We start from the raw sequence: 230686 nt of genomic DNA, 5'->3' as shown, positions 1-230686 counted from the left end.
TAGATTCCCCGTCAACCGATAAGCAATGAGCATCCCGATCGCGCTCAAAATATACTCTACAACCATCGCGATCGCAAAAGCGACGAGTGGCGCTTTCATCTGAATTAATACAATTTTGATGCCATTGATGATTACATAAGCGGCATTCCTCGCCCAAACTGAATATTTTGACTGAACTTGCGATTGAAACCAGTAATCAATGATGTCAAATGATTGAACAATCGTTCCAGTTGCAACAATGCCTACCAACCAGAGAGTTTCTTGATAGTTAGGACTGCTACTAGAGGTAGAAAAAAAAATGACTCCGAAGGTAACGAAAAACGTTACAATGCTGGCAATCAATTTGAGGATAAAAGCTGTGCCCAGAGTTTCGTTTTTATGCGATATATCGCGAGCCAGGTTACGAATGACAATATTATCTAACCCTAATTTGGCAAACGGAACAAATAGCCCAACAATGGCAATAGCGTAATTAAAGCGACCGAATTTTTCTGGGCCAAGATAACGAGCGATCCAAAGTCCAACCAGCAGACCCAGAAACATCTGCACAATCTTTTCTGTAAACAGCCAACCCGTATTCCCAATAACCTTACGCAGATTAGGGGTGATCTTTTGCCTAACGGCAGAGAGCTTGTTTAGCATCAAACGTTTCCGATTTTAATTAAATTGCATTTAAAAACTGACTATTCAGGTATTAACGAAAGCGGTAAAAAAAATCGCTCTCAAGTTCTATAAACTTTATTCAACTCCTTAACGGTAAACTCTCAGAGTACACAGTTCGCTTAGTTAGACTATCGCCTTTTCCGGAGGTATCCAAGGTTAATCGAACAGTAGTTACCACATACCAAAACCAAATACTGGTAATTCCTACCAGACCTGTTTCAGTCAAATTTGTCATCAAATTATACGTTAACAGTAAAAGCGGCAAACCCGCTTCCGGTAAAGGAGCTTTACCTAAATAAACGACCGATTTGGCTACATTATTAACAAATGAGCACGCAAACAAAGCCACGCCTAACCAACCCAATTCAAGACCCAAATCCAAAAATCCATTGTGAGAATGCGCTGGTTGAAATTGCGTTTTAGCAACGATAATGTCACCTCCTGGGTTGTCGGCTCCTCGCCACGGTTGCCAAAAACCTGATAATCCGTAACCCAAAATTGGACGTTGGTTTATTTTATCTACAATAATCGGCCAAAAATCGGTTCTTCCTGTTAATGTCATATCTTTATTCAGAGTATCTACGACAATAAATTTTAAATTTTCTGTAACAACAATGGACACGCAAATACTTACTATCATAAAAAGAATGACCGAAACAAAAGCCCATTGAACCTTCAGTCTTTTTACAAAACCAAAGTATCCCCACAAACTTAGTAACACTACCGTTAAGACTTTACTGGCTCCACTGTTACCGTTAATCAATGCAATAAATGATAGAACAACGAATGCAAGAGACAGGCGACGTTGCTTAGGATCATAAAAAGCATGCATTAACCACAAAACGGCTGTTTGAGCCATGAAAAAAGAGAATTGGTTTTTGTGACCTAAGACCCCATGCCAATCACTTTGATTCTCTTTAATCGCATAAAAAACACAAATAATGACTAAAATAATGTTGACCCATCGCCAAAATCGATAGAGTTCTGTCCAAGAATACTGCTTGCCAAAATAAATAGCAAAAATTGTCACCTCTAATAAAACTAAAACTGTTTTGAGGGTGAGATTTATATCATTTGACCAAAATACAGATAGGGTCGCTAAAAGCAAAAACAAACTGAAAAAAGGAGCTTTAACAAAAATGTCTGCTAAAACCATAATATAATTTCTTAATGTATAACGCAGCCGGGAAACTATAATACAAAAAATAATGCTATAAAATCCAACTTGACCCGCGATAGTAGGGATGGTGGTTGTGATCAGCATCAAAGCTCTAGGATGTAATTTATCAAAGGGGCTAAGGGTGGCTCCCGTTGACCCCGCTATACTGATCAACAACATTCCAAAAAACAACATTTCTATCGTCTTGGTCAGTTTTTTATTTCTGCCTGCATAATGAAAAATTATGAAGAAGTAAAGGATGGCAATCGCTACAATCAAAAAGAGAATCAGAGGGCTGCTTAAAATAAGTTCGTTCATAATTATTGCCTGATTGGATTCACAGGTTAACCAAAATGTTGCGATTTTAGATTAAAAAAGGTCTTGAGTGGTTCACAAAGTCACTGAGTTATTGAGGCAACCAGAAGATCACATCACCCAGCTTGTCGGGTTGACGATAAAATCGCAGGAAACTGGGTAACATTGCCCAATAATTGCCTCTTGCCTGTTCAATGTGGGGGCATTCATGTTAGTCAATCCTCATTTGTAACAGAAGCAGCAGTATCCTTCGACGTCGAGCCATCCGTTCCTCTGGCGCTATACCGGCCTTACTGAGCATGATATACTCTGTTTCCGGAAACCAGATCGTTTATACTTCTATCCAACTCCGTTAGGTTAAAAATCCCGATTAACCCTATGGGTGCCACAGAAAATGAGTCCTACAAACCAAACAATACCGACTAGATTACCAGAGTTCGATTTACTTAGAAGTTTGGCCATAATAGGAGTCGTCATTATTCATATTACAGCCCCCTTGGACTTATATGCCCATCAGGGGATTTTTATGTATTATCTATTTGTTATCACTCATTTGGCTCAACGATTTTGTGTTCCCGTATTTCTAATTATTAGTGGTTTTTTCTTGACATATAAGATTGATAATCAACAAAATCCAAATTTGGTTTTAAAAAAAAGACTATTTAGGATAATTCCTCCTTATCTTTTTTGGTCTTTATTTTTTTATTTTTTTGACATTGCTTTAGGTGAAAGAAGGTTCAATTTATTTTCATTAATCAAAGATTTATTGACGGGTTCGGCGGTAGGTTCTTATTACTTTGTGGTTTTGATTATCCAATTTTATGTTTTGTGGTGGCTCTTATCCAGGCTAAGAATTTGGAGTTACACAAAATTGTTGATGATTTCTCTGGGTCTTCAGATTTTAATCACAATTTATTTGTATTATTATCTATTCCAAATTCATTATTTCCCTATAATCGATTTAATGTATCGCTCAGTAGCGGCTTGGTCTTTTTATTTTGTGTTCGGTTTATTCTTAGGAAGAAATTATGAAAATACTAAAAAAACTATTCAAAAATTTAGACTCCCTTTATCTCTATTAACCTGTATTTTTCTAATTTTTAGTATCGTTGAATTTTACGTCATTGATGGTTCAAATTTATCAGTTCCTATTAATACTCAAGCCGGAATAACAGGAGCAAGGCTTGAAACGGCTATTTCCTATTGGCGCATATCTTCACAACTTTATTCTGTCGCTTTTTTTCTCCTGATTATATCCTTCCATAAGACGATTTTTTTGCCATTTGGAGTCAATCAGATTTTTAAAAGAGTATCGGAATATTCTTTCGCCATTTATCTCATTCATCAACCTATTATTTGGAAAGTTTTTTTTAGAGTATTTCAATTATTAGGGACTGGAACCTTAGCTTCTTTTTTGGTGATTTTCGTGATCGATTTGGGGATATGTTACGGCTTGATTTATTTAGGTTGTAAATTTTTGCCCAAAAAGTACAGCCGATATGTCTTTGGGTTATAACCCCATACGCTGAAAAATTCCTGAAATAGAGACAAAGGGTTGTATAAAGATATAGCGATACGAGCAAGCGCTAGTTTCGCACTCTTGGCTTTGCAGATAGCACCATGGCTCCCAGCTTTGGCTGGTCACCGGTAGACCCCCATTCACAATGTTGTGAGTTTTCCAACGATCTGTAATGTCAAGAAAAGCACCAGTGTCAGGGAGTTGTAATACTCGGTCTACCTAACTTACTGATACTCCCTGTGGACTGAGGTCTCTAAGCTATGCTGGAAGCGCGTTTCTGAGGGAAGGGAAAGTCAGCGATATGAACTGGGTATTTTCAGGCCCTTTAAGGGTGGAAACGGTGGAAATTGCGATCGCCGATTTACCGGCGTCATTAAAAGGCACAAAACTCGTACAGCTTTCGGATTTGCACTACGATGGCGTGCGGCTATCGGAAGACTTACTGGCTCAAGCCATTGAAGCCTGTAACCAAGCTGAACCCGATTTAATCTTGTTAACGGGCGACTACGTCACGGATGACCCGAACCCCATCTACCAACTCGTGCAACGGCTAAAGCATCTGCAAAGTCGCGTAGGTATCTATGCGGTACTCGGTAACCACGACCTTCACTACCGTCGCTCAAAAGCCCAAGTGACAGACGCCCTCACGAGCATTGGAGTGCGAGTGTTGTGGAATGAGATCGCCTATCCTTTAGGGTCAGAATTACCTGTCGTGGGATTCGCCGATCTCTGGTCGCGTGAGTTCAATCCCGCACCCGTCATGAATCAACTTGACCCAAAGACGCCCCGCATTGTTTTGTCTCACAACCCTGACACGGCTGAGTTATTGCAGCAATGGCGAGTTGATTTGCAGTTGTCGGGTCATACCCATGGGGGTCAGGTTGTGATTCCAGGAATTGGACCCGGACCCGTATTGCTGGAAAAGCTCCAGCCCCATATTCCCAAACCAATGCAGCGCTGGATTCCGTTCATGAGAGCCTGTACCAGAGTGGTCAAGCATTGGGAATGGTGCCAAGGACTACATCAAGTGGGGAACAATCAGCTTTATATCAATCGAGGTTTGGGCAGTTACGCGCCAGGACGCTTCTTGTGTCCGCCAGAGGTTACAGTCATTACTCTGGTTTAGAGCTGAGGGACTGACGCCTCATCCTCCCCAATAACTAACAACAGGGACGATTACCCCCCACAGTAGTGCTTGGACACTAGCAAGTCCCACAAGGCTTTCGCTATCGCAAAACTCTGAGTTTCGTTATAGTACTTCTGAGCGCGTTAGTATCACGCTCAGGTGATCCGTCAGACCATTACGCCATCTGCTTACAGCAGTGCGAAGTGCTATCGTAAGCTAACCCTCTTCACTCCCTGGGACATTGAAAATTCCCTTTCCTGAGTGCAAAATGTGGCTTTGGCTATCGAACTCAGGTTTCATCCATGAGACGTAAATTGCTCCATATCGGGGTGCTCCCTCCAACTTGGTTACGCTTTTTAATCATCATCATCTTAGTCCTGGGTCTATTTTTTCGGTTTGTTAATCTTGACCGAAAAATTTACTGGATGGATGAAACCTATACCTCTTTACGAATTTCTGGCTACACAGAATCAGAAGTCGCACAGCAACTTCTCGAAGGTCAAATCCTTCGCCTTCAAGACTTACACCAATATCAACGTATCAATCCAGAAAAAAGCATCGTTGATACAGTTAAAGGTTTAGCCACCGAAGAACCTCAACTAGCCCCCCTCTATTTCATATTGGTGCGTTTTTGGGCGCAAATGTTTGGCGATTCAGTAGTGGCAATCCGAAGTTTTTCCGCCTTCCTAAGTGTGCTGGCGTTTCCTTGCATCTATTGGCTGTGCTTAGAGTTATTTGAATCGTCGCTGGTAGGAGGGTTAGCCTGCATGTTGCTAGCCATTTCCCCTTTTCAATTAGTGTACGCCCAAGAAGCACGGCAATACAGCTTGTGGACAGTGGCGATTTTGCTGTCTAGTGCTTCGCTTCTACGAGCCATACGCATCAATAGTTGGCGGAGTTGGGGACTTTACGCAGCAACAGTAGCAGTGGGTGTTTATTCTCACTTATTTTTTGTCTTAGTTGCCATTGCCCAGGCTATCTATCTCTTGGTTATTAACCAGGGTCGTTGGAGTAAAACGTTAAAAGGTTATTTCCTCAGCTCGATAGTAGGAATCATCGCTTTTTCTCCTTGGATTGTCGTGATTCTAACCAACTACAAGCAAGCCTTAACCATGACAGCAGCTCAAGACACCAAAACCCCGTTATTATATTTTCTCAAAAGTTGGTTAGGTAATCTAAGCCGTAATTTTATTGATACGGGATTTTCTTCCGGTTCGCCTTTTGCAGTACCCTGGCATAGTTTAGTTTTCCCCAGCCTAAGTATCTTAGTTATCACTGCCTTAGTTATCTATTCTCTTTACTTCCTAGGTCGTTCTTCTCCTAAAAGAGCTTGGTTGTTTATCTTTTTGTTAATTGGCTTTACTTCATTAGTCATCATCATACCGGATTTGATTTTAGGAAGACGTACATCTGTTACAGGCAGATATATGATTCCTGCTTACCTAGGAATTCAGCTATCAGTTTCTTATTTGTTGGGGTCTAAAATTAACCCTACTATTTCCTCCAACAGATTACATCAATTCTGGAAGCTGATTCTGCTGGCACTACTCACAAGTGGTGTTATCTCTTGTGTAATTATTTCTCAATCCCAAACTTGGTGGAACAATCTCACGGATACCGATAATCGACAACTCGCTCAAATCATCAATCAAACCAGTAATCCGTTGGTCATTCAAGAAATTGATTCTGTCCCACCTCGTTATAATGTTTTTAATCTAATTTCTTTAAGTTATCTGTTAAATTCAGAAGTAAAGTTTAAGTTTATTCCTAAAAATACGGTGACTCAGATTCCCCAGGAGTTTAGTAATATCTTTTTTATGGCTCCCTCTAATGCCTTGCAATCAGGAATTGAGAAAGATTATAGAACTAAAATAGAGCCGCTCGATGGAAACCCAGAAAGCAGGTTGTGGAAATTAGTACAACATTAAAACCTATGTATTTGTATCAGGAATCATAGGGTATATCGCTCAGGCTCAGATTTTGCACTACCAAGTAAACCATGAAAATCACATTAACACCGCACTGGGCGCTTCCTCCCACTGGGTTACGAATTTTAATCATCGTTTTGTTAGTACTGGGTGTATTCTTTCGCTTCACCAATCTGGGCCTTAAGGTTTACTGGCATGATGAAACGATTACCTCATTACATTTGGCTGGTTACACTGGGGAAGACGTGCGGCAACTAATCTTTAACGGGGGTATCGTTGGTGTTCGAGATTTACTGAAATATCAGTATCCAACACCAGAAATTAGCTTAAACGATACTCTTCGCACCTTGATTATAGAAGACCCTCAACATCCGCCCGTCTATTATATATTGGCGCGCTTTTGGATGCATTGGTTTGGCAATTCTGTGGCAGTCATCAGGAGTGTATCTGCCGTAATTAGCCTGCTCGTATTTCCCAGTATCTATTGGCTATGCATCGAATTATTTGAATCGTCCCTAGTGGGATGGGTTGCGATCGCCCTAAGTTCAATCTCACCCGTGTACGTCGTCTTTGCTCAGGAAGCACGAGGGTATAGTCTATTGATGGTAACTATCCTCCTATCAAGCGCTTCCCTTCTAAGAGCCATGCGGTTGAAGACTATAGGAAGTTGGATAATTTATGCCATAACTTTGGCATTGGGGCTTTATAGTCTTCCCTTAATTCTACTCACAGCTATTGGACATGGGCTTTATGTGGTCATAGTCACGGGCTTGCGATGGAACAAGACGATTGCCTCTTATCTTCTAGCTTCATTAGCAGGAGTTTTAGCATTCACCCCTTGGCTTGCACTAACTTTTAATAGTTTAACAAAAGCCCAGGCATCAACAGCTTGGTCTGGCACTAAAGTCCCTTTATCCCGTTTAATCAAAAGTTGGGTGGGCAACATTAGCCGGGTTTTCTTTGATATCAACCTTGATGCCAGCGCTCCGGCAATTTACCTAATTCCTCCCGTCTTAATTATTTTAATTTTAGTCATCTATGCGTTCTATTTTCTGTATCGTCAAACCTCTCCAAAGATTTACCTATTTATTTCAACCATGATTGGGGTGCCCTTCCTGGCATTATTGATTCCCGATCTGCTCTCAGGTGGACTGAGATCCAGCGTGCCTCGATATCTTGTCCCTTGTTTTTTAGCCATTTTGTTAACTGTCGCTTACCTTCTCGGTCATAAAATTGCTTCAGTTAGCTCGCTACAACAAAAGCTCTGGCAATCTGTGATGCTGCTCCTAATTTCTGCTGGCATTATATCCTGTGTGGTCTATTCCCAGTCTCAAGTATGGTGGAACAAAAAACCTAGTGATACTCATGTTCAAGCCGCGACGATTATTAATCAAACAAATCGTCCCTTACTCATTACCAGTTACTATCATGCTAATTTCGGTGAACTCTTATCAATGAGCTATCTACTCAATCCCAAAGTGCAGCTTCAATTAGTATCAGAACCGAATATACCCCAAATTCCTCAGGGGTTCAGTGATATTTTTGTTTTTAACCCTTCTCCTGCCTTAAAATCTGGACTCGAAAGAGACTACAACAGCAAAGTCGAGTCAATTGAACCCAGCGAACTCCAACTTTGGCAACTCAAAAAATAGTTAAATAAAGTATGAATTCATCCCACCCATAAACAGATGGGATACAAATTAAGGATAAAAACTTAACCTCTAAGGAACTGACATTCAGAACTCCCGATCCGCAATATTCCGCACATTGCGAATAGTATGGGGCAAGACGCCTACCAAAAGAGCAAAGGCTTCGTCCGGCAACTTCGCAAGAGTCTCCGAATCAAAGTACTGTTCAAACTGATTAAGAATCATCTGAGCACGTTGTGCCGGCACAGGATTGTCGGTAATTTGTCGAGTGAGCCGAATCCACTGTCGCCGAAGCGCATAAGCGCGTTGCCGCTCATCAGCCGTTTCCGGATAAACCAACGAAAAATTACCCACTAGCAGTACTCGCTGGCAATCCAAATCGAATAGCCCACCTACTGCCGATCCGGGTCCAGCAAATTCGGCGTGATAGCGCTTATACAGAATTAAGCCATTCCGACGCCGACTATTAACAATTAGCAGTTGCTTATCATGCAACTGCTTGAGGACTGCCAATGCCTGTGAGTCTTGAAACTGATCCATGCCACTATAGCCTTGAGAGTCGGCGAAACCTATCCGGCGGGCAAGCACCTCCTCTTCGTAAAGAGCTGTCTGGCAACGCTGTTTGTTATCGCTCTCCATCTCAACTTGTATTGCTTAATTTCTCTGAGCAGGGAGGCACCCAGACCGAAAGCACGACCGACAAACTCAATTGGTATAAGTTCTTGAGGATACACTAGCAGAAAAATTCACTTTACCATCTGTTTTTAATTACCCTATCAAACAAACTCCGATCAGGATTGTTTGTTGCTCGTTAACTTTGTAACTCCATTTTATGGCATGCCGGTTGGGTACAGGAAAGATTGCAGTCAGGAGATCATAGATGAGAACAGAGCCGATAAATTTTTAAAAATATTAACATTTAATCATTCTTGTCACAGAACTGTTATACTAGCCTTCTGCTGGAGCTTCAGCTCGTTCCACTCAGATCAATGTGTTTATGTAAGAACAGGCGTTTAGGTTGCCCAAACAGCCATGCACTGTAACTCGGCTCAACCTGGCGCAGTTGATATCCAGCCTTGAGATAAAGCTGCCGTGCCTGGTGATTGTTTTCTAGCACATGAAGGTAGAGGTCTGGAAACCCCCATTCTAGAGACGTTTGTTCACAGGCAAGGAGTAATTGTCGAGCAACTCCCAGGCGGCGATACGATTTTCTGACAGCCAGATTAGAAATATAAGGATATTGAGAGGCATGAGCTTGCCAAGATGGTGGAGAACGCAGCGCAATCTCCACAGTTCCTGCTAGAACTTCACCCGAATCCGCAACCTTAGCCCCATTGGCAACAGCAACCAAACAAACATAATGGGGCGAGTTCGTTCGCAACCGATTTCGCAAATCTTCGTAAATCCCCAATCGGAGCATGGGGTAAGCCCAACGGATCACCCCAGTCCGAGGATGAAAGCTGTCAGTTAAAATTTCTGCCAGAGTGGTCAGATCCCGAACTTGAGCGGTGCGGATCGTAAAGTGCGATACACCAGTCGTAACGGCATCCTGACTGGTAGGGGCTGGCTCATAGGGCGTCAAGAAGGAGAAGCAGGGGTTCACAACCACAAAAATAGTTTGGGCAAAAAACAGCTAAAAACGTTCAATATGAACAAATTATCAAAAATTTACATGTCTTAGATCAAACAGAAGTCTGTCAGGCGATTGTACAACAACTGTTGTAGTTTTCGGGTGCCAATTTATGGGGTCAGGGGGGAATGGAGCCTGAGAATACCAGAGAAGAGCGTGAGGATGAGGATGCGGGAGTGGGAGATATGGGCGGTCAGTTATTTCTGCCTGGGGAAACTAGAGATTCCCACACAGGAACACAGACAAGAGCGTTTCTAGTTTAGGGAAGGATAGTATTGTACAAGTAGTGCATCGAGCAATAGCAGTCAAGGCAAAGCCCCTAGCTGCGCCCCGACGTAATCAACAGACCCCTATCCGGATGAGCCTTGCATCATCAAGGTATGTTTCTAACCGCCGATTTCCAGGACTAGCTTAACTAGATCCAGGTTTGTCACCGCGACCTCAGTGGCTCGGCAGAGGATGAAACCGCCAAGCGTTAGAAACAAATTTTTGAGTGGATAACCTCTGTTCTTCTTTTCAAAGGATACAACCATACTAGAAAACAAAAATTAAAATCGATTGGGGTGCACCACAACCATAACGTTAACTCCGGAGGGTCTCTTTCTTTGTAGGCAGGCAACAACTCGCCTCAAAATTAGGATGGATCAATTTAGCCCCGATCGCCCAACGAACGAGCCACCCCTCTCAAGAGAAGAATCTGTGAACACTGTGCAGACTTTTTTTACCCGACAAGCCTTGGCAGCAGGAGAGCGGTGCATGAAATCCCAAGAAACAAGTAAGCCCAAACTTCTGGTTGTTGACGACGAGCCAGACAATCTTGACTTGCTTTACCGGACTTTCCATCGAGAATACAAAGTCTTGAGGGCAGACAATGGGCCTGCCGCACTAGAGATTTTGGCTCATGAAGGGGATATCGCGGTGATCATCTCCGATCAGCGTATGCCCCTGATGAGCGGCACTGAGTTTCTCAGCCTCACTGCTACCCGATACCCGGATATCATCCGGATTATCTTGACCGGCTACACGGATGTGGAAGACCTTGTAGAGGCGATCAACGCAGGTAAAGTCTTCAAATTTGTCACAAAACCTTGGAATTCTGATGACCTCAAGGCAGTTGTGCGGCAGGCGATGGATACCCACAATGTCTTGAAGGTTCGCACCAGAGAACTGTGTCGGGCACTGCGCCGGGAATCTCTCCTGAATACCGTTACCAATACGATTCGCAACGCCCAGTTTGGGCAGGAGGGTGATTCTCCTCTACAGCAAATCCTGCAAAGGATTGTCGAATCCGTAGGGCATCTGCTGGAGGTCGATATTTGCCTTCTACGTCCCTTTCAGGATGGCCGGTTGGTCGATGAATGGTTTGTGTATCAAAAAGAGCAAGGGTCGCTACGCTCCGGAACAGAGGCCGGGCTGAATGGCTCTGCTAGGTCTGAAGAAATCACGCCTAAGAAGCCCGAACCCATATCCACGGATTCAGAAATTGGGGCCGGAGAGAGCGTAATGGGTGATTCTGCGTTGTTCGCGTCACCGCGTCTGCCCATCTCCCCGTCATCCTCTTCCCCTAGCCCCTCTTTAGGCCAATCCTCCTCTTACCCCTCCTTGTTGGAACAAACCGTGTGGGAAACCCGCGAGGTTGCAGTGATTAATGATGTGTTAACGGATGAGCGCTTCCTGGGTGAGAGTGCAGAAATTCGACAACGAGCGATCGCCTATCAACAAACCAACATTCGCTCAACCTTGGTCGTACCCCTGATTAGTCAACAAGAGTTAGTCGCAGTTCTGGCTCTGCATCAATGTGAGCAGCCTTACTATTGGCAAGATGACGAAATTCAGTTGGTGGTGATGGTTGCCGACCAAGCGGCGTTGGCGCTTTCCCAGGCACGCGCTTACGAACAAGTGCGGGCACTGGCAACCCAGCAAGCTCTAGTGAACACGATCACCAACGCCATCCGTTCAACCCTAGACCCCCAAGAAATTTTCACGGCAATTACTCAACAATTAGGACAAGCGATCAAGGTGGATGGCTGTACTTTATCGCTGTGGAGAGAAGAGGATGAATTTGTCCAATGTGTAGGCTTGTATGATGGTAAATCGGCTCAAGCGGTGGAATCTCAGGACAAGGACAATTCCACTACATCCTTGATCAATCAATCCTCCAACTCTGGCTTTGTGGCTCATCAGTTGCCCCAATCCCTTGTCCCCATTTCTGGGAATCCGGTGCTGCAACAGCTAGTGAACACCCAACAGCCAGTCGCGATCGATGATTTGGCGGCGAACCCAGAGATGAAAGGGTTTGATCTCCCCTTTCGCCAACCCGCACGCGCACTTCTGGTGGTACCCTTATTGGCTGATAGCGCCAGCAGTAACGCTAGCGTGAGCGACAGCCAAACAACGCCAAGAGTGTCAGGACAACCATCCGGCACAATTATTGGCAGTATTACCTTGCGCCACACCTACCGCCCTCGCCATTGGCTACCCTCAGAAATCAATTTAGCTCAGGCCGTGGCGGCACAAGCCGCGATCGCCGTTCAGCAGTCGCGACTCTATCAGAAAACACGGCAGCAAGCTGAGCGGTTAATGGAATTAGACCGACAGAAGACCGAGTTTTTCCAAAATATTTCCCACGAATTCCGCACGCCCCTAACCCTGATGATTGGGCCGCTGGAATCGGTAATTGAGCGGAAACAGGATTTACCTTACGAACAATGTGGGATTGCCCTACGTAATTCTCGACGATTATTGCGCTTAGTCAATCAACTCCTCGATCTACATCGACTGGATGCCGGTCGGATGCAAGCCAGTTTCCGTCCCTGTAACTTAGTCCAGTTTGTCAGCCAAATTGTCGAAGCGTTTCGGCCTTACTGCGATAAAAAGAACATCCGTCTCTCAACCCAGCTAACACGCTGCACTCCGGTTTATGTAGATTTAGAAAAATTTGATAAGGTGCTTTATAACCTCCTATCTAATGCCATGAAGTTTACCGACGCTGGGGGGAATATTACCATCAACGTAGAACCAGCAGGAGACCATGTCCGGTTGCAGATTAGCGACACGGGCATTGGCATTAAGAAGGAGCAAGTGCCCCATTTGTTTGAGCGGTTCCGACAGGCAGAAGGGTCAGTCAATCGCAGTTATGAGGGCAGCGGTTTGGGGCTGGCTTTGGTGAAAGAACTGGTGGAACTGCATGGAGGTCAAATTTCTGTAGAGTCGGTTTATTCAGAAGGCACAACCTTCACCGTGTGGCTCCAAACGGGGACATCTCACCTACCCGTTGAGCAAGTACTGGAAGTGCCCACAGAAATGCAGGTAAGTCGGGCATCGGTGGAATTAGCCGACTTAGAAATCGAATTGCCCGTAGAGGAAGAAGAACAGGGAACTGGGGAACCTCAGATCAAGGTGACGGGAGTGCCTGCTTCTCCCCCATCCAAAGTCTTGGTGGTAGACGATAATTCAGATTTACGCGCCTATGTGTCCCGCATTCTAAGGCAGGAGGGCTATCAAATTCAGATAGCTCGCAACGGAGCAGAAGGGTTCAAGGTCGCTCAGGAGTACCGTCCCCAGCTGATTGTGGCGGATTTGATGATGCCGGAGGTATCGGGTTTGGATATGATTCGGATGATTCGCGACACTCCAGAGTTGAAAGGGACACCGATTATTTTGCTCACGGCGAAAGCGGATGAAGCGACCCGAATAGAAGGAACTGAACAAGGAGCCGATGCTTATCTCTCGAAGCCGTTTAATGATCGGGAATTATTAGCAGAAGTACGGAATTTACTGGCACTCAAGGCGAATGAGCAACGGGTGCTGGAATTGAATACGTATCTGACAGAGTCCGTACTGAGGCGCTTTTTGCCCCCGGCAATGGTTCAGAGGGCGGCCAAGGGCGAACTAGAGCTAGATTTAAGTCCAGAGCAAACCTTGATTACAACCTTGTTCAGTGACATTGTAGGCTTTACTCAGCTATCAAATACCTTGCGATCGCGCCGTGTAGCCGAGTTGCTCAACGAGTACCTTGCTGCCATGACTCAGGCTGTTTTTGAGAATGGCGGTACGGTTGATAAGTTTATGGGTGATGGAATTTTAGCCATTTTTGGCGCTCCGGAGGTACTCGCACCACAAGAGCAAGTACGAAGAGCCGTCGCAACAGCACGGCACATGTTGCGTTCCCTAGAACAGCTCAACCAGCGATGGGAAGAACAGGGGATTGTTGGGAAAGATGGGCCACCTCCTGTGAGATTCCGTTGTGGCATTCACCAAGGAACGGCGGTTGTGGGAATGTTCGGAGGCAAGGAACGCTCAGACTATACAGCGATTGGGCCTTCGGTTAACATTGCTTCGCGGCTACAAGAAGCGGCTGAACCCAACTCAATTCTCGTCTCAGCCAACGTCGCTGACTGGTTGGACGACAGTGAAATTACCAAGTTCCGTCCCCTGATGCTCAAAGGTGTGGATGAGACTGTTCTTACATTTTCAGTCAAGCCCATAAAGAGCAATTCTGGCAAGAGGTGACCTCAACTCAGTGATATATAAATGTCTAAGCTCAACTTTACTCATCAGGAATCTAATTTTGAGGAATGAGCGTCTACTTACAGTGCACAAATTAGCGAATGCGTGTGAATCATGAACATTTCACAATGGCTGCGAGTCGCTGGGCTAGCTGTCGCTTCCTTGCTTTCCATCGGTACTTTGAGTCCGACAACCGCCGCGACTTTTGACGACGCAGAAGTTAACGGCAATAATTTCATTGCTGTCGCAGCTCCCTACGGCGACAACAAGCATCAACTACTGATTATTGAACAACTTTCAAATCGCCGACCTTGCTGGAGTGAAACTGGCAGCAACCCGGTTAGTGTCGATCCTCTACTCCTAAACTTTGACTTTACAGGGATTTGTGGGCGTAGCACCGATAGTAATGGCTATTCGCTCCGCATGAGTGGTGAAGACCTCGGTTTAGACTATATTCTCAGAATCGTTGAGCGTAATGGGGAATTGGTGCTACTTGGGACACCCCGTGTCAATCGCAGTGCAGCAGAAGTTGAAATTGGCAGCACGAAGGGCATGACGAACGGTTTTGCCAAGATCATTCTCAACCCAGGTTGGCGGTTTACGAGAAGAACCTATCAAGGAAAGTCATTAGGCCATATCTACCTGACGACTGATTCATCAGCTCCGGTAGCTTCCCAGTCGAATACGCCACCTCGACCTCTACCGAGTTCTCAACCTGCCCTTTCCACGCCTCCACCTGCACCATCAACCCCTCCTGAGCGGGAGTTGATTTTTACCAAGCCTGGAGATGACTCAACGGTTCCATCAATCGGGGTTCCGAGCGCTCCAGAGCCGTCGTCTCCTGCTACGCCAGAGCGTCAGATTCCTGTGTTTGTGGTGCCAACCAACTAGAGGGCTGGTCTATTTTAAGGGACTGGAGTGATAGATATTCTCCCCACCCTGCTTACGCTGACCACAGCTTGAGCGAGGATGGGGATGCCAGCGTTCCCGATTGGCAGGAACGACACAAGCAACCCACCTATTCCTGCCGACAGCCATGGGAGTAACGATAGGGTGAGGGGCTTTGGGCGAAAAAAGCTAAAATTGCTAGGCAAATAGGAGGAGTGCATGAAGGCGCAAGTATTCCGAGGGGTTAATCAACTGAGTTACGAAGAGGTGCCTGTTCCCGAACTTCACGCCGATGAGGTGCTGGTGCAGGTGCGAGTAGTGGGACTTTGTCAGTCGGATATCAAAAAAATTCGTTATCCCCTATATGAGCCTCCGCGCATCTACGGACATGAAACGGCGGGTGTGATTGCTGCTGTCGGAGACGAGGTTACCGGTTGGCAGGTGGGGCAACGGGTTGTGGTGATGCACCATATCCCTTGTATGCGCTGCGGCTACTGCCTCAATGACAATTTCTCGATGTGCGACGTTTATAAAAATATCTCTACAACAGCAGGGTTTGTGCCTAGCGGTGGCGGCTTTGCCGACTATGTCAAAGTTCCGGGACATATCGTCCGCAATGGGGGGTTAATTCCGATCCCAGAGGGAGTCAGTTTTGAACAAGCGAGTTTTGTCGAACCCACAAACTGCTGTCTTAAGGCGGTGAAAAAAGCCCAGGTTAACCCCGGTCAAACCATTTTGGTCACTGGGGCGGGTCCGATTGGACTGATGTTTATTATGTTGGTGAAGTACTTTGGAGCAAAAGCGATCGCCACTGACCTCATCCCTGCCCGGATTGAGAAAGCCCAGGCGGTGGGGGCTGAGGCGGCTTTTGATGCGCGTGATCCCGACTTACAAGCTAAAATCTTCGCTCTCACCGAGGGTATGGGTGTGGATACAACCCTACTCGCTGTTCCCAGTGAGAAAGCGTTTTTCCAAGCCTTAGACTGTACCCGCAAAGGCGGCAAAATTGTATTTTTTGCTGAATTTCCCGACGAGGTGGAAATTCCCATTAATCCCAATATCCTCTATCGCCGGGAAATCGATCTGATGGGGAGTTATAGTTCTTCTTATCGCATTCAGTCCTTAGCTACGGATATTGTCTTCAACCGACGCATTGATGTGGACGCCCTAATTAGCGATCGCTACCCTCTGCAAAATTTAGCCGATGCGGTTGAACGTGCGATCGCCCCAACGCCGGATACTTACAAAATCTTGATTTATCCTCAGTTAGAGTAGCGCCGATTAACTAGCCATCATCCACCCATGCCTGTTATGCGAGCAACCTTGATGCGTTGCTCTGGCGTTACGTATCCGACAAACCCTCAACCTTATTGGCCCAGATAACGTCGCATCAATGCGTCTATTTCATCAACGTTGTAAGGCTTAGTCACGTATTCATTGCAGCCTGCTGATAAAATGCGCTCTCGGTCTTGTTGTCGTGCCATCGCTGTCACGGCAATCACCGGAATCTTAGCCTTCACAGGGTTCTGCCTGATGCGAGATAAGACTTCCAATCCGTCTAAATCCGGCAGCATCATATCGAGTAAGATTAGGGATGGTTGGTGACTTTCCACTAAATCCAACGCCGTCTTACCATCTACAGCCGTCAGAATTTGGCAATCGAGTTGCTCGACCAAGAAAGCGAGCAATGATAAATTATCTTCATTATCATCTACGACTAAAACTAATGGCTGTTGGGCAACGGCCTGATCATCGCTGCCAAGAGAACATTCCATATCCACTTTCATAACCATGTTCTTCTGGTGGGAAGTTGACTCTTCCCGATACAATCCTCAGCAGCAAAGTGGACAAGGCAATCCCCAATCGGCTCGGCGGCGTTTAGTACAGACTGGCTTGTATTGAATCGGCGCTGATTTTCTATGATAAATGATGCTTTATTGAGATTTGTCAATAGAACACCAATCTTTAGCCTTATTCTAGGAGTAAATACCCCAATATAAAAATTAAAACCCAAATTTATGAATAATTTCGTTTTTTGGGTAAATATATCGACGCCCTTGCCTAGATGATGTGTACCATGAAAGCAGTAGTCGTCTTAACCGCATAAATCCAGGAAATTGTCAATATTCTAGACCGACTAGGACAATATCGCAAAAACTGTTGAATAATCTTTAAAATATGCCTTTAGATCATTTTATTCTTCAACAAAACCCCCCTATGACACAGGAGTCTTCCAAGCCTACCCGAGGGCAGTTAGAACGCCTGCTTTCACAGCGACTCCAGGCTTTGTATCGCGACCAGTTAGGGCATCAGCCGGGGAAAGTGACTTGTCAAATCTTTGATGAAAAGCTGGCCTTGATTATTGAAGACTCGATTACTCCACCCGAACAACTCCTAGCGGATAGGGGTCAAGCTGACTTAGCGCAACAAGTTCGTTCAGAATTGGATGAGGCCATCAAACCCGGCCTAAAAGCCTTGATTGAGGAAGTACTCGGTGTCTCTGTCCTGGACCTTCTCAGCGATGCTACCCTAGAGACCGGTCGCACTGGCATCATCGCTGTTTTAGAGGTTACACCAGAAGTTCGGAATCCTGAAGCAGTTCCCAAGCTCAAGAAATAGAAACGGGCAAGGGGAGATAATGCCGGACTAAGGCTTCAATTTCTTCGATCATATAGGGCTTGCTCAGGTAGTCATTAAACCCTGCGAAAAGAAGACGTTCTCTGTCTTCTTTTCGGGCTAAGGCGGTCACAGCAATGACAGGAACCGTCCTCATTTTTGCGTCTTTCCTGAGTTGAATGACTACCTCCATACCATTCATGTAAGGCATGAGAATATCCAGCAAAATTAAATTCGGCTGATAAGCGTGCGCTTTTCGTAGAGCTGTTACACCATCAGATGCGGTGAGTAAACCAAAGCCTAACGGTTCCAGCGTGTAAGCCAACAGCAACAAATTGTCTTCATCATCATCAACGACTAAAATGAGCGGCTTGCTGGCGATAGAGCGTGGATTATCACTAGCACCGCCATACGTGAGTTCACAACAGGGGCAAAAATCCAAGTCATCCATGTTGTCCTTAGGGGAAGAGCTACGACGGTCATATTACTGCTAGCCATCAGAGTGGTAAGGAGCACTCTTAAAGCGGCGGTGTGGCGCTTTTGATTGGCTGATTCGGTGGGGAACCGCTAGGTTGTTAAGTCTTTGCTCTAAATTTGTCAGGAAAAATCTTCTCAAGCTAGCTAGAGAATTGCTTCTTCATTCTAGTGTAGATCTCAAAGAAAATAAATATTTATTTAAGATTTGCCACGTTTAATGAAGTCATTGATTATAGTTTTTTGGGAAAAATTTACAGTATCAGCATCATCCGCTATCCACTCCTCAACAAAGAAAAGAAACTGTAAAGCAATCTACATCATTGACGGATGGAAAGTGAGGGTGGCATTAGACTAAGAAAACAAGGAAAACAACACATATACCCATCTACTTTGGGGTTGGAGAACAAGCTTATGGGTATCGCCACGATTAACCCAGCAACCGGGGAGACCATCAAAACATTTGAGGCCGAGAGCGCTGAGTCCATTGCAGAAAAACTAGCACTAGCACAACAGACGTTTGAGCAATATCGCAAAACGTCAATGCAACAACGAGCCGAATGGCTGAATAAAGCCGCCCAGATTTTGGAGCGAGACAAGGTCAGCTTCGGTAAGATCATGACCACTGAAATGGGGAAAACCCTGAAAAGTGCGATCGCTGAAACCGAAAAATGCGCCTTAGTTTGCCGCTACTACGCCGAACACGCGGCGGACTTTCTCGCTGACGTTGCCGTATCGACGGACGCCAGTAAGAGCTTTGTGCGTTACCAACCTTTGGGGCTAATTCTCGCGGTAATGCCTTGGAATTTCCCCTTTTGGCAGGTCTTCCGCTTCGCCGCCCCCGCCCTGATGGCGGGCAATGTTGGGTTACTTAAACACGCATCTAATGTACCGCAATGCGCTTTAGCGATCGAACAAATCTTCCGAGAAGCCGGATTTCCGGAAGGCGCGTTTCAAACCTTATTGGTTGGTGCAGACCAAGTGGCATCGATTATTAATGATGCGCGAGTCAAAGCGGCAACCTTAACGGGGAGTGAAGCGGCAGGAGCGAGTCTAGCCGCAACAGCGGGTAAGCAAATTAAGAAAACCGTTTTGGAACTGGGTGGAAGTGACCCCTTTATTGTCCTAGAAAGTGCCGATCTAGAAGCAGCGGTGACAACGGCTGTTACAGCGCGGATGCTCAATACCGGTCAATCTTGCATTGCGGCGAAACGATTTATTGTCGTGGATGCGATTGCCGATGAATTTGAGCGACGCCTGATGGAGAAATTTCAGGCGTTAAAAATCGGTGACCCCATGGATGAGAATACAGATGTTGGCCCCTTAGCGACGCCTGGGATTCTCAAAGATTTAGACGAACTCGTGCAAGTTTGCATTGAAAAAGGGTCAAAAGTCGTTACAGGCGGACATTTCCTCGCCGATCGCCCCGGCAATTTTTATCCACCCACGATTTTGAGTGACTTCCCACCAGGGACGCCAGCAGACGAAGAGGAATTTTTTGGGCCAGTGGCGTTACTGTTTCGAGTGCCGGATATTGATGCCGCGATCGCTAGAGCCAATGCATCCCCCTTTGGACTGGGAGCTAGTGCCTGGACAACCGATGAACAAGAAGCCCAACGCCTGATTGACGAGGTTGAAGCGGGTGCTGTCTTTATCAATGGCTTAGTCAAATCCGATCCCCGTTTACCGTTTGGTGGCATCAAACGCTCCGGTTATGGACGCGAACTCGGCATTCAAGGCATCCATGAATTTGTCAACATTAAAACAGTTTGGATTAAGTAAACATGGGTCTTAATTCTTAAGAATACCTTGAGTTTTACGGGTGTATTACATTACGCTCCTAGAAAGCATCAAAGTTTAGTCTCTCAACGCTAAGAGCTTCCCTCAAATTCCAATCTTCTTAGCCAAAAATCAACTAAATACTAGGAAAAGTGAAATGGGCGAAATAAACACCGCTGAACTGTTGGTCCGTTGCCTGGAAAATGAAGGAGTCGAATATGTTTTTGGACTTCCGGGCGAAGAGAATCTCCACGTTCTAGAGGCGCTCAAACATTCTTCAATTAAATTCATTACAACCCGTCATGAACAGGGTGCCGCCTTTATGGCAGACCTTTATGGACGCTTGACAGGAAAGGCTGGAGTTTGCCTTTCTACGCTGGGCCCAGGCGCAACTAACTTAATGACAGGTGTTGCGGATGCCAACTTAGATGGAGCACCATTGGTGGCTATCACCGGTCAGGTAGGAACCGACCGAATGCACATTGAATCCCACCAATACTTAGATTTGGTGGCGATGTTCGCTCCTGTAACTAAATGGAATGCCCAGATTGTTCGCCCTAGTAATACAGCAGAAATTGTCCGCAAGGCGTTTAAAATTGCTCAGAGCGAAAAACCGGGAGCGGTTCACATCGACTTGCCGGAAAACATTGCCGCTATGCCAGTAGTCGGTCAACCTCTGGCTAAAGATGAGCGAGAAAAAACCTATGCCTCTTTTCGCAGTATCGGTAAAGCGGCTGTGGCTATTTCTAAGGCGAAAAATCCCCTGATTCTTGTGGGGAATGGAGCCATTCGGGCCGGTGCGAGTGAAGCGCTAACGGAATTTGCAACTCGGATGAATATTCCCGTTGTGAACAGTTTTATGGGCAAAGGTGTGATTCCTTATACTCATCCCTTAGCGCTATGGACGGTCGGATTACAACAACGCGACCATGTGAGTTGTGCTTTTGATCAAGCCGATTTAATCATTGCTGTGGGTTACGATTTAGTTGAATATTCGCCTAAGAAGTGGAATCCAGAAGGCAAGATTCCGATCATTCATATTGGCATGTCCCCCGCAGAAATTGATAGCAGCTATATTCCCTTAGTGGAAGTGGTCGGAGATATTTCTGATTCGCTCGCTGAAATTATGAAACAGGCGGATCGGGAAGGCAAAACCATATCCTATGCCGTGGAATTACGGGCGGATATTCGAGCCGACTACGAGTTGTATGCGAACGACGAAGGTTTCCCAATCAAGCCGCAAAAAGTAATTTATGACCTGCGGCAGGTGATGGGGCCTGATGATATCGTGATTTCTGATGTCGGTGCTCATAAGATGTGGATGGCGCGTCAGTATCATTGCGATCGCCCCAACACTTGTATCATCTCCAATGGCTTTGCCGCCATGGGAATTGCCCTGCCAGGAGCAATAGGGGCTAAACTGGTATATCCGGAACGGAACGTTGTTGCCGTCACGGGTGATGGCGGATTTATGATGAACTGTCAGGAATTGGAGACAGCATTGAGGGTAGGAACGCCATTCGTAACGCTGATTTTCAATGATGGTGGTTATGGCTTGATTGAGTGGAAGCAACAAAATCACTTTGGCGACTCCGCATTCATCCGCTTTGGCAATCCGGATTTTGTCAAATTTGCGGAAAGTATGGGGTTAAAAGGATATCGGGTTAATTCGGCGGCAGAGTTGATTCCAACTTTGAAAGAAGCGCTGGCTCAAGATGTTCCGACGGTGATTGATTGCCCGGTAGACTACGGCGAAAATCTCCGCTTTACCCAAAAAGCTGGGGATTTGAATTGCAAGATTTAGGTTCCCCAGACGCTGAAGCCGTTGTTGGAGGAACAGGATTGTATATGCTCTTGTAGGGGCGTTTGCGAAGCCTAGTGCGAACCAAGTGCCCCTACAGAATTTCGGTTTGCCAGCCTCATGAAAATCGCTACTTGGAACGTCAACTCAATTCGCACTCGCCTGGGACAGGTGGTGGATTGGTTGCAAGCTAACCCCGTCGATGTGCTTTGCCTGCAAGAAACGAAAGTGGTGGATGCTGATTTTCCGCGATCGCCCTTGGAAAACCTCGGCTACCACCTCTACGTTTCTGGGCAAAAATCCTACAATGGCGTTGCTCTCCTCAGTCAAACCCCCGTCTCGGACATTAGCATGGGGTTTGCTCCCGTGTTAGGTGTCGAGGTAGTCGGAGATTTAGATGAACAAAAACGAGTGATCACGGGTATCGTCGGAAATGTTCGCATTGTGAATCTCTATGTGCCGAATGGTTCGGCAGTGGGAAGCGATAAATACCATTACAAACTTCGTTGGCTCAAGGTGCTACAGGAATACCTGAAAGCCTTGTTAGAGAAACAGCCCAATGAGCTTTGTGTCTGTGGAGACTTTAACATTGCCCCAGACGACCGGGATATCCACGACCCCAAAGGTAGAGATCTCGACATTATGGCTTCCCCTACGGAACGCCAAGCCTTACGGGATGTTTTAGAGGTGGGGTTAGCCGATGCCTTTCGCAAATTTACCGCAGAGGCAGGTCATTTTACTTGGTGGGATTATCGTACCCGTGCCTTCAGCCGCGATCGCGGTTGGCGGATTGACCATCACTACCTCACCCCCAACCTCTATGATCGGGCTATCAGTTGCACCATTGATAAAGCGCCCAGGCAACTTGAGCAACCCAGTGACCATACTCCAGTCATTGTTGAGTTTTAGGGTAGAAATACTTACTCCTGAAAAATACACTAGAAGAGAGCCGTTCGCTACCAACGAGGTGTTTTTTCATGTACTTAGTCACTGGAGCCACAGGACAAATCGGACGCCGCGTCGTGCGCCTCTTGCGGGAGCGAGAGCTACCAGTACGAGCCTTTGTCCGCCTTACTTCTCGCTATGGAGAGCTAGAAAGCCGGGGTGCTGAACTGTTTATCGGTGACTTGGGGGAGGAAAAAGATATCCAGAAAGCCTGCAAGGGGGTTCAGTATATCATTAGTACTCATGGTTCTGGAACCGGCAGTGCCCAAACCTTAGACTACCGAGCCAATATCGAGCTGATTGACCAAGCCAAAGAACAGGGTGTGCAGCACTTTGTGTTTATCTCGGTATTGGGAAGCGATCGCGGTTATGAAGATGCCCCAGTCTTCAAAGCCAAGCGAGCCGTGGAAAAGTACTTGGAAGCAAGTGGGCTGAATTATACCATCTTGCGTCCTTCCGGGTTGGCATCGAACCTTATTCCCCTGGCAGAACAATTTCGGCAAACGGGGATTTATCTACTCAATGGTGATGGCAAAAACCGAACTTCAATTGTGAGTACGGACGATTTGGCGCAGATGGCTGTTGATTCTATTACGGTAGAAGGGGCACGGAATCAAATCTTTGCTGTAGGGGGGCCAGATGTTCTGAAGCGGGAAGATATCCCTCGCATTTTTAGCCGCATCTTTAACCGCGAGCCGATGATTATTAATCCACCCTTGTTCGTGTTTGATGGCCTCAGAAATGCTCTAGGTTTTGTTAATCCTCAAACCCGAAAGGGCTTGGGTACGTTGCGGACATTGCTAGCCAATGAATTTTTCTGCACATCAGAAGAGATTGCTAAGCTGGAGTCAGTTTACAACTTAAAGCTAGAATCTTTGGAAAGTTTCTTGAGGCGTTATTTGGGAACTTAGGGATTGTCCAAAAGTAATGTTGCATTGTCAGGCGCGGCAACCCTAATATTTCGGCTTAGGCACAATATTGATGAGGGCGAAAAGATGAAATCGTTGTGGGAGAAAATTCCTCAAGAAGCTAAATTCGCAGCATTTGCTGTGGTGGTGGTCGGCGTAGCCTTGGCGTTGATGAGAGAGCCTGTACCTTCAATCGACAAGCCACCCTCATCGCTGGCGGAAAATCCCCTCTCAACTGTGCCGACGCCTCCTCTAAATTTGCCGAACACTCCATTACCGGATGAGCTATTGCCATCCCCTCTATATCCCTTACCCCAATTATCCCCGCCCCTAGACGGGCTGGGAAAAGACCCTCTCGCGACGAATCCCTCACCCCTGCCTACAGTCCCTCTCCCAGGCTCTGTACTCCCCAGTCCCCCGGCAAAAGGTTTAGATCCACTTCTCCCAGTTATCCCATCTCCTGGAGCGATACCCAATCGGAACAGTCCCAAAGGAACTGACTCTAACACCAGTCTTCCTGTTATTCCGCCTGAGTTGCTATCTCCCTCACCGGTGCCAATCCCATCCTCTTTAAGTTCGGTTCCCGATGAAAAAGCCACTTCGACTGGAACAGCACAGAAGAATAGCGGCACGAATAAGAACGCCATCATGGCAGAAGTGAGAAACTACTTTAAAAAAGGCTGGAAAGCTCCTTCTGGCTTGAATGAGTCTTTACAGTACAGTCTTGTGCTCAATGCAGATGGCACCATTCAACAAATTCTTCCTTTGAATAATGCTGCCACACAGTATATTGAGCGCACGAATATTCCCTTGCCGGGTAGCCAGCTTGTGACTCCGGCTGAAGAAGGAGGGAAGACGGGCATCAACCTAGAATTTAGCCCCGATGGGAAGATTAAAGCCTCTTTGGAAGAGGTTAACGAGCCAATTTCCTCACCTGATTCTCGCCGTGGAGACTCATTCAGTTCTCCCCCCAAGCAGGCACGTCCTTAAATCAGTGAACACTGTTGCTCCACTCTTAGGTAAAACCATGAAACACCGATTGGATAACCGACCTTTTACCCAAAACAATTCACTTGAATTCGAGGAAAAATCCTGCAATGTAATTGAGTTGAATCGTGAGCACCTTGCCAAATCTCTGAGTAACGACAAACCCGACTTTCAGGTCAAAAAAAGAGGGCAATTAACTCAAAATATAGAGAAAAACAAGTATCAGCATTTACCTCAGCCTTCTAGCCCAGCCCCTCGCGTGCCTATGGGGAAAATCCTGGCTCAAGGAGTGAAATGGACTGTATTTTCTGTAGTTGCGATCGCCATAACTGTTATGGCGTTTTACGAACCTTCACCCCCTCAAAAAGAGCAGCAACCAGAGAGTACGAAAAATTCCTCCCAAACGCTGCCGATACCTCCGCTTGAGGTGCCGATTTCTGCATCCCCAGAAGCGGTGCCACTCCCCGATACCACCACACCCCAGTTATCTCCACAACAGGGACTCGCCAAACAGCCTCTTACTCTCAATCCCTCACAAACGAGTTTAGACCAGCCTCTCACCGTTAACCCCTCCACAAACCAAATACCCAGTCCGAAACCTGCATTGAGCAATGAACCTTCCCTATCTGGACGCGACCCCGTTGTACCGCCAACCTTGCCGCCAATTTTACCTTCAGTAGAACCCCCCTGTGCTGGGCAGGGTAATCATCAAGAAGCCTCTCCAGTAACAGCGAATAACAATCTCAATCCTGGCGAGAATTCTCCAGTGGTAGAGGTCAAAAATTACTTCAAAAAAGGTTGGCAATCACCTGCTGGTTTAAAGCAGACTCTAGAGTATAGTGTGTCAATTAATTCTGATGGGACGGTTCAACGAATTAGACCTTTGAGTAATGCCGCAGGAGACTACATCGATCAGACAAAATTGCCCCTGCCTGGTAGCGCGTTTGTTTCTCCAAGAGAGGGCGGAGGGAATACCAACATTTACGTAGCTTTTAGCCCAGATGGGAAGGTTAAAGCTTCGTTGGATTAATTTAATTTATCAGGTTTGTTGGCGAATTTTTTTGGTCGGAGGGTGCGTCTTTGAAGAGCAATGCTTGGTATTGTATGGAGATTTTTTGTAGAAAAGGCAGAACGGAATCGTCGTATTGTTCGCTGTGTTTTGCGTGGTCGCGTTGAATGGCATTCCACAAGTGTTTTAACTGTTCCCAATTGGAGCATTTTTGCATCTGACAATCGCAGGCATTTTTCCACTGTTCCATTTGGCGATAACTGATGAATCGTCCTCCTTTGTCTGCACGATGAACAAACAAAACGTAGAGCCAGGATTCGATTTTGACAATTACTGATTCCGGGATTTTCAAAAATTTCGCGATTTGGCGCTTGTTGATGCGGAATCTTTGGGCAGGTTGGATACGGCGAAATAGAGCAGTCATTGGATTTTAGATTTTAGATTGTCTTGTAAGGGGTCGGTGCTTTCTAGGGTTATGTCGAAAATGATGCTGAAGGGTACCGTTGGGATGAGGCGCTTGAGAAGTTGCAGATGTGCATCAGCATCGCTGCGGCGGCGAAAACGGGCAACGATGAGGTTTTGCAAGTTTTGCTGATGGCGAATGATGCACCAGGGAGAAAGTTGGTGTTTCTAGCTCATAATGCACTCCTTGGGTATTTTTTGCAGGTTGAATAGACAGCGATCGCTCTCTTGATGACGATTGCCTTTTTGCAGGATAAAAATGTGACACCTGACCAGCCTCAACGTCTAGTAAACGCCGACTGCTTACAAGTGCCTGGAAATGGCTTTATAGTGAGACACTAGGGAAAGGGCAGGCATGTCAGAGGGCAACTTATTTGGAAAAGGTCGCTTTTTTGCTTGCCTGAGCTAATTAAGGTGTCTATCTCATCTAAATCGATTTAGGTAATTTTGTCAAACCAATTTAGACAAATTGATTTAGGTGGGCTGATTGAGATTGAGATGACAGGAACACAAGAGCAATCATCTGCGCTGTTGCAGTTACGGAAAAACCGCGATTTAACTCAAAAGCAAATAGCAGATGCTCTGGCCGTGACGGTGCAAACGGTCAGCAATTGGGAGGTCGGCAGAGCAGAGCCTAAGCTGACGATTCGCCAGTTCAAAGCCTTGCTCAAAATACTGCAATGCTCCGTTGATGAACTACCAGACGACCTTGGCCCTCTGGAAAGTTAGGCAGATCAAGAGGTAAGTGGTGGTTCCCCTAGGGAACAATTACGTTCCCTTCAAACGACTCGTAACACCGGGAAGAAATTTCATCCAGATTTCATGGATGTGTGGAATGCTCTTAGTAAGTACTGCTGAACGTGCTACGGGTAAATTCACTGGCGCGATCGCCAAACCAAAAACACCCACAACATTAGACTTGACTCTCCACCCAGCTAGAGAGTTCATACTTGTAGAAAGAAATTCCCGAAATTTGTCTTAGATGGGTATCAAATTGATGCAACCAATTTCAGTCAGAACTAGCTTTTTGGCATTGAGCTTTGTCGCGATTTCTTCCCTATCCGGGATTCTCACAGCCTGTTCCAATGCGGCTCAGAGCGGTTCTACTACCTCTGGAAATCAAAGCCAAGCCCAAAATACCCCTGCAACACAAACCAGTGATAAGCAAGATACGATGCATGGCGGCAGCATGAATCATGGCAGTGGCATGGATCATGATATGTCTATGGATTTAGGCCCTGCTGATGCTGACTTTGACCTGCGATTTGTCGATGCGATGATTCCGCATCATCAAGGAGCTGTTGAAATGGCTCAAGAAGTGTTGGCAAAGTCCCAGCGCCCGGAGATGAAAAAGCTGGCTCAGAACATCATCGCCGCCCAGAAGCGCGAGATCAACCAAATGAAACAGTGGCGAAAAGCGTGGTATCCCAAAGCAGACAGTAAACCAATGGCTTGGCACGCCCAGATGAATCACATGATGGCGATGTCTCCCGAACAAATCCAGGCGATGATGATGAAGGGTGACTTAGGAGCAGCCGATGCCGAGTTTGATTTGCGCTTCCTCAATGCCATGATTCCTCACCATGAAGGTGCGCTTGTCATGGCTAAAGATGTACTCACGAAGTCTAAGCGCCCGGAAATGAAGAAATTGGCTCAAGAAATTCTAACTTCACAAGAAAAAGAAATTGACCAAATGAAGCAGTGGCGACAAGCTTGGTACAAGCAGTAATTGGATAGAGCAATTTCATCTTGATTTCATTTCTCTCTGTAAGACTGATTAGAGAGTGTAGATTCTGCACTGCTCCTTGTAGGAGTGTTCTTAGTACACCTCATCCTTAAAGGGATACGCAGATCAATTAAAAGATAAACACTTTCTCCTCCAATCATATTGACGATTCTGCGATTTAAATAACCCTATTAATGGAGAGGTGTACATAGGTGAGCCACTCCTTTTTGATAGACAAATACTTGGGTTAAATGCCTTTGTTTTGCTCCTCCTGGAGTTCCCTCGGTAGTTAAGGACATTCCCAATCATGCGTCCCTCTAGCCGTTCCCAACCGCCTGTGCCGCTCCGTTGCGTTTCTGGAGCAATCTTGAGCCTTGTCTTACTATCTGCTCCTAGCGTTGTTTTAGCCCACGCCGGACACGGAGATGAATTTCAACATGCAGATGAAACCAGTCAAACGGCTGACTCGGTTCAAGTTGATGCTGAAACCTCCAAGCGGTTGGGAATTAAAGTGGAGCCTGTCAAACGTCAGCCGCTAGCTATTGGGATTAAAACCACCGGGCAGATTGAAACTCTGCCGAATAAAAAAGTAGAGGTGACGGCACCAATTCCAGGGAAAGTTGTTGAGCTTTTGGTGGAACCGGGTGCTGCTGTCAAAGCAGGTCAACCCGTCGCTGTTTTAGCCGCACCAGACTTAGTGGAACTGCGCGTCAATTCCCAGGAAAAACAGGCGGAGGCTCAAGCCGATTTGCAAAAAGCGCAAGCGGATTTAAACCTAGCTAGAGCAAATTTAGAGCAACAGCGTCAAATTGCAGCCGCAGACATTCAACAAGCTAACACTGAAGTTAAGGTCGCTCAAGAAAAGTATGACCGAGATAAGGAGTTGGCGAGTGCAGGAGCGTTGCCGCGACGCCAGATGCTGGAATCGGAAGCTCACCTAAGAGAAGGGCAAGCTCAACTCGTTAAAGCCAGCAGTCGCCGGGAAGTTTTGGAAGCTGAAGCTCAACTCAAACGCGCCCAAGCGGCTGTTGAGGCGGCTCAATCCCACCTTCGCCTGAGTGAAACCGCCTATCAGACTCGCCTAGCTCAACTGGGAACTGGTGCGAATGAGAAAGGACTGGTGACGGTGACGGCTCCTATTTCTGGTACAGTTAGCGATCGCGAAGTTACCCTCGGTCAAGCCTTCGAGGATGCAGGTGGCAAGCTGATGACGATTGTGAATGATAGTCGGGTTTTTGCCACGGCGAATATCTATGAGAAAGATTTGGATAAGGTAAAGACGGGGCAACGTGCGATTACCCAAGGGGTAGCGCCAAGGGCGATCGCAAAAATTGCCAGTCTACCTAATCGTAGTTTCAGCGGACGGATTACGGTTATTGGCTCAGTGGTGGAAGGCGAAACGCGAGTGGTGCCAGTGAAAGCCGAACTGGACAACCCCGACGGAGCGCTAAAACCGGGGATGTTTGCCGAACTTGAAGTACTCACAGACCGGACAGCAACAGCTATTTTAGCCATTCCTAGCTCAGCGGTGGTTGATGCGAATGGCAAAAAACGGGTCTATGTGCAAAATGGCAATGCTTACTTACCCGTTGAAGTCACTTTAGGTCAAACCTCCGGGGACATGGTTGAGGCAAAAACGGGTCTATTCGAGGGAGATTTGGTCGTTACTCAACGTGCACCTCAACTGTATGCCCAATCTTTGCGTGGGGGTAGCAACAAACCAGAGGCGAAGGGCGCTGCACCCGCACCATCCCAAGCGACTAATTCGAGTAAGATTGGCTCTCAGTTGCCTTGGTGGTTGGTTATTCCTGCTGGGGGAGGGGTCGCCGCGATCGCAATTGGTTCCTTCTGGTTGGGGCGTCGTACCAAACCTCAGATGACATCGGCATCCAACGCACTTGTTTACAATACCAGCAACGGTGCTACATCCCCCAATGGAAAAGCGGAATTATCAGAATCATACAGGGGGAAGTTTTGTGAATTGCCTGTTCTGGCTGAAAGTGATCGCCATCACTCTGACAACAATCATCATCATTAATCGCTCACCTCTTGCTGCTCCAACCAAGCAACTAAATTAGCTACTTCGGAAAAATCCAACAGGGCTATGCCCAACGCTTCCAACTGTTCAGTACTTGAATGTTTTGCAACTGAACTGAAAGCAACCAGTTTGCCAACTCTGCTGGATATTGTTCCGCTAAATATTTACAAGCGTTGTCGTAACTCAACCCTGATATTTCCTCTCACTCCACCACAATCGGAACTTTGGAATACCGCTATTGGCTTCACTGGTCAAACAGTAGCAGTAACGGTGGCGATCGCAACTCCCAGAATGAATCGCCTTGTTTTCAGTGGGCATAGACAAACTCTTAGTTAGTGGCAGTCAGGATAAGACAATTAAGGTATGGGGAGTCGAGTAGGGTTTTTGCTTGTAGAGGGTAAGAAATTCCTCAAAAACTATACCTTTTGGTTGTTGCGATTTTAATAAATCTCCTGTGATGTCTTTCGAGCCAACTATCTCAACCTAATTGGAGAAGCTTGGAATGAATCTATGATGGTAGCCTTGTACCTGCCGAAACTGTGACGCAAAAACTACTGATGAGAGGACTGCAATTATGGCAATTTTTGAAACGTTAAAAGATGAACACGATCTTTTGAGAAACCAACTCACCAAAATACTTGATTTACCTGATGATGCAAAGGTTGAGAAACAGGAGTGTTTGGAGGAGCTAAAAAAAACGCTCCACTCTCACACTGTCGCAGAAGAAGAAATTGTCTATGAAATTCTTCTGCCTATAGAGCATCTAGAGTCTGAAGTGAGAGAGGGAATTGAAGAACACAGGCTTTCCAATCAACTTTTGGTCGAGTTAAATACTCTTGATGTTACCCAATCACAATGGAAAGCTAAAGTCAAGGCGCTTAAAGACTTACTGACTCACCACTTGAAAGAAGAAGAGGTAGAGCTTTTTGCCGAGGCGCGGAAAGTTTTCGATAGCTCAAGGCAGGAGGAGATAAATAAGCTGTATTTGCAGAAAAAGGAAGAGGCTTTAAAAGAAGATTCCCTGGTCAAAGAGACTCCGATGGAGGCAGAATTGCAAAAGGATTGACCGGGACTTTCAAATTATTGGTCTTACACAAAGAGTAGACACTCCAAAATTAGCGTAGAGATACGTGGTTTCGCGTCAATGAAGTAGTGCTGCTGCTTGTGCCTTCCGCAGCATGAAGCAGTCAGCCTCGGTTCGCAGTGCTGTTAGTTCTGCTCGTTCGGCATCCGTCAGGGTACCCTCTTGATTGCGAGCAAGTAGGATATTGTACCGCTCTATATCGGCTACAGTCTTTCGACTTTGAGCGATTTTCCACAATGCCTCATCTTCTATTCTGTCCAAGGCAGCTAGGTCAATCTGAAACTCATCGGGTACGTTATCCCAGTCTGGTGGACTGCCTACTTTCAGGGCGTAGAGCATGATTTCCTCTAGGGGGCGGTTGGTAGCACGGGCAGTATTTACCAACCGTTGGTAGAGTAGCTCTGGAATTTGCAGGGTAACGGTTTGAGGCATAGGATTCAAGTTGCCTCTCACTCGAATTCTAAAGGGTTCTCCCTTTGATGAAGTGAAGGAGATAGTTAGATGCGATCGCTCCCCTAGCCTGAATTACCTTGCTTTCAATTGGGATGAGAAAACCCTACCAGGAGTAGTCAGGACAAGACTATCAAGATGTGGGGAGTAGATTTTTGTTTGGAGAAGGTGTGCAATCTCTGTTACTCCAGAAAGGGAAAGGTACTTGAATTCGACCTATTTAAAGATGCTACTTCAATCACATAGCCGTTTGAGAAATTCGCCAAGGTCTGTTCCTTCCAGCTCTTCGCGAGTCATTTCTTGGGCTATCCGCCAATTCTCTGCCTTGTCCCATCCATTCTGAGCTTTTTTCTTAAGTGCTTCATAGGGTTCGAGTGCTTTATATTTGTTTCCCATGACCTGCTTTATTGCTCTATCTGAGAAGTAGTTCTCAATAGCTCTACGCTCAAGAACATAGCAGTCTATATTAACTTTGTTACACGTTTCCACAAACCCTGCTATTCTTGGCTCTAGTTCAGCTTCTGGAGCAGTGCGCTCACTGTCAATCAGCGCCGAGACGTTCTCACAAATGCGCTTGATTTCCTCAAGTTCTGCTTCGGATGATTCCTTGATAAGCTGGGTACCGCCTAAGGGTAAAAGTACGATCTGATGATCCTTCCCATACTTACGAAGGAATTGCTGAATCAATTTGACTTCTGTTGAACCTTCAACCAGTAGAATCTTATCGAAGCCAAGTTCTCTGTAGCCAGAGAAGCTGAGTTCTCCAAGAAATTCCGATAAGCGTGGAGTTGCTTCGAGCTTCCTGACTTCGCTCTCCCCCTCAGCATCTTTGCGGATTGAGTAGATTAACTCCGCACTTGCTCTCGCCAGCCCAATATTATGCGTAGCAAAGAGAACGCCCTCACCAGCATAAGAACCAAGCGTCGTCAGGAAATCAAGCTGAAGCGAGGGATGAAGATTAAGTTCTGGTTCATCAATTAAGATGTAGCATGGCTGCTTGATGGCAGCATTGGCTAGAACGAGGATGAACTGAGCAAGCCCCGAACCGAGTTCTAAAAGCGTATAGCTCTTTCCATTGATGAAGAGCTGGAGCGTTCGGTTGTCATCTGAAGTGTTAATTTCAAGAGACTTGAATCCAAAAATTCGTCTAATATCTTCTGTTAGCCCATAAGCAACATCACTGTTTTTCTTTACTCTTCCTGACTTGAAGGCTCGCCAATTCCGAATGAAAGCTCGTCCAACCTTGATATCAAAGTAGTCGCCAAAAATTAATTGTTCAGAATTATAATCTGTATTGGTTACAAGTTCAAGAGCATTTCTAAACGGACCAATATAGAGGGCTTCAGATATATCCTTGCTGGCTTTAAAGAGAGGATATAGATTTACTTCTGGAGTGTCTTCATAATAGAGGAAAATATTGTCTTTTTTAATTAGTACTAGTCTGTATAAATTCGGTTCATTACCGTCGGGAAAAATTACCATTTTTTTGTTTTTTATAAATAATTCTGCAAAGTAAGTATTGGTTGCTCTCGGAATTGTAACTACTATTTTTTCAAGAATCGGAGGAGCATTATCCTCTATTACCAAATCAATATCTACAAACCGGAGCTGTATCTCAAGATTACGATTATTTGTATTGTTGAATACTTCTTCAATATCTAGGACTGAACTTGCAAAATTGAAAGATTGGGGGTTTCCCCGTAGTGCTTCAATAAAATTATTGTTGTTAGGAGATGATAGAAGCTGAAAGAGAGAACGAAATTCGTAGAAAAACTTGAGTAGAGAGGATTTACCTGAGTTATTAACTCCGATGAATGCAGTAAAGCCTTTTCGTAAAATGATATGAGCTGGCTTAGAGTCCGAAAAGCATCGGTAGTTCTTAATCGTTATCTCAACCTGCATAGAACCTATATCTGCATCAGTTAATAAACCCTACCTTATCTGGAAGGCGATTGCCTAGCTGAGTTTGCCGATCGCCAAGCCAGTCATGTTCGATTCTAGACACCATAGAAACTGCGATCGCATTCGGAAATGACCAGCCATTGCCCAACTTGATATCTGGTGCCAGCCAATTTCATCCTGATTTCATTCGGCTATGTCAATTATGTAAAAGGGAGTTCTCAGCACTGACACCTAATCTTTGACAGATGTTCAGCACCATTCTCAGATGGGTAATCGATCGCAGATGGCTAGTCGTTATCGCTACCGTCATCATTACCCTGTGGACGATTTACGTCATTCCCCAGATGCAACTGGATGTCTTCCCGCCGTTTGCACCTCCCCAAGTCGAAATTCAGACGGAAGCACCCGGACTTGCACCCGAAGAAGTCGAGTCTCTAGTGACGTTACCCATTGAGAGTGCAATTAACGGAACCCCAGGAGTAACAGCAGTACGTTCCTCCTCGGCTGTAGGGCTTTCTGTTGTCAAAGTTATCTTTGATTGGGGAACCGACATCTATCAAGCTCGCCAATTGGTGACAGAGCGATTGCAGCAAGCGGCTAGCAAGCTGCCTGAAGCAGCAGAAACCCCGCAACTTTCTCCGACAACCTCTCCCGTTGGCACCATCCTTACCTATGCCTTTACCTCCGAAACCACTCCCTTAATGGAAGTGCGGCGCATCATTGACTGGCAAGTAACCAACCGCCTCTTAGCAGTCTCCGGTGTAGCTCAAGTGGTGGCGTATGGCGGTGATGTGAGGCAGTATCAAGTCTTAGTCGATCCGGCTAAGTTGAAAGCCTTTGATGTCTCTTTGCAAGATGTCACCGAAGCCGTACAAGCAGCTAACGTTAACGCTCCTGGCGGCTATTTAATCACCCCCGATAAAGAAACTTTAATTCGGGGAGTGGGACGAATTGAAGGACTGGAAGATTTGAAGTACTCTACAATTACTTCGCGCAAGGGAACGCCCGTCCGAATTGCTGATGTGGCAGACGTAGAAATTGGTGCGGCTATCAAGCGGGGTGATGGTAGTTTAAACGGTCAGAAAGCTGTTGTCGTGTTGGTGAACAGACAACCCAGTGCTGACACCCCCACCGTGACGAGGGCGGTGGAAGCGGCGATGAAAGAGGTTCAACAAGCGCTTCCCAAAGATATTAAAGTTACCGTCACGTTTCGTCAGGAAGAATATATTGAATCTTCTGTTGCAAATGTCAGGTCAGCGTTAATTGAAGGCAGCATTATTGTTGCTGTTATCCTCATCCCTTTTTTGATGAATTGGCGAACGCTTGCTGTAGTTTTGCTGGATTTCTTTCTAACCTGGCTATTCGCACTGTTATTCATGCATTGGATGGGACTGGGGCTAAATACGATGACGTTGGGCGGGCTATCCGTGGCAATTGGTACAGCCATTGATGATGCCATTGTCTATGCCGAAAACACCTACCGCAACTTGAGAGAAAATAAACTCTCTCCTCACCCTCGTCCCATAATGGACGTCATTTTTGATGGCAGCAATGAAGTACGCGACTCTTTAATTGGAGCGACAGTAATTGGTATCGTCGTATTCTCGCCAATTTTTACATTGCCCGGAGTGGAAGGTCGGATTTTTTCGCCGATGGGGATTACCTATCTCGTGGTTGTTGTGATTTCTAGTCTAGAATCACTGCTCGTATCTCCGGCGTTGTGTGCCATCTTACTGCCTAGCAAACGTATGCAGGCAAAAGAGCCTTGGTTGCCGAGGTATGCCAAGCGTATTTATGGCTTCTTTTTAGAGTTTTCGATGCGTCATTCGGCAATTATCCTCGGTCTAGCCAGTGCGGCAATGGTGGCAGCATTAATTATTCTGCCCTCCTTCGGACGAGCATTTCTACCTGAGTTTCAAGAGCAAACGTTGGTCAATACCATACTCCTCTATCCCGGCGTGTCTCTTGAGGCAACAAATAGTGCGGGGTTTGCTATTGAAGATGCTCTAAAAAAAGACCCTAGATTTGAATACGTTCAGGTGCGTTCTGGACGCGCTCCAGGAGACAGCGATGCGGCGGGAGTAAACCTCGCGCACATCGATATGGGTATTAGTGAAGAGGGAATGGAAGACCGGGCAAAAACGCTGGAAGCGCTGCGAGAAGAATTTGCCAAATTACCCGGAGTAGCACCCAATATCGGTGGGTTTATCTCTCACCGAATGGATGAGGTTTTGTCTGGGGTGAGGAGTCAGATTGCTGTCAAAATCTTTGGTTCTGACTTAGAGCAACTCCGTCAAATTGGGGCAAAAGTTGAGGAGCAAATGAAAACGGTTGAGGGAATTGTGGACTTGCAACTCGAACCTCAAGTACCCATTCAACAGATTCAAATCAAGTTCAATCGCCAAGCTGCTGGTCGATACGCTCTTAACGTAGGAGAATTATCGGAAATTATTGAAACGTCTCTGAATGGGCAAGTGGTGTCCCAAGTTTTAGAAGGGCAACAAACATTTGACTTGGTTGTCTGGCTGAAGCCGGAAGCCCGGAATAATCTGGAGACGATTCAGAACTTATTGGTCGATACTCCTACGGGTAATAAAATTCCTCTGGCTCAAGTCGCTACCGTTCAATACGGTACGGGACCCAATACGATTAACCGCGAGAATGTTTCCCGTTTGATTGTGGTGTCAGCTAATGCTAAAGGGAGAGATTTGCGCTCGGTTGTGAATGACATTCAAGCCAAAGTCAAGCAACAAGTTCAGTTGCCTTTTGGTTACTTTATCCAGTATGGGGGTCAATTTGAAGCCGAGCAACGAGCGTCACAGAATATCCTGGTATTTAGCGCGATCGCATTTATCGTCATTACAGTTTTAATGTACCTCTCGGTCAAGTCCATCCCTTCAACAGCGATGATTATGATTAACTTACCAATCGGATTGGTAGGGGGCATCGTTTCTGTGGCTTTGACGGGTGGGGTAATTTCTGTGGCTTCCTTAGTTGGCTTTGTTACCCTATTTGGTGTAGCTACCCGAAATGGGTTGCTATTAGTGGATAACTACAACACTAAGTTTGCGGAAGGAATGCCTTTTAAAGAAACAATAGTTAAAGGTTCAATGGAACGGCTCAATGCCATTTTAATGACCGCTTTAACCTCAGCTTTAGGTTTGGCACCTTTAGTAGTAGAGGGGGGGCCGGGGAAGGAAATTTTACAACCTCTTGCAATCGTCGTCTTGGGTGGGTTATTTACTTCTACAGCATTAACGCTAATAGTGTTACCCGCGTTGTACGCCAAGTTTAGGATATTTTTAGTACCCAAGCAAACACCACCAGTTTCTGACAAGGGGAGGGCAGTCGAGGCTGTCTTTGAGAATTAATTTTATCGCGATTATTTGTGCAGTGTTTGTTTTCAATTGATGTGGGTGCCAGAAATTCTTGTGGAGTTGCAGTTGTTTTATTCAGGAGTAAAAAGTATGAAATATATCAAGTCTGTCTTAATGGTTCTAGGCAGTGCAAGCCTGATTTTTTTAGGAGCATGTGGTAACAACAACCAATCCCCAAACTCAGATAACAGCCCAACAAGTACCCAACCAGCCGAATCAACTGCACAACCAACTGATGCAGCTAAAACTGAGTCATCTGGTCATGCCGCAAAACCTCTAAAAGGGGGTCAAGTTGTTGAGTCAGGCCCCTATCACTTAGAGTTTGTCCCAGTGAAGGAAAATAACGGAACTCATTTAGATTTTTATTTGCAAAAAGGGGACAATCACGAAGCCATACCGAACGCTAAAGTAACAGCTCAAGTTCAGTTGCCTGACGGTACGCAGAAATCTTTATACCTTCCCTATGATGCTGCGGGGAAACACTACGCTGCTCTGTTAGCAGAAAAAGCAACGGGTCAGTATCAGGTGAAAATTACTTCAGATATTGATGGAAAAAAGGTAGACGGTCGTTTTAGTTTTAATCACTAGCTCCTCCTGGTGCAAGTAGGAGCTAAATGTTGTTATGACGGGAATGGTTGCAGTAATAGCAGGCAATTCGCAAGTTTTCAATAGCATTGGAGCCACCATCGCGTTTAGCAATTAAATGCTCCAAGGTCATTTCCCTTCTTCTCAGGTACTTGCCACAATAGCAACAGTAGGGTCCGTACATAGCGATGAGTCTTTCTTTTTTGTTGCGCCTTGCTTTAGGTGTCATGTTTGCCATGTCTAAAGCCTCCTATCTTCTAAATCACTTCATCCCTAGCTTCGCTCCCTAGTGGCTGAGAACAAGACTGAGTAAAGGACTGAGAGGGAATGACTTTATGAATGAGTGGATGAGTTAGCGTATGACTTTAAATCTAGCCAGTTAAGATAGTCTCAAATTTAACGATTGGGCTATGACTGGACGTTCACTAAAAGCATCGACCAAGGGCATTGAAAAAGCCAAAACAGCTTTGAGTTACCACTCCTTGAATCAGAAGGCTCTGGCAGAAGAGTTAGGAATGAGTCGGCAGCCAGTCAACAAATTTTTTGCAGGTGAGCGTATTGACCGCAAGTATTTTTACCAAATCTGCGAAAGACTAAACCTAGAATGGGACGAGATTGTTGCAAGGCAACCTAACGAACCAGAGGTAGAAACAAATCCAGATCACAGCTTTGATATCAATGCCCTAGTGCGAGAGGTGAGGCGACGCTCTCACGACAAAATCCAATACCAGTGTGGCACTTTGCGAATGTTGAATATTCCCCAACCAATAGAGGTGAATCACCTTTACGTTGATGTCAACATTTTGGAGAAGCCCACCAATTACATACCAGTGGAGATGTCTCAGTTACCGCAAGTCTTAAACCCAGATACAGAAGAATTTGACCGCTTTGGCTTGGGTAAGGTTCTTCAGAAACGAGTACCAGCACAGGAGGCAGCGAGTACTTACTCTAAGCTGATGATGCTGGGTAAACCAGGCTCTGGGAAAACTACCTTTTTGAAGCATCTAGCCATTGAGTGCAACAAAGGTCAGTTTCTCGCTGATAGGCTCCCGATTTTTATGAGACTGAAAGATTTTGCTGAGGATGCTAGTGATGCTGGTGATTTCAATCTATTCAACAACATCAGCCAAGACCTGGAAAGCTGTGGTGTCTCCTATGAGGAGTTGGAAACCTTACTAAAATACGGCAGAGCCTTAATGTTGCTGGATGGCTTAGATGAAGTACCACAAGCTCACTTCAGGAAAGTACTGAAAGAAATTCGTCGGTTTGCTGAAAAATTTTACCAAAATCAGCTCGTAATCACTTGCCGTATTGCTGCCCAATCATGCGGTTTTGATGGATTCACTGATGTTCAGGTTGCAGATTTTAACTCTGAGCAAATCGAAGCCTTTGCACAAAAGTGGTTTGTGGCGGTTGCAAATAATTCTGAGGAAGAGGGGCAAGAAAAGGCATCTCAGTTTATGGAGAAGCTTCAGCTTCCAGAGAATAAGCAAATCCGAGAACTGGCAGTCACACCGATTCTTCTAAGTTTGACTTGCTTATTTTTTCAGGAAGCAGCAGACTTTCCTTCCAGCCGAACTAAGCTGTATGAGCAGGGAATAGATATTCTGTTGGTTAGATGGGATGAAGCAAGAGGCATTCAACGGGATGAGATTTATCGAAATTTGAGTGTGCCACGTAAGCACAAGCTACTGAGTCAGGTTGCAGCTATCACCTTTGAGCAAGGGGAGTACTTTTTTGATCAAGACAAAATCCAGCAACTCATCGCGAACTATCTCCGCACCTTACCCGATAGCCAAATCGATCTAGATGAATTACGAGAGGATAGCACAACTGTCCTGAAAGCAATTGAGGCTCAACACGGGTTGCTGGTTGAGCGATCAATGGGAATTTACTCCTTCTCTCACCTGACGTTTCAAGAGTATTTCACTGCTAGAGCAATTGTGGCTAGTTCTAATTCAGAAATAATAAAAAGTCTGCTGACGGAGAAACGTTGGCGCGAAGTATATTTGCTAGCAGGTGAGCTGAATTGGAATGGTGATACGCTGCTTTTATTGAAACAACAAATCGATTTAATCACGGCAAAAGACGCCGAGTTGCAACAAGTTATCCAGTGGATAAGCCAAAAATCTCGTTCAGTTCAGTCTCCTTACAAACCTGTAACTGTTCGTGCTTTTTACCTTGCTCTTGTTCGTGTCCTTGGTCTTTCTCTTTCCCGTGTCCATACTAATCCTAATTCTCTTTCCCGCCTCTATCATTCTGCTGGTTCTTTTCCACGTGCCGCTGCCCTCGCCCGTAAACAATCTACTAATGTCCTTGACTTAGCTTTTGAAGTTGACCTTGATGTTGTCCTTGCCCGTGTCTTTACATTTAACATTGAGCCTGAACTAAGTCAAACCCTGCAACAAATCCAGGCTCAAGTTCCGAACCCAGATGAAGATAGGGAAAGATTTGATGAGTGGTGGCAAAAAGAATACCAAGTATGGATTGAGCAATTAAGAGCTGTGAGGATTCCAGATTTCAAGGTCGGTCAGGATGGGAAGTTGAGCCAGCACCTTAAGAACGCGCTTAAGCGTTATTACGAGTTCAATAAGTACCTGATAGATCGCTTGAATATCAGTTGTCAAGTAACTAGTGAAGTACGAGCGCAGATTGAGGATACTTTGTTGCTACCCATCGCTGAGATTGAGAATAGGAACAACAGATAGTAAAACGCGATCGCACCTCGAAAATCCAAGGATTGCCTTTCCGTACACCCCGTAGCCAGTAAAGAGCGATCGCAAACCGAAAAAGGCGATAAAACGCTGGTGCAGACAAGACGCTTTGATGTGTTCCCCACTACATGAATACAAAATTGTGAAATATTCAGCAGAAATCCCACTCGTTTAGCTCGAATTCAAACCTACCGCTAAATAGCTGCTTGTTATGAGAGTTTTGTTAGTCGAAGATGAACCCGATTTAGGCGCTGCTATCAAGCGAATTTTGAACCAGGAAAAGTATGTGGTTGATTGGGTTCAAGATGGGACTGAAGCCTGGAACTATCTGGAAGACCCACAAACGCAATATACACTGGCTATCTTCGACTGGTTACTACCAGGACTGTCAGGATTAGAGCTGTGCAAGCGAGTGCGATCGCAACGCAATCCTTTACCAATTTTGATGCTCACAGCCAAAGACCAAATGGAAGATAAGGTAGCTGGGTTAGATGCTGGTGCGGATGACTATCTGGTAAAGCCGTTTGGTATGGCGGAATTGCTGGCACGATTGAGGGCATTGCAGAGGCGATCGCCCCAACTTCAACCCCAACAATTGACGGTTGGCAGTCTTACCCTAGATTACAGCACCCGAACCGTTTGTTTTCAAAACAATTTGGGCGAACAGCAGGTTATTCCCCTAACCACTAAGGAATTCCAACTGCTGGAGTACTTTATGAAACACCCCAACTACATCCTTAGCAGTGACCAGATTCGCAACCACCTATGGGAAGTGGGTGCAGAACCGATTAGTAATGTGGTGGCGGCTCAAGTGCGTCTGTTGCGACGCAAGCTGGCGTCTTTTGGCTGCCCTGATTTGATTGAAACGTTACATGGCATGGGGTATCGCTTCAATCCAACTCATGAATCAAAATAAACTGTTTAACCGAACTCGCTGGCGATTGGCTCTGTGGTATGCAGGAGTCATGGGTTTAATTTTGAGCATGTCTGGACTCGGTGTCTATGAAGCGATCGCTCATGCCCATAAGGTAGCAGTAGACCGCGAGTTAGAATCTGTAGCGGGGACGCTGCATGACAGTATTGAACTGAAATTGAACCAACCCGGACGCCTGGAGCCGATTGTAGAGGAGCTTGTACCAAATCTTTGTCATCGAGGAGCTAGCTGTATGACAGCGCAGTCGAGTTCCTCTCGCCACATTCTTAGCGCCGTTAACCAAGGCAACTACTATGTCCGCTTCTTCGATACTTCAGGACGATTGATTGCCATAGCGGGTGTTCATCCAGAGGGACTGCCCCAAGTGTTAAACAAAGAACGCTGGCAAACCCTAAAAGATAGCAAAGGCAACGTTTATCACCAAATTTCTCTATCGCTGCATACCCGCAACAATCGCGATTGGGGGTACTTTCAAGTAGGGCGGAGTCTCAAAGACTTCAACGACTACCTTAATAATGTGAAATGGATTTTGATCTTGGGATTGCCAACTACATTGATTCTGGTAGGCGTCTCCAGTTGGTGGTTAGCCGCGTTAGCGATGCAACCCATCTACCAATCCTACAAGCAGATTCAACAGTTTACAGCGGATGCTGCCCACGAGTTGCGGACACCTCTAGCGGCGACACAGGCGACGGTGGAATCAGCACGTTCGGTGCCTCAGTTGGATGAAAAAGAGGTGCAGGACATACTAGACACGATAGGGCGTCAGAATCGGCGGCTGATTCAGCTAGTTGCCGATTTGTTGCTATTGGCTCGTCTGGAACAACAAGCTTTGGCACGGCGACGCCAGCTTTGTTGCCTGAATGATATTGTCAGCGATTTAGTAGAGGAATTTGCAGCGTTGGCACTCTCCAAATCGGTGACGCTGACATCTTCGGTACGGGTACATAACCCACTGAACGTTATCGGTGATGAGGAGCAGCTTTATCGCTTAGTCTCTAACTTAATTATCAATGCCATCCAATACACCCCTGCTGGGGGTCAGGTAACAGTTGCCTTAGATCGCAGCGACGATCAAGCTTTGATTCAGATCCAGGATACAGGTATTGGCATTGCACCTTCTGAGCAAACGCAGATTTTCGATCGCTTCTATCGGGTGAATAGCGATCGCTCCCGTAACACTGGTGGATCGGGATTGGGCTTAGCGATCGCAAAAGCAATTGTTCAAGCACACCAGGGTAGCCTACAAGTACAAAGCGTCTTAGGCCAAGGTAGCACGTTCACTATTCGATTACCTTTGGAAGTTGCCCCACCTAAGAGCGATCGCTCTATTTTGTTCAACAGCCTATATCGCCAGTCATCTCAAAAGAAGTTCAGATTCAACAGATAGAGACTTCCCCATCGCTCAAATCCTGAAAAATCTATCCAATAGAAGATAGTCGATTGTTTATTACATCCTCCTGGGATAGAGGTAAACCTTACCCAATTTTACAACCATACAAAGTAAGGAGTTCTACTTAGGAGTAAGTCCATGAAGCACAGAATTTTTACAGTCCTGGGACTTTTGGCCGTGAGTACAGGGTTAGCTAGCTCAGTTCATGCACAGTCAGCCGTAGTCTCAAACACAGATAGTGCAAGCGTTACCTTATCGGGTGAGTCCCTGAACGGTATTAGAAGCAGAACAATAGGTAATGACTTAAACAACTTTTTTTTAGACGATTCTTCAACGACTTCATTTAGTCCGGTGGGGAATAATAACAATTTTATCGAGCGCAATGGAACCGTATGGCCAATAAATGAGGATGTACAATTGGTGGGTAATAGACCCCTTTACTCCTCAGTTAATCCTGTTCCTTGGGAACAGCATCAACCTCTTAATAATCAGCCATTAAATGGCCCTGAGAGAGTGGAAGTACAGTTCAATTTGGATCAATAATATCTGTAAATTCCGTCTGATATTTTGATGCTGAATTGATGTTTAATCCTAGTTACTTCAGAAGGAGGGGTGGAGACGATCACTACTCGCCTGAGCGATTCAAAGCGAGCATTTGCGTATTCCTAGCATACTCATAGGCTGATCGCCTCCTATCTCATCCTTCAAAACGTATCACCTATCATTAACCACATATAGAATAGATATCCTGATTCGAGTTCTATCTCTTCAGAACAAGCTAACCCAACTTTCCGCCTTGATTAAATTAGATTTGGTAATTTTCAAAATTCAGTCGGGTAGTGCTGAAATTGAGATGGTAGAGGCTTATGCGTTCCAACTAAAATGTTAGCCTTCAAGAATAATTTCCTCTCCCATTTCTGCGGATTGACGCGCCGCATCTGCCACTTTGAGGGCATAACAACTAGCAGCGGGAGACACGTATAAAGGCTTTCCTTCGAGCAAGTAATCTAATACCAAACTTGTATCTTTGGCAAACAAACCGCGACGCCCCGCCACTTCAATCGGTGTCTTTTCTTCTCCGCGAATCAGCATTCCGCGATCGCCCTCAAACAGCAGCGTTCCTTGGTCTCCATGTACCTCAAAGTTGCGTTGTGTATGCCAGAATGTTTCTCCTTTTCCATAGGTCACTTCGACAATTAATTCGCTGGCAAAGCACAGTTGGGTTGTACATAAACAAGCCGTAAAATATTCATCGGCATACCAAAACCGCGATTGACAGCTAACAGACGCCACCTTGCCAAACAAGTCTGTGAAGCGATGAATCCGCGAGAGTGCAGCACTGAAGGGAAAGCCAAAAAGTTCTGGATGGTATGTCCAGCGCTTGGGTGCAGGATGAGCCGGTGATAGGGTGACGTAACGAGCATAAAAGGGATTACCAATTTGGGGCAAGAACTGCCGCAACGCTTCATGCATACCGCCCAAAAGTTCAATATGTTCGACATGCAGGAGTTTGTCTTTGGCTTGTGCCAGGGCAATGAGCGACTCCGCTTCTTTAGGGTCTAGGGAGAGGGGATATTCGACAACAACGTGCTTTCCGGCATTGAGGGCAGCCCGGACAATCATCCCATGATCGAGATTAATCGTACAAATCACGACCAAGTCCACCTCAGGATGCAGCACTAAGTCTGTCCAGGAATCGACAACTGAGGCGTTGTAGTTTTTCGCAAATTCTTGGGTATTTTCGGGGGTATGACCGCTGACAGCCACTAAATGCGATCGCGTATCAGCCTGCAAAGCTTCAGCCCGTCGCTGCGCCGCATATCCGGTACCAACAATACCAGCTCGGATGGGGAGGGAAGGAGGATTAATCTGTGTCAACAATGGCATCGAAAAATTTGGAGGTTATTTACTAGGATTTCACCGTTTACTTCTTCAAGGCAAGCTACGGCATGTCGGTAAAAAGGAAAGTTTTCTCGAATGTATTGACTCTTAAACAAATACTTGAATTTTTACGTTACACCATAGGCCAAAGTTTTCGGTCTACTCACCATCTTTTTTAACCTCAAGTGGGTGATAAGTAAAAACGTTCAAGCTTTTGAGTTGCTCATCATCAGGGTGGGGGAGGCAAGCGACGCTCACTTCCCCCACCTTTGTTTAGCTTGATTACCGTTATCTAGAGCAAAGGCTACGGATAATCAAAAACAGTCCACACTCGGAGTGTAAGTTACTTTAAACTGTTTTCCATTTTCCTTTGTCCTCAGTCCAATTGAGAGTCAACTCGCCCGTCAACCCAACGACACAGACGCCTGCGCTTCCTTCGCCACTTGCTGGTTCTCATCCTTCGCCAAAGTTTCCAGCGTAGAGTGTGCCTCTGCACCTCCCAGCCGACTTAGCGCCTGCGCGACGCGAAAACGAATCTGCCAATCTGAATTCGTGGCAAAAGGAATCAACAACGATACGGCACGCCCATCGCCTAACTCTCCCAAGGCACTAATCGCCGCCGTTTGCACTAGGCTGGTTTCAGAATTAAGCGCTTCCTGCAATAACTCAAAAGAACGCGGATCGCCCATTTCCCCCAATGCGGCAATAATACTAAACTGCACCAACCATTCAGAGGTTTGATGATAAAGCCGCTGAATATCTTCATAGGCTTCTGTCAGCTTGAGTGCACCCAACGCATCAGCCGCCGCCGCTTGCACATCCGGTTCCGAGTCATTGAGTAAGCGATCGCGTAATAGGGTTAACGTCGCTTGTAAATCTTGATTCCCTAGGGTATCCAACTGACTGACTGCTGCATATCGGACACGAGTATTGGCATCCGTCACAATCGGCTGAATTAACTCAAAGGCTACAGCCGGTTCGAGTTGGCGTAACTGATTGACTCCACTTATACGCTGACCAAAATCCTGAGAACTCAGCAGCTCTTGAACAGACTCACGAGTAACGCTCATTGGTATTTGTTTATTATTGCTTCATTAGTGATGGAATAGGGCAACAGTCACCACTGGGTCAAAGCCCCAATTGACTGCTGCCCTTTCTCTGCATTAAACCAGGAATTGTGTCCTCAGTGCCACACGGAGAGTATTTGACTCAGTCATTAAACTCCGCCGCCATCGCCCGCACAATATCCCCAGGCGTGAGAATACCAATGACCTTACCCTGATCATTAACCACCGGCAATCGCCGGATTGACTTTTCCTGCATCAGCTTTGCCGCCTTCCGTAAGGGTTGAGCCGATTCCACCGTAACGGGATTCGTACTCATCACTTCTCCAACAGTTTGCCCCAGCGCTTTATGGAGTTCTTGCTCGTGACGAGCGGGATTTTCTAAAAAAATCACACTATCAAGAAACATAATGTAGACTGGCGGCTCAACTCCTGTCTCCTGCCACAACAAATCCGTTTCAGAAATCACGCCCACCAAACTGCCTGCGTCATCCACCACCGGCAAACCACTGATGCGCTGTTCTGCAAGAATTTTAATGGCCTCTTTGATCGGCGTTTGCGGCTTGACCATGATGGGGTCACGGCTCATGACATCGGCAACGGTTTTGGCCATACTCAGGCTGTTCGCTCTTTAAAATAAGTCTCACAATTTATTGTAAGGAATTGCGGGGAGTATCGAGCTTCTTCTTTCCTGAGTGACTCTGGCTTTAATATACAATCCTTATGCTTTTTCAATACACCGACGCCTTTGTTACCTTAGCCGCCGCTGACGCCGAGACTCTGGTTTGGTTTTATCGCCAGTTGCTCGCTCAAGAACCCAAACCCTACATTCCCAATGTCTATGCTGAGTTTCATCTGACTGGGTTGCGCTTGGGCATCTTTCAGCCTCAACCAACGCACCAGGAAGAATTTGTCAATTCTATGCTAAGCGGCATGAGCTTGTGTTTAGAAGTGGATAATTTAGAGGATGCGATCGCTCATTTAACCCGCATCGGATACCCACCACCCGGAGAAATAATGACAGCCTCTCACGGCCTTGAAATTTATGCTTACGACCCAGCGGGAAATCGCTTAATTCTGCATCAGTCCCATGCATAGCCCTGCAACACCGATAGCTAATCCGTTAAGGGCTATTGAGTAGTCCGTAATTTCTAACTAGATAAACAAAGCTAGAAAAGCTATAAGCCAATAACAAAAGGATGGACGCCAATACCATTGGCTTTCGGGACGAAGGCATGAGCAACTCTCGTACCAACATGGATAGGGCAGCCCCGATCACAAAGCTGGAACTCAGTACTAGGTAAGGCCATTCCGGTGAAAAAAACCACTTCATGCCCAAACCCAGAGCAAATGACATCATCAAGTACTCAACAAACCCCGGTGGGTCGTACTGGATGGAAAAAATTAAAGAGCGCCACCACAATTGACAATATCTCATTGCTAATTAACGCTTGTTTTGAGAGGGTCGTTACCCTATGTTTGCTCAAAACCAATACAGTTTACCAAGGTTAGAGCTACTGATTAGAATAATTCAGCATTGCAGGTTTGGCTAGCCCTTGCGGACGAAGAGGTCTAGTTTTCCGTGATCAGAGGGTGATTATGGTTGTGCAAATAACTCAGGGCGTCCTCGGATTCAACCTGAGGAAATTGTTCGTAAAAGCGGCTAACACTCAAAAATTGCTTGGGTGTTTGTAGCACAACAACGCGATCGCACCACTTTTGCAACCAATTCATGAGTCCTGCTGGCGCTACCGGCGCACAAAGCCAAATTTGTGTTGGCTGTTTCGTTCTCAAGGCTTGGGTTGCTGCTGCCATCGTCATTCCCGTCGCAATGCCATCATCAATTAAAAGTGCCAAAGTGCCTTGGGGATTGACCAGAGGACGCCCTGGAGAAAACTGCTGGAGCTGAGCTTGGGCTTTTTCTTGAGCTTGATAGACAGCCGTTTGTAACAAGCGATCATTTCTTTTGCCCCATCGCTTTTGGCGTAACCAAAGAACATCTCCTTCTGGAGTCACCGCACCAATCGCTAATTCTGGATTTGGGGGCATTGTAATTTTTTTAGCCACCACAATATCCAGAGGACAATTAAGTTTACGGGCTACGGGGGCTGCTACAGGAAGGCCACCGCGAGGGAGTGCATATACAATGGGTGCAGCCGAAATGCCAGCTTCCCGCAGATGATTGATTTGAATGAGAAGCGACTCTGCTAGCTGCTCTCCTGCATCGGCGCGATCGCTAAATAGCGGGGCAGACGACATGGTTTCCTCCGGCGCTTAAAAGCACAGCTTGCTTGCCCCCATAATGACTGATTTTGCTTTATCTGCCCTGTACTGAAGGGGTGATTCTTGACAAAAAATATCGCCACTTCATTTTCACCCCGTTGCGAGCGTGAATCCCATTTAAAATTTAGAAGGCTTCCTGCTCTCCTAACCCTGTGTACCTGTGTGCATTCTGCCCTGATCCGAAACCTTGAAATTCATGTCCAGCGAAGAACAATTAAGCCTATTTGATGAGTCAACCTTTCATGACTCAACGCCGAGTGACTCTCAATACAAACTAATTCCCGCAAATGCCAAAATTCCGATTCCTCCTGGCACTTACGACTCAATGGTGCCTTTAGCACAACACTGCAACGGTTGTCATCGATGCGACTTAGGAGCTACCCGCACTCACGCCGTTGTTGGGCGGGGCAATCCCCAAGCCCCGATCATGATTATCGGGGAAGGGCCGGGTCAAAATGAAGATGAAACCGGTCTGCCGTTTGTCGGGAAAGCCGGACAACTATTAGAGAAAATTCTAGAGTCTGTAAAGCTCGACACTGAGCAGGATGTGTATATCTGTAATGTCGTCAAATGCCGCCCACCGGGTAACCGAGTGCCGACTCCGGATGAAATCGCCGCTTGTAAGCCTTATTTATTAGAACAAATTCGTCTGGTAGATCCGAAGATTATTCTTTTAACAGGTGCGACAGCGGTAAAAGGAGTGACGGGTGACAAGCGGGGTATCACCAAAATTCGCGGCACTTGGATGGAGTGGGAAGGGCGTTTATGTATGCCCATTCTTCACCCGGCTTACCTGCTGCGAAATCCTTCACGAGAACAAGGTAGCCCTAAATGGCTGATGTGGCAAGATATCCAGGTGGTGCGTGCCAAATTGGATGAACTGCGCTCATAGAACATCGAGTAAAAACCCCTAACGACTCAAGTCGCGGCTAAACGAACAAAGCCAGTCTGGACAGGCTTAAGAGTTTCAAGCCGGCTAAGCTACGGCTTCGTTTGTGTAGCCCCACCCTTGAGGGTGTGGGTATCGATGTACTCAAAACCTAACTCAGGATTCCTGGCAGCAGTGATGCCCAATCTTGGGTTGTATCTATCGGGGTGACGAGAGATTGTTCCGCGTCCGTAAAGGGTTCAGCCGTCGCTAACTGTTGAGTCAGTAAATCAGCGGTAGCATCGGAAACATCGCCCGTGCGAGAGGAGAGGCGATCGCGCAAAATTTCCTCTCCTGCCGTACACTGGATAATCTTTAGGGGCAAATTCTGGGTATTGGCTTGAGCAATAGCCTCTTGTCGTAACGCCATGCGATCGTATTTTGCATCTAAAATCACCGGAAAGCCCGCGTTTGCCAACATCAAACCTAATTCCAATAAGCGTCCGTAAGTCTTCTCGCTCATTTCATTCGTATAAAGCTCATCTCCCCCTTTCTGTTCCAAGGGAATCCCCGCGAGGTGTTTGCGTACTGCATCTGAACGGAGGTGAATCGCCCCTAAGCGCCGTGCTAAATGTCGCGCTACCGTCGATTTACCCGAACCCGACAACCCCGACATCAAAATCAACTGCCCCTGATTCGTTTTCGTATACTCCCACGCCTGTCGATAATAATCTGACGCGACTTTTGCCGCCTCTTGCTTGGCATCTTGCGGAACACCAGGGTCATCGAGTAAAAAAGAAGTTACCTTCGCTCTAACATACGCCTGCCGACTTAAGTACAACGGTAAAACTTGTAATCCTTCCCAGTCGCCAGTTTGCTCAATATAGGTATTTAAAAACGCATTTCCTAAGTCTTTACGCCCCCGTGCTTCTAAATCCATCACGGCAAACGCCACATCATACATCACATCAACAAAGCGGAATGGTTCATTAAATTCAATGCGGTCAAACAATTGAATTTTGTCATGCCAAAAGCAAATATTTCTCAGATGCAAATCCCCATGACATTCCCGAATCCGATTATTCTCTCGACGTGTTGCCAATAAGGTCGGCTGTTGTAAAAAAAACGTATCGCTAAAGTTTTTCGTTTCCTCATATTGCTGTTGCGTTTGAGGCCCACCGATATACTTTTCCGTTTGCTGATAATTCTCGTCAAATGCCTCGCGAATTTTAGAGACTTCCCCAAAGGAGCGAATGTAATCATTCGTTTCAGCTTTGGCATGGAATTGGGCAACAATTCGCCCTAATTCTTCCATATGGGTTTCTGTCAACTGCCCCTGCTCAAACATCGTGATAAACAGTGCTTCTTGGGGAAATTGGCACATTTTTAGCGCATATTCTACCGCTTGACCCGCATCCCCCAAAACCAACTTGCCATCGATTTCAACAATGGGCAAAACCTCCAGATAAATCTCCGGCGCAATTGGCTGATTCATCCGCAATTCTTCTAAACAGAAATGCTGCCGTTGTGCCAAAGTAGAGAAATCTAAGAAGCCAAAATTTACAGGTTTCTTAACTTTATAAGCATAATCACCGGTCAGAAACACGTAGGAAACATGGGTTTGTATCAATTGAATCGGTTCTGTTACCGGGTGAGGATAGAACCCTGCTTGCATCATTTGCTCAATCAAGGCAGGAACAGATGTCTGTGTCATTTTTTTGCGTAGGCTTCGTTTACGAGTCGTGATGTGTAAAGCCCCCGTGCTTTCAGCAGGGGAAAGATATCAAAGTTTGGGTTTTTTGTGAGGGGAAGAGATGAACTTTCTTGGATGGGGCATTCTTTCATACAAAAAAGCCAGGGACAATTGTCCCTGGTCTTCCTAAACTCCTGAGGATAAGCCTCAAGTCGCTTCAGAAGCTTCTTCGGTTTCTTCTTGTGAGCCAGCGTAACCCCCCACGATGACAATAGTGGTTTCGGGTTCAAGCATTGGTGTGATGCCCTCTGGCAGAACGAGATCGCTAACATGCAGACTATCTCCAATCTCTAGATTAGAAACATCAACATCGATCGATTCGGGGATGTCGCCTGGGGCACACTGTACCTGAATTTCTGTAATCACAGGATCGAGGATTCCTCCTAATTTGAGCCCTGCGGCCTGTCCCAGAAAGTGCAATGGCACGGTTACTTCCAGGCTGTCTTGAGAAGCTACGGAGAAAAAGCTGAGGTGGTAGACTTGACTTCTTTTCCAAGGATGAGTTTGCACTTCCCGCAGGAGAGCTTTACCATTCCAGGAAATGTCAGGAATATTGACCTGAACAAGAGTGTTGTTAACCGTAGCCTTTTTGAGCAGAGTTTCTGCGGTTTTGGCTGGTAAGGTGAGTGAAACGGATTCTGTCCCTTTATGTCCGTAGAGAACCGCAGGGATTAAACCCGAACGACGCAAGGCTCCTGGCTTGCTGCCTTCTGGTCGCTTTTGACATTCAACTGAAACTTCCATCTGAGTAGCTTTTAGCTTTTATAGGTTTTCAAGAGTGAGCCACAGCCCGATCTTAGATTTTAGAGGGTCGAGGCGAGAATTATGGGTTAGAGTTTCATCCAACCTCCAACATTCAACCTCCAAAATCTTTAGACTCCCAACGATACGGGTGAGCCGTTAGCATACAACAGCGCCCGTTTGGGGCCGTGAATCGGGTCTTCTACGATAATTGTTTGGTCGCGGCTAGCTCCCAAGGAGACTAGGGCAATGGGTACTTCCATTAATTCCGCCAGGAATTTGAGATAATCCAGTGCTTGCTTGGGTAAATCTTCCAATGTCCTACAATCTTCGGTGGATTGTTGCCATCCCGGCATGGTTTGGTAGATGGGTTGACATCGCGAGAACCGACGAGAGCTGCTAGGAAAATTCTCGCAGCGTTTACCGTCAATTTCGTAGGCAACGCAAACTTTGATTTCTTCCAGGGTGTCGAGAACGTCGAGTTTGGTAATGGCTAGACAATCAATGCCATTAATGCGGACAGCATAGCGGCCAATGACAGCATCGAACCAGCCACAGCGACGGCGACGACCGGTGGTGGTACCAAATTCAGCCCCGCGATCGCACAATGTATCTCCAAGCTCTCCATGGAGTTCTGTGGGAAATGGCCCTTCCCCCACACGCGTAGTGTAGGCTTTTGCTACCCCAATCACGCGATCGATCATGGTCGGCCCCACACCGGCACCCACACAAGCCCCACCGGCAACTGGATTAGAAGAGGTGACGTAGGGATAGGTCCCGTGATCTAAATCTAACAGCGTCCCTTGAGCGCCTTCAAACAAAATATTGCGTCGTTCTTGAATCGCATCGTAAATCTTCAACGAGCAATCCACAACATGGGGACGTAACCTTTCAGCATACTCTAAGTACTGATCGATCACGACTGCCGGGTCTAAAGGCGGCAAGTTATAAAGCTTTTCAATAATGACGTTTTTATAGTTAATCGTCCAGTTTAGCTGTTTTCGCAGGGATTCGGGGTTCATCAAATCCAAGATCCGAATGCCAATGCGCTCTGATTTATCAGCATAAGTGGGGCCAATCCCGCGACCGGTGGTGCCGATTTTGTGATTGCCGCGTCGCTCTTCGGATGCCTGATCAATTAACCGATGGTAAGGCATCGTGACATGGGCTGTTTCCGAAATCAGGAGTTTTTGGGTGGAAATGCCTAGTGCTTCGAGCTGGTCGAGTTCTGTAATTAAGACCGCCGGGTCAATAACCGTACCAGAACCAATAATACACTCGGTATCGGGATACAAAATCCCAGAGGGAATGAGATGCAGCTTGAAGGTTTGGCCTTGAACAACAACAGTATGCCCAGCATTGACCCCCCCCTGGTAACGGACGACGACATCTGCCGAACGACTGAGTAAATCTGTGATCTTGCCTTTTCCTTCATCGCCCCATTGGGCACCGATTACAACGACGTTAGCCAAGGGTTTTTTTTTATTGTAGAGTTTTCACAAACTACAATTATTATCATCCCGTGTAGTGGGTGTCAACTTAAAATTAACAGTAAGTTATGACTCTAAGAAGAGGGGATGCGTACAGGCGTTGCTAATCAATCTGTGGCAACGCATTGAGCTTGATAGCCATCAAGCGACAGCGCCAGTTCGTGATGGGGTAATGGCTTCCCCTGAGTGGACTCACGGTTGAATGAGATTGACGCCGCTATTACCCATTCCAAGCCTTATTTAATATTAGAGAGGTTTTTGTGAGTTTATACGCTGAATTACACCGCCATCTCGGCGGTTCGGTTGTTCCTCGTATTCTCTGGCGATATTTCCAACGCCACAATCCCGAACAGGCGGGACGGTTTCCTGAGTATCCTGGGTTTGAGCAGTTTTACACACGACCTCGTAACACGCTAGATGAGTATCTAGAACTGCACACATTGGTGGAAAGTGTCCAAACCGAGGAAACTTTGCCCTATTTCATCTATCGCTTAATTCGTGGCGCGCATATTTTTGAGAATTTGGCGTATTTGGAGTTACGCTACACGCCTTATCTCCGCACATCTGAGCGCTTAAGTCAATCTGAGCGAATTGAGCAGATGACGCAGATTGTGGAAATCGTCGGTAAAGCGAGTCAGGTTGCCGAGTATCCGATGGTAACCAGCCAAATTCTGTGTATGCACTCACGGTTACCTTATGAGGTAAACAAGGCGATTGTTGATTTGGCAGCGCAGAGTCAAGAGTATGTGTGTGGGGTTGATTTGGCGGGGGGAGATGCTCACTATGCTGAGCGTTTAGATGAGTTTATCGGGTTGTATCAGTATGCGCGATCGCTCGGATTAAAAACAACCGGTCATCTCTACGAAACTCCAGATGGCTGTTACCCTGAATTGCTGCCCTATCTAATGCGAATTGGTCACGGCATCCAAATTCCTTTAAAGCATCCAGAGTTATTATCTCAGTTGCAACAGCAGGGGCAATGTTTGGAAGTTTGTCCTACGACTTATCTGAAAACTGGCACCCTACAAGATATTCGGCAGTTGAAAGTGGTATTTGACCGCTGCTTTGAGGCCGGCGTAGATATTGCCATTGGTACAGATAATGCAGGATTGCACAATGTTCGTCTGCAATTTGAGTATGAAAATTTGCTGACTCAAGATGTAATTAATTTTAAGCAGTTACAAGCTTGTCAAGATGCTGCATTCCGACATGCTTTTGCTTGGCCTCATACTCAAGACCCGACTTCGTTGTTGACGGACTTGCTGAAAACTGAACCCAAAAAAACGTTCGCTGTGAATAGTTAGGGAGAAAATGTTAAGAACCTAAAACCCTTTTGCATCTTGTCCTCACTCTCATCTCCGGTCTGCCTTGCCTCAACGACAAATATTAATGCCAACCTACTTAGCTGGTGAATTTTTGGGCGGATTTGGTCTAGTAGTAGGGTGGGCCCTGCCCACCTTACCTGTAGAGGTTTTGTGTAAGTCCTGACCAAGAATCCGATTAGCGCTTACACCACCTTGATTGAACAGAGCTACATAGGTATCGATTATTAGTCAGTAATTAGTCGTTATTCGTAAATGCTATTTAAACGATTAACTCCTGAAGAATTACTCCTAAAAAACGCTAATTTGTAGCAACTGTTTGCCTGAAGGGTATGATTACCATACTTCATCAATGGGCGGTGGTTCTACTCCTTGAAAACCCATGCCCCATTCATAGTGAGGCGGCTCCGGTAGCGGTGGCGGTGATCCGACGGCCTTATCGTTAGTCTCAGAAGCCGAGTTTAAGGAATGAATGGGTGATGTAGTATGAATACTACTGACCCAGTTATTATTAGTCCTCGCTGGCAACGGTGTCAACGTATCTGGCATTTTGCCCTCCCGCTCCAGTAACTCACTCAAATGGTGCAATCCTTCACATAATTTGTGTAAGTGTAGGCATCGGTAATTGGCGGCTTGCCAGTCTCCTGCTTCGAGGGCTTCGACGTAGCCCTTCTGCAAGGCTCTAATCAGCCTCAACTGGGTTTCGATGATTGGGTAAGTAATTGCCATGGATTTTGCTGTTGTTGAATTGTGCTCCGCCATATATCCCTTAAGGCATTCTCTGTGGAAGAAGAGAAACCAGCCTTTCCTATATAAGGCTTTCAAGCTTAATAGTGTTCAACAGAATCCCTTCAAAGAAGTTTTGTTAAAGAACCGTTGCGGCGACACCAACAACGTGCGATCGCCTCGTTCGTAGTTAGCGCTGATTACCAGTAAGACTCTACTCAATAAAATGTGGATGACGGCTCATGAGTCCCCACTGCCCAATGCCCTGACGGAGGGTGAAATGGGAATTTGAATCCAAAATTCAGCTCCCTGCCCTGGCTCCGAGTAACACTGGAGAAAACCCCCATGTTTCTCTACTATGATTTGGTGGCTAATCGACAAACCTAAACCAGTACCTTTACCCACCGGTTTGGTTGTAAAGAAGGGGTCAAAAAGACGCCTAACTACGCTAGGCGGCATTCCTAATCCATTGTCACGAATCCGAATCACCGCTTGGTTATCTTCCAGCAGTTTTGTACTAATCCAGATCGTCGGTGAAGTGGAAACAGGATGAGCGGGTGATGAAGTGTTGATCGGATTGTGTCTCTCCCCATCTTCTTGACTTTCTGAACACAATCGTTGTTCCGTCCCTTCCACGTTCCAATTCTCTAGGGCATCGATCGCATTGCTGATGATATTCATAAAAACTTGATTAATCTGGCCGGCATAGCACTCCACCGGGGGCAAGTTGCCGTACTCTTTAATCACCGTCACCCCTAAATTTTTCCCTTTGGGTTTCAAGCGGTTTTGCAGAATCAACAGAGTACTATCAATCCCTTCATGGATGTTCACGGGTCTCATTTGGGCGTCATCCAACCGTGAAAAGTCGCGCAAACAAAGCACAATTTCTTGTATACGGTCAGCTCCCATTTTCATGGAAGACAGGATTTTGGGTAAGTCTTCAATCAGGAATTCTAAATCAATTCCTTCGATAAATTTTTGAATTTCTGGGGTCGGATTCGGATAGTGCTGTTGATAGTAATGAATCAGGCCAAGCAGGTCTTGGATATAGTTCGTGGCATGGCTCAGGTTGCCCGTGATGAAATTGACGGGGTTGTTGATTTCATGGGCTACCCCAGCGACCATTTGACCGAGTCCAGACATTTTTTCGGTTTGAATCAGCCAGGTTTCAGTTTGCTGAAGGTCTTTTAAGGCGACTTCAAGATGGCGCGCTTGGGTTTGGGCGGCAAGAGTGGCAGCGCGCGTGTTGGCGAACATTTCTGTTTGTTCGATCGCGATCGCGAGCTGATCCACCACGGCTTGCAATAGTTCGACTTCGCGATCGCTCCACTGACGCGGGCCATTATAGTGACTACAGGCGATGGCACCGAGCTGACCGGTGTGGGTTTTCAAGGGAAGCAGTAGTCCAGCCGTAATCCCCCAATTGCATAGTAGGGATTGGGTTTTGCCCTCTAAATCCCCGGTTTGTCTCAAATCCTCAATCTTGAGCGTCTTTTGTGCGCGAATGATTTCAGCGATCGGCTGGAGATGGGGCGGTAGGTTTTGTGCCAACAGACTTGGCAATTCAGGGTTACAGGCTTCGTGAGATAGGCTTAACCTTGGTTGCTCCCCCTCTTCAAAGCACCATAAAAAGTGACAGCTGTCAACGCCAAGCAACCGCCAAATCTCAGTGACGGCAGTATTGAGAATGATATCGAGGTCGAGGAAGTTGTGAATTTGACTGGCTAACTGACAAAGCAAGGCTTCCCAACGACTGAGAAGTTCATCCCGCGACCAAGCACGGTCAATTGCAGTGGCGATTGTCTTCGCCACCCACCCTAAAACGTTGTGAACGACTTGGGAAAAGCGATGGCGACTATGCAGCGCTATGACCCCCACCAAGCGCGACTCGACCATTAGGGGGTAACCACTAAAGTTAATCGGCGCGCTGTCCGCTTCCCCTGATTCGCCAGACAACGGAGTGTTTAAAGATTGTCGGGTTTGGGCAATTGTGCCGATCAGGTGGTGGTTTGGGGGAACGTGAGCGGGAAATGTGTTCGTGGGTCGAAGAGTGCCGGCAAAGGCTTGCAAGTCTAAGGGTAAGGAGCCACCTGACCCAACCGCAGCCGGGTCAACCAGCCAAATTCCCGCCCCGATCGCGTCCAGGTGTTGTACCATGGCCTCGGTGCAGTGCTTGAGGCTCTCAACCAACGGACTGCCCTGTCCCAGCGCGGCTGCTATGTCAGCTTCTAGGGTTGAGAAGTGGGAACGTTCTAGAAGGGTGGCTTTCCCTGCTTTGTGGCGAGTAACCTCATGCCCAATCCCATAAATGAACTGTTCCTGAACTGGGCAAAAAAAATTCCAGCGTTGCCATTTATAGGAACCATCCTGACAACGATAGCGATTTTCTATCACCAGGGTTTCGGTGGTACTCGCTAGCTTCTCCCATACGGATTGGGTTGCCGCTTTGTCTTCCGGATGAACAAAATCAAGGAAAGGTTGAGAAAAAAGTTGGTCTGGGGTGTAGGAAAGGATTTTTTCAAAGGCTGGATTCACCTGCTGAAAATCGCCATTTAAATTGAGGATGCACATCAGATCGGGCGAGAGCGTAAAAAAGCGATCTGTCCGACAACTGGCTTGGCTCAGGCCCTCTTCCTCCATTCGCTTACGCTCAGTAATGTCTTGACAAATCGACACATAGGCACAAAGTTTTTCCTGAGTATTCAAAATAGGTACAATCGCCGTATTCACCCAATAAAAATTGCCATCTTTAGCCCGGTTCCTGATTTCCCCTCTCCAAATTTTCCCTCTACCAAGCGTCATCCACATCTGTTTAAAAAAATCCGATGAGTGGTAACCGGAATTCATCAGGCGGTGGTCTTTTCCCAGCAGTTCTTCTCTGGCATATTGTGAGATTTTACAGAAAGTATCATTAACGTAGTTAATTTTTCCCCGATAGTCTGTCATCGACACCATCGAAGTTCGCTCTAATGCAAACCTGATCGTTTCCAGCTCTTGATCTAATGCTTGTTGCGCCTGCTTCATTGCTTGGTGCTTGTTCGCCCTTGGCTTCAAGCTGGTTACGCTTTTCCGCTGCTCCGACGGCATGTTAACAGGGCTTACTGTTAGGCTGAGCGCTCGTTTACTCAACGCCGCTAGCGTCTTTTTTTGTTTTAACGTTAGCGATCGCGGCTGGTGATCCATTACTGCTAATATGCCTACTATCAGCCCTTGAGGCATCACTAAAGGGACACCCGCATAAAATCGGATGTTGGCTTGAGACTTTACCAGTTCATGGTTAGCCCAATCGGGTTCTGCTAACACATCTTTAATCATCAACAAACGGGAATCCCTGCGTTCTAGTTGCAGAAGCGTTTGAGAACATAACGCCAAATAAGCTTCGGTTGAGTTAGGGTCTAAGCCCACTTGGGATTGAACCCACCCTCTTGTGGCATCAATGATGCATAGCAGCGCAATCGGTGTTTTGCAAATGCCCGCTGCTAAGCGGGTCAAATCGTCGAATGCAGCTTGGTGAGCTAATTCAAGACCTTCTTGATACGGGTCAATCTGATCAAGGCTGGTGGCTGCGTTCCCAAATAGAAGCGTTTTCATTGCTTTGCGTTCCTCTCCTCGCCGAAGCCAGGTTCTTTACGGTTTCTTGGCTTAATGGGATTTTACGGAGTAACGAACGGCGTTGTCGCGTCCTTTTGTGGACACGGCTTTGTTGTACAACGGCGATTCTGTTACTGTCAATAACTAGAGAATTTTCCAATAACGATGAAGTAAATTGCTCCTAATGCCTTTAAGCCAATGTTCGCAGCCTTTGAACCCGTTTTAGAGACTAAAATTTCTCTCGTTATGAGCTTCCATGAAAGCTTTACCCCGATCTGTACTCGGTGGATTCCCTTCATCTTAACTAATTTTATAACCCCTTTTCTAATCTTCACAAATCATATTTAATTTTAAGAAATATAAAGCCTTTCTCAAAGTTATATTAATAATGGAAGTAAGGACGTTGCAGCGGAATAAAGGCTAGTCAAAACATGAAAAATTAGTGAAGCTAGTCTAGCCAATCCGGGAATTTAAAAAGAGGAAATCTGTCATGACAAAGTCAGCAACCTACTATTATTGCCGTCAATGACAGTTCGGTTCGGTAAGAAATGACTAAACTCTTTGATGCCGAAAAATTGCCAAGCCATTGCCATGAACTCCTCAGTTAAAAAAAATTAACGGCAACATAGAAGTTCATTTAAAAAAACTATTACTTCCTTCAGGGAAAGGGAATAAGCTAATCGGCATTTAAATTGCATTATCGAGGAGGTAAGGCAGAGGGCAGACCGGAGATGAGAGTGAGGACAGAAGGCAGAAGGAATAAGAGTTTTTATCTCATCACCAAGCTATGCAATTTAGATGCATCTCAGCTTAGACCTACTTCGTTGATGAGCAACTCGCTAATCTACCAATACTGATCTGGAAAAAATCCAAAGCGGAGAACTGGAATACAATTGCTGGAACTGAAGCCAAGGGAGGCCAAGGAGCCAATCTTCGGCTCAACTCGGTGATTCAATTGGAGAAGATTCAGGCGTTGCCGAACTCTCAGGTGTGGGTTCAGGGGAAGCCGCATTTTCGACAGTGAGTTCGAGTTGATAATTCATCGACCCAGAGGATTCTGATACGATCACAAACTCATATAGACCCGATTCTGGCAGTTCTCCTGACCAAGTGCGAACGCGCGAATCTTCCAGCAAGGTTGTCTTGCCGCTAGGACTATAAATGGAAAACAACACACTCTTTCCAGTTTCCAGCTTGGCCTCCATCGCCTGACCGGCGGAAAGATTAGCCAGGAAGACTTTGCCTGCTCCGGGTTTCAGGGTGCCGCTGATGGTTTTGCTAACGGCCTCTGGGTCAAACTCAATCCGCTCTAAAGCCTCTTTTGTTTTCAGCGCGGTGAGCGTATCTCCCACCATCGCTTGCCAAATCTGAAAAATGGGTTTGTTGCGAAAAGCCTGATTCTCCTTCTGTTGTGGGAACGCTTGAAAGAACTTTGCATCGACTAGGTCGTAAAGGCTACGGCTACTGACACGTAGATCATTGGCTTCGGCTTTGGCACGAGTGAGGTCAGCCTCTGTATAGCTTCCTAACTGCCGTCGTGCGGTAGCACTTAACTTCAGGTTATCGAGTTGCCGGAGGACATCGGAAGCGATCGCATCCCATTGTGCTCTAGCTTCCGCATCTTCTGACCCATCACCTAAAGTCCGTCCTCGGCGATCGGGATACTGACTCCAATATTCCTCATTCACTAAGCTAGCGTAGTAGTTATAGCGAATATCCAGGGCGACACGACGCTGCTGGAGCGATTCCTTGCGCCGGATCTCTTCCGGGGAAAACGGTGATGATGGTTCCGGTGTCGGTTCAATCGTGGGCGAGACTGAACCCGTCTCGGTGGGTTGCGGTGGAATATTGTCAGATGGCAGTTGGGACTTGATCCACCAATTGCCAGCCAACCAGCCAATCCCACCCGCAACCGGAATCAACACTAGCACCGCCAGAATTTTCCCCCACCAACCTGAGGACGGCTGAGCGGTTGAACTGGGCGATGGTGTTGCAGGCACAATGGGCGCAGAGGAATTGTGAGCAGCCACCACGAGGGGAGGGGCAACCGCCATCGTCGCTTCCGTTGGAAAGGATGGAAGCTGAGTCGGGAGGTACGCCGGGGGTGGGGATGGTGCCGTGAGGGATTGCAGCACTTCGCGTGCACTTTGATAGCGCTCCGTGGGATTGAGTTGAAGCATTTTATCGAGTACACTGCCTAGCTTGGGGCTGAGATTGACTTCCCGCCGCCAGTTCCACGCCAAGGTGTTCGGGTCAATCAACAGTTGCGGTTCCTTCCCTGTGAGCAACACTAATACCGTTACCCCTAAAGCGTAGAAATCACTGTGGGGATAGGCCATTCCCCCTTGCATTTGCTCGTGGGGAGCAAAGCCCACTTTCCCCAAGCGAGTGGCATAGGCGGGTGTACCACCGACCGGGGATGACCCCATCACTTGAGAGGCGACCGATGCCGCAACTTGCTTAACCCCACCAAAGTCAATCAGTACGGGCAACCCATCCGTACTCCGCAGAATTAGATTATCGGGAGAAATATCACGATGAATCACACCCAAGGAGTGGATGTATTCCAAAACGGGTAGGATTTGTAGCAGCAGTTGGGTGACTTCCGCTTCATTAAACCTTACTCTCTGCTGCTTGCGAGTATCGAGTAAGGCGTGGTACGTTTGACCGACCACATAGTCTTGTACTAAAAATAAGCGCCCCTTGTTTCCTTGTTTGACGCGAAACATCTCTCGGAACTTGGGGATTTGGGGATGTTGCAACTTGTAGAGAATACCGGCTTCCCGCTCAAAGAGTTCTTCCGCTTTTTGCAGGGCGTAGGTACCTTGAACTTGGGGCGCAAATTCCTTTAACACACAGGATTCATTAAACCGATTCAAGTCTTCGGCTAAATAGGTGCGTCCAAAGCCGCCATGCCCCAACTCGCGGACAATACGGTAGCGACCCCCCATCACCATCCCGGCCTCAACACCTTGGGCCTCCGGCTGGGTTAGCTTCTGCCCACACAGCCTGCAAAACCGATTTCCACTGGGATTTTCATGTCCTTGAGAGCAATAGAGGGGAGCCATTGAAAATGCCAAACCAATAATTAAGAGTGAAAGGCACAAGCCCGGATTTCCTCAAGCTGAAGCGATTGCGACTCAGCGATTGGGGTTGGAACACCACTGACTTGCATTCTGGCTTTTTGGGATCGGTCAGGCATCAGTTGCTTTTGCCCACGAACCATCCACAACGGACAGAAAACACAAGTTTAGATGATGCCCATTAGATGCACAACAGGTTAATTCTTGCCCGTTTCGAGTTGACTCGCCCGATCCGAGAAGATCGCATACCAAATTTGACCGAATGTCTGTAAGTTCAGTTTCTCACTCCGTTGCTCAGGAAACAGCTGATTAAACGATTTATCTGTTTGCTGACTCAGCTGGGTCATCGTATAACCACCTAATTCACCTCGCTGGGCTTGACGCTGCCAAGTTTGGTAATCCCGTTGAGCATAGCTTCCTAACTGGCGACGAGCCGTCGCACTAAGTTGAGCTTGTTCTAGTTTATCGAGCAAGTCCTCGGCTGTGTTATGCCATGCCTTTCGTAACGCCACATCTTTGGATGTCAGCGTTAGCGTGCGTCCCCGTACTTCTGGATACTTTGTATAAAATACCTCATTGACTAAATTATTAAAATATGCATCAGGAATGCCTAAACCTTGACGGCGACTCAACAGTTGGTTCATCTGGTTTTGCTCCGAGGAACTGGGAGATCCACGGTCGGTTGTATGGTCGGATTCAATGCCCAGAGGATCTGAGCGTACTGAACGAATCATGGAACTCATCACCGCCCAACCCGCCCATCCGGTCACTAAAATTAAGCCGACACCCACCCCCATCTTGAGCAACCACCCGCCCAGCCAGTTGAGAACTTGGGGGGGCTTTGGCATCGGTTGAGGGTTAGGCGGGGCGGCAATGGGGGGGCTGGGGGTAACTGGAATCGGTTTGGGCAGGGCTTTGGGAGCCACGACCAATGTTCGCAGATGGGAGGCGATGGTGTTGAGGGCGAACGGACGAGGAGGGGGAGTGGGGTTGGGAGAGGGAGGGGTGGGGCTGGCTTTGAGGGCAACGATTTGCGTCTGTCTCTGGGAAGTATTGGCATGAGACACGGCTGACGAGGCAAGGGGGAGTTGTGATGGCAGGGCTTGCAGGACTTCATCGGCACTAGAGAAGCGATCGCTCGGTTTATGAGCTAACATTTTCTGCAACACGGCTTGCAGTTGAGAGGACACCTGAATTTCCTGTCCCCAACGCCAATTTCCTTGGTAGATGTCATACAAATCTTGAGGTTCTTTGCCGGTCAGCAACACCAGGGCGGTTACCGCCAAACTGTACAAATCACTGTTAACAAACACTTTACCCTGTCGCAGTTGTTCCTCTGGGGCGTATCCTTTCTTACCCAATCGAGTTTGTAATACCCCAACATTGGTAAAGTTGGAAACAGCCGTTGCCGCTATTTCTTTGACACAGCCAAAGTCAATTAGTACCGGAAGCTGGTCTGAATTTCTGAGGATAATATTATCGGGAGAAATATCTCGATGAAGCACGCCTTTGGCATGAATGTAGGAAAGTACGGGTAGCATTTGGCTCATGAACTGCATGGCTTCTGCCTCACTCAACCGCTTGCCGGATTTGAACAAATCGAAGTAGGTTTGACCTTCCACGTAATCTTGCACCAAGAATAGGCAACCCGTACCGCCTCCAATATCGGCTGCAAACAACTCCCAAAATCTGGGCAATTGCGGGTGTTGAAGCTGATGCAGCACTCCCGCCTCTCGTTCAAATAATTCCTTGGCTTTTTGTAACTCAGAAGCGCCTTGAACTTGAGGAGCAAATTCCTTTAAGACACAGCGATCGCTAAAGCGCTGTAGTGCTTCGGCTAAATAGGTGCGACCAAAACCCCCCTGTCCCAACTGGCTGACGATGCAATAGCGCTTTTCTAGGACTTGCCCAGAACTCAGGGGGAGACGTTGACCGCACTCTTGACAAAAGCGGTGACTGGAGTCGTTTTTGTGACCTTGAGAGCAATAGAGAGGCATCGTACTAAAGGATGGATCAATGCTGTTTCCGAGCGATTGCAACACGGAGCGAACTTCCTGTATCGTAAGCGTAATTTTTAACTTTTCCGCAGTAAGTCCCCCACTATAATCTTTGATGTGAGTGGTAGGATATAAAGCGGTGGAAAGGTATAATTGAAACAACAAATGTTGTACAGGAACGTTCTTCCGGGCTTGTGTGAGTGAAAGGTAGACTTATACGCCATAACATCCACCGTTTTGGGGTTGTCGGAACCTCCACGAAAGCAAAGAACTGGTGCATTCGCATCATAAGTAATACAAAAAACGCCTGCTCGCTTCGCTGCGCTCCTAACGTTGTACCCAGGGACTCTGGGGAATTTAAAACGCCTATGCAGTCGGTCTGTCGGGGAATAAGTCATGAGGCTGTTCTAGATAAGTGGCGCAACGCTCGTAAGAGAAGTAACTAGGAATGCCCTATCGTGAGGTAGGAAGCCAACACTAAATCAAAGATTATAGTGTTGGAGGATGTCACCTCAACCAACTGGGAAGATGCGAGAAGAACAACGTCATCGGGCAGTAACGGCGTTTCAAGCGTTTCTAACCACACCTTTAGAGGAACAACTCCGACGGCATCAAACCACTTCTCCAGAATCGGCTGCCCTGGCGTTGTTTCACGATGTTGTGACTCATGTTCCTGCTTACAGAGCTTTTTTGACACAACAGGGCATCTCCTATAACTCCATCCAGACCTTTGAGGATTTCGCAAACCTTCCCCTCATTAATAAAAATAACTACCATTCGCGTTACCCATTGACCGAATTGTGCCGGAATGGACAACTGGACATGTGCGACATGATTGCGGTTTCCTCCGGTTCCACTGGTAAACCCACATTTTGGCCCCGCTTCCTAACCGACGAACTCCAGATAGCGACGCGCTTTGAACAGATTTTTCACGATAGTTTTCATGCCGACACCCGCCCTACCTTAGCGGTGATTTGCTTTAGCTTAGGAAGCTGGGTTGGGGGGATGTACACCACGAATTGCTGCCGCTACCTGGCAAGTAAAGGTTATCCGGTTACCGTTGTCACTCCTGGTAATAACAAAGACGAAATTTTCCGAGTGGTTCAGGAACTGGGTTTAAGCTTTGAGCAGGTGGTATTGCTAGGTTATCCGCCCTTTCTGAAGGATGTGATTGATACTGGTATTGCTCGCGGGGTGGAGTGGCAACAGTATCAAATAAAGTGGGTAATGGCAGGAGAGGTGTTCAGCGAAGAGTGGCGGAGTTTAGTGGGGGAGCGAGTTGGCTCAACGAATCCCTGTTATGATTCCGCTTCGCTGTATGGAACCGCAGATGCGGGGGTATTGGGGAATGAAACCCCGTTGAGTATTTGCATACGCCGTTTCTTAGCCAAGAATCCCAATGCTGCAAAGAGGCTATTTGGAGAATCGCGATTACCGACGTTGGTTCAGTATGACCCCATGAGTCGCTTCTTTGAAGTGCATGAGGATACGCTGCTGTTTTCGGGAGATAACGGGATTCCCTTGGTGCGTTATCACATTAGTGATCATGGGGGACTGATTGCTTCCGAGGCGATGCTAGAGTTCCTCGCAGAATGGGGATTTGACCCTATAGCAGAGTTGCAAGGAGGCAGGGGGATTCATCCTTTACCCTTTGTCTATGTGTTTGGGCGCTCTAATTTTATCGTTTCTTATTTTGGTGCGAATATCTATCCGGAGAATGTCATGGTTGGGTTAGAGCAACCCGTGATTCGAGAGTGGGTGACGGGGAAATTTGTGTTGCAAGTTAAGGAAGATGCGGATCAGGATCGGTTCTTATCTATCGTGGTGGAGTTAGCGCCGGGAAGTGAAGCGAGTGAACAGAAACGGGATGCGATCGCTTCTTCCATTCTCTCCCAATTTTTGCGCCTTAATAGTGAGTTTGCCAACTATGTTCCTAAGCAGTATCAGTTGCCACAGGTAGAGCTTGCTCCAATGGGTGATCCAGAGTATTTTCCGCTGGGAGTTAAGCATCGCTATACTCGTAGCTAATCAGTATTATTTATCATTGTGTGAGGGAGCGTTTAACAATGAACGATTTCGATTGGAAAAAACTCCAAAATGGTTCAGATATAAGAGGCGTTGCTCTGGAAGGAGTGGCGAATGAACCGGTGAATCTGACTCCCCAAGTCGCTAATATTTTGGGGAAAGCCTTTGTGAAGTGGCTGGAACAAAAAGTCGGGAAACCGGCTTCGGATTTAACAATTTCCGTAGGACGGGATAGTCGATTGTCTGGCCCAGAATTAATGCAAGGGGTGATGGATGGGATTTCTTCTCTCGGTAGCCGTGCTTATGATTTTGCGATGGCGTCTACCCCTGCAATGTTTGTGAGTACAGTCACTTCAGGATTTGATTGTGATGGAGCCATTATGTTAACGGCGAGTCACTTACCTTTTAATCGTAATGGATTAAAGTTTTTTACGGCTCAAGGAGGTTTGGAAAAAAAAGATATTTCAGATATTTTGGCATTGGCGGAAAAAAATGAGTTTGAACAAGCTGTAGAAAAAGGTGCTATTGAACAGCATGATTTTATTTCCGTCTATGCGGATGGATTTGTGAATAAAATTCGTCAAGCGGTTAATCATCCCCAACATTTTGAGCAGCCGCTCCAGGGATTAAAGATTATTGTAGATGCGGGAAATGGAGCAGGGGGTTTTTATGCACAGAAAGTTTTATCGCCGTTAGGAGCTGATACGACGGGGAGTCAATTTTTAGAGCCTGATGGCACATTTCCAAATCATATTCCTAATCCGGAAAATAAAGAGGCGATGGCTTCTATTTGCCAAGCTGTTATTGAGCATCAGGCGGATTTAGGGATTATTTTTGATACGGATGTCGATCGCGGAGCAGCGGTTGATCAATTTGGAAAGGAGCTGAATCGGAATCGATTGATTGCTCTAATTTCTGCAATTGTTTTGCGGGAACATCCCGGTTCTACTATTGTCACAGATTCCATTACGTCGGATGGTTTAACTCAATTCATTGAGACGGAATTAAAGGGGGTGCACCATCGGTTTAAGCGAGGCTATAAAAATGTGATCAATGAGTCGATTCGCTTGAATCAAGAAGGACAGGACTCTTGGCTGGCGATAGAAACATCGGGTCACGGGGCGATGAAGGAAAATTACTTTTTGGATGACGGGGCTTATTTGGTAAGCAAGTTATTAATTGAGTTGGCTCAATCTAAGCTGGAAGGTAAGTCTTTGCCTGATTTGATTGCGACTTTAAAGGAACCTGAGGAAAGTGAAGAATTCCGGCTCAAAATTGACGTGCCTGATTTTAAGGCTTACGGTCATGAGGTGATTGAAAAACTTCAAATCTTTGTCTCGAAACAATCGGATTGGACAGTTGTGCCCAATAATTATGAGGGTATGCGTGTATCCTGCCGTTCATCAGTGGAAGATGGATGGTTTTTGTTGCGCTTATCGCTTCATGACCCGGTGTTGCCTTTAAATATTGAGTCTAATGTTAAAGGGGGGGTTTCTCAAATAGCAACTCGGCTGATAGCTTTTTTCCAGGATTTTGAATCTTTGGATATATCAGCTTTTTTTGTCCAAAGTTAGAGTTCCTGAGCTTGCTCCCCGACTCCCCGACTCCCCTAATCCTCCGTCCTCACTAAAGCTCCGGCACTGCTCCCTCACTGCCAACGGATAGATTATTTTTGGCTGGGTATACGAGGTAATTCCTCTCTAATTGGATACATTGTTGAATCTAAAAAGTTAACATTTTACATACCTTTGGATACAGGCTTCGAGAAAGTTTGTAGCGTTAGCCTTCAATATAGAAGCACTTAAAAATACGTCTCTAATTTTAAACGGACGTAGCTTCTGCACAAGCAGATTTTGCTTGCATACTAACATTCGTTCAGTTTTGAATAAATAACTTCAAAGCTCAGAATGCTTTCACCCTAATCAAGAGGACAGAGCCATGAGCACACACCATAACAAAAAATCACTTCAAAAGGTTTTGACGCTAATCGGCGTTGCTAGCGCTAGCACTTTACTTGCTTTGCCAGCCTTCGCTCAGAGCAATTTAGGAAATACTCAACAAAATCCTTTGGGGACGGGTGGCACTCCAGAAACTCAGGGGAGTCCTATTCCACAACCTCAAGTTCCTCCTGTAGGGACGGGTACAGTTCCCCAAAGTTTGGGGAGTCCTATTTCACAGCCTCAAACTCCTTCTTTAGGAACGGGTACACTTCCCCAAAGTTTGGGGAGTCCTATTTCTCCTATAGGGACGGGTTCGATTTTCCAAAATCCCACGGGGACGGGCACAATTTTTCAATTTCCTGATGGTACGAACCCGACTCAACCGAATACTCAAATTAATGGAATGTAAGGTAGGAGGTTCTATAACGGTTCTCCCTAGGAGCCTCCCAATTGTCTAGGTTCAGCCTTGTAGGGGCGCATAGCCGTGCGCCCCTACAATAGATATTATCGAATCGCAGTAGTACCATTCAGTTAGAGAAACTGGTAAAAGCTAGCGACAAAAAAGCATGAAGGGTCAAGTCTTAGGCGTTCGCTACGAGGTACAGCAGCAACTCGGAAACAATGCTGGGCGTCGGACGCTGCTAGCTCGTGACCTCAAAACTCAGGAATTAGTCGTGGTCAAGCTGCTATCTTTTGGCAGTGACTTTGAATGGGAGCATCTAAAGCTGTTTGAGCGCGAAGCAGAAACCCTCAAAGCCATATCCCATCCTGCCATTCCTCGCTACCTCAACTACTTTGAGCTAGATTCACCCAACGGAAAAGGATTTGCCCTCGTACAGACTTATGTGGAAGGGAAATCGCTCTCAGAACAGCTCAAAGAAGGACGTAGCTTCAGTGAAGCCGAAGTTAAGCAGATAGCCAAAGCTCTTTTAGAAATCCTGATTTACCTGCATGGGCGTCAGCCTCCCGTCATCCACCGCGACATCAAGCCCAGTAATATTTTATTGACAAATCGCTCTGGTAATAGTGTAGGCGTTGTCTACCTGATAGATTTTGGCTCGGTGCAGACTCTTGCTGCTACAGAAGGCGGGACGATTACAGTGGTGGGAACCTATGGGTACATGCCACCGGAGCAATTTGGCTCTCGCACAGTTCCAGCCTCCGACCTCTACAGTTTAGGAGCAACTTTAATTGCCTTGCTAACGGGCACTCATCCAGCTGATTTACCCCACAAGGATGGACGGATTCAATTTGAGCAGGCAGCTAATCTCAGTCCAGCCTTTGCCAACTGGTTGAGGTGGATGACACAACCGAGTTTAGACAAGCACTTGACCTCTGCTGTTGAAGCACTGCAAGCCCTTGAACAGCCGCAGCAAAGGGATGTCGCTCCTTTAGTTGTCAGGCAACCCTCCGATAGCAAAATTTCGCTGACCAAAAATGCGGATTCTCTAGAAATTCTCATCCCCGCAAAGGGACTTAACTTTAATACTGGATTGTGGTTCCTTATTGCGTTCCTCTACTATTTCACTCTAGTAATACTGCTATTCTTAGTATTCTTAGGACTATTCTCACCCTCTATCATGAGCTGGGTACGTGACTCATTAGCCTTATTACCCGAATTACCCGAGTGGATAAAAGGAATAATATCTATTGTCTTTACGTTCTTTGCGCCAGTGTTCCTGTCCGTCAAAACAACGCTTCTTTTCCATGTTGCATTTCTACGAGTCCGGCTCCGTACCAATCAGCAGAAATTTGTCTTAACCTACGATCCGTATAATCGGTGTTTTCCAAACCTGTGTAAGGTTCAGGGGCTAAGACAGGCGATCGCTCATCTAGAATACATCAAGCGCCCCTCTACAAAAGGTCGTCGAGGTAAGCGGAAGTCCCGAATTATTGTTTGGATAGGAGGGACGCAAAGTTTTACACTTGGGGATTACGGTCGTATTAGTGAAGCGGAACTCGACTGGTTAGCTTATGAACTGAGCGATTGGTTAGGAATGCCGATCGCAAGAGAGTAGCGATCGCTCACCAGTGGGAGCATGTCAACGAGAGTAGGTTGGGTTTCGTTCCTCAACCCAACGCCTGGTTTTTCCTGTTGGGTAACGCTTTGGCTCAACCCAACCTACTATTCATGGCTGGCAAAACTGACATGCTCCCATTCTGGTTCCCTCCCCTTGGTAAGGGGAGGGGTTCTTTATATTTTTGCCAAAGGTCTATTCTCAAGTTCGCCCCACAGTCCGCCTTGAACTCAAGTTCAAGGCTCATAGCTCAAGTCCATTAAAATGGACTGAAACTCTTACTCAGTTTTCTTCAGGAGGCTTTAGCTGTGACGCAGGGGTTTGAACCCCTGGCGGGGGATGCGACTGGTGCAAGATGTGTGTTATTCAATATGAACGGATAAATTTCTCGGAATTTTGGTGTTATTTGTAACAAAAAAAATCACACGGCCTCATTCCTCAGATAGAGAACGTAGGAATTTATGACTACCTCCTAGAAAGATGAACTTGCCTTTCTGAATCCCTAGGATAAAGGCAAAGCTGAAATAAAAGGAGTCAATTCATGGCTGAAATTCAAGTCGATAACTTACCAGGAGAAGTCAACGACTTACCAGAAGGTGCTCAAAATATTTTCAAAGCTGCCTTTAAGAGTGCTCAAGAAGACGGTATCAGCACAGAGGGAGCCATCAATGTAGCTTGGAACAGTATCAAGCAAGGTTATGAACAAGGTGGAGATGGCAAGTGGCACAGGAAACCCCAAGATTCCAACACTCACTATAAAGCGGTCACCTCTGGCGGCAACTAACAGCTTGTACTTGTCTGAGGTGCATGTTTATTAACTGTTTTTGAAATGCCCCGATAACTTCATTGTCTAAACCCACCCACGCCTTTGTAGGCTGGGTGGGAAATTTTTATTTTATAAAAAATTATCTGTAAAAATAAAAATTGCTCAGATAAATCTTTCCGGACAATCGAGGTTTTCACTTGAGTCCTTGTTTCTGGGTTAAGGGCGATCGCTCTTTTGAGAATGTGTTAGAAATTTTCGGAATTTCCTTCACTTGAACTGTATTTACCCATTAATCAGTGTAAGTTTCCGAACAGCAGCGATTATGAGTACAGTTCTAGTCGTGGATGATGATTGTGCCCAACAGCAAATTCTCCGCATAATCCTGAGAAAATTGGGATTAAACGTGGTTTTTGCCAGTGATGGCGTCGAAGCTCTTTCTTTGGCGGAACGTCATTGCCCCAAACTTGTTATTTTAGACATCATCCTCCCCCGAATGAATGGCTACGAAGTCTGTCGGAAGCTCAAATGCTCTAAAAAAAATCATAGGCCGGTGGTACTGATGTACTCGAATAAATCAGAAGAATGTGATTTTTACTGGGGCTGCAAGCAAGGTGCTGATGCTTATGTTTCTAAATCTTGCCGGCCCCAAGAACTCATCGATACTGTTAAGTATTTGTTACAAAATGAAGTATGAAGTGTGAAGTTTCAATCCTCAATCTTCAACCTTCAACCCTTTAAAGACAAGTCCCTGTTGGTGGAGACTGTGTTTTGACAACAACCTGTTTATAACCTGCCGTGTTTAACAGTTTTTCGACTACCAGTTGTGCGCGATCATTGGCTTGCGCGAGCAAATTTCCTTTACAAGCTGCCTCTTGAATTTTTTTGAGCGTTTCTTGTTGGGCGAGGGACTGTAACTGAGGTGCGGTGTCTGGCCCTAAACCTAAAAATCCGCGATCATAGTCGTATACGCTAGAACGATTCACATCAATCTTGCTGTCCAAGATCCGGGGGGGCGGTAGTTGTAACTGAATTGTATCGTTGACAATGGTTACATTATTCGCATTTAATTCCTTTAAATCAACCCCAGCCCGTACTTCACCATAAGCAATATAAAGCAGCGTGGTTGCACCGAGCGTATACTGCCCAATTTTCCTCTCTTGACGAGTCGGGACAACCGCCTCCATCGTAAAGACAGCCGTTGTTAACTCACTCGCACCCCGAACTTGACTGACAATGAGGGAACGAACATCGACCTGTGGTTTACTGGGTTCGCCGGTGAAAATCGCATTAATTCCCTCGAAAAAGCGACTTCCCGATCGCCACATCCCAATGCCAAATAGTAATGCAAATATGACCATGCCGCCGGTGGACACTAGCATCAGGTTTCTCACCAGCCAAGACGTGATGTTGATCATCTGACGCTTTTGAAACTGTTCGCGCATGTTATTGCTCCTCTAGCAAGGCTATATTGGCATCCGTAAACAAGTCGCCGTATTCAATAATATGCCTTCCTCAGAAAAACTTGCTGAGTATAGGTTGTCAATCACTCTTTGAGGCGGATACATCCCCAATCCGGATGGAAATCTTGAACCGCTAACCCTTTTTAAAACGGTTACGTCCATTTAAGTGCGATCGCGAAACATCTAGTGACTTCCTTTCGACAGAGAAGCTTGAGTGTATGTCTATGGTAAAAATTCTCTCAAAAGAGTTAGATGACGATTGGGTAACCTGAATGAGTTCAATGTTGGTTAAACAAGCAAAACGTTTATTGATCAGTGGTGTGATACTGGGTGTTGGGCTTTGGGCCATGCCAGGACAAGCCCAAGTCTCCGATGGTCAGGTTAGGGCACTGGTGCAGGCACTCAGAGATGCCGCCCAGCAACGCGCTCCTGGAAATAATGGCTTGGTGAGTGAGTGGCAAATCCTACCGCAAAACATCCCCCGTTGGTCTAGACGCTGTACGGGACAAGCCCTGACATCCGCCCAATTTGAGGCCAGTACCGGCAAAGCCCGTGAGATTTTGGTGTGTGTGATGCGCGATGTGCTTCGCGATGAGTACAAAGCCAGTGGCAACAGTGAAACCCTAGCCGTGCGACGTGCTGCTTCTTGGTGGATGACGGGCAACCCCAATCGCTACAACAGTGACACAACTGCTGCTTACACGCAGAATGTTTTGAGTTTTTACCAAAAGCAGCGTACCAATTCACAAGCGGCTCAGCCTTCTCCTGTGCCCAAACCCCCAACCGTGGGGCAAGTGGCGCGTCCCACCCCTCAGCCTTCCCCTAAACCCTCCACTAGAGCGTCGTCATCCTCTACCCTCGTTTCCAATGCCCAAGTGGGCAGGCTTGTGGAAGCCCTACGACTTGCCGCACAGCAACGTGCGCCTGGGAATAATGGGCTGGTGAGTGAGTGGCAAATTTTACCAGAAAATATTCCCCGTTGGTCTAAACAATGTCACACTCAAGAACTGACACCCTCGCAATTTGAGGGCAGTCCTTTGACGGCGCGTGCCATTCTGGTGTGCGTGATGCGCGATATATACAACGAGCAGTACAAAGCGAGTGGCAACAATGAGTCTTTAGCCGTGCGGCGTACTGCGGCTTGGTGGCTGACGGGTGATGCCAATCAATACAACACTGGCTCCACGGCTCCCTACACTCAGAACGTTCTAGCGTTCTACCAGCCGTCCTCCAGTTCACAAGCGCAGTCGCCTGCCACTCCTGTCCAACCTACCGCCACTCCCTCTGCGGCGGCTCAGGTTTCCAATGCCCAAGTTGCGAGACTGGTGGAAGCGCTACGACAGGCAGCTCCCGAAACGGATAAAGCGGACGACGACCTCTACAGTGCTTGGCAAGTTAAAGCGGAAAATATTCCCCTTTGGTCTCAACAATGTATCGGCAAAGAACTGACACCCATACAGTTTCAGGATAGTCCGGTGACGGCACGTTCAATTCTGGTGTGTGTGATGCGCGATATATTCAGTGAGCAGTATAAAGCGAGTAATAATGATGAGTCTCTGGCGGTGCAACGTGCCGCTTCTTGGTGGATGACCAGCGACCCCAGTCAATATAATAGTGGTGCGATCGCTACCTACTCTCAAAGAGTTTTAAACTTGTACCGGGAGCCTACTTTTAAGTTCTTCTCGCATATCTAATTATCAAGCTTTACCCCCTGAAAAAACCTGCCCTAGCGGGGGCAGGCTCTCTTCTCAGGGTGGAAAGATGAAGTATAAAGGATGAAAAATTTTCAACTTTATCCTTCAAGGCTTTGTCATATTGAGTCTGTTTGCATGGAACCCTATTTTTTTAACGCTCCAGAGCGCAGAGGGGGACGCTGAGATTTTTGCATAATTCCGATGCCAATGGAATTGATATCACGCCATTATTCGACTTTCTCAATGACGACTTTCAGCCGAGCAACCAGTGCCCCAATGGCTCCAACAGCAGCTACTATAGGAAATAGGGTTGCTGCGATCACGCCACCGACGACTCCAACGGTTAGAGGAATTTCAATCAGTGTACGTTCCTCTTCATTTTTGATCGTGATTCGACGAATGTTACCTTGATGAATCAGTTCCCTAACCTTGGCAACGAGGTCATCACCGCTGATACTAAGTTCTTCGACACGAACTTTTTCCTCTGTACCAACTCCTGTAGAATCGATAGTTGTTTCCACTTCAACGGTTGTCACTGTTTCAGCGCCAGTTGTTGTCTTAATTTCAAGCCACTCGACTTTTTCTTCAGGACGATCTACTGGTTCGTTCATTGTCAGATTCTCCGTAGAGGGTAAAAGATTTAATAGCCTCTCTATGTATAGGATTACCTTGAGGGAAAGCAAAAGGCTTCCTGCAATAGGAGGATCTAATCCGGTGAGATGGGCAAGTGTTGATTGGGCATTGCCACCCGTCCTTCTCGGCACAGCTCTAATCTCAGCCTAATGCCTACCTACACCGTAATCAATCACTCCTCTAAAATAGGGAAAGATCAGCGCGTCGAGTTGATTTCTAAAGTAAATCTTAAGTCTGTCGGGGGTATTAACGCCAGATAACACGCTTGCTCAAGGCGGTAAGTTACAGCACAGGACGTTGATCCATTTACATTAAAATCTCAGACATACTCAATTCCATTCGCCATAAATTAGCAGGTTTTTATGAAGATTTCCCCAAATTGTTTAACCCTCATTAAGAAATGGGAGGGATTCCATTTAGACGCTTACTCAGACCCTGTGGGTATCGCAACAATTGGGTATGGAACGAGACGATACCCGAATGGGCAGAAGGTTCACCTGGGTGACAAAATTACGGAACAGGAAGCTGAAGCTTTTCTAAAATTTGAATGTGATAAAGTCGCTGAAGAAGTATCGGCCTTAGTGAGTGATGTTTCACTGAATCAGAATCAATTTGATGCGATTGTATCGTTTTCTTATAACGTCGGCACTGGGGCATTTGCAGATAGTACCCTGTTGAAAAAACTCAAAGCCAATGACTTCTCCGGTGCTGCCAATGAGTTTGAGCGTTGGGTGAAAGGGACAAAAAACGGTGTACAGACGAAACTTTCTGGCCTCGTGGATCGCAGAAAAAGTGAGCGATCGCTGTTTGAAAAAGCAGATGAACAAGGAACTCCGATTGAGGTGGAAGACTCTCCCCAAGATCAGGTGAAATGGCTGGAAGGATATCGAGATGGGGAGAAAAATGTCATCGTGGCCTGGGGAGATTCTGAAGTTGTTGAAATCCTCACTCTGGAAAGTTTCCTCAAAGACGATTTAATTACCCTATTGCAGCAATATAGGAATGCGAAAGAGTTTCGCTTTGCACCGGCAGATAAGGCCATTCCTAAGGGGAAACCGATTTCAGTTTCTGGAAAGGGAGAGGCAATTATCAAGGTCAAGAATCCCCCAAAACTCAATCGTATTTTAGTACGCGGTAGTGAAGGCGATGATGTTAAAGAATTGCAAAAGCGGCTCAATGATTTGGGGTATAACGGCGGGAAAGTGGATGGTGCGTTTGGCAATAAAACCGAAGAAGCGATGAAATCTTTTCAAGCGGATTACTTTGGTTTAGCAGAAGCCGATGGCAGGGTTGGCCCTCGTACCTGGGAGAAGTTGTGGGGAGATGTGGCTTCTCCTAAACCAGCTTCTACTAAATCCGTTTCTCCTAAATCAACTGCGACTGAACCCGCGCCTACTTCACCTACTTCAGGTAAAAATTATCTGCGACTAAGTAAGACTCAGAGTAAAGACCCCTATGGATGTTATAAATTAAAGCTGGAGTATTTCAAAGATGGGCAATTAAAGGATGAACTAGAGGTTTGCTCCGGTTCTCCTTCCAGACAATTCTTCCGCAAAGGGAACCAAAGTGTTGCCGGTTCATACGAGCCAATCCCTGAAGGAAAATGGTACATTGGCGATATTTCCTGGGCTGGGGGTGCCAATAAGTATGATGGCCCCATTCATCAAAGTGGGATTGGTCCAGTCACTGTTCCTGTGCGTTATGTTGAGCCTGGTAAAACTCAACGTAGTGGGATTGAAATTCATATTGATTGGAACCGACAATCGAGTGCAGGGACGGCTGGATGTGTTGGAATTTATACAACCGCCGACTACAAGCGATTTGTCAGTTGGTTACGTGAAACCGATCCCCGCGATTTGTTTGTGGATTGGGGTTTAGGGACTTGTCCTGCTGTGTGAGTGCAAATCCGCTTTGATCGGCTTCCTCAGGGGTTATCACATGACAAACAAGCCACTCGCCAGAAACGCATCCAAACTCGGCACTTTCACCCAACTCCCCGTGTCATGAGATTGATGGGTTAAATCCATTAATAGCTGCGAGTACACCCCTTCTCGGAGTGAGGGGGTGATCGCTTGACGGGCATCAATGCCCGCTACCCACTGGTTAACGACTCGGATAAAGGGTGCCAGACGCCCATCGCTGTAGTCTTGAGGAAACGCGAGGCGATCGGGAATTTCAACATCAGTCAAAGGTTCACCGGCGGGCGCGGCTTTGAGATGAAAGCCGTGGACGTAATCTTTCTGATTGTCGCTGCCTAAGATTAAAGTACCGCGATCGCCATAAACTTCAACAAAGTGCCCTCGTCCCTGATACGTCACGGAACTAATGCACAGTTGACAGGGTGTTCCATCTTCCAACTCCAGCAGGAGGAGACAGGTATCATCGGCATCTACGCGCTTGAGTTTACCACCATCACTAGGATCGGGGCGTTCTGGAATTGCCGTACTCAGTTGGGCACACAACCGCCGCACAGGGCCAAATAACCAACTAATGTAATCGAAAGCGTGAGAACCGACAGCGCCCAATGCGCCTCCCCCCTGAGCTTTTTGAGCATACCAGTTCCAAGGACGTGAGGCATCGGCACGGCTGGACACCAACCAATCAATTTTAATCAGGCGTTTCTGTCCGACATAACCCTCGGCTAGATATTCGGCAAACCGTTGCCACGCGGGAACAAAGCGAAATTCAAAATCCATCATGGCAACAACACCCTCACCAGAGGCGAGTTGGTAAAGTTCCCGCGCTTGGGTTGCTGTCAGCGTTGTGGGTTTTTCCAGCAATAAATGCTTCTTCGCTTGCAGGACTTTCTTCGCCATTTCATAATGCAGGAACGGCGGGGTTGAGATACTGACGGCTGAAACCGAGGGTAAGGCTAGGATATCTTCAAGGCGATCGCAAGCATGGGGAATGTTGTGGGATTGTGCGATCGCTTTTGCCTGTTCCAGTTCGCGGTGATACACGGCAACAACTTGAGTGCGGGCGTGTTCCTGAAAACCTGGAATGTGGATTTTTTGCCCAAATCCAGTACCGACAACCGCGACACCAATGGTTGGTGTTTGTGGGGTTGCATTTGGATCAGGCAATTGGGCGGGTGAGGAGGACATAATCGTTTAATCTCAAAAATCCGATTGTGAAGGGGTAACAATAAAATTTGTTTGGGTATGTTGAGGGTGTGTCTTGTCAGTCTATTTTTAACAAACCACAGAGGCACGGAGGGCACAGAGGGAAGAATAGAGAGGTTGAGTTTTGAGTCTTCACAGGAGTTTGGGGACAGATTGTAGAGTGCAGAACTATTAAATCAATCAAGGGGTACTTTCCACAAGCTCTTTGATTTCTATTTCGAGATGACTGACAAGGATAATCCAATTTAAAATCTAAAATCCTATGACTGAACAGCCGTTTGACAGGCTTGCCCCCTTTATCCAAGATTACATTTACACTCACGGCTGGACTGAATTACGACAAGTTCAGATTGAAGCCTGTCGCGTGATTTTCGATACCGAGGCTCACCTCTTGATTGCTGCGGGTACTGCCTCCGGGAAAACAGAAGCGGCTTTTCTTCCGGTTTTAACTCTACTGCACCAAAACCCATCAGCAACTGTGGGAGTCCTTTATATTGGCCCGATTAAAGCATTAATCAACAACCAATTTGAACGCCTCAACGACTTACTTAAAGAAGCTGATATTCCGGTTTGGGCTTGGCACGGTGATGTTGCCCAAAGCCGCAAGCAAAAGTTACTGAAAAATCCTCAAGGCGTGCTGCAAATTACGCCAGAATCTCTGGAAAGTTTATTGCTGAATAAAAATGCCGAACTCAGCCGTTTGTTTGGGGATTTGCGGTTTGTAATTATCGATGAAATTCACGCTTTTATGGGTTCTGAACGCGGTTGCCAGATTCTCTGCCAACTGACACGCCTATCCCGATTCATGCAACAGCCACCGCGTCGGATTGGTTTATCGGCAACGCTGGGCGATTACGCACTGGCTGAAGAATGGTTGCAATCGGGGACTAAAACTCCCGTAATTACACCTGAAATTCAGAGTGGGCAACGGCAAGTACGTCTAGCTGTAGAACACTTTTACCTACCTGACAAAGATAACTCAGCCATCAGCCCTCCCCAACTTGGGCGGCAAGAAGAAGGTAAGAAAAGTCCGGTTCCCCCCTTGCTAACCGGAGCTTTAGTGAGGAGGGCTAGGGGGGTAAGTCCAATCAATCCCTACTACCGCTACCTCTTCGATATCAGTAAATCCAGCAAGTGCCTCATCTTCGTCAACAATCGTACCCAAGCCGAATCTGCGATCGCAAACCTGCGACAGATTGCCCAAGCAGAAAGTTATCCCGATATTTATCACGTCCATCACGGGAGCATCGCATCCTCACTCCGAGAAACGGCTGAGGATGCGATGCAAGGTAATGCCCCAGCCGTCACCGCCGCCACTGTTACCCTAGAACTCGGTATTGATATCGGACAATTAGAACGAGTCATCCAACTAGATGCCCCGCTTTCCGTCGCCAGTTTCTTGCAGCGATTGGGACGTACCGGCAGACGAGGCACCCCGGCGGATATGCGCTTCATTTGCACAGAAGATGAACCCTTAGGGGAGGAATGGCTACCCGAACAAATTCCCTGGCAACTCTTGCAGTGCATTGCCATCATTCAACTGTATGCCGAAGAACGTTGGATTGAGCCGATACAACCAATTCAATGCCCTTTCAGTTTGCTTTATCACCAGACGATGAGTATCTTGGCGTCGATGGGGGAACTCTCATCGGCTGCCCTTGCCCAAAAAGTTTTAACTCTACCTCCCTTTGCGGCAATCTCCCAAGATGATTTTCGACAGCTACTACGATATCTCATCGATATTGACCATATTCAACTGACAGAAAAAGGAGGATTGCTAGTTGGTTTAACCGGAGAAAAAATTGTCCGAAATTTTCACTTTTATGCTGTTTTTCCCTACAACATGGAATATAGTGTTCGAGACGAATCCCAAGAAATCGGCAGTATTGTTATACCCCCCATACCGGGAAATCGATTTGCTCTAGCCGGTAGAACGTGGGAAGTATTAGAGATTGATTTAAAAAGAAAAACAGCATTTGTCAAGCAAGTGGAGGGAATTGCCCGTAGTTCCTGGCGCGGGGGCGGCGGCACCATTCATACGAAAATTCTCCAACGGATGAGACGTATTTTAGTTGAAAATATTGAGTATCCTTACCTGCAACCCCAAGCTCAAGAGAGATTAAAAGCGGCTCGAAATCTGGCTCGAAGCGCTCAATTAGAACAAGATAATATCATCCTCCTCGAAGGAAATACCTGCTGTATTTTTCCCTGGATGGGAACAGTTGCCTACCGCACGTTGGAACGATTTTTCAATTTTTTCGTCAGATATACTCTGGATATCCGCAGTATTGGAGGAGTCTCTCCCTACTTTTTGACCCTAAAATTAGGTAAAAGTAGCCTGGAACAACTCAGAGATGAAGTTAAATCATTTTGTAAAAAAGACTTGACAGGTTATGACTTAGTCAGTTCTGAGGAATGTCCTCGGTTACAAAAATACGATGAATTTATTCCCAATAACTTACTGCGCCAAGCCTTTATTTGTGATTCTCTCGATGTAGCCGAACTTCGAGAAATCATTAAAAGTTGGGAGCTGGGATGATTTAAAAAGCATTCTCAATCCTTCGTCCTCCTCTTACTTTTCTCCTTATTTTTACTCTGTGCCTCTGTGTTCTCTGTGGTTTTTAAACATTAGATTTATATATTTGCCCAATCTAATGCAATGTAAAATAATCGGCTCACTCAACCAAATACCTAAATGAAAAAATTATCAATTATTGTACCTAATTTAAGCCCTAAAAACCTGTCACAAGGGTTGAGTTCCCTTGCTAGTTTGAGCTTACTCTTGACTTCCATGAGTCCACTCTTAGCTAAAGCTGAAAATTTAGCACATACCCAAACCACACCCCAACTTCTAACCCAAGCCCCTAATTGTAACAATCCCCAAACTCAATCTGAAATGAATGCTTGTGAGGGATTACGTTGGCAAAAAGCAGATCGAGAGTTAAACCGAGTTTATCAATTAGTAATTTCCAAATTAGCAGGAGCAAGAGGTACAAAGTTAGTCAATGCCCAACAATCATGGGTTAAATTTCGAGATAGTGAATGCGATTTTTCGGGCAGTTTTGCCGAAGGCGGTACTATGCAACCGGGATTAGTTGCCGCCTGCCGTGCTAACATCACGCAGCAGAGAATAGCCGATCTAAATTCTTATCGTCAAGCCAAAATGCCAAGAGCTGTTGGCAACAATTACCGCGACTCAGATTATAAACTCAATCAAACTTACCAACGCTTAAAACAACGCTTATCCAACTCTCGTCAGAAAAAATTAGAAAAAGCAGAATCAACTTGGATAAAATTCCGAGATTCTGGGTGTGAATTTGAAGCCGTTAGCGCTGGTAATGTAAGTAAAAATACTTGTCTAGTTCGTACAACGGAACAGAGAATCAAACAGTTAGAAATACACCTCGAAACCAGTGATCTCTAATGGTAGGGTGCGTTATTAACGCACCCTATCGATTAACTTACTCTCCCGTAATGGAAAGTTCTTCAACCCAAACTCTTGGACAAATACCTCCTGGAGTCAATTCGGCCTCTTTCTCCAGAAAAATGATCGACTTTAAAACATCAAGAAAGTCTCCAGCAACAGTTGCAGACTCAATACTGATGCGTTCTCCCTGATTAACCATCCAACCATCAAAGGGCAGAGAGAAAGAACCTTGTAAGGCTTTCACTCCGGCATGAAGTGCCTGTAAATCATCAATGAAAATTACATTTTCCGCTGTTTCCAGGCTATATTCTTGCTCAGCCGCCACTCCAGAATAAACATGGTAAAAATGTGGACTAACGGTTACTTTAGCGCCAATATTTCCATGCCCCGTGGGATTTTGGTTCATCCGTTTCGCTGTACCGACGCTGTGCAGAAAATGACTCAGGACACCATTACGAATTAGCTCCACGCGGCGAGTTGGTGTACCTTCTCCATCAAACAAGGTTGATGCTACGTTATCAGGATGCCGCGCATCATCAGCCACACACAGGAAAGGCGAGGCAATTTCTGTCCCCAAAGAGTCGGGAGTAGAAAGACTTTGCTTATCCAGAATATTTTGAGCATTGAAAAGATTGGAAAAAGCCCCCAGCAAGCTCAAAAATGCCTCCGGCGAGAAGACGACTCGATATTTGCCTGACTTGACTTTTTCGTAATTTAAATGACTAATAGTTTTTTCGGCTGCTTCTTTCAAGCAACCCTGAACATCAAGGTCATTTAAACTATGGCTGATTCTAAACGCGCCACCACTACGAGGCTTTTTCCCTTCTTCTTCCGTCTTACTATAAAGATAGAGCGAGGCATAGGAACGAGCTTCTGTTCGCAGGGCGTCTTCGCTGTTCAGATAAAAGCGCTCCAAATCTCTTTGAGACATGCCGTTGTAAGGCACACCTTTAATTGCTGGATGAGCGTTCAGCAGTTCTTTTTCGGCTTGGATGAGGTTGTCAATTAATTGTGAGACGGGAGCCTGTGCTGTTTTTCCATTAGAGCTATCCTCAATCGGAACAGAGGCTTCAGGGCTAAAATCAGGCACATGTTCTTTTACCCCAAAAAAACTAGCTTCATAAGCTGTTTTTAAAGCTAATTCAAGTCCTTCGGAATTTACGTCTGTCGTGCTGGTAACTCCGACGGTATTCTCTTCATTCCAGACACGAACAATGACACTCGAACGATTAGAGGCTTTAACTTGTTTTGGCTCTCCGCCCTCGACTTGAACACTGGTTTCATCGACCGTTGAGCCATAGATATCAAATTTCTTGATACCTAATTTACTAGCACTATCTTTGGCTTGAGTTGCAATATCGTCAATCTTGGGCATAGTCAATTTTAGAGGTTGGATTTTGGATGATTTGATTTGAAATTTGGGAAATCCAAAATTGTTAACGTCCCCCGACAGTAATCGAATCAACCTTGATATGGGGCTGTCCTACCGTTACGTAAATACTGCCACTCACAGAACCACAGAAGCCAGCCGCTAATCCCAAGTCTTGAGAACACATAGAAATTTTATGCATAATTTCCGTGGCTTCTCCAATGAGAATGGCACCCTTTAGCGGTTTGGTAATCTTACCGTTTTCAATGAGGTAGGCTTCATCTACACCAAAGTTAAATTGCCCTGTCGCGCCTACACTACCACCGCCCATTTTCTTGCAGTAGATGCCTTTATCAATGGAGGCGAATAAGTCTTCGTTAGTGTAGTTTCCTGGCGCAATGTAGGTATTACGCATCCGAGAAGCGGCGGCAAACGTATAGTTCTGGCGACGCCCACTGCCTGTTCTGGGATGTCCAGTCCGTACAGAACCGGCGCGATCAGCGATAAAGTTTTTGAGAATGCCGTTTTCTATTAATAGAGTCCTTTGGGCCGGCATTCCTTCATCGTCCATGTCAATGGTGCCAAAGGCACTTTCAGAGCGTCCTTCATCCCAGGCGGTTAAGCTTTCATGAGCAATTTTTTCGCCTTTTTTATCAGCAAAGGGCGTGGTTTTTTTCTCAATTTGTGTGGTTTCTAGTAAGTGTCCGCAGGCTTCATGGAAAATTACCCCACCAAATTGATTGGCCATGATAATGGGATAAGTCCCGGATTCGACATAATCCGCATAGAGCATTTTCCCCGCGGATTCAGCGACATCTTCAGCCGTAGACTTATAGTCCCACGAGCGCAAAAATCCAGGGTCACTGGTATTGCCAGCACGTTGATTAATTGATGAGCGATTTGCACCATCCGCACACAACAAGCTATATCCTACCGATTGCGTCAGGCGAATATCACGGGCGAAGGTGCCATCACTGGAGGCGATTAACACTTCTTGCCAGTCGCGGAAATAGGTAGCGCGTCTCGATTGAACGTGACTGGCTTTGAGATTAAGCTGCTGGTTAGCATCTAAAAGCACTTCACCCATTTCGCGCATGGAGCTACATTGAGAAAGCCACGTATCTTTGCCTCTTTTGGTGGCGTAATCTCTGAGCAATTCCAGGTTAATTTCTGGGATATGGGCGTTCGGTGCCGGGAGTTGGAGTCCCTGAATGGAAAGGGCTTTTTCGAGGGCAGCTTTTAGGCCGGAAAAGGATAGATCGTTCGTGCTAACATAGCAATCCGCATGACCCCGAAACACTCTCACGCCAGCGCCTGTGGAGAGGCGGGGTGAGATGCTGGTGATGATATCATCTTCGGCTAAACAACTGATGTAGTTGACCCGCTCTAAGAAAAACTCCACAAAGTCAGCCCCAGCGGCACGTCCGACGCCCAAAAGCGTTGCCAGGGGGGCTTCCCAGCTTTCATCGAAGCGATTGGGTGTAGAAGTGTAGTGCAGGGTGGGGAGTTCTTTCGTCAACAGCAGGGGACTTGGATGCATGAGGAACCTCTTTTCGGTGCGATCGCGGTTTTTGTCAAGCAAGGGACTGGAAGGACTGGGGATATAGCTACAACCCAGAGTTTTAGTGTAGACACATTGACCCAAACTCTTGGGTTCCCACTCCCTATTCATCAATCCCCATTCTTCGTAAACTAATATTTACAATTATTTTCTAGTTTAACAAATCTCTGAGAGCTACCTCGACCAAGACGTTTATTTTTTCCTTAAAATCTTGTAATCATTAACACTTATTGTCTCTGAAATTATCTTGCTTAAGAACTATAAAATATTTCCCAAAAGCAGCCTTTCAATTTTAATTCCATACAGTCGAACTTCCATCCCTAATATCGTTTTATGAGTACAATGACAATGTTCTGGAATATTGTCATCAACCTATTGAATTAACATAGAAGTGTTCGTCTGATGGGAAAAAAGGTACCAATATTTCCCACAGTTCTGAGTTTTTTGTGTTGTATTTTTTCGGGTCAATGCCATGCGTTCGACACCACGCGATCGCGCCCAACTGCTCAATCAAACAGTGGTGGCGATCGCACCTCTGACATCGAACGCCAAAAACTCTTTCATCGACTGATGTAGCCCCACTTGTCTTTGATCATGACGGGGGCTAGCCCTTCCGAAAAACTTTTCGCATCCCTAAACTCTGTGGGAATAACGACTTTGCCTGTCTTATCAATGTAAACCCAAGACCAAAAAACAGGAACGTGCCCTTCATGATCGCCATATAACGCTACGGCTGCCAGCCCTTCGGAAAAGTTCGTTGCTCTACTAAACTTAGGCTGGATCGCCATTTTTCCTGTCTTGTCGATATAGCCGACACTACATTGACCAAAACTTGAACAAAGAACAGGTTCCTCAGTCCTATTTACGGCTAATAGTCCTTCAGAAAAAGTCAATCCACAAGTATCAGATTGTTGTTTGAGAAGCTTCCCGGTTTTATCAATACAGTGCGGCTTTTCCCCAATCCAAACTTTAGCTTGCCCTTGTTGAAAGCTTTCTGCTCTATCAAACTGGGGCTTAATAACGAATTTCCCGGTTTTGTTAATATAGCCACTTTTATTGCCGACGACGGCTACTGCGACGCCTTCAGAAAAGCTGCCTGAACCCTCAAATTTGGGTTGGATGATGAATTTCCCGGTTTTGTCAATATAACCACTCTTGTTGCCAATCCTGACTGCTGCGACGCCTTGAGAAAAGTTGGTTACAAACTCAAATTTGGGTTGGATGACAAATTTCCCGGTTTTGTCGATGTAGCCCCACTTTTTTTCGCCAACCTGGACTCCTGCGACGCCTTCGGAAAAGGTCTTAAAAGACCTGGCTTCATTCTCATAGGACTCGGAAATAGACTCAAATTGAGGTTGGATGACGAGTTTGCCCGTTTTGTCAATAAACCCCCATTTGTCGCCAATTTTGACAGCCGCTAACCCTTCGGAGAATCTGTGGGCATCATCAAACTGAGGTTGAATGACGAGTTTGCCGATTTGAGACGTTACGTTTTGTTTGCTATTAGATGTAACGGGCAATGCTCTAGAGGCATCCTGTGCGTCTAAAGGTTGGCTGCTAGAAGCAAACATCAAAACGCTGAGGCAAACTAAACAAAGGCTAACTGTCTTCATGGCAAGAGCAACTTCACAAGTCAAGATTCTTAGGCTTGTTCAAGTTAGTCAGCGATCGCCCGTAGAAAGTTCCTTTCCCTACTGCAAGTTAATAACCCGATTGCCCGTTTTGTCGATATAGCCCCACTGAAAACCCATTTGTACCACTGCCAGCCCTTCGGAAAAGGGATAAGCAAACGTAAACTGTGGCTTGATCGCTATTTTACCCGTCTTGTCCATATAGCCCTTGCCATTAGTTGAAGGGACTACTGCTAGCCCTTCGGAAAAGGAACCGACTTCGCCAAACTGCGGCTGGATGGCGATGTTTCCAGTCTTGTCGATGTAGCCATACTTATCGCCAATTTCTACCACGGCCAACCCCTCACAGAAGGGAAACGCACGATTATATTGTGCGGGGATGACTAAGTTGCCAGTCTGATCGATATAGCCTGACTTATTTCCAATTCGTACTGGTGCGACGCCTTCGGAAAAGTCAGAGGCAAAGTTAAATTGCGGCTGGATGGCGATGTTGCCAGTCTTGTCGATATAGCCATATTTATCGCCAATTTCTACTGCTGCCAGCCCTTGAGAAAAATGATAGGCTTCGTCAAACTTAGGCGGGATGACTAGGTTGCCAGTCTTGTCGATATAGCCCCATTGATTGCCAATTTGTACTGCCGCCAGCCCTTGAGAAAAGCGATAAGCTTGATCGAACTGGGGCTGGATAACTGTCTTGCCCGTTTTGTCGATCGCACCATATTTAGTGCCAATCTTGACGATTGCCAGTCCATCGGAAAACTCATAAGCATCATTAAACATCCGTTGGATGGCAATCTTGCCAGTCTTGTCGATATAACCCCACTGAGGACCGATCCATACGGCTGCGACGCCTTCGGAAAAGGAAAAAGCGTTGGTTAGCTTGATAACGATGTCCCTGGTTCTGTCATTCTGTAACGGCAAAGATGGCAGTGGTAATGAAAATCTGGGAGCATCGGGGGGTGATGGAGGGGGAGTTGCGAGGCTGGGATGGATTAGGGGTTGTATGGCGATCGCAAATACCATCGCGACTGCACCCACGATAAACCGAGCCAATACTCCTTTCCTCAACGTTTTGAATAGCATTAGATTCTGACGCCGTAATTGTTCTGACTGATGGCGGCTTTGACGTGAGCTACAGGGTTACTCGAATATAGCCAGCGTCAATTAGCACCATACCCGGTCGATATCCTCTCATCAACCTTCGGTCAATTAAAGCTAAGCGTCACTCCGGCTTTTTCTTGAATTAAGGAATGTTCTCACCACCATCGCCCCCTATGTTTCCACTGTCCTCACTGTCAGACATTTATGTCTCATGTAACATCCGACAAGCATAAGTTGACTAGAGACAATTACAAGCATAAAGTGACTATTATGGACAACTTATGGTTGTAGTGACAGACAATTAATTAGTCACTGTACAAAAAATAAAATGGGCGATACTGGATTTGAACCAGTGACCCCTTCCGTGTGAAGGAAGTGCGCTACCCCTGTGCTAATCGCCCGTAAGTAACCAATGTACCACAAGGGAGCGGCTTTTGTCATTGCGAGCGCGTGCAGTTGTTTTGCCTAAACTGCCCTTGCTGTACCCCAAATCCTTCAACTTGGTGTGCAAATGGGTGTCAAAAAGCGCAAAACTAGGACGTCAAAAGGCTGTCTCGCGACGGAGAATGACAAAGATCGGATAAGACTGAGATGGCGGTATCAGGGAAATGCCTAGCGCCATGCCGAAAAAATCGCTTACAGCGCATACTCGTGGGAGCCTTTTCGGCTATGGCAGCGATCGCAGTCCCTTGCAAGCAAAAACGGGTGCTTTAGCTTGCACCCGCTGGCGTTTGGTGTGAGGAACTGTGGTCTATCTGAACTTTGGAATTTGATGTCTTCATCATAGGAACTCATACCCATGAGCCACATGAGGAGAAAGTCATGAATTTAACTGTGACTTTTGTCATGGGCGATCGCTGGCTTTTGCTTGGCGGATTTACCTAAATGGAGAGATGAGCCAGACATCAAGAGAAATCTAAGATGCTAGTGATTTCCAAGCATCTCAGTCTTTTCTTCTACTGGTGATACCATGCTAAAACTGATTTGGTGTTTGACTAAGCCGCTGCGCGTTCTTGCAGGATTGGTATTTATATTAGTCGGTAGCATTCCTACCCTTCTAATTCCGGGGCTTGGGCTATTCCTTGGTCTGCCCTTCCTTTTGATAGGCTGGTGCTTGGTGATGAGTTGATGAGCTGCCTAAACCCAGCCAACAACACTTCTGATTTGTGAAACCGCCAGCTCTCGAGCACTGTGAGCCTTAGCTTTGATCAGAGCTGTGTCCGGTTGCTTGTACCAACGCTGCGATCGCTAGCGAATGCCAAGCTGTTGCAGGCACCCGTCGCCGCTAATAAATCGGGTGCCTTAACTTCCATAAGGTTTTTTTTAATGATAGTTACCTGAGCTGGCTTACTCTGGTTTCATCCAGCCTTTGATAGCCGCTTTTGCCACTTTGAGATACTTGTTTTCTAAGACAAACTCGTCAATTGCTGCTTCGCCAGTCGCTTGCAATGCACCAACAACACGTTTCTTGAACTTAGGAGTGGTTTCGTCATTGATGTGTTCAATCTTTTCAGCCTCTGTCGCACTGGGATTAGTCTGCTCTAGCTGCTGAAGCAGCTGTTGAATCTCTGCTGCTGCTTCAGCTAGCGTTTGCTTTTGCTCTGGTGCGTAGTTGTGTTGAATAGCTTGACCTTGCTGCCGACTGCCAGACTGAGCTGTGTCTACATAACTGCCAATGCTGATATTTGCGCCACGCTGGTCGTATTTTGACTGTTCTGCCATTAGCTTTGGAACCTCGCCTAACTGGTTTTGTAATTGATTAACTAAATAGAATAATCGATTAATTTCTTTATCTTTATCTTCTAGTCTGGCTTGATATTTTGGCTCTAATGCTTTTTCTGCAAATTCATAGCCCTGTAGAAAATCATTATAAATTTTGCCCTTATCTGTATCAGGAAGGACAGTGACCCTGATCAGAACAACGCCATCTCCTTTATTTTCAATACTCCGAATGGCTAGTGGAATACCTTCGTTTTCAACTTGTGTATTGTGAAATGAGTAAGCAAAAGCTTTCCAGTTAACCCCTTCATTGAAGATTAGGTCAACTGTGTCTAGCGAATCCTGAACGAGTTTTAGAAAATCTCCACGTACAAAGCTACCCATGTGCGGACGGCGTTCTTGCTGACCTCGCTTTAAGTAAACATAGTCACAAATCACGTCATCAAGCTTTGTAAATCTATTGATGTGCCAGTCTTCTATGCATACTCCAGTGAATATTGCCTGACTAAAGTTAGTATGCAAAGCACTGATTCTGCTTAGGTCTGCTTGACTAAGGTCTGCCCTACATAGATTTGCCTCGTTTAAATTTGCCTCCTCTAAGTTAGCTCCACTAAGGTTGGAGCCACTAAGATTCGTTTTACGGAAATAGGCTACTGGCCTATCTATAGAAGAGTCTTTAAGAAAGATAAAAACAAAATTATTTTCTGTTATTTCTATATCTGTAGGGTTTCTCTCACTGAGGCTTGCAGAGCTAAGGTTGGCTCGTCTGAGATTTGCTCCTTGTAAGATTGCCTGACTGAGGTTTGCACCACGCAAATCCACTTGGTTAAGGTCAGTTTCACGGAGGCCTGCTTTCTCAAGATTGACCCTACTAAGGTCAGGCTTAATGTCGCGACAACACTCCCGCCAACTATTCCAAGCCTTTGCTCCTTTTTTGAGTATTTCAAGATGCTCCTCATTTGCCATCTAGCGCTAACCCATCAGCTCAGCATCGCCCCAGGCTAACCACCCTTTCACTCATCCCCCGTGATCGCGATCGCACGCTAGGGCAGGTGTTTGCAGGGGCTAAACGCTGTTGTTTTTGCAGAAAATTCGATAGCACAAGTTAGCGCCAAGCAACAACAAAGGCAAACTGTGTTAATCTCCCTGTGGATATTCATTCCATAGCGAAGTCGTGATACGCAAACTCTGATGATTCCCATTCCCTAAAATCAAATGATCCAGGATGGGAATGCAGAGTAATTGCCCTGCCTGCAAAAGCTGTGTAGTCAGGTTAATATCTTCCGAACTCGGTTCCACACTTCCAGTAGGATGATTGTGAGCAATGATGACCCTTGTTGCTCCCTGTCGCAGCACCTCTCGGAAAATATCGCGGGGATTTGCCAATGTCTCCGTTGCCGTGCCAATCGTAATCACCTTAGTCCCCAACAACTGATTCTTCGCATCCAACAGCAACACTGCAAATCGTTCCTGAGTTTGCCACATCAAATCGTGACTGAGGGCAGCCGCTGCTGCTGTGGGGCTATCAATCACTGTACGTTGCGAAGGGCGAGACTGAAATGCCCGTTTCCCCAACTCAACAGCGGCTAGAATTGTTGTTGCCTTGGCTGGCCCCACACCGTGAAATTCCATCAACTCCTGAGGGTGGATGTCTCGCAACACCTCCATCGGATCGCGCTGGTTTTGGCCTAACTGCTGCAAAATGTATTGTCCCAAACCGATCGCAGAAAGCTTGCCTTTTCCTTGACCTGTACCTAACAAAATCGCTATTAGTTCCGCTGTTGTCAGATTTTTAGCTCCCTCCACCATTAATCGCTCACGAGGGCGCTCGCTGGTTGGAATATCGGCAATTCTGAGGCTATACGTCATAGATGCAGGCTCATGAAGACTCAAGGGTATTAATTTTAGTAATCCCTTTTCCAGACTTGAAACTGACATCGGCCTCAAAAATCCCCAGCCGTTAACAGTAGGTTTGTCCTCCCCATATGTGGCAATGATACAGATGAGATGGCTGTGACATCTTCATCAGGCTTATTTAAGCAATCACCTCAAAGCCAAGGAACTAAACACTAAGGCTGGGTTCGGCTGAGTCAAAGATATTGGCCGCTTTGATCATGTGATAAGTAATGAGTAGCTGCGTTAGGGCAAGAGGATAGCTTTGGAGCGTTTCCCCAGTTGTTCCTGTAACTTTACCAATATCTTGATTCCCTTCCAGACTACAGAATTGACCTAAATAGGGAATTTCATTACAGAGTAACCGTTCTAGCTCTTTGACCTGTTCGTCAGTCGCATGACCATCAATTTCGAGAACATCAACCGGCTTACCCATATCGCGATCGAGTTCTAAGCGAATCGCTGAACTGAGATGGGATTTGCTGGGATTGAGAATTCCCGTAAAGTCGGGGTGCGGGATAGTGGGTCTGAGTACCAGATGTACATTCAGCAATAAATCGCTCTGCTCCGATGTATCATCGTCAGGCGGATAAAAGCTGACGACAATGTCTGACCACTTGCGCTGAGGACGGATAAATTCTTCTGAGTCTGATTCACGCTTCCTCAATTGATCGAGAACCTGTTCTTCGGTATACCCCCGCTTACGTGTATCGCGCTTGATTTTCCACTGTGCCCGTAGAGATTCCGGCGGTGCTAAATAAACTTTGACATCAAAGCAATCCCGCGATTCACGAGTCGCATAACCCAGCAATCCCTCAACAATCACAAACTTGCTGGGCTTAATGTACTCCGGCGCATCAAACGAGCCGGTGCTGTGGTTGTAAATGGGCTTGAGAATGGGTTGTCCCTGGCGGAGCAGACTCAAGTGTTGCTCAATAATATCTAGATAGTTGCAGTCGGGGTGCAAGGCTGAAATTCCCAATTCAGCTCGCTGCTTGCGATCATAGCGGTGGTAATCATCCGTACAAATAACCGTGACTTGATCGGTGCCTAAAACTTGAGCAATTCCCCTCGTCAGAGTTGTTTTTCCGGCAGCGCTATCACCGACGATTCCAAGGATAATAGGACGACTAGTCATAGTTATTTTTACTGCTGGACTGGTTAGTGTAGTGGACTGGTGATTGTAAAATAATCCCACACTTACGATAGATTTTTGTAAGGTTCGGATTCACAACAATGTATCCAAAAACAGCTCAACACTTCACGCATCAGCGCCACCTTACGCTTCAGACTGTAACCGACAATATGTCAAGTGGCAGCATCTATAGGCATACTGAGAGAAGGAGAGCAGTTGCAACTACTCCTCCCCATCCTCTTAACGTTGACGAAGCATAAGCAACGATGAAACGTAAATCCAGGTTCACTCCCCCTAATGATAGGGATAGCTTCTCCACTTCTAAGCCTGCGAGTTCCATATTCACGCCCCTAGTACTTTTTGCTTTTGCGGCGATCTTTATACTAGGAGTTGGGGTGGGCATTGCTTTTAGCTCCACAGCGACGTTCAACCCAGAAAATGTGGCATCCCGCGAAGTCATTGACCGCAGTGTACCGAACGCTGAACTCTGTGTTCAATATGGTGCCAGCTCGATCGTTACGGATATGCGTGTGTTTGTGACACTCAATCCCTTTAATGTCTTTGTTACCCAGCCGACCATGCGGCCTGGGTGTGTACTACGTCAGAATAACTGGTCAATCTTGGAGCAGAAGAACTTGGTAACCTCCGATCAGGTGCGTGACTGCAAACGACGGATGAATACCTTTGGCTTCACCGGCGACCTAAATAGCAAACCTGAAATCGAGTGCATCTATCAAAACGAGGCAGCCGGTAACCTCTTCCTGAATCAGCCAGGGAGTGTTGGGCCAAAATCAGAAACGAATAATTTCTAAATTGCCAATCAAGCGACCTCAACAGAGCTATGGTCTTCTAGATTCAGGTAGTTTACTCCTTTAAATCTACCCCAGCCAATCCCGCTGATTAAATCAATCAAGTGTATTGCCATATCACCCAATTGGATAATCCGATCAGGTGAAGCCTGAGAATTTTGGGAAACTTATGATCACGGAAGATTTCATCAGAAGGCAACCCCACAGGCTTGACTCCAGTGGGGTTTTTTATAGCGAAAAAATAGAAGCAGCGACGCGTTTCAGGGATAACTACGGTTCTTCTACATAGGATTGCTGTTCTTCGTAAACTGCTGATCTCTGTGTTAACTCCACAATCAAAGTGCAAACGCTCCTGGCTCCTCGGTACAATTAGCAATTGACATTCTCCCCTGTTAACTGTAAAAACCTACTCGCGGACGCGGCTTACCTCTCCCGTTATAGCCCTCTGAGGACGAGAGCGGGAGTCTCCTGCCGCGAAGAAAAGATGACTCCAAAAGCCCGTAAACAATTTGCACAACATTGGCTACGCAGCGAGGAGGCGCTCAACAAAATTGTTGCAGCCGCTCAGTTGCAAAAGAGCGATGGCCCAAACCGGAGCTTTAGTGAGGACAGCGCCAAAGGCAATCGCATCCTGGAAATTGGCCCCGGCACTGGCATTCTCACCCGTCGCTTATTGCCGGAAGCTCAATCTGTGGTCGCCGTGGAGATTGACCGCGACTTGTGCAAGCTTTTAGTCCAAAAGTTGAGGTCGTTTGATAACTTTTTGCTGCTGCAAGGCGACTTTCTTACCCTCGACTTAGATGCACAGCTAGCCTCCTTCCCCGCCTTTCAGAACCCCAAGAAAGTTGTTGCCAATATTCCGTACAACATTACTGGCCCCATTTTAGAGAAGCTACTGGGTACCATTTCTCAACCAGCCGCTGACCCCTTTGATTTAATCGTCCTCTTGGTGCAAAAAGAGGTCGCCGAACGGTTGTATGCAAAGCCCAGTTCGAGAGCCTTCGGTGCACTGTCAGTACGGGTGCAGTATTTAGCCGAGTGTGAATTAATCTGTGAGGTACCAGCAAAAGCCTTCTCCCCTCCCCCCAAAGTTGATTCTGCCGTCGTGCGGTTGCGTCCACGAATGGTGGAACCCCCAGCCACTGACCCCAAATGGTTAGAGACATTGCTGAAACTGGGCTTTTCTAGCAAGCGGAAAATGTTGCGAAATAATTTGAAATCGGTAGTAGAGAGTGATCACCTTACCCAGTTGCTGGAACAATTAGATGTTAACCCCCAAGCTCGCGCAGAAGACCTGAGCGTGCAACAGTGGGTTGCTTTGAGTAACTTGTTAACCGATTTTAGACCGGGAATGTCAGACCCAATCTAAAATCCCAAATCCTTGCATCCAAAATCGAGTAATGCGCTCCTACTCTCTAATTGCCCCAGCCAAAATCAATCTGTATTTGGAAATTCTAGGCGATCGCCCTGATGGATATCACGAGTTGGCGATGATTCTTCAGAGTATTGAGTTAGCCGACCAAATTGAAGTCCGTGCGATCGGCACCGATACCATCCTCATCCACTGCGACCATCCCCAAGTGCCGAGTGACTCAAGCAACCTCGCCTACCGAGCCGTAGAATTGATGGCTAAGGTATTTCCCGATGTCTTCGCTAAGTTTGGTGGTGTGGAAATTACCATCAAAAAACATATTCCTGTAGCGGCTGGACTGGCGGGAGGTTCGACCAATGCTGCCGCTGTTTTAGTGGGAGTCGATATGATGTGGCAGTTGGGACTCACGCAGCCGGAATTACAAGACTTAGCCGCACAGCTTGGCTCAGATGTTCCCTTTTGTTTGGCAGGGGGCACAGCGCTGGCGACAGGTCGAGGTGAGCAACTTAATTCGCTATCGGCTCTCGATTCTCTTTATGTTGTCTTAGCGAAAGACCGTAACCTCATGATTTCGACCCCGTGGGCTTACAAAGCTTATCGCTCTGAGTTTGGTCATACATATGTGCGCGATACACAGAGTTTGGAATCCCGTGCCCATCGAGTTCATTCGGGGCCAATGGTTAACGCGATTCGCCACAAAGATGGCTCAGAAATTGGTCGGTTGCTGCACAATGATTTAGAAAAAGTGGTGCTGCCCACCACTCCGCAAGTGGCACAACTGAGGGAAGCGTTTCAAAGTAGCGGTGCTTTAGGAACCATGATGTCTGGATCGGGGCCAACTGTATTTGCGTTGTGCGAGTCAGAGGCTCACGCGCAGGAGATTCGGCAAAGAGTCAGGGGCATGATTCCCAACCCCGATGTGGATTTCTGGGTGACACGGTTTTCTACTCGGGGCATTCAGATTGTCTCGTCCGTCAGTTGAAGGTTGAAGGTTAACAAGCTTGCAGGTTAAAAGCTGTCTGCCCAGGCGTGTGGCGACACCTAATTAGGGGAAGTTCCAAGGTTCCAGCGCTTCGCTATCGCCTAGCGCTGCTGCTTACAGCAGATCGCATCCTTTTAGTGGGTGCGGCGCTTTGCTGTTGGAATTCTACAATCGATTGACATTTAAGCAAATGCTTATGTATTCTAATAACAGTTAAGCATTTGCTTAAGTATTGAGTTTCTCTGTATGAGTAGACCTGCCGCTAGTGCTGATATTTTTCAGGCGATCGCAGATCCAACCCGACGCGCTCTCCTGGATCGGCTACGCGACGGCGAACAATCGGTGAAGCAGCTTGCTGAACCCTTTGAGATGTCAATGCCAGCCATTTCCCAGCACTTGCATATCCTTTGTGATGCGGGTTTAGTCACCCAGCGCAAAGTAGGACGCCAGCGCCTCTATCAGCTTAATCCTGAGCCTCTCAAGGAAGTATCCGACTGGGTGAATCCTTATGAGCAGTTCTGGCAAGAGAAACTCGATGCTCTTGGCAAGTATTTGGAGGAAAATCCATGCTCAGAGACTTAAAGCTAGATGTCTTTTACCCCTATTCTCCCGAAAGGGTTTGGCAGGCGATTACAAACCGACGTGTGTTGGCACAATGGTTGATGGAGAACGACTTTGAGCCACGAGTTGGACATAAATTCCGGTTTGAGCCTCAGCCACACCAAGGAGTGAATGAAGCCATCCACTGCGAGGTTATTGAACTCGATGAACCCAGGAGTCTTTCCTATACTTGGCGGGGGGGGTTGATGGGGAAGCCAACAATTGTGACGTGGAGACTGGTACCGATGGCAGGGGGTACACAGCTTCAGCTTGAACATAAGGGTTTTGAGAGTCATGCAATTGCCTCCGTCACGGCTGTGCGATCGCTCGCATCAAGTCTGCTAACGCATCATGAGCAGACATGGCTAGACAACTCTATGCCTAAGGCATTTATGGACACTCGAATGCCAGAGCCAATTGAGCCAAAAATGTCATTTTCTAGAGGATATGGAAGAGTCGAGAGCTTTGATACTGTTACTCTCAACTTTTATGTCAATGGGGGTTGGCACGCTGTCCTGAACAAAAGACTCCAGAATCTGTTGAGCGATCGTACTCAACAAATAAGTGTTCGTAGTCCGGCTTAAGGGCAAGGAAGTGAATGATGTCTAGCCTAGAATCACTCTTATTAGCGGGCGTACCTGTTTTAGTTCGTCCGCCTGCCAACCCCAGCTTAAGCACCCCACTCATCATTCTGTGGCACGGTGCCGGTATACCGGGTAGCAAGGAGATGCTGGCAGAAATATTACCGCTTGAAGAGGTGCAAGCTTGGAAAGCCTATCTCGGACTGCCACTGTTTGGAAAGCGTCTGCCAGTTGGCGGTACTGATGAGATGACGCGGCGACAGCTAGAAGACTACGTGTTACAGGCGCTGCTTCCTACTGTCGAACAAGCCATGCAAGAGTTACCGGATGTTGTTCGTGCATTGCAAGCGCGATTTAGCATCGATGACAGGGAAGGGATTGGTTTGTTTGGTTTCTCGGTTGGTGGTATCGCCGCATTACTCACCTTACTGGAAAGTCCTTTGCCAATTACTACAGCTGTGCTAGCTGGCGTTACCAAAGACCTTGCATCGGCTGTGAACAACTATGAACGTATAGTTCAGGCAGCATATCCTACGCTCAAAGAGCAATATCCTTGGGTAGAGAAGCGCTATCGCTGGAGTGCCGAGTCACAAGTGGCTAAACAACGCTTAGACTTTCTTTCTCGTGCTTCAAACTTGCAAAAGCACCAACCAATGCCTGCTGTTTTGTTTGTACATGGTTCACAGGACGAGATATTTCCTGCTAGTGAAGTAGAGGAATTGTATACGACTCTTGCACCGTATTATGAGCAAGCTGCTCAGTCGAAGCGTTTGTCTATGCGAACTTTTGAGCATCTGAAGCATAACATCGATCTGGAAGCCGCCAAAAATTCTCCGGATATGCAACAGGATATCGCTGAACTTCAACGGATTGTATCAGCATGGTTTAGTCAACATTTAATTTCCTGAGATATTGACTTTTAGAAAGTGATGTTTAAAAAACTTTAAAGGCATCAATATGTTGAAGCTTTATCATATCCCTCTGTCTGCAAACTCTCGTCGGGTCTGGATTACCCTCCTGGAAAAAAGTCTTTCTTTTGAGGAAGTTATACTTAAATTAGATGGCGATCAATATCAAGAAGAGTTTCTGAAACTTAATCCCTTTCACCATATTCCTGTTTTAGTCGATGATGACTTTAGGGTAGTCGAATCTTTGGCTATTCTTGACTACTTGGAAGCCAAGTACCCTACGCCATCACTTATGCCTACTGATGCCAAAGCAATCGCAACTGTACGCATGGTGGAACTCGTCACAATTAATGAACTCTTGCCTCCCACGATTCGGTTGACGAGTCAGGCGCTGGGTGTATTGGAAAATGAAGCCGAAAAGTTGGAGAAGGCTCATCAGAAAGTTCTCTCGGTACTGACTTTCTTTGAAAGCTTACTCGGTGATTCTCCCTATTTTGGTAGCGAATTCCTAACCCTGGGTGATATTGCTGCTGGAACAGTCGTGCCTCAGCTTCCAAGTATGGGTGTATCGCTGGATGACTATCCAAAAATTCAGGCTTGGTCTGAGCGTTTAATGGCGCGTGATTCGTGGCAAAAAACGCAGCCGAGTCCGGAAGCGATCGCCGCGTCTCTGCCTCAAATTAAAGCGCTCATGAAAGCGTATCTGATGTAGACTCACATCTTGCACCATCCCCCTAAGCCGCCTGAAAAAGGGCGAAACACTTGATATATTAAGTTTAAAAAAGTTATTTTAACGGCTGACTCAATTTTTGAAAAACAATTTTAAAATCTAATTTTCGCCAAAAAAATCGGATTATTGACGATTATCCAGATTTTACTGAAAATAATTTCCCTTGAGAGGAAAATATTGAGACAAGCCCTTGCGGAAAAGCATTGTTGGCTAGTGTTGTAATCTTTAATATATCCGGTTTGTTTAAAAGTCATTTGAATCAGATTAGTTGTGCTTAATTGATAAACATTAATTAAGCATTGTTCGTTTTGGATAGGGGACATTTGCCATAAAAATATAATTTCTTTACAGGATAATCCAGGAATTCCTATGGCAGCACTAATTTCCATTGTGATAACGGTGTATAACCGAGAGCGTTACCTTAAGGCTGCAATTGAGAGTGTTCTCTCACAAACGCTAGGAGATTTTGAGCTATTGGTGTGGGATGATGGCTCTAGCGATCGCTCCCTTAGGATTGCCCAGGAATATGCCTGCAAGGACAGCCGTGTCCGGGTGGTGGCGGCAGAACATCAAGGACGAGTGCGATCGCTCAAAGATGCGATCGCGCAAACGACAGGAACCTACCTCGGTCTAGTAGACAGCGATGACTTACTAGCACCCACAACGCTCTACGAAACAGCCCGTGTACTCAATGCCCAGCCAGACGTAGGCTTAGTCTACAGCGATTATTTGGTTATTGATGCCAACGGCACCGTTGCAGGTTACGGAACTCGCTGCCAAATTCCGTATTCCAAGGAAGGACTGTTACGTAAGTTCATGACCTTCCACTTTCGATTGATGCGCCGTTCGGCCTTCGAGCAAGCAGGCGGTATTGACGACTCTTTACAAGCTGCGGAAGATTACGACTTGTGCCTGCGGCTTTCTGAGGTGACGAAAGTAAGGCGTGTGCAAAAGCCACTGTACTACTACCGCAATCACCTAGAGAACATCACTCACCAACAGCAAATCGAACTCAGCGTTGGTGCGCGTGAGGCAGTAGCACGGGCACTTGAACGCCGAGGACTCACTATTCCATGCACAGTACCCATTGGTCAGTTCTCCTGGAATCCTGGGGAGAGCTTAGTTGGGACAAAAAAGGGTAACAGAACAACCCAATTGCTGAGTCTGGGCTTTACCAGACAAGGCTTTTCCAGAAGAATCAGTCCGCTACTCGTCACTCTTTCCTTAATGGGAGCGATCGCACTCAAGCCAGCACAAGCACAACTCATTACCCCAGCTTCTGATGGAACTGGCACCGTCGTCACCCCCAATGATAACCGTTTCGACATCACGGGGGGAACAACGAGTGGTGCCAATCTGTTTCACAGCTTTACTCAATTTGGCGTCGAGCAAAACCAGACTGCTAACTTTATCTCAAATCCTTCGATTCAAAACATCCTCGGGCGCGTTAACGGTGGAAATCCCTCAATTATCAATGGTCTGATTCAAGTGACGGGGGGGAATTCCAATCTCTTTTTAATGAACCCAGCTGGCATTCTTTTCGGCCCAGGAGCCAGCTTAAACGTACCCGCTTCATTCACGGCGACGACAGCAACTGGCATTGGTTTTAACAATGGGTGGTTTAATGCCTTTGGCTCGAATGACTATAGCCAATTAGTTGGCACGCCTAGCTTGTTTGCTTTCAATAGCAGCAATACAGGTGACTTGGTTAATCAGGGGCAATTAGCGGTGGGTGCCGGGCAGAATCTTGCACTTGTGGGCAGTACTGTTGTTAACCAGGGGACTCTGACCTCACCTGGGGGTAATATCACGATCGCAGCAGTACCCGAACAGAACTTACTTCGCATCTCTCAAGAAGGAAGTCTTTTGAGTTTGGAGATTCAGCCGATAGGGGCACCAAACTCCGGGACTCTACCGAGTAACTTTTCACCGTTATCCCTACCTGAGTTACTCACGGGCGGTTCTCAACCTGCTACGGCAATGGTTTCCGGCACGATTGACACCTCTTCAACGCAAACCGGTGGCAATGTACAGGTTGTGGCGAACAACATCAAGCTTTCGAGCGCAAACATCAATGCATCTGGCACGAATGGGGGTGGGACAGTACGGATTGGGGGTGATTATCAAGGCAAGGGTAATCTACCCAATGCGTCTCGTACCGTTGTGAGTAGTGACTCTGCGATCGCAGCCGATAGTCTCTTAGATGGCAATGGCGGTCGAGTCATTATTTGGTCTGATAATAACACCAGCTTCTCTGGTCAGATTAGTGTTCGTGGCGGTTCTAGAAGTGGTGATGGTGGCTTTGTTGAGATATCGAGTAAAAACTCTTTAAACTATGCAGGAAAGGTCGATGCTCTAGCCCCTTTTGGGAATGCCGGGACGCTATTACTTGACCCAACCAACATCGAAATCGTAGCCACAGGTGGTAATGCAACATTAGATAATGTCAATAACTTTGATGACCCTGATCTCCCTGGCGGTACGCGAGTAGATGTCACCGTTCTTAATAATGCAACGGCTAACGTCATCCTGCAAGCAACTAATAACATTATCTTTAGTGCGGAAGTCAGCATTACTAGACCCAATATTGGAATCACCGCCCAAGCTGGCAACAATATTACAGTCAACCAACCCATCACCACAAATGGCGGTAATCTTGTCTTCAGAGCGAATGATAATACTGCCAACACAGCAACGGGTGCGGGCAGAGTATTCATTAATGCACCCATTGATACAAATGGAGGTAACTTTAGCAGTAGTGGTGTTAACTTCACAAGTACTGGATTTGATATCAATACAAACGGATTCTTCGGTAGTAATAGTGGAGCTATCAACATCACCAGCAGTGATTCTATTAATACGGGAAATCTTAATTCCTCTGCATTAAATCCTGAAGGTTCTGCTACAGCTGGTGATGTAGAGCTAACAGCTGGAGGCAGTATCACAACGGGTATACTTAATTCTTCTGCATCTGCTGCTTTTGGTGCGGCTACAGCGGGTCGCGTACAGCTAACAGCTGGAGGTAGTATCACAACGGGCGCACTTAATTCTTCTGCATCTGCTGATGCTGGGGCTACAGCGGGTCGCGTACAGCTAACAGCTATAAACAATATCACAACGGGTGCTATTAATACTTCAGGTTCTGGTTCTGGCTCCGGAAGAATCTCTTCAGGGGGAGCGGTTACCTTAAATAGTACTGGAGGAAGTATCCAAACGGATGCCATTGATTCCTTTTTTAACGGCAGCAACGCTTACGGTTCAGAAGGAGGTTTAGTTAACTTAACGGCGCTTGGTGATATCACAACGGGTGCGATTAATGCTTCTTCTTTAAACTCTTCTGGAGGAAGTATTGGAGGGGCAATATCTAGAGCGGGTTCGGTTAATTTAAGTGGACGAAACATCACATTTGACAGCATATTCACCCAAGGTTTTTCTAGTGCAACTGACGGGCCGATGAATGTCAGAGGTGGTGATGTCCAAATTGTTGCGAACGGAGTTGTCAGAGGAACTGGAACAATTAGTGCTATTTTTAATGATTTTGTTCCTCCCGGCACTACCCTATCAACCCAAACAACTGGCCCAGGAATTCCTCAGTTAAGCTCCGTTTCAATTCAACACGATGGCGGACCGAATAACGTTGACTTTACGGTGGGGGCAGGGTCGCCTGTCAATGGTATAGTTGGCTCGATTATTGCTAACACCAACACACTAACAACAGGCTCATTTCCAGTCTTAGCCAATGGTGGTACTGCTGCCGGAACTGGGAACGGAATTACGCTGATTTCCGTTAACACTCCACCCACTCTGACCGCAAACACTCAACTTGTGGGAACACAACCCAATCAACCTGTTACCTTCAGGTTTGGGGATTTAAATCCGGTTGAGGGTGATGTTAATAACGATAACACTACGGTTCAAATTACCTCGATTACAGGAACCTTAACGAGAAATGGTGTACCACTAACAGCAGGAGACATTGTTGCAGCTGATGATATTTTGGTTTACACCCCGCCTGCAAATACTACGGGTCAGGTTGTTGCCTTTACGATTAGATCGAGCGATCGCGTTTCCTTCTCCACTCCGCAACAGATAGGAATCAACGTTACTCCCACGCCAACCCCAACCCCAACCATCACCCCACCTCCAACACCAACCCCAACACCAACCCCAACACCAACCCCAACACCAACACCAACCCCAATACTAGGAAATCCGCTTCCAGAGCAAATTTCCCCACCACAACCGTTGCTAACGGTAACCCTACCCCCGGTTGAAATTGACCCAGTTGTGGCACAAATCGAAAGATCCTTAACCAATCAATTCAAGGAGTATTTAGGGTTACCGATTGAAATACCGATTAGATCCCTCGATCAAGAACGTGAGATTCTCAACCAAATCGAGAGGGCAACGGGGATTAAGCCAGCGATGGTTTATGTGACATTTGTACCCCCAACTCTGGGCGCGACTTCAGCCGGTACCCCACGCCCAGAAAATCCTCTCCCCCAAGACAGCGACGAACTGGAACTGGTTGTTGTGACAGCCAAAGAGCCACCCATTCGCAAACGGGTAATCGGTGCAACCAGGGCGCAAGTCCTGAAAAGGGCTGGAGAATTCCGCAGCAAAGTGACCGATTCCAGAAACCGTAGTGGCTACCTCGCTCCAAGTCAACAATTGTACCAGTGGTTAATGGCTCCCTTAGAGCCGAGTTTACAAGAACGACAAATTAACAATCTGGTGTTCCTGATGGATACTGGCTTACGTTCTTTGCCGGTTGCCGCGCTCCACGACGGGAAAGGATTTTTGATTGAGCGCTATAGTGTCGGCTTGATGCCGAGTCTCAGCCTCACCGATACCCTGTACAAAGACATCAAAAATGCCCAGGTTCTGGCGATGGGAGCCAAGACATTTAAAGACCAAAACCCCTTACCCGCCGTACCCACGGAAGTGTCAGCGATCGCCGGGAGGTTATGGCAAGGCAAGTCTTTCCTCGATAGTGGCTTTACCCTGGGTAATTTAAAGGCGGCACGACAGCAACAACCGTTTGGCATTATCCACCTAGCGACTCATGGCGATTTCAAACCGGGCGCTCCGAGTAACTCCTATATTCAATTGTGGGGTGACCAAAAATTGCGCCTCGACCAAATGCGGCAACTCGGTTGGAATAACCCACCCGTAGAGCTTTTAGTTCTGAGTGCTTGTCGCACGGCTTTGGGAGATCAGCAGGCGGAGTTGGGTTTTGCAGGGTTTGCGGTATTGGCAGGGGTTAAGTCAGCGATGGCAAGTCTGTGGTACGTTAGCGACCAAGGGACATTGGGGTTGATGACGGACTTTTACCAGCAGTTGAACAGTGCCCCAATTAAAGCGGAAGCGCTGAGGCAGGCTCAATTGTCGATGATTAAAGGAGAGGTGCGCTTGGAGGATGGTAAACTCCGTACTCCTAGTGTGGAGATTCCCTTGCCGCCAGAGTTGGTGGAACTGGGAAATCAAACGTTGGAGCATCCCTATTATTGGTCTGCTTTCACGATGATTGGCAATCCTTGGTAATAGACATCTCTGATCGGATTGGCTAAGTAGGTTAGCATTAATATTTGTCGTTGAGGCAAGGCAGAAGGCAGAAGGCAGAAGGCAGAAGGAAAAAGGCAGTTTGCGTAGCATGGCCGCTAGGGCATAGGGAAGAGTGTTTTCTGCTCTTAACATTTGTTGAGATACCTGCGTTTATTGATTCCTATCTACTGCTCAAACCTGATGCAGGTGATTCACTAATTCCTCGTAATATTCTGCCGTTTCATCCGGTAAATAATTTGTTCTTTGCAGCATTCGATCGCGCAAGCAATATGAATTCGTAATCTGAATACGGCTGAGAAAATCTAAATCGTGGGAAATTACCCAAAGTCCACCGTGATATTCATTCACCGCTTGCACCATCTGCTCCACTGTGGGAATATCCAGATTGTTCGTCGGTTCATCCAGAATCAGCAAATCAATTTTGGAAATTCCCAGCATTGCTAGTGCCAATCTCGCTAATTCCCCTCCACTCAACACCGATGCCGATTTATAAACATCATCATTGAAGAAGAGAAAATGTCCAAGCTGCTGTCGGATAAGTTGATACTCTAGGTCTGGATTTGCGGCTTGTATATTCTCTACAATTGTGAAATCTCGATTCACCAATTCATAGGTTTGATCGAGATACACGACATTCATAGTTCGAGAAACCGATACCTCACCCGATTCCAGAAAGGCGTGTGTTCCTTCCCTGTTGAGAATTGCTTTTGCCAAGCTAGATTTACCGGAACCATTTGCCCCAGCGATCGCAACTCGCTCCCCAGAAGCCAGATGAAACTTAATGTTCTCGATCAACAGGCGATTAGCAACCCAGAGATTCGCCCCCTGAATTTCAATTAGATTTTTGTGCTTTTGACTAGTTTGTTCAAGCTGAATACTTGTTGCTTTATTCGTTCTAACTTTCGTCTCGACCACTTTTTGATCGGCATCTGAAATAGCTGCCTCATGTTTCTGCTTCAGTTTTCCAGCCGTCACTTCAGCTTTTCGCCTTAATCCTCCGGCTGCCATTTTGTCAATACTGCCACTCAAAAATTTTTGGCGACCATTTCTCCGAGATTGGGCGGCGCGTTGCTGCTCTTGCATGGCAGCAGCTTTGGCACGTTTGAACTCTTTTTTAGCAACTTCGTGCGAGCGCAATCTTGCCTCTAATTCTGCCTGTTTCTGCTCTCGATATAATGAGAAATTCCCACCGTATACACTCACTCCATTAGGCGTCAGTTCCCAAGTCGTATCAACAACGCGATCGAGAAAGAAAGGCTTGTGAGAAACAATCACAAACGCACCATCGAACTGCTTGAGAAATTGCGACAGTTCCTCCAGTGCCAGATAATCCATATGATTAGTCGGTTCATCCAGCAGCAGGACATTGGGTTGTTGGGACAAACCGATCGCTAAAAATAGCTTCGTTAGTTCGCCACCGCTTAAAGAAGCGATCGCATTAGACAAATCCAGCATTGTGTTGAACTGCGTCTCCAGAATATCGCTAATTTTCCACCACTCATCAGAGATGGAAAAAAGGAAATTTTGCACCGTATCCGCTTTGATTTGCTGTCGAATCGTGCTGATTTGAGGTAAAGAGTAGATCGATGCATTGCGCCAAACAGAACCGGTACTAGGCTCGATTTGTCCTGCCAGAATTTGCAGCAGCGTCGATTTACCAACTCCATTCGCACCGACAAGCGCCACGCGCTCGCCTACAGCAAGGCTTAATTGCACATTTTTGAATAGCGTGCGATCGGGCGGAAGTTCATACGTCAAGCCGTCAGCCAACACATAGGGCTGTTGTGGCATATTGACCACCTCAAAGTTATGAATTGTTGAAAAGGCTCAGACAGGAATTGCTGGCAGCAGAACGTTATCTTGTGTTCGGTGCGTCACTGCTGCAATCCTGTAAAAGATTTAGATTAGCTTTTGTTGTAGCGTCGTTACTTCATTTCTGGATTTTAGATCGAGGAATCCGTATTACATGATATACTACATTAAAGAATTTGACAATTCCTTTCGCGGTCAAATCGTGTATTCACTCAACTAGGCGCAAATCACTAAGACTAAAGTACGTTGCACAGTAGGGAGTAGGCTTCACCCCATCAGTTCACCTGATTGGGTGAACATCTTAGTGAACGTAAGATGGGACAGTAGGTAAACTAACTGTTTTTTCGAGAGGGCGTTTTCAATATTCATTAGATATATATATGGTTTGGAAAGGCGATCGCCCCGAAGATGAACAAGCTGCCCAACGAGCGGGTGTACGCTTTCAATGGGCATGGGATTGGACCTGTGCAACATCAAGAAGTGATCGTCCCTTAGCTGTCTTATTGCTATGTGAACAAATCTATGATTCAGATGGAACTCGTAACGCTTGTGTAAAAGCCGTGCAATTCTCTGCAACTATTGAAACCACCCCTCAGACAGCGTTAATTGATGAATCCGTAAGCATCCGCTTGCTGGGTTTTCAACCCAACAAATCTGTGACACTACGAGCAACAATGCCAGATGACTTGGGGCGGGTGTGGAGCGCTTATGCTACGTTCAAACCGGATGACGAGGGCAACGTTGATTTGAGTTCAATGCCTCCAGATTCCGGAAGCTATAGTGGCATTGACTCGATGGGTTTATTTTGGTCAATGACTCTGGAAGATACCGCTGGTGCATTGCCAATGTTTATCAAAACAGGGGTTGCGCCGACTACGGTATCTCTAATTGCTGAAGTAGATGGCAATACGGTTGCTACTGCTAGTCTAGAGCGATTATTTGTGGCAGCAGATGTTTCCGATACGTCAGTGCGGCAAGAGGGATTGGTAGGAGAGTTGTTCGCACCTCCAGGGGATAACCTTCCTGCTGTACTTGTTGTGACTGGCTCAGATGGGGGATTCGGATGGGCAGGAACCGTCGCACCGCTACTAGCTTCTCACGGCTATGCAGCGCTGGCTTTAGCCTATTTCGACTATCAGGGAATGGAAGGGCTGCCGACGAGTTTAATGGAAATTCCCCTAGAGTATTTTGAGCGTGCGATCGCCTGGATGGGCAAGCAGCCGCAAGTGAATAGGGAGCAACTCGCCGTTGTTGGCATCTCCAGGGGCGGTGAATTAGCACTGTTGTTGGGGTCAACTTTCCCTGAGATCAAGTCCGTTGTTGCTTATGTTCCTAGTGGAGTTGTGTGGCAGAGTTTCACAATTGGCGCATCGGATGCGCCACGCTCCTCATGGACTTATCAAGGCAAGCCTGTGCCGTTTGTTCCTTTCCCAGAAGGGGCTAGCTTCACGATGGATGGAAAGACTCAACCACGGCAGATTCGCGAGGTAGCGCTAAAGAATCAATCCGCCGTAGCAGCAGCAATGATTCCAGTGGAGAAGATTAATGGATCAGTAATGTTGATTTCTGGTACAGCCGATTTTATCTGGCCTTCGGATGTCTTATCTGAGATGGTGGTGAATCGTCTAATGGAACACCAGCATCTTTATCCTGTAAAGCATCTGTGTTATCAGGATGTTGGTCATGGGTTTAGTGTACCTTACCTACCAATGGCACTAATCGGGGGTGGCAATCCTCAAGAGAACGCAATAGCTGGGGCGGAGGCTTGGTCAGAGATGTTGGATTTTCTGGCACAGCCGCAGAGAATAGGGACAACCCCACGCTAATTTATGAGATAAAAGTAACTGACTCCGATGAACTATGGTAACGCATCGATTCATCAATACAAATGGCATCAAGATGCACATTGCTGAACAAGGTGAGGGTCCGTTAGTCGTCTTGTGCCACGGCTTCCCAGAATGTTGATATTCCTGGCGGCACCAACTAAAAGCGCTCTCGGAGGCAGGTTACCATGTCGTAGCACCAGACCAACGGGGTTATGGTAAAACCGATCAACCTGAAGCGATTGAAGCCTACAACATTCTCGAATTAACAGCGGATATTGTTGGTCTTGTTGATGCCCTCAACGAAGAATATGCGGTCATCGTTGGTCATGACTGGGGGGCTGTCGTTGCCCGATATTGCTCCCTGTTAAGACCAGATATTTTCTCTGCCACCGTTTTGCTCAGTATCCCTTACAAGCCAAGAGCTTGGACTTCCATCCGTCCTACACAGGCACTCAAACGCATGGCTGGCGAGAACCAGCAGTTTTACCAACTGTACTTTCAGGAGCAAGGGTTAGCTGAGGCGGAACTCGAAGCGGATGTCCGCAAGACGATAAGCATGTTGCTCTACTCCGGCTCGGGAGACGCACCACCCCAGAAGCGATTGCGCCCCCTGTTCAGTAAATCCGAGAAGTTTCTTGACACTGGCACGCTGCCAGAGACGCTTCCTGCTTGGTTAACCGAACAAGACATCGACTTTTTCACAGACGAGTTTCAACGGACAGGTTTTCGAGGCGGACTGAATTGGTACCGGAACTCTGACCGGAACTGGGAACTGACGGCTTTTCTGAGTGGCGCAAAGCTGCACCAGCCTGCACTGTTTGTGGCAGGGGAGGAAGACGGGGTAATTGCGATGAACCGAAACGCTTTCGATGCAATGGGGGAAACAGTGCCGAACTTGAAGAAGAAGGTTTTGTTGCCAGGTGCCGGACACTGGATTCAACAGGAGCGCCCAACCGAGGTCAATCAATTGCTCACTGAGTTTTTGGTTGGTCTAGATACCTAACAATACGCACTATTAAGTCGTTATGCAAGAATAAGCGCAAAGATGGGTGTTGCTGCAAGTATCTCTCTAACTTGATATGGATTGATTTTTAGTGCAGGCAAACTCTCCCTCACTTATCAAGGCTATTTTAGATTCAAATTAATTGCCAATAATTCGGGTCTAAATCACTTTATATTTGCAGACTAATGGGGTCTCTTGCCTTACGCGGACGAACGAGTCGGAGCCTTCTTGGCAAATAGATGATGTCATAATTTGCACCTATTAAACACATTACTCTACAACAATATTATTCAGTTTTTTATAGGTGTTCTATCCTCAGACAGGACTGGCTCTATGACTAATTCTAGATAAAATTAAAAGAATTGCAAAAGTATGCCCAAGCACAATCGGGCTTAACATTTAAGGAAATACCCTTGTAATCGCCTCTCTCGCTCACGCTGACATTAATCGCTGGATGCGCTCTGGCTCCTCTCCCAACCAATCGGGATTCTGGGCAGTGCCGTCGTAAATTGATGAGGTTTTGAATGGCTCAAACTCGCCTCGTGATGCGGCTTCGGCTGTTTTTGCTAAGAGCGATCGCACTTGCTCGTCATTCATTGGCTGAAATGTCCGCACCGCTTCAAACGCTTGATCGAGAATCTCCATGCTGTCAATTCCCGTAATCACAACCGATGTGGGTAGATTCAGGGCATAGTGCAAACACTCAATTGGCGTTACCGTATTTGACTGTAAAAGAATACCGTTTGCCATGCTTTTCATGCCCAGAATGCCGATGTTTTGTTTGACCAGTTCTGGCACAACCAGTTTCCCAAAGCTCCGGTAGTGTGCATCCATCACACTCAGCGGCATCTGAACGGCATCAAACTTAAACCCCTGCTGGGCTGCAACTTCCAGCATATGCAGATGAATCTGGGGGTCTTTATGCCCGGTGAAGCCAATGTATCGGAGCTTGCCAGCTTCACGCGCCTCAATCAAAGCAGCATTCGCCCCTTCTGGGTCGAACACCCGATGCGGGTCTTCGTAGCGGAGGATTTCGTGGTGCTGGACGAGATCGATGCAATCAACTTGCAAGCGTTGCAATGATTCGTCTAGCTGTCTTGTGGCTTCTTTCTTGGAGCGACCGTCAATTTTCGTCATCAGGAATACTTTGTCTCGGTAGCCATCACGCAACGCTTTCCCCATGCGAATTTCGCTGACTCCACCGTTATAATCCCAACAGTTATCCATAAAGGTGATGCCGCGCTCGATCGCAGTGCGAACAATCCGGTTAGCCAGTTGCTCATCAACATGCTTTAAGCTGAGGTGCCAACCCCCCAATCCGATTACAGAAACTCTCTCTCCTGTGCTGCCGAGAGTTCGGTATAACATTTCTGAGTTTGACGTACTTTCTGACATCTGTTCTCCTTGTCTGCCAGCTATTGCTTAAGTGCATATAGCTATGAGCAAATTCAAACGCAAGGAAACGTTCACAACATCTTGCTAGAGACACACTAGAACTGGGTATTGACAATTTAGGCGGTGTGAGGTAAAGGGTTGAGTTGATGCATTACGCGCTCGCTCGTGAAGGCAAGATCCCCGACTTTTCTAAAAAGTCGGGGATCTAAACCGCTCTTGTTATTCTGGCAACCAATTCACGAGAGTGACATCCAACACGAGCGTAGGCTGCACATGAATCCCTTAGAGGACAAGCATATTCAGGTTTTTCTTCATAGAAATGTCGGAAGAAGCAAAGTCCTGAGTCACTATTGACAGGTTCAGCGATGTTGATAACCCTAAGCATGACCCTTCCCATATGAAACCCACAAATCTCTTTGGTTTCCCGTGGATCGAGTTGAGCCAACCAGAATTTGCAGACTTCATTCAGCAAGATATCGACATGTCCTGCATGGGTATTGATCCATGTAATGATGTCATCAATAATCAATACTCCTGTATCCGAGCGAAGGAAATCATGACGATAAGAAATGCGTAAGTCATAATGAAGCAAACAACTGCCTACTCTACGATGCGTTAACTCAGAGCGAATACGACGTAAATCCAAGAACCAATTCTCGTATGCAACCTTTAGTCGGTTATTAATTTCTGGAGGAAAGTCATTGCCATATTCCTCCTGTACTGCTTTGCTGAACAGTTTTTCAGTGGATTTGTTCTGCACGCCTCGCACATTTTTGTAAATTATGTAGATTGTATTTCGCAGACCGTCAAGGCAGGAATAAAGCTCACAGATTAAAGCCTCAATCATACTTGTAAACTCATTTGTCTTATCCATACTTGAGTAACCACGTTGATCAAGCTGGTTACGCTCTTCAACAAGTTCAGGAATCAAGTGTGTTGTTCGCGCTGCAAGAGTTTCAAACTTATTCCGATGATCTGTGATAGTTCCTAGAGCATTTAACAGGTTTTGGTTACTTGGAAATGGTGCACCATGCCATTTAGCAAATCGAGTGACGTAGTCCCATTGCTCAGGAACAAATATTAAAACTGTAGGTAGTCTTTCTGGAGGCATTTTATGTTAAGTAAGATTCAGAAGCTCACTCACTCCAGGGTAGCGTGCCTGTTAGCTTCGATTCAAACCGCAAGCGTCCCACCCGCCAAAAGCCAGTTGCGGCTGCAAGTTACTCGATTTAACTATTGAGTTTGTGTAAGGCGAAGCGCTAACCTTTTTCCAAGAGCGATCGCCCAGTTTCCAATGCTCTACCGTAGATCCGATTTGTTTATATTCAAAAGCTTTTTGCACCATAAACAGAAGTCACTGCAAATGCAATGACGTTTGTGCTAATTCCATCAATCGAATTACAGCAGAAGATCAACGTGTAGTGACGGATTGAAGACTTGCCAGACCCATGTGAAATAGGGCATCCTGTACAATCAATTCCGGCAAGACATCCTTGAACATTTGCACTGTCTGCTGAATCCGCTCAAAATCTTCGGGGTTGTCCAAGCGATCGCGCACTTCCCGTTCACCGATCGCAACAACCGGACACAGACGACTGGCAGCGTTCTCTGCTCTGCGGACAATATCCTGCTTGAGAAGCTGATATTCCGGTCGCTCCCGCCAAAGTTTGATGTCTTCCCATGCTGGCAGGAAAAACGCAGACCATCGCGCTAATGCCTGGTAGTCGGAGTTCACAATCGGTACACCCAGAGTTTGTTTGATGTCTCGATATGCCTGTTGCATTTCTGCCGACATCTCCCGAACAGACTGCTCACCAATCAGTTGGATTTCTGAGTGCTGATTTGCATTGGGGCCACGACGAACATCGGCATTGCCCTCCTGACCAACCACTTCGCCTGCTAGGGTTCGACTCAAGGCAATTTGCTGAATCAGCAATTGGGGATTACCAAAGGTGAACGCATTCAGTACTCTCTGGATCTGATGCCGCTGTGCTTCATTCACATCAATTTGATAGTTTGGTAGATACCAGTCGTTACTATCCCGATAAACACGCTCGGTAATGGCGATCGCATTTTCCAAACAAGATTCGGTTTGCATCGCCGATTTGAAACGCTCCCAAAACAACTGCATCACTGATGGATACATCGCATAAGCACGCCAGGAAGCAGGTATCCAGGGAATTCCCAACGTGTCTTGAATTTCAGGGGGTGCCTGCGAAGGTTCGATCTACGGGAATCCTGATTAGTCGTCTTCTGCGATCGCTGGTTCAGGCGATGGCGTTCCCTCAGTGATTTCAAAGGAGTCAGTCTCTCCTATCACGACTCGCTGTGCTTCTACCTGTCGCTGTTGTCGCTCAGTTTCAATCGGCTGATCTGCTTCAGCGCCATCTGCATTCGCAGTTGTAATCTCGTTATTTTCCCGTGCAGCTTTGTCACTTAAGGAGGTTAACAAGGAAGGCGACAAGGATGAGTGGCTGTCTTTTCCGAAAGCGCGTTCGCGAAGCGTGCGCTCTGCGCGTTCGCTACCAATGCCACCTGCTTCAGGTAGCAATCGATTCGCCCAACCCAGCAGAGTGGAATTGAGTCCTGGAAACAGTGCAAACAATTTGGCACTGATTTGAGTCCAAAATGGCACAATCAGCTCTGCATCACCCCGTCGCAAGGCAGCAATAGTCTGACGAGCAACATTTTCGGCACTTGTAGAGAGCAAGGGTAACGAATCAGCAATGCTGAACCAGGTATACTCCTTGCGGTGCTGACCTTTGAAGATGGCATGGTCGATTACACCTGTGCGGATGAAACCGGGACATACTGTTGTGACAGCAATCCCCTCTTTTGCCAGTTCTGCCCGCATCCCTTCAGACAACCCCGTTAAGGCAAATTTGCTAGCACAATACGCCAACATGTGCGGGGAAACCACCTTGCCACCGATGGAAGAGATATTGACGATGCGTCCAGCCTGTCGTTGACGCATCTCTGGGAAAACTGCATAGGTGGTGTATAGCGGTGCCCAGAAATGCAGCTTCATCAAGTCGTCGTAGTCCTCCATCGTCAACACATCCATTGGACCGATAAGGTCGGTGCCTGCGTTGTTGATGAGGATGTCGATCTGACCGAGGCGATCGCCTACCTGCTGCACCATCTGCTCAACTTGAGAGCGCTCGGTGACATCGCAAGGCAAAGCCAATACTTGTCCACCCTGCTGTTCTAATTCATTACGCGCTCTTTCCAGCTCTGCCGCATCACGGGCACAAATTGCCAAACGCGCTCCTTGCTGTATCAACTGGCGTGCCATAACTAGACCCAGTCCGCGAGAACCGCCCGTAAGCAGCACCGTCTTGCCTGTGAGATTGTATTGACGTTCGCGCCACCATCCCACCACCCAAAGCACGACGAGCAAAGCGCCTACGCCAACTGCAACAAGAATAAGAGGATTCTGATTATCCATATAGAGGATTTATAGTAACTACCGCACTATTAACCTATCTGCTTTGGCGACGTGATCACCCTACACTTCAGCTAATAGATTGCCTACCATTTTCAGAAATTTGGTTGGATTTGTACCCCTTACGCGGGAGGTAGTTTTAAAGTGCAGTGCTTGAGTCTTTTGTATTCACCGCTACAACTTATATTATTTTGTCTTTACGAGTACAACTTGGCTTAATAGTATACCCTTCCTGTAGGTAGACGATTAAGCCAAAAAGCAGGATTAAATTTTAGTAATAGTGGGCAATGGATAACGAATATTTTTTTACTTGGTTTATTAATCAGCTCTCTATAATAAGCCCCTTCAATTTCTACCTATCAAGCATTAAACCTTGGCTTTTAAAGCCATTTTTACAGCGGATTACAAGTTTATGAAGTACAGTAATCGGCGTTAGGGGAAGGGGCGAAGCATTTGGTAAGAAAATCTTGTTAATTATTTATGGCTTATCGCCCAAATGCTTCGCCCATACAGGTGTACTCTAGTGACCTGAAATCTTAGATTATAGGTAATGGGAGAATTTTTTCTGGCTTCGATACTCCGTTGCGACCCCCAGCGCCATTGCCACTTAGATTGTACTCAAGGTTAAGGCTTGCAACTGCTCTACCCAATGGCGGAGTTCATACGTATTGAGGCGATAACTTAGGGGGTGAGCAATCAGCCGCGCCGTACTCTCAAACAAAATGTCAATTTCAATTAAACCGTTTTCTTTTAAAGTCCGACCGGTGGAGACTAAATCGACAATGGCTTCTGACATCCCGGTAATGGGGCCGAGTTCCACAGAACCGTAGAGGGGAATAATTTCTACTGGCAAATCCAGATTATTGAAGTGTTCGCGGGCACAGTGTACAAATTTCGACGCGACACGACCGTGAGGTGGCAATTCTAAAGAACTGCGGTAGGGGCTGGAATCGCGTACCGCCACCGACATGCGGCACTTGCCAAAGCGTAAATCAGCGAGGTGAGCGACTTGAGAGGTCTTTTCCCGTAGAACATCGTAACCGACAATCCCTAACTGCGCTTGACCATATTCCACATAAACTGGGACATCCTGTGCTCGCACCAGCAGGGCTTTGGCGGTGCCGCTAGGGTCTTGAATCTGGAGTAGGCGGCTACCGGAGTCAAGAAAAGCACTAAAATCTAAGCCGACGGCTTGTAGCAGCTTGATGCTATCGATCAGAAGTGCGCCTTTGGGTAATGCAACAGTCAGCATAGAAATATTGGCTCAATTTGAAATAGTGCATTCATGCCTGAAGCATGAGCTACCTATAATATTGGCAACTTATCATGAATTGCAGTCAGGACTACAAAAAGGTTCTTGGATGCCCTTCACAAACAATGCGAATCCTTTTAGTTGATGATGAAATTGAGCTAACTGAACCACTGAGTCGAGTGTTAAACCGTGAGGGTTACGCGGTTGATGTGGCTTATGATGGGGCGACGGGAAGTGAGTTAGCGTCCGGCAGCGATTATGACTTGCTGATTTTAGATTGGATGCTGCCAAAACTGTCGGGATTGGAACTTTGCCAGCAGTTGCGATCGCAAGGGCGAACGACACCCGTGCTTTTCCTCACCGCGAAAGATACCTTGAATGATCGAGTCGAAGGATTAGACGCCGGTGCTGACGATTATCTGGTTAAACCCTTTGAACTGCGAGAGTTACTCGCCAGAGTTCGCGCTTTGTTGCGACGTTCTGCGACAACTGATAGCAGTGCGCCCCAACGTCTGCGGGTTGCGAACCTAGAACTGGATTTGGAAAATCAGCTAGCTTATCGCCATGGACGTTTAATTGAACTCTCGGAAAAAGAAAGTCAGTTACTAGAATTCTTTATGCGCCACACGGGTCAATTGTTGACCCATGGGCAAATTTATCAGCATCTATGGGCAGAAGATGAACAACCCAGTAGTAATGTGGTCGCCGCATTGATTCGCTTATTGCGGCGCAAAATTGAGGGCAAAGGTGAAACTCCTCTGATTCACACTGTCTATGGAAAAGGCTATCGTTTTGGAGATAGCAGCTAAGCAGAAATTAACATCCAAGTTATTGGGTAATACAGGAATTAAGCTGTGATGCATCTAAATTGCATACTTTGGTGAGGAAATAAAAACTCTTATTCCTTCTGCCTTCTGCCTTCTGCCTTGCATCCTCGATAATACAATTTAAATGCCGATTAGCTTAGTGCTTGATTGACTAACTTCTCAGTTGAGCAATCATTAAGGCTGGATTCCAGTAAGCACGAGTCGTTTGAATCTTGCCTGCTTCATTGAACTCGAAGATGGTAATTCCCTCAAAAGTGATGGATTTTCCACTCTTGCTCTTTCCCTGAATTGTCCACTTTACCGCTGCCTCATTCTCCGCCACACAAATATACTCGGTCGTCGGTTGTAGTTGCTCAAAAACGCCTTGTAATTGCCCAAAAAATTCCCGAAACCCTTCATGGATTTTGGTGGGTGGGTGTCCCACGGGGTCGTAACTGATGGCATCCTCTGCAAAGTAATCAACCCAGCCTTCTGGATTCATGGTTCCCATTTGGGCAAAGTAAGCAGAAACAACGGATTCAATGGCTTCTTGTGACATATTATTTACAAGGATTCACCTAAGATAGACTGGAATTAATGTGGCTTCTAGAAGCGCTCGAACTTGGTTTGAAAATTCTCAGCTAAAGCCGCTAAAGCAACGGCTGACAGAGAAGCTAAAACAGCAATGAGTTGACTTCCAGAACCGTCATTGATGATAGCCAAAGCCGCTAAAAAAATAGCCACTCCCACAAAAATTTTTTTCAAACTCTTGCTGAGCTGATAGGTTCGATGGCAAGAACTACACAGCTCAGTATGTCGCAAAGACCGATCTATGGGTAGCGGATGGGGCTGGAAATCTTTAGTATTTTGGCTGACTTTCGCGGTAGTATAGCCGCGATAAAAGGGCAAAGAAGCTCCATATTGATCGAGCCACTGACGATAGGCGATCGCAAAGGTATCGCAGGTTTCAATTGGAGCATACACTTGCTTGATACTTTGACCCAACCGCTCAACTTCTTCTTGTTGTCCTAGCAGTTGTGCCAAGTCTTCTTCTAAGATTTTGTTCTGTTTTAAATGAATCCACCATCGGGGCATCCATTTAACTGGCAACGTGACAAAGTTGCGATAGCTTCGCGTCAGAATTCGGCATCTCCCCTTACCCAGAGGGAAGAAATAAAATGCCTGTCCAAAAAACCATCCTTTCTCTGGAATGGGAAAGTGTAAATGCGCGAGTGACGGCACAATGAAATCAAGGTTTCTCCAGGTTTCATCGGGTAATCGGGTTTCACGAAACCTGCCACGAAATCCCTCAACCGAACTTTCAATGATTTCCATTTCTAACGGTTGGGCTTTTTCCCGATTCCCTTGGTTGCCATGATGGGCGATGTGAATATGAGCTGGGTCTAGCATATGTTCGATAACATAGCTAATGTCGCACGATAGTTCCGTGATTTTATCGGAATAAACAAAGCCCGGTTTGCCTAATTTAGGAATAGTGGGAATCCTTTCTTCATCAGCGGCTTCAGCGTTTCCCGCCCACATCCAAATCATGCCTTGACGTTCGATCACTTTAAAGGATTGTACACAAGCCTTAATTGGAATTTTTGCATCTGTTGGTAACTGGGGAATATGCAAACATTGACCCTCACTTCCAAATTGCCATCCGTGGTACAAGCATTCAATTTTGCCGTCGATAATTTGCCCATCGGAGAGTTTAGCCGCACGGTGAGGGCAACGATCTGTTAAACAGATTAATTTTTTATCCTGATTTTTAAATAAGACAAAGGGTTCATCGTAGAGAGAAAAACTATAAGGACGATTTTCTGGCAAGTCTTGCACAAAGGTAACAGGATACCAACATTGCCTCCAGTTAAATTCTTGCTCCTGTTCAGCTAGCGGTAGCGTGGATGTGGGTTGTGCTGCCTGTGGTGTTTTGATCTCAACTGTCATGGTTAATGTCCGGACTCTAGTATTTATACTTATTAGATTAAGACTTCGATCTTCCTACTTCAGGTGACCTCTTCTATTTCATTTAATCGGTGAAACCCCTGTTTACTGGGCTAGAAATCAGATAAGTATCAGGATTTTTACAATTCAAGTCAGTGAACTAACCTCAATAAGTTAATTTATTTGTAAATCATTCAATTTCAAGCCTTGAAGTGGTAAGTATTAAGGGGTAAATAGCTGTAAAGACCTAAACAGGAAACCGCTGATGTTCCATGCCAGATTGAGCGACGGCGAAACCAAAGAATATACAGATCTATTAGACCACAACGGGTTAGATTGGTGGGCTGTAACGGGAAGTGAGTGGACTGCAACCATTAGTGAAGAATGCTTGGCAGTGGCTCAGCAATCGTTGGAACGAGGCAAGTCTGGCTCAACCCGTGGCATTGTTTTATTGGGTGTTTTAACAGCGATCGCTTTATTAGGAGCCGCTACCTGGACTCAGTCTCCGGTAACCTCCGGAATACCCCAAGAGCAGGGGAAAATCGCTGCTACTCAATAATGAGCCTGCCAGCTTTCTGAGCGACATACTCTCGGACGGCTTCCGATGAATCCAACTGCAACACGTCACGAGCGATCGCTTGTGCTTCCTTTATGCTTAACCGCCCAACCGCTGCCTTAACAGCACCAATGGATGGCGGATTCATACTTAACTCATCCACTCCCAAGCCAACCAAAATTGGTGTAGCCAGAGGCAAGGACGCTAATTCACCACACACCCCCACCCCAATTCCAGCCTGACGCGCCGCTTGGATTGTCTGCTGAATCATTCGCAGTACAGCTGGTTCAAAGGCATCCGCCAGGGTAGCGACTTTGGGATTGGTGCGATCGCTAGCCATCACATACTGGCTTAAATCATTCGTGCCAATGCTGAAAAAATCCACTTCTGTTGCTAATTTCTCTGCCATCACCACAGCGGCGGGGACTTCTACCATCATTCCCACCTCCATAGATTCATTGAAGGGAATACCCGCTCGATATAGTTCCGCCTGTGCGGTGGCGAGAATCTCCTTGGCAGCGCGAATCTCCCGGAGGCAGGCAATCATGGGAAACATCACCTTAATGGGGTACTTGTGGGTTGCTCGCAGAATTGCCCGGAGTTGAGTTTTCAGCACATCTGGACAATCCAACAAAACACGAATTCCTCGCCATCCGAGGAAGGGATTGGGTTCTGAGGCTAAATTTAGGTAAGAAAGTGGCTTGTCTCCACCGATATCTAAGGTACGGATAATCAGGGGACGGGGGGATAAAATGGAGGCGATCGCTTGATATTGTTCCACCTGTTCGTCCTCTGTGGGTGAACTCTCGCGATCGAAATAGAGAAACTCACTCCTGAGTAATCCCACACCCTCCGCACCATTTTCCAAAGCCACTCGTGCATCGGCTATTCCACCAATGTTTGCCACAATTTGAATGGGACGCCCATCTTGAGTTACGGCGGGTTGCTGTGCGGCTGTTCTTTGTTCCTGTTGTACATATCGCTGCCGATCGCGTTTAGTCTGTAAGTCTCTCAACTCGGCGTCTTCCGGTTGCACCCACACCTGACCGGTTTCTCCATCCAGGGCGATTAGGGTGCCATCTTCCAAACTCAACAATTCGACATCGACGCCCACTACGGCAGGAATACCGAGCGATCGCGCTAAAATTCCACTGTGAGAAGTCGCACCGCCTGCGATCGTACAAATCCCTAAGACTTTGTGGGGGTTTAGGTGTGCTGTCTCCGAGGGCGTTAAGTCCGTGGCAACCAGAATCGCGGGCTGGGTGAAATCTAGGGGTGTGGATGCCACACCCGTTAGCAGGCGCAGCACTCGCTGTCCCACATCCCTGACATCAGCAGCGCGTGCCTTTAAGTAGGGATCTTTCAACGCTTCGTAGGAACGCACAGTACGAGCGACGACTACCTTCCACGCCGATACGGCATCCAGTGTATAGTCAAAAATCCGCTGACGTGCCGCTTCTACGATCGCGGGATCGGACAAGCACAGCAGATGGGCATCGAAAATAGCGGCTTCTTCTTCCCCCACTTGCTCTGCAACTTGCTGGCGCAAAGTCTGGAGTTCTTGACAAGCGGTGGCGATCGCATCTTGCAACTGTTGCCATGACTCATGAGGATTGTCTCCCAGATACTCCGTCACCTCTGCTACAGCCGGTTGATACAAGACTATAGGGCCAATGGCAATGCCGGGGGACGCCGGGATACCCCAGAGTTGACCGTTTGCCGCCGTGAATGTTTCGGGGACAGGGGTTGCAGTCAACGCGCCAGAGGTAGTTTCGCCAAAGTTGGAGAGGACAAGTTGCTGCAAAGCGGCTAAAGCTGCTGTGGCATCGGTACCTGTGGCGGCGATCGCGATTTCATCTCCTTGATGCACACCCAGCGTGATCACCTGATTAATACTTTTACCATTAACGAACTGGCTCCCTACCGTCACGTTTTGTAGCGTGATCTGAGACTGAAATCGACACGCGATGCCAACAAATTTAGCCGCAGGACGAGCATGAAGCCCCATCTGATTTTGCACGGTAAGATGGATTTCCTGTGTCGCTTGCCCTGTAGGGGTTGAAGGTTGAACTTGGGAAGATAGGTTACGACTTTCAACGTTCAACTCTTGTGACTTTTGAGGGCTAACCCCCAACAACTGAGTGATTTTTGCAGTTAGTGCCCCTCGTGCTTCAGCGAGGACTTGCTCAATGTTAGCGCCATTAGCGGCTTGAACGGCGGCGGCGAGGGTTCCTTCCACTAAAGGCGCTTCGCATAGTCTTACCATATCCCGTTGGTTGTCTGGCAGAAACTCTAAAGCCATTTCCGCACTCAGAATCGCACTGCCCAAATCCATCAAAACGATAACGCCTTCATCCGTGTAAACCGACTGAATCGCTTGATAAATCTGCATTGCATCGGTACCGAAGGGATTTTCTGGGTCATCGATTCCGGCGGCAACGGCGCTTCTGATTGCACCTTGAACCATTTGCTGCGCGAGTTCCTGAACTCCATCTGCCAGCTTTTTGCTGTGAGATACGATAACAATTCCCACCATGATTAATATTACTATGACTATGATTTAGATGACCCAGTCTTGAATTATATTGTCAGCCAACAATAGATATGACGAAGTTACCTGATCATTCCTTATACAACAAACCCGAACAAGCCATTGTGGCATTCTATCTAAATCAGCGCCCCGATTCAAAAAGGCGAATGATCGAAGATATCTGGTTATGGGATTACCAGAAATTGGAGTACACCCATGACTATATTCAATGGCTCTTTCCGCTGCAAAAAAAGAGTCGCTTTAATCCGGATGCACCTCTCTTAAATGATCAGACCATTCAAGCCTTCAGGACAAATGAGCAATTGAGAAGCCGCTTGAGGAAGTCCCTCGAAGTCATGCTCAGTTTTTATGGACTGCAAGCCACTGAGCGAGGAAACGAAGCTCTTGAAGTCACTTTATCTGACGAATTTCCAGAACGGAAAACGGTCTGGCTTCAGCCAGGGAATCACAACTACCTTCGCATTACCAGAATTCTAACCAGTTTAAAAATTCTTGGTTTAGAGAAGGATGCCCAAGCTTTTAAAAAGGGGTTAGACCAAATTTACGTGGAAGAGGGCGATCGCATCGGAAGCAAAACTTATCGGTTCTGGGAAAAGGCTGTAGTTTTCGATGAATAATTCAATATTTCTTGGATATCAGGTGTTTATTTTAATAGTATTTAGGTTTTTTTATGGTTTTTTTATGGTTTAAGTGTAAAATCTTTTTTTTTCAATTCATTAGCCTATAATTTTTATATAAAAATCTAACAATTGCTTAGCTAAGGCTTTATTTGTATATTGGCTCATTGCTCTTTCATAACCCAATTGAGCCAGATGAGCGGCTAAATTAGGTTGCTCCATGAGTTGCTGCAAACACTTCTGTAACTCGGAGACATCTCCCTCTGGAAAAACTAAACCAGCATCAGCAATAACATAGGGAATTTCCCCAGAGTTAGAACCAATCACGGGTACTTTCGACGCCATGGCTTCAATGAGGACATGGCCAAACTGCTCTTTCCAACCCACTGCTGTTAGGGTTTTAAATTGAGAATTTGTTTCTGAAGGTAGCACCAACGTATCCATGAGATTAATATAGCGAGGTACCTCTTCATGAGGAACACTTTCGATCCAAATAAGCTGGTTTTTGATGCCCCATTCCGTCGCTTTGTTCATCAATTCTGATTGTAAGGGGCCACGTCCGAGCAGCAGCCACTTCCAAGGGCGTCCTTGTAAACCAACAAGGGCTTTGCCTAGGGTTAGTAAGCCTTTTTCTTCAACAAATCGTCCGACGAATCCTATTACAAATTCATCGGGTTGAATACCCAATTGGCTTTTCAATTCTAGCTGGGGTTGGGAGCGAAACCGATTTTCATCTACACCTAACTGGGGCATCACTTTAATCGCTCCCTGGTAGCCATGTTGTCGCAACACTTCTGCTGCATCTTGATTCCCAGCAATCACACCGTGAGTATTTTTGAGATTATAAGCTTCCAGCCAAGATACAGGGAATTTCAGTTGATAAGGAAGATTCCACCAGGTAAAGAACAGATTTTTGGCTTGGAGTCCCAATACTTTATTCAGAGAAATGAGTTGAGCGTAGCCTAAGGCTTTAGCTCCTTGTTCAACTTGAATAATCTGGGGTCGAAATTGACGTAATAGGGGGATGATATCTGCTCCAAACGTGAGCAGACTCTGATTATTTTCACTGAAGTTAGAGATGGGGACAATCCGAAAACAGCCTTCTTGACGCGGCTGAGTTTCAATGATTTTGTTCTGAACGCCACCCGGACGCCAACGACGCGGCACAACGACAGTCACTTCAATGTTAGGTTCTAAGCTGGCTAATGCCCTTAATTTTTCACAGTTAAGGTCAACAATATAGGAATGACTGGCGACTAGAATTCTCATTCTTAGCAGGATTGCAGGTTAACAGGTTGCAGGCTGCCAAAATCAACTAAACTTTCAACTGGCAACCTTTCAACGTTCAACTTTTGTGTTAGCTTTCAACGCTTAATTCATCCAATTGAGTATAGATTTGACCCGCATCCCAACGAGACTGAATGAGAGTACACAGAGCGCTGAGAAATCCTAAGCTATAGAAAGCGGCACGGCTGATAATTTTGATCGGAGAGCTGCTTTTGTAACACGGCGGATGTCCTAAAACATGGCAGTCAAACAAGCGACTATACAAGCGTAGCTGCTCAAAGGGGGTGAGGTTTTTTAGCGCCATCAGAAAGTGGTTGTGATAGAAGCTGAGTTGGTACTGGAGCGATCGCATACTAATATCATGACAGCCACCAGTCTCTTCCCCTAAATGCACTAAATAGGCATCGGGGTCATACCAGATTTGATACCCTGTGCGACGCAATCGCAAACAAAAATCCGACTCTTCGCGTACCGCACTCCCCCGAAACCGTTCATCAAAAAGTAGTCCATGTTGGGTGAAAATTTCACGGCGGAAGGACATATTGCAGCCTCTCGCTGAGATGACACGCTGAGGCTTGACGGTGTGAACTAAATCAATATAGTACCAGGCAATGCCTGGGTCCATCGCTTCCGGCGGTAAGTCTTCAATTTGAGATTGGGAATGGGTTATTGGAATTGGGGTCAACTCTGCGATGTTCCCTGATTTTGTCCCCAAAGCTGCGGTTGTTCCTGTGTTTTCCTTGCCGCCACTCCCCAATCCCCAGTTCCCTTTTTCCGTCAACTTCATGCGGTCAAACACTCGCCCTGCCACAGCCCCAATTTCAGAGCGATCATAGTTACGAGCATGGGCTTTTAGACATCCAATCGGCATTTGCACATCATCATCGATAAATAGAATAATTTCCCCTGACGCCCGTCGTACCGCATAATTCCGTGCTCCCGGTAAACTCGCCCACGCCACGCGGAACCACTGAATCTTGCGGTTGTTAGCCAGTTGCTCCAGATAGGCTTGGGTTTCCGGTTGATGAGTGGGGGATTGATCGACGACCAAGACTTCAAATGCTGGATAATCTTGCTTGAGTACGTCTTCGAGCGTATCCCGTAAGGGTTCTTCCCGTCCGTAAGTGGGGATAATTACCGAAATCAAAGGCCAATTCACGCTTGTTGCCTGTGTTGGTTGTGGAGTAGGAGCGATTCAATCTATTGGCTCCTGCCAAAAGGCTAGCCTAACATTTCACACAAATTACAGGTCTGGGGGAGACGTTACGCGAACCGGATGGCAGCGCGACTCCTCCTTTAAAATAAGCGGTGTGACATGAACAGGACAACTCAGAGCATGAACAGTCGCCGTATTGAACCCGAACCCGGACAAGAATCTGTATGGGATTATCCGCGTCCCCCCCGCTTAGAAGACTCACCCAAACACCTCCAAATCATATTTAATGGCGTTACTCTAGCCGATACCCATCGTGCTAAACGTGTATTAGAAACTAGCCATCCTCCTGTTTACTACATTCCTCCTGAAGATATTCAGATGGAGTATTTAGTATTAGTAACAGCCACTCAAGGGTCATTTTGTGAATGGAAGGGTCGGGCGATTTACTATAGTGTTGTCGTTGGGGAAAAACAGGCTGTCAATGCGGCTTGGTCTTATCCGAATCCCACACCGACTTTTGCTGGGATTAAAGATTATTTAGCGTTCTATGCCCATCTGATGGATGCCTGTTATGTCAATGGGGAACAAGTGCAACCACAGCCGGGAAATTTTTACGGCGGTTGGATTACTCAGGATATTGTCGGCCCATTTAAGGGGGGCGTTGGAACGTGGGGTTGGTAAGTTTTTAACTATTTTCCCTGACTTCTGACTCTGACCGAATCACCCGTGAATTTTTAGCTTCACGAATACCACTGATTCTTAAGACATCCGTTAAGGTCTTGCAATAAGGTTCTAAACCCACTGTTGCAGGATTGATCGGGTTTTGATAGGTAAAATGCCGATAGCTCATGCTAAACCGATCCCATGCTGCCATCTGAATCCGAAACAACACAATTAAAATGTCGGCAAGCCAAGGGGATAAAGGGATGCGAAAGTAAATTTTCTTACCTAAATAGGCACAAACTTCTTCTACGGCCTGATTCACCGTCAAGGGTCCATTTCCCAAAACCAAGCGTCTGGTTGACCTCATATCAGGCTCTCCAAACCAAGCGGGTTCGGGGGGATGGTCAACTAGATATCGCACCACCTGAGCAATATCTCGTCCGTGGATAAAGTGGAAGCTGGCATCCGCTTTAAACCAGCGAATCAGGTCTACCCATTTCACCACATCTCTAATGCCTGATGAGATATGGGAATAGGGTTTGTTGGCGTCTCCTCCTAATACTAAAGTGGGAAACACGGTGGTAATTTTTGGCGCGATCGCTAATTTCGGTAACTGTACTAAACATTGGTACTTGGAACGGATATATTCCGTCCCCAGTTGACCGGATTCTTTGAGGATTTCATTATTCCGATCTAAAACACTCGCGGTGGAAAAGTAAATGACTTGCTCACAAACGGACGGGTCGAGCAATTCCATTAACCGCATGGTTTTGACAACATTAACGTCAAACGTTTCCTGTTGTCCTCCCCAAGCGGTTGCTGCCAGGATTGCCATGTTCATCGTCTTGAGCAAGTCAGCAAAGCGTTCAATCTGGCGCAAGTCGGATTGTAAAATTGTCACACCAGGACGAGCTTCGTAGTCAAAACCCAGTTTGTCTGGATTTCTGACCAACAGATACAGCTCGTGTTCCGTTTCCTGAATCAAGGCTTCGGCGATGTAGTGACCAATACAGCCACTGGCACCCGTCAAGAGAATCCGCTTGGGGGTCATGGAATTTTAGATTTTGGAGGTTGGATTTTCGATTAACTAATAGCTAGGAACAGCGAGTAATTGATCGGCTTGTTTGGCGGTTTCAAAGAAGAATCTCACATTGTCTTCGGGGGTTCCCGGTAAGACGCCGTGACCGAGGTTAAAGATATGACCTTTTTTGCCGGCTTTCCGAATTGTATCGAGGATGCGATCGCGGATAAAGTCTTGCGACCCAAATAGGGCACCGGGGTCCATATTTCCCTGCACGTTAACATCCCAGCCCAATCTTTGCCGCCCTTCCGCCATATCGACCGTCCAGTCTAAGCTGACAATATCGACGCCCGATTTGGCCATTCGTTCCAGTACGCCAGCACTACCGCTGATGTAGAGGATCATGGGTGTATCGGGATGGGTTTGTTTGACTTGCTGCACCACTCGTTGCTGATACGGTAAGGCGAAGGTGTCGTAGTCTTGGGGACTGAGTTGACCGGCCCAAGAATCAAACATTTGCACGACCTGAGCACCATGATCAATTTGATAACGCACATAAGTGGCGATCGCATCGGCCAATAAGCCCAGAAACTGATGCAGCATGGTCGGTTCTGAGAACGCCATGCCTTTAATGATTGAGTAATTTTTGGAGCTTTTCCCCTCAATGGCATAAGCGGCTAGCGTCCAGGGGGCACCCACAAAACCCAGAACCGTGCTTTGATTGCCCACTTCTTGGCGCAACGCCTGCAAAATCTCCCCAACAAACGAGAGTTTGTCTAACTCTAAAGGATGCAATTTGTCAAGCTGTTCTTGGGAGCGAATCGGGGGGTCAATGATTGGCCCTTTGCTTTCGATAATGTCGAAGGGAATACCCAGTCCTGGCAGTGGTGTGAGAATATCGGAAAACAAAATCACCCCATCGGGCTGAAACGCCTTCCAGGGTTGCAGGGAAACTTCAATCGCAATTTCTGCAATTTCCGAGCGATCGCGGAAACTTGGATATTTATCCCGTAAATCCCGATAAGCTTTCATATATCGACCCGCCTGCCGCATCATCCACACCGGCGGACGGTCTAATTGTTCACCACGGGCTGCCCTTAATAGGTAGGGAATCTGGGTTCCTCCAGTCATCTAATCTTTACCCTAAATAATTTTTAAATGCATTTGTTAGCTTATCATTCTCAGATTGTCACTGTTAGCTTCAACAAAATTGGGCATAGGGAATGGGGCATGAGAGAAGGAAACAATTGCGGAAAAACAGGCTAAATTCGCCCGTCAGCTCCTTGTAAGAGTGTTCAACGCCTCCTCGCCCCAACTCAACGTACCCCCGTCAGCATCGAGTTCAACCGGTTGCCCTACAGGGAGAGCAGCATTAGCGCCTTCGTGACCAAAGGGGAGGTCACTGACAATGGGGAGGCCAAGGTCACTTAAGCGATCGCGCAACACTTCTTCTACAGTCCAGCTCGGTATATCCTTGGGTGGCTCACACCGACTGAAACGCCCCAAAGCAATGCCTCGAACCCCTTTCAAAGCACCACTCATCCGCCACTGAGTCAACATGCGATCGATGCGGTAAGGCGCTTCTGTCACATCTTCTAAGGCTAGAATCACCCCTTCGAGCGGGGGTTGTACAGGCGTTCCCAATAGGTGAGTGGCGACAGTCAGATTGGCGGGTAACAGAATCCCCCTCACCGTTCCACCCCCCCAGCCAACGCCTGACAGAGGTTCGAGGGGGCGTCCTTCCACACAGTCGAACAACCGTTGGAGCGACCACTCAGGCTCTGCGGCGAGGGTTGTCAAAACTGGCCCATGCACACCGCAGACGCCAGCTCCATAGAGACTCCACAACAACCCCGTGATATCCGAAAAGCCAATCAACCACTTATCGAGTTGGGATGGATGAGTCTCTAAAGACCATGTCCAGTCTTCTAGAAGTCGCGCACTGCCATATCCACCTCTGGTACAGAGAATGCCTCGGCATTCGGGGTCTTGCCAAGCTTGTTGCAATTGCTGGCGTCGTTCACTATCTTTCCCAGCTAGGTAGCCTTCCCTGGCATCCCAATAAGTTTGGAGTTCAACTCTGTACCCCTTGCTACGCCAAATTTCCACACCCTTGTGGAAAGCCTCAAACTCTCGTAAGGCTCCACTGGGAGTAATCACTCGCAGTAAATCTCCCGGTTTCAGCGCAGGGGGTCGCTGGATCTGTACGTAATAGGTCATTGGTAATAAAAAGTTACAGATTCGCCCGTTAGCAGGTTAGCAGCTTAGAAGACTCGTTGGAACCTTCCAACTTTCCCACCGATGTTAAGCTGGAGCGCATAGTAGGCGAACAGCTGTTGCTTGACCTTTGCAACCTTCTAACCTTCAACGCTTTTAGCTCAACCGCGCTGTACATTCGAGAATCAATTTTTGATTGACCAAAGCATAGGGCTGAATGGCTAGAGCTTTGCGAAACGCTTGGATAGCAGATCTGTACTCTCCCAAGGCGGCATAGCACAAACCCAAACCGTGCAGTGCGCCAAAATGGACTGGATTGAGTTTGAGGACTTCCAGGCAATCCACACGCGACTTTTTGTACTCTCCCAGGAGGTAGTAAAGAACAGCGCGCCGATTCCAGGCTTCCGCGAAATCGGGGAGATCCTGAATCAGTTGGTTCAGCAACGCTTCAGCCTGCTTCACATCCCCGGCAGTAAATAGGGTTTGGCTACGTTCGAGCCGCTCAAAGCCATATTGTCCCTTTTGCTGAAACCAGATACGCCAGAGTTCTTCTGTTGCCTGATTGCGAACATCCTCGTCAGGATGTTTCAAGTCTTCTAATAAGGCATTGATTAATTGTTCATTCATGAATCGGCTGTCCTGTGTGCGAGCATGGGTCAACTGAGTTTTGTCAAGATGGTCTACTCTCCTTGCTGTCTCTGTGGTGGTAGCTCTCTCAAGAGGCGTTTTCACTCACTCCTCGATAGGAGTGCCAGTAGGATTTGTGAGGCTAAAACAGCCTAGTGCAGCATGGCGGAAATAACTATCCAGTTGAAAAAGCTTAAAAAGCTTACTCTATAAACTTTCTTTCCTTCTGCCTCCTGCCTTCTTCCTTCTGCCTTCTTGTACTAGTCTGCTATCTGTATCCCGAAAGCTGTGAAGAAATTTAATTAGTTGGCAATTGCTGCCATTACTATTGTGGTGATTACATTCACCCTGACCCATCAAATTTTGTTCCCAGTCGCCCTCAAAGGTGCTGAAGCCTTTGGTCATCTAGGGGATTGTTTAACTTGGTCACCTTCAACGCACACCTTCCTTGGCACTGCCCCTAATCCCACTTCCAAAGTTTGGTTCACAGGTTTTGACGGCATCCTCGGAGAAGTATTCTAGCGTGAAGTAAACCAACCGGCGACAGTAGACGGGCAGTTTTTAGTAAGGGATGCGAATCATACTTGGGTTGATGAACAAAAGCGGGATACTACTCATCAGGTTACTTTAAATAATCTGCATTTGCTCTCTTGGACTATCACGAATACAGCTAAAAATCGCCTGTACCAAATTCAAAAGACAATTGTTACCGACCCCAACCGTAAGACTTTCATCCTTTTCCCTTCTGCCTTCTGTCCTCACTCTCATCTCCGGTCTGTCCTCACTCTCATCTCGGGTCTGCCTTTGGCTACATAATCTCTCTGTTCAGCGGGATGATAGCCCCCGCCTAAATTTATTGCACCCGTTGAGATGCCTAATGGGCAATTGCCCTAACGCCTATTCCCTTGACTGCAAATATCCCAAAACCACTGCTCCATGCGATCGCCCATCGCTTGATGAGAATATTCGACTTCGACCCGTTGGCGGCAGGCATGGCGGTCAATTGAATCTAATTTTCCCAATGCATCGACCAAGCCTTCCACCGAATCAGGCTCTACTAAGAACCCAGTTTTCCCATCCTCCACAATTTCAGCCGGCCCACCACGACGGTAGGCAATCACTGGCACACCACAAGCCAGGGCTTCAATGGCTACATTGCCAAACGCTTCCACCCAACGCGGCGTCATCAACAGTGCTCGACACTGGCGTAAGCGCTTTTGCAATTCATCGGTGGAGAGAAATCCCTCGTATTGTATGGGAGCGTTGGGATAATCTTGTAAAATCTGTTGCCAGTAGGGTTCGTCTTGCAGGAAACCCATGATTTTTAGGGGAATTCCGGTTAACTGGGAGGCCGCAACCCCATCTTCTAACCCCTTTTCCGGCGCAATACGACCCACCCACCCTACCCAAGGCGCGGGTTCAGCACAGAAGTCATAAAACGACAGATCAATCCCATTTTTCACACACCGACAACGGTTGGCAAAGCTAAAGGTTACTGCCTGTGCCTGCGAGTGAACGCCAATGGTACCGGGAAATTGGGTAACTACCTGTTCAATTATCCCATCCATTGCCTCCGTCAACGAACCCATGCTGACTAAGTGGGCAACGGGAATCGTAAAAAAAGGCGTCAGGTAGAACGGTAACCAATCATAGGCAAAGTTGAGGATTAAGTCATAGTCGGTTTGTACCTGTCGTGCATAATCCCACATATTCGCCAACACCGAAGACGCAGGGATGATGATGGGTGCGTCTCGTCCTTGAGTTTGAGCGCTGATTTGTGGGTTTCCAGCAATTTCAACCAAGGGCATTCCCCAAGCTGTAGATCCTTGGGAAGCGACAATGGTTAAGGTATGACCCCGCCGTATTTGTTCCGTGGCAATGTTACGTAGGGTGAGTTCGACGCCTCCTCCTAATCCCGAACCCAAAGGGCCAATGGGGTTGGAAACAAATAGCAGCCTGAGTGAATTGCCAAACGCCTTGGTCATCTGATTTTATCTACTTAACTTATGCAACCCTAAAATTTTGCTACAAGGTAGGCATCGCTGCGTGGAGGTAAGCGTATGGGTCTTGATATGCATTATCAAGCAATGCCTGAGACGTGTTCCTTATTGGCGCGATCGCGACAAGAGCCTGAATTTGGCAGACACTTGGAATTCTTTGTATTGATTGCTCAACACGGCTTGTCAGTAATTTGCGATGAAGCCGAAGACGCTCAGACGTGGATTGACTTTGCCGAGGAAGTACAACAAACAATTCAACTCTATCCCGGTATTGAGCAGCGCGTTTGTTATTTTGGTCGCAGGTGGGGGACGTTAGCGAAGCAGGGCGCGTAGCGCACAACGCTTTCCCCAGACCTCCTCACTAAAGCTCCGGTCGGTAAGGGTTAGTGGGTGAGGTATGAGAGTTGTTAAGTCAGTGCCATTCGATTTAAGGCTACTGATTTGTTAGAACTTCAGTTTTTGATTCTGTAATTTTGACAGGCATTGCTGCCACAGTAACTGAGCGCGAGTCTTCTAGCAGGCGATCGCTTGTGGTAATGGTTTCGACCTCTATTGCCGCATTCTCATCACCAGCCGGTTGCCGAATCAGAGACTGTAACTTCTGGGTTATTACCTCACGCTGATTGATCAGATAGATGCTAACCAACGTCAGGCTGACACCCACCCATTGCAGGGGACTCAGGACTTCTGACAAAAACAAATTACCAAACAGCAGGGCAAATACAGGTGTGAGAAAGGTTAGGGAACTCAAACTCGTGAGATTTCCACGGGAGGCAAAATAGAAGAATAGACCGTAGGCGATCGCACTGCCAAAAATGGTTGAATAAGCTAATGCAGCCCAACCTGATAAGTCAATATTCACCCACTGTTGGGATTCTCCAATCCCAGAAAGGCCAAATAAGGGTAACCCACCAATAATCATGTGCCAGCCGGTCGCCATCACGGGGTCAGCATATCGCGTCACATATCGAATCATCACTGTCCCCACCGCCATCGACAGCGATGCCAACAGCATCAGCCACTCTCCACTCTGAAATAGCTGCTGTAAGCTCATGTCTAAAGTCAGGGAATCACCTTGGAAGAGGCTGAAAATCCACTCATCCGGCAAACCAATCAGACTAATTCCCAACACTCCAATTCCCAGCCCTAACCATCCCCATAATCCAATCACTTCACCAAACAGCAACCCTGACAACAGCGCCACAGCTAGGGGTTGAGAGTCAATCATCACAGAACCTAAGCCGGCTCCCGTTCTCACCAATCCTTCGGCGAGAAATCCCTGAAATAGCGCCCCATCCACCAAGGCAAACAAGCTGATCCACAGCCATGCAGCCCAACTTTTCGGCTGGGGACGCCCCATCATCGTTGCCGCCACCAATACTAAAACTCCGGCTGGGACTAAACGCACCCCTGCCATAAACAGAGGGGTTGTGTTGGGGATGATGCCTTTCATCGCCACCATTGCCGTTCCCCACAAGAAAAAGGGAGCGATTAGCAACAAGACGGCAGAAGGAGATTGGATATTCGTTGTTTTTATCTGCATAAGGTAGTCTGAAGGCTGCGCTAAACAACAATGAGAGGCTCAACTATATTTTTATATTTCTTTACATAATTCTACTGAATTATTTTATTGTGTTAAGAAGATGATACAAACTAATTATCGCCAGTTCTGCCCCTGGCTCCTGTATTGAGCTTGACAAAACCCTAAAGCCAGCGTAGATCGTGCAAACTAGAAGATATCCCGTCTGTGGATGATTAGGCTGACCTGTTTAATTTTTAATCAAAACGACTTAAATACTCATGCCCTGGCCTTTTAAGCCCAACTCTCGTAAACAAATCGCTCGAATTGAAGTCACTGGTGCGATCGCAAGTGCCACACGCAAACGGGTACTGGAAGCCCTGAAAACAGTGGAAGAAAGGAAATTTCCGGCCCTTCTGTTGCGAATTGACAGTCCTGGCGGGACTGTGGGCGATTCCCAAGAAATTTACTACGCCCTCAAGCGGCTGCGAGAAAAGGTGAAAATTGTCGCTAGCTTCGGCAATATCTCAGCGTCTGGGGGAGTGTATATCGGCATGGGAGCCGAACACATCGTGGCGAACCCCGGTACAATTACTGGAAGTATTGGGGTAATTTTGCGCGGAAACAACTTGGAACGGCTGTTAGAAAAAGTCGGAGTTTCCTTCAAAGTGATTAAGTCCGGGCCTTACAAAGATATTTTGGCCTTTGATCGGGAACTGACCGAACCCGAAAAGCATATTCTTCAGGAATTGATTGATACCAGTTATCAGCAGTTCGTCCAAACTGTTGCGGAAGGACGAAATCTCGCTGTAGAAACCGTGAAAAGCTTTGCGGATGGTCGCATTTTTACAGGTCAGCAAGCGGTAGAACTTGGCGTTGTTGACCGCCTAGGAACAGAAGAAGATGCCCGTCGCTGGGCCGCTGAGCTGGCAGGTCTTGACCCGGAGAAAACCAAGTGTTACACCTTTGAGGAGCCGAAACCGTTCTTGAACCGTCTGTTAGGCGGTAGCCGTACTCAGATGGGATCAGGGTTATCATCTGGGATAGATTGGTTAGAGTTTGAACTATCGACCAGCGGTCAACCGTTGTGGTTATATCGACCTTAAGCAGGATTTTAGATTTGAGAGCACTCTGAAATCTAAAATTCAACATGGAAAATTGGAGGATGTAATAAGTGGAGTGGCGAGTTCGGGCGATTCGTGGGGCAACGACGGCTTCGGAAAACACAGTCGAGGCAATCAGAGAAGCTGTGACAGAACTATTAGACGAACTGGAAACGGGAAATCGGCTTGATCCGGATGAAATGATCAGTGCGATCTTTACAACCACACAAGATTTAGATGCTATCTTTCCCGCCGCGATCGCACGAGAGCGTCCTCACTGGCAGAATGTAGCTTTACTCGATGTTCAGCAAATGCATGTGGAAGGGAGTCTGAAGCGTTGTATTCGGTTTTTAATCCACGTCAATACCCCTGTCTCTCAAGTCGAGATTTACCATCCCTATCTACGTGGAGCTAAAAATTTACGACCGGACTGGAGTTTAGCTCAAATCAGTCGAACGGTGCCTTCTGCGGTTCAATCTCGTCGCTAATGCCTCCGGAGAGATGATTTGTTATTTTTTGTTAGTTGTTATGTCTTCTACCATTTCTCTCTCCACAATGCACTTAATTGATTACCCCCTGTAGTCCCCCTTATTAAGGGGGACGGCGACAACCGGGGGTTCATAAAGTGCAACTTCATCGAGAATTGGCCTGAGAAGGAATTTGAATTTATAACATTTACTAACAACTAACTCCTAACTCATCAAAAATATTACGACTTCACTTCTTCCAATTTTTTCTCTGGATATTTTTTGTGCAACCGAATTCCTAAGAAGATGTCGTAGACAAAGTTCCAAAAACTTTTTTTGCCTTCTAACAATCCCAGAGATTGATAACAACCTTTTTGATCGAGCAGAGGCTTAACGGCATAGTAAGCCCCTTGATACTTGTACCAAGGAATAGAAGGCCACAGATGATGAATTAAATGGTAATTCTGTCCACCAATGAGTAAATTCAAAATTGGGCTGGGGTAAACTCTAGCATTTTTCCAGCGATCGCGCTCCTGAAAGGGTCGATGGGGCAAATAATCAAAAAATAATCCCAAGGCTAAACCCACCACTAAAGCGGGTGAAAACCAAAAGTTGAGAATATAACCTAAAAAGCCATATTGGCAAGCAATACAGATGATAGTCGCCACAAATAAACGACTTAAAAACCACTCCAACAATTCATACTTACGCCACAACCGACGCTTAAAGAAAAAGATTTCGTGATAAAAAAAACGAGCGGCGATTAACCAGAGTGGTCCGCCCGTGGAAACAAAATGATCGGGATCATTTTGGGGGTCATTCACATTCGCATGATGTTGAATGTGAACCCGCGTAAATACAGGGAAAGCAAACCCTAACATTAAGGCGCTTCCATGTCCCATAATGGCGTTCATCGTTCGATTGCGATGAGCTGCATTATGAGAAGCATCGTGAATTACTGTTCCCACCATGTGCAAAGCCAAGACATTTAGGGCAAAGCAGCATGGATCAGGCCAATTCCAGAGCCAGTAACCACATGTGGAAAAGGCAACCAACGCAATCGCTGTAAAGAACATGATTAACGTTGGATTAAATTCACCGGGAGGACCCAGGAATTCCTTTGGAACTGTCAGTGGCTTCTGGGCCTCCGACATCGTGATCTTTTCTCCTTTCTACCGTCCTTTGGTAGTATAAAATACCTGAGTCCAATGGTAAAGATTTGTGAAATTAACTCATCTAATCAGACAGGTTTTGGCTGATAAGCTGAGAAAGCTTTTGCTCAAACAACCAGGACGGCAAAAGCATACTCTTGAGCATTGATTTTGGCAAGGGTAGTAGGCTTTCTGAAGTGACAGAGGGTATGATGCGAATATAATATACCAGCGCATTTGCGCTTCTGGCTCTGGGATGCGATGTAGGGCTATGCACACAGCCCTCGTTGATCGCACTTCAAACGAGTCTTTTTGAGCAAATCAGGGGCAGCCGCATGTTTGACCGAATTTTAGAGGTTTGAAGCAATGACGCCACAACAGTTTACTCGAAATTCCAGTTTGAAGCCGTTGCTGTTTAAGAGTGTTGGTTGGTCAGCGAGTGTCGCTATTCTACTCGCGAGTGATAATGCCTTGGCCTTAACCCAGAACCGGACAGCCACAACTGCTCCATCTCAATTGTCCCAGCATACCATTTTGGCTGAGGATGTTGAGGAAGAATCACAATCCCAAGAGTCTTCACCCGATTCAGAGATTAAATCATCTCAAGAGCCTCGCTTTACCTGTAAGCAGGTGGATGGTCAGTATACGGTCATGTATCATCCCGAAAGCCAACCGAATCAAGCTTATCCCTGGGCAACTCCCGGTACTTTAGGGGGTGGCTGGACGCCAGAACGCCGTTGTAATGAGATCAGCAGACGTTTGGAATTGTACCGACCCGATGGTTTAGTGGAAATGCGGAATGCCGTAGAGAATAATTACAATACCGTCTGTGTGACCACCCAAAAGAATTCATCTTGTCGAATTGTACTCACGGTGCCTCCGGGACAAGACCCAGAATTAACACGCAATCGTGTCTTCCAAAACTTAACCGTTGCGGATACGGGTGAGCGAACAGATGCCGTAAACACGTTTGTCGAGGGGAACAGCGGTTCACAACTGCTCAATCAGGTGTTAAACCAAGGTCTATCGGCTCTAGGCGTTGACAACAATCCACGCCAATCTTCGGCTAATATCAATCTCCGACCCTTCTTAGACCGAGCGGATGGTGGGACTGGCTCTAGGCTGAGAAGAAGCATCCCTGTGCGGTCGAATCCGCGCTTAAATCCAGCTCGGTTTCGTTGATCGTTTTTGAGATGATTCTGAGCGGTGTGTGAGCTAATCAGCCACCGGAATTGGAATTAAAACGGATTTAGCTTCTTGGTTAGGAACCGAGGCTTCTAAGAAGTTTTGCTCTTTCATCAGATCAAAAAGGCAAACGTCTGTCTCCAGCAGACAGGCGTGCCCCGAATTGGGTAATATTAGCTTCTGAGCATTGGGTAGGCTGTTAACTAGGCGTTCAGCTTCCTGTGCGGAGGGTAACAACTGATCAGCGGCACCTCCAATCACGAGGACGGGTTGGGTTAGGCGTTTTAGTTGTGTTTCTTTTACATCAAACTCGGTCACCATGGAGATGCGCCAATTCGCAATCTTGGCGGGTACCGATTGCATGGCATCCAGCAGTGCACGGCGATCGCGCGGCGTGGTTCTGGCTAAATTGGATAACAAGGGTAAGAGGACGAGTGACGAGACTCCATACAAAAATTCGGGTACCAAGCGATTCAATTGAGCTCCCCAGCTTAACCAAGGGCGTTGATGGAAAGATGTGGCTGGATTAATTAAAATAATTCGCTTAAAAAGATGGGGCGCACTTAAGGCAACCTTAATGGCTAAACAGCCTCCGAATGACTCACCACACAGATAAACTGAACGGGAGGCTCCCTTTTTGAGTTCCTCTTCCACGAGGTTCACCACCACCTCGGCAAGATCGTCCCAGTTGTTCAAGTCATCAGGAGGAATTGCCAGCGCTCTGACATCAAAAGCGGTTTCTAACCCTTTTGTCTGGGAGCGCAAGAGTTGACCGGTCCCATCCATACCGGGTAGAAACACAAATAAGGGGTAGTTGGAATTAACACGTCCTGGTGTCAAAAAACAAGGACGGCTCTTCACTGGTGGCATGGCTAAATTCCTATTGATATCCCGATGACTATTGAAGCAAAAAAAATCACAACGCGACTTTTCTCAATTCAGGAACATCTTCGTTCGCGTTGAAATGTTTGATAGAGTAATTTAGAAATTTCATCCTGGCAGGTAGTCACCAGTTCGCTAACCGCTGTTTTAGCCTGTTTGCCTTGATATTGCTCCCGGTGTTTTGCCGTAATCCAATAGGGATGCCCCACTAATACCGCCACACGACGATGAATCACCATCGGATGCAAACCCGGTTGTGCAAATAGGGGTTCTGATGGATCAAACAGACGTAACCAGCGCAGTGGCACGGCAGAGGATGTTGTTTCTTCCAAAGAGGCGATCGCTACAGGCAATACGGCTAAATCCCTGACGGGAGTCCGTAAAGCCAAGTGGGCAAAGCCTCGGTGAAACCTGCTGATGCTATCGGGCTGAGTCAAATGCACCATGGTTTGAGCGCCTTCGGGGAATACTCCTACCCACTGATGTTGTTTGAGTAGCCCACTGGCCTGTTCAAAAAAAGCCTGCTGCCTATATTCTGGTTCTTGAAGCGGAAAACAACCCATTTGCGTGATAAATTCTCGCAACATGGGCACTTGCCCCATGTAATGATGACAAGCAATGCGGATAGGATGCCCTAAGGCTGCCATCAACAGGGGGGCGTCCATAAAGCCACGATGGTTGCTTACCACCACAACGGCAGAATGCTCAGGGATGCGATCTTCGTGGTAGACGAACATCCGCGTTCCCATTGCCGCTAGGAGCGATCGAGAAATTTGAAGTGGACTATCTGAAGACATGGGTTGAAGCCATCACTTGTACCATTACTTAATATTTCTTTACGCTACAAAGCAATGTAAAGTTTTGACAAATGCCTTAAGGTAGAATTTAGGGCATTTTCAGTCGTTTCTGGCAGCAACTCAGCCAGAAGTAGACCTGATTAATGACATCTAGAAAAGGATAACTATGCTACTAATAATTAATTATTTTTTTAGATCTTATCGTTTTATTAAGAAAATCTAAATATTTAGGTAAAAGCTTCTGATTATCTGTATAAGGTAATACTTTTATTAGAGAAGTACTACATCAAGCTGACGAGCTCAGGTAGCCACTCCATCAATATCCGTAGCAATACACTAGAAACTACCAGTAATTTAGGTGAAGGCGTTTCTAACACTCAGATGAGTCATATCGATACAAATAGAAACACATTTACGATTACGACGCCTCTCTACTACGTAAACGACTTACCCCATATCGGTAGCGCCTATACAACAATGGCGGCGGATGCGGTGGCTCGGTTTGAAAGGCTGCGAGGCAAATCCGTGTTATTCATTACGGGCACGGATGAGCATGGGCAAAAAATTCAGCGCACGGCTCAAAGTAATGGAGTCGAGCCTCAAGTCCACTGTGATCAGATCGCGGCTGGGTTTGATGCGCTTTGGCAAAAGCTCAATATCCAGTACGATCGCTTTAGTCGCACCACCTCATCCCGCCATGGCTCAATCGTTAAAGAATTTTTCTCTAGGGTGTGGGACAAAGGCGACATCTATCTAGGTCAACAAAAAGGCTGGTACTGCGTCTCTTGCGAGGAATTCAAAGAAGAGCGGGATTTGTTACAAGAACATCGATGCCCTCTTCACCCGAATAAAGAAGCCGAGTGGCGAGATGAACAAAACTACTTTTTCGCTTTGTCGAAGTATCAAAGCCAGCTTGAAGCTCTTTATCAAGAGCGACCTAATTTTATTCAACCGGAAAGTCGCCGGAATGAAGTTTTAAGTTTTGTTAGGCAGGGACTTCAGGATTTCTCGATTTCGCGGGTGAATGTGGACTGGGGCTTCCCAGTGCCGGTAGACCCGAACCATACCATTTATGTATGGTTTGACGCTTTACTCGGTTACGTAACAGCCCTGCTTGATCCGGATAGTGAACCCACGTTAGAGAATGCTTTAAGCAAGTGGTGGCCCATCAATTTGCATCTCATTGGTAAAGACATTCTGCGCTTTCATGCGGTTTACTGGCCAGCAATGTTAATGTCAGCAGATATACCAGTATCGGAGCATGTGTTTGGACATGGCTTTCTTACAAAGGATGGTCAGAAGATGGGGAAAAGCCTTGGCAATACCCTGAATCCGGTTGAGTTAGTCAATCGGTACGGTGCAGATGCGATTCGCTACTACTTTCTCAAAGAGATTGAATTTGGGAAGGATGGGGATTTCAATGAAACCCGTTTTATCGATATCGTCAATGCTGATCTCGCGAACGATTTGGGTAACTTACTCAACCGAACGTTAAAAATGGTACAGAAGTATTGCCATGCTCGTGTACCAGAAGTTAAAGAAGAAGAAGAAGAAATTCTAGTTGATAACCCCCTGAAAGCCATTGGCTGGGAATTGAGCGAACGTGTTGCTTGCTCCTATGAAGCCTTAGCGTTTGGGGAAGCCTGTCGGGAGATCTTTACTCTGATTCGAGCCGGTAACAAATTCATTGATGATCAAGCGCCTTGGAGCTTATATAAGCAGGGGAACTTGCCAGCAGTGGGACAAGTGTTGTATACCGTGTTGGAATCAGTTAGACTGGCAGCTTACCTCTTATCTCCGATTATTCCTAGCATCAGTACCGAAATTTATCGGCAGCTTGGCTTTTCAATCGACTTTAACGAAAAAACTCTCATTAAAGATTCTGCAACCTATGCTACTCACTCCGCTTGGGGAACCTTACCAGCTCATCAGAGCTTAGGGGAGGCGAAGCCCGTTTTTGCACGACTGGAACAAGCGTAATTTTGTTTCGTCGTCTTGGGCATTAGCTTATCAGCGGTTGACACATCTTCTGGGTGTGAGGAAAGGAGGCATCAATCTTTTTTTTACATAACAAATCGAGGTATAACAAATATGTTGAATAACTTTAGTAATGATCCAGTTTTTACGCCTGAACAAGTTTTAGAAAATCGCGGCCGCGTTGCAATTTTCATCGACGGCTCAAATCTATTTTATGCCGCTCTCCAACTGGGAATTGAAATTGATTACACCAAACTTCTCGTTCGATTAACAGCCGGTTCTCGCTTGTTGCGCTCCTTTTTTTATACAGGAGTTGATCGCACCAACGAAAAACAGCAAGGCTTTTTGCTGTGGATGCGACGTAACGGCTATCGGGTGATTGCCAAAGATTTAGTACAGCTACCCGATGGTTCTAAAAAAGCAAATTTAGATGTAGAAATTGCTGTAGATATGATGGCGCTGGTCGGTTCTTACGATACAGCCGTTCTCGTCAGTGGCGATGGAGACTTAGCTTATGCCGTAGATGCGGTTAGCTATCGGGGAGTTCGCGTTGAGGTGGTTAGTCTACGCTCCATGACGAGTGATAGCCTGATTAACGTAGCCGATCGCTACATCGATCTGGATAACATCAAAGAAAGTATCCAAAAGACACCTCGCGCCACCTCAACCTACGTCTACCGTCCTTTATCGGGCATCGGTATGGATGAGCAGGAAGACTAATCCACCAGCCATAGGTTATTAGTCATTCGTCATTATTCATTGTTTATCGGTCATCGTGATTAGTGATTGATCACAAGTCAACTAACAACTCGAAAAATCAATAACCAAGAACCAATGACTAATGACTAAGCACCTGGATTAAAAGCCGCCCAACCCCATGTTTGTGAACTTAAAACGTTCTATTGCTTTTACCCTGTGTTTTTTGACGTTCACTTTATTATCTGCCTGTAAGAGCGCCAGCCGTACAGAAAAGAAAATAAAGCAAGATAGTGCCGCAACAGATATTGAAGGGAGCCTAGTCTTTAAAAATATTACCCTCGACCAGGCCGATGAAAAGGGTCGCCCTCTCTGGAAAGTTAAGGCCAAACAAGCCACTTACAGCAAAGATAAAAAAATTGCTCGAATTGATCAGCCCACGGGTGACTTATACCAAGATGGAAAAGTCGTTTTGCGGGTATCGGCAGCGAGTGGTGAAATTCGCCAAGATGGTAAGATTGTCCTGCTAAAAGGACAGATTACGGCTACCGATACCCGGAATGGTGCTGTGTTTAAAGGCGATGATTTGGAGTGGTATCCCAAAGAAGATTTATTAATCGTTCGCAATAACTTGAAGGGCAATCATCCCCAACTTCAAGCGACAGCAAAAGAAGGGCGATACTTCACTCGAAAGGAGCAGGCAGAACTCCTCGGACAGGTCGCCGCTATCTCGAAAGACCCAGATTTGCAGATGAAAACAGAACATTTAGTCTGGCAAATCAAAGAACAAAAAACCAATGGCGAAAAGCGCATTTGGATTGAGCGCTACAAAGCCAAAATTGTGACTGACAGAGTGGAGGCTGATAAATCTCAGGTCGATCTGAAAACCAAGATTGTCACACTCAATAAAAATATTCAGCTAACATCACTCGACCCGCCACTATTGATGTCTAGTAATTCCGCCATCTGGAACGTCAACGCTGAAACAGTCGTTTCCGATCAGCCAGTAAGGATTGTCCAACAGAAAGAAAATATTATTCTCACCGCTAACCAAGGACAGGTAGATTTAAAACAAAAAGTAGCGAATTTAACAGGCGGCGTTCAAGCTATTGGTAGCAAAAATCAAGCTACAGTTTTCGCCAATCAGATGAAGTGGGATATGCCGACTCAGAATGTTCAAGCGTCGGGTAATGTGATTTATCAACAAGTTAATCCACCGTTTAATACGACGGGTCCTACAGCCCTAGGAAGGCTTCAAGACCAAAGCATTGTTGTTACAGGTGGCGCTGGTACCCGAGTGGTTACGGAAATTATTCCTTAGTAATAAAAGAAGAGAGCTGATGAAAAGATGGGTCGCGAGTCTATCGGTCACTCTGATGGGTTTGATGACCACGTTGAGTGGTTCTACGTTGGCTCGTGAACTCACTATTCATCCTCAACTTAAGATTTCGTCACCAAAAGAATCTCCTGTAATTACAGCTCAACGAACCTCAAAACCAACCGCAGAGATAAAGGCTGTGGTAAAAGGCAACAATGCTTTTGCTCTCGACCTCTATCACCAGTTGCGTAACCAACAAGGAAACCTTTTCGTCTCACCCTACAGCCTCTCGACGGCACTGGCTATGACCTATGCCGGAGCTAGGGGTGAAACGGCAACCGAGATGTCGAAAGTTCTCCACTTCACGCTAGGGCAAGAAGACCTCCACCCAGCCTTTGCCGCACTCAGGACTCAGCTAGATGCTCAGAAGCAGCAAGGGGAAGGGGTTCAACTCAAAATTGCAAATCGGCTTTGGGGGCAAAAGGGATACGAGTTTCTCAAGCCTTTTAATCAGCTCACCCGAAACTACTACGGAGCTGAACTAGAAGAAGTGGACTTCAAGACGGAGACGGAGCAAGCTCGCCGCACCATCAACAAATGGGTAGCACAACAGACTCAGGAAAAGATTCAAGACCTGATTCCTCCTGACATCCTCAACTCGCTGACGCGGATCGTTCTCACAAACGCCATCTACTTCAAGGGAAGTTGGCTTAAGCCGTTCGATCCGGCAGACACGAAGAACAAGCCGTTTACCGTTGCACCAGGTCAGCAGGTTGATGTTCCCATGATGTCCCAAGAGGCTAGTGTAGGCTACGCAGAGTTTGACGGCCTGCAAGTGCTGGAGCTGCCCTATGTCGGTAAGAAGACATCTATGGTGATTCTCTTGCCCAAGAAAGTTGATGGGTTGGCTCAACTAGAGCAGCAGCTAACGCCGGAGAACATCCACAATTGGCTATCATCTATCGACGACGACCAGTGTCCTGAGTTTATCCAGTTGCCCAAGTTCAAGGTGGATGCAAAATTTGAGCTGAAGCGAGTACTCTCAAAGATGGGGATGGTGAGCGCATTTGATGATGCTGCCGACTTCTCTGGCATGAACGGGAGGAAGGATTTGTTCCTCAAAGAAGCGATTCATCAGACCTTTGTCAATGTGGATGAGTTGGGCACCGAGGCGGCTGGGGCTACGGCGGCTATCGGGGAAGCACGGTGCGGCGGCGGAAACTTTAGTGCCAATCGCCCGTTTATCTTCCTGATTCGGGATAGAGAGTCTGGGAGCATCCTGTTTTTAGGTCGTTTAGTGAATCCAGCAGCTTCCCCTACACCCTGAGTACTCCCAAAACGCTCAACGTTAGCCTTTTTTGAGCTGTGCCCGAACACCGAAAATTTTTTCGTTGCGCTTGGATTCGCCGAGAAGATTTTCGATGGGATAAGTAGTGGCGTTGACCGATTGGATGCCCCACTGTTGTACCAAGCGCTGGAGAAAAACATCTTGCTGCTTGCGAAAGCCATTCACATCGCCACCCCGGTTAATGATGGCAAACCAAACTAAGCCGCGATCGCGTGTCGGGATCACACCCGCTAGCGCACTCACCGTATTTAGCGTTCCGGTTTTAATCGCTGTTCCCAGGGGGATGTGCCGTCCATACATGGTTCCATTCTTGTCGCGCCCAGAAACTGGAAATACGTCCATCACGCTGAGTTTGTAGGGCTGTAGAAAGTGGTGAACTGCCATCAGCATGGCACAGGCAGCATGGGGCGAAATCATATTCTCCACACCCAACCCAGAACCGTTAACCAGTTGTAGTTCGTTCTGGGAGAGATTGGCTGATTTTGCCGCCAATTTGTTTCTCTCTTCAGTACCCCCCATCGATTTGGCCAACATCTCTGACATGTTGTTGTTGCTGTGGATGTTCATCTCCCTGAGGATGTGAGTCAGGGAAAGTGAGCGGTGGCGGATTAATACGATTTTTTTGGGAATGGGCAAGGTTGACACTTTGATGCCTCCAGCGATCGCCACTTGCGGTTTTGGCGTTCCTTTGGGCATGATGGCATGTCGGTAGACAAACCCTCTCGCTGTCCAAAGTTTGGAGTGTAGTCCTTGTCGCAGTTCTTGACCTGCCAGTGCTGGGTTTTCCTGGTAGTTCATGTAGAAATCGCCCTCGATCACTAAATTTCCCTTGACCTGACGAATCCCCAACTGATTGAGACTATTCCCTAGGGCGATCGCTTCCTCCCAAACAAAAAAGGGGTCACCGCCGCCCGTGATCACCAAGTCTCCCTGTAATACACCCTTCTTAATCGGGCCTGTGGTACTCACCATTGTTTCAAACTGATGATCCGGTCCCCACTTGTTTAAAGCCGCCAATGTTGTCGCAATTTTCGTTAATGAAGCCGCTGGCAGGGGCACTTGATCCTTGTGTTTAGCCAGTACGGCTATGTCCGATTGAATCCAGATCCCTTGATGACGTGCCACAGCCCCTTGAGCGCTCAAGCCTTGCAAGTATTGGCGCATAATCGTTTCAGTCGCTGGATCGGGCAGTGCCATGCTGTCAAACAAAGGCATATTCTGCCACGCCAGCGCTTGAGCGGTAAGCACTGTCGTCGGTTGACCACCCACAAGCTTTAAGGCTAGAGCCGCTATTCCAGAGGCTAATATGCCAGCACCCAATCGTTGTACCATTCCTATCCCTCTTACCTGGTGCTTCATTTTAAAGAGTCGATGACAATCCTGAAAAGTCTTCTTCATGCTCTTTGATGGAGTGTCAGGCAGATTACATCAGGTTTAATGTGGAGTGGGGGGCTTCTGGTAAAATTTTTAAGGTTTCTATCACTTTGAGTAATGGCATCGACGACGGCACGGATCGCAATTGACGCTATGGGAGGGGATCATGCCCCTGACGAAATCGTTGCTGGCGCTATTAGGGCACAAGCAGAGCTGGGTGTAGAAGTTTTGCTAGTAGGTGACCCTCAAGCGATTGAATCCTCTCTGAAACAACATACCAGTTCCTCACAGATGGAAATTGTTCCGGCGGAGGATGTCGTTGCCATGCATGAAGAGCCTTTGGTGAGCTTGAAGCGGAAACCTAAGGCCTCGATTAACGTGGCAATGGATTTGGTTAAGCAAAAACGTGCCGATGCAGTGGTTTCCGCAGGTCATTCGGGTGCCGCGATGGCAGCGGGATTGCTGCGCTTGGGACGTTTGCGAGGTATTGACCGTCCTGCGATTGGCGCGGTATTTCCCACCTTGGTGGCGGGTAAGCCCGTGATTGTACTAGATGTAGGGGCGAATGTCGATAGCCGTCCCAAATATCTAGAGCAGTTTGCCGTGATGGGTTCGGTATACAGTCAGTACGTGCTGGGGATGGAGCAACCCAAAGTCGGACTACTGAACATTGGGGAAGAATCCACGAAGGGGAATGATTTAGCCATCCGCACCCATCAATTGCTGCAAGAAAATCCCAGAATCACCTTTATTGGCAATGCTGAAGGGCGAGATGTTCTCTCAGGCCGTTTTGATGTCATTGTCTGCGATGGCTTTGTGGGTAATGTGTTACTCAAATTTGCCGAAGCGGTCGGTGAGATCGTGCTGCAAATCCTCCGAGAGGAACTGCCTCAAGGAATACAGGGGCAACTGGGGACAGCGCTCCTCAAACCCAACCTGAAGAGGATTAAGCAGCGGATTGACCATGCCGAACATGGTGGAGGGCTACTCTTGGGGGTCGCAGGCGTTTGTATTATTAGTCACGGTAGCTCTCAAGCTCCGTCCATTTTTAACGCGATTCGCTTAGCCAAAGAAGCGATTGATAATCAAGTCCTGGAGCGGATTCAGTCCAAGGATTTTCAAGGTGAGCAGCAATCAGCAGCGAGTACCAAAGAGGAGTGAGTAGTGAGCAGTCAACCGTTGGCAGGTAGCATGTTAACTCACGCTCCTGTTTCAGGATGGCTCGATTCAGGTTGGTTAATCGTTACCCCTGACCGAGGCGGCCCTAATTTTGTAAACATCCCAGCTACTGAGGCAGAAGCGTGTTGAATCAACTAGGGGCAGGTATTGCCATTACCGGGAGCGGTTCTGCAACACCAGACGTGATTCTCGATAACCCACAACTCGAACGAATGGTGGAAACATCGGATGAGTGGATTACCAGCCGGACGGGAATTCGGGAACGGCGTATTGCGGATGATCGAATCAGTCTGAGTGCGATCGCGGCTCAAGCGGCTCAAAGTGCGCTAACAATGGCTCAAATTGCCGCCACAGACCTGGATTTAATTATTCTGGCTACTTCAACGCCGGATGACCTATTTGGCACAGCCTGCCAAATTCAGAGCCTCCTGGGAGCCTCAAAAGCTGTTGCCTTTGATATGACAGCCGCTTGCTCTGGGTTTGTCTTTGGGATGGTGACAGCGGCTCAGTTTATCCGCACGGGTGTCTACAAAAATGTCCTGCTCATCGGTGCCGATATTCTCTCACGCTGGGTGAATTGGTCAGATCGGGGTACCTGCATCTTGTTTGGTGATGGCGCTGGGGCAATTGTGATGCAAGCCAATGAGAGCGATCGCTTTTTGGGCTTTGAAATCCGCAGCGATGGTACCCAAAATCATTGCCTGCAACTCCCTTACAATGCACAACCCAAGGAACTTGTCAAGGATATTGCTGTTGCACAAGGCAATTTCGGGCCAATCACAATGAACGGCAAGGAAGTTTATCGCTTTGCGGTACAAAAGGTGCCGGAAGTGATTGAAAAAGCCCTATTCCGAGCCAACTTAAGCGCTGAACAGGTAGACTGGCTGTTGTTGCACCAAGCGAATCAGCGCATTCTTGACGCGGTTGCCCAACGCCTCAATATTCCAACACAGAAAGTTATCAGTAATCTTGCCCACTATGGCAACACCTCAGCCGCTTCGATTCCCATAGCGTTGGATGACGCTGTGCGGCAGGGCAAAATTCAATCGGGCGATCTAATTGCGACGGCTGGCTTTGGTGCGGGACTGACTTGGGGATCTGCTATCTTCCAATGGGGGAAGTAATACCCAATCCGTTTCGATAACCCCCTTATTCCCCAAAGGACGGGGGACTGGGAGAGGAAAAGAGATTGTTTAGACCCTTAGAAAAGGGGTCTACAATTCGGATTGGCTATAATTCCTCGGTGGCCAGATTGACATACCTAAGCTTACTTGGAGCAGCTATTTCTTCTCCCTGTCTGCCTTGTCTCCAACAGTCCCCTCAGGGCAGAGTTTCAGAACTTTCCCCAGAAAATAAAAAAATTTTTGCTCGTCAGTACAAAATATAAATTTTTAAAAGCGGGATATACACACAGCCGTTAGGTTCGTCCTGTCAATGGAGGGAAAAACAAGATACTCATGTATATATACTTAATTTTTATGAGAATCTTGCCAAGCTTCCGGCATTTGCACTTCGGTACAGTGAACAAACGGATAAAAATTTTGGGGTGATGCTTGGCAATGAAGCTTTGCAGAACCCGATCATCCGTTAAAAATTTGTGACAAACGGAACTCTCACACTCCTAGAGAGAACCAGTTGAATACAAACAGGAGAAGATAAAAACAAACAGAGAAATTGAGCAACTACTCAGAGAACTAATTCGATGAGAATAATCTTTCGGGGGGATGAGGCAGCTTAAGCAACAAGAAGGAAAAATCTTAAGAGATACAAAAGAAACAAAAAAAATAATTTAGCTAAACCTATTAACTACCCACTTTCCCATGAATCCTTTGGTTGTGACCCATTCCTCTAAAGCTGACCGCATCTTGGTTGTGGATGATTCTCCGGATAACCTATTCCTTGTTCAGACCATTTTAGAAGAAGAGGGGTATGCCATAACGCTGGCCGAGGATGGTCGGGCGGCTTTAAAACAAATTGACCTATACCCACCGGACTTGGTACTACTCGATGTGATGATGCCGGGGATGGATGGCTATGAAGTCACCAAGCGTATCCGGGAAAATCAAAAGTTGCCGTTTATGCCGATTTTGCTGATTACGGCCTTTGAAGGACCCAGCGTAGTCAAGGGATTAGACACGGGTGCAGATGATTTCATTCGTAAGCCAGTAGAAGTAGATGAACTGTTGGCACGAGTGCGATCGCTGCTGCGTCTGAAACATGCGATCGATGAACGCGAACAAATTGCCCGTCAGCGCGAAGAATTCGTCTCCTGGATGGCTCATGACTTGCGGACGCCTATCGTCGCCGCCGAGCGGATGCTGATGCTATTTCAACAAGGAGCGCTGGGAGAACTCTCACCGGGGATGGAAGAAGCGATCATCACAATGGCTCGCAGCAACCGTAACTTACTAGCCATGGTCAATACCCTGCTAGAAGTTTATCGTTATGAAGCCGGTCGCAAGACTTTGTGCTTCTCACCGATTGAAATCAAAACAGTCATGGAGGAAGTGATGCAGGAACTTTCTCCGCTCGCGGAACAGAAACAACTATCTCTCAAGCCCAATTTTGGGGAAAACGTAGATACTAAAGTCGTTGGCGATCGCTTAGAACTGCACCGAGTGTTCACCAACCTGATCGGGAATGCGATTAAGTTTACAGATACAGGCTCCATTGAGGTGCGGCTGAGTAATAGCCCGGACCCGGATGACCCTAAAACCTCCTGGTTGCTGATCGAAGTGGAAGACACAGGCTCTGGTATCGCCTTAGACGACCAAAAGATGATTTTCGAGCGGTTTCGCCAAGGAAGCCACAAGCGATCGGGCAGTGGTTTAGGCTTGCATCTGTCTAAACGAATTGTAGAAACCCACCAAGGAACCCTAGACGTTCAATCTGAGTTAGGCAGAGGCAGTGTGTTCAGAGTATGCTTACCGACGCAGAAGCCTAAAGCTTAAAAAAGTTAACAGCCAAAACAGGGGAGCATTTCAGTAGCGACGTGCTGTTAAGGTTGAGAAAAGCTAGCTGTTTGTGAGGTAAGACCTGATGCCGGACTCCAGGCCATTGCGCGATCAATACATCGAGTTAATCGACGAAATTGTGCAAGCGACCCTCAAAGGAAAGATTCGCTCTAAAGAGCAGGTCTATCAAATGCTGTTACAAGGAGTCAGCACCGGGACGGGCGAAATCTTCGATCGCTGTTTGGACGAACAGATGAACGCCACCCAGCAGCAGGTAGACAACCCTGTCAGCGAAATGAAGCAAGCTAAAGCCATTCGCAGCCTCAGGGCACTGAAAACCCTGAGTGGTGAATGGGAACGGGTACAGGAGCAAAAGCGCACCTCACAGGCTCTTACAGGCGCGGTTCAAGCGATTATTACGGCTGACTCCAGCGAACGCCTCACCGCTTTATTGCGAGTCATTGACCCCAATCGGCAGCAAGTGCTGAACTTACAACAACTCGCCCAGTTAGGGAAGGACTTACAGCAGCAATCTCAACAAAGTTCTGACCCGGACACGGCTAAAGAATTGCAACAACTCTCCCAAGGTATCACCACAGGTTTAACCTCCTGGCAGCGATTGGAAGATTATGTCGTCAGTTGGATTTACGACCAAAATCGAGATTTGGGATTTGAAGGACTGCCCGAACAACGTGGCCCTTGGGGGGTATGGGCTAAACATGTGAATAGCCCCCTACCCAAGTCGTTGTTTCAAGCGATCGCACAAAATCAATCCCTGCATGAATGGGTCGATCAACAGCCGAGTTTAGAATTGAGTAGTTGGGTGGAATTGGCTGTAATTCTCCAGTGCTTGCAGCGCGGACTGGTCGCTTGGTTCGACAAAATGGTCTATGACTCCAAAATGGGAGCCAAGCTGTCGATTTCTACCTTTATCGTTTTTGCCGTTATTTGGTCGCAATTAGCCAACGCCTTGAGTCAGGCAATAACCCAAACTGAGCGTGATGTGCTGATCAATGCCTGTTTTCAGGTGTCTCTGCAAATTCTCCGTGCTTTTGCCCAACGGGATTACTTCCCCCTTTACGGCGGCGTTTTTGCCTCTTTAAATGGAAATTCTTTGCGGGATGCGCTGAATTATTTGGATGAACCCTTGCGGCAAGTTGAGGGAACTCAGGAGAAAGCGCGAGTTTTAACCTTGTTGGGTTATTCATTACGCGCTCAAGGTTTATATGATCGGGCTACGGCTTTTCATCAACAGGCACTAGAGATTGCTCGTGGGGCAGGCGATCAAATTTGTGAGATTGCCAATCTCAATCACTTAAGCCGAATTTGTGTCGCCCAAAAAAATTATGCTGAAGCGATTAACTACAGCCAAAGAGCATTAATTCTCTCTCGTCAATCCGGAGATCGGTTAGGAGAAGCCAACGCCTTGACTAATTTAGGCTACAGTGAGGTGTTTCAAGCCAAAGAGCAGGCACAGCTAGAACCAGAAGTTTATGAAAGAGCGATTGACTATCTAGAACAAAGTCTGCAATTGTTAGCACGATTGGGTGATTCCCTTGGAGGTGGCTATGCTTCCCATCAGAGTCAATCGCTATGTTTCAGTAGTTTGGGAATTGCCCATGTGGTGATTGAACAGCCTCAAAAAGCCATCACCTACCTTGAACAAGGTTGGCAAGCCGCTCAAATTTCGGGCGATTTGTATCTACAAGGAGTTAATTTAGCCTACCTCGCCCAAGCTTGTTACAGTTTACAAAACTTGGCTCAAACTCTCTACACAGGTAGCCTGGGTGCCTATCTTTTAGAGCAAATTGGTTCTAGTGATTGGCGTCAATCGGCTGGCTTATTAACTATTTTGCAGGGTCAATTGGGTGCTGAAGTGTTCCAAACCTTATTGGAGCAAGAGCGCTCAAAAATTATTGCCTTTATCGGTGTTGATGGCTATGACTATATTCCTCAACTGCTGCAAAAATATCGAAATTCGATGTAGCGAGTATCAGAAGGCAGACGGCAGAAGGCAGACGGCAGAAGGGAGGAAGGCTGATAGTTTCTAGGTTGGTTTCCGTTGCGATCAGGTGAGTTATTTGTGCTATCTTGCTCTAGTGTTTCGGTCGGTTAAAACTCACAAAGGTTATCTATATTTAAGGAGAAAAATGCTCTTGCCTTGTCAATACATATAAGTTTGTCTGAACTCTTTTGAGGGAAAAAATTTATCTGTAATATCCTATACAAAAGACATTCACAAATTATTCACCAAGGCAAGTTAGATTAGTGGAGAAGCCGTGTAAAAAATCGTTACATAGACTTCAAGTACTAATACTCTCAGTAGCTGCAAACGTCAAGCTGCTAGAGGTCTACAACAATAAAGAGGGGTGCAACGCAAAAGTTCCTTCTAATGATTGTTGATTTAAAATCCCTATGTCATTACAGAAGCTAGCACTCCCCTTAACTTTATCTATCCTCTGCTTTGGCTGTCAGGCTCGCTCTTTAGGAATGCGCTTGTCTTACGGAACCGCTTCTTGGGAGCGATCGGAACAAATCGCCGAACCTGTTTCTGTGCCTATCCTCACAACTTCTTTAAAAGCAGCCATTGAGGAGGTGAGAGTGATGAGAATTAAAATTGAAAGGGATGATGGGATTAATCCCAAAGAATACAAGGAAGACCTAATCGATTTAGAGAATATCGTTGATCAAGTTTATGGTGACCCCAAAACCGTCGCATCTGTAAAATCTGTTGTAGATGGGCACAAATTAGCTCTCAAGTTTATGCAGTGCGATCGCGCTGGGGGTTACAACGAAATGCTCCAATGTCGAGACAACGTACTTGAAAAGCTGTTTGTTAAATACCCTGAGTTCGCCGCCGCTGCACAGGATGCGGTTGAAGGTGAAGAATTGTCTTACGTCAGCGCCGGACTGGATAGAGATGCGGTATTGCAAGCCATCTGGTTAGAAATAGCCAAAGACACAGACAAATTACTGGTCGCTGTGAACATGGAACCAACTTTAGCAGCCAACCCATCTCAACAGTGATCTTCCGCCAGGAAGCGATTGCCCAAAGGGTACTGTCCCAAAGAAGCGTATCGCTATCTTTAAAATGAGGTTGAACCTCTGTGCGCCCCCACACCATCCTGAAAAGTGGCGTTGGGAGCATGTCACCTATTCAATCTCAAAGAATTCCCATGCAAAATCCTCGCCAGTTGGCCTTTCAAGCGCTCATCGATATCCAACGGCGGGGTACTTTTACCGATATAGCCCTCGACCGGGTGTTGCGAGATACGCCATTAAGTAGTGCGGATCGGGGTTTAGCTACAGAGCTAGTTTATGGGAGTGTCAGACGACAGCGCACCCTTGACACCTTAATCGATCAACTCGGTAAGAAAAAAGCCCACCAGCAGCCTCCAGAGCTCCGTACAATCCTCCATATTGGCTTGTACCAGTTACGGTATCAAAAGCACATTCCCGCCCGTGCAGCGGTCAATACAACCGTTGAGCTTGCTAAGGAAAATGGATTTAAAGGACTGGCTGGTGTTGTCAATGGGTTACTGCGGCAGTATGAGCGTTTAGCAACAGCCCCCACCGCCTCCAATTCCTTAATCGATTCAGAACAACAAAATCCCAAATTTAATGACCCCTTACAATTACCCACAGAACCTGTAGAACGATTGGGGGTGTCGCACAGCTTTCCTGAGTGGATGATCCAGATGTGGCAGGAACAGTTGGGATTAGATGAGACAGAACAACTGTGTGCCTGGTTGAACCAAACGCCCACCATTGACCTTCGAGTCAATCCCCTGCGGATATCTATTGAGGAGGTTGAGGCAGCGATGCAATCGGCGGGGGTTGAGGTTCGGCGTATTCCCCAACTCCCGCAAGCGTTACGAGTCATTGGGGGCGCAGGTAACATTCAACAGTTACCCGGATTCAGTCAGGGATGGTGGACTGTTCAAGATAGTAGCGCTCAGTTGGTGAGCCATCTGCTGAACCCTCAAGCGGGTGAAGTGGTGATTGATGCCTGCGCGGCACCAGGGGGTAAGACAACCCATATCGCAGAACTAATGGGCGATCAAGGGACGATTTGGGCGTGCGATCGCGCCGCCTCTCGTCTCAAAAAGCTGCAAGAAAACACTCAACGTCTGCAATTAAAGTCCATTCAAATCTGTACAGGCGACAGCCGCCACTTTTCCCAATTCACCCATGCAGCAGATCGCGTTTTACTCGATGCCCCTTGTTCGGGGTTAGGCACGCTACACCGACGCCCTGATATCCGCTGGCGCATCACACCTGCCACCGTACAGGAACTTTCGGTTCTGCAAGGAGAACTTTTAGAACAAGCCGCGACTTGGGTTAAGCCTGAGGGCATTTTGGTTTATGCCACCTGTACCTTACATCCCCTGGAAAACGAAGGGGTGATTCAATCCTTTCTAGAGCGTCATTCTGAATGGCAAATTAGACCACCCGCAACTGATTCAGCGTTAACGGCCTTCTCAACACCTCAAGGCTGGCTTAAAGTGTGGCCTCACCGATACCAGATGGATGGCTTCTTCATGGTGCAGCTTGCACGTTGTCAATGAGGAGCCGTTCACGGGCACTTACAGCAGAAGGCAAAGGGCAAAGGGCAAACCGGAGCTCATACGAGGACAGAAGGTTTATTACTAGTGCAGGATGGCAGAAATTACTGACCAGCACCCCGTTGTATTTTCGGAAAAATCGGCAAAAGAGAAGGGGAGATAAAAAAAATGTATAGGGTAGAGACTATTGCTGCTCCAAACCCCTACCTAAGATAGAGGGGCAGATAGTCAGAGGAAAATATCATGCCCACCAACTCGACGGTCAAACAGCTCGTCAAGATTCTCATCGGTGCAGCTTGGATTGATGGCAAAATTCAGCAAGAGGAGCGGGAGTATCTTCAGCGAGTTGCCAAAGAAACAGGAGTAGCTGATGACCCGGAGATTCAGCCGCTATTGTATGAACTCAGGGCGGTTTTACCGGATGAGTGTTATGCCTGGATGAAAGAATATTTAGGTGATCGCCCAAGTTCAGAAGATTATCAGCGCCTGATTGAATCCCTGAGCGCCTTAATCTATAGCGATGGCGAGGTAGCCACAGAGGAAGCGAAACTTTTAACTCGCTTGCAACTGCTTGACCCCGATAGTGGAACCACACCTAAGTCACGTCAAAACAACGTCCTCAAAGCCATTCAAAAACTTTACCGTCGCTGGATTGACCAACAAACCTAACCCTTGAGGCTAGCTATACACCCACCTCGGTATCTTCATCCTTGTTCATCTAAGGACGAAAGCTAGAGGCTGGGGATTGGATTAGGGTAACCACTCGCGACCCCTAATCTAATATTCTGATGCGCTAGCGCGATGCCTGCACACAAGAACCCATTTTTCTTAGAAGGCAACTAATTAACGGATTAGGCGTCTTTGATCATGAAGAACTTCATAAATGGTTCAGCTAAAAAACAGCGAAATTGAGCATATTGCTGTTTAATTCATCAAAACTTTATAGTTGGCAAGTTCTAGGAACATTTATCGCTTTCTCAGGTCTATTTTCTCAACAGAACAAACTAATTTGGAGAACGCCTCACATGTCTAACTTATCTCGTTGGCAATCAGGAACCGCCGCCTTTTTAGCTCTGGGAATCGTCGCTGGAGCTGTAGCGCCTTTCATGGCAGCGGCCCCTTCTTTTGCCCAAACCACCTCTTTTTCGGATGTTTCATCCAGCTATTGGGCACGGGATTTTATTTCAGCACTAGCGCAGCGGGATATCATCGCTGGATTCCCAGATGGCTCATTCCGACCCGATTCCCCAGTGACTAGAGCTCAATTCGCTGCGATGATGCGGAAAGCGAATAATGAGTTTAATAAGGGTAAAGTTCGCAATGCGATTAACTTCGCTGATGTACCCTCACGCTACTGGGCTTACACTGCAATTCAGGACGCTTACACCACTGGATTTTTAGCCGGTTATCCCGGTAACATCTTCAGACCGGAACAGAATATTCCTCGTGAACAAGTCTTAACGTCGCTAGCGAATGGATTGAATTACACCCCCACTCAGGCCGTATCCACCGTTCTGGGTTACTACAACGACAGCTCAAGCATTTCTAACTTTGCTCGCTCTCCCATCGCCGCCGCGACAGAAAGAAGTATTGTGGTGAACTATCCTAACCTCAAGACGCTTAATCCTGTTCGGAACGCAACCAGAGCTGAGGTAGCCGCTTTCCTCTACCAAGCACTTGTTAGCTCAGGAGACGTGCAAGCTATCAATTCCCCTTACATCGTTAATGCACCGCAAGTAGCAACGGATGTCACAATTCCCGCAGGAACAACTATTCCTGTAACGTATGCTAAAGCAGACAAAATTCTCGTCACCAAAGACGAAACTGTACCCTTGACGGTGAAGGTAGCGGCTAATATCACCACCTCTGACGGTAGAGTCCTGATTCCTGCTGGCAGTGATGTAATTGGTGAATTACGTCCGGTTAAAGACCAAGGGGGTAGCCAGTTCGTGGCACAGAAGGTCGTGATCAACGGTCAAGAAAAAACTATTAACGCTTCTTCTGATGTAATTACCACAACTGAAACCGTGCGTAAGGGTGTTAATGTGGGCAATCTTGTGAAGAATGCTGCTTTGGGTACAGCCGCTGCGGCTGCGATCTCTGCCGTTACTGGTGATCGGGCAATTGCCACGGAAGAACTCTTGATCGGCGGTGGTGCGGGTGTTGTCATCAACCTGATCCAAACCTTCTTAGGCCGTAACAGCATCGATCTGATCGCCATTCAACCCAATACGGACATGAATCTGAAATTAAACGCTCCCTTGACGGTCACCGCCAAATAAGGGACTGGTGATGGAAAGGGAAGATAAACAGCTCTATAGCTGAATCATCTTCCCAGTTCCTACTCTCCAATCCCAAAATGCAATGTGTTCTATTTGTTTGCGATAGACAACCAGACGACAAAGGTTGTTCCCCGTGCTGGCTGATTTTGATTCTGATTCTTTTGTGATTCCCAACTTTGTATAGCCCAGACCTGTTGTGCTGGGCTATATACTTCTATGTCACCCTGCATTTGTTCGATCAGTTCTTTGGCGATCGCTAAGCCCAAACCACTACCAGGAATTGCGGTTGCTGCCTGAACACCCCGATAATGCCGCTCAAACAGATGTTCTAAGTCTTGGGGCGGAATGCCGGGGCCGGTGTCACTAATCATAATGGCTAAACGCTGTTCGGGATGCGCGGTGCCTGTGCGTATTGACTGGGTAACGCCATCCCCTGTAAGAGGTAAATCCTCGTCCGTACCAACAGCCCAGGTTTGGCGGTGAGGCGTTTGAGCCAAAACATCAACTCGGATATCAATTTTTCCCCCTGCTGGGGTGTATTTCAAGGCATTGTCGATGAGATTGCTTAACACCTCGCGCAACCCCTTAGGATTACCCCGGACTAACGGTAAGTCGCTGGGGATTTCGGAACAAAGGAACAGATTGCGCTCTTGGGCGATCGCCTTGGCGGTATCGATCAGCGGTTCTAAGACGGCTGCGATGGAAAGGGGGATTAAGGATGGGGAAGATTCTTCTCCAGTTACCCTGCGCCAATGGCCAGTCCCTAGTCGAGGGGACGCTTCAGGTTGTGCTGCGGCTGGCAACAACAGGGGCGGTTGCTCGATTTCATTGGCGTCTAGATAGGTATCGAATTCTTTGAGTAATTCTTGGAGGCGATCGCTCTCTCGCAAAATACTGGATGCTAAATCGCGGTTTCTATCTCCAGGCAGCAGCCGCTTGAATAGCAGCTTGCCAAATGTTCTTAAAGCGGTTAGAGGATTGCGAAGTTGATGCAGCAGGTCATCGAGGCGATCGCGCTGTTGGGCTTTTAGGCGACTGGCTTGAGTCAATTGCTGCTCGAACCAAGCTCGACGCTGATCCATGATGTAGGCGATCGACAATGTTCGAGCAATTCGTTCAATCGTCGCCAATTCTTTATCATTCCACGGTCGGTCTTCACGACCTGTCACCAACAACCCCATCACGACCCCTTCATGGATCAGGGGCAGAACAACTTGGCGCTGTCGCTGTAAAAAATTCTCAGCTCGGTCAGGTGAGGTTGAATCTACCGTCTGGTCATAATCAGAGACTTGAGGGAGCAACTTTGGCAGGGCTTGAGATAATCGGGGAATCATTGTCATCTTACCCCGCAGTTCAGGCAGCACCAACTCTGGATGATTTTCTTCCCAAACCCCCGTTGTTTCTGGATAAATCACGATGGGAATCAGCTTAGGCTGGTTGCCCTCGATCAGTTCTTCTGTTAAATACACGGCACTCAACGCGGCACCTAGCCCTTGAGTTAACACTGCCACTTGTGATTTACATAACGTGACAAATTCTGAACTGGCAGGAATGAACATGAGGTTAGGATGATTAATCTTTGACAGCGCTCTTCCCTGGAAACTACCACTCGCCCTTTCTCTATAATGTCGAACCTACCCTCAATCTGACTATAAACTCTCCGCTGGCTCACCTCAGATGAAGGGAGCTCCGCAGACTCATTTTATTAATAAACATTAATAATTGTATCGACTTTTCTCAGAAAACCTCCTCATTTCTTGATCTTGACCCTTATTTTCGAGAAAATTTGGACTTTTTGTATCAATCTGTAAATAGAAGTTGATATTTTGAACTCAAGCCGATATACTTTCGACGGCTTTTGTAACTAACATTACAACTGTCAGCATAAAGAGGAGGTAAAGAGGTTGGCAAGAAGACGCAAGCGCAAAAGTCGCCGCCGCCAGGAAGGGCGTAAGATTCTGGAGCATGTGCCTCAGTATAATCTCGAAAGCGGCGAAGATAAACCGGTCACAGCAGCACGAAAGTTTATTCAAGTTAAAGGGATAGTTCCACCCGCTTTAATACTCGTGAAGCGAAACGAACATACTACAGACCGTTATTTCTGGGCAGAAAAAGGATTATTTGGTGCTCAATACGTCGAAGAAAATCATTTTCTGTTTCCCAGTTTGCGGATACTAGATTCTCCCGAAGAAAAGACTGCTGTCGCGGTCTCTAGTCGCTGAGATCTTATCGGTAAAACTCGATAACAGGCGTTTTTACTTAACCCTACTCAAGCCTTTGCGTTTGAGTAGGGTTAATCTTTAAATCTCCTGCCAAGCTTTAAAGTAGGACGTTTTGAGACTTCAGACTTCAGTCTTTAAGCCAAGGTTTTGAGTTTTAAAGCCTGTTTCAACTCATGCACTTCATCACGATGGGCTGTAACAGTCAGGAGACTTTGCGAACCCGTGTTTTCAGTGGGTACAGCCTCCACGGTTAAAAAAACCTGCTCACTGCGCCCTGCTTTTTTCCAATAAAAAACTCCAGCAACTGGGGCTAAAAGAACCAGCGCAAAAAAAGGATAAGTGAGTGTTGGGTACAACAACGAGAGAACCAGGGATAAACACAAAATGCCACAGGCAGCTAGCAATGTTAAAAAGATGGCGAGAAACCAACTGGGTCGAACAAACCCTTGGAACGTGACTTGATGGGTGACGGCATCAATGGCGGCTACCCGGTAGGCTCTCTGGTCAAAATATTGCTGCAACCGCGTCAGCAGTGATTCTTCTGGTTCTTGGGCAATCAATCGCACTTGTTCGGTTCTATCCTTGACAGAAGCTCGGATAAAGAAAAATAGACCGACTGCCAACAATAGCGTCAGCAGGAATGTTGAAGAAAGAACGGTGGTATTCACTGACTTTTGATTAAGACATGTATCGTTATGCTCCTACTTTACAATTTGTGACGCCTGATTGGTTAGCCATAGCGATGCAACGGCACGCTAGCGCTGACGCGCCGAAGAAAGCTAACACGAATGATCGTGCGCGACGCAACGGCACGCTGCTGGCGCAAAGAGAATACCCCGTTGGCGTGTGCGCTATTATTGCCCCCGCCTCTGGCGAGTAACCCCAAAGCACTAACGCTTAAGCGGCGTCTTCCCTCACTAGCCCTGAGTGGGTAAAGCGTGCTTCAGCGAGGAAGATTTTCGAGGAATTCAATGCACATTGTGCACCCTAGGGCTGGCACAGTTCGCATTTTTCAGGCATTGAGCGCCTGGAAGAGCTTGACTCTTCTTTCCCTGGTTCTTAGCCGTGCCTACCCTATCATTTTTGCTAATTTCTTCCTCGCCGGCTGCCCCGGATCTAACCAATTCTCCAACAAAGGGCTTCAAGCCGTTACATGGCTTGGCTGTCTGCTGTCATGTAACTTCGCCAGAAATTGGCAAGTTCATGGGCTTGGTCTCGCCATTCCGGGCGGATTTGATACATCCTGCGGGGGCGTCCTCGTCCTTCTACTTTTTTCCAGTACCCTGAAATGGCTCCTGAATCTTCAAGAAACTTAAGTGCACTGTAGAGAACAGTATCAGAGAGTCGATAGGTTGGGTGTTCCTGTTCTAATTGCTGGATCAACTGTGTTCCATAGGATTCCCCTTGCAACAAAATGAACAAAACGTAACATACAGCTAATTCTTTGTTGAGATAGTTAGGAGGAGGGTCTCGAAAAAACTGATAGATATCCTCAAATTTCATCTGCATAGCTCGCTGAATATCCCAGCCAACCGGCTTTGAATGGGAGAGTTTTCCTGAAACTAACGACGGTTTCGATACCCCTGAAAACTCACACATGCACACGCATGTCTGGCAAAAACGAGCAAATAAGAGCCAGTAAACTAACCTCACACTTTTATAGCAAAGCCTAGAGGAGCCTGTACTTTACTCGTTGATGCGGTAACTTTAGATGCAACCCAGCGGATAATCACCACTAATTTTAGCGAAGTCGCTAAAAGCTCCTACCATAAGCACCTGAGCGATTCCTAAGGTAGCTTGACCTGGTAGACTTTCTCCTTCCCTTCCAAGCCTAAGTTGACCTCAGGCTGAAAGCATTATTCTTTTCTACTGACTTATGGGTGTATATTCCGCATACTTTTGTTTTGCATTACTTTACCCAAGTCAAGCTTGTGAAGGGATAGGTCGTAAAGACGTTAGCCGTTTTCCTACGCCAAACAGTAATTATTCTACTGGAAATACAAGACTATTCATCAGTAAAGCCTCTTTTAGGTGGGGTAATGAGCTGGCGTCGCCCGATGGCTCAGAATCTATGAGCCGCTGTAAAGCGACCACTTTACTTTAGTAACACTTTGATGTCTTTGAGCGGCTTAATCCGTGCCCAGAGCCATTCAATGTGTCTTGAACCAGCCAAAATCCTTGTATGCAACAAAAATTTCAACCTCTTGTAGCTACACACTTACTTCAGAACCAGCTTGCCAAACTTCTTTGATAATCTTGCCAGTTGAATCAAATTGCACCTGGTATGACATGGATAAAACAACAATCACCCCCCGGCTGGACTTGGCCGTGATCTGAATGTCAGCTTCAACACCATGATTGCTTTGTTTTTGTGTGATTACCCGGAAATCTTGAATCTGGTACTGCTCAAAAAATTCCAACCAAGCTTCGTAAATCGACTGACCCTGGTAAACTTTGTCTACATCTGAAACCCCATAGGACCGCTCTAAAACAGCATGATCGCTGTAGCGGCTCACTAAAATCTCTGGATTTGCCGCTGCGATCGCCTGCCAGTGGCTCTGTGCTGCCGATAAGGGAGTCGTCCCAAAACTGCTTCTATAGGCTGACAAAGTCAAGACCAATGCAATAGCACACCCTAGGTAGGATAAACGCTGCTGGAAATTGGGTCTTATACGCTCCATCGTTCTGTTCCTCTTCGATCAGGCTGCGAAGAAATAGGGAGCCACAGGAGGCGTTGGGGTTGCTGTCCCATACCTATACTTGATTAACTAGACGAGCTGCTGGAATTAAAAGTTCTCGAAATTTAACTGTTTTTATCCGAAATCAGCAATTTATTCGGTTTTGTAGCCCTTATAGGCACCCTAATCTGAACGAATTGCGAGAGCCCCTTCTAGTGAATGGCAAAAGGCAAGTCCCCAATTTAAGGATGCTCTCAAGGTGTGCTAACCAATCGCTAATTTCCGGGCAGGCAGTCGGTCAATTTCAGATCACCCTGGTGTTTGTAAGCTGCCCCAGAACTCAAGCAACCAGGCAGGCTGCCCTACTGACATAGAACGGGTTGAGCGCCAGTCTAAGGCTTTACTTGATGCGCTGGCTCAAGTGTAATACCACCGTATGACGTGTATTACTCTGTGTGAATCTTACTTGCGTTTATTTAAAATCCGCAACAAAGTCAAGAATATTTTATCAATTCTTCACAAAAAGCCATAAAAAACTTATAGCAGTCTAACCAGCTGAGCCCATGCAGAACTGGGGAGGGCTAGAGCAACGGACATACGCCAAAGGGTACTCTATCTGCTACCTGTAGAAACAAAGGCTATCTTGCCCTTACTGTATGAATACCAAAAAGGCGTAAGTCCTAGTAGCCGCAAAAAACCCACCCTATATTTAGTCAGCTGTTGCGAGAAAATACAATGAAGTTAGGTTATCACTCAAGGTTCCAGCTCCGATGCGAGAAAAGCCAGACACGTCTTCAATCCCTCCATCTGCTCAGCGAATTGTCTTTACACTCCGCACTATTGGCTGGATTTCTTTCTGGCTCCAGGTCGTTCTAGGCGTCATTTCAGCCATTATTTTGCTGCTTTCTCTAGCCTTCAGCAGAAATACAGCGGCTCAAGCCAGTACCCAGGGAACCGGATTCGGCATCTTTTTTGCAATTTGTGGTCTGGTAGCGCTGGGTATCGGTGCTTTTTTTGCATTCCGTTACACTCTGATTTCTAAACAATTACTAGAGACGGGGCGACCGAGTAAAGCAGATACTCTGCAAGCCATCAGGCTGGGATTGATTGTCAATTTAGTGGGAATGTTGCTGACTATTTTTGGAGCGCAAGCCGTAGTGGGTAGCGTCCTCACCAAGTCATTGTCTCAGCAAGGAGCCGTGCTTGACCCCAGTCGTTATGTGCAACCCTTGGATTTATTTGTTGTACAGGGGAACGTCAACACGATTACAGCCCATTTTGCGGGTATTGTAGCTTCACTGTGGCTGTTTAATCGCGTGAGTAAGTAGCTCCAACCGGATGAAGGTGAAAAGGCTGTACCGATTGGACTTTGAGGGTAAACTATGGCAGATTGGGGAGAATCATGCGATCGCGCTCCTCTTGTATCCTGTAGAGTGGCACTATTCCATGCCGCTTTAAGCCCTCCTTGAAGAGCTGCTAAAAGCAAAGAGTATGTGCCATGTATGCGATCGCGTCCGGTATTGTAGAGAAACTCTGTGCTTGACCTAAAGCAAATTCGAGAAAATCCCCAAACAGTCCAAGAGCTACTGAATCGGCGTGGTGCCGGTCAACATGACCTCCAGCCGATTATCCAGTTGAATCAGCGCCAACGGGAACTGGAAACCTCCCGAACTCAGTTGCAAGCCCGTAGCAACGAAATTGGCAAACAGATGGGTCAAAAAATCAAAGCGGGAACCCCTGCGGACGCGCCTGAACTGCAAGCGTTACGGGATGAAGGGAACCAAGTCAAAGCCTCACTGAGTGAACTGGAACCTCAGGAAAAAGACTTGAAATCCCAGATCGAATCCCTCTTACTCGCCCTCCCTAACTTGCCGAGTGAATCGACACCGATGGGCAAGAGTGAAGAGGAAAACGTAGAAGTGCGCCGTTGGGGTGACGAATACATTCCACCCCAAGATGCCAAGATTCTCCCTCATTGGGAAATTGGTGAAAAGCTGGGCATTCTCAATTTTGAGCGGGCGGTGAAAGTAGCTCAGAGCCGCTTTGTGAGCTTAGTGGGTGCGGGTGCTGCCTTGGAAAGAGCGCTGATTAGCTTTATGCTCGACCAGCAGACAGCCAGTGGTTATGTGGAAGTTATACCCCCGATTCTGATCAACACCCAGTCTCTAACCGCGACCGGTCAGTTACCTAAATTTGCCGAAGAAAGCTTCAAGTGCGACAGTGATGATTTATGGCTAGCTCCTACGGCTGAAGTCCCATTAACCAATCTGTACCGAGATGAAGTTTTAGAGGCATCCCAGCTACCCATTTATCACTGTGCCTATACCCCCTGCTTTCGCCGCGAAGCCGGTAGCTACGGGCGAGATACTAAGGGGCTAATTCGATTGCATCAGTTTAATAAAGTCGAGTTGGTGAAGCTGGTTCATCCCAGTACGTCTTACGAGGAACTCGAAAAACTCGTACAGAATGCGGCAGGGATTTTGGAAGCCTTAAAGTTGCCCTATCGGGTTGTGGCACTGTGTAGCGGGGATATGGGCTTCTCTTCTGCTAAAACCTATGATTTGGAAGTTTGGTTGCCCTCTTCTGGCAAGTATCGTGAGATTTCCAGTTGCTCCAATTGCACGGACTTCCAAGCGCGACGAGGTAATATTCGCTTTAAAGAAGCGGGGAAAAAAGGAACTCAGTTTGTCCATACTCTGAATGGCTCAGGCTTAGCTGTAGGACGCACAATGTCAGCGGTACTTGAGAATTATCAGCAACCGGATGGCACGGTCAAAATTCCGGACGTGCTGCAACCTTATCTAGGCAGAGAAGTGTTGTAAGACCAAGGTCGCAGGCACTCGATTGATTTCAGACCTTACAATGAAAAAACGTGAGTTCTCGTTACACTGAATCCTAATTATGTCAATTTTGGCGGCGATCGCAGTCCTGGCGGTTCTGATTTTAGTCCATGAGCTGGGTCATTTTATGGCAGCTCGTCTCCAAGGAATCTATGCCAATCGTTTCTCCTTAGGTTTTGGCCCCGTTCTGTGGAAGTATCAGGGTTCACAAACCGAGTATGCCATTCGAGCGTTTCCCTTAGGGGGGTTCGTGGGTTTCCCTGATGATGACCCGGATAGCGAAATTCCTCCGAATGACCCGAATTTACTCCGCAACCGACCGATTTTAGACCGTGCGATCGTAATTAGTGCGGGTGTGATTGCCAATTTGGTGTTTGCTTACTTCCTACTTGTGGGTCAAGTCGCAACCGTTGGCACCCCAGACTTTACTAACTTTAACTACCAACCTGGTGTTCTTGTTCCGCAAGTTGTCGCAGAAAGCAGTGTCGTGGCAAAAGAGGCGGGAATTCAACCGGGGGATGTTGTTTTATCCGTCAATGGGCAAGAGTTGGGAGCGAACCAGGAAGCTATCTCTTACCTGATGAAGCAAATTCAACAATCTCCCAACAAACCTCTGAGACTAACAATTCAGCGAAACCAACAAACGCTTCCCATTGCCTTGAGGCCGGAACTTGGTCAAGATGGCAAAGGTAAAATCGGTGTACAGCTAGCCCCGAATGGTGACGTGGTGCGTAAGCGTGCCAAAAATATTGGGGAGGCTTTCAGTAGCGCTGCCGACGAATATCAGCGCGTCGTGATTTTGACCGCGAAAGGCTTTGGTCAACTCATCAGTAACTTTGGCGAAACCGCCGAGCAAGTTTCGGGCCCGGTCAAGATTGTTGAGATTGGAGCAGATATTGCGCGTTCAAATGCTGCAAATCTTTTCCAATTTGCCGCTCTCATTAGCATTAACTTGGCAATCATTAATATCTTACCTTTACCCGCATTGGATGGAGGTCAGCTTGTGTTTTTGTTGATTGAGGGAATCAGGGGTAAACCTTTGCCTACTGAAATTCAGCAAAACGTGATGCAAACCGGATTGGTGCTATTACTCGGTTTAGGTATTTTCTTGATTATTCGGGATACGGCTAATCTGGGTTGGGTACAAAAGCTATTGCAGTAAGGTTCAATCTGCTGATGGTATAAATTATTGTTTTTCATCTTGGAGGGCTGTCCTATGAAAAGGACAGCCCTACTTTTAGGGTGCACAAATTAAATAACCTGTCGTGCATTTAACTTATAGCGGTCACCAAGGCAACTCTTGACTCTCGCCAAATACTGAAATCTTGAGCCGTCCATATGCATCCCTTCTGCCTTGTGCCTCCTCGTATGAGCTCCGGTACCTCCTCATCCTCACTAAAGTCCTCGTATGAGCTCCGGCGGTCGCTCCGGTGCCTTTATGCTATACATGAAAAGGGGCATCCTGCCCATTCCACAAAAAATCTCTCCTCTTGGCATCTGCCATTTAGATAATTGTTAGCTGAAGCCTGTTATAGGTAGTAGTTTTGATACCACCGAACGAAGCGATGAATCCCTTCCTCAATGGTTGTAGAGGGTTTAAATCCCACATCTTTAATTAATTCATCCACATCTGCATAAGTGGATAAAACGTCCCCAGGCTGCATAGGCAGGAAATTCTTCTCAACTGTTTTACCTAAAGCCCGTTCAATTACTTCAATAAAGGTCATTAACTCGACAGGGTTATTGTTACCAATGTTGTAAAGCTTGTAGGGAGCTAAGCTAGCCACGTCTTCAGGAAGATGGGCACTTTTGTTTATAGGAGTTTGGGGCGGTTTATACATCACTCGCACCACTCCTTCAACCACATCATCAATGTAAGTGAAATCACGCTTCATTTTGCCAAAGTTGTAAACATCGATCGCCTTACCCTCTTGCATGGCTTTCACAAATTTGAAATAAGCCATATCTGGGCGTCCCCAAGGGCCGTAAACCGTGAAGAAACGCAGACCGGTCGCGGGTAAATTGTATAAGTGACTGTAGACATGAGCAATTAATTCATTGGCCTTCTTGGTAGCGGCATAAAGGGAAATCGGATGATCGACATTATCCGTGACGGCAAACGGAACTTTGGTGTTCACACCGTAGACAGAACTGGAAGATGCAAAGACGAGATGCTGGATTTGAGTCTGACGACATCCTTCTAACAAATTGACAAACCCGGACATGTTACTGTCTACGTAGGCAAAGGGATTTTCTAAGGAATAGCGGACTCCGGCTTGAGCCGCGAGGTTGATCACATAATCAAAGCTCTGTTCTGGAAATAGCTGAAGGATGCGATCGCGGTTTGCTAAATCTAGCCATTCAAACGTAAATTTCGCTTGGGGCTGTAGCTGATCCAAGCGATCTTTTTTCAACTTGACATCATAGTAATCATTCAGATTATCGATGCCATAAACCTCAATACCCTCTGCTAATAAACGTTGGGCTAAGTGATAGCCAATAAATCCAGCGACTCCAGTAACTAGAACTTTCATCAGGTTTTTACTCCCGTCATCCTTCAAAGACAATAGTTCAGTACTATAGCCCCCCAGACTCCGTTTTTAGCTAGATCAGGAGATGGAAGCCTCACATGTCGTGAGGAAATAACCAGAGACGTGCTCCTCGCGGCATACCCTACTCACCCCGCACAGTGCTTAACATGAATTTGTAGCGACTGAACATAATTGAAGATGCGGGAAGCTAAGCGTTTGCTGCTGTCAGGTTACGGTGTTGCTGTGCTGGCAAGCCTGCTAGCCTTGCTACTACGTTTTCTACTTGCACCCCTTCTGAAGGAAAATGCTCCCCTTTTAGTCTTTATCATCCCAGTGATGATCAGCGCCTGGTATGGCGGCTTGAAGCCTGGTTTGCTGGCAACCGCTCTGAGTGCTTTGATCGGCTGCTATTTCTTTGTGCAACCTTTGTTTAGCCTAGACATTACGAGTGTGGCTAATGGAGTTCGGCTCGGCATATTTCTCTCGGAAGGGGTGCTGATTAGTTGGTTGAGCGAAACACGACGGAGTGCGATGCAGCGCACTGAGGCGATCGCATCATCCTTGCGGGAAAGTGAGGAGAGCTACCGTCTGCTCGTGGAAGGCGTGGAAGACTACGCTATTTTTCGGCTCGACCCCCAGGGATACATTGTGAGCTGGAACAGCGGAGCAGAACGGATTAAAGGGTATAAACCCGCCGAAATTTTGGGTCACAATTACTCGATTCTGTTTACAGCCGAGGATATTGAGCGCCATAAACCCGAACAAGCTCTCTTAATTGCCGTGAGGGAAGGTCATTTTGTAGAGGATGCTTGGCGGCGACGGAAAGATGGTTCCTTGTTTTGGGCAAGTACGGCGATTACAGCATTACGAAATGAGTCTGGAAATCTGTGTGGCTTCTCCAAAGTAACCCGTGACATCACAGAACGGAAACAAGCCGAGGAAGAATTACGCCAGCTGGTCAAAGACTTATCCGACGTAAAATTTGCCATAGACCGAGCCGCCATCTTGGCTACCACCGATGCTAGGGGAACCATCACCAATGTCAACGATAAGTTTTGCGAACTCTCCCAATACTCTAGGGAAGAACTGATTGGGCAGAATCATCGCCTGATTAATTCCGGTTACCATCCCCAAGCATTCTTTGCCAACCTCTGGTCAACCATTAAGAGGGGGAATGTATGGCATGGAGAAATCAAGAATAGAGCGAAGGATGGCTCTTACTATTGGGTGGATACGACGATCGTTCCGTTTTTGGATGATGCAGGGAAACCCTTCCAGTATCTTGCCATTCGTTTCGATATTAGCGATCGCAAGCACGCACAAGAAGTCTTACGTCGCTATGCTGAACGGTTAGAAGCCTTACATGAAATTGACCGTGCTATTCTCAGAGCCGAGTCTCCTCAAGAGCTAGCTCGTGCTGCGCTGTTACGCCTGCATTCAGTGGTGCCCTACGAGCAAGCCATGGTGGTTCTATTCCGGTTTCAAACTCAGGAAGCAGAACTCCTAACAAGAGAGTTGAATGGAGAATTGAGGGGAGAAACGGTACCCATCTCTGACTTGATACCCATTGAAGTCTCGCTAGAACAAGCATCCATTCGTTACATCGAAGACCTCAGCACCCTCGCTCCATCTCCACCACTGCTAGAGCGCCAACTAGCTGAAGGGAAGCGCAGTTGGCTGAGTATTTCTCTGATTGCCGAAGGCGATTTAATCGGTGAACTTGAAGTATTCGCCAGACCGGTTGCCGCTTTTACAGGGGAACACCAAGAAATTGTCACGGAGGTTGCCAACCAACTCGCCATTGCGATGCAGCAAGCCCGACTTCGGGAACAACTGCAAAACTACGCGGCTGAGTTAGAGCAACGGGTGATTGAGCGCACGACTGAACTTCAGGAAGCGAATGAAGCTCTAGAGGTGTTTGTGTATTCCGCCTCCCACGACTTACGTGCACCCCTGCGAGGCATACAAGGCTTAGCTCAAGTCTTGTTAGAAGACTACGGCGAGCTGTTTGATAGTGAGGGTCAGCTCTACGCCCAACGCCTTGTGATCTCTGCTCAAGAGATGAGTGCTCTACTTCAAGACCTCCTAGAGTACAGCCGCCTCAGTCGTGCTGAGATTAACCTACAAAGGGTTAATTTAGGCTCCATAGTAGCAACCGCGTTGACTCAAATACAGACAGAACTTCAATCCCAACACGCACAGGTGAGGGTGGAGATACCGTCTTTTGAAGTGATGGGCCATCGCGCTACCCTCATTCAGGTTGTCACGAATTTGATCACCAATGCCATTAAGTTTGTGCCTCCTGACGTACAGCCCCAGGTGCGAATATGGGTTGAGAAGACAGGATTTGGGGAACAGGGGCATCAAAGCCTGAGTGAGGACGAGAACACGACTCAACTTCAGCCCAGAGACGACAACAAAACGTCACCCCCTGATGTCAGGACTCCCTCCCGCTACACGATTCGCAACGATTGGGTCGCTCCCGCCACTGCTGTTTCAGCCAACATTCGCTTATGGCTAGAAGATAATGGCATAGGGATTGAGCCAAGACATCAAGAAACTATTTTCCAAGCCTTTGAGCGCTTGCATGGTGTGGAATCGTATCCCGGCACTGGCATGGGATTAGCCATTGTTCGGAAGGGAGTTGAGCGGATGGGGGGTCGAGTCGGCGTTGAGTCGCAGCCCGGTGAAGGCAGTCGATTCTGGATAGAGCTACCACAAGCGCCCTCAACAGTATAAATAGGGCACAGTCCCTCAGTTAACCCCTGCCGGAACAATGTCTCTCAAAAGATGGAGCCATTGAAGTGTTATGAAGTTTATCTTCTTGAATGGGAATTTGCTGCAAGCACCACATGTTCCGTCTTCTTCTCATTGATGACAGTCCAGATGACCGCGTTTTAATTCGGCGTGAACTGAGCAATGAATTTCCCCACCTTGAAATCGAGGAAATTATCGAGGCAAACGGTCTCAGTCACGCTTTAAGCGCGGGGAATTTTGATTTGGTCATTACCGATTATCAACTCCGTTGGAACGATGGGTTGACTGTACTCAGGGAAGTCAAATCACGCTATCCTGACTGCCCCGTGATTATGTTTACAGATAGCGGTAACCAAGAAGTGGCGGTCGAAGCCATGAAGGCTGGGTTAGATGATTACCTGATTAAGTCAGCCAAGCATTATGTTCGTCTGCCAAGTGCAGTACGTTCAGCTTGGCAACGAGCGGAGTCTCAACGCAGAGCAGAGCGTTTGCAGATGCGGCTACAAGCACTGCTCAATCGATTGAATGTGGGGGTTTTTCGTTCAACCTTGCAGGGGCATTTACTCGAAGGGAATGCTTCGTTTTTACGTTTATTGGGCGTGAGTTCCTTGGAGGAAGCCCGAACTCTGGATTTGCAGGCACTTTTACGACTACCAGCCGGGGAACTCCAACAGGGAAACCTGGAACAGGAGATACAGTTTTGTCGAGCCGATGGTCGTTCTATCTGGCTATGTTTGAATCAACCGCTCAATACTACGGAAGGTGAGCCGATTCTGGAAGGATTAATCGAAGACATCACCGAGCGTAAGTTAGTTCAAGAGGCACTGAAACGATCTAAGGACGAACTCGAAAGCCGAGTTACAGAACGTACCCAGGAATTACGCCAGCTCAACGAGCAACTGCTCAAAGAGATGCAAGAGCGTGCACAGGGACAGGAGAGACTGCGTGAGAGTGAAGAACGTTACAGGCATCTCGTGGAATTATCCCCTGATGCCATTTTTATCAATAGCGGTGGGCAATTTGTCTTTGTGAATAGCGTTGCTGCCAAGATTTTTGGTGCAACCCGTCCATCGGATTTAATTGGCAAACCGATTCTAGATAGGATACATCCTGACTATCGGGAAATCGTTAAAGGGCGGATACGGCAAATCCTGGAAGAGGGGAAGTCAGTAGAGCTGATGGAACAGAAGTTTTTGAGTTTTGATGGAACGGTCATCGATGTAGAAGTCGCGGCAGCTCCTTTCATCTACCAACAGCAACCAGCCATTCAAGTGGTTCTTCGGGACATTGGGATTCGCAAAAAAGCGGAAGAAGAACTCCGTAAAACACTGGAAAAAGAAAGAGAACTCAGCGAGCTTAAATCTAGAATTATTACCACAATTTCTCACGAATATCGTACCCCCTTGACCATCATAGTTTCTTCTGCTGAATTCCTGGAAAAATATAGTCATAAAATAACAGAAGAGAGGAGGTTTCTTCATCTCAAACGCATTCAGACCAGTAGCAAACACTTGGCAGAATTAGTGAGTGATGTACTATTCATGGGTCAAGCGGAGGCTGATCGAGTGAAATTTAATCCAGCCCCTCTTAACCTAGAAGAATTCTGCCGAGAATTCATTGAAGAAATGCGCTTTAGTATCCCGAACCAAGCAGCCATTATTTTTTTGACAAAAGGCAATTGTACTGAGGCTTGTCTAGATGAAAAACAACTACGACAAATCTTGACGAATTTGCTATCAAATGCTGTTAAATATTCCCCTCAAGGCGGCACCATTCAATTTAACCTCGAATGTGAAGAGGATGTGGCTGTTTTGAGGATTCAGGATAAAGGCATCGGTATTCCCACAGAAGATGTTTCTCAACTGTTCGAGTCTTTTCATCGAGCCAGTAATGTTGAAACAATTCCAGGTACGGGTCTAGGTTTGGCGATTGTCAAAAAGTGTGTGGATTCGCACCAAGGCAAAATTATTGTGGACAGTGTTGTCGATGGCGGGACGACGTTTACCGTGACGTTGCCATTGAAACCGCCAGTTTCTAAGTTGGATTTACGCTAAAGTCGTTGACATCAATAGACCGAAAACCGACCTACTATATTTACTTGAAAGTAGACCCTACAAGATTGTCCGGGAACGGGTAATCTCATTACCCATTCCTCCTTACCCATACACTATATGAGCATCACTCGTAAATGGGCCGCCAAGCAGCAGCGAGCAATCGAGATATTGATTCGCCTCAAGCGTTTGTATCCAGAAGCGCCCTGTACGCTGAACTACGAAACACCTGTACAGTTGCTAGTTGCAACTATCCTCTCAGCTCAATGTACCGATGAGCGGGTGAATCAGGTGACACCTGAGTTGTTTCGCCGTTTTCCCACAGCCGTGGCTCTATCCGCCGCCAATTTAGAAGAACTTGAAACCCTAGTTCGTTCCACTGGCTTTTATCGCAACAAGGCGAAAAATATTCAAAGTGCCTGCCGCATGATTATGACCGAGTTTGGGGGTGAAGTGCCCAAACGCATGGAAGAACTCTTAAAGTTGCCTGGAGTGGCTCGGAAAACGGCGAATGTCGTTCTAGCTCATGCTTATGATATCCATGCCGGTGTTACGGTCGATACTCATGTCAAGCGCCTCAGTCATCGACTCGGTTTGACTGAGCATACCGACCCCATTCGCGTTGAGCGAGATTTGATGCGCCTGTTGCCCGAAGCGGAGTGGGAACATTGGTCAATTCGGCTGATTTATCACGGTAGAGCGATTTGTCAGGCACGAAAACCGCTTTGTGAGGACTGTGTTCTTGCCGATTTATGCCCTAGTGCGGCGCTATCGAACTCCCTGCCTATCGAGGTCGCTCTTGTAAAATCCGCTGCCTCTTTGCCTACAACCAAGTGAAGCCATCGGATAAGATAGAAGATGCTGTCTTTTCTGGACTCTAGGAAACTCAAAAATTCATGGCGAAAAAAAGCATGATTGAGCGCGAAAAAAAGCGCCAAAAGCTGATCGATAAGTATGCTGACAAGCGAGAAGAGCTCAAAGCGCAATTTGAAAATGCTACCACTCAGCGCGAGAAGTTAGAAGCTCACCGTAAGCTGCAACAATTGCCTCGCAACAGTGCGCCAAACCGTCTACGGAACCGCTGTTGGGTCACGGGACGTCCGCGTGCTTACTACCGGGATTTTGGACTATCTCGCCATGTGCTACGGGAATGGGCACACCAAGGTCTGTTGCCAGGGGTTGTCAAATCTAGCTGGTGACATCCTCCCCTCCCCAATCAACGATTATGGGAGGGGCTTCCTAGAATTGCTTCTAAGATTTTCCTGTCTCTTTCGGTGCCATCTAGACTGGACGAACCAGCCCCCGACGCATCCCGTCCACAGGCAATTTCTTCCACCGTCTGTCCAACGGCAGAGACACCTCTATTTCTGACAACTTGAGCGGCGGCTACATCACGGTCAGTCTTGTATCCACATTCAGGACACTCATGAACTCGAACCGATAAGTTCTTGGATACATGAGCATCACATTCTGGACAAGTCTGCGACGTGCCTGTCGCTGCTACCTTGGCAAAATACACCCCACGCTTCCAACAGACCCAAGACAACAATTGTAAGAACTGACCCCATCCAGCATCTAAAGTATGCTTACCCAGCATCCCTTTAGCCATGCCTTTTAGGTTTAACTGTTCTGCAAATATCATCCCGGCTTGGTCGCATAGATGATGAGCCAACTTGTACTGAAAATCTTTTCGGGTGTCGTGTATTTGTTCGTGAACTAAGGCTATCTTCCTAGCAAGCTTGGCTTTATTCTTAGAACCCTTTTTCTTGTGCTTCAAACGGCGTTGTAGCAATTTAAGCTTACTTGCCAAAGCCTTAAAGAATTTCGGTTTTTTAATTAGCTCACCATCGGACGTTGCCAAGAACTTTTCTAGCCCCAAATCAATTCCCAGTGGGCGTCCTGATGGGGGAGCGTCAGGGATATTTACATCAAGCTGCAATGACAGCATGATGTAATACCCTGACGCCTTCTTAACAATCTGAGCTTGCTTCAATTCAAATCCGCTAGGGATGGATCGATGCATGATGACTTCGACTTTTCCTAACTGGGGAAGTTTTACCCAGCCTAGCCCTAAAGGGTCTTTCAGCATTTGAGGATAAACGAAAGATCGCATCTGTCCGAACTTCTTGAAGCGTGGGAAACCATGTCCTTTGCGCTTCATGTCTTCAAATGCGGTGTCTAGTTTCCTCAATACTTGCTGTAACACTTGGGCGTTGATACTCTTTAACTCTTGATTGGTTTTCTTGGCGACTGTTAGCGCCTTTTCTTGAAAACTTTTGCCTGGGTAAGGAGCATCTGCTGGAATGATATATTCCAAATGAATTGAGCAAGCGTCTACCCTGCACTTGCGCGAATTAATCCAATCTCTGCGTTCTCGTAAGGCATAATTCCAGACTTTTCGGCACACATCTAATGTCTGGTCAATACTTGCTGTTTGTTCTGATGTTGGATTAATTTTGTACGAGTAAGTGAGGGTCAGCATTGTATTATTTTAGAACCTCTACCCGTATTAAGCGACATGGTAGGCTGCTAATTTGAGCGGGATTGACCGCTTAAATTTAGCTTGGGGAAGTCCATGTACCTACGCTAGGGTCTTACGGACATGGACGCAGCATCCTCACCTAAGGCTCCGGTCGTTTCCCCAAACCCCCACGATTAGGTAGGTTATTCGGTTGGCGGGTTGCAGGGAGAGCAAGTTGCCAGTTAAAAGATTAGTCTGAGCCTTTGAACCTTCAACCTTCAACCTTCAACCCCTAATTGCCACAACAGCGGTCAATGCCCAGGCTTTGCAACAGTAAATCACTGACTGCATTCGCGATCGCAAACTCGCTATAAAAGCTCTCGCGAAAGTCAAACGCCTGCATTTCAGTCAAAATCGCAATTACCAACGATCCCAAATCATTTTCCCCCTCCATCCGTTGGCGGACAAAGATTTGGGATGCCCTTCGGGCTATCTGCTGATTCACTGGCTCTGGGATAAATTCGCGATCCAGCCAAGTGACAAGAGCCTCTCGCAGCCATTCCCCTTCTTGCTGGGCATTCTGAGGAGGTGGGAGTGTAATCGGTGGAATTGGTTCAGCCATTAGTCAAGATAACAAGACAACAGTCTTGAAATCATTCTAAGTGGATTGGCGTATCGGTAATCTGTTCTCATGCGGATGTGCATGGAAATTGCCTCATCTAAATACCTCAGCCTCTTACCCTGCAACTGGAAAGCTGATGAGCAAAAGGCAGAGGGCAAACGCCTACGTTTGAGCTTTAACGAAGTTCTAGGGAAGAACGCTCCGACAGCAGCGCTTTCAGATCCGATTCCCCAACTTTTTGCAACTGTCGCGTGAGCTGGAGGCTCAACAGTGCAAACGTCAGTGATTGACCGATAACAGCGAGAAAAACACTGAATCCGGTGGTATATGCTAAACTCTCCCCAGGAAAGGCTGAGAACAGCCAAACGCCAGGGTTGTTCGTCGCTGTCATCCACAAGAATCCGAAAATTATGGGGGGTACAACAATCAAGCTTCCGACGCTGGTAGTCGCCCAAACAGCACGCTTTGGCGTTTTCATCAAGAGCATGAATTGTGCAACCGCCGCATAAAGAAGCGTTAAGCTCGAACTGACTAATAGCCCCCAAAGTGCTCGAATGTTGAAAAGTGTTGGAATTTCCAGTTCACTGTTAGGCCATAACAATATCCAAGGTAGCAAGATGGAAGATGCGATCGCTAAATTCAGGGCGATGGCTACCAGTGCAGGGCTTCTTTCACCCCAGATCAAATCCAACCATACGCCTCTTTTGTGAGCAGAACGTTGCTTGTGGCGATAACGTATCCAATCTTGCATCCCTTGTCGCTGTGGGCTGAGCGCGGCGATCAGGCTCAAAAACAGCAGCAGATTAAACACGAGTATAAGCTGAAAATTCTCAAACGCACCTTGGGTATAACTTTCCCCTTGCCCAACTTCCGGGTTCACGGCAAACCCAAGAATCACCACCTCAAAGCAAGCCGTCAGCCAGTAACTCTGTTGCTTACCTAAGAGAGTACCAGTGGGATTATGGAAGCAACGATTGACGCCTTGCCAAATCCAGTAAGACCACAACCCGAAGTTGAGTACCATCAAACCCACAATACTCCAAATGCTGCTCCCTACAGGCACAAAGAAATAGGTCAACTGTTGTAAGGTAGAGCTGTAATTCGCCGTAGTGGAAGCATCTAGCGAATAGGAACCCATCAAATAGGGCAAAACCATCTCTGGATTAAACAGCATTAACCAGTCGAAGGAAGAATCGGTGGCGTCGCTGCCATTCATTAGCATTATCGTCATCGGGAATAGGAGCATCAGAACCACACCACTACCCAACCAAGCTTGAAAACCCCCTAACCATTTACCTGTTAAGCCCAATAGCAGTGCCACACTGTAGAAAAACCAGCAGCTAGCAGCCAGGACAACGTAATAACTCAAAATCAGAGATAAGGAAATTCCACCCGACAACCCAGCGAGCAAATGTAAAGGTAAAGCCAAAAAGCCCACTAAATAGAGCAACATCGGGACTCCTAGCATTTTCCCCATCAAGATGCTTGGGCTGGACTGAGGCGTGAGGCGCAGAAAGTTCAACGTGCCACGACGCTCTTCTTTTGCTAAGTCAACAATCAGCATATAGGTGCCGACCACCAACAGGGCAAAAATGCCCATAATGCTCAGCCACACAAATACATCTTTCCACCACAGCGACCAGTTAATCACAAAACCATTGAAGCCATCTGTAAGGCAGATAGGGAGAGCGTACTCTGAGGCTGCTGTACCCGTACAATATCGGTGGGATATAGCCGTCGCACTGTCGTTCGGCACCGGTAGCTGAGTGGAGAAACTGATCAACAATATGAGTTGACTGACAAGAGAAACGGCTGTGGCAATCAGAATATTGCGGGGCAAAAGACGTCCTTTGATTTCTCGGAATAGTTGCGGATTCCATTCACCGATTTGATTGATTCTAGGTAAAGCCATAAAAGTTTTCTCAACTACAAAACTTGGGGATTGAGTTAGCTGGAGCTTTTTATTTCACGCCACTGAAGGGTCGGGAACGTGACTGAGTAAAAAGCTTCTTTGAGGTAGATTCACCCAGCTTTTGGAATTGTCGTGTCAACTGTAGAGTTAATAATCCGAGTATACCCACTTGAGTCAGCAAACCCAGGAAAATAGTTGTTGCGGAGGCATTGGTAAAGGCGACTATGGGTAAGGGTGACAACAGCCACAAAAACGGCATGTCTAGCGGACTCATGCCCATGGTTGCCCAAATTGCCAATAACCCTCCTACTAAAACCCCTACCGTACCAACAATCCAAGCCGATTGCTGCCATTTGCTCATAAAAACCATGATTTGGGCGATCGCCACATAAATCAAAATGACATTCAGGGTGAGGAGTAAACCCAAGAGTGCCATTGGCACGGTGAAATCCTTGTTAGACTCAACCTGTCCGAGTCCCAGTAAAATCCAAGGTAACCAAATTGCAGCCGTAAGCAGGAAATTAATGGCGATCGCAACTAATCCCGGACTCTTTTCGCCCCAAATTAAATCCTGTATCAAAGAGCGATGCAACAAACTCTTGTCAGTAAAATTGCTTGTGTGTCGATAGCGTGCCCAATCTCGCAAGACTTGGGGACGAGGAGACAATACCCCACTCATACAGAGCAATCCTACAGGGTTGAAAACAAACAGAGTAAGTCCACCCAGAAAGACCTGAGAATCTAGAAATATCTGAGAATCTGGACGAAAGTCATTCAAGGGTGGGACAAAGAACCCTAACAGACACACTTGAACACTAGCGACTAACCAGTAACTTTGTGACTTGCTCACAACGGTTGAATTTGGGTTACGAAAAATTCGATTAGCCGCTTGCCAAATCCAGTAGGTTGCCACACTCAAAGTAATCAGCATCCACAGAAAAATAAGTTGTGGCGAATATCCCACGGGCAGCGAGAACCAGTACCAGTTTCCTAACCCATTACTCCACCCAGAGCTATCGAAAATGACATTAATTACATAAATATAAACCCATCCCAATAAAAAGCCTAAAAAGCTACCACTCCAAGCTAGAGCTTGAATTCCGTTTTTAGCTCCATAGAGCAATGTCATCAGGACACCACTACTATAGAACAAGCCACAACCGACGCCCCAGAGGAGATAAATTTCCAAGAGCCAGCCTAACGGGAAATCCACTGCTAAGGCAGAGCCGAAATGCAATGGAATGGCGAGAATTATCCCCAAATAGAGTACAGCAGGAACCCCTAGCATTTTCCCGCTCAGAATGCTTTGGCTCGACTGTGGACTCAAGCGAATAAAGTTAAGAGTGCCGCGATGCTCTTCTTTCCCCAAATCACTCATGAGCAGGTAAACCCCACAAGTTAGCAGGAGAAAAGGCAGTATCCAGTTGAGAATGATAAACACACTCTCCCATCGGATATACCAGCTATTCGTGCTGTCGCCGACCATCTCACTCCCCATGAGCATGAGAAAGAGTTGACACACTAAGGAGATAGTGACTCCCAAAAAGAGGTTTCGGGTAGTGAGTTGACCTTTTAGTTCCCGAAACAGTTGCGGATTCCACTCGCCCAGTTGATTTAAGCGCTTTAGTTCCATTGATAATGTCTCCAAGGCAAGAGAATTCTTGCTCCAAGTCAATTATGGCTACCTAGTAATAGTATTTATCTCCTTGCAGTTCGCCTCTTATGCAAGAAAGCTGAGGTATTTCGCCCATCTGTGACAGATAAAAAGTAAAACTGAAGGATTTGTGGAACAGCACAAGCCATTGGCGTAGCCTGCACTTAAGGGGAGCATCAGCTTAAGCCTCAAGAGGCTACTAGGAAAGTCTTCTGAGCCTTTTGCTCAATTTTCAGACTTAATACCTGCCCAATCCCCTCCTCTCCAATTAACGCCAATCCTATCTTTTCCTGAGCCTCTGTGACAGGAGGTTTTGCAGAAACGATCAACAGGAAAATGCGACGAATGGTTGAAACCGTTCCTTTCCCCGCTATGATATTAAACCGGTTGGGGTTACCCGCTGTTTACCGATTTCACTTCTCGCATCATCTACGGAGCAAACAACCAGCATGGCACAACATTACCGTATAACTCTTTTGCCAGGTGATGGCATTGGTCCGGAAATCATGGCAGTCGCAGTTGATGCCTTAAAAGTTGTCGGTGAACAGCTTAATATAACGTTTGAATTCACCGAAGCCTTAATCGGGGGGGCGGCAATTGATGCAACAGGTGAACCTCTCCCTGCCCAAACCTTGGAAATTTGCCGTAACAGCGAGGCTGTCTTACTCGCGGCGATTGGTGGATACAAGTGGGATACACTGCCTCGGCATTTACGCCCTGAAACTGGACTGTTGGGACTCAGAGCGGGTTTGGGTTTATTTGCCAATCTACGACCCGCGACGATTTTACCCCAACTGATTGATGCCTCAAGTTTGAAACGAGAGGTGGTGGAGGGCGTTGATATTATGGTGGTGCGAGAACTCACTGGGGGGATCTACTTTGGTCAACCCAGGGGAATTTTTACCACAGAAACGGGCGAGAAGCGAGGCGTCAATACAATGGCTTATACGGAAGCCGAAATTGACCGAATTGGGCGGGTAGCCTTTGAAACGGCTCGAAAACGCCGGAAAAAACTCTGCTCGGTGGATAAATCAAATGTGCTGGAAGTGTCCCAGATGTGGCGCGAACACATGACTCAACTCGCGGCTGAGTATCCGGATGTAGAGCTCTCTCACCTGTATGTTGATAATGCTGCGATGCAGCTTTTGAGGGCACCTAAGCAGTTTGACACCATTGTGACGGGCAATCTGTTCGGAGATATTCTCTCGGACGCCGCGGCCATGCTGACCGGTAGTATTGGGATGTTACCCTCCGCGAGTTTAGGCGAAAAAGGGCCTGGGGTTTTTGAACCTGTTCATGGGTCTGCCCCTGATATTGCTGGACAAGATAAAGCTAACCCTCTAGCTCAGGTTCTCAGTGCAGCAATGATGCTACGCTATGGTTTAAATCAGCCGACGGCGGCTGACCGAATTGAGCAAGCCGTACTCAGGGTTTTGGATCAAGGCGATCGCACCGGGGACATCATGTCAGAAGGAATGAACCCACTGGGTTGCCAAGCCATGGGAAATGCCCTGATCCAGGCACTATCTGGAGGCTAAATCATAGGACTGGCGCTTGTCGCGTAAACGCGCTCAAGCCTCTTGCTGTAATTACGCTGTTGGATTAAAGTCGAGCTTAAATAATAGGGGTAGGCGGGTGGTATATACATCATCACAGCAATGGCCAGAAAATTACATAGAGCGGATGGATATCCCGATGTTGCTAGACCCCGTTTTACTGAGGTCAGCTCGACAGATTTATCGGACTTATTATGAAGTGCATCCAGACCTCACACAGCGTCCTACTGGTGTAGCCATTGACCGATATACCCATCGCGGAAAGCTAATTTTTAAGAAAAGACCGATTCTTTTGCCTCAGGAATGTTTTGTGCCTTTTAGTCAACTTGAGGCAGAAATTTATTAGTGATGAATCATTAGTTATAGGTCATGGGTCATTAAACTAAAGACTAAGAACTAGGAACTAAAGACTATGCCTAGGACATGACATGGAAGCGCTGTTTACTGCTGTAACATCTTTAATTGTTTTTGCTGTAGGTGCATCGTTTGGCAGCTTCCTCAATGTTGTGGTTTACCGACTGCCGGCAAAATTATCGCTGTTTTGGCCGCCCTCTCGCTGCCCTGATTGCTTGCATCGGTTAAAAAAGCGGGATAATGTTCCCGTCCTAGGCTGGCTGTGGTTGAAAGGACGTTGTCGTTACTGTAAACGTCGGATTTCTTGGCGCTATCCCGTAGTCGAGGCCGTAACGGGTCTGCTGTTTTTGCTGGTATTTTGGTTCTATGGTTTTAGTGGGCAAACGTTAGGATATTGGGCTTTTGTGAGTTGGTTATTGGTGCTTTCTCTAATTGACCTAGACACCCTGACCCTACCGAATTCCTTGACTCAATCAGGATTAATTTTGGGTTTAGTATTTCAAGGAACTGTCGGTTTTTTCCACTCGTCTCAATGGTCAGGAATGTCCCAGCAGCTAATGACTGGCCTAGTCGGTGCCGTGCTGGGAATTTGGTTATTCGATCTGATTGCCTTTGCCGGCTCGATTGTGTTTGGACAAACCGCGATGGGTGGGGGTGATGCTAAATTAGCGGCGATGATGGGAGCCTGGTTGGGATGGAAATATCTGCTGTTGAGTGGGTTTATCGCCTGCGCCTTAGGAGCCTTTGTTGGCACAGGCGCGATCGCTCTGGGCTGGATAGACCGAAGACAACCGATGCCCTTTGGCCCTTTCCTCGCATTAGGAGCAGGCTTGACAGTTTTTTGGGGTGAGGTGATTGTTTCTACCTATATGCAGCTATTTTTCCCTTGGAGCTGAAATCGATGGGAAAACGGCTCTAAATTTTTAACCTTTAGCCTTCAACTTTAACCTTTATTCCCAATCCCTTGTATTATTGACCCAAAAATATGCGTCTTGAGTCTTGATAAGATTAACCTGTGCCCTGGATAACCCTAAAAACCACTAATGCCCGCTGGGAAGCCGAGCTGATGCAGCAGGTGCTAGCGGCTCATGAGATTCCAAGTCGAATTCTCGATACGGGGATAACTCCTTATTTCGGTGCGGGTAGCTCCGCAGCATTGCAAGTTCGCCCCCAAGACCAATGGACAGCCTTACTTCTGTTGAGTTGTCCCGAAGAGGAGCAAGCAGGGGCATCAGATAACAATTAAGGAATAAAAAAATTTCATGTCTCTATTCGATTGGTTTGCAAATCGACGAAAATCAGAACCCACTAATCAAGAAAGGCCGGAGCGTGAGATTGCGGACGGGCTATGGACAAAGTGCCCGGAATGCGGGGTCTTGGCTTATACAAAAGACCTGCAAGCCAATCAAATGGTCTGTCTAGAATGCAAGCATCATATGCGGGTCTATAGTGACGAGCGCATTGGGCAACTGATCGACCCTAACACTTGGATTCCTCTGGATGAGCATTTGTGTCCGACCGATCCCTTGAAGTTTCGCGATCGCAAACAATATGCGGATCGCTTGCGAGAAACCCAAGATAAAATCCATCTGGTAGACGCGGTTCAAACCGGCACAGGTCAACTCGATAGCTTACCCCTGGCGTTGGGGGTGATGGATTTCCGCTTTATGGGGGGCAGTATGGGTTCTGTGGTGGGCGAAAAACTCACCCGTCTGATCGAACATGCCACGCTACGCAGCCTACCCGTTGTGATTATCTGTGCCTCCGGGGGAGCCAGGATGCAAGAGGGGATGCTCAGTCTGATGCAGATGGCCAAAATATCAGGAGCCTTAGAACGCCATCGTGAAGCCAGACTGCTTTACATTCCGGTTCTGACTCATCCCACCACAGGTGGCGTCACGGCGAGCTTCGCCATGCTGGGAGACATCATTGTGGCAGAACCTGAAGCAACGATAGGCTTTGCCGGCCGTCGGGTGATTGAGCAAACCCTGCGAGAAAAACTGCCAGACGACTTTCAGACGTCTGAGTATTTATTACAGCATGGGTTTGTGGATGCGATCGTGCCCCGCACTCAGTTGAAAAAAACCTTGGCTCAACTGATTCGCCTACATCAACCCCTCTCTACGTCACCGTCGATGTTTCCCTTACCCGAAGCGATGCGCTTGAGTGTCACTAAGGGAAGTGGTGGCTAAGAAAAGCAACAAAGTAGGGCAGAGGAGGAACGTTGGTAAAGTTATCGGAATCATTGGGGGATGAAAGTTGAGCTATTCCCTCACGGTCTCACTCCCCCTCTCCCTTGCCCCCACTCTGCCACTCCCCCTCCCCACTCCTGTTCCCCCTCTCCCCATGCAATTGCTCCCAACCCACTCTTGGCAAGTTAGGGAAAGGCGTCGCAAGAGTGGCATCATATTTTAAGAGACTCGATCTTGTTTGTTGCCAGCCAATAATTATGGGGTTTGCAGACCTGTCAATTGCGGAGATTGCCGCAGAGTATAATCTTCCTCCTGAGGAAGTTTGCCATCGATGCAAGCAGTTGGGAATTGCTTACAAAACTCAAGAAACCCGTCTGGCTCTGGAGGATGCCAAGGCAATTATTTCTATGATTTTGTCCGAAACAGAGGGTTCAGTTACACCTCGAGAGTAGGGGAGATTAAGCTCCACCTACCATCAGTGAGTAATTTCTTTGGGAAAGCTCCCACTAAGCCAGTGCGCGTTTACGAGAGCACTCCAAAGAATCTTCTTTTGCCGATTGCTGGGTTGACGGCGATGCCCCTCAGATAGAGGATAGGCTCCAGATTGAGTCCGTGTGTTGAGTAGCTAAAACAAATGAGCCATATTTTTGAAGGAGAACCAAGAATGAAGCGATTCATCTTGCTTGCGTTGGCAGTTGTCTTTTTTGCCTTTCAAATCGCTGTCGGGAGTGCAGCCGCTGTTGAACTGACCCCTGAAGTACGCACGGTGAAAGCCACTGAAGCGGGTGACACCATTACCCTCAGCCTCCAGCAAGTGCAAAAAGGCAAGCGCTTGTTTAACGATACCTGTGCACAATGTCATGGTGGCGGCAGAACGAAGACTGACCCCAACGTGGGGTTAGGAACTGAGTCACTGGCTGGAGCAACGCCACCACGCGATAATATTGCCGCGTTGGTGGATTACATGAAGAATCCCACGACCTACGACGGGGAGACTGAAATTCCTGAATTACACCCCAGTCTCAAGAGTGCTGATATCTATCCCGAAATGAGAAATCTCACCGATGATGACCTGGAAGCGATCGCGGGTCATATCCTCTTCCAGCCAAAAATCCTTGGCAGAATGTGGGGAGGTGGAAAAGTCTATAACTAATATCCAGCTTGTGTGATTGGGTCATGGGTCATGGGGTCATTAGTCATTGGTGATTCCTCTAGTCGTTAGACATGGGCTGACAAACTGAAGTACTCATGACTGATGACTGATGACTAAGGATAAACGACTAATGGCTAATGACTCATGACCAACGACTAAGGATAAACGACTCATGCTGACCCGATCCATCCAAATCACTCAAGTTTTACACGCCTTACGGCGTCAACTGTTCTCAGTTCACTTTTTACTAGCCTGTTTAATCACTGTCTTGGGCGTTTTTCTGGTTAGCTCACCGGCTCAGGCGGCTACAGATACCTACGTTAGGCGCTACCTCGATGTCAAAGAGCCAATCTCTCTGGCGTTAGATGGAAAGGGTCAAACCAAGCCGTTCTCTGGCGAAGACTTGTCCTTTGGGAAAGAGCTGTTTGAGGCTCATTGCCTCAATTGTCATGTTGGGGGAGCAACCTTGCCAGATCCAACCGTGTCTCTGGCGCTGAATACCCTGGCGGGTGCCACACCACCTCGTGATAATATCGATGGCATCGTGAATTTCTTGAGAGCACCCATGACCTATGACGGCAGCGATCTGAGCTTTTGGTGCCGTCAAGTCTCAGAAAGTTGGATGCCACAAGAGCAAATCGAGAAGTTAGCCGCCTTTGTTCTGAGAGCGGCACAAAAAGCACCTGGATGGGGTACCTCCAATTTCTAGGAGCCGCTAGACAAGTAAACAAAGGAAAGAACGGTAAAGACTTGTTCTAAGATATTAATAAAGAATTCAATGGCGAATTTTCGGAGAAAATGATGAAATTTAAAGCCGCAATTTCACGCAGTGTCGGGTTGCTACTGTCTACAATTCTGCTGATAGTGGCTAGCTTTGCGTTGTCGGCAACACCTGCTGCTGCCGAAACCTACACAGTCAAGATGGGTACTGACAGCGGAATGCTTCAGTTCTATCCGCCAACTGTCACAATTAAGGCGGGTGACACAGTTAAGTGGGTGATGAACAAAGTTCCTCCTCACAACGCTGTCTTTGATGATGCTAAGCTCGGCGACAAGGCATTGGCTAAAAAGTTATCTCACGATAAGTTATTGTTCACTCCAGGTGAGTCTTTTGAGACGACCTTCCCAGCCGATACCGCAGCCGGAACCTATCCTTTCTACTGCCAACCTCACCGGGGTGCGGGCATGGCAGGCAAGATCATTGTCCAATAATTAGACCTTAATTATTGTGTCGAAATTGCTAATTACTCGGTTGTTTTGGGGATTGGTTTTCCTCAACTGCATGGATATTCCTCTATTCATGGGGTAAGTGTTAATCAAACCAAGGATATCTCTGCCCATGTTTGAATGTAATTCAATAGGGCGAGCCATTTTTTCAATTCCCTCTTTTGCCAAAAATTAAAACCTCTCTTTAGAGAGAGGTTTTTTTTATGAGATAGGAGAGAAGACAAATCAAGAGAGTTAAGATAGGGTTTTTTCATGTTTGGATAGATAGGAAAGAACTGTAGTGTTTCCCATTAGCGATCACAATCCGACGCGCATCACTCCCTACGTCACTTATGCCCTGATTGGCGCAAATATCTTTATTTTTCTGTATCAGCTAAGATTAACGTCGCCCCAACTGGAGCAGTTTTTCCAGTTATATGCTGTTGTTCCTAAAGAGTTAACCGCAAGTTTCGGTGGCATCCCAGTCAATCAAACCGTGCCGGAACCTCTAACCTTGGTAACGTCTCAGTTTTTACATGGTGGTTTTTTGCATATTTTGGGCAATATGCTGTTTTTGTGGATTTTTGGCAACAATATAGAAGATAAGTTAGGACACATTAAGTACGTCATTTTCTATATTACTTGTGGTTCTCTAGCTGCTTTGGCTCAGTGGTTTTTCTCCATGCAATCGGGTATTCCTTCCTTGGGTGCTAGTGGCGCGATCGCTGGCGTGATGGGAGCCTATATTCTCAGGTTTCCCCATGCTAAAATCCGGACTTTAGTCTTTCTCGGCCCTTTCATCGTTTTTCCGGATATTCCAGCTATTTTCTTTTTGGGCATTTGGTTCTTACAGCAAGCGTTATACGGCATTGCCAGTTTGAATGTACCCAGTAATATCGGGATGGAGAGTGGGGGAGTGGCTTACTGGGCGCACGCGGGTGGATTTGTTTTCGGGGCAATTATTGGCCCCTTGCTAGGGCTGTTTTCTGAGGATTCTAGGCTATGAACCTTCTACCGGCCAAAGCATCAAATGCCGGATAAGGAATGAATTCCTCTATCTAGAGTTCAATTGTTTTTGATAGAAAAAAATCAGAAATCTATCTACAGCAGGCCGTCAGGGAAAGCCACATTAAGTTATGTTTCTTTTAGTTTAGTAAATCAATAGGAAAAACGCTTGTGGTTCCCCTACGTGACGAAAATCCGATAAGAATAACTCCGTATGTCACTTACGCCCTGATAGCTGCCAATATTTTGATTTTTATCTATGAGCTGACTTTGGCTGGGCCTCAGCTTGATGGATTTTTCCATCTTTTTGCGGTTGTTCCCAAAGAACTCACATACAGTTTTAACGGCATTTCTGTCAATCAGCCAGTGCCAGAACCCCTGACTTTGCTCACTTCACAGTTCCTCCATGCGAGCTTTACTCATGTGGGGTTTAATATGTTGTTTCTGTGGATTTTTGGTAACAATATTGAAGAGGAACTGGGTAGGGTTAAGTTTTTGATTTTTTATCTAGGTTGTGGGGCATTAGCGGCTCTTACCCAGTGGTTTTTTGCAACTAACTCTTTGATTCCTTCCCTAGGTGCCAGCGGTGCGATTGCAGGCGTTATGGGAGCCTATATCCTGAAGTTCCCTAAGGCTAAGGTCGTTACATTCCTTCCTCTTGGTTTCTTTTTCACCACCCTAAGAGTTCCTGCCCTGTTTTACCTAGGTTTTTGGTTTTTGCAGCAAGCCTTTAATGGGGTAGCCATGCTAGAAGCACCCGCGAATGTTGGGATGGAAAGTGGTGGAGTTGCCTACTGGGCACATGCTGGCGGCTTCGTTTTTGGCGCAATTCTTGGCCCCTTATTGGGGTTATTTGCTCCTGACACCAAGCCCCCTGCTTATACCACAGAACCAGAATCATATTGATTTTTCACGAAGCTTTTAATAGGAAAGTAGTTTGCGTAAACACTGCGCGAACTACTTCCCTCTTTTAGATTTTTTGTTGAATTCAAAAGAAGGGATTGATTATTTAAGCACGATAGCAGAAGTGCTTTGCTCAACCTCTCTGTAAGTTAGAAATATCCAAGCAGTCTTTAAAACGCGGGCCATCATCGCTTCCAATCCAGCCCCAAAAAAACACATCAATGTAGTCAATTCCCAGTTCTTTAAATAAGACATGGAGAGCGAGAGCGAATCCCGAATCGCTAAATTGCTTTACTTTCATCTATCCGAACAGAAGAGTGTTCTGTGATACCAACACCCGAAAGTAACCTATCTTAGGATAGATGTTAATCTCTTGAGTCCGGTAGATATTCTTAATCAATAGATTTAGTGTATTTTGGTCATAAAACAGAAAATTATTAGGTTGATGAGACTTCTCTGTTCGATTTTCTCTCTTCTGCCTGTAAATACTCATCTCCTGACCTAACCCCTAGTCTCAATTTCCAAAAATTTTTCCAGGGAGCTGTGTATGATTCGGATTCGTGAACTTGCCCAACAAGCGCTTGATGTCGGTTATTTAGATTTAGAAGCTGAAAACCAACTGCGGCAACTTTTAGCCACTAAATATGATGTAGAGGACTTAAAGAGCTTTATAAAGCTGCAACTGGCAGCGATGAATGGTGAGGTAAGGATTGAATCTCACAAACGACAGTTTTTAAAGACTCAGGTAGTTAAGGCATGAGTCACTTAGCTTCGGCTCTTTGCCACGACTAGTTATCTCTAGTCACACACCCGTTGGGTGCCTCCTTACTTCTAGTTTTAGCTAAATTACAACAATGTCGCTAAGCTGGAAGATGGTTTTTAACAGTTAATTTTTTTATAAAAACTTTCTGACAAGTCGTGAAAGTCTTTGATTCGGATAGTTATTTCGGCAACTGATTGAGTCGAACGCTATGCCAATGGAAGACGGAGAGAGGTTTCTCAAAATAAAATAAGGGAGCCTAAGGCTCCCAATAGTTGTCTTTTGATCCAAACAGAATCTACCCGTTAACCACCAATGAAGATAGCGCTGACTAGGGTGTGCAGATTTTCCGTTAAACCCGTTGTGAGTTGTTGCATGATGGGCAAGCTATCGACGACCATTCCCGTACATAAAAGCATCATGTAAAGGATGGAGTATTTAAACAGGGAACGGGCTAATTGCTTATCAGTGGGTGCCTGTAAGAGTTGCCACGCTTTTTGGAGAAAAATGATGCCCAACCATATGGCGATCGCACCATACACCACACCCAAGGCTCTCAAGGGATATATCAGCAAGAGGGAAGCCGGGACAACTAACAGGGTGTAAACCCAAATCTGACGAGTGGTGGACTCTTCACCCGCCACAACTGGCAGCATCGGAATCCCAACCTTGGCATAGTCATCGCGAATCATCAACGCTAATGCCCAGAAGTGGGGAGGCGTCCACAGGAAGACAATGGCAAACAGTAACCAAGCCACCCAACTCAACTCACCCGTCACGGCAGCCCAACCTACCAGTGCTGGGATCGCTCCGGCAGCACCACCAATCACAATATTTTGGGGAGTATGGCGTTTGAGTAAGTGAGTATAAATAGCCATGTAGAAGACAATACCGGACATGGCCAAAAGGGCAGACAGCAGGTTGGCGAATACCGTGAGTAGGGTGAAGGAGAGCAAGCCTAAAGTGATCGCAAACAACAGGGCATCACGGGGCTGCACCCTACCCGACGGAATGGGGCGATGACGTGTGCGCTCCATATCGTAGTCGATGTCGCGATCATAAATGCAATTGAGGACTTGGGCGGAAGCCGCCGCCAAGGTTCCACCAACAAGGGTTACTAGCAGCAAAAAGGGGTCTACTCGTCCATCCGATGCCATCCACATCCCCGCCGCTGTAGTAATCAGTAGCAGTGGGATAATCCGAGGCTTGGTCAGTTGATAGTAGCTTTGAATAACTTGTAGGAAGTTTTCATGTTGACGGGAGACACTAGTCCCAACCATTACTTCACCAATTTCCTTTTTTTCAAACAATACGCGCACGGTTTTCCACAGAAGTCTGAAGTGTGAAAGCGTTGTGGCGCGTTAGCGCAGGATGAAGTACTAAGGATGAAGCATAAAGTATCAGACATGGAACTACTCCCTGTCTCAAAAAGGAGAGCCAGGTTGGGGCAGTCTTTGTTCAGACTTGATACTTCATTCTTAGGTGTTTTTTCATCCTTGATCCTTAACCTTTAATTCAGCAAGTAACGCGGTCAGACCCAATCGGTTTAGCTAGCTGCGGCGGCATCTGGGGTAATGGGACTCGTCTCATTAGCGGCAGCACGGTCACGCAACGCTAAGACTGTAAACGCAACCAGGATTCCCAGTAAAGCCGCCCCCACAGCTTGATGTGAAACGGTCAACAGTTCCACTTGCAAGTGTAACCAAAACGTGGCGACACCGAGGATAACCTGTAAAACCACCATGACTCCCGCCAAATAGGCCAATCTCCGCAGCGTGGGATGGAGTGCAGGTGTCCGCCATGCTAGAAACACAACCGCTAAGGTGGCCAAGGTGGCGGGTACCACACCCGCGATATGACTATTCATTACCACGCAAAGTTGATATCCGGCAAAGCATTGATGTAATGCCCACTGAGAGGCGACCAAGCCACCTAACAAACTCTGGACATAAATCAGAACCGCCGCCGTGAGGCTGACCCAAGGCAACTTGCCAACAGCGCCAGTACCTTGATAGGGCATGAGCGCTGTACCAATCACTAGCATAGTGTTGAAAAATAACAGCGCGCATCCCAGGTGGGCGGTAACGATATCAAACCGCAGCAGTTCTGTAACCGTTAAGCCACCCAGAACGCCTTGGAAAATAATCAGACCTAAAGCAAATGTAGACGCCCAAGGAAGCCAGTTCGGTAAAGAACGTCGATACCACCAGCATAGCCCTGAAAGGGCGATCGCACTCAAACCAATCAAAGCTGCGTCCAGGCGGTGAAACCATTCCAAAAACACTTGGAGGTTCATTTGTTGGAGTGGCAGCCACTGACCGAAGCATTGAGGCCAATCTGGACAAGCGAGACCTGCATTCATCACCCGTGTGGCACTACCCACAGCCATCAACAGTAGCGTCGCGATCGCAATTTTCCAAACAAAGCGACGGATACGGTCTTTCGGTTGAGATGGCTCTTGAGTGGTATCCGACCGATAAAGCACTGATTCAGCCATAGCACCAATTGCAAACCAATTTAACTTAACTTTTTTTGGCAGAAGCCTGCCGTTACTTCTACTGGTCTAGCAGGAGATGCTGACGCGAGAGAGTATCGACTCATCTGCCACTTAACATCTGAGGTCGGAAGGTGGGCAGACTCCCCTTACCACTGTAATGACGCTATCGCTAGAGCTGATAGAGTTTTAGAGATTTTTCAGATTGTGAGTTTACCCATACAACCTGGAGAGACTCTGTATAAAACTTCACATTTTCGACTTTAGCCAAGTGTTCCCTGACTCATTTGGCGTCAAAACTCTTGGCTCTGACGAGCTCGATCCCAAATAAATTGCTAAAAAATCACTAAGAAAAAAGCCTGTATATCCTCTTTTACTGATAACCTGGCTTACCGTAGTAAATGACCACAACAGAGAAACTTAAAGGCTCAAAGTGTCAATCTGAAGCTAAATGGGGGAAAACAGGGAGAGGAACGTCCTCCTTGAAGGCGGAACTTATCCCTTTCGAGGGAGTGCAATTAGCGATTCTAGCAGTGTAATAGGCTAGGAAAGCATACCTTAGGGCATAAACAGATTAACCCATAAGGAGCAAGTTGCAACACCAGTACGTTACTCGTCGCAGCGACAAGCGGCACCCCAGTGTATGACCTCAACTGCCCCATCCTTTAAGGGGAAGGGGGTCTGAACCGAACCATCTGACATGATTACCTGTTCAGGGATTTTAGGAGGGTCATCTTCCGCTGCTTTGCTTGTGGGCTTTGATTCTCGCCACTCCTGTTGTGAACGAAGTCTTGTATAAACTCCTAAACTAGCTCACACCGTGAACATTCCAAGTCAAATTGCAACCCTGCTGGCTGGCATCGTCTTGACTCTGATCAGCCTGTGGTATGGACAAAACCACGGTCTCATGCCAGTGGCAGCATCAGACGAAGCGGCCCAAGTGGACGCACTCTTCAACATGATGATGACCATTGCCACAGGTCTGTTTCTGCTGGTAGAGGGCACACTCATTGTCGCAGCGATTCGATATCGCCGCCGCCCAGGTGACAACAGCGATGGACCACCGATTCATGGCAATATTCCTCTAGAAATTGTTTGGACAGCGATTCCTGCTGTCACCGTCCTGATCATCGCGGTCTATAGCTTTGAAATTTATAACGCCATGGGAGGACTCGATCCCATGGTGTCTCATGACCACCATCAAGCTCCGGTTGCCCAAACCGCTGGGATGTCACCGTCTTCAGCCAATGCTGGCAAAAATCTGATTGCCCTCGACCCCAGTCGCGGCTCCATCGCCTTGGGACTGGGTGCTTCTCCAGAACATCGAGGCGAAACCGTCCCCATGACGGTTAATGTCATGGGTCTGCAATATGCTTGGCTTTTTACCTATCCAGACACGGGTATTACCACAGGGGAATTGCATATCCCAGTTGGACAAGAAGTACAGCTCAACATCAGCGCACAAGACGTTCTACACGCCTTCTGGCTACCAGAGTTCCGCCTCAAGCAAGATGCGATCCCCGGACGGGACACTCAACTACGCTTCACGCCCAATAAAGTGGGTCAGTACCCCATCGTCTGTGCCGAACTTTGCGGTGCTTATCACGGCGCAATGGGAGCTCAGCTTTTCGTCCAAACCCCAGAAGAATTCCAGGGATGGCTTCAAGAACAGCAAGCTGTTGCCGGCAACGAAACGTTAGATAAAACCCTTGCCGCTACCAATCCGGCGGAGCAATCGAGTCATGAATTTCTGGCTCCCTATACCCAAGACATGGGGATTTCGTCGAAAACTCTGGAGCAGTTGCACTCTTCTGCTGAGCATATGACTCAGCATTTAGCTGTTACTAATCAGCTGTAATTGGTTATGGGTTGTCCTTGACCGAGTTGCAGGTTAACAGGTTACAGGTTGGCACGTTGTTCATAACCTTCAGCCCTTTAAAGCTTCAACTCTTTAACCAACAAACGCACAGACAACAGATAAAGCGCATGACACAAGCAGAGCTTCAAGAACAAGCCAATAAGCCTGCCCATGCCCCAGGACATGGCGCGACGAAATGGCAAGATTATTTCACCTTCAACACCGATCACAAAGTCATTGGGATTCAATACCTGGTGGCTGCATTCTTCTTTTTCTTCGTCGGTGGGATACTAGCAACCATCATTCGTGTGGAACTGGCAACCCCAGCTTCCGATTTTGTTAGCCCTGAAAATTACAACCGCATCTTTACCATGCACGGGACGATCATGATCTTCCTGTGGGTCGTCCCGGCGGGAACGGGTGCCTTCGCCAACTATCTGATTCCCCTGATGATTGGCGCAAAGGATATGGCATTCCCGAAGTTGAATGCCGTCGCCTTTTGGATGAATGCCGTTGGTGGAATATTGCTCCTCACCAGCTTCTTTGTCGGGCCAGCCGAGGCGGGTTGGACATCTTATCCCCCCTTGAGTACGATCGCAAGCAAGGCGGGTGAGGCGATTTGGATTCTCAGCATCCTGATTGCCGGGACTTCCTCGATTTTGGGGGGTCTGAACATTGGCGTCACCATCCTCAAGATGCGGGTGCCAGGAATGAGCTTAAATCAGATGCCGTTGTTCTGCTGGTCGATGCTGGCAACAACAGCCCTTCAGCTCCTCGCTACGCCGGTGCTGGCAGCGGCTTTGATTCTACTTTCCTTTGACTTACTCGCCGGGACAACGTTTTTTAATCCGACAGGCGGGGGAGACCCAGTAGTTTACCAGCATATGTTCTGGTTTTACTCCCACCCAGCGGTTTATATCATGATTTTGCCCTTCTTTGGGGCGATTTCGGAAGTGATTCCAGTACATGCTCGCAAGCCCATTTTTGGCTATCGGGCAATTGCCTATTCCAGTATCGCCATTAGCTTCCTAGGACTACTGGTGTGGGCACACCACATGTTTACCAGTGGCACCCCAGGCTGGATGCGGATGTTTTTCATGATCGCCAGTATGATCATTGCCGTGCCCACTGGGATTAAAATCTTTAGCTGGTTGGCAACTCTCTGGGGAGGCAAACTCGCCTTGGAGAGTCCCATGCTGTTTGCCATGGGATTTATCTCCGTGTTTGTGATCGGCGGCATTACCGGGGTGATGGTGGCCTCAGTGCCCTTTGACATTCACGTTCACGACACCTACTTTATCGTTGCTCACCTCCATTACGTGTTGTTTGGCGGTAGTGTTCTGGGGCTTTATGCCGGTTTCTACCACTGGTTCCCGAAAGTCACAGGGCGGATGTACAACGAAACCCTGGGTCGAATGCACTTTGTTCTCACCTTTATTGGCTTTAACTTAACCTTCATGCCCATGCATGAGTTGGGTTTGTTGGGCATGAATCGACGCATTGCCGTTTACGACCCGAAGTTTCAAGCCCTTAATGAGTTAGCCACAATCGGTGCGATCCTCATGGATACGTCGATTATTCCCTTCATTATTAATGTGTTTTGGAGTTTAGCTCGTGGGAAAAAAGCGGGTGACAATCCTTGGAGAGCTTTGACTCTAGAGTGGATGACCTCTTCACCACCAGCGATTGAAAACTTTGAAGGAGTGCCTGTTTTGGCGACTGGCCCTTATGACTATGGTATGGGCGATCGCGAATATCAGACCTATGTCCCCTTATCCGATGAACGGGAACCTGCATTAGCGGCTGGCCCCAACTCCGCTTTACGCGCAGAACCCGATCCCACGGTGGCTGTCAATCCCGAAGACCGTCAACCTAAGGATAAAAGTTGATTCGGCTTTTGCCAGAGGTCTCATGACTTCATACTTCACACTTCAATAGAGGTTTATGCAAGGTTCAACCATTGACGAATCGAAGACAGCCCTAAATTATCACAATGCGCCTGCGGCAAGTGCTGAGCACGAGGAACATCCCGACTTCCGGATGTTTGGGGTGGCGGTGTTCCTGGTGGCTGAGAGTATGATTTTTCTCGGCTTGTTTACCGCTTTTTTGATCTATCGTGCGATCCTACCAGCTTGGCCTCCCGAAGGAACGCCAGAATTAGAGCTGCTGTTGCCCGGAATCAATACCTTAATTCTGATTTCCAGCAGTTTTGTGATGCATCGAGGTGACACGGCTATTAAGAAAAACGATGTTTCCGGGCTGCGGTTCTGGTACGCTATCACCGCGATTATGGGGGCAATCTTTCTGGCTGGACAGGCTTATGAGTATGCTCATCTTGGATTTGGCCTCACCAACAATGTGTTTACCAGCTCCTTTTTTGTTCTCACCGGCTTCCACGGTTTGCACGTCACCGTGGGTCTGCTGCTAATCTTGTCAGTATTGTGGCGCTCGCGAAATCCAAGCCACTACTCTGCTGAAGAACACTTTGGCCCAGAAGCGGCAGAGCTTTACTGGCACTTTGTTGATGTAGTCTGGATTGTTCTGTTTACCCTGGTGTATCTGCTTTAAGTATTTTCTGCGACGCTTTGTTAAAGAATCAGCCCCCAACAGGGGGTTTTTTCTTGCCCCTGTGATCACTGTCGGCGATCGCTTGGTACTGCTCTGATTACAAACTTGAATAATGACCTGCTTTTAGCCCTAGCTCAAATTACAATACAAACCTGAAAATTTTTAGAATAAAAAGCGTTTATTGCGCCCAAAAAACTGCCTAAAATTTACTCTGATATAGTAATGATTTCAGCTCAACCTAAAAAAGCTGGACTTATAACTTACCTATAACAATCTCAATAATACTTCAGATAGATATTAATAAGCCTTTAGCCACTTACAATACCCTTGATCCAGATATCAATGATAGGCTAGATACACAAAAGACAGATCGGCTCATTGAAAGTATCTCAAATTAGAGCAAAAAAGTAACGCCAAGGTCGTTAAAAAATTGGCATCATTTTGGGTCATATTGCCATGCATTCCGCCCTTGGAAGGAGTAGACTTTCGAGTTTGATTTCTATAATTCTTTAAAACTTTTCCATCAAGTAGAGGGAGATGGTTAATGCTGCCTAGGGATGGTAGACAACGAGTCCAGATTGAGGGAGTCTCGCCAGAAATTGATGGGGGTCGTTTTCCCATCAAGCGAACCATCGGTGAGAAAATCCATGTTGAAGCCGATATGTTTTGTGATGGACACGATGTGATCGCGGGTGTGATTTTGTACCGTCCAGAAACATCCCAACAGTGGCAGGAAACACCACTGTCCGCCTTGGTCAATGACCGATGGGAAGGGGAATTCACCGTTTCCGAGATGGGGAGTTATGTCTATACCATCATGGCTTGGGTAGACCATTTTAAGTCTTGGCGGCGAGACATTCAGAAAAAGATCGACGCGGTACAGGTTGTACCCGTTGATTGGCTGATTGGAGCTCAATTAATTGAGCAAGCGAGTCAGCGAGCCTCAGGGGATGATGCCGAACAATTAAAAACTTGGTCGGAGGCTCTGCGTTCCCATGCCAAGGCTGGCAATGGCATCCTTGAGGACAAAATCGTGTCACCGCAACTGGCTTTCCTCATGGCCAAGTATCCTGACCGACAATTGGCCAGCACTTACGAAAAACTCCTCAAAGTTACAGTTGATCGAGAAAAAGCCCGCTTCAGCACTTGGTACGAACTGTTTCCCCGCTCCTGTGGCGCACCCGGAGAACATGGTACCTTCGCCGACTGTATCGCCCGTCTCCCCTACATTGCCGATTTGGGCTTTGATGTCCTCTACCTACCGCCCATTCACCCGATTGGCATTACCTTTCGCAAAGGAAAAAACAACACTGTTGTCGCCGAACCGGGAGATGTGGGAGTGCCTTGGGGAATCGGTGCTCCAGAGGGAGGGCACAAAGCGATTCATACCCAACTCGGTACGATTGAAGACTTCCGAAATTTAGTGAGTAAAGCGGCGGAGTATGGCATTGAGATAGCCTTAGACCTCGCTTACCAGTGTTCCCCCGACCATCCCTATGCGCGGGAGAATCCCCAATGGTTTAAGCGTAGACCCGATGGCACGATTCAACATGCAGAAAACCCTCCCAAAAAGTATCAAGATATTTACCCCATAGACTTTGAAACCGAAGACTGGCAAAACCTGTGGGAAGAGTTAAAAAGTATTGTGCTGTTTTGGATTGACCAAGGGGTACACATCTTCCGCGTGGATAATCCCCATACCAAAGCGTTTCCGTTTTGGGAGTGGATGATTGGAGAAGTCAAACAAGCTTATCCCGATGTCCTCTTCCTGGCAGAAGCCTTTACCCGTCCCAAGGTGATGTCTCGCCTCGCCAAGATGGGCTTTAGCCAGTCCTATACTTATTTCACTTGGCGCAATAGTAAGTGGGAATTGACCGAGTACATGAAGGAACTCACCCAGAGTGAGGTACGCGAGTTCTTTCGACCCAATTTTTGGCCGAATACGCCAGATATTCTCCATGCATTTCTCCAAAACGGCGGACGACCGGCTTTTATTCTCCGGTTAGTTCTCGCCGGCACCTTAACCGCCAATTACGGTATTTATGGGCCAGCCTTTGATGTATGTGAAAACCGACCCATTCGAGAAGGAAGCGAAGAATATTTAGATTCGGAGAAATATCAAATCCGGGAATGGGACTTGAATAGTCCTTACACCATCAAAGATTACATTGCACGGGTGAATCGCAGCCGTCGAGAGCATCCAGCCTTGCAGAGTAACAATAGCATCCGATTCCATCACATTGATAACGAGGAGATTATCTGTTACACCAAACAAACTGAAGATTTGAGAGATGTGATGCTGATGGTGGTAAATCTAAATCCTTACCATACCCACTCTGGCTGGATTCATTTACCATTAGAGTCATTGGGAATCAAACCCGATCAACCCTACCAGCTTCATGATTTGCTCAATAATGCTCAATACACTTGGGAGGGTGAATATAACTATGTTGAACTCAATCCCCATATCACTCCAGCCCATCTTTTTTGGATTCAACAGTAGCCCGATAAATCGGTGAAAATCCAAATGACGGGCTAAAAAAGTCAGGAGCCTCACGTTTTTGTAGAAAGAGTGAACTCCATCCAACTCCTCCCCTGATTCAGGGGAGGAAATCTGGTATCTATTTCTATTTACCTAAGTTGATTAATGTCTCGCTTTTGAGCAGCGACGGGTTGTGCAATAGAACAGGTATTTATAGAGCGGCTCTCAATGAATTGTGAAACCTATTGAGCGATGTGGGTAATGGGTCAAGGCGTTAATTGAAAAGTTACGCAAACGGTAATGGGGAAGACGTGCCGATTACCGATTACCGATTACCGTCTCTTGTCGTTTTCACGCCGGATTTAGACGGGCTATATCCCACTAAAGGAATATATCTGACGATTGGGAGTTAGATATATTTCTTTGAGTAAGGTAAGTTCAAAGGCATCTTTCGATTGACGGTTGTCCCCTGAACTTAACTACTGCAACATCATATTAGCTGAAACTAAAACCTAAAGTCTAAAAAGTATTTCATGCAAACCGCTCACTCGATATTAAAAGACGATCCCCTGTGGTTTAAGAACGCCATCATTTACGAGGTGCCTGTTCGTGCCTTTGCTGATAGCAATGGTGATGGCATTGGTGACTTTCGCGGACTGACAGAAAAACTGGATTACTTACAAGATTTAGGCGTCACGGCACTCTGGGTACTCCCATTTTTCCCGTCACCCCTGCGAGATGATGGATACGATATTGCCGATTACACCAGTGTTAACCCCATCTATGGCACATTAGACGACTTCAAAGAATTTTTAGAGGCGGCTCATCAGCGTGGCATTCGCGTCATTATCGAGTTAATTATCAACCATACCTCCGACCAACATCCCTGGTTTCAGCGGGCGCGACGGGCACCCAAAGGCAGTGTAGAACGAGATTTTTACGTCTGGAGCGATACTCCCGACAAGTACCAAGAAGCGCGGATTATTTTCCAGGATTTTGAAACCTCGAACTGGGCTTGGGACCCCATCGCCAAAGGTTACTACTGGCATCGCTTTTACTCGCATCAACCGGATTTAAATTACGACAATCCTGCCGTGCGCCAAGCCGTCTTTGAGGTTCTGGATTTTTGGTTAGAGATGGGCGTTGATGGGCTACGCATGGATGCGGTGCCTTATCTGTATGAGCGACAAGGGACGAACTGCGAGAACTTGGCAGAAACCCATGCCTTCCTGAAGCAGATGCGATCGCATGTAGACGAAAAGTTCCCCAATCGGATGCTGCTGGCGGAGGCGAATCAATGGCCTGAGGATGCTGTGCAATATTATGGGGCTGGGGACGAATGCCACATGAACTTCCATTTTCCCCTGATGCCTCGCTTGTTCATGTCCCTACGGATGGAGGATAGTTTCCCGATTAGTGACATCCTCCAGCAAACGCCTGCGATCCCCGATAACTGTCAGTGGGGATTGTTCCTGCGGAATCACGATGAACTAACGCTGGAAATGGTCAGTGATGAAGACCGGGATTACATGTGGAGGGTCTACGCTCAAGACCCGGAAATGAGGGTAAACTTAGGCATCCGCCGCCGTCTGGCTCCCCTATTGGGAAATGACCGCCGCCAGATTGAGTTGCTGAATGCGCTGCTGTTGTCGATGCCAGGAACTCCCGTCCTCTACTACGGGGATGAAATTGGCATGGGAGATAACGTTTATGTTGGCGATCGCAACGGCGTCCGCACCCCGATGCACTGGAGTGCTGACCGGAACGCGGGTTTTAGTCGTGCTAACCCTCATAAGTTATATTTACCCGTCATCGTTGAGTCGGAATATCACTACGAAGCGATTAACGTCGAGGCACAACGGGCTAACCCCAATTCCCTCTGGTATTGGATGAAACGTTTGATTGCCACCCGCAAGCGTTTTGACGCTTTTGGTAAAGGAACCTTTGAATTCCTACACCCGGAGAACCGCAAAGTTCTGGCCTTCACGCGCACCTACAATGATGAACACATCTTGGTCGTGGCGAACTTGTCCCGCTTTGTGCAAACGGTGGAATTAGACTTATCCCACCTCAAGGGAATGGTGCCCGTTGAGATTTTTGGTCGCACGGAGTTCCCACCCATTGGAGACTCGTCCTACTTCCTCAGTGTTGGGCCTTACTCGTTCTACTGGCTTACCCTACAACTTAAACCCAGTGCGCTTCAGCCGTCTCAACCTCAAGCAGAGCTACGGAGTCTAGCGGTTACTGGTCAGTGGCAGAACATTTTTTCCCAACCCCAGTCGAGAGGGACTTTGGAATCTATCCTGCCGGATTACCTGTATACCTGTCGCTGGTTTGGTGGCAAAGCCCGGAAGATTCAATCTACACACATTACTGAAGTGATCCCGGTGCCCTGCAAGGACACAGATAGGGAAGGCGTAGCGAGTGCGCGAACGTCTGCTCAGCTAGTTTGGTTGCGTGTGGACTATATCCAGGGAGACCCGGAAACATACCTGCTGCTCTTGTCCTATGCAGAGGGTGAGCAAGCGCTGCACCTTTTGGCAGACATGCCTCGATTTGTGCTGGCTCGCCTCCAAATTGCCGGAAAAGAAGAAGCTGGAGTTCTCTTCGATGCCGCAGCAGACAAGAACTTTTTGACCTTCCCGTTGAATGCGATCGCTCACCAGCGCCGCTACAAAGGGATGGCAGGGGAATTGCTTGCCACGGCTACTGATATCTTCCAAAGCTTGAGCGGTGGGACAACTGACTTGGAGCCTTCCCTGATTAAGGGTGAGCAGAGCAATACTTCGATTATTTATGGCGATCGCCTCATCCTTAAACTCTTCCGTAAGCTTGAAGAGGGCATTAACCCCGATTTGGAAATTGGGCGTTTCCTCACCGAGAAAAAAGTCTTGGAACACTTTGCCTCCATTGGTGGGGCGCTGGAGTATCGCCGTCCCAAAGCCGAACCCATGACTGTGGGGATATTGCAGGAGTTTATCCTCGATACCCGCAGTAGCTGGGAGTATACCCTCGATAGCCTGCGTAGTTACTTCGAGCATGTAGCGGTGCAGCAGGCGGATATTACCGAAGTCCCCGTGCCATCAGACTCCCTGTTAGATTTGCAGGCAGCTTTCAATGAGCCGGAAACACTCAGCCCAGATGCAGAGGATGGGAATGGGCAATTCTCGGCGTCCCCCTGGCCCCACGTCTCATCGGTGCCGATGGATTCCTTAGTTTCCCAAACCATCGGTTCCTACTTGAGTAGCGCTCAATTGCTGGGTCAGCGCACGGCGGAACTCCATCTTGCCCTCACTTCTGCTCCAGAGAATCCCGACTTTGCCCCAGAACCCTTTACATCGTTCTATCAGCGATCGATTTACCAATACTCACGCAACTTAGCAGGGCAAGTGTTTTTGTTGTTGAAAAATCGCCTGAAACAACTGCCACCCGGCACCCAAGAGTTGGGGCAAGCTGTCCTTGAGGCCAGTGAGCAGATTATGGGGCGCTTCCAGTTACTCCTGAATCAAAAAATCACGGCAATGCGAACCCGTACCCACGGGGACTACCACTTAGGACAAGTGCTGTACACGGGTAAGGACTTTATCATCATTGACTTTGAGGGAGAACCGGCTCGCAGCTTGAGCGAACGACGCATGAAGCGATCGGCTTTACGAGACGTAGCAGGAATGCTGCAATCATTCAACTACGCTGTCAGCATGGCACTTCGCAATGAAGTCGAAAGTGGGATGATCCGCCCTGACAATTTCCCGATCATGGAGCAATGGGCGCAGTTCTGGTATCGCTGGGTAAGTGCGGCTTTCCTGAATGCCTATCTCACAACGGCAGGCAAGGACTCTTTCTTACCCCAAACAAAAGCAGAGCTGCAAGTGCTTCTGGATAACTATCTGTTGGAGAAAGTGATCTACGAATTAGGTTACGAACTCAACAACCGCCCGACTTGGGTGGAAATTCCACTACGACGGATTCTCCAGTTGCAGGAGTCCGCGTCGAGGGGGAATTACAGTCAAACCGCTTCGCGGAGTCACTAGTGATGAGTCATTAGTCATCAATTGAACAAGTCCCTTTTGCAAGAAGAGGGAAAAGGTCAAAGGGTAAAGGCATCTCCCCCCTTTAACCTTTCCCCTGACTTAGCGCAAGAAGTGTAATGACGAACGAGTCAACGTAAAGCTTTTAAGAAATCATGACACAAACATCAGTTAATCCAAACCAACAAGAGGTGACAAACGGTTATGTCAGCCTGCTAACTGAGGATGACCTCTATCTGTTTAATGAAGGGTCACACTTCCACCTTTATGAAAAATTAGGGTCTCACCCCGTCGTGGTCAATGGCGTAGAGGGAACTTACTTTGCCGTTTGGGCACCCAATGCAACTGAGGTCTGTGTTAAAGGAGATTTCAACGGGTGGCAAGATTACGGTCACTGCCTATCTCTGAAAGGAAACTCCGGGATTTGGGAAGGCTTTATTCCTGGCCTGACCAAAGGCAACCTCTACAAGTACCGCGTCGTCAATCACAATACTGGCTATGCGGTGGATAAAGCCGATCCAGTTGCCTTTTTAGCCGAACTTCCGCCGAGGACAGGTTCAGTCGTTTGGGACACTGAATACACTTGGCAAGACCAAGAGTGGATGGAAAAACGCGATCGCATACAAGCCCTCGACGCACCCATGTCCGTCTACGAGGTACACTTAGGCTCCTGGATGCGAGTCCCAGAAGAGGGTGATCGTTTCCTCACGTACCGGGAACTGGCTTCAAAACTGGCTGAGTATGTCCAGCAGATGGGATTTACCCACGTTGAATTGATGCCGATTACTGAGCATCCCTTTTACGGATCGTGGGGTTACCAAACAACAGGCTACTTTGCGCCAACCGGCCGCTATGGGACTCCTCAAGACTTTATGTACTTGGTGGACTACCTGCATCAGCATGGAATTGGTGTGATTTTGGATTGGGTGCCGTCTCATTTCCCCACCGATCAGCATGGACTGAGTTATTTTGATGGGACAAACCTGTACGAACACGCCGACCCCCGCAAAGGGTTCCATCCTGACTGGCAAAGCAGTATTTTTAACTACGGTCGCCATGAAGTCCGCAGTTTCTTAATTAGCAGTGCCTTTTTCTGGCTCGACAAGTGCCATATTGATGGACTGCGGGTGGATGCCGTAGCATCGATGCTGTATTTAGACTATTCCCGCAAAGAAGGAGAGTGGATTCCCAATCATCACGGTGGTAGGGAAAATTTTGAGGCGATCGAGTTTCTGCGGCGCTTTAATGAAGCGGTTTACAAGCATTTTCCAGGTATCCAAACCATTGCGGAAGAGTCCACCTCTTGGCCGATGGTTGCCCGCCCCCTGTATGTGGGGGGTCTAGGATTTGGAATGAAATGGGACATGGGTTGGATGCATGACACCCTCAGCTATATGTCCCAAGAACCTATCCACCGGAAGTACCATCACAATAAACTCACCTTCCGGATGCTCTACGCCTTTAACGAGAACTTCGCCCTGCCCCTTTCTCATGATGAAGTGGTTCATGGTAAGGGTTCACTGATTGGCAAAATGCCGGGAGATTACTGGCAGAAATTTGCCAATTTGCGCTTGCTTTTTGGATACATGTATGCTCAAGCCGCAAAGAAACTGTTGTTTATGGGCGGGGAAATCGGTCAATGGTCGGAATGGAACCATGATCGGAGCTTAGACTGGAATCTTCTAGAGTATCCCATGCACTCAGGTCTGCAAAAGTGGGTGGCTGACTTGAACCACACTTATCGCACTGAACCTGCCATGCACGAATTAGATTTTGACTGGCAAGGTTTTGACTGGATTGATTGCAACGACTCAGAACAAAGTGTGATTAGTTTGGTTCGCAAGGGTAAGTCTCCCGAAGATGTGGTGTTAGCCGTTTGTAACTTTACCCCTGTACCGCGCTACAACTACCGCATCGGTGTCCCGGCAGCAGGCTTCTGGCGGGAGTTACTCAACAGTGATGCTGGGGACTACGGCGGTAGCGGTTTGGGCAATATGGGTGGCGTCCATGCAGAGGAAATGGCTCATCACGGTCAGCCCTACTCGGTGAATCTTACTTTACCGCCTTTGGCGATCGCTTTTTTCAAGCGTTGTTAAACGCGGCTTTTGCCGGAAAAAATCCCCCGTTATCGTCGATAATGGGGGATTTTTAATTTATAACCCAATCCGTTTCGCTCACCGCCTTATTCCGCCAAGGAGGGGGGAGTGGGGAAGAGATATTTTAGACACTGAAAAAAGGGGTCTACTAGCCTGATTTAATATTATTTAATCGAAGCTTGTATACCACTCAGGATGCCGAGAATACTCGAAAATTAGAGCAATTTGACTCGGTGTCACGCGAGCGTGAGATAATTCGGGAATCTCATGTTCAGCAAAGAATTCCACTTCTGTTGTCTCTAGGCTCGGCGATGGTTCACCACTAACTAACTCGCATTGAAAAAACAGCTTGTAGACATAATAGGGACTGGGGGAATGGGGGTGTCGGTTTCTGTCATAAACGGCGAGTAATTTGACAGCGCGAGTTTGAAACCCAGACTCTTCATACACTTCTCGTTCCACAGACTCTCTAGGACTTTCACCCACATCCGCCCATCCTCCGGGTAGCGTCCAACCGCCATCGAGTCGCTCTTTGACCAACAAGATTTTATTCTCTTTAAATACTACGCCTCGCACATCAACCTTAGGAGTAGCAGGGCCTACTTCATCCGCAAATAGATTGAGGATGTAGAGTGGATCTGTTTGAGAGTAGGTAGCCATCATGTCAGCCGCAATTTTGCGGATTGACTGGTATCGCTCAAGATCAAACGGGTTTTCAGTGTACGTGAGGCCGTTTTGAGCGATCGCCTGTAATTTCTTTGCCCATTCAAGCCACCTGAGATCCACCATGCCACTCCCTAGTTCAGTGCTATCCTCCTGCAAATGAGTATGTTAGCGCTAAGCTACTCAAAGTTTTAGGGAATTCTTGCTGATTCAAGATAGTTCTACACCCAAACCCCTACATCGTGGCTCTAGCTTGTCAGCAACGCTACGGGAAAGTGTTGCAATGCCTTGCCAATGGACACAATGCCATCTTCAGAAAACGTCTGCAAAGAAATAGCATTTGTCCAGGATGTCGGCATTCCTTGAGGTAACTCGATGCGGGTATCCTCCCATACCGATTCCCCTAGGGGGAGTGTTCCGGGTTCGATCAAGCTTGTCAGGAAGCGAGGTGCGATCGCAATGACTGTCGTTTCACCATCGCGTCTGGCAAATGCCACAATATGCTCCTTGAACTTTCCCGTCACTTCTAGAGGCAGATAATCTCCCTTCTGGAACACTGTCAAATTCTCTTTTCTAGCCTGAAGAACTCGGTAAGTTAGGAACAGTTTAACTCGACCATCTTCCTTACTCGACAATAACTCATCTATCAGCTTCAGACTATCGGTTTGTAGGTTCTGTTGAATCTCCTGCAAACAAGAAATTCGCTGGTCGTAATCAACCGGACGTCGGTTATCCGGGTCTACCATGCTCAAGTCCCATAACTCCGTTCCCTGATAGGTATCCGGTACACCGGGCGCTGTATATTTCAGCAATACCTGTGACAGTGAATTAAAGATCCCATAGCCTGCTACCCACTTCTGGAAAGGCAGAAACTCCTTCATGAATTCATTCGAGTCAGAAGGCTCTAAAACTCTTTCCACAAAAGCCAGAAATTCCTCTTCATAAGCACTATCAGGGCGTAGCCAAGCCGTATGCAGTTTAGCCTCTCTTACGGACTTAAGCATATAGTCTTTCACCCGTCCCAGAAACGAAGCATTCTCACTTTCATTAAACGGATAAGAACCCACCAAGGTCTGATAGAAGAAGTATTCATCATTGCCAACAGGAACCGCTTTTCCCCTGACCTCATGTTTTTTAGAGCGATTAATTTCACTCCAACGTTTCACCTGTTTTTCCCATTCTTCTGGGATTTCTGAAAGCACATTCAATCTTGACCGCACATCCTCACCTCGTTTGGTGTCATGAGTTGCCGTAGCATTCATCTTGTGAGGCCAAGCCGTCATTTGTTGTTGATTGACCTCATGAAACTCATTGAGGGTGATGCCAAATTTTCCAGGATTCCCCCCCACTTCGTTCAAAGCTAGAAGTCGGTTATACAAATAAAATAGTGTGTCCTCAATCCCTTTCGCCATTAGAGGTCCACTCAACTGTTGGAACCTCATCACGAAGTGAAGCCGTAAAGCTTTTTGCTCTTCCGTTAACGACTCCTCCCATTCCAGCAAGAGCAACTTTTCAATATAGTTAAGTTCATTCAAAAGCAGCGGAATTCGCCCTCTGGCTTCTTCAATTGCTTCCTTGATGTAGGTGCGATCGTCTTCACTCAACCCATCTCCATTTACGTAGGTGCGATAAACCGGGAAAAGGCACAGTACTTCTGAAAGGGTTCTTTTCAAACCATTCATGGTAAAGTCAATCCCCAGTCGAGATTGACCTGCGATTTTTTTCAGGATCTGAGCCAGATTATCGACATCTCCCGCCAAGTTCTTCTCGACAATTAGGTGTTTCTTATCAAAAAATAGCTGCTCGTAATCGCTTTGGGAGCTACTGAGTTGAGTGTAGATCTCTGTAAACTTTTTCTCACTCTCGGTTTTGCAGAAAATTCCATTGACGTAATTTAAAAAATCATAGCCGCTTGTCCCCTCAACAGGCCAGCCCTTAGGTAAATCTTCTTCAAGTTCCAAAATCTTTTCAACAGTGATATAGACATCCCCTGTTTTTTCCCGGAGTCGCTTCAGATATTGCGTTGGGTCATAAAGTCCATCAATGTGGTCGATTCGTAATCCAGTGACTTTTCCTTGCTCAACAAGCTGGCTTACTAAATCGTGAGTTTTGTTAAAGACTTTGAGTTCTTGCACCCTCATCGAAATCAGTTCATTAACGGTAAAAAATCTTCGATAATTGATTTCTTCCGCACCGACTTTCCAAAACGATAGTCGGTAGAACTGGTCTTTTAGCAAACTATCCAGAAAATGAAAACTATCAGGGTTTCCCTTTTCTCCATTAAAAAGCTTTACATTGCTATCAATAAATTCTTTGACTTCCGGATTTTGGGTGTAGAGTTCCCACAATAGTACTTTTACAAAGGCTATCTGGGCATATCGTTCCTTACCCTTGGTTTCGTTAGGTATGCTTTTTATTAGATAAAGAATACCTAATAACTTGAGAAAATCGGGATGGCGCTTACCCAGTTCTCTTGCTAACTGTCCCAAATTCTGACCGATAAACCGACCATAAGATTCTATTCGGACAGGCAATTTCAAAGCATAATAATTGACGCTTAACCCACTCTCCTCATAGTTAAGCTGAATTTCACCATTCTCCAAAGCTTCTCCATAAAAACTACCCATCATGGGAGCAAGTACTCGCCCCTTAATGTCTTCGTAAGTATGTTCCCATTCAATGTCGAAGTAGTCAGAAAATTCAGAATCAAGCCCATTTTCTAGAACATCCATTAGCCAAGCATTTTGGCTATGATAAGCCATGTGGTTGGGCACAATATCCTGTACCCACCCCATGTCATGATTCTTGATTTCACTCACCAGTGCTTCAAAATCCTCTGCTGTTCCCAGTTCAGGATTCAGTTGAGTGGGGTCAACGACATCATAGCCGTGGGTACTGCCGGGTGTAGCTTTAAAGATTGGCGAGGCGTAGAGGTCAGAAATTCCTAATTCAGCCAGATAATTAATGATATTTTTTGCTGCTTCAAACTTAAATTCTGACTGAAATTGAATCCGGTAAGTGGCTGTGGGAATTCGCATATTTTAAGAGGGACTCCTAATTAATTTAAACTAATTATCATCAACTGGTATTTGGGATTTTTAAGATTTCAAAAAGCCATTGTATTTTTCTTGTAAAGGGAATTTAGCTGCAACAATTGGAGTTATTTTAATATTCTCTTTTTAGGAAATATAAAACATCTTTCTTGGGACAGAGAGTCCTGACATAAATGACAAGCCAAACTTATTAGTGGAGATAGATCAAAACACGAAGAACAGCTATTTTATGTTGACTAAGCCCAGAGAATATGAGCTTGCCAGGAATGGCCAATCTGTACAACAAAAAGGAATGCTGCTCGTTCTGCCCGTTCCCCTTCGAGTTAAAGGAAACCAACTATTGTTTGACTCCCAGGCTTGCAACGGCTTAGAGCAGTGGGCTGATAACTTTGAGTCAGTGATCGTCGCCGCACCTCTATTGCCCGAAGCCCTAGCCACCCACGAAAAAACCATAACTTGGCAGGACACAGCCACCTTAGCCAAACCCCATCGCTTTGAATTTGTGCCACTCCCTTGGGCTTATTCCCCCCTCAAGTTCTTTTTTTGCTATCGTTCGGTACGAGCCTCTCTGGGCGAATTAATCTCACGCTGCCGTTATCTTCAATTTGCGATTGGCGGCTTGTTTGGCGACTGGGCGGCGGTTGCCGCCTTGGAAGCTCACAAACAGGGTAGACCCTATAGCATTCATACGGATCGCGTCGAACATGAGGTCATGCTGCGATCGAGCCAGGGTGCAAAACTCAAAACCCGACTGAAGTCGAGAATCATGGCACCGCTGATGGCGATCTACCACAAACAAATTATCAAGAATTGCTCCCTAGGTCTGTGGCATGGTCAAGATTGCTATTCAGCTTATAGCCCCTTTTGCAAGAACAGCCATCTGATTCACGACATCCACACAAAACCTTCAGATTGCATCAGCGATTTTGATCTGTTTCAAAAAGTGCGGCGTGCGAAGAGGGATGAGACAATTCGCATTTGTTATGCCGGACGTATGGATTCGATGAAAGCCCCCTTGGACTGGGTAAAAGCTGTAGGAAGGGCGAGGGATTTGGGTGTGAAACTGCACGCCACTTGGATGGGTGATGGGCCTTTGATGCAGGAAATGAAAGCCATGATTGCAGAGATGGACTTAAGTTCTTTCATCGAACTGACGGGATTTGAGTCAGATCGAAAAAAGTTGTTTAAGAAAATAGGGGAATCTCACATCATGTTGTTTACTCATGTCACCCCAGAATCGCCACGCTGCCTGATTGAGTCCCTAGTTCGCGGCACGCCGATTATTGGCTATCAAAGCGAGTACGCTGATGACCTGGTGAATGACCTCGGTGGAGGTCTGTTCGTGCCCCTAGAAGACTGGGAACAACTCGGCAATCTGATTGCTAAATTGTCGAACGACCGAAAACGTTTGTCAAAACTAATCCAACAGGCTGGCAACAACGGAGCCCGCTTTAATGATCAAGCGGTCTTCCACGAACGTAGTGAGCTGATCAAAAAGCATCTCCCCAGAGATAGAGAAGAACTCATGAAGTATGAACTATTAAATTACCCCACCCCCCTTGGCTAGACTGCTGTCGGAATGGCGCATGTCCTGATAATCTCTCTTCTCAATTCAGAAGAGATGAAGCTCCGTTCCCCTAACATTCAATACCCATTCTGGTTTTGATTCATTCTGCTAGAGTTTCCAGCTCATAGAGGACAAAACTTTGGGGAGCGATTGTCACTTTCTCCTCTCGAATTAGTTTTTCTGGCAAGGTAGAGCCTGAACCCATCCATTTATCATCGGTTGAATCCAGAATTTTTCGCCAGATTCCACCGGAAGACGGTTGACAAGTGACTTCTTTTTTATTGAAATTCATAATGCAGAAGATTTGGTCGCCACTACTTCCACGCCGGAGGAACAGGAGCTTATGTTCTTCAACGGCAGAGGCTTCTAGATTTTGCTTATCGAGTTGTTTCAGCGCAGGCAAGGTGCGACGTAGTTGAATTAAATGCTGATAAAGTTCTAACAGCGCCTTGTGTTTACCTTCTTGTCGTTTCTCCCAGTTCAACTGACATTTTTGGAACGTATCAGAACTGAAGGGGTCGATAAACTCTCCTTCTATATGAAAAGCGGCAAAGTCTTTCTTTCTCCCCTCTCTCACTACCTCAACTAATTCCGGGTCTGTATGACTCACAAAGTAGAGAAACGGTGCATCTTCTGCATACTCTTCTCCCATAAATATTAAAGGAATATTGGGAGCAAGTAGGAGTACGCCAGCTGCCAGCTTAAGCGCTTCAAATGATACTAGATGAGTTAAGCGTTCACCTAACGCTCGATTGCCAATTTGGTCGTGATTTTGGGTAAAAACGACAAATTGATGACCGGGGATAGCGCTTGAATCACTGCCATGAAATTTTTTGCGAAACGGCGAGTATTGCCCAGAGTAGACAAACCCTTGTTTAAAAGCCTTTGCCATCTGTTCACAGGTGCCGTAATCTTCGTAATACCCAGACTCTTCATCGGTTAGCAGGGTATGCAGAGAATGGTGGAAAGCATCGTTCCACTGAGCATCTATACCATAGCCACCTAACTCAATGGGGCGAATTATTTTAATATCGCTTAAATCGTTTTCGGCAGTTAGATAAAGTTTACGACCTAGTGTTTTGGAAAGGGCATCAACGTTTTCTGCTAGTTCTTGTAAGAAGTGTTTGACACCGATATCGTATAGGTGGTCGCTAGCATCTAAGCGTAGAGCGTCAATGTGAAAATTCTCAAACCAATACAGGGCGTTTTCAATAAAGTAGTTACGCACGCCGTAACTATATTCACCATCAAAGTTAATGGCATTCCCCCAAGCTGTTTGGTAGTGGTTTGTGAGGTACGGTGCATAATCACTGAAGTAGTTTCCTTCTGGACCAAAGTGATTGTAAATTACGTCTAGAATAATTGCTATCCCTTGTTTGTGAGCCGCATCGACCAGTTTTTTTAATCCTTCAGAACCGCCATAGGAATGCTGCGGTGCGAAGGGAAAAACGCCATCATAGCCCCAGTTGCGATTGCCTGGAAATTGTCCGATTGGCATTAGTTCGATCGCATTCACCCCAAACTCGTGCAACTCTCTTAACCGGGGAATAATCGCTTCAAAAGTACCTTCCGGGGTAAACGTGCCAACGTGCAATTCATAGATAATCATTTCCTCTAAGGGAACGCCCGACCAATCGGCATCAGTCCAGTTTATCTGAGTGTGAGCGACCACTTCAGAAGGCCCATGTACGTCCTTGGGTTGAGAGTTGGAAGCGGGATCGGGTCTATCTACCTCTCCTGAGAGTTTGTAGAAGTAAAGTGTTCCTGGCTCCATATCTTCAGCTAGTACTTTAAAGTACCCCCATTCATCTTTTTGCATGGGAAGCAAACGCTGAGCAGGGGATACTATTTGTACAGCTACTTCTTCGTGAGCGGGTGCCCAAACCGTAAATTCACAACGACCGTCACCAAGATAATTAGCGCCGATTTTCATCTTTAATTCCACGCAATTGGAAAAGGGGAAGTCGGTTTTGATTTTCTCCCTTTTAAACCGATCGCGCATCTTTCTCTTGGAAGAAAGTTGAGCATCAAGATTTTCTACTTACTTCCTTCCCACACAAAATTATCTACTAGGCAATGACTAGCCAATGCTTCTCGGAAATCCACGAGTATTATCGATAATCTTATAGCGAGAAGGAAGCAACTACTCAACTCACGTAGGTTCAGTTCATTGTGCTAATGTTTCTAGCTCGTAGACGACAAAACTTTGGGGAGGAATTTTTACTTCCTGCTCTCGAATTAGTTTTTCCGGCACAGTAGAGCCTGAACCCATCCACTTCTCATCAGACGAATCCAGAATTTTTCTCCAGATTCCACCGGGAGACGTTTGACAAGTGACCTCTTTGTCATTGAAGTTCATGATGCAGAAGATTTGGTCGCCACTGCTTCCACGCCGGAGAAACAGGAGCTTATCTTCTTCAACCGCAGAGGCTTCTAAATTTTGCTTATCGAGTTGCTTGAGGGCAGGCAAGGTGCGGCGTAACTGAATTAAATGCTGATAAAGTTCTAACAGCGCTTTGTGTTTGCCTTCTTGCCGTTTATCCCATTTCAGAGTAGATTGCTGGAAAGCATCCATGCTGAAAGGATCGATGAATTCTCCTTCTGCATGGAAGTCGGCAAACTCTCTTTTCCTGCCCTGTCTGACTGCCTCAACTAAATCCTGATCGGTATGACTCACAAAGTAGAGGAAAGGCGAATCTTCCCCATACTCTTCACCCATAAATAGCATGGGGATGTAGGGAGAAAGCAGTAGGGCACCCGCCGCCAGTTTTAACGCTTCAAACGATACTAGATGAGTTAAGCGTTCACCTAGCATACGATTACCAACTTGGTCATGATTTTGGGTGCAAATGACGAATTGATGACCGGGGCGATCGCTCGCATCACTGCCGTGATATCTTCCACGATGAGGAGCGTATTTCCAGTCGTAAACAAAGCTATCTTTATAAGCTTTAGCTAGCTGTTCAACGCTGCCAAAATCTTGGTAATATCCCCTCTTTTCTCCTGTGAGTAATACATGAAGAACGTGATGGAAATCGTCACTCCATTGGGCATCCATACCATGTCCACCCAACTGTTTCTCGCGAATGACGCGAACATCATTTAAATCGCTTTCAGCAATTAAATAAAGTTTTCTGCCTCCAGATTGGGAAAGAGCTTCAACCTTGTCTGCCATTTCTTGTAAGATGTGTTTCGCCCCCAAATCATAAATAGCATGGACGGCATCTAATCGCAGAGCATCAAAGTGATAGTTTTGGAACCAATACAGGGCATTTTCAATAAAGTAATTACGCACCCCGTCGCTGTACTTATCATCAAAATTCATCGCCATGCCCCAAGGCGTTTTGTACATCTCTGTAAAGTAAGGGCCATATAGACTGTAATAGGCTCCTTCGGGGCCAAAGTGGTTGTAAACGACATCGAGAATGACAGATAGTCCCTCACGGTGAGCGGCATCCACGAGTTTTTTCAAGCCTTCAGGGCCACCATAAGAATTCTGTACGGCGTAGGTATAAGCCCCATCGTAACCCCAGTTGCGATCGCCCGGAAATTGAGCAACTGGCATAATTTCGATCGCATTAACTCCAAACTCGCGCAATTCCCTTAATCGGGGAATCATCGATTCAAACGTCCCTTCTGGGGTGAATGTGCCGACGTGCAATTCATAGATAATCATTTCCTCTAAGGGAATCCCAGACCAATCAGCGTCAGTCCAATTCATCTGGCTATGATCGACCACCTCAGAAGGCCCATGTACATCCTTGGGTTGATAATGAGACGCAGGATCGGGTCTATCATCCCCTGCTATTTTGTAAAAATAAAGGGTTCCTGGCTCAATGCCTTCAGCTAGTGCTTTGAAGTATCCCTGTTCATCCTTTTGCAGCGGGATGAGGCGGTTTTCAGGAGACACAATTTGCACAGCCACCTCATCATGGGAAGGTGCCCAAACTGTAAACTCACAACGACCATTACCCAAATAATTAGAGCCTATTTTCACGTTGAATTTCCTTGGTGGATCTAGGTTTATGGAAATCGAATCACTAAAGCTTTTATCTTGTTAAAGGGTCATCAACGCTCTCATTCCGAACTGTATTTTACAATAAAAATAGCAGCTCCAAAGCAGGTGCAGCTAACTCCTGACAAAGACTCCTGTTTATGAAAAATAGTCTTTCCGGTTACAGCTTTTTTCTGAGAAGGGCTGAGAGGTTGAGGCAAATTGATTTTGATTTTCTCCTGTTTGAAACAGTAGAGCATCTTTCTCTTGGAAGAGATTAGAGAGTTTCCTATCAAACCAGGATGTAGCGGGAATAGGCGTTTTTTAAGAGAGTTCCTTGTGTAGCGCGTGTTACCTTAGGCGTCTGTACTCTACCCATGCAGAGAGTTCCCTCGGCTTGACAAAAGTCCTCATGTAGTTACTCCTGGTTACCAAATTTGCAACTCGCTCAATACTTTCCAGTTTCGATGCCAATTTGGGAGAGAACACAGCCAATTATTCCTAAGCAGGTGGGTGTAAATAAACCTTGCGCCCAGAAGTCAGGTTTCTTCAAGAAACCCGACTTCTCAACCCTGAGAGTTTTGGGTTTAATTGTGCGTATCTGGTTATCTTTAAAATCACCTGGCTTGTAAAGAGTGATACAAGATAACGAATTGAGTGTCAATGAGTGCGATCGCTCCTCCAAGGTGCTGCGCTTTGTGCGATCGCCTTTGGCTGGGGACAATAATCCTTTATCTGTAAACTAAAACTAGAAATTCATGCTAGATGTTCGCCACTTGACAACTGGTGTCCTGGTACTAACCACCTTAGGGATAACCGCGACTTCAACCAACGCCCTCTTGCCAACTCACTTACCACTCATATCGAGTCGCTGCCTTGCTCAGTCCCTACAGACACAGGATTCCCAAGCCGCCAACTCAGTTAAACAGCAATTTCGGCAAGATGCAGCGCAACTGGCTTTAGCAGGCAATTCGCCATCTCCATCCCGTAAGTTATCAGTGAGTGGGATTGAGGGACGCTCAACCAGCAGTAGATTGCCTGGAATTATACAGCGTAACCCCGATGGGAGTGAACCAAAGGTTCAACCTGTCATCTCTGGGATGCCTATCCCAATCACCGTTCTGAATCAGGCAGGGCGCAAAGTCGCTGACATTCAACCCAATAAAGAAGGATACTTCCGCCTTACTCTCAAGCCAGGAACGTACAGACTTGTTCCTAAATTCCAGGACTCTAATTACCTAGTGTTGGGTAGTAGGGATAAACTCAAGACCATTAAAGTAACTCAAGGGAAGTTTACCACCATCAACCTCACCTATACCGAACTGATTCCGTAATTAGGAGGGCGAACGGATAAAGCAGTGATAAAGGCGTATCCTCTAGCAATTCCAGCATTGGCATTAGCTAGAGAAAATCAAGGCACGATCACGTCGTAACTGCATACACATCGCGGTAGAATCAAGAGTCCGCAAACTCATAATGCTTGCTCAAGGAGATGCCTCTATGGCCCGGATGTACTACGACGCTGATGCCAACTTAGACCTACTCGCCGATAAAACAGTCGCGATCATCGGTTATGGTTCTCAAGGTCACGCTCACGCCCTCAATCTTAAAGATAGTGGCATAAATGTAATTGTCGGGCTGTATCCGGGTAGTAAATCTGTCGCGAAAGCTGAAGAAGCTGGGTTGAAAGTTCACTCAGTTTCTGATGCTGCAAAAGCCGCTGACCTGATTATGATTTTGCTGCCTGATGAAGTACAAAGAACCGTTTACACGAACGAAATTGCACCCAATTTAACCGAAGGAAAAGTCCTTGCGTTTGCTCACGGCTTTAACATTCACTTTGGTCAAGTTGTTCCCCCAGCCAATGTGGATGTGGTCATGGTTGCGCCAAAAGGGCCAGGGCATTTAGTCCGGCGCACCTATGAGCAGGGAGAAGGCGTTCCTTGTTTGTTTGCCGTGTATCAAGATGCCACGGGTCAAGCCCGCGATCGCGCAATGGCCTACGCTAAAGGGATTGGTGGTACCCGTGCTGGTATCTTAGAAACCAGCTTCCGTGAAGAAACCGAAACCGATTTATTCGGAGAGCAAGCCGTCTTGTGTGGCGGTTTAAGTGCCTTAATTAAAGCCGGGTTTGAAACCTTAGTCGCCGCCGGATATCAGCCAGAGTTAGCGTATTTTGAATGCCTACATGAAGTCAAGCTAATTGTTGACTTGGTTGTCGAAGGTGGACTGGCAAAAATGCGGGATAGCATCTCCAATACCGCTGAGTATGGGGATTATACTCGTGGCCCTCGGATTGTGAACGAACAAACCAAGGCTGAGATGCGTAAAATCCTCAGCGAGATTCAATCGGGTCAATTTGCCCGTGAATTTGTGTTAGAAAATCAATCCGGTAAACCTGGATTTACTTCCATGCGGCGTCAAGAAGCTGAACATCCCATTGAGGAAGTGGGTAAAGATTTACGCGCTATGTTTAGCTGGTTGAAGAAAGTCTAGGAGTATCCCAAAGAAGGCTATTAGTCGTAAAGTAATCTGCAATTTCTTCTTAGCCCCCCTTTTAAGGGGGGTTGGGGGGATCGGACAGGTTGCGTCAATCCTAGCAGCTCCCCCTAGGGCATATTTTCAAACCTTTCCTTAGGATGTAATCATCTTAGAAGATCTCCCTAAATCTCCTCATCCTCACTAAAGTCCTCGTATGAGCTCCGGCGGTCGCTCCGGCTTAACAAGGAGGACTTTGAGTTTTTCCCCCTTTCTCAAGGGGGGTTAGGGAGGCTCTCCGGATGTGAAAACACAGCCTAGCATCCCTTAAAAAGGAGGAACAAGAACGAAATATTTTTAAGTACTATGGTTTCCTGGTTACACTTTAGGAAATATGTGGTTGAAGAATTGATTGACACTCTCTCTAGACTGAGTGCTGACTGTACTCATCGGTTGGGGAAACACGCGATCGCCAAAGGAAATAAATAGCACAGATAGGATGAGGAGATTTGTAAAAGTACGGTTAAGGCGCATAACTAATTCAGATTAAGTGGGCTACAGGCTTAATCCTATTTTTCTCCTCGCCGACTAAAAGTTGTTCACTTTTTAATGGGCTTAATTAAGTCTTCATCACATGATGAAGCTTTATTCTTTCGGCGCTATTTATTCCCCAATCCAGTGGCTGAGCTTGTAGTTATACCAAATCCGCTTTGATCAGTCCCGTTTCAGCTTAAGTATTTTTTTCTTCTGCCTACTCCTGCGGAGAACGGGGCGCGAACTGCATAAAAGCCTTCTGCCTTGTCTCCACCCAAAAGGGGGTAGTTAATCCGGATTTGGTATTCGTAGAGTTACTCAGCGCTGAATAAACCCGGACGATGCCCAATCCAAGGCTGGGCAGCTTCTATCTGGGCGGCTAGGGAAATGAGTGTCGCTTCAGCGGCGGGGCGTCCGACTAATTGAACCCCAATGGGTAAGCCGGTGGAGTTGTCAAAACCCGTGGGAAGTGCGATCGCAGGTAAACCACTGGCATTAAACGGTGGACAGGGCGCAATCCAAGCAATAATTTTCTCCAATGTCTCTGCCGGACTCAAATTAGCCCACTCGCCCACCCGAATTTGTGGGTGTAAATAGGTTGGTAGCACCAAGACATCAAAAACCTCAAAGAACGCCACAATCTGCCGCGCCACAATTTGCATCTGGTGAACTGCTTGCAAATACTCCCCAGCAGAACCCGACTGCTCAGCAATCCAGCGATTCATGGGGCTGAGTACCTCTTTGGGAATCCCCGCTACCGTCACGCTTGCCGACCAAACTTTCTTAAACGGTTCAATCAAACCTGTGAAATCAGGACAGCTTTGTTCAACACTATGTCCCATTCCTTGCAGTAATTGCACCGTTTGTTGAACGCTTTGTTGACAAATTTCTGCCGCTTCACCGATCGGCTGGACAGAAGGAGAGTAAGCAATTCGCAACGGAGCAGGGGCTTGACGAGTAGCCTCTAAAAACGAAGTTCCTGGATTCGGTAACCAGTAGGGATCGCCCGTGACATAACCTGACATCACATCCAATAACGCCGCCGCATCTGCAACCGTCCGCGCGATCGGGCCATTCGTGGCAATGCCACTGAGATGATCGCCTAGTGGTGCATAGGACACTCGACCCCGTGCGGGTTTAATCCCCACTAATCCACAACAGAATGCCGGCCCCCGAATCGAACCTCCAGCATCAGAACCTTGGGCAATAGGAGTTAAGCCTGCGGCTACCGCTGCGGCGGCACCCCCACTCGACCCCCCGGCGGTGTAGTCCAGATTCCAGGGATTGCGACTGGGTGGAAATCCAGGTTGCTCAATATACGGCAAAGAACCCAGTTCCGAAGTTGCCGTTTTGCCGAGAATCGTAAAGCCAGCGTGCTTAATTCGTGTGACCACAGCATCACTGTAGGCGGCAATTTTCTCCATTAGTAGGGGTGTCCCGTAGGTGCAGCGAATCCCTTCAACAGGATTGAGGTCTTTGATAGCAATGGGTACACCAAAAAATGGCGCTAGTTCTAAAATATCCTTGGTTTGTGCCAACTGCTCCGTCTTAGCTTTCGCCTCTGCCAGAGCCATCTCTGCTACCACCGTGAAGTAACTACCTAACTGGGAATCTAACCGCTGAATGCGTTCCAAGTAAACTTCAACTAACTCCAACGGGGATACTTCACGTTGGCGGATCAGCTGGGCTTGTTCGAGAGCTGGTGTAAAAGCTAAATCAACTTTATTCATCAGGTTTCCTTAAAAATTAAGAGTCAAATCGTTTGCACATCCCTAGAAAATCACCGAAAATTAGCTTCAAACCCTCTGCGACCCTCTGCGCTTTCCTCTGCGACCTCTGCGTTAAAAAAACATACTATTCCCAATCAGGAGTCTTACCAAAAGAAGTGATTGAAGAAATAACGCAACAACTTTAGCCCGTTCGGTTCCTGATAATCTTTAGGCAAAAGCGCCATCAGCGCATCTTGCAAAGCTTCCAACGCTATTTTTACTTGCTGCGGCTTAGGTCGATCGCATTGAGGAAAGCGTAACGGTTCACCAAACCGAATGGTTAATTCTTTACGGAAATAGAGGTCTTGTGTTCCAATCAGCACTACTGGCACAATTGGCACACCGGCACGTAGGGCATAGATGCCAACTCCACGAGCCAACGGCAGTTGCAACTCCCCCTCAACACTTCCCAATTTTCCTTCTGGAAAAATCATCATCCCATCCCCACGGGCAAAAATAGCCTGAACCGCACGGTCTATCCAGCGTAGAGTATGTAAATCGGCACCCGTTGGCACATCCTGTTCAATGGCTGCCGCCAAGTCAGCGAGTTCCTTGCATCCTGCCTTAGCCGCTTCAATCACAGCAATCTCTTCTTTCCATCGGCGTTCCAAGGGAATGACACCTCCAGCCCACCCTAAGACTTGGCGCTTCCACCATCGGTTATACAGAGTGCGAGCATCGCCTGGGATGTAATAGTAAGGATGCGCGGGGACTTCAGACAGGATGAGGAAAGGGTCAATATGGCTGAGATGGTTAGCGGCGAGGATGGCGGGTTGTTTGGGCATCCGTTCTGGGTGTTCGACTTTCACCCGGAAAAAAGTGTGAAGGAGCGATCGCAGTACCCAACGACGCAGCCACCCACTAGCGCGGCGCTCGCAACCTCCGTGTGCAATAGTTTCGATATTGCCAAAGGCGTTCTGGATACACTGGCGAACCGTGCGATTGCGTGATGCTGCCACCCCTTCCCTCACCCTTTGGATGGTTGCGGGTGTGACAGCTGGTAGGAGGTTCTGCTCCCTCTGCGCGTTGTGTAACTGGGTACTCATGGTCAATTCTGCCTGAGTAGGACTTGCAGGGATATTGGGGAAAACCCTGTGACAAGCTGGGTTTGATAGCTAAAACTTGGCTTTCACTGTCTAACCCTACGCTGAAGTCTACCCTGGCAGGGGATTCAATGGCACAGTTTCTGCGTTGTCATTGTCTGACCGATGTGGCTTTGGTTTTGCAACGCTTCACTGTCTGACTTAGTGGCTAGTTAGATGAGAATTTGGGGTGGACAATCAATTAACTGTCACACCTAATGTGTAAAAACTGTATTTTTTTGGTATTAAGCTTATCTAAATACAAATATTAGCGTTGAGATTGCTGTTCAGTTTCTTCAGGAAACGAACATTCAACAAATAGGGCAACTCGTTGAGATTAATCCTGTTGGTGAGCGAATTGGTAAGCTCCAGCCAGGGCAAGCGCGATCGCAACCACTACGAGAATCGGTATAGAATACCAGGGAAATTGTGACAGCGGTAAGTAAGCCGCCGCACGTAGCCCAATACTGGTATAGGTAAGAGGCAGCAGATACACAACTCCTTTGAGTACCGTGGGTAACGTGGCTGGATCAAAAAACGTTGCTCCCAAAAACGACATGGGAACAATCACGAAGTTGTTGTAAAGTCCAACCGATTCCAGTGACTTCACATTCAATCCGACAATTACCCCCAAACCCGCAAATACAGCACAGTTAAGTACCAGTAATAGCAAAAACAAGGGGTTTAAGAAACTGCCAAACTTGCCCGTGAAGATCAGGGCGACTAAAATCACAGAACAGGATGTCATCATCCCGCGCACAATTCCAGCCAGCATTCTACCTAAATACAGCGCTAAGGGATGTACAGGTACGAGTAGCGTTTCCTCAAACGTTTTAGTAAAAATGCGATCGCCACAAATGGAAAAAGTGGTGCCGCCAAAACTAATCGTCATCGAAGACAGAGCAATCATTCCCGGTAGAATAAACTGCAAATAGTTATCACCGGCGGCAGGTTTCATGGTTGCGTCCAACGCACTCCCCAGCCCCAAACCAAATCCGACAATGTAAATCAGGGGTGACACCAAGCCAGCCGCCGCGACTTGTACAATTCGCACCCGTAAATCTAACCACTCTCCCCAAAAAATCGTGAGAGTGTCTGCCAGAATGGTTTGGAACTGTAAGCCTTTCGGGGTTTTGCTTAACGGAAGCGGAAGCAAAGAATTCACAGGTTTGAGTCTTCTATCAGGCTTTCTTCATTATTAGTTTACATTTCGTTGCATGTCAAAAGCTTGAGTCTGAGGAAAGAGTCTGAAGTGTATCTTGCTTCTGGCTTGGTGCGTACCCGTAGCCTCGGTAACAGGTCAATTTGATTTTGACCCATTACCCATTACCCATTACCCATTACCCATTACCCATTACCCATTACCCCGAAAGACATCCAACCATCACTTAGTATTCATGAGCTGTTCCTGCGAAACCCAAGCACCATGAAAACCATAAGGTACCCGCTGTGGCATCAAGATTCGCGCCACAGGCTCAGCGCTTACATCTTGGGCATTCACCACCACGAGTTCAGAAGTCTCCTCACCCGTATCATAAACAAAAGTAACGAGCCAGCCGTCATCCTCAGTGGTTGCTCCAGGGCGAGGGACAAATACCGCCTCGCCGCCATAGCGTCCCGCGCCAAATTCGTGAGTCTGGGAACTGCCATTGCTCAAGTCGTACTTAATTAGACTATCGAATAAGGGCATCGGATCGGGTGCTAACCTTGCCGTATAACCGTACCGTGTGGGTCGTCCCAAGTACTGTTCATTCACGCGAGGAAAATCCGAGGGGCGATCATCAAGAGCCTCTTCCCGAACACTGCCAGTACTGAGGTTAAACCGCCAGCGATACAGGCGAGCCTTATCTCCATCCGTTTCACCGGGTGTTGGTTCAGAGACTAAAACGGTAGTGGTACTCATACGGCAGGCAACAAGCACCACCTCATCTCCCTCCTCATAGGCGTTGAGAGTATGGAAGACATAGCAGGCTGGACTCTCAAACCAGCGGATGTTGTTATTGTCGCCATATCGAGGGACGATACCGAAACGACTGGGACGTTCTGGCTCAAACATTAACACTGGCTCTCCCCGTTGCATCCGTTGCGGACTGAAGGTTAGGGGCAAATCCATAAAAATGGTGTAATGCTCCGTGATGGCAAAGTCATGCATCATCACACCGATTGGCAGGTCAATGGGTACAGTTCGCAACAGTTCACCAGAAGCGGAGACGATGCCATAGTGCAAGTAGGGAGGTGCAGCAGGCGAGTAACCAAAGAACATCATCTCACCTGTGACCGGATCTACCTTAGGATGAGCCGTGAAGGCAGAAACCAGCTTGTGATCATAGGTGTAAACACCCGCTGTATCTAAGCCAGGAAGCTGAATCGCGTGAGGCGCACCCCCTTCCCACAAGGCGAAAAATTGACCTGCGTGCCACACCAGAGCGGTGTTTGCCGTATTCTTACCGGGGCCGTGAGGGTTATCCAGTTGGGGAGGTTCTAATAGTCCAGTCCAGATGGCATGACCCGCATCCCGTTCAATGTTAAAGCCTTGGGTTTGGATATAGCGGTTGTGATATTGGGCTTGACCGTTGCCAATTTGCACCCCATGCAACATCCCGTCCCCATCAAACCAGTGATAATGACCCATCGGTGAAAATTGGGGATTAGGGCCATTACGCACGAACATCCCGGATAAGTCAGGAGGCAATTGACCTATAACGGTGAGGGAATCCGCTGTGATTTCGTTGCGTATCGGCGCAAAATTGCCCTCTAGAAAAGGATTGACTGTTGTTGCGATCATCCTATTTGCTTCTGTCTGCTTATCACGTCCACTTATCTGTATAGCGCCTTACTTTTAAATAGGGGAGGGTGTGATCTGGAAATCCTTCATTAGGAGGAGCAGGAGCGATCGCGCAAGCCTTAACCACTTGTGGTACTGCACTGTGTGCGATACGATTTCAGCTGCCGTTTTCATGCGATCGCTCACCCTGGGATTTCAGCCTGTTAGGAATCTCAGTCATGATGCGTGAGACAATCTGTTCCGGCCTATCCTCCACGCTGATTTGGATATGAAGGTCAGCTTCGGCGTACAGATTGCGTCGTTGGTCAAGAATTTTTTGCAAGGCTTGCGCGGGATTATCGTTTTGTAGTAAAGGGCGAGTTGTATCGTTTTGCAGGCGAACCATTAACACCTCCACGGGTGAATCTAACCAAATCACTAAGCCGTGATGCAGATAACTCCAGTTAAATCGCCGTAGCACGATGCCACCCCCTGTGGCAACAGTCAACCGCGTGTGAGCTGATAAGTGGGAAAGTACTTCAGATTCTAGTTGGCGAAATGCCTCTTCACCCTCATCAGCAAAAATCTGATTAATGGTTTTACCTGCTGCTTTCTCGATGACACCATCCGTGTCCACAAAACTGTAACCTAGCTGACGGGCTAATAAATCTCCTACCGTTGTCTTTCCGGTACCCATCATGCCAACGAGAAAAATATTACTTCCTTGTAATTCCTTCACGGAGAGATTGCACCTCACCAATTGAGCAGCTTTGCGATCTTACACCCTCCTGGGTTTCACCGGTTCTGGCAAGTCTCTCGACCGATGAACCCACAGCTCTTTGAGGCCGAGTTTCTCCCCTGCCTATAAAGAAAAATTAATTCTGGAATTATCGCCGCCCTCGCTTGCTCCGTGTTTCATCATCAAAATCCTCATCCTCTTCAAATCCCCAGTCTTCCTCGTCTTCACTTGGTTCCGGTGGTTTCTGATAGGGCGGCGAAATCACTCGATAGTTAGCATCATAGACTTGGTCAGGTTTGCCGACGCCTGATTCTGGGGTATCTCGGTAGCTGAAGGAATAGACAGAGCCACTCTGAGAGCTAGTTTTTGGCTCTTGTGGGACTTCGTAGTTCGTGCTATCCATCGGTGGAGTGTCCCGTGGGGAGGAACTAGGGCGACTCCCTTGCCAATCATCAACATCTTGTGACCTTGATTGGGGTGCAGTAGGCTCATCCTCAAAGTCCCAGTCCTCTCGACGGCGTTCCTCCCAATCGGAAGTAACCCTGTTGCTTGGCGTTTGTGGAGGTGGCGGAGGAGGGGGTGAAGTGAATTGAGTTTGAGGTTCAGGCTCAGGGTTTTCGGGCGATTCACGACGATAAGTCCTCCTTCGGCGTGGCACTTCGTCGCGTTCTTCTCGCCTTTGAGTCGAGTAGCCTTTTTGCAGGGAACTCAGAACTTGTAAGAAAAAGCTAGTAAACGCTCCGGCTGCGATCGCCAAACCAATCCACGCCGCGACGGGTAAAGCCAGCGTCTGCGTCCCCAAAAATACCAATGGCAGTACTGGCGACAAATTTGAAAAGGCAAATAAGGCCAGTCCGCCCCCAACCACCACCAGTAGCACAATCCGAATCACAGGCATTTTAAAGAGTTTTGAGGCTTAATTGCTATCTCTACGTTACTCCTTTAGCACAAAACTCATAAATCCAAATCGAAAACTCTTCAACCTCCTTGCCACCGCTTCATGGGAATGCAATCAATGTCGAGTTGGTCAAAGGCACGCGCTACCACAAAGTCCACCAAATCCTCAATTGTTTGGGGATTGTGGTACCAAGCGGGGATAGCGGGAACAATTCTGGCTCCGGCTTCGGCGAGGGTGGTTAGGTTACGCAGGTGAATCAAACTAAACGGTGTCTCGCGAGGCACGATCACCAGTTGACGCCCTTCTTTGAGCTGAACATCCGCCGCACGCTCCAGCAAGTCGGAACTTAAGCCGGCGGCTAATTTGGCGACGGTACTCATACTACAAGGCATAATTACCATGCCTAAAGTACGGAAAGAGCCACTGGCGATCGCGGCTCCCACATCACCCGAACGGTGACACATGAGCTTCCCCCCCTCCGCTACCCCCGCTTGCTGACGCCAGAAATGCTCTTGTTGTTCGGGTTCTGGGGGCATCCGAATATCCTGCTCGGCTTGCCAGACCATGTAAGCTGATTTTGAGGCCACCAGTTCGATCGCATAGTCAGCCTCCAGCAGAAATTTTAACGCCCGTACAGCATAAATTAAGCCGGAGGCTCCGGTGACGCCTAAAATGAGAGGATTTGTCATTTGTTAGTGATGAAGTGAGAGTTTGAAGGTTAGTAAGGTTGAAGGCTGAAAGGTTGAAGGTTCAAGGTTTGAATTTCCAACCGGCCTACTTCGCAACCTGAAGAGCGTTCCAACCTGCTAACATTCCAACCCTTCTGACCAATGACTTACTCCTCTAAGTCTTCGTTAAACGCAACGCTACCGCCACCCACGGTGACGAGGTCGATTTGTTGACGGTAGTAATCAACGCTCTTGACTTGGACTTCCACGCGATCGCCCAATCGATAGGCGGTGCGGTTTTTCCGACCCACGAGGCAGGCGTGTCGAGAGCGATACTCGTACCAGTCATCTTTCAGGGAACTAACGTGAACGAGTCCTTCTACTAAAAGGTCTTCAATTTCCACAAAAAAGCCGTAGGATTGGACGCCCGTAATCAGTCCACTGAAAACATCTCCCGTGCGTTCTTTCATCTGTTCGGCTTTCTTTAAACCCTGCAAATCCACTTCCGCATCCTGCGCCAGTTTCTCCCGATCATTGAGATGAGGGACTAAGATGGTGACCTCCGTTTCTAACTCTTGCTGAGTATCAGGCGGCAAAATATTCCAGTTCACGTTGCCGTGGCTGCTACTATGGTTAAGATTGACACGGTCTTTGGAACGGGTGGAGCGGCGATCGCGCCCTTTCTCAAATAACGCCAGCAGCACTCGTTGCACGAACAAATCCGCATAACGCCGTAGGGGAGATACGCAGTGGGTATAGCCTGTATCCAACGCTAAACCAAAGTGAACACCAGGCTTAGAACTGTACCCGGATAGCTTTAACGTGGATTGCAATAAATAATTCAGGACTTTGGGAGCGGTTGATTTGGCAAATAGCTGGGTAAAGCGTTGATAATCCTGGGGAGTCACGTCCTCCTCCTCATCCATCTGCATATCGAGGTGGAGATTGTTGCCCAACTTAATCAAATCCTGAAGCTCATCGAGATCCGGTATCGGTTGCACACAGTAAATGGCAGGTAGGGCGAGCGCGTGCAAATGGGAAGCAACGGCTTGGTTGGCTAAAATCGTTAATTCCATTAACAGAGACCGTACCGGCAGTGTGGAAGATAGGATAATCGCTCCCATGCGCCCTTCATCCTTGAAGGGATACTGAGTTTCCGATACATTTAAGTCAAACGCCCCCCGCTGTTGCCGTTTCGTGCGAACCGCTGCACTGAGTTCAAAAAACAGGTGCTTGAGCATTTCTAATCCCGAAGCCAATTCGGGGTCAGCTTCTTGATGTTCTCCTAACAGCGACTGTGCCTGAGAGTAACTGAGCTGATGGTCTACCCGAATCACGGAAGGGTGAATTTCAAACTCCACCAATTCACCGTCTTCCTTGAGGGTGAGCATGACAGAAATAGCCAAACGGTCTTCACCGGGAACTAAGGAGCAACGCTCTTGCACTGCCTCTGGCAGTAGGGGCAGCACAATATCTCCCAGATAAACCGCTGTACAGCGCTTTCTGGCTTCTCGATCCAAGGGGGAGTCCAAGGAAATAAAGCTGGCGACATCTGCGATATGGACACCCAACTCCCAGTATCCCGTCTTGGTTTTTTCCAAGGTGAAGGCGTTCTCAACGACCCCACTGTCGCTGGGTTGCTCCCCCTCAATCGCCAACGTCAAACGTTCCCGTAAATCGAGGCGCTTTTTTAAGTCCGCCTTGCGGAGTTGTTTGGGTATCTCCTCAGCGGCTTTCAGCGCGTTGGGGGGAAAGTTGCGGCGCAAATCGTGCTTACAACAAACGATGTCCGTGTCAGCCGCGTCTTCGGCGTCACTTCCTAGGACGCGTGCTACCTTACCAATTGGGTTATTGTGTCCTAGGGGGTAGCGTAACACTTCGACATGAACCAGATGATCGATGGCTTCTTCTAGATTTTCGTGATTCGGCTTGAGGTCGAGTTCAAACAAAAGTCGGTCATCCAGGGGAACGGCTTGAAAGCTTTCATTGGCGCGCCGGACTCGTGCGAGCACCGAAGGATTAGCTCGTTCCAGGATTAATTTCACCTGGCCTTCGGGACTCCGACGGCGGCTACCTTCTTTGGTGATTTTGACCAGAACGCGATCGCCATTCCAGGCAGTACTCAAATGGCTTTTCTGGATGTAAATATCATCAGCGCCCTCTACATCTTGAATCGCGAAACAAAATCCCTTACTCGAACAACGCAGCTTGGCTTCAACCACATCTTCTTCATAGATGCGCCGATACCTGCCACGCTCTTTGACCAAAACTCCAATTTTTTCTAGAGCATCCAGAGCAATTTGGAGTTTTTCCAGATTTTCTTCGTCCTGGCAACCCAGCTTTTTTTCCAAATTCTTGGGAGCCACTGATTTTTCATCGGTGAAATTAGAAAGTAATGTAGCGATTGAAAATTCCATCCAACAATCCTTTTGATTGATCTGAATCGGGTTTTTTCTACTCTTGCCCTGTTGGCTTTTGTGCTCACCTACTGCGACAGAGCCTACTCTGAAGGGTTGTTGACCGTAGCCCATCTCAAAGGGTTGGTTGAACGCTCTTAAGGTTGGACTCCTCACTTGAGGACTCGCGGGGTAGGTGAGAACTTTCAACGTTCAACTTGCCAACTTTTAACCCTGAGAAGGGCGTTCACTGTCGAGAAAGTGCGTTCATTGCCCAAACAGGGTGGCCGACTGTATCCGTTGTGTTCTGTAGCGAAACTGAGCCTCAAGCCACTCTTTGAGAGTGGATAACTCGCTGTGAAATTTGCCGGATGCCTAGGGACGTGCCCACTTGTAGCAGTGTTTCAACGACAATGGCTCATTTACACAACTAGCGATCTTCCTACCCAGTTTGATGACTTCTCTGGAACACCACAACTGTTATAAAACGGGAACGATCGATACAGTTGAGGCTGGAGAAGTCACAAATACCGAGTAAAGAGGACTTGATCCACCCAGTTACTTGCTAACAGACACGTACCTTGACACGCTGCCTTTTATGAATTGTTGCTGCTCTTCGGACTGAATCGCTTTGCAGCAAAGGCAATGAGTTACAGTGACAATGGACTGTCTTTAATTATTTTAGGTTGTAGGCGTCTGTTCACGAAATGTTCTTGAAAAGAGAGTATATATATGTTTAATCAATTCAGAAGGGATTATCCCAAAGGGAGCTTGGTTACGGAGCTAGCGGCGATCGATCACGGGAAATACATCGTGCGTTGCTTGGTGCAAGTGGAGGGAACGACTCTTGTTACAGCACTTGCTGCGGCTGAAACCGTCGAATTGGCAGAAGATCAGGCTAGAAGTCGAGCCTTAGCTCTTTTAGATATTTCTGCCACAACCATTACAGCCGAGCCAGAAATGCCTGTTGTGCATCGGGAGGTACCGCAACCGCCACTGCCAACAGCCGTCGCTGCCACCGCTTTTTCCTCTGAAACTCTGCACTCGACCCCATCCACTCGGTTTCCAGAACCCTCGCTCGTCACAGACATCAGCCGTTTTGCCTCGCATGACTCAAACCGGGAAGAAGTCGCGGGTGTGGCGGTAACGGCTTCATGGGGAGCCGATGAAATGACGCTGGCTGATGAAGCGTCCCCTGAAGTTTCCCTATCCCAGGATGTTGAACAGCCACTTTGGAGGGCACCAGAGGATTCCTCCCCAGCGCCATTAGAGGAGCTGGCCGTCACTTCTTCCGCCCAGAGTAAACGGAAACGGCAACCGGAAGTAGACACGATTACCACAACCGCCCCTGATACTCCCGTTGATTTTTCTGACATCATTGCCAGAACGAATGTGGAACTCAAGCGTTTGGGCTGGACAACTCAGCAGGGGAAAGATTATCTGCTGCAAACTTACGGGAAGCGATCGCGCCAGCTCTTGACAGATGGCGAATTGCTGGACTTCTTGCATCATCTTGAATCTGAGCCAACACCCGAAGACTAGAGTAACGTTGGGGGTAGGCACCCGGAGATAAGAGTGACGAGGCGCTACCCCTACAACCCAACAAAAATAATGCAATGAACCACGAATAAAGTGTCGAAGTTGATTCGAGGGGTACTTATTCCTTTCGTAGTCTGCCATTAGCGCGTGAATCACTGACTACAAACCCATCAAAATCTAGCTAACAGACTTTTGGGTTTAAGTTGAGCCATTGTACCCATCTCCTGATCTCCCACTTCTGTCTATGGTCATTGCCCTTACGCCACGCCGACGGGGGTACGTGTAGCTGAAACACGGCGATCAATCACCTGATCGATCAAACCATAGTCCTTGGCTTCCTCAGCGGACATAAAGAAGTCACGTTCGGTATCTTCCTCAATTCGTTCAATAGGTTGGCCGGTGTGTTCTGCCAAAAACTCATTGAGCCGCCGCTTGTGATACAGGATTTCTCTAGCCTGAATTTCAATATCCGTCGCCTGTCCTTGGGCACCTCCCAAAGGTTGGTGAATCATGATCCGGGAATGCGGTAAGCTCATGCGCTTGCCCTTAGCACCCGCACTGAGCAAGAACGCCCCCATACTAGCCGCCAAGCCTACACAGATGGTGCAAACGTCTGGACGGACTTGATTCATCGTATCGAAAATTCCCATGCCTGCTGTTACCGAACCTCCGGGAGAGTTGATATAGAGGTAAATGTCTTTTTCGGCATCCTCGGCTTCTAAAAACAACAGTTGGGCAACGATTAAGTTAGCCAAGTCAGAATCAACAGGTTGTCCGAGAAAGACAATTCGCTCTCGCAACAGACGAGAGTAGATGTCAAAGGCGCGTTCGCCACGACCGGATTGCTCAATAACTGTAGGAATCATGCGTTACAGCGAATGTTTGTATTTCTTTAGATTGATTGTAGCGATTGACACGATTTACAGTCGGCTCAGGGGATGGAGTGGGGGTGACAATTTGGAGGGTTGACTTTCTGCTATTGCCTCTTTTTTCTTTTGTGACAGTTTAAAAGGCGGAACGTGGGTGTTTAGCGCTCCCTTGATCCTTAGATACCATGACCAACAAACCACCCCAACGGTGAGTTGATCAGGTAAACCCTGGTTTTCGTCGTCTATCGTAATCTAGGAATGAAGCTAGAAATTGAGGAATGCCCACTATGTTCAACAGACTTCTTCAAGCCGCCACCCTAACGTTCTTGCTGAATCTACTGGCACATATCAGTCCGGCAGAGCGTCATCAGTCTAGTCACGTATCGTCCCCGGCGATGAGTCCAAAACTAGTGCTGAGTTTCCAGTAGGGCCTTCCCTTGGAGCCGCCTTACCCTATTCTGGTCATCGCTTCCACACTTTCTTCCGCCATGTATTAGCACTATCGCATTTTTTTAGGGCAACACCCAGATTGTAGTAGGTTTGCCGGTCTTGGGGTGCGAGTTCAATCAAACGGCGATAGGCAATAATCGCTTTCACTAATTCTCCTGCACCAGTAAACTGAAACTGTTAGTGCGGATTAAATCGGCTTGGGAAATGGCATTGATAATCACCATTTCTCTTGCCAAGAAATGAGCGACATTCATTCTACCAGAGGATCTTTGAATGATTGTAACGACCACCGATATTATTCAAGGTGCGACCATTGAAGCGTATTTAGGGATTGTCACAGCAGAGGTTGTCTATGGCACTAACGCCCTGAGAGATTTCTTTGCAGGAATTCGCGATGTGGTTGGTGGACGCACTGGCAGTTATGAGCGGGTATTTGAGAAAGGGCAGCAGGAAGCCATAGCAGAACTGCAAAAACGCGCTCAACGTTTAGGTGCTGATGCTGTAATTGGGATTGAAATTGACACCGGCACGATTAATGTTGACCAAAAAGGTGCACTGCTGCTGATTACCGCTACTGGTACAGCAGTTAAGTTGGCAATCAGGCGTTAGGGTTCAGTAGGGGAGTCGGTTGAAAGTTACAAGGTTAGAAGCTTATATTAGAACTTTCAACTTCCCAAGGTGCCATCTTTCAACTGTTTTTGCCACTCTCTAAGAACGGGCATAGCGTCCGATGAGTTCGGCAGCAGCGAGAATATGACCATTCATTGCGGCCTCTAGCTGAGCTTTTGTGGCACCGGATTTGAGTCCCAGTTCTCGGTCGAGGGCGTAGAGTTTAAAAAAGTAACGGTGGACGCCACTGGGTGGGCAAGGGCCACCATAGCCCAGTTGACCAAAATCATTTTTACCCTGTGTACCCCCATTTAGGAGTGTAGGGGTAGCCGCCACAGCTTCGGGTAAGTGGCGAGTTTCCGGAGAAAGGTCATAGAGTACCCAGTGCACAAAGATTCCACTCGGAGCATCTGGGTCATCGACAATTAAGGCAAGGCTTTGTGTGCCTGCGGGTGGTTCGTCCCATCGAAGTTCTGGGGAGATGTCTTGACCGTCACAAGTGTAGAGGAAGGGAATCATCCCATTTGCAGTAAAAGCTGTACTTTCAAGTTTCATCATCTGAGGAACAGGTTTCGCTTGCACCTGTATAGAGGGTGATGATAGGTGGTTGGCAGCACGACACCTCACCAAGCCTAGCCCTGTTAACCTTCGTAGATTACCACTCTACCGCAGAAACACTCTTCGACCTATAGAGTCAGGCATTGCAAAATTGCTCTCCAGCTCATCGGTGCTGGATACGTTTAGGCGTAGATTCGGAAAATACTTCGACACGGCAGTAACAAGAACTGCTGAGCCAGCCTATGCTGATCCTGCGTTCTGAGTCAGCTCTAAATTATAAAAGCCGCCCTTAGTGAGCGGCTTCTATAAACAATTTTGCGAATTAGAGGTTAAATATAGAGGATACTTTATATCATCTGACAAGTACCATAATAATCCATCTAAAGGTAGAATCATAGTTGGATAACGACATTTCACCCAAACAACATCAAACTTAGGAAAGCTATAAGACTTGATGAAAATTAGAAAACTGTAAACTGCTATACAGAATATTCAAGCCTAATGAAATTTAAGTCAACACAAATACGCAAAAAATCAGCGATCTCAAGAGCGCTTTACTAAATCTTCATTCAATTTCTTCTCGTGATCAAAGTTACTTTATGCAAATTCACGGCAGGAACAGCGATTCTTATAGATGAGCCAAATGGAGCTGAAGACACCAACGGCAATTATAGGGTCACCGACAAAAAGCATGATGACTGTAGAGACTTATATCGAATATCTCAAAAAGCTCGATGGTATCGCAGAACTGCGGTCTCCCTCCGGTCAATTCTTGGGTCGATTAGAGAGCAAGCCTTATTCTTTCTACTCCATCATTAACGTTCAGGGGTTCTACGGTAGTTCCACTTCTTCAACGAGTATCCGTAATAGCTCCAGTCAGTACGGTGGCTTAAAGGGAATTTATAGCCCTTTTAATCCAAATTGCCCCAACCCGCCCTTCATTTCTTGCTCAGGCCAACCCTTGATGGTCGTGACGCGAAATCCTAAAATTTTGACATTTGGATTGAACAGCATCACCCCAGATTTTATGCTTGCTGTCTATGAAATATTGGGTAAATCCAAACCGCAGGAGGTTTCTAGGAAGCTTTTAGCTTTGAGCAGAACCAGAGTTACGGCGATAGATGTTCAGCATACGGTTGTTGTGCCAGCGAATCTCCAGCAAGAGTGCCTTACTTTGAGTCGGTGAGGAGTTATATAGCCCTTCTCGATTGGATGCTGTACACTCTGACCTCTCTGGAAAACCTCTCTCCACCTCTGGCTAACCCTCTCCTGTATAGGAGAGGGTAGCGGATAATTTTTTTAGCCCACAGAGGCTTTGATTCTTACTCCCCTTCCCTAATGGGTTCTACAGGACACTCCTATTGTTTCCACTGTTTTAGGAGTTTGGCCTGCCAAGCTATGAAGAATATGAGAAACCATTTCTCAAAGATATTGCTATAGAATTTGGTTTCTCCGATAATACAGAGCTGGCATTTGTGGAGCGCCTCCTCTTAGCCAATAGTGATTTAGGGACGTGGGAGCGTCTTGCTGATGTTTTGAGAGACAATTTAATAGCGGGAGCCAGAAATGAAGATGCCGACCCTGTTAAGATTCTGCGCGATCGCTGGGATAAGGCAATTTGTCCGAAGCTGGCTGAGGTGGGTTGTCCTCAATTAAGTGGCAAGGGGAAATGGAAAGATGCGAGAAAGTGGCTACGAGACGCGAAGTTTCCCGAATGGCTAAAACAGCGTCACTTAATCCCCTTAACCTGTGACCAACTGTGGCAGCAACTTTGGGAAACCGCAACGCCTACGGACAAAGTGAAGCCAGTTTTGCTTAAATCCCCGTTACCTCTGGAGATGGGAGAGGCGGAAATGACGGAGGAAGACTCTTTCTCTTTTCGCTTAAACAGTAGGATTCGGCTTGAGGTCAATCTGGATAGCGCTGGGTATTTGCTGCTGTTGGAGAAAGGCACGTCGGGGAAAATGTGGTGCTTGTGTCCGTCCGGGTTTGCGCCCCAAGCGCAGCATCTTGGGGGATGGGTGAGTTTACCGCAAGCAAGTTCGCGCCACAAGTATTTTAAGTTAACTGGCAGTCCGGGGCAGGAGGAAATAGTAGCGGTGATTACGAAGGACATGCCAAGGTTGGACTGGTTGCCTAAACCCGGTGAACCGTTGTTGCAATTGCGGGAAGGGCATTTGACGGGTTTATTGGAATATCTGAATCTTGCCCGTGATTGTCAAGTTCTGCGGATGGCTTACAGGGTAACTGCTTAATCGATTTTGGATGCAAGGATTTTAGATTTTGGATTGGTTTCCCTGTATTAGATATGGATGAACAACGATTTGAGGATTATTGGAGTTTAAATGAACTACTCCGACCTGCTATCGCTGAGGTCGGAGTTTCCAGACCCAGCAGCAGATTGTCGTTTAGTAGCGCTTCTTCGCCCCTAGTTGCCGCTTGACGATCGCAAGCGGTAGAGCTAAGCGACTCTGCGCCTAAAGAGGACAGTTCCTGCCCCCTTGCCCAAGTGATATTGACTTGAGCAGCATTAACATCTCTATCTTCGGTGTGGTTGCAGTTGGGATTAGAGCAAACATGAACTGTGTCAGCTAATGTTTTAGGCGTTAACTCCCAACATGTTGCACACCGCTGAGTAGGCTTGAGTGTTTGAGTTGGAGACTCCACATAGAATCCTCCTGCCTCAGCTAATTTATACTCAAGCATTTGTCCAATCAGGCCAAAGCCAACATCTAAAATGGAACGGTTAAGCCCTGCTTTTTGGGCTTTCCGCTTCCCTTTTTTAACTGTGGCTGTCATCCCCTTGATGTTTAGCTTCTCACCCGCAACTAGGCTATTACCGCTAATTAAAGTCAGCGACTCCCTTACGAGAGCCGCTGCTCTCCAGAACGGAACGTGATACTTTCGCATCATTCCGCTCCTCATTTGCCCGCTTCCTTGATATTGGAGCAAGTCAAGACTGTCATCATCGCAGTCTTTTTATCGTGGCAATGGCGATGGAGAAGTTGGAAGTTGTCTCTGGAGTTTTTACCCCCAAAGCGCTTTTCAATGATATGGTCTTTTTCCATTAAGTCTCCATCCATGAAGTTGAGGCGACAATAGGCGCATTTACCGTCTTGATTTTTCAGTAGTCTTGCAACTGTCCTGTCCATTTCGGGATGTTCCCCAAGGCGCGAACTCCAGTAGATTAAATCACCGTCAAATGGGCTTTTGGCTCCTTTAACTTTCTTGTGCCTTACTATAGGTGTTCGGGCATGGGATAGTAGCCAGCAGGGATTTTTTCCTTCCTGACTGGTGGAGAAGGTCATGGCATCGTATTCACCTTGTCGGATTCTGTGCCAGTACCGTTCGTATACCCATTTACCTGTATGGGTTGAGTGACGGTGTTTTCCCCAGTTTCTAAGGTTCCAATATAGGAGGGAATCTAGTTTCCTAAATGTCTCCTTGCTCACGACTGCGCTGTAGTAGTTTGACCAGCCTCTGATTATCGGGTTAAGTCTCCCGATTAGTGCTTCTTGGGGCGCTGCTAGCATTTCTACTATGATGTTTGACAGTTTGTGATGGTGAGCTTGTATCTTTTCTTTCTGGGGCTTGATGAGAGTTACAAATCCCTGTTTGCTACCCTGATGTTTGCCAATTTTGTATTGGCGGATGTTGAAACCAAGGAAGTTAAACCCTGGCGTCTGGTTGCCATGACTGTTTAAGGTATGGACAATCCTTGTCTTTTCGGGGTGTAACTCAAGACCGATTGATGCTAGGAACTCCGATGCGCCCTTTATGCAATCCTCTATAACCTTTAGGTCTTTGTGAAGAATCACAAAGTCGTCGGCATATCTCACTACCCCAAGCTCGTACTTTGTAGTAGCGTTGGACTTGAAGCAGCTTCTAATATGCTGTTCCATTCCATGCAGGGCAATGTTCGCCAGGAGGGGGCTTATGACTCCCCCCTGAGGTGTGTTTGCATAGGTTGGTTCCCATTGGTGGTCAAGGATGTATCCTGCCCTTAACCAAGATTTAACTTGGCGGCGTAATGCCGGGAAGGTATTTAATTTGTACAGCAGTGCCTTGTGGTCTATTCGGTCAAAGCATTTGCTTATATCCGCGTCGAACACATATTTAGGCTTTTTGTTAATGCTGGTATAGATGGCTCCGATAGCATCATGAACCGATCTATTAAACTCAGCGAGACTGTCACCAGTCCCGCTGGTCTTCAAAACCGTGCGTGAAAGTTTCCCTTCACACGGCTCCTCAATGATTTGGTGCTTGTCATGCATACCTCATTACC

General features: G+C 47.0%; 188 protein-coding genes, 1 tRNA gene and 2 pseudogenes (1 of these 191 cut by a window edge). 106 read left to right on the top strand and 85 right to left on the bottom strand.

Going from position 1 to position 230686, the window contains the following annotated elements; genetic code table 11:
• Together NDI48_00955 and NDI48_00950 are read right to left on the bottom strand one after the other, a co-directional pair.
• Window positions 1–642 carry the 5' portion of a flippase gene (locus tag NDI48_00955; protein MEP0829773.1) on the bottom strand. The gene continues 690 nt to the left of window position 1, outside the view, so only the first 642 of its 1332 coding nucleotides appear in the window; the start codon lies at window positions 640–642; its stop codon lies beyond the left edge, outside the window.
• A gap of 100 nt (window positions 643–742) precedes the next feature.
• Complete coding sequence (locus NDI48_00950; protein ID MEP0829772.1) at window positions 743–2140, bottom strand: O-antigen ligase family protein; 1398 nt, start codon at window positions 2138–2140, stop codon at window positions 743–745.
• Window positions 2141–2531: 391 nt separating this feature from the next.
• On the opposite strand from NDI48_00950, the gene NDI48_00945 reads away from it, so the two are divergent.
• The 4 genes from NDI48_00945 (at window position 2532) to NDI48_00930 (ending at window position 8362) form a co-directional block, all read left to right on the top strand.
• Complete coding sequence (locus NDI48_00945; protein MEP0829771.1) at window positions 2532–3653, top strand: acyltransferase; 1122 nt, start codon at window positions 2532–2534, stop codon at window positions 3651–3653.
• 304 nt (window positions 3654–3957) lie between these two features.
• Window positions 3958–4782: a metallophosphoesterase gene (locus tag NDI48_00940; GenBank protein MEP0829770.1), complete on the top strand. Its 825-nt coding sequence runs from the start codon at window positions 3958–3960 to the stop codon at window positions 4780–4782.
• Window positions 4783–5084: 302 nt separating this feature from the next.
• Window positions 5085–6710, top strand: a complete 1626-nt coding sequence (locus tag NDI48_00935; GenBank protein ID MEP0829769.1) for a glycosyltransferase family 39 protein — start codon at window positions 5085–5087, stop codon at window positions 6708–6710.
• A 71-nt stretch (window positions 6711–6781) separates the two neighbouring features.
• Window positions 6782–8362, top strand: a complete 1581-nt coding sequence (locus NDI48_00930; GenBank protein MEP0829768.1) for a glycosyltransferase family 39 protein — start codon at window positions 6782–6784, stop codon at window positions 8360–8362.
• Window positions 8363–8446: 84 nt separating this feature from the next.
• Here the strand turns inward: NDI48_00930 and NDI48_00925 are convergent, their stop codons facing one another.
• Window positions 8447–8998, bottom strand: coding sequence for a hypothetical protein (locus NDI48_00925; GenBank protein ID MEP0829767.1), 552 nt, complete (start codon window positions 8996–8998; stop codon window positions 8447–8449).
• Window positions 8999–9326: 328 nt separating this feature from the next.
• Complete coding sequence (locus NDI48_00920; protein ID MEP0829766.1) at window positions 9327–9968, bottom strand: GNAT family N-acetyltransferase; 642 nt, start codon at window positions 9966–9968, stop codon at window positions 9327–9329.
• A 777-nt stretch (window positions 9969–10745) separates the two neighbouring features.
• On the opposite strand from NDI48_00920, the gene NDI48_00915 reads away from it, so the two are divergent.
• The 3 genes from NDI48_00915 to NDI48_00905 all read left to right on the top strand — a co-directional run bounded on the left by NDI48_00915 (window position 10746) and on the right by NDI48_00905 (window position 16661).
• Entirely contained in the window at window positions 10746–14501 is a 3756-nt protein-coding gene (locus NDI48_00915; GenBank protein ID MEP0829765.1) for a response regulator, read from the top strand.
• A gap of 111 nt (window positions 14502–14612) precedes the next feature.
• A complete protein-coding gene (locus NDI48_00910) occupies window positions 14613–15389 on the top strand; it encodes a DUF3747 domain-containing protein (protein ID MEP0829764.1) in 777 nt (258 codons plus the stop codon).
• Window positions 15390–15605: 216 nt separating this feature from the next.
• On the top strand, window positions 15606–16661 hold the full coding sequence (locus NDI48_00905; GenBank protein ID MEP0829763.1) for a zinc-dependent dehydrogenase: 1056 nt from the start codon (window positions 15606–15608) through the stop codon (window positions 16659–16661).
• Between the two features lie 92 nt (window positions 16662–16753).
• On the opposite strand, the gene NDI48_00900 is transcribed toward NDI48_00905, so the two are convergent.
• Window positions 16754–17179: a response regulator gene (locus NDI48_00900; GenBank protein ID MEP0829762.1), complete on the bottom strand. Its 426-nt coding sequence runs from the start codon at window positions 17177–17179 to the stop codon at window positions 16754–16756.
• Window positions 17180–17603: 424 nt separating this feature from the next.
• Here NDI48_00900 and NDI48_00895 point away from each other — a divergent pair, with 424 nt between their 5' ends.
• Complete coding sequence (locus tag NDI48_00895; GenBank protein ID MEP0829761.1) at window positions 17604–18005, top strand: DUF2294 domain-containing protein; 402 nt, start codon at window positions 17604–17606, stop codon at window positions 18003–18005.
• On the opposite strand, the gene NDI48_00890 is transcribed toward NDI48_00895, so the two are convergent.
• Window positions 17995–18453: a response regulator gene (locus tag NDI48_00890; protein MEP0829760.1), complete on the bottom strand. Its 459-nt coding sequence runs from the start codon at window positions 18451–18453 to the stop codon at window positions 17995–17997. The two genes, NDI48_00895 and NDI48_00890, sit on opposite strands and share 11 nt — an antisense overlap.
• Before the next feature lie 437 nt (window positions 18454–18890).
• On the opposite strand from NDI48_00890, the gene NDI48_00885 reads away from it, so the two are divergent.
• The 6 genes from NDI48_00885 to NDI48_00860 all read left to right on the top strand — a co-directional run bounded on the left by NDI48_00885 (window position 18891) and on the right by NDI48_00860 (window position 25926).
• Entirely contained in the window at window positions 18891–20258 is a 1368-nt protein-coding gene (locus tag NDI48_00885; GenBank protein ID MEP0829759.1) for an NAD-dependent succinate-semialdehyde dehydrogenase, read from the top strand.
• A 154-nt stretch (window positions 20259–20412) separates the two neighbouring features.
• Window positions 20413–22059 (top strand): acetolactate synthase large subunit, encoded by a 1647-nt coding sequence (locus tag NDI48_00880; protein ID MEP0829758.1) that lies wholly within the window; start codon window positions 20413–20415, stop codon window positions 22057–22059.
• A gap of 117 nt (window positions 22060–22176) precedes the next feature.
• A complete protein-coding gene (gene xth / locus NDI48_00875; protein ID MEP0829757.1) occupies window positions 22177–22965 on the top strand; it encodes an exodeoxyribonuclease III in 789 nt (262 codons plus the stop codon).
• A gap of 68 nt (window positions 22966–23033) precedes the next feature.
• Complete coding sequence (locus tag NDI48_00870) at window positions 23034–23912, top strand: SDR family oxidoreductase (GenBank protein ID MEP0829756.1); 879 nt, start codon at window positions 23034–23036, stop codon at window positions 23910–23912.
• An 84-nt stretch (window positions 23913–23996) separates the two neighbouring features.
• Window positions 23997–24899, top strand: coding sequence for a hypothetical protein (locus NDI48_00865; protein MEP0829755.1), 903 nt, complete (start codon window positions 23997–23999; stop codon window positions 24897–24899).
• 37 nt (window positions 24900–24936) lie between these two features.
• Window positions 24937–25926 carry a hypothetical protein gene (locus NDI48_00860; protein MEP0829754.1) on the top strand — a complete coding sequence of 330 codons (990 nt, stop codon included), beginning with the start codon at window positions 24937–24939 and terminating at the stop codon, window positions 25924–25926.
• A gap of 1 nt (window position 25927) precedes the next feature.
• Here the strand turns inward: NDI48_00860 and NDI48_00855 are convergent, their stop codons facing one another.
• Window positions 25928–26329 (bottom strand): hypothetical protein, encoded by a 402-nt coding sequence (locus NDI48_00855; protein MEP0829753.1) that lies wholly within the window; start codon window positions 26327–26329, stop codon window positions 25928–25930.
• 107 nt (window positions 26330–26436) lie between these two features.
• Between NDI48_00855 and NDI48_00850 the strand changes: the two genes are divergently transcribed.
• Together NDI48_00850 and NDI48_00845 are read left to right on the top strand one after the other, a co-directional pair.
• Window positions 26437–26580: a hypothetical protein gene (locus NDI48_00850; protein MEP0829752.1), complete on the top strand. Its 144-nt coding sequence runs from the start codon at window positions 26437–26439 to the stop codon at window positions 26578–26580.
• A 234-nt stretch (window positions 26581–26814) separates the two neighbouring features.
• Entirely contained in the window at window positions 26815–27096 is a 282-nt protein-coding gene (locus NDI48_00845; GenBank protein ID MEP0829751.1) for a helix-turn-helix transcriptional regulator, read from the top strand.
• A 39-nt stretch (window positions 27097–27135) separates the two neighbouring features.
• On the opposite strand, the gene NDI48_00840 is transcribed toward NDI48_00845, so the two are convergent.
• Window positions 27136–27315, bottom strand: a complete 180-nt coding sequence (locus NDI48_00840) for a hypothetical protein (GenBank protein MEP0829750.1) — start codon at window positions 27313–27315, stop codon at window positions 27136–27138.
• Between the two features lie 49 nt (window positions 27316–27364).
• Here NDI48_00840 and NDI48_00835 point away from each other — a divergent pair, with 49 nt between their 5' ends.
• Both NDI48_00835 and NDI48_00830 read left to right on the top strand, forming a co-directional pair.
• Window positions 27365–28096: a DUF305 domain-containing protein gene (locus tag NDI48_00835; GenBank protein MEP0829749.1), complete on the top strand. Its 732-nt coding sequence runs from the start codon at window positions 27365–27367 to the stop codon at window positions 28094–28096.
• 304 nt (window positions 28097–28400) lie between these two features.
• A complete protein-coding gene (locus NDI48_00830; protein MEP0829748.1) occupies window positions 28401–30131 on the top strand; it encodes an efflux RND transporter periplasmic adaptor subunit in 1731 nt (576 codons plus the stop codon).
• On the opposite strand, the gene NDI48_00825 is transcribed toward NDI48_00830, so the two are convergent.
• Window positions 30128–30205: a hypothetical protein gene (locus NDI48_00825; GenBank protein MEP0829747.1), complete on the bottom strand. Its 78-nt coding sequence runs from the start codon at window positions 30203–30205 to the stop codon at window positions 30128–30130. The two genes, NDI48_00830 and NDI48_00825, sit on opposite strands and share 4 nt — an antisense overlap.
• On the opposite strand from NDI48_00825, the gene NDI48_00820 reads away from it, so the two are divergent.
• A complete protein-coding gene (locus NDI48_00820) occupies window positions 30198–30467 on the top strand; it encodes a hypothetical protein (protein MEP0829746.1) in 270 nt (89 codons plus the stop codon). The two genes, NDI48_00825 and NDI48_00820, sit on opposite strands and share 8 nt — an antisense overlap.
• 238 nt (window positions 30468–30705) lie before the next feature.
• A complete protein-coding gene (locus tag NDI48_00815) occupies window positions 30706–31197 on the top strand; it encodes a hemerythrin domain-containing protein (protein MEP0829745.1) in 492 nt (163 codons plus the stop codon).
• 75 nt (window positions 31198–31272) lie between these two features.
• Here NDI48_00815 and NDI48_00810 read toward each other — a convergent pair whose 3' ends face one another.
• Together NDI48_00810 and NDI48_00805 are read right to left on the bottom strand one after the other, a co-directional pair.
• Window positions 31273–31647 carry a hypothetical protein gene (locus NDI48_00810; GenBank protein ID MEP0829744.1) on the bottom strand — a complete coding sequence of 125 codons (375 nt, stop codon included), beginning with the start codon at window positions 31645–31647 and terminating at the stop codon, window positions 31273–31275.
• Window positions 31648–31899: 252 nt separating this feature from the next.
• Complete coding sequence (locus NDI48_00805; protein MEP0829743.1) at window positions 31900–33567, bottom strand: AAA family ATPase; 1668 nt, start codon at window positions 33565–33567, stop codon at window positions 31900–31902.
• 245 nt (window positions 33568–33812) lie between these two features.
• Here NDI48_00805 and NDI48_00800 point away from each other — a divergent pair, with 245 nt between their 5' ends.
• Window positions 33813–36938, top strand: coding sequence for an efflux RND transporter permease subunit (locus NDI48_00800; GenBank protein MEP0829742.1), 3126 nt, complete (start codon window positions 33813–33815; stop codon window positions 36936–36938).
• A gap of 96 nt (window positions 36939–37034) precedes the next feature.
• Window positions 37035–37532, top strand: coding sequence for a hypothetical protein (locus NDI48_00795; GenBank protein MEP0829741.1), 498 nt, complete (start codon window positions 37035–37037; stop codon window positions 37530–37532).
• A gap of 22 nt (window positions 37533–37554) precedes the next feature.
• Here the strand turns inward: NDI48_00795 and NDI48_00790 are convergent, their stop codons facing one another.
• Window positions 37555–37767 carry an HNH endonuclease gene (locus NDI48_00790; GenBank protein ID MEP0829740.1) on the bottom strand — a complete coding sequence of 71 codons (213 nt, stop codon included), beginning with the start codon at window positions 37765–37767 and terminating at the stop codon, window positions 37555–37557.
• A gap of 172 nt (window positions 37768–37939) precedes the next feature.
• Here NDI48_00790 and NDI48_00785 point away from each other — a divergent pair, with 172 nt between their 5' ends.
• The 4 genes from NDI48_00785 to NDI48_00770 all read left to right on the top strand — a co-directional run bounded on the left by NDI48_00785 (window position 37940) and on the right by NDI48_00770 (window position 43113).
• The gene (locus NDI48_00785; protein MEP0829739.1) at window positions 37940–40237 is read left to right on the top strand and encodes an NACHT domain-containing NTPase; all 2298 of its coding nucleotides are present in this window, start codon (window positions 37940–37942) and stop codon (window positions 40235–40237) included.
• 217 nt (window positions 40238–40454) lie between these two features.
• Window positions 40455–41159, top strand: a complete 705-nt coding sequence (locus NDI48_00780) for a response regulator transcription factor (GenBank protein ID MEP0829738.1) — start codon at window positions 40455–40457, stop codon at window positions 41157–41159.
• Window positions 41146–42567, top strand: coding sequence for a HAMP domain-containing histidine kinase (locus tag NDI48_00775; protein MEP0829737.1), 1422 nt, complete (start codon window positions 41146–41148; stop codon window positions 42565–42567). The genes NDI48_00780 and NDI48_00775 overlap by 14 nt, the downstream gene beginning before the upstream one ends.
• Window positions 42568–42708: 141 nt before the next feature.
• Window positions 42709–43113, top strand: a complete 405-nt coding sequence (locus NDI48_00770) for a hypothetical protein (GenBank protein ID MEP0829736.1) — start codon at window positions 42709–42711, stop codon at window positions 43111–43113.
• Window positions 43114–43455: 342 nt separating this feature from the next.
• On the opposite strand, the gene NDI48_00765 is transcribed toward NDI48_00770, so the two are convergent.
• The 3 genes from NDI48_00765 to NDI48_00755 all read right to left on the bottom strand — a co-directional run bounded on the left by NDI48_00765 (window position 43456) and on the right by NDI48_00755 (window position 46128).
• Window positions 43456–44457 carry a Gfo/Idh/MocA family oxidoreductase gene (locus NDI48_00765; GenBank protein MEP0829735.1) on the bottom strand — a complete coding sequence of 334 codons (1002 nt, stop codon included), beginning with the start codon at window positions 44455–44457 and terminating at the stop codon, window positions 43456–43458.
• A gap of 398 nt (window positions 44458–44855) precedes the next feature.
• Entirely contained in the window at window positions 44856–45521 is a 666-nt protein-coding gene (locus NDI48_00760; protein MEP0829734.1) for a HEAT repeat domain-containing protein, read from the bottom strand.
• Window positions 45522–45660: 139 nt separating this feature from the next.
• Entirely contained in the window at window positions 45661–46128 is a 468-nt protein-coding gene (locus NDI48_00755) for a CBS domain-containing protein (protein MEP0829733.1), read from the bottom strand.
• Between the two features lie 110 nt (window positions 46129–46238).
• Here NDI48_00755 and NDI48_00750 point away from each other — a divergent pair, with 110 nt between their 5' ends.
• Entirely contained in the window at window positions 46239–46613 is a 375-nt protein-coding gene (locus tag NDI48_00750; GenBank protein ID MEP0829732.1) for a VOC family protein, read from the top strand.
• Between the two features lie 25 nt (window positions 46614–46638).
• Here the strand turns inward: NDI48_00750 and NDI48_00745 are convergent, their stop codons facing one another.
• Together NDI48_00745 and NDI48_00740 are read right to left on the bottom strand one after the other, a co-directional pair.
• Window positions 46639–46953 (bottom strand): hypothetical protein, encoded by a 315-nt coding sequence (locus NDI48_00745; protein ID MEP0829731.1) that lies wholly within the window; start codon window positions 46951–46953, stop codon window positions 46639–46641.
• Between the two features lie 134 nt (window positions 46954–47087).
• Entirely contained in the window at window positions 47088–47774 is a 687-nt protein-coding gene (locus tag NDI48_00740; GenBank protein MEP0829730.1) for a phosphoribosyltransferase, read from the bottom strand.
• Between the two features lie 220 nt (window positions 47775–47994).
• Here NDI48_00740 and NDI48_00735 point away from each other — a divergent pair, with 220 nt between their 5' ends.
• Window positions 47995–48690, top strand: coding sequence for a uracil-DNA glycosylase (locus tag NDI48_00735; protein MEP0829729.1), 696 nt, complete (start codon window positions 47995–47997; stop codon window positions 48688–48690).
• A 148-nt stretch (window positions 48691–48838) separates the two neighbouring features.
• Here the strand turns inward: NDI48_00735 and NDI48_00730 are convergent, their stop codons facing one another.
• From NDI48_00730 to NDI48_00720, 3 genes are all read right to left on the bottom strand, one after another.
• A complete protein-coding gene (locus tag NDI48_00730) occupies window positions 48839–50380 on the bottom strand; it encodes an AAA family ATPase (protein MEP0829728.1) in 1542 nt (513 codons plus the stop codon).
• A 186-nt stretch (window positions 50381–50566) separates the two neighbouring features.
• Window positions 50567–51163 (bottom strand): 50S ribosomal protein L25/general stress protein Ctc, encoded by a 597-nt coding sequence (locus tag NDI48_00725; GenBank protein MEP0829727.1) that lies wholly within the window; start codon window positions 51161–51163, stop codon window positions 50567–50569.
• Window positions 51164–51291: 128 nt separating this feature from the next.
• Window positions 51292–52632, bottom strand: a complete 1341-nt coding sequence (locus NDI48_00720; GenBank protein MEP0829726.1) for an adenylosuccinate synthase — start codon at window positions 52630–52632, stop codon at window positions 51292–51294.
• 278 nt (window positions 52633–52910) lie between these two features.
• On the opposite strand from NDI48_00720, the gene NDI48_00715 reads away from it, so the two are divergent.
• The gene (locus NDI48_00715) at window positions 52911–53954 is read left to right on the top strand and encodes an adenosine deaminase (protein ID MEP0829725.1); all 1044 of its coding nucleotides are present in this window, start codon (window positions 52911–52913) and stop codon (window positions 53952–53954) included.
• Window positions 53955–54308: 354 nt separating this feature from the next.
• On the opposite strand, the gene NDI48_00710 is transcribed toward NDI48_00715, so the two are convergent.
• The 4 genes from NDI48_00710 to NDI48_00695 form a co-directional block, all read right to left on the bottom strand.
• On the bottom strand, window positions 54309–54701 hold the full coding sequence (locus NDI48_00710) for a hypothetical protein (GenBank protein MEP0829724.1): 393 nt from the start codon (window positions 54699–54701) through the stop codon (window positions 54309–54311).
• A 237-nt stretch (window positions 54702–54938) separates the two neighbouring features.
• Window positions 54939–58289, bottom strand: coding sequence for a PAS domain S-box protein (locus tag NDI48_00705; GenBank protein ID MEP0829723.1), 3351 nt, complete (start codon window positions 58287–58289; stop codon window positions 54939–54941).
• A gap of 938 nt (window positions 58290–59227) precedes the next feature.
• Window positions 59228–61357: a protein kinase gene (locus NDI48_00700; protein MEP0829722.1), complete on the bottom strand. Its 2130-nt coding sequence runs from the start codon at window positions 61355–61357 to the stop codon at window positions 59228–59230.
• 212 nt (window positions 61358–61569) lie between these two features.
• Window positions 61570–63534: a serine/threonine protein kinase gene (locus NDI48_00695; protein ID MEP0829721.1), complete on the bottom strand. Its 1965-nt coding sequence runs from the start codon at window positions 63532–63534 to the stop codon at window positions 61570–61572.
• 339 nt (window positions 63535–63873) lie between these two features.
• Between NDI48_00695 and NDI48_00690 the strand changes: the two genes are divergently transcribed.
• From NDI48_00690 to NDI48_00665, 6 genes are all read left to right on the top strand, one after another.
• A complete protein-coding gene (locus NDI48_00690) occupies window positions 63874–65397 on the top strand; it encodes a phenylacetate--CoA ligase family protein (GenBank protein MEP0829720.1) in 1524 nt (507 codons plus the stop codon).
• Window positions 65398–65435: 38 nt separating this feature from the next.
• The gene (locus NDI48_00685; protein MEP0829719.1) at window positions 65436–66968 is read left to right on the top strand and encodes a phosphomannomutase/phosphoglucomutase; all 1533 of its coding nucleotides are present in this window, start codon (window positions 65436–65438) and stop codon (window positions 66966–66968) included.
• A gap of 364 nt (window positions 66969–67332) precedes the next feature.
• Window positions 67333–67743: a hypothetical protein gene (locus NDI48_00680; GenBank protein MEP0829718.1), complete on the top strand. Its 411-nt coding sequence runs from the start codon at window positions 67333–67335 to the stop codon at window positions 67741–67743.
• A gap of 157 nt (window positions 67744–67900) precedes the next feature.
• Entirely contained in the window at window positions 67901–69352 is a 1452-nt protein-coding gene (locus NDI48_00675; GenBank protein ID MEP0829717.1) for a serine/threonine protein kinase, read from the top strand.
• A gap of 541 nt (window positions 69353–69893) precedes the next feature.
• Entirely contained in the window at window positions 69894–70136 is a 243-nt protein-coding gene (locus NDI48_00670; protein MEP0829716.1) for a ChaB family protein, read from the top strand.
• Between the two features lie 304 nt (window positions 70137–70440).
• Window positions 70441–70812 carry a response regulator gene (locus NDI48_00665; protein MEP0829715.1) on the top strand — a complete coding sequence of 124 codons (372 nt, stop codon included), beginning with the start codon at window positions 70441–70443 and terminating at the stop codon, window positions 70810–70812.
• 40 nt (window positions 70813–70852) lie between these two features.
• On the opposite strand, the gene NDI48_00660 is transcribed toward NDI48_00665, so the two are convergent.
• Entirely contained in the window at window positions 70853–71560 is a 708-nt protein-coding gene (locus NDI48_00660) for a DUF4230 domain-containing protein (GenBank protein MEP0829714.1), read from the bottom strand.
• A gap of 299 nt (window positions 71561–71859) precedes the next feature.
• On the opposite strand from NDI48_00660, the gene NDI48_00655 reads away from it, so the two are divergent.
• Window positions 71860–73272, top strand: a complete 1413-nt coding sequence (locus NDI48_00655; GenBank protein MEP0829713.1) for a hypothetical protein — start codon at window positions 71860–71862, stop codon at window positions 73270–73272.
• Window positions 73273–73499: 227 nt separating this feature from the next.
• On the opposite strand, the gene NDI48_00650 is transcribed toward NDI48_00655, so the two are convergent.
• Window positions 73500–73883 carry a DUF4342 domain-containing protein gene (locus NDI48_00650; protein ID MEP0829712.1) on the bottom strand — a complete coding sequence of 128 codons (384 nt, stop codon included), beginning with the start codon at window positions 73881–73883 and terminating at the stop codon, window positions 73500–73502.
• Window positions 73884–74267: 384 nt separating this feature from the next.
• On the opposite strand from NDI48_00650, the gene NDI48_00645 reads away from it, so the two are divergent.
• On the top strand, window positions 74268–75803 hold the full coding sequence (locus NDI48_00645; protein MEP0829711.1) for a glycoside hydrolase family protein: 1536 nt from the start codon (window positions 74268–74270) through the stop codon (window positions 75801–75803).
• A 36-nt stretch (window positions 75804–75839) separates the two neighbouring features.
• Here NDI48_00645 and NDI48_00640 read toward each other — a convergent pair whose 3' ends face one another.
• Window positions 75840–77009: a Gfo/Idh/MocA family oxidoreductase gene (locus NDI48_00640; protein ID MEP0829710.1), complete on the bottom strand. Its 1170-nt coding sequence runs from the start codon at window positions 77007–77009 to the stop codon at window positions 75840–75842.
• Window positions 77010–77289: 280 nt separating this feature from the next.
• Between NDI48_00640 and NDI48_00635 the strand changes: the two genes are divergently transcribed.
• The gene (locus NDI48_00635) at window positions 77290–79566 is read left to right on the top strand and encodes a DEAD/DEAH box helicase (protein MEP0829709.1); all 2277 of its coding nucleotides are present in this window, start codon (window positions 77290–77292) and stop codon (window positions 79564–79566) included.
• Between the two features lie 252 nt (window positions 79567–79818).
• Entirely contained in the window at window positions 79819–80451 is a 633-nt protein-coding gene (locus NDI48_00630) for a lysozyme inhibitor LprI family protein (protein MEP0829708.1), read from the top strand.
• 37 nt (window positions 80452–80488) lie between these two features.
• On the opposite strand, the gene NDI48_00625 is transcribed toward NDI48_00630, so the two are convergent.
• The 8 genes from NDI48_00625 to NDI48_00590 all read right to left on the bottom strand — a co-directional run bounded on the left by NDI48_00625 (window position 80489) and on the right by NDI48_00590 (window position 90866).
• Window positions 80489–81829, bottom strand: a complete 1341-nt coding sequence (locus tag NDI48_00625; GenBank protein MEP0829707.1) for a TldD/PmbA family protein — start codon at window positions 81827–81829, stop codon at window positions 80489–80491.
• 61 nt (window positions 81830–81890) lie between these two features.
• On the bottom strand, window positions 81891–83363 hold the full coding sequence (locus tag NDI48_00620; protein MEP0829706.1) for a TldD/PmbA family protein: 1473 nt from the start codon (window positions 83361–83363) through the stop codon (window positions 81891–81893).
• A gap of 581 nt (window positions 83364–83944) precedes the next feature.
• Window positions 83945–84997: a WG repeat-containing protein gene (locus tag NDI48_00615; GenBank protein ID MEP0829705.1), complete on the bottom strand. Its 1053-nt coding sequence runs from the start codon at window positions 84995–84997 to the stop codon at window positions 83945–83947.
• A 78-nt stretch (window positions 84998–85075) separates the two neighbouring features.
• The gene (locus NDI48_00610; protein ID MEP0829704.1) at window positions 85076–86068 is read right to left on the bottom strand and encodes a WG repeat-containing protein; all 993 of its coding nucleotides are present in this window, start codon (window positions 86066–86068) and stop codon (window positions 85076–85078) included.
• 377 nt (window positions 86069–86445) lie between these two features.
• Window positions 86446–86517 (bottom strand) — tRNA-Val (locus tag NDI48_00605).
• A 946-nt stretch (window positions 86518–87463) separates the two neighbouring features.
• A complete protein-coding gene (locus NDI48_00600; protein ID MEP0829703.1) occupies window positions 87464–88801 on the bottom strand; it encodes a pentapeptide repeat-containing protein in 1338 nt (445 codons plus the stop codon).
• Between the two features lie 171 nt (window positions 88802–88972).
• Window positions 88973–89704: a DNA repair protein RadC gene (gene radC / locus NDI48_00595; GenBank protein MEP0829702.1), complete on the bottom strand. Its 732-nt coding sequence runs from the start codon at window positions 89702–89704 to the stop codon at window positions 88973–88975.
• A gap of 193 nt (window positions 89705–89897) precedes the next feature.
• Window positions 89898–90866: a phosphoribulokinase gene (locus NDI48_00590; protein MEP0829701.1), complete on the bottom strand. Its 969-nt coding sequence runs from the start codon at window positions 90864–90866 to the stop codon at window positions 89898–89900.
• A 263-nt stretch (window positions 90867–91129) separates the two neighbouring features.
• Here NDI48_00590 and NDI48_00585 point away from each other — a divergent pair, with 263 nt between their 5' ends.
• The 8 genes from NDI48_00585 (at window position 91130) to NDI48_00550 (ending at window position 102389) form a co-directional block, all read left to right on the top strand.
• Window positions 91130–91675, top strand: a complete 546-nt coding sequence (locus NDI48_00585; protein MEP0829700.1) for a DUF3172 domain-containing protein — start codon at window positions 91130–91132, stop codon at window positions 91673–91675.
• Window positions 91676–92156: 481 nt separating this feature from the next.
• Window positions 92157–93041, top strand: a complete 885-nt coding sequence (gene rsmA, locus NDI48_00580; GenBank protein ID MEP0829699.1) for a 16S rRNA (adenine(1518)-N(6)/adenine(1519)-N(6))-dimethyltransferase RsmA — start codon at window positions 92157–92159, stop codon at window positions 93039–93041.
• A 31-nt stretch (window positions 93042–93072) separates the two neighbouring features.
• Complete coding sequence (gene ispE, locus NDI48_00575; protein ID MEP0829698.1) at window positions 93073–94026, top strand: 4-(cytidine 5'-diphospho)-2-C-methyl-D-erythritol kinase; 954 nt, start codon at window positions 93073–93075, stop codon at window positions 94024–94026.
• 246 nt (window positions 94027–94272) lie between these two features.
• The gene (locus NDI48_00570; GenBank protein ID MEP0829697.1) at window positions 94273–94608 is read left to right on the top strand and encodes a metalloregulator ArsR/SmtB family transcription factor; all 336 of its coding nucleotides are present in this window, start codon (window positions 94273–94275) and stop codon (window positions 94606–94608) included.
• Entirely contained in the window at window positions 94593–95210 is a 618-nt protein-coding gene (locus NDI48_00565) for an SRPBCC domain-containing protein (GenBank protein MEP0829696.1), read from the top strand. Before NDI48_00570 ends, NDI48_00565 begins: the two co-directional genes overlap by 16 nt.
• Window positions 95211–95224: 14 nt before the next feature.
• Window positions 95225–96115 (top strand): prolyl oligopeptidase family serine peptidase, encoded by an 891-nt coding sequence (locus NDI48_00560; GenBank protein MEP0829695.1) that lies wholly within the window; start codon window positions 95225–95227, stop codon window positions 96113–96115.
• Window positions 96116–96164: 49 nt separating this feature from the next.
• On the top strand, window positions 96165–96827 hold the full coding sequence (locus NDI48_00555) for a glutathione S-transferase family protein (GenBank protein ID MEP0829694.1): 663 nt from the start codon (window positions 96165–96167) through the stop codon (window positions 96825–96827).
• Between the two features lie 387 nt (window positions 96828–97214).
• The gene (locus NDI48_00550; protein MEP0829693.1) at window positions 97215–102389 is read left to right on the top strand and encodes a CHAT domain-containing protein; all 5175 of its coding nucleotides are present in this window, start codon (window positions 97215–97217) and stop codon (window positions 102387–102389) included.
• A 192-nt stretch (window positions 102390–102581) separates the two neighbouring features.
• Here NDI48_00550 and NDI48_00545 read toward each other — a convergent pair whose 3' ends face one another.
• Window positions 102582–104201, bottom strand: a complete 1620-nt coding sequence (locus tag NDI48_00545) for an ATP-binding cassette domain-containing protein (GenBank protein MEP0829692.1) — start codon at window positions 104199–104201, stop codon at window positions 102582–102584.
• Window positions 104202–104602: 401 nt separating this feature from the next.
• Between NDI48_00545 and NDI48_00540 the strand changes: the two genes are divergently transcribed.
• Together NDI48_00540 and NDI48_00535 are read left to right on the top strand one after the other, a co-directional pair.
• The gene (locus NDI48_00540) at window positions 104603–106048 is read left to right on the top strand and encodes an acyl-CoA thioesterase/BAAT N-terminal domain-containing protein (GenBank protein ID MEP0829691.1); all 1446 of its coding nucleotides are present in this window, start codon (window positions 104603–104605) and stop codon (window positions 106046–106048) included.
• A gap of 205 nt (window positions 106049–106253) precedes the next feature.
• Window positions 106254–107051 (top strand): annotated as a pseudogene (locus NDI48_00535) (alpha/beta hydrolase).
• Window positions 107052–107483: 432 nt separating this feature from the next.
• Here NDI48_00535 and NDI48_00530 read toward each other — a convergent pair.
• The 5 genes from NDI48_00530 to hisG all read right to left on the bottom strand — a co-directional run bounded on the left by NDI48_00530 (window position 107484) and on the right by hisG (window position 113143).
• Complete coding sequence (locus NDI48_00530) at window positions 107484–108446, bottom strand: aldo/keto reductase (protein ID MEP0829690.1); 963 nt, start codon at window positions 108444–108446, stop codon at window positions 107484–107486.
• 205 nt (window positions 108447–108651) lie between these two features.
• Window positions 108652–109557 (bottom strand): hypothetical protein, encoded by a 906-nt coding sequence (locus tag NDI48_00525; GenBank protein ID MEP0829689.1) that lies wholly within the window; start codon window positions 109555–109557, stop codon window positions 108652–108654.
• Between the two features lie 300 nt (window positions 109558–109857).
• Complete coding sequence (locus tag NDI48_00520; GenBank protein ID MEP0829688.1) at window positions 109858–110634, bottom strand: halocarboxylic acid dehydrogenase DehI family protein; 777 nt, start codon at window positions 110632–110634, stop codon at window positions 109858–109860.
• 54 nt (window positions 110635–110688) lie between these two features.
• Window positions 110689–111894, bottom strand: a complete 1206-nt coding sequence (locus NDI48_00515) for an SDR family NAD(P)-dependent oxidoreductase (GenBank protein ID MEP0829687.1) — start codon at window positions 111892–111894, stop codon at window positions 110689–110691.
• A 604-nt stretch (window positions 111895–112498) separates the two neighbouring features.
• The gene (gene hisG, locus NDI48_00510) at window positions 112499–113143 is read right to left on the bottom strand and encodes an ATP phosphoribosyltransferase (GenBank protein MEP0829686.1); all 645 of its coding nucleotides are present in this window, start codon (window positions 113141–113143) and stop codon (window positions 112499–112501) included.
• A gap of 125 nt (window positions 113144–113268) precedes the next feature.
• Between hisG and NDI48_00505 the strand changes: the two genes are divergently transcribed.
• Window positions 113269–113952 (top strand): response regulator transcription factor, encoded by a 684-nt coding sequence (locus tag NDI48_00505; protein MEP0829685.1) that lies wholly within the window; start codon window positions 113269–113271, stop codon window positions 113950–113952.
• Window positions 113953–114121: 169 nt separating this feature from the next.
• Here the strand turns inward: NDI48_00505 and NDI48_00500 are convergent, their stop codons facing one another.
• Window positions 114122–114508: a nuclear transport factor 2 family protein gene (locus NDI48_00500; protein ID MEP0829684.1), complete on the bottom strand. Its 387-nt coding sequence runs from the start codon at window positions 114506–114508 to the stop codon at window positions 114122–114124.
• Window positions 114509–114555: 47 nt separating this feature from the next.
• Window positions 114556–115899, bottom strand: coding sequence for a Rieske 2Fe-2S domain-containing protein (locus tag NDI48_00495; protein ID MEP0829683.1), 1344 nt, complete (start codon window positions 115897–115899; stop codon window positions 114556–114558).
• Between the two features lie 262 nt (window positions 115900–116161).
• Here NDI48_00495 and NDI48_00490 point away from each other — a divergent pair, with 262 nt between their 5' ends.
• A complete protein-coding gene (locus tag NDI48_00490; protein ID MEP0829682.1) occupies window positions 116162–116455 on the top strand; it encodes a hypothetical protein in 294 nt (97 codons plus the stop codon).
• Here NDI48_00490 and ptsP read toward each other — a convergent pair.
• A complete protein-coding gene (gene ptsP / locus NDI48_00485; protein MEP0829681.1) occupies window positions 116445–118988 on the bottom strand; it encodes a phosphoenolpyruvate--protein phosphotransferase in 2544 nt (847 codons plus the stop codon). The genes NDI48_00490 and ptsP overlap by 11 nt on opposite strands.
• 68 nt (window positions 118989–119056) lie before the next feature.
• Between ptsP and NDI48_00480 the strand changes: the two genes are divergently transcribed.
• Window positions 119057–119620, top strand: coding sequence for an opioid growth factor receptor-related protein (locus NDI48_00480; protein MEP0829680.1), 564 nt, complete (start codon window positions 119057–119059; stop codon window positions 119618–119620).
• A gap of 99 nt (window positions 119621–119719) precedes the next feature.
• Here NDI48_00480 and hpsO read toward each other — a convergent pair whose 3' ends face one another.
• Together hpsO and hpsN are read right to left on the bottom strand one after the other, a co-directional pair.
• A complete protein-coding gene (gene hpsO / locus NDI48_00475; GenBank protein ID MEP0829679.1) occupies window positions 119720–120889 on the bottom strand; it encodes a hormogonium polysaccharide biosynthesis glycosyltransferase HpsO in 1170 nt (389 codons plus the stop codon).
• A gap of 88 nt (window positions 120890–120977) precedes the next feature.
• The gene (gene hpsN / locus NDI48_00470; GenBank protein MEP0829678.1) at window positions 120978–122066 is read right to left on the bottom strand and encodes a hormogonium polysaccharide biosynthesis glycosyltransferase HpsN; all 1089 of its coding nucleotides are present in this window, start codon (window positions 122064–122066) and stop codon (window positions 120978–120980) included.
• A 177-nt stretch (window positions 122067–122243) separates the two neighbouring features.
• On the opposite strand from hpsN, the gene NDI48_00465 reads away from it, so the two are divergent.
• A complete protein-coding gene (locus NDI48_00465; GenBank protein ID MEP0829677.1) occupies window positions 122244–122744 on the top strand; it encodes a DUF427 domain-containing protein in 501 nt (166 codons plus the stop codon).
• 4 nt (window positions 122745–122748) lie between these two features.
• On the opposite strand, the gene NDI48_00460 is transcribed toward NDI48_00465, so the two are convergent.
• The 4 genes from NDI48_00460 to NDI48_00445 form a co-directional block, all read right to left on the bottom strand.
• Window positions 122749–123777 (bottom strand): NAD(P)-dependent oxidoreductase, encoded by a 1029-nt coding sequence (locus NDI48_00460; protein ID MEP0829676.1) that lies wholly within the window; start codon window positions 123775–123777, stop codon window positions 122749–122751.
• 36 nt (window positions 123778–123813) lie between these two features.
• Complete coding sequence (gene hemE / locus NDI48_00455; protein ID MEP0829675.1) at window positions 123814–124878, bottom strand: uroporphyrinogen decarboxylase; 1065 nt, start codon at window positions 124876–124878, stop codon at window positions 123814–123816.
• Between the two features lie 144 nt (window positions 124879–125022).
• Window positions 125023–125967 carry an LD-carboxypeptidase gene (locus NDI48_00450; protein MEP0829674.1) on the bottom strand — a complete coding sequence of 315 codons (945 nt, stop codon included), beginning with the start codon at window positions 125965–125967 and terminating at the stop codon, window positions 125023–125025.
• A 153-nt stretch (window positions 125968–126120) separates the two neighbouring features.
• On the bottom strand, window positions 126121–126591 hold the full coding sequence (locus NDI48_00445; protein ID MEP0829673.1) for a tetratricopeptide repeat protein: 471 nt from the start codon (window positions 126589–126591) through the stop codon (window positions 126121–126123).
• A gap of 333 nt (window positions 126592–126924) precedes the next feature.
• Between NDI48_00445 and NDI48_00440 the strand changes: the two are divergent.
• Window positions 126925–127407: pseudogene (locus NDI48_00440) on the top strand (hypothetical protein).
• Between the two features lie 74 nt (window positions 127408–127481).
• On the opposite strand, the gene NDI48_00435 reads toward NDI48_00440, so the two are convergent.
• The gene (locus tag NDI48_00435; protein MEP0829672.1) at window positions 127482–128576 is read right to left on the bottom strand and encodes a glycosyltransferase family 4 protein; all 1095 of its coding nucleotides are present in this window, start codon (window positions 128574–128576) and stop codon (window positions 127482–127484) included.
• Between the two features lie 87 nt (window positions 128577–128663).
• On the opposite strand from NDI48_00435, the gene NDI48_00430 reads away from it, so the two are divergent.
• Entirely contained in the window at window positions 128664–128924 is a 261-nt protein-coding gene (locus NDI48_00430; GenBank protein ID MEP0829671.1) for a hypothetical protein, read from the top strand.
• 100 nt (window positions 128925–129024) lie between these two features.
• Here NDI48_00430 and NDI48_00425 read toward each other — a convergent pair whose 3' ends face one another.
• A complete protein-coding gene (locus NDI48_00425) occupies window positions 129025–130134 on the bottom strand; it encodes an EamA family transporter (protein ID MEP0829670.1) in 1110 nt (369 codons plus the stop codon).
• A gap of 257 nt (window positions 130135–130391) precedes the next feature.
• Between NDI48_00425 and sppA the strand changes: the two genes are divergently transcribed.
• Window positions 130392–131216 (top strand): signal peptide peptidase SppA, encoded by an 825-nt coding sequence (gene sppA / locus NDI48_00420; protein MEP0829669.1) that lies wholly within the window; start codon window positions 130392–130394, stop codon window positions 131214–131216.
• A gap of 68 nt (window positions 131217–131284) precedes the next feature.
• Entirely contained in the window at window positions 131285–131701 is a 417-nt protein-coding gene (aroH, locus tag NDI48_00415; GenBank protein ID MEP0829668.1) for a chorismate mutase, read from the top strand.
• Window positions 131702–131922: 221 nt separating this feature from the next.
• Here aroH and NDI48_00410 read toward each other — a convergent pair whose 3' ends face one another.
• Window positions 131923–132834 (bottom strand): fatty acid desaturase, encoded by a 912-nt coding sequence (locus tag NDI48_00410; protein MEP0829667.1) that lies wholly within the window; start codon window positions 132832–132834, stop codon window positions 131923–131925.
• A 363-nt stretch (window positions 132835–133197) separates the two neighbouring features.
• On the opposite strand from NDI48_00410, the gene NDI48_00405 reads away from it, so the two are divergent.
• Window positions 133198–134013 (top strand): COP23 domain-containing protein, encoded by an 816-nt coding sequence (locus NDI48_00405; protein MEP0829666.1) that lies wholly within the window; start codon window positions 133198–133200, stop codon window positions 134011–134013.
• A gap of 33 nt (window positions 134014–134046) precedes the next feature.
• On the opposite strand, the gene NDI48_00400 is transcribed toward NDI48_00405, so the two are convergent.
• Window positions 134047–134886, bottom strand: coding sequence for an alpha/beta hydrolase (locus NDI48_00400; GenBank protein ID MEP0829665.1), 840 nt, complete (start codon window positions 134884–134886; stop codon window positions 134047–134049).
• 68 nt (window positions 134887–134954) lie between these two features.
• Window positions 134955–135695 carry a 1-acyl-sn-glycerol-3-phosphate acyltransferase gene (locus tag NDI48_00395; protein MEP0829664.1) on the bottom strand — a complete coding sequence of 247 codons (741 nt, stop codon included), beginning with the start codon at window positions 135693–135695 and terminating at the stop codon, window positions 134955–134957.
• A 381-nt stretch (window positions 135696–136076) separates the two neighbouring features.
• On the opposite strand from NDI48_00395, the gene metG reads away from it, so the two are divergent.
• The 4 genes from metG (at window position 136077) to NDI48_00375 (ending at window position 141013) form a co-directional block, all read left to right on the top strand.
• Window positions 136077–137675 carry a methionine--tRNA ligase gene (gene metG / locus NDI48_00390; protein MEP0829663.1) on the top strand — a complete coding sequence of 533 codons (1599 nt, stop codon included), beginning with the start codon at window positions 136077–136079 and terminating at the stop codon, window positions 137673–137675.
• A gap of 111 nt (window positions 137676–137786) precedes the next feature.
• Window positions 137787–138392 carry an NYN domain-containing protein gene (locus NDI48_00385; protein ID MEP0829662.1) on the top strand — a complete coding sequence of 202 codons (606 nt, stop codon included), beginning with the start codon at window positions 137787–137789 and terminating at the stop codon, window positions 138390–138392.
• Between the two features lie 157 nt (window positions 138393–138549).
• Window positions 138550–139689, top strand: a complete 1140-nt coding sequence (gene lptC, locus NDI48_00380) for an LPS export ABC transporter periplasmic protein LptC (GenBank protein MEP0829661.1) — start codon at window positions 138550–138552, stop codon at window positions 139687–139689.
• 19 nt (window positions 139690–139708) lie between these two features.
• Window positions 139709–141013 carry a serpin family protein gene (locus tag NDI48_00375; GenBank protein MEP0829660.1) on the top strand — a complete coding sequence of 435 codons (1305 nt, stop codon included), beginning with the start codon at window positions 139709–139711 and terminating at the stop codon, window positions 141011–141013.
• A 21-nt stretch (window positions 141014–141034) separates the two neighbouring features.
• Here NDI48_00375 and NDI48_00370 read toward each other — a convergent pair whose 3' ends face one another.
• Window positions 141035–142366, bottom strand: coding sequence for a D-alanyl-D-alanine carboxypeptidase (locus tag NDI48_00370; protein MEP0829659.1), 1332 nt, complete (start codon window positions 142364–142366; stop codon window positions 141035–141037).
• Between the two features lie 159 nt (window positions 142367–142525).
• Between NDI48_00370 and plsX the strand changes: the two genes are divergently transcribed.
• The 9 genes from plsX to NDI48_00325 all read left to right on the top strand — a co-directional run bounded on the left by plsX (window position 142526) and on the right by NDI48_00325 (window position 153388).
• Complete coding sequence (plsX, locus tag NDI48_00365) at window positions 142526–143569, top strand: phosphate acyltransferase PlsX (protein MEP0829658.1); 1044 nt, start codon at window positions 142526–142528, stop codon at window positions 143567–143569.
• A 3-nt stretch (window positions 143570–143572) separates the two neighbouring features.
• On the top strand, window positions 143573–143716 hold the full coding sequence (locus NDI48_00360; GenBank protein MEP0829657.1) for a hypothetical protein: 144 nt from the start codon (window positions 143573–143575) through the stop codon (window positions 143714–143716).
• Window positions 143710–144711: a ketoacyl-ACP synthase III gene (locus tag NDI48_00355; protein ID MEP0829656.1), complete on the top strand. Its 1002-nt coding sequence runs from the start codon at window positions 143710–143712 to the stop codon at window positions 144709–144711. Before NDI48_00360 ends, NDI48_00355 begins: the two co-directional genes overlap by 7 nt.
• 696 nt (window positions 144712–145407) lie before the next feature.
• The gene (locus NDI48_00350; protein ID MEP0829655.1) at window positions 145408–146538 is read left to right on the top strand and encodes a hybrid sensor histidine kinase/response regulator; all 1131 of its coding nucleotides are present in this window, start codon (window positions 145408–145410) and stop codon (window positions 146536–146538) included.
• Between the two features lie 88 nt (window positions 146539–146626).
• Window positions 146627–148528 carry a tetratricopeptide repeat protein gene (locus NDI48_00345; GenBank protein MEP0829654.1) on the top strand — a complete coding sequence of 634 codons (1902 nt, stop codon included), beginning with the start codon at window positions 146627–146629 and terminating at the stop codon, window positions 148526–148528.
• Between the two features lie 428 nt (window positions 148529–148956).
• A complete protein-coding gene (locus NDI48_00340) occupies window positions 148957–149568 on the top strand; it encodes a hypothetical protein (protein MEP0829653.1) in 612 nt (203 codons plus the stop codon).
• A gap of 149 nt (window positions 149569–149717) precedes the next feature.
• Window positions 149718–151109, top strand: coding sequence for a 16S rRNA (cytosine(967)-C(5))-methyltransferase (locus NDI48_00335; GenBank protein ID MEP0829652.1), 1392 nt, complete (start codon window positions 149718–149720; stop codon window positions 151107–151109).
• A gap of 240 nt (window positions 151110–151349) precedes the next feature.
• Window positions 151350–151775: a TerB family tellurite resistance protein gene (locus NDI48_00330; GenBank protein ID MEP0829651.1), complete on the top strand. Its 426-nt coding sequence runs from the start codon at window positions 151350–151352 to the stop codon at window positions 151773–151775.
• Between the two features lie 356 nt (window positions 151776–152131).
• Window positions 152132–153388, top strand: a complete 1257-nt coding sequence (locus NDI48_00325) for an S-layer homology domain-containing protein (protein ID MEP0829650.1) — start codon at window positions 152132–152134, stop codon at window positions 153386–153388.
• Between the two features lie 89 nt (window positions 153389–153477).
• Here the strand turns inward: NDI48_00325 and NDI48_00320 are convergent, their stop codons facing one another.
• Window positions 153478–154947 carry a GAF domain-containing sensor histidine kinase gene (locus NDI48_00320; GenBank protein ID MEP0829649.1) on the bottom strand — a complete coding sequence of 490 codons (1470 nt, stop codon included), beginning with the start codon at window positions 154945–154947 and terminating at the stop codon, window positions 153478–153480.
• A 345-nt stretch (window positions 154948–155292) separates the two neighbouring features.
• Between NDI48_00320 and NDI48_00315 the strand changes: the two genes are divergently transcribed.
• Complete coding sequence (locus NDI48_00315) at window positions 155293–155610, top strand: DUF3155 domain-containing protein (protein MEP0829648.1); 318 nt, start codon at window positions 155293–155295, stop codon at window positions 155608–155610.
• Window positions 155611–155744: 134 nt separating this feature from the next.
• Here the strand turns inward: NDI48_00315 and NDI48_00310 are convergent, their stop codons facing one another.
• Entirely contained in the window at window positions 155745–156278 is a 534-nt protein-coding gene (locus NDI48_00310) for a cofactor assembly of complex C subunit B (GenBank protein MEP0829647.1), read from the bottom strand.
• A 17-nt stretch (window positions 156279–156295) separates the two neighbouring features.
• Between NDI48_00310 and NDI48_00305 the strand changes: the two genes are divergently transcribed.
• Entirely contained in the window at window positions 156296–156490 is a 195-nt protein-coding gene (locus tag NDI48_00305) for a hypothetical protein (GenBank protein MEP0829646.1), read from the top strand.
• Between the two features lie 269 nt (window positions 156491–156759).
• On the opposite strand, the gene NDI48_00300 is transcribed toward NDI48_00305, so the two are convergent.
• On the bottom strand, window positions 156760–157113 hold the full coding sequence (locus NDI48_00300; protein ID MEP0829645.1) for a PadR family transcriptional regulator: 354 nt from the start codon (window positions 157111–157113) through the stop codon (window positions 156760–156762).
• Between the two features lie 707 nt (window positions 157114–157820).
• Window positions 157821–158291, bottom strand: a complete 471-nt coding sequence (locus NDI48_00295; GenBank protein MEP0829644.1) for a hypothetical protein — start codon at window positions 158289–158291, stop codon at window positions 157821–157823.
• Window positions 158292–159058: 767 nt separating this feature from the next.
• On the opposite strand from NDI48_00295, the gene NDI48_00290 reads away from it, so the two are divergent.
• From NDI48_00290 to rseP, 3 genes are all read left to right on the top strand, one after another.
• Complete coding sequence (locus NDI48_00290) at window positions 159059–159616, top strand: DUF3611 family protein (protein MEP0829643.1); 558 nt, start codon at window positions 159059–159061, stop codon at window positions 159614–159616.
• Between the two features lie 207 nt (window positions 159617–159823).
• On the top strand, window positions 159824–161110 hold the full coding sequence (serS, locus tag NDI48_00285) for a serine--tRNA ligase (GenBank protein ID MEP0829642.1): 1287 nt from the start codon (window positions 159824–159826) through the stop codon (window positions 161108–161110).
• A 79-nt stretch (window positions 161111–161189) separates the two neighbouring features.
• Window positions 161190–162290 carry an RIP metalloprotease RseP gene (gene rseP / locus NDI48_00280; GenBank protein MEP0829641.1) on the top strand — a complete coding sequence of 367 codons (1101 nt, stop codon included), beginning with the start codon at window positions 161190–161192 and terminating at the stop codon, window positions 162288–162290.
• Between the two features lie 367 nt (window positions 162291–162657).
• Here rseP and NDI48_00275 read toward each other — a convergent pair whose 3' ends face one another.
• A complete protein-coding gene (locus NDI48_00275) occupies window positions 162658–163662 on the bottom strand; it encodes an NAD-dependent epimerase (protein ID MEP0829640.1) in 1005 nt (334 codons plus the stop codon).
• A 195-nt stretch (window positions 163663–163857) separates the two neighbouring features.
• On the opposite strand from NDI48_00275, the gene NDI48_00270 reads away from it, so the two are divergent.
• From NDI48_00270 to rpsN, 4 genes are all read left to right on the top strand, one after another.
• A complete protein-coding gene (locus NDI48_00270) occupies window positions 163858–166398 on the top strand; it encodes a PAS domain S-box protein (GenBank protein MEP0829639.1) in 2541 nt (846 codons plus the stop codon).
• Between the two features lie 113 nt (window positions 166399–166511).
• Window positions 166512–168470, top strand: a complete 1959-nt coding sequence (locus NDI48_00265; GenBank protein MEP0829638.1) for a PAS domain S-box protein — start codon at window positions 166512–166514, stop codon at window positions 168468–168470.
• A gap of 117 nt (window positions 168471–168587) precedes the next feature.
• Window positions 168588–169304, top strand: a complete 717-nt coding sequence (gene nth, locus NDI48_00260) for an endonuclease III (protein MEP0829637.1) — start codon at window positions 168588–168590, stop codon at window positions 169302–169304.
• 59 nt (window positions 169305–169363) lie between these two features.
• Complete coding sequence (gene rpsN, locus NDI48_00255) at window positions 169364–169666, top strand: 30S ribosomal protein S14 (protein MEP0829636.1); 303 nt, start codon at window positions 169364–169366, stop codon at window positions 169664–169666.
• Window positions 169667–169683: 17 nt separating this feature from the next.
• On the opposite strand, the gene NDI48_00250 is transcribed toward rpsN, so the two are convergent.
• From NDI48_00250 to NDI48_00235, 4 genes are all read right to left on the bottom strand, one after another.
• Window positions 169684–170949, bottom strand: coding sequence for a transposase (locus tag NDI48_00250; protein ID MEP0829635.1), 1266 nt, complete (start codon window positions 170947–170949; stop codon window positions 169684–169686).
• Between the two features lie 271 nt (window positions 170950–171220).
• Window positions 171221–171550: a hypothetical protein gene (locus NDI48_00245; GenBank protein MEP0829634.1), complete on the bottom strand. Its 330-nt coding sequence runs from the start codon at window positions 171548–171550 to the stop codon at window positions 171221–171223.
• A 175-nt stretch (window positions 171551–171725) separates the two neighbouring features.
• Window positions 171726–173462: an ABC transporter permease gene (locus tag NDI48_00240; GenBank protein MEP0829633.1), complete on the bottom strand. Its 1737-nt coding sequence runs from the start codon at window positions 173460–173462 to the stop codon at window positions 171726–171728.
• 49 nt (window positions 173463–173511) lie between these two features.
• Window positions 173512–175095: a hypothetical protein gene (locus tag NDI48_00235; GenBank protein ID MEP0829632.1), complete on the bottom strand. Its 1584-nt coding sequence runs from the start codon at window positions 175093–175095 to the stop codon at window positions 173512–173514.
• A 470-nt stretch (window positions 175096–175565) separates the two neighbouring features.
• Here NDI48_00235 and leuB point away from each other — a divergent pair, with 470 nt between their 5' ends.
• The 12 genes from leuB (at window position 175566) to NDI48_00175 (ending at window position 184245) form a co-directional block, all read left to right on the top strand.
• Window positions 175566–176654, top strand: coding sequence for a 3-isopropylmalate dehydrogenase (gene leuB, locus NDI48_00230; GenBank protein MEP0829631.1), 1089 nt, complete (start codon window positions 175566–175568; stop codon window positions 176652–176654).
• Window positions 176655–176751: 97 nt separating this feature from the next.
• The gene (locus NDI48_00225; protein ID MEP0829630.1) at window positions 176752–177018 is read left to right on the top strand and encodes a hypothetical protein; all 267 of its coding nucleotides are present in this window, start codon (window positions 176752–176754) and stop codon (window positions 177016–177018) included.
• Between the two features lie 82 nt (window positions 177019–177100).
• Window positions 177101–177922: a prepilin peptidase gene (locus tag NDI48_00220; GenBank protein ID MEP0829629.1), complete on the top strand. Its 822-nt coding sequence runs from the start codon at window positions 177101–177103 to the stop codon at window positions 177920–177922.
• A 119-nt stretch (window positions 177923–178041) separates the two neighbouring features.
• Window positions 178042–178272 carry a DUF2007 domain-containing protein gene (locus tag NDI48_00215; protein ID MEP0829628.1) on the top strand — a complete coding sequence of 77 codons (231 nt, stop codon included), beginning with the start codon at window positions 178042–178044 and terminating at the stop codon, window positions 178270–178272.
• 16 nt (window positions 178273–178288) lie between these two features.
• Window positions 178289–179218, top strand: coding sequence for an acetyl-CoA carboxylase, carboxyltransferase subunit beta (gene accD / locus NDI48_00210; protein MEP0829627.1), 930 nt, complete (start codon window positions 178289–178291; stop codon window positions 179216–179218).
• Window positions 179219–179475: 257 nt separating this feature from the next.
• Window positions 179476–179670, top strand: a complete 195-nt coding sequence (locus NDI48_00205) for a translation initiation factor IF-2 N-terminal domain-containing protein (GenBank protein ID MEP0829626.1) — start codon at window positions 179476–179478, stop codon at window positions 179668–179670.
• Window positions 179671–179882: 212 nt separating this feature from the next.
• Complete coding sequence (gene psbV, locus NDI48_00200) at window positions 179883–180371, top strand: photosystem II cytochrome c-550 (protein MEP0829625.1); 489 nt, start codon at window positions 179883–179885, stop codon at window positions 180369–180371.
• A 172-nt stretch (window positions 180372–180543) separates the two neighbouring features.
• Window positions 180544–181080, top strand: a complete 537-nt coding sequence (gene psbV2, locus NDI48_00195; protein ID MEP0829624.1) for a photosystem II cytochrome PsbV2 — start codon at window positions 180544–180546, stop codon at window positions 181078–181080.
• Between the two features lie 92 nt (window positions 181081–181172).
• A complete protein-coding gene (petE, locus tag NDI48_00190; protein MEP0829623.1) occupies window positions 181173–181583 on the top strand; it encodes a plastocyanin in 411 nt (136 codons plus the stop codon).
• A 295-nt stretch (window positions 181584–181878) separates the two neighbouring features.
• Entirely contained in the window at window positions 181879–182583 is a 705-nt protein-coding gene (locus NDI48_00185) for a rhomboid family intramembrane serine protease (GenBank protein ID MEP0829622.1), read from the top strand.
• Between the two features lie 170 nt (window positions 182584–182753).
• Entirely contained in the window at window positions 182754–183488 is a 735-nt protein-coding gene (locus NDI48_00180) for a rhomboid family intramembrane serine protease (protein ID MEP0829621.1), read from the top strand.
• A 544-nt stretch (window positions 183489–184032) separates the two neighbouring features.
• Entirely contained in the window at window positions 184033–184245 is a 213-nt protein-coding gene (locus NDI48_00175; protein ID MEP0829620.1) for a hypothetical protein, read from the top strand.
• A 305-nt stretch (window positions 184246–184550) separates the two neighbouring features.
• On the opposite strand, the gene NDI48_00170 is transcribed toward NDI48_00175, so the two are convergent.
• Both NDI48_00170 and NDI48_00165 read right to left on the bottom strand, forming a co-directional pair.
• A complete protein-coding gene (locus NDI48_00170; protein ID MEP0829619.1) occupies window positions 184551–185525 on the bottom strand; it encodes a heme o synthase in 975 nt (324 codons plus the stop codon).
• 266 nt (window positions 185526–185791) lie between these two features.
• On the bottom strand, window positions 185792–186742 hold the full coding sequence (locus NDI48_00165; protein MEP0829618.1) for a heme A synthase: 951 nt from the start codon (window positions 186740–186742) through the stop codon (window positions 185792–185794).
• Between the two features lie 817 nt (window positions 186743–187559).
• On the opposite strand from NDI48_00165, the gene NDI48_00160 reads away from it, so the two are divergent.
• The 6 genes from NDI48_00160 to glgB all read left to right on the top strand — a co-directional run bounded on the left by NDI48_00160 (window position 187560) and on the right by glgB (window position 199771).
• Window positions 187560–188597, top strand: a complete 1038-nt coding sequence (locus tag NDI48_00160; GenBank protein MEP0829617.1) for a cytochrome c oxidase subunit II — start codon at window positions 187560–187562, stop codon at window positions 188595–188597.
• Between the two features lie 128 nt (window positions 188598–188725).
• A complete protein-coding gene (ctaD, locus tag NDI48_00155) occupies window positions 188726–190486 on the top strand; it encodes a cytochrome c oxidase subunit I (protein ID MEP0829616.1) in 1761 nt (586 codons plus the stop codon).
• Window positions 190487–190541: 55 nt separating this feature from the next.
• The gene (locus tag NDI48_00150) at window positions 190542–191165 is read left to right on the top strand and encodes a heme-copper oxidase subunit III (protein ID MEP0829615.1); all 624 of its coding nucleotides are present in this window, start codon (window positions 190542–190544) and stop codon (window positions 191163–191165) included.
• A 544-nt stretch (window positions 191166–191709) separates the two neighbouring features.
• On the top strand, window positions 191710–193668 hold the full coding sequence (locus NDI48_00145; protein ID MEP0829614.1) for an alpha-1,4-glucan--maltose-1-phosphate maltosyltransferase: 1959 nt from the start codon (window positions 191710–191712) through the stop codon (window positions 193666–193668).
• Window positions 193669–194180: 512 nt separating this feature from the next.
• Window positions 194181–197678, top strand: coding sequence for a maltose alpha-D-glucosyltransferase (gene treS, locus NDI48_00140; GenBank protein ID MEP0829613.1), 3498 nt, complete (start codon window positions 194181–194183; stop codon window positions 197676–197678).
• Window positions 197679–197830: 152 nt separating this feature from the next.
• The gene (gene glgB / locus NDI48_00135; GenBank protein ID MEP0829612.1) at window positions 197831–199771 is read left to right on the top strand and encodes a 1,4-alpha-glucan branching protein GlgB; all 1941 of its coding nucleotides are present in this window, start codon (window positions 197831–197833) and stop codon (window positions 199769–199771) included.
• A gap of 168 nt (window positions 199772–199939) precedes the next feature.
• Here glgB and NDI48_00130 read toward each other — a convergent pair whose 3' ends face one another.
• Together NDI48_00130 and treY are read right to left on the bottom strand one after the other, a co-directional pair.
• Window positions 199940–200560 carry an NUDIX hydrolase gene (locus NDI48_00130; protein ID MEP0829611.1) on the bottom strand — a complete coding sequence of 207 codons (621 nt, stop codon included), beginning with the start codon at window positions 200558–200560 and terminating at the stop codon, window positions 199940–199942.
• 122 nt (window positions 200561–200682) lie between these two features.
• The gene (treY, locus tag NDI48_00125) at window positions 200683–203472 is read right to left on the bottom strand and encodes a malto-oligosyltrehalose synthase (GenBank protein MEP0829610.1); all 2790 of its coding nucleotides are present in this window, start codon (window positions 203470–203472) and stop codon (window positions 200683–200685) included.
• 244 nt (window positions 203473–203716) lie between these two features.
• Here treY and NDI48_00120 point away from each other — a divergent pair, with 244 nt between their 5' ends.
• Window positions 203717–205054, top strand: a complete 1338-nt coding sequence (locus tag NDI48_00120; protein MEP0829609.1) for a glycosyltransferase — start codon at window positions 203717–203719, stop codon at window positions 205052–205054.
• Window positions 205055–205154: 100 nt separating this feature from the next.
• Here NDI48_00120 and treZ (NDI48_00115) read toward each other — a convergent pair whose 3' ends face one another.
• The 3 genes from treZ (NDI48_00115) to NDI48_00105 form a co-directional block, all read right to left on the bottom strand.
• A complete protein-coding gene (gene treZ, locus NDI48_00115; GenBank protein ID MEP0829608.1) occupies window positions 205155–206987 on the bottom strand; it encodes a malto-oligosyltrehalose trehalohydrolase in 1833 nt (610 codons plus the stop codon).
• Window positions 206988–207221: 234 nt separating this feature from the next.
• Window positions 207222–209051 (bottom strand): malto-oligosyltrehalose trehalohydrolase, encoded by a 1830-nt coding sequence (treZ, locus tag NDI48_00110; protein ID MEP0829607.1) that lies wholly within the window; start codon window positions 209049–209051, stop codon window positions 207222–207224.
• Between the two features lie 445 nt (window positions 209052–209496).
• Window positions 209497–209772: a hypothetical protein gene (locus NDI48_00105; protein ID MEP0829606.1), complete on the bottom strand. Its 276-nt coding sequence runs from the start codon at window positions 209770–209772 to the stop codon at window positions 209497–209499.
• A gap of 34 nt (window positions 209773–209806) precedes the next feature.
• On the opposite strand from NDI48_00105, the gene NDI48_00100 reads away from it, so the two are divergent.
• Window positions 209807–210382: a carboxypeptidase-like regulatory domain-containing protein gene (locus NDI48_00100; protein ID MEP0829605.1), complete on the top strand. Its 576-nt coding sequence runs from the start codon at window positions 209807–209809 to the stop codon at window positions 210380–210382.
• A 166-nt stretch (window positions 210383–210548) separates the two neighbouring features.
• Complete coding sequence (ilvC, locus tag NDI48_00095; protein ID MEP0829604.1) at window positions 210549–211544, top strand: ketol-acid reductoisomerase; 996 nt, start codon at window positions 210549–210551, stop codon at window positions 211542–211544.
• 830 nt (window positions 211545–212374) lie between these two features.
• Here the strand turns inward: ilvC and NDI48_00090 are convergent.
• The 8 genes from NDI48_00090 to NDI48_00055 form a co-directional block, all read right to left on the bottom strand.
• Window positions 212375–213790 carry an amidase gene (locus NDI48_00090; GenBank protein MEP0829603.1) on the bottom strand — a complete coding sequence of 472 codons (1416 nt, stop codon included), beginning with the start codon at window positions 213788–213790 and terminating at the stop codon, window positions 212375–212377.
• A 143-nt stretch (window positions 213791–213933) separates the two neighbouring features.
• Window positions 213934–214875: a 1-acyl-sn-glycerol-3-phosphate acyltransferase gene (locus NDI48_00085; protein MEP0829602.1), complete on the bottom strand. Its 942-nt coding sequence runs from the start codon at window positions 214873–214875 to the stop codon at window positions 213934–213936.
• 373 nt (window positions 214876–215248) lie between these two features.
• Window positions 215249–216076 (bottom strand): ABC transporter permease, encoded by an 828-nt coding sequence (locus NDI48_00080; GenBank protein ID MEP0829601.1) that lies wholly within the window; start codon window positions 216074–216076, stop codon window positions 215249–215251.
• Window positions 216077–216295: 219 nt separating this feature from the next.
• Window positions 216296–217696, bottom strand: a complete 1401-nt coding sequence (locus NDI48_00075) for a carotenoid oxygenase family protein (protein MEP0829600.1) — start codon at window positions 217694–217696, stop codon at window positions 216296–216298.
• A gap of 157 nt (window positions 217697–217853) precedes the next feature.
• A complete protein-coding gene (locus NDI48_00070; protein MEP0829599.1) occupies window positions 217854–218414 on the bottom strand; it encodes a shikimate kinase in 561 nt (186 codons plus the stop codon).
• Between the two features lie 148 nt (window positions 218415–218562).
• Entirely contained in the window at window positions 218563–219312 is a 750-nt protein-coding gene (locus NDI48_00065) for a hypothetical protein (GenBank protein ID MEP0829598.1), read from the bottom strand.
• Between the two features lie 80 nt (window positions 219313–219392).
• Window positions 219393–220001: a UbiX family flavin prenyltransferase gene (locus tag NDI48_00060; protein MEP0829597.1), complete on the bottom strand. Its 609-nt coding sequence runs from the start codon at window positions 219999–220001 to the stop codon at window positions 219393–219395.
• A 146-nt stretch (window positions 220002–220147) separates the two neighbouring features.
• Window positions 220148–222397 (bottom strand): ribonuclease R, encoded by a 2250-nt coding sequence (locus NDI48_00055; protein MEP0829596.1) that lies wholly within the window; start codon window positions 222395–222397, stop codon window positions 220148–220150.
• A gap of 711 nt (window positions 222398–223108) precedes the next feature.
• On the opposite strand from NDI48_00055, the gene NDI48_00050 reads away from it, so the two are divergent.
• Window positions 223109–223918 (top strand): hypothetical protein, encoded by an 810-nt coding sequence (locus NDI48_00050; protein MEP0829595.1) that lies wholly within the window; start codon window positions 223109–223111, stop codon window positions 223916–223918.
• A gap of 254 nt (window positions 223919–224172) precedes the next feature.
• On the opposite strand, the gene clpP is transcribed toward NDI48_00050, so the two are convergent.
• Entirely contained in the window at window positions 224173–224781 is a 609-nt protein-coding gene (gene clpP / locus NDI48_00045; protein MEP0829594.1) for an ATP-dependent Clp endopeptidase proteolytic subunit ClpP, read from the bottom strand.
• 290 nt (window positions 224782–225071) lie between these two features.
• On the opposite strand from clpP, the gene NDI48_00040 reads away from it, so the two are divergent.
• The gene (locus NDI48_00040; GenBank protein MEP0829593.1) at window positions 225072–225212 is read left to right on the top strand and encodes a hypothetical protein; all 141 of its coding nucleotides are present in this window, start codon (window positions 225072–225074) and stop codon (window positions 225210–225212) included.
• Between the two features lie 34 nt (window positions 225213–225246).
• Here the strand turns inward: NDI48_00040 and NDI48_00035 are convergent, their stop codons facing one another.
• Window positions 225247–225381 carry a tetratricopeptide repeat protein gene (locus NDI48_00035; protein ID MEP0829592.1) on the bottom strand — a complete coding sequence of 45 codons (135 nt, stop codon included), beginning with the start codon at window positions 225379–225381 and terminating at the stop codon, window positions 225247–225249.
• Window positions 225382–225507: 126 nt separating this feature from the next.
• Between NDI48_00035 and NDI48_00030 the strand changes: the two genes are divergently transcribed.
• Window positions 225508–225843, top strand: coding sequence for a YbjQ family protein (locus tag NDI48_00030; protein ID MEP0829591.1), 336 nt, complete (start codon window positions 225508–225510; stop codon window positions 225841–225843).
• A gap of 99 nt (window positions 225844–225942) precedes the next feature.
• On the opposite strand, the gene NDI48_00025 is transcribed toward NDI48_00030, so the two are convergent.
• Complete coding sequence (locus NDI48_00025; protein MEP0829590.1) at window positions 225943–226401, bottom strand: YbhB/YbcL family Raf kinase inhibitor-like protein; 459 nt, start codon at window positions 226399–226401, stop codon at window positions 225943–225945.
• A gap of 634 nt (window positions 226402–227035) precedes the next feature.
• On the opposite strand from NDI48_00025, the gene NDI48_00020 reads away from it, so the two are divergent.
• Window positions 227036–227587, top strand: a complete 552-nt coding sequence (locus NDI48_00020) for a hypothetical protein (GenBank protein ID MEP0829589.1) — start codon at window positions 227036–227038, stop codon at window positions 227585–227587.
• Between the two features lie 289 nt (window positions 227588–227876).
• On the top strand, window positions 227877–228656 hold the full coding sequence (locus tag NDI48_00015; protein ID MEP0829588.1) for a DUF4384 domain-containing protein: 780 nt from the start codon (window positions 227877–227879) through the stop codon (window positions 228654–228656).
• 76 nt (window positions 228657–228732) lie between these two features.
• Here the strand turns inward: NDI48_00015 and NDI48_00010 are convergent, their stop codons facing one another.
• Both NDI48_00010 and NDI48_00005 read right to left on the bottom strand, forming a co-directional pair.
• Window positions 228733–229314 carry a transposase gene (locus NDI48_00010; protein MEP0829587.1) on the bottom strand — a complete coding sequence of 194 codons (582 nt, stop codon included), beginning with the start codon at window positions 229312–229314 and terminating at the stop codon, window positions 228733–228735.
• A gap of 8 nt (window positions 229315–229322) precedes the next feature.
• Complete coding sequence (locus NDI48_00005) at window positions 229323–230615, bottom strand: reverse transcriptase domain-containing protein (protein ID MEP0829586.1); 1293 nt, start codon at window positions 230613–230615, stop codon at window positions 229323–229325.
• Window positions 230616–230686: the final 71 nt, after the last annotated feature.

The sequence above is a fragment of the Microcoleus sp. AS-A8 genome, assembly GCA_039962225.1.
In the GTDB taxonomy this organism is placed as follows: Bacteria; Cyanobacteriota; Cyanobacteriia; order Cyanobacteriales; family Coleofasciculaceae; genus Allocoleopsis.
Note: the sequence above shows the minus strand (reverse complement) of the source record. Positions and strands in the feature narration are given on the sequence as shown.

Coding starts and splice junctions, on each gene's coding strand:
- treY (MEP0829610.1), bottom strand. CDS start 203,472: ATGCGAATTCCCACAGCCACTTACCGGATTCAATTTCAGTCAGAATTT.
- NDI48_00010 (MEP0829587.1), bottom strand. CDS start 229,314: ATGATGCGAAAGTATCACGTTCCGTTCTGGAGAGCAGCGGCTCTCGTA.
- NDI48_00265 (MEP0829638.1), top strand. CDS start 166,512: ATGTTCCGTCTTCTTCTCATTGATGACAGTCCAGATGACCGCGTTTTA.
- NDI48_00410 (MEP0829667.1), bottom strand. CDS start 132,834: ATGTCGGAGGCCCAGAAGCCACTGACAGTTCCAAAGGAATTCCTGGGT.
- plsX (MEP0829658.1), top strand. CDS start 142,526: ATGGCATCGACGACGGCACGGATCGCAATTGACGCTATGGGAGGGGAT.
- rpsN (MEP0829636.1), top strand. CDS start 169,364: ATGGCGAAAAAAAGCATGATTGAGCGCGAAAAAAAGCGCCAAAAGCTG.
- NDI48_00340 (MEP0829653.1), top strand. CDS start 148,957: ATGTCATTACAGAAGCTAGCACTCCCCTTAACTTTATCTATCCTCTGC.
- rsmA (MEP0829699.1), top strand. CDS start 92,157: ATGACTCCAAAAGCCCGTAAACAATTTGCACAACATTGGCTACGCAGC.
- NDI48_00335 (MEP0829652.1), top strand. CDS start 149,718: ATGCAAAATCCTCGCCAGTTGGCCTTTCAAGCGCTCATCGATATCCAA.
- NDI48_00930 (MEP0829768.1), top strand. CDS start 6,782: ATGAAAATCACATTAACACCGCACTGGGCGCTTCCTCCCACTGGGTTA.
- NDI48_00020 (MEP0829589.1), top strand. CDS start 227,036: ATGAGCCAAATGGAGCTGAAGACACCAACGGCAATTATAGGGTCACCG.
- NDI48_00205 (MEP0829626.1), top strand. CDS start 179,476: ATGGGGTTTGCAGACCTGTCAATTGCGGAGATTGCCGCAGAGTATAAT.
- leuB (MEP0829631.1), top strand. CDS start 175,566: ATGGCACAACATTACCGTATAACTCTTTTGCCAGGTGATGGCATTGGT.
- NDI48_00425 (MEP0829670.1), bottom strand. CDS start 130,134: ATGCAGATAAAAACAACGAATATCCAATCTCCTTCTGCCGTCTTGTTG.
- NDI48_00300 (MEP0829645.1), bottom strand. CDS start 157,113: ATGAAATTTGAGGATATCTATCAGTTTTTTCGAGACCCTCCTCCTAAC.
- NDI48_00760 (MEP0829734.1), bottom strand. CDS start 45,521: ATGAGCGTTACTCGTGAGTCTGTTCAAGAGCTGCTGAGTTCTCAGGAT.
- NDI48_00460 (MEP0829676.1), bottom strand. CDS start 123,777: ATGACCCCCAAGCGGATTCTCTTGACGGGTGCCAGTGGCTGTATTGGT.
- NDI48_00725 (MEP0829727.1), bottom strand. CDS start 51,163: ATGGAAGTTTCAGTTGAATGTCAAAAGCGACCAGAAGGCAGCAAGCCA.
- NDI48_00545 (MEP0829692.1), bottom strand. CDS start 104,201: ATGCCACAACAGCCCTATGTGTTGGCTGACGGCTTGACGTATGAACTT.
- NDI48_00645 (MEP0829711.1), top strand. CDS start 74,268: ATGAAGATTTCCCCAAATTGTTTAACCCTCATTAAGAAATGGGAGGGA.
- NDI48_00675 (MEP0829717.1), top strand. CDS start 67,901: ATGAAGGGTCAAGTCTTAGGCGTTCGCTACGAGGTACAGCAGCAACTC.
- glgB (MEP0829612.1), top strand. CDS start 197,831: ATGACACAAACATCAGTTAATCCAAACCAACAAGAGGTGACAAACGGT.
- NDI48_00395 (MEP0829664.1), bottom strand. CDS start 135,695: ATGTCTTCAGATAGTCCACTTCAAATTTCTCGATCGCTCCTAGCGGCA.
- NDI48_00400 (MEP0829665.1), bottom strand. CDS start 134,886: ATGCCACCAGTGAAGAGCCGTCCTTGTTTTTTGACACCAGGACGTGTT.
- NDI48_00810 (MEP0829744.1), bottom strand. CDS start 31,647: ATGCCTCAAACCGTTACCCTGCAAATTCCAGAGCTACTCTACCAACGG.
- lptC (MEP0829661.1), top strand. CDS start 138,550: ATGTTTGTGAACTTAAAACGTTCTATTGCTTTTACCCTGTGTTTTTTG.
- petE (MEP0829623.1), top strand. CDS start 181,173: ATGAAATTTAAAGCCGCAATTTCACGCAGTGTCGGGTTGCTACTGTCT.
- NDI48_00805 (MEP0829743.1), bottom strand. CDS start 33,567: ATGCAGGTTGAGATAACGATTAAGAACTACCGATGCTTTTCGGACTCT.
- NDI48_00500 (MEP0829684.1), bottom strand. CDS start 114,508: ATGTCACAAGAAGCCATTGAATCCGTTGTTTCTGCTTACTTTGCCCAA.
- NDI48_00830 (MEP0829748.1), top strand. CDS start 28,401: ATGCGTCCCTCTAGCCGTTCCCAACCGCCTGTGCCGCTCCGTTGCGTT.
- NDI48_00165 (MEP0829618.1), bottom strand. CDS start 186,742: ATGGCTGAATCAGTGCTTTATCGGTCGGATACCACTCAAGAGCCATCT.
- NDI48_00060 (MEP0829597.1), bottom strand. CDS start 220,001: ATGACAAATCCTCTCATTTTAGGCGTCACCGGAGCCTCCGGCTTAATT.
- psbV2 (MEP0829624.1), top strand. CDS start 180,544: ATGCTGACCCGATCCATCCAAATCACTCAAGTTTTACACGCCTTACGG.
- NDI48_00785 (MEP0829739.1), top strand. CDS start 37,940: ATGACTGGACGTTCACTAAAAGCATCGACCAAGGGCATTGAAAAAGCC.
- accD (MEP0829627.1), top strand. CDS start 178,289: ATGTCTCTATTCGATTGGTTTGCAAATCGACGAAAATCAGAACCCACT.
- NDI48_00385 (MEP0829662.1), top strand. CDS start 137,787: ATGTTGAATAACTTTAGTAATGATCCAGTTTTTACGCCTGAACAAGTT.
- hisG (MEP0829686.1), bottom strand. CDS start 113,143: ATGCTGACTGTTGCATTACCCAAAGGCGCACTTCTGATCGATAGCATC.
- NDI48_00915 (MEP0829765.1), top strand. CDS start 10,746: ATGAAATCCCAAGAAACAAGTAAGCCCAAACTTCTGGTTGTTGACGAC.
- NDI48_00345 (MEP0829654.1), top strand. CDS start 146,627: ATGCCGGACTCCAGGCCATTGCGCGATCAATACATCGAGTTAATCGAC.
- NDI48_00900 (MEP0829762.1), bottom strand. CDS start 17,179: ATGGTTATGAAAGTGGATATGGAATGTTCTCTTGGCAGCGATGATCAG.
- NDI48_00150 (MEP0829615.1), top strand. CDS start 190,542: ATGCAAGGTTCAACCATTGACGAATCGAAGACAGCCCTAAATTATCAC.
- NDI48_00235 (MEP0829632.1), bottom strand. CDS start 175,095: ATGGAACTAAAGCGCTTAAATCAACTGGGCGAGTGGAATCCGCAACTG.
- NDI48_00865 (MEP0829755.1), top strand. CDS start 23,997: ATGAAATCGTTGTGGGAGAAAATTCCTCAAGAAGCTAAATTCGCAGCA.
- NDI48_00025 (MEP0829590.1), bottom strand. CDS start 226,401: ATGATGAAACTTGAAAGTACAGCTTTTACTGCAAATGGGATGATTCCC.
- NDI48_00505 (MEP0829685.1), top strand. CDS start 113,269: ATGCGAATCCTTTTAGTTGATGATGAAATTGAGCTAACTGAACCACTG.
- metG (MEP0829663.1), top strand. CDS start 136,077: ATGAGTCATATCGATACAAATAGAAACACATTTACGATTACGACGCCT.
- NDI48_00030 (MEP0829591.1), top strand. CDS start 225,508: ATGATTGTAACGACCACCGATATTATTCAAGGTGCGACCATTGAAGCG.
- NDI48_00630 (MEP0829708.1), top strand. CDS start 79,819: ATGAGTCCACTCTTAGCTAAAGCTGAAAATTTAGCACATACCCAAACC.
- NDI48_00295 (MEP0829644.1), bottom strand. CDS start 158,291: ATGGAGCGTATAAGACCCAATTTCCAGCAGCGTTTATCCTACCTAGGG.
- NDI48_00540 (MEP0829691.1), top strand. CDS start 104,603: ATGGTTTGGAAAGGCGATCGCCCCGAAGATGAACAAGCTGCCCAACGA.
- NDI48_00490 (MEP0829682.1), top strand. CDS start 116,162: ATGTTCCATGCCAGATTGAGCGACGGCGAAACCAAAGAATATACAGAT.
- NDI48_00130 (MEP0829611.1), bottom strand. CDS start 200,560: ATGGTGGATCTCAGGTGGCTTGAATGGGCAAAGAAATTACAGGCGATC.
- NDI48_00525 (MEP0829689.1), bottom strand. CDS start 109,557: ATGCCTCCAGAAAGACTACCTACAGTTTTAATATTTGTTCCTGAGCAA.
- NDI48_00660 (MEP0829714.1), bottom strand. CDS start 71,560: ATGCGCGAACAGTTTCAAAAGCGTCAGATGATCAACATCACGTCTTGG.
- NDI48_00835 (MEP0829749.1), top strand. CDS start 27,365: ATGCAACCAATTTCAGTCAGAACTAGCTTTTTGGCATTGAGCTTTGTC.
- radC (MEP0829702.1), bottom strand. CDS start 89,704: ATGACGTATAGCCTCAGAATTGCCGATATTCCAACCAGCGAGCGCCCT.
- NDI48_00890 (MEP0829760.1), bottom strand. CDS start 18,453: ATGGATGACTTGGATTTTTGCCCCTGTTGTGAACTCACGTATGGCGGT.
- NDI48_00275 (MEP0829640.1), bottom strand. CDS start 163,662: ATGAAAGTTCTAGTTACTGGAGTCGCTGGATTTATTGGCTATCACTTA.
- NDI48_00885 (MEP0829759.1), top strand. CDS start 18,891: ATGGGTATCGCCACGATTAACCCAGCAACCGGGGAGACCATCAAAACA.
- NDI48_00635 (MEP0829709.1), top strand. CDS start 77,290: ATGACTGAACAGCCGTTTGACAGGCTTGCCCCCTTTATCCAAGATTAC.
- xth (MEP0829757.1), top strand. CDS start 22,177: ATGAAAATCGCTACTTGGAACGTCAACTCAATTCGCACTCGCCTGGGA.
- NDI48_00765 (MEP0829735.1), bottom strand. CDS start 44,457: ATGCCATTGTTGACACAGATTAATCCTCCTTCCCTCCCCATCCGAGCT.
- NDI48_00090 (MEP0829603.1), bottom strand. CDS start 213,790: ATGAATAAAGTTGATTTAGCTTTTACACCAGCTCTCGAACAAGCCCAG.
- NDI48_00870 (MEP0829756.1), top strand. CDS start 23,034: ATGTACTTAGTCACTGGAGCCACAGGACAAATCGGACGCCGCGTCGTG.
- NDI48_00840 (MEP0829750.1), bottom strand. CDS start 27,315: ATGAACTCTCTAGCTGGGTGGAGAGTCAAGTCTAATGTTGTGGGTGTT.
- NDI48_00405 (MEP0829666.1), top strand. CDS start 133,198: ATGACGCCACAACAGTTTACTCGAAATTCCAGTTTGAAGCCGTTGCTG.
- NDI48_00795 (MEP0829741.1), top strand. CDS start 37,035: ATGAAATATATCAAGTCTGTCTTAATGGTTCTAGGCAGTGCAAGCCTG.
- NDI48_00925 (MEP0829767.1), bottom strand. CDS start 8,998: ATGGAGAGCGATAACAAACAGCGTTGCCAGACAGCTCTTTACGAAGAG.
- NDI48_00860 (MEP0829754.1), top strand. CDS start 24,937: ATGAAACACCGATTGGATAACCGACCTTTTACCCAAAACAATTCACTT.
- NDI48_00880 (MEP0829758.1), top strand. CDS start 20,413: ATGGGCGAAATAAACACCGCTGAACTGTTGGTCCGTTGCCTGGAAAAT.
- NDI48_00145 (MEP0829614.1), top strand. CDS start 191,710: ATGCTGCCTAGGGATGGTAGACAACGAGTCCAGATTGAGGGAGTCTCG.
- NDI48_00735 (MEP0829729.1), top strand. CDS start 47,995: ATGTCCAGCGAAGAACAATTAAGCCTATTTGATGAGTCAACCTTTCAT.
- NDI48_00290 (MEP0829643.1), top strand. CDS start 159,059: ATGCGAGAAAAGCCAGACACGTCTTCAATCCCTCCATCTGCTCAGCGA.
- NDI48_00690 (MEP0829720.1), top strand. CDS start 63,874: ATGTCACCTCAACCAACTGGGAAGATGCGAGAAGAACAACGTCATCGG.
- NDI48_00590 (MEP0829701.1), bottom strand. CDS start 90,866: ATGACTAGTCGTCCTATTATCCTTGGAATCGTCGGTGATAGCGCTGCC.
- NDI48_00570 (MEP0829697.1), top strand. CDS start 94,273: ATGAGTAGACCTGCCGCTAGTGCTGATATTTTTCAGGCGATCGCAGAT.
- NDI48_00065 (MEP0829598.1), bottom strand. CDS start 219,312: ATGCCTGTGATTCGGATTGTGCTACTGGTGGTGGTTGGGGGCGGACTG.
- NDI48_00710 (MEP0829724.1), bottom strand. CDS start 54,701: ATGGCAATTACTTACCCAATCATCGAAACCCAGTTGAGGCTGATTAGA.
- NDI48_00350 (MEP0829655.1), top strand. CDS start 145,408: ATGAATCCTTTGGTTGTGACCCATTCCTCTAAAGCTGACCGCATCTTG.
- NDI48_00895 (MEP0829761.1), top strand. CDS start 17,604: ATGACACAGGAGTCTTCCAAGCCTACCCGAGGGCAGTTAGAACGCCTG.
- NDI48_00665 (MEP0829715.1), top strand. CDS start 70,441: ATGAGTACAGTTCTAGTCGTGGATGATGATTGTGCCCAACAGCAAATT.
- NDI48_00565 (MEP0829696.1), top strand. CDS start 94,593: ATGCTCAGAGACTTAAAGCTAGATGTCTTTTACCCCTATTCTCCCGAA.
- NDI48_00555 (MEP0829694.1), top strand. CDS start 96,165: ATGTTGAAGCTTTATCATATCCCTCTGTCTGCAAACTCTCGTCGGGTC.
- NDI48_00055 (MEP0829596.1), bottom strand. CDS start 222,397: ATGGAATTTTCAATCGCTACATTACTTTCTAATTTCACCGATGAAAAA.
- NDI48_00325 (MEP0829650.1), top strand. CDS start 152,132: ATGTCTAACTTATCTCGTTGGCAATCAGGAACCGCCGCCTTTTTAGCT.
- NDI48_00620 (MEP0829706.1), bottom strand. CDS start 83,363: ATGCATCCAAGTCCCCTGCTGTTGACGAAAGAACTCCCCACCCTGCAC.
- NDI48_00625 (MEP0829707.1), bottom strand. CDS start 81,829: ATGCCCAAGATTGACGATATTGCAACTCAAGCCAAAGATAGTGCTAGT.
- NDI48_00680 (MEP0829718.1), top strand. CDS start 67,333: ATGAGCACACACCATAACAAAAAATCACTTCAAAAGGTTTTGACGCTA.
- NDI48_00740 (MEP0829730.1), bottom strand. CDS start 47,774: ATGTCGTCTGCCCCGCTATTTAGCGATCGCGCCGATGCAGGAGAGCAG.
- psbV (MEP0829625.1), top strand. CDS start 179,883: ATGAAGCGATTCATCTTGCTTGCGTTGGCAGTTGTCTTTTTTGCCTTT.
- NDI48_00465 (MEP0829677.1), top strand. CDS start 122,244: ATGAACAGTCGCCGTATTGAACCCGAACCCGGACAAGAATCTGTATGG.
- NDI48_00850 (MEP0829752.1), top strand. CDS start 26,437: ATGTGCATCAGCATCGCTGCGGCGGCGAAAACGGGCAACGATGAGGTT.
- NDI48_00855 (MEP0829753.1), bottom strand. CDS start 26,329: ATGACTGCTCTATTTCGCCGTATCCAACCTGCCCAAAGATTCCGCATC.
- NDI48_00550 (MEP0829693.1), top strand. CDS start 97,215: ATGGCAGCACTAATTTCCATTGTGATAACGGTGTATAACCGAGAGCGT.
- NDI48_00100 (MEP0829605.1), top strand. CDS start 209,807: ATGCTAGATGTTCGCCACTTGACAACTGGTGTCCTGGTACTAACCACC.
- ilvC (MEP0829604.1), top strand. CDS start 210,549: ATGGCCCGGATGTACTACGACGCTGATGCCAACTTAGACCTACTCGCC.
- NDI48_00270 (MEP0829639.1), top strand. CDS start 163,858: ATGCGGGAAGCTAAGCGTTTGCTGCTGTCAGGTTACGGTGTTGCTGTG.
- NDI48_00495 (MEP0829683.1), bottom strand. CDS start 115,899: ATGACAGTTGAGATCAAAACACCACAGGCAGCACAACCCACATCCACG.
- NDI48_00745 (MEP0829731.1), bottom strand. CDS start 46,953: ATGAGATATTGTCAATTGTGGTGGCGCTCTTTAATTTTTTCCATCCAG.
- NDI48_00800 (MEP0829742.1), top strand. CDS start 33,813: ATGTTCAGCACCATTCTCAGATGGGTAATCGATCGCAGATGGCTAGTC.
- NDI48_00700 (MEP0829722.1), bottom strand. CDS start 61,357: ATGGCTCCCCTCTATTGCTCTCAAGGACATGAAAATCCCAGTGGAAAT.
- treZ (MEP0829608.1), bottom strand. CDS start 206,987: ATGAAAATCGGCGCTAATTATCTTGGTGACGGTCGTTGTGAATTTACG.
- NDI48_00040 (MEP0829593.1), top strand. CDS start 225,072: ATGTTCAACAGACTTCTTCAAGCCGCCACCCTAACGTTCTTGCTGAAT.
- NDI48_00240 (MEP0829633.1), bottom strand. CDS start 173,462: ATGGCTTTACCTAGAATCAATCAAATCGGTGAATGGAATCCGCAACTA.
- NDI48_00905 (MEP0829763.1), top strand. CDS start 15,606: ATGAAGGCGCAAGTATTCCGAGGGGTTAATCAACTGAGTTACGAAGAG.
- NDI48_00250 (MEP0829635.1), bottom strand. CDS start 170,949: ATGCTGACCCTCACTTACTCGTACAAAATTAATCCAACATCAGAACAA.
- rseP (MEP0829641.1), top strand. CDS start 161,190: ATGTCAATTTTGGCGGCGATCGCAGTCCTGGCGGTTCTGATTTTAGTC.
- NDI48_00935 (MEP0829769.1), top strand. CDS start 5,085: ATGAGACGTAAATTGCTCCATATCGGGGTGCTCCCTCCAACTTGGTTA.
- NDI48_00175 (MEP0829620.1), top strand. CDS start 184,033: ATGATTCGGATTCGTGAACTTGCCCAACAAGCGCTTGATGTCGGTTAT.
- NDI48_00120 (MEP0829609.1), top strand. CDS start 203,717: ATGTTGACTAAGCCCAGAGAATATGAGCTTGCCAGGAATGGCCAATCT.
- NDI48_00945 (MEP0829771.1), top strand. CDS start 2,532: ATGAGTCCTACAAACCAAACAATACCGACTAGATTACCAGAGTTCGAT.
- NDI48_00585 (MEP0829700.1), top strand. CDS start 91,130: ATGAAACGTAAATCCAGGTTCACTCCCCCTAATGATAGGGATAGCTTC.
- NDI48_00445 (MEP0829673.1), bottom strand. CDS start 126,591: ATGAATGAACAATTAATCAATGCCTTATTAGAAGACTTGAAACATCCT.
- NDI48_00370 (MEP0829659.1), bottom strand. CDS start 142,366: ATGGTACAACGATTGGGTGCTGGCATATTAGCCTCTGGAATAGCGGCT.
- NDI48_00600 (MEP0829703.1), bottom strand. CDS start 88,801: ATGGCAAATGAGGAGCATCTTGAAATACTCAAAAAAGGAGCAAAGGCT.
- NDI48_00685 (MEP0829719.1), top strand. CDS start 65,436: ATGAACGATTTCGATTGGAAAAAACTCCAAAATGGTTCAGATATAAGA.
- NDI48_00435 (MEP0829672.1), bottom strand. CDS start 128,576: ATGACCAAGGCGTTTGGCAATTCACTCAGGCTGCTATTTGTTTCCAAC.
- NDI48_00750 (MEP0829732.1), top strand. CDS start 46,239: ATGCTTTTTCAATACACCGACGCCTTTGTTACCTTAGCCGCCGCTGAC.
- NDI48_00755 (MEP0829733.1), bottom strand. CDS start 46,128: ATGGCCAAAACCGTTGCCGATGTCATGAGCCGTGACCCCATCATGGTC.
- NDI48_00375 (MEP0829660.1), top strand. CDS start 139,709: ATGAAAAGATGGGTCGCGAGTCTATCGGTCACTCTGATGGGTTTGATG.
- NDI48_00530 (MEP0829690.1), bottom strand. CDS start 108,446: ATGTCAGAAAGTACGTCAAACTCAGAAATGTTATACCGAACTCTCGGC.
- NDI48_00515 (MEP0829687.1), bottom strand. CDS start 111,894: ATGGATAATCAGAATCCTCTTATTCTTGTTGCAGTTGGCGTAGGCGCT.
- NDI48_00820 (MEP0829746.1), top strand. CDS start 30,198: ATGCCCAACGCTTCCAACTGTTCAGTACTTGAATGTTTTGCAACTGAA.
- NDI48_00480 (MEP0829680.1), top strand. CDS start 119,057: ATGACGAAGTTACCTGATCATTCCTTATACAACAAACCCGAACAAGCC.
- hemE (MEP0829675.1), bottom strand. CDS start 124,878: ATGACTGGAGGAACCCAGATTCCCTACCTATTAAGGGCAGCCCGTGGT.
- NDI48_00075 (MEP0829600.1), bottom strand. CDS start 217,696: ATGATCGCAACAACAGTCAATCCTTTTCTAGAGGGCAATTTTGCGCCG.
- nth (MEP0829637.1), top strand. CDS start 168,588: ATGAGCATCACTCGTAAATGGGCCGCCAAGCAGCAGCGAGCAATCGAG.
- NDI48_00320 (MEP0829649.1), bottom strand. CDS start 154,947: ATGTTCATTCCTGCCAGTTCAGAATTTGTCACGTTATGTAAATCACAA.
- NDI48_00775 (MEP0829737.1), top strand. CDS start 41,146: ATGAATCAAAATAAACTGTTTAACCGAACTCGCTGGCGATTGGCTCTG.
- NDI48_00170 (MEP0829619.1), bottom strand. CDS start 185,525: ATGGTTGGGACTAGTGTCTCCCGTCAACATGAAAACTTCCTACAAGTT.
- NDI48_00730 (MEP0829728.1), bottom strand. CDS start 50,380: ATGACACAGACATCTGTTCCTGCCTTGATTGAGCAAATGATGCAAGCA.
- NDI48_00450 (MEP0829674.1), bottom strand. CDS start 125,967: ATGACCTATTACGTACAGATCCAGCGACCCCCTGCGCTGAAACCGGGA.
- ptsP (MEP0829681.1), bottom strand. CDS start 118,988: ATGGTGGGAATTGTTATCGTATCTCACAGCAAAAAGCTGGCAGATGGA.
- NDI48_00330 (MEP0829651.1), top strand. CDS start 151,350: ATGCCCACCAACTCGACGGTCAAACAGCTCGTCAAGATTCTCATCGGT.
- NDI48_00655 (MEP0829713.1), top strand. CDS start 71,860: ATGTTGGTTAAACAAGCAAAACGTTTATTGATCAGTGGTGTGATACTG.
- NDI48_00430 (MEP0829671.1), top strand. CDS start 128,664: ATGCATTATCAAGCAATGCCTGAGACGTGTTCCTTATTGGCGCGATCG.
- NDI48_00615 (MEP0829705.1), bottom strand. CDS start 84,997: ATGAAGACAGTTAGCCTTTGTTTAGTTTGCCTCAGCGTTTTGATGTTT.
- NDI48_00245 (MEP0829634.1), bottom strand. CDS start 171,550: ATGGCTGAACCAATTCCACCGATTACACTCCCACCTCCTCAGAATGCC.
- NDI48_00640 (MEP0829710.1), bottom strand. CDS start 77,009: ATGTCCTCCTCACCCGCCCAATTGCCTGATCCAAATGCAACCCCACAA.
- NDI48_00650 (MEP0829712.1), bottom strand. CDS start 73,883: ATGAACGAACCAGTAGATCGTCCTGAAGAAAAAGTCGAGTGGCTTGAA.
- NDI48_00220 (MEP0829629.1), top strand. CDS start 177,101: ATGGAAGCGCTGTTTACTGCTGTAACATCTTTAATTGTTTTTGCTGTA.
- NDI48_00770 (MEP0829736.1), top strand. CDS start 42,709: ATGAAGCACAGAATTTTTACAGTCCTGGGACTTTTGGCCGTGAGTACA.
- NDI48_00305 (MEP0829646.1), top strand. CDS start 156,296: ATGTATCGTTATGCTCCTACTTTACAATTTGTGACGCCTGATTGGTTA.
- hpsO (MEP0829679.1), bottom strand. CDS start 120,889: ATGAGAATTCTAGTCGCCAGTCATTCCTATATTGTTGACCTTAACTGT.
- NDI48_00560 (MEP0829695.1), top strand. CDS start 95,225: ATGATGTCTAGCCTAGAATCACTCTTATTAGCGGGCGTACCTGTTTTA.
- treS (MEP0829613.1), top strand. CDS start 194,181: ATGCAAACCGCTCACTCGATATTAAAAGACGATCCCCTGTGGTTTAAG.
- NDI48_00705 (MEP0829723.1), bottom strand. CDS start 58,289: ATGAAAACGCTTCTATTTGGGAACGCAGCCACCAGCCTTGATCAGATT.
- ctaD (MEP0829616.1), top strand. CDS start 188,726: ATGACACAAGCAGAGCTTCAAGAACAAGCCAATAAGCCTGCCCATGCC.
- NDI48_00910 (MEP0829764.1), top strand. CDS start 14,613: ATGAACATTTCACAATGGCTGCGAGTCGCTGGGCTAGCTGTCGCTTCC.
- ispE (MEP0829698.1), top strand. CDS start 93,073: ATGCGCTCCTACTCTCTAATTGCCCCAGCCAAAATCAATCTGTATTTG.
- NDI48_00780 (MEP0829738.1), top strand. CDS start 40,455: ATGAGAGTTTTGTTAGTCGAAGATGAACCCGATTTAGGCGCTGCTATC.
- NDI48_00670 (MEP0829716.1), top strand. CDS start 69,894: ATGGCTGAAATTCAAGTCGATAACTTACCAGGAGAAGTCAACGACTTA.
- NDI48_00790 (MEP0829740.1), bottom strand. CDS start 37,767: ATGGCAAACATGACACCTAAAGCAAGGCGCAACAAAAAAGAAAGACTC.
- NDI48_00950 (MEP0829772.1), bottom strand. CDS start 2,140: ATGAACGAACTTATTTTAAGCAGCCCTCTGATTCTCTTTTTGATTGTA.
- clpP (MEP0829594.1), bottom strand. CDS start 224,781: ATGATTCCTACAGTTATTGAGCAATCCGGTCGTGGCGAACGCGCCTTT.
- NDI48_00050 (MEP0829595.1), top strand. CDS start 223,109: ATGTTTAATCAATTCAGAAGGGATTATCCCAAAGGGAGCTTGGTTACG.
- NDI48_00085 (MEP0829602.1), bottom strand. CDS start 214,875: ATGAGTACCCAGTTACACAACGCGCAGAGGGAGCAGAACCTCCTACCA.
- NDI48_00940 (MEP0829770.1), top strand. CDS start 3,958: ATGAACTGGGTATTTTCAGGCCCTTTAAGGGTGGAAACGGTGGAAATT.
- sppA (MEP0829669.1), top strand. CDS start 130,392: ATGCCCTGGCCTTTTAAGCCCAACTCTCGTAAACAAATCGCTCGAATT.
- NDI48_00815 (MEP0829745.1), top strand. CDS start 30,706: ATGGCAATTTTTGAAACGTTAAAAGATGAACACGATCTTTTGAGAAAC.